Here is a 226,651-nt window from a genome sequence, read left to right as displayed (position 1 = left end):
AGGCGGCGCGTTCCCGGCCGCGCCGGTCGATCTCGACGTGCCGGCCGAACTCGACAAGGGTTCGTCGGTATCGGCCGACGACGAGCGCGAAGAAGCCGAAGACACGCTCGGCAAGCAAGGACACGCAGCATGAGCACCCCGACTACCGGCCTGTTCGCCAAGCGTGCGAACCCGTTCGCGGGCACGAACCTGCGCGCGCTCGCGGGCCCGATCCTCATCTGCATGATCCTGGGGATGATGATCCTGCCGCTGCCGCCGCTGCTGCTGGATCTGTTGTTCACGTTCAACATCGCGCTGTCCGTGATGGTGCTGCTCGTCAGCATGTACACGATGAAGCCGCTCGACTTCGCCGCATTCCCGAGCGTGCTGCTGTTCTCGACGCTGCTGCGCCTGTCGCTGAACGTTGCGTCCACGCGCGTCGTGCTGCTCGAGGGCCACACCGGCCCCGATGCAGCCGGCCAGGTGATCGAGGCGTTCGGCCACTTCCTCGTCGGCGGCAACTTCGCGGTCGGCATCGTCGTGTTCGTGATCCTGATGATCATCAACTTCATGGTGATCACGAAGGGCGCGGGGCGGATCGCCGAAGTGTCCGCGCGCTTCACGCTCGACGCGATGCCGGGCAAGCAGATGGCGATCGACGCCGACCTGAACGCGGGCCTCATCAACGAAGAGCAGGCGCGCAAGCGCCGTCTCGCCGTGTCGCAGGAAGCCGAGTTCTACGGGTCGATGGACGGCGCGTCGAAGTTCGTGCGCGGCGACGCGATTGCCGGCCTGATCATCATGGCGATCAACGTGATCGGCGGGCTGATCGTCGGGATGGTCCAGCACGACATGTCGTTCGCCGCGGCCGGCACCAACTACACGCTGCTGACGATCGGCGACGGCCTCGTCGCGCAGATCCCGTCGCTCGTGATCTCGACGGCCGCCGGCGTGATCGTGTCGCGCGTCGCGACCGACGAGGACATCGGCACGCAGATCACCGGCCAGCTGTTCACGAACCCGCGCGTGCTGACCATCACCGGCGCGATCATCGTGCTGATGGGGCTGATCCCCGGCATGCCGCACTTCGCGTTCCTGCTGCTCGGCGGCGGCGCGATCTGGCTGGCCCGCTTGCAGTCTCGCCGGGCGGCCGCGCGCGTCGCGGCCGGCGACCTGACCGAGATCGCGCCGCCCGCCGCGCTGCCGGCCGACAGCCACGAGGCGACCTGGGACGACGTCCAGCTGATCGATCCGCTCGGCCTCGAAGTCGGCTACCGGCTGATTCCGCTCGTCGACAAGAACAGCGATGGCGAGCTGCTCAAGCGCATCAAGAGCATCCGCAAGAAATTCGCGCAGGAAATCGGCTTCCTGCCGCCGGTGATCCACATCCGCGACAACCTCGAACTGCGGCCGAACGCATACCGGATCGCGCTGAAGGGCGTGGAGATCGGTTCGGGCGAAGTGTTCCCGGGCCAATGGCTCGCGATCAACCCGGGCCAGGTGACGGCCGCGCTGCCGGGCGCCGCGACGCAGGATCCGGCGTTCGGGCTGCCGGCCGTGTGGATCGACGTCGCGCTGCGCGAGCAGGCGCAGGTGTACGGCTACACCGTCGTCGATGCGAGCACGGTCGTCGCGACGCACCTGAACCATCTCGTCGTCCAGCACGCGGCCGAACTGCTCGGCCGCCAGGAAGTGCAGGCGCTCGTCGAGCGCACTGGCAAGGATGCGCCGTCGCTCGTCGAGGATCTCGTGCCGAAGACGATCTCGCTCACCACGCTGCAGAAGGTGCTGCAGAACCTGCTCGACGAAGGCGTGCCGATTCGCGACATGCGCACGATTCTCGAGGCCGTGTCCGAACACGCGGGCCGCGGCGACGCGTACGAGATCACCGCCGCGGTGCGGCTGGCGCTCGGCCGCGCGATCACGCAGCAGTGGTATCCGGGCGCGGGCGAGATGCAGGTGATGGGTCTCGATTCGAATCTCGAGCGCGTGCTGTCGCAGGCGCTCGCGACCGGCGCGAACCCGGGCCTCGAGCCCGGCCTCGCGCACAACCTTCTGACCGGCACGCAACAGGCGATGCTGCGTCAACAGAATCTCGGGCTGCCGCCGGTGCTGCTGGTGCAGCACGCGCTGCGGGCGATGCTCGCGCGCTTCCTGCGCCGCAGCCTGCCGCAACTGAAAGTGCTGTCGTATGCCGAAGTGCCGGACACACGCACGATCAAAGTCGTTAACGTCATCGGGGGTTCCGCTTGAACATTCGCAAATTCACCGGCGCGACGAGCCGCGACGCGCTTCGTCTCGTGCGAGAGGCGCTGGGCGCCGACGCCGTCGTGCTGTCGAACCGCACGCTCGATGACGGCAGTGTCGAAATCGTCGCGCTTGCCGACTCCGAGCTCGCGGCGGTCGCGCCGCCGGCCGCCGCGCGTGCGCGCACCGTCGTGCCGCGTGGCACGGATTCCGTACCGGCTGCCGCAGTGCCGGGCATCGTGTCGCGTCCGGGTGCCGTGCACGCGCGCCCGGCCGTCAATCCGTATGCGGCCGGCGAAGGCGGGTTGCCCGACGTGTTCTCGTCGGTGTTCGGCGCGAGCGCCGACACCGCTCAGCCGCCCGCGGAACCGTCATCGTTCGACACCGATACGGACGCCCACACCGAAACCGACGCTCGCGCGCATGCCCATGCCGCAGCCCACGCGTCGCCGTCGCCGGCCACGCCGCCGGCCGCGGCTTCCGAACCCGCACCGTGGCTCGTCGAGCACGCGAAGCGCCTGACGCAGCAGCGCGAAGCGCTGATCGCGCGCGCGCAGGCCGCGGCGGCCGCGCCGCAGGCGCCGGTTCGCGCGCAGCAGGGCGCCGCGTCCGCGACGCCGCCCGGCTGGGCGCGCGACATCGTGCGCGACGCCGAGCGCCGGATGCCGGCCGCCGCGGCTGCCCGCGCGACCGAAACGAGCACCGCGAAGCCCGGCGAGCGCACGCGCCTGTCGGCCGACGCCGCCGCCGCGGTGGCCGACGCGGTGAACGCGCGGATCGAGCAGATCGTCACCGGCACGGTGATGAACGAGCTCGGCGCGATGCGCGGGATGATGGAAGAGCAGTTCGACAGCCTGATGTGGCACGACCGGCAGCGCCGCAGCCCGGTGCACGGCGCGCTGGGCAAGCACCTGTTCTCGGCCGGGTTCTCCGCGCAACTGGTGCGCATGCTGGTCGACAACCTGCCTTCCGGCGACGGCGCTCAGACCTTCGAGCAGGCGGCCGAGTGGGCGCAGTCGGTGCTCGCGGCGAACCTGCCGGTGCTCGAAAACGAGGATGCGCTGATGGAGCGCGGCGGCGTGTTCGCGCTGATGGGGCCGACCGGCGTCGGCAAGACCACGACGACCGCGAAGCTCGCCGCGCGCTGCGTGATGCGCTTCGGCGCAAGCAAGGTCGCGCTGCTGACCACCGACAGCTACCGGATCGGCGGCCACGAGCAGCTTCGCATCTTCGGCAAGATTCTCGGCGTGCCCGTGCACGCGGTGAAGGACGCGGGCGATCTCGAACTCGCGCTGTCCGAGCTGCGCAACAAGCACATCGTGCTGATCGACACGATCGGCATGAGCCAGCGCGACCGTGCGCTGTCCGACCAGATCGCGATGCTGCATGGTGCGAACGCGCCGGTGCAGCGCCTGCTGCTGCTCAACGCGACGAGCCACGGCGACACGCTCAACGAGGTCGTCCAGGCGTATCGCAGCGCGGCCGAGTATCCCGATCTCGCCGGCTGCATCCTGACCAAGCTCGACGAGGCGACACATCTCGGCGGCGTGCTCGACACGGTGATCCGCTACAAGCTGCCGGTTCACTACGTGTCGACCGGCCAGAAGGTGCCGGAGAACCTGTACGTCGCGTCGACCCGGTTCCTGCTGAAAAGCGCGTTCTGTGTGCCGCGCGACGGCTCGCCCTTCGTGCCGCAAGACGAGGACATGCCGACGCTGCTCTCCGCACTGACCGCACGTTCCACCGCCGAGCTGCACGAGGTGCGATTTGGATAAACGGATCATCGACCAGGCCGAAGGGCTGCGGCGCCTGCTCGCCGGGCGCGCGTCGCGCATCGTCGCGGTGACGGGCGGGCCGACCGGCGTCGGCTGCACGTCGACCGTCGTCAACGTCGCGGCCGCGCTGACCGCGCTCGGCAAGGACGTGCTCGTCGTCGACGAGCGCGCTGACGTGCAATCGGCCGCGGCGACGCTCGGCGGCGCGTGGCTGCGCGACGGCGAGCGCACGCGGGTGGCGGCCGGCTTCGGGCTGTGCGCGGCTGCGCGGCTTGCACGCGACGGCTACAGCGACACGCAGCTGAGCGACTTCATCGACGGGCAGGCCGACATCGTGCTGGTCGACGCGCAACTCGGCGCGGACGGCGGGTTCTCGGCGCTCGCGCGCGAGGCGCACGACGTGCTGATCGTCACGCGCGTCGCCGCGCAGGCGATCACCGAGGCGTATGCGTGCATGAAGCGCCTGCATTTTGCGCACGCGATCGCGCAGTTCCGCGTGCTGACCAACCACGTCGGCAGTCACGCGGATGCGAAGACCGCGTTCGACAATCTCGCGGGCGTCGCGAGCCGCTACCTGACGGTGTCGATTGACGACGCCGGCTGCGTGAGCGCCGATCCGCTCGTCGAGCATGCGCGCGACCTGATGCATACCGCGGTCGACGCGTTTCCGTCGTCGTCGGCCGCGCGCGATTACCGGCAGATTGCCGCCGACCTGCTGTACTGGCCGATGCGCCCGGGCCCGGGCGCCGGCCGCGCCGTCCATGCGGGCGGCAAGCCGTCTTACGAGGCGGGTGCGGCGCACGCCGCGTGAGCGCCACCGGAAGGAGAGAGCCATGATGTACAACGCTCAGGGAAAGATGACCCAGGCCGACGTGCTCGCCCAATACGCGCCGCTCGTGCGGCGTCTCGGGCTGCAGCTCGTCGCGAAGATGCCGGCGAGCGTCGACCTCGACGACCTGATCCAGGCCGGCATGATCGGCCTGATGGACGCGGCCGGCCGCTACAAGGAAGACCAGGGCGCGCAGTTCGAGACCTACGCGACGCAGCGCATCCGCGGCGCGATGCTCGACGAGCTGCGCAGCAACGACTGGCTGCCGCGCAGCCTGCGCAAGACGTCGCGCGAGGTCGAGTACGCGGTGCACCAGGTCGAGCAGCAGCTCGGCCGTTCGGCGAGCGAGGCCGAGATCGCCGAGCATCTGAAGATGCCGCTCGACGAATACCAGGGGATGCTGCAGGACCTGCACGGCAGCCAGCTGATCTACTACGAGGATTTCGATCGCGCGGCCGACGACGAGCCGTTTCTCGACCGCTACCGCGTCGATCACGCCGATCCGTTGTCGGCGCTGCTCGACGAGCATCTGCGCGAGGCGCTCGTCGAGGCGATCGACCGGCTGCCCGAGCGCGAGAAACTGCTGATGTCGCTGTACTACGAGCGCGGGCTGAACCTGCGCGAGATCGGCGCGGTGCTCGAGGTCAGCGAGTCGCGCGTGTGCCAGCTGCACAGCCAGGCGGTCGCGCGTCTGCGCGCGCGGCTGCGCGAACAGGCGTGGGTCGGCGCGGAGAACTGACCCCTTCATCGCCTCCCACGCGCGCCGACGCCGCGCGTGGTGCGCGCGGCGCACAATTCCCGCGCCGATTTGCTACAATCCCACCCGTTTTCCGAGGAGCGTTGCGACGGACCATCTGCGTCCGCCAGGCTCGGAGAGCTTCACCAAGCAGCCGTGCGGCCAGATGCGCGCCGGCCCCGCTTCCTGAACGGCGCTCACGTCACCAATTTCTAGAACTTTTTTAGAAAGGAGGGCGTGATGAACGCCATTATCGATTCCAAGGTTTCCAACGATTACGTCGTCGCCGACATGGCGCTTGCAGGCTGGGGCCGCAAGGAGCTGAACATCGCCGAGACCGAAATGCCGGGCCTCGTGCAGATCCGCGACGAATACAAGGCGCAGCAGCCGCTGAAGGGCGCGCGCATCGCCGGTTCGCTGCACATGACGATCCAGACCGGCGTGCTGATCGAGACGCTGAAGGCGCTCGGCGCGGACGTGCGCTGGGCATCGTGCAACATCTTCTCGACGCAGGACCACGCCGCTGCCGCGATCGTCGAAGCCGGCACGCCGGTGTTCGCGTTCAAGGGCGAGTCGCTCGACGAATACTGGGAGTTCTCGCACCGCATCTTCGAATGGCCGAACGGCGAATTCGCGAACATGATCCTGGACGACGGCGGCGACGCAACGCTGCTGCTGATTCTCGGCTCGAAGGCCGAGAAGGACCGTTCGGTGATCGCGAAGCCGACCAACGAAGAAGAAGTCGCGCTGTACAAGTCGATCGCGAAGCACCTCGACATCGACGCGAACTGGTATTCGAAGCGCCTCGCGCACATCAAGGGCGTGACCGAGGAAACGACGACCGGCGTGCACCGCCTGTACCAGATGGAAAAGGACGGCCGCCTGCCGTTCCCGGCGTTCAACGTGAACGACTCGGTCACGAAATCGAAGTTCGACAACCTGTACGGCTGCCGCGAGTCGCTCGTCGACGGCATCAAGCGCGCGACCGACGTGATGATCGCGGGCAAGGTTGCGGTCGTCGCCGGCTACGGCGACGTGGGCAAGGGCTGCGCGCAATCGCTGCGCGGCCTCGGCGCGACCGTGTGGGTCACCGAAATCGATCCGATCTGCGCGCTGCAGGCGGCAATGGAAGGCTACCGCGTCGTGACGATGGAATATGCGGCCGACAAGGCCGACATCTTCGTGACGGCGACCGGCAACTACCACGTGATCAACCACGATCACATGAAGGCGATGCGCCACAACGCGATCGTCTGCAACATCGGTCACTTCGATTCGGAAATCGACGTCGCGTCGACCCGCCAGTACCAGTGGGAAAACATCAAGCCGCAGGTCGACCACATCATCTTCCCGGACGGCAAGCGCATCATCCTGCTGGCGGAAGGCCGCCTCGTGAACCTCGGCTGCGCGACGGGCCACCCGTCGTTCGTGATGTCGAACTCGTTCGCGAACCAGACGCTCGCGCAGATCGAACTCTTCACGCGCGGCGACCAGTACGAGAACAAGGTGTACGTGCTGCCGAAGCATCTCGATGAAAAGGTTGCGCGCCTGCACCTCGCGCGCATCGGCGCGAACCTGTCCGTGCTGTCCGACGAGCAGGCCGCGTACATCGGCGTGCAGAAGGACGGCCCGTTCAAGCCGAACCACTACCGCTACTGATGCGCCGCCGCCGTGCCGCGCGTGCCAGCGTCGGGCGCGCGGGATGGCGGCACCGTGCCGGATCGCCGGCCGCCGCGTCGCGCCCGCGGGCACGCGCCGCGGCCGGCGGCGACCGAACGCATTGACCGACCAGATCGACAACCGAACCGGAGCCCTCCATGAGCGTCATTCTCACCTGGGTCATCAACGCCCTCGCGCTGCTGATCATCACGTACCTCGTGCCGTCGATCCACATCAAGAGCTTCGGCACCGCGCTGATCATCGCGGTCGTGCTCGGCCTGATCAACACGGTGATCCGTCCGGTGCTGATCCTGCTGACGCTGCCCGTCACGATCGTCACGCTCGGCGTATTCATCCTCGTCGTGAACGCGCTGTGTTTCTGGTTCGCGTCGTCGCTGCTGAAGGGTTTCGAGGTGTCCGGTTTCTGGTCCGCGTTCTTCGGTTCGATCCTGTACAGCATCGTGTCGTGGCTGCTGTCCGCGCTGATCTTCGGGCAGCGCGACATCGGCTGACGGCCGCGCCCACTCTTGCGAATCATGAAACCGATCGAACTTTCGTTTGAATTCTTCCCGCCGAAGACGGCGGAGGGCGTCGAGAAGCTGCGGGCCACGCGCGCGCAGCTGCTGCCGCTGAAGCCGAAATTCGTCTCCGTGACGTTCGGCGCCGGCGGCTCGACGCAGCAAGGCACGCTCGACACCGTGCTCGACATGCAGAAGGACGGCCTCGAGGCCGCGCCGCACCTGTCGTGCATCGGCTCGTCGCGCGACAGCCTGCGTGCGATCCTCGACCAGTACCGCTCGCACGGAATCCGGCACATCGTCGCGCTGCGCGGCGATCTGCCGTCGGGGATGGGCGAGGTCGGCGAGCTGCGCTACGCGTCCGAGCTCGTCAGCTTCATCCGCGCGCAGCATGGCGACTGGTTCCACATCGAAGTCGCAGGCTATCCCGAGTACCACCCGCAATCGCGTTCGCCGAAAGCCGATCTTGAGAACTTCGCGCGCAAGGTGAAAGCCGGCGCGAATTCCGCGATCACGCAGTACTTTTTCAATGCGGACGCGTATTTCCGCTTCGTCGACGATGCGCGCAAGCTCGGCGTCGACGTGCCGATCGTGCCGGGCATCATGCCGATCACGAACTTCTCGCAGCTGATGCGCTTTTCCGACATGTGCGGCGCGGAAGTGCCGCGCTGGGTCGCGCGCCGGCTCGAGAGCTTCGGCGACGATCGCGACGCGATCCGCGCGTTCGGCGCGGACGTCGTTACGAGCCTGTGCCAGCGCCTGATCGACGCGGGCGTGCCGGGGCTGCATTTCTACACGCTGAACGCGGCGTCCGCGACGCGGACCATCTGCGAACGGCTGTCGATGTAAGCGCCGCCACGCGGTTGCATGCGCGAAAGCCCCGCCGGCGGCAAACCGGCGGGGCTTTTTTTCGCCGTCGCGCCGCCGGCGCTTGCGTCAGCGTTGCGCCTGCATCAGCGGCGGCCGCCGGTCGAACCACGGCCGCGCCTGCTCGAGCTGGCGCGCGAGCTTCAGCAGCAGCACATCGTCGGCGTGCCGTGCAACGAACTGCACGCCGATCGGCAGCCCGCGCGCGTTCCAGTAGAGCGGCACCGACATCGCCGGCTGGCCCGTCAGATTGAACAGCTCGGTGCAGCCGGCCCACATGAACGCCTTCTCCGACGTTCGCGCGAGCATTTCCCGCAGCAGCGGCTTCACCGGCAGCGCGGCGAGGAATTTCATCTGCGCGGCTTCGAGTGCGGTCGGCTGCAGCTCGCCGATCTTTACCGGCGGCCCTGCCAGCGTCGCGCACAGGATCGCGTCGTAGCGCGACACGAGCCCGGCGACCTGCACCGTGAGCTGACGCTGCCATTCGAGCACGTCCGCGAGCCGCGCGCGGGCGACACGCCGGCCGACCACCGCCATCGCCCACGTCGCCGGCTCGAATTCCGCGCGCTTCGGTGTGCGTCCGGTCAGCGCGCGCGCACCGAGCACCATCTCCTCGGCGATCGTCGCCCACAGCATGAGAAAGGTCTCCGCCGTGCGCGCACGGTCGATGTGCAGCGTCGCCGGTTCGACGTGATGGCCGAGCGATTCGGCCAGCGCGGCGGCATCGTCGAGCGCGGCGCGCGTGTCGTCGTCGAGTGCCGGCGCGAGCATCGGATCGGTGACGAGGCCGATCCGCAGCGGCCCCGGCGGCGTGTCCAGCGCGCCGAGAAAGGTGCCGGGCGCGCCGGGCGGCAGCGTCTGGCCGGTCGTCACGTCGAGCAGCAGCGCGCTGTCGCGCACGCTGCGCGACACCGCATGCTGGACCACGAGTTCGCCGTTCGAAGGCAGGTCTGCCAGTAACGGATTGCGGCTCGGCTTCAGCCCGAACAGCCCGCAGCACGACGCGGGGATCCGGATCGAGCCGCCGCCGTCGGACGCATGCGCGAGCGGCACGATGCCGGCCGCGACGGCCGCGGCCGCGCCGCCGCTCGAGCCGCCGGGCGTGTGATCGAGATTCCACGGATTACGGCACGCGCCGAACAGCTCGGGTTCGGTGTACGGCATCTGGCCGATTTCCGACGTGTTGGTCTTGCCGAACAAGTTGAGGCCGGCCGCGCGGCTGCGCGCAATCAGCGCGGAGTCGTCGGCGGGAACGAAGTAGCGGTAGTGCCGGCTGCCCATCGACAGCGGTAGCCCGGCGACGGCCGCACCGAGATCCTTGATGAGATACGGGACGCCCGCGAGCGGCGCGTCGGGGGCGGTGGTGCTCGCCGATTCCGCGCGCTTGCGTGCGGCGTCATAGTCCTGCAGCACGATCGCGTTGACCGCGCCGTTTACCGCTTCGGCCTGCCCGATCGCGGCGTCGAGCAGTTCGCGCGGGCTCGCCTTGCGCTCGCGCACGAGTGCGGCAAGACCGATTGCGTCGTGCGCGAGATAGTCCGAATGCATCGCTGTCACCCCCGTTGTGACCCGTGGCGATGATGGGAGGATAACGCGGACCCGGCGTGCCGGACCCGCGGCCGGCTGCCTTTACAGGTGTTCGGCGAGGAACGTCAGCGTGCGGCCGTGCGCGAGTGCCGACGCGCGCTGGTGGTACGACGCGCGGTCCGTGCAGTTGAAGCCGTGCTCGGCGCCCGGATAGAGGTGGAACGATGCGTTGCCGCGGTCCGCGAACGCGCCCTTCACCTTCTCGACCGCGTCGAGCGGAATGCCGTGGTCGTTCTCCGCGTAGTGAAACTGGATCGGCTGCGTGATCTTGGCGGCGAGGTCGAGCGCGTTCTGGATACCGCCGCCGTAATAGGCGACCGCTGCATCGACGTGGCCCGCCGCCGCTGCGCGGTACGCGAGCTGACCGCCGAAGCAGTAGCCGATCGCCGCGACCTTGCCGGCGACGTCGGCGCGCGCGCGCAGCACGTCGGCGGCCGCGCCGATGTCCGCCACCGCAAGGCCGACGTCGGTCTTCTTCATCAGCTCGATGCCCTTGTCGCGATCGGCGCCTTCGTAGGTCAGCTCGACGCGCGGCTGCGTGCGCCAGAACACGTCCGGCGCGAGCGCGACGAAGCCGTCGGCCGCGTATTGGTCGGCGACCGCGCGGATGTGCGAGTTCACGCCGAAGATCTCCTGGATGATGATGACTGCGGGGCCGTTGCCGCGCTTGGGCAGCGCGAGATAGCCACCGAAGCTGTCGTTACCGGTCGGGATGTCGATCCATTGGGCTGTCACGTTTGAACTCCTGGCGAACGGGCGCGCGCCGCGCGCGCCGCGGATGGTGAAAAAGGCGGCCTAGTGTGCCACCAATCCCGGGGCGCTGCAGCCGCGTGCAACGTCGGCGCCGCGGTCGGTCACGATGGGCCGGACCGGGTTCTCGCGCAGCGATCGTTTCGATCTCGATTATTCATTTTTCGGCGGCGCGCCGCTTCGATAGAGTCGACGTGTCGGCTTTTACAAAGCGCTTTCGCGCATCGCCATCGAAGGATCCGCCATGTCCGCCCGTTCGCTTTCCACACCCTTTTCAGAACGCTTCGGCCTGCGCGTGCCGCTCGTGCAGGCGCCGATGGTCGGCGCGGGCACGGCCGCGATGGCCGCGGCCGCGTCCAATGCCGGCGCGCTCGGCAGCCTCGGCGCCGGCGCGTTCACGCCGGACCGTCTCGAAACCGAAGTCGCCGCGATTCGCGCGGCCACCGCGCGCCCGTTCGCCGTCAACCTGTTCGTGTTGCCCGACGACGCCGCGCCCGACGCGGCCACCGTCGCACGTGCGCTCGCCGCGATCGATCCGCTGAACGCGGCGCTCGGGCTGCCGCCCGGCACCGCGCCGGCGCGCTACGCGCCGGACTTTCGCGCGCAGCTCGATACGCTCGTCGCGTTGCGCGTGCCGGTGGCCAGCTTCACATTCGGTGTGCTCGATGCGGCCGACGTCGCGCGGCTGAAGGCTGCCGGCACCTACGTGATCGGCACCGCGACGCATGTCGCCGAAGGGCTCGCGTGGCGGGACGCCGGTGCGGACGCGATTTCCGCGCAGGGCGCCGAAGCCGGCGGCCATCGCGGCACCTTCATCGGCGCGGCCGAGGACGCGCTCATCGGCACGCTTGCGCTCGTCCCGCAACTCGTCGACGCGACCGGCCTGCCCGTGCTCGCCGCCGGCGGCATCATGGACGGCCGCGGGATTGCGGCCGCGCTCGCGCTCGGCGCGCAGGCCGCGCAACTCGGCACCGCGTTCCTTGCGTGCGCGGAAAGCGCGATCGCGGCGGACTGGAAGGCGCGCGTCGTTGCCAGCACGGATACGTCGACGCAGGTCACGCGCGCAATCACCGGGCGGCATGCGCGCGGCTTGCGCAACACGCTGATGACGCGGCTCGGCGAACGCGCCGCCGACGTCGCGCCGTATCCGATGCAGAACGCGCTGACACAACCGCTGCGCCAGGCCGCGGCGCGGGCGAACGACGGCGACTACCTGTCGCTGTGGGCCGGCCAGGGCGCGCCGCTGACCCGGCGGCGCGCTGCGTCGCTGACCACGTCGCAGCTCGTGGACGCGCTCGACACCGAGTGGCGCGCGGCGGCTGCGTGAACGGCGCGCATCCGGGCCCGAACCGCGCGTGCTGTCACGCGCGTTTCATTCAACGATCACGTGCACAAAATACCGAAGCGAAATGACGTACGAATGCTTTAAATCAACCTGTTGCGTGCACCTTCGTGATTAGCGGAAACCCTTATCCGGCGGGCCTTGCAACGATATTCGAGTAGTCATTCCAGAACGGGCGTATCGGTAGTGTTACCACTACCCCAAAAAAGTCCCACAAATTAATTTGATCACCTACACTTGCGCGCAAGTACGGGCGGGCGGCTGCTAAAAGCGGTTGTTTCCCACGTGCTTGAGGCCAAGTGCATGAAGGATGCAACCGGCGAATCGTCCAGTGAATGCAAACACAGGGATGGCAGCGGGGCACCGGGCGATGGCGTTTATTGGGACCGAAACTGGAGACTTACATGAATATCAAGATGCAAAAGCTGTTGCCGATCACCGCAGCGGCGATGCTGTGTGCAGCAGCTGCAAGCAACGCGTCCGCCGATCAAGTCGTCAAGATCGGCCACGTCGCGCCGTTGACGGGCGGCATTGCACACCTGGGCAAGGACAACGAAAACGGCGCGCGTCTCGCAGTCGAGGAAATCAACGCGAAGGGTCTCACGATCGGCGGCCAGAAGATCACGCTGCAACTCGACCCGCAAGATGACGCGGCCGACCCGCGGCAGGCGACGCAGGTTGCGCAGAAGCTCGTCGACGACAAGGTCGTCGCGGTTGTCGGCCACCTGAACTCGGGCACGTCGATCCCGGCATCGAAGATCTACAGCGATGCGGGCATCGTGCAGATCTCGCCGTCGGCAACCAACCCGGCTTACACGCAGCAAGGCTTCAAGACCACGTACCGCGTGGTCGCGACCGATGCGCAGCAGGGCCCGGCACTCGCCGACTACGCGCATTCGAAGGGCATCAAGAGCGTCGCCGTGGTCGACGATTCGACCGCTTACGGCCAGGGTCTCGCGAACGAGTTCGAGAAGAAGGCGAAGGCGCTCGGCCTGAAGGTGATGTCGCATGACGCGACCAACGACAAGGCGGTCGACTTCCGCGCGATTCTGACCAAGATCAAGGGCGAGAACCCGGACGCGATCATGTACGGCGGCATGGACGCCACCGGCGGCCCGTTCGCGAAACAGGCGAAGCAGCTCGGCCTGCGCGCGAAGATCTTCGCGGGCGACGGCGTGTGCACGGAGAAGCTGGCCGACCTGGCCGGCGACGCGACCGACAACATCGTGTGCTCGGAAGCCGGTGCTTCGCTCGAGAAGATGCCGGGCGGCGCGGCGTTCAAGGCCAAGTACGAGAAGCGCTTCGGCCAGCCGATCCAGATCTACGCACCGTTCACGTATGACGCCGTGTACATCATCGCCGACGCGATGAAGCGCGCGAACTCGACGGACCCGGCCAAGATCCTCGCGGCGATGCCGGCGACGAAGTACACGGGCGTGATCGGCACGACGACCTTCGACTCGAAGGGCGACCTGCAGCACGGCGTGATCTCGCTCTACAACTACAAGAGCGGCAAGAAGACGCTGCTCGACGAAGTGAAGATGTAAGCTGACGAGCGGTCGACAGAAGGGGTGAAGGCGCGCCCGCGGCAACGCGGGCGCGCCTTTCTTCTTGTGCGGCCGGGCGCCGGCGGCGGGATCGCCGCGATCAGATCTTCAGGTGCGCGAGTACCCTCGGCGCGACTGCCGCGACGAGTGCCGCGCACAGCGCGACGACGGACAGCCCCACCGTCAGGCCGGCGCTTTGCGCGACGCCGCCGATCACCACCGGACCGAACAGCAGTCCGAAATACGCGAGCCCGGCCACGTGCGCGAGGCCTTCGGCCGCGTGAATGCCCTTCACGCGCGCGGCGGCGGCGAACAGTACGGGCATCATGTTCGCGAGGCCGAGGCCCATCAGCGTGAAGCCGGCGAGAACCACCACCGCATTTGGCAGCAGCAGCGCGCCGATCATGCCCGCGCATGCAAGCGACGCGCTCGCGAACACGAGCTGCGGCGCGCCGAAGCGTGCGCGCACCGCGTCGCCCGCGAACCGCGCGATCGCCATTCCGCCGGAGAATGCCGCGTACGCGGCGCTCGCCAGTGCAGGGCTCGCCGCGACGACGTCGCGCATGTAGACCGTTGCCCAGTCGTACATCGCACCTTCGGCGATCAACGCGATCAGCGCGATTCCGCCGAGCATCCACAGCGCGGCCGAGCGCCAGCGATTGCCGCCGCCGTGCCCGTGTTCTTGATGCGGGACGTGCGGCAGCACGGCCGGGCTCGCCGCGAGCAGCACCGCCGCGTTGAGCGCGGCTGCGAGCGCGAGATGCACGGCCGGCGCCATGCCGGCCGACAGCAGCGCGCCGCCGGCGGCCGCCCCCGACATCCCGCCGATGCTGAACATACCGTGCAGCGACGACATGATCGGCTTGCCGAGCGCGAGCTCGACCGCGCTTGCCTCGGCGTTCATCGCGACGTCGAGCGTCGCCATCGAGAAACCGAACAGCGCGAGCACGGCGAGCAGCATCCAGTAGTCGGGCACGACGAGGATCAGCGCCGCGCACGCGGACATCACCAGCCCGCCGGCGACGCACGCGGTGCGCGAGCCGACCCGCGCGATCCAGCGCGCGATCGTCAGCATCGCGGCGATCGAGCCGCCCGCGACCGCAAACAGCGCGATCGACAGCAGCCCGGGGCTCAGCGCGAACTTGTCGCGCACGGTGGGCACGTGCACGCCCCACGATGCGTACATCATGCCGGCGACGAAGAACAGCGCCATTGTCGCGGTGCGGGCACGCTGGCGGACCGGCAGCGCCAGCGCGCGATGCGCGTCGGGCGGTGCGGCGAAGTGGGACGAGGATCGGGACGAAGATTCGGACACGGAACGCTCTTCAATGAAAGTTTGTGCGGGCGCGCCGCGCCCATCGGATTCGTCCGATTCTATCGAACCGCTTACGGTCTTGCCGGCGCGTCGGCCGTCCGGCCGGTCGTGAGCGCCGGCGGATCGCGCGCGCTGCGCACCGGCCATCCGGCCAATACGCAGCAGCGCCGTACCGCGGGTAACATCGATGCGCAGGCGGCATGCCCGCAGTCGTTGCGATGCCTGCTTGTCGCCGCCATCGACTGACCGACCGCAGGAGTGACCTTGAACATCGATCCCGACCTTGCCCTGCATCTGCTGCACCGCTGCGCGCTCGGCACGCTCGCGACCCATGCGCGCGACCCGCAAGGCTTTCCGTATCCGACGGTGGTGCCGTTCGCACCCGACGCGACGCATCGGCCGGTGATCCTCGTGAGCGGGCTCGCCGAACACACGCGCAACCTCGCCGCCGATCCGCGCGCGGGCTTCCTGATCGTCGATGCGCCGGATGGCGACGTACTGAATGCGGAGCGCGCGACGCTCGTCGGCCGTTTCGCGCCGCTGGCCGCCGATCCGCATGTCGCCGCGCGCTATACGCGTTACGAACCGGACGCGGCGCGCTATCTCGCACTCGGCGATTTCACGTTCTGGGCGCTCGACATCGAGCGGCTGCGCTATATCGGCGGGTTCGGCCGGATGGGCTGGGTCGACGGCACGGCGCTCGATACGCTGCCGCCGCTCGGATTCGACGACGAACAGGCGCTGTGGGCCGCGTACGAGGCCAGCGATGCGCGCCGCGACGGACTCGAACTGCTCGGCGTCGATCGCCACGGCGCCGACTGGCGCTGCGATGGCCGTCGCGTACGCACGCCGTTCGACCCGGTGCCGGGCGACACCGGCGCGCTGCGCGAGCGAGTGCTTGCGGCCGCGCTGAATGTGACGTGACGCCGCAGGCGGCCATCGCCTGTTCAGCGCGATGCCGCAGCGCGATTTTCGCGAACTTGTCGCGACATGAAAGCTTTGATTTTCGCGGATGCATGGTAATTGCGTATGTTGATAGGGCGAATACCGGATCGGTAATGTCCTAATCTCTATGCAACAGCGTAAAAATTTGAGAAAAGGCCGTGACCGGTCAAAATGACATGCGTGAATTGCAATTGGCCTCGGGATTTTCGTGAATCCCGGCTTCTATCAAATCTTTTTTGTGCTAATCTCTGCCTTCGAAAATCCGAGGCACAAATATTCCATGAATGGCGAGCCGGCCGCAGACCGGTGCCATTGATCATATCGAAAGGGAAACTATGTCTTCTTACAAGGACCTGCTGGCCCAGCGGGAGAAGCTGGAGAAGCAAATCGAAGAAGCAAAGTCGCGCGAATACGCGGAAGTGCTGAATGACGTGAAGCAGAAGATTGCCGACTACGGCTTTTCGCTCGCCGAACTCGGCCTCAGCCGCGCGAAGGCAGGCAAGGTCGGTCGCCCGCGCGCTGGCGTGGCGGCAAAATACCGCGATCCGGAAACGGGCGCGACGTGGTCCGGCCGTGGCAAGCCGCCGCGCTGGATCGCCGGCAAGAACCGCGATCAGTTTGCGATTTAAACGTTCGTTTAAGTCGTCGCCTCAGAAAAGCCGCGTGTCCGTGCAGGAACGCGGCTTTTGTATTTGCGGCCTTGGAACATCCGCGCGCTGTCACGGAAATGTCAGATTGTGGGCGTGAATGAAAATGCGACCCGTTCGCATAAGCGATTGATTTAAATGGAAAATTTGGGGTTATCGGAATGCCTCAAGGGCTGCGTTTGGTAGAATTCCGTATCCCAACCGTTATCTCGTATTTCATGTCTACGTTTTCTGGCGACGCGCAAAGCGCGGATAAGCACGCGGTCGCACGCAAGAGCACGTTCGTCAGTATCGTGCTGAATGTCGTGCTTGCGACGTTTCAGATCGCTGTAGGCGTGGTTGCGCATTCGCAGGCGTTGATTGCCGACGGCGTCCATTCGATTTCCGATTTGATCTCGGATTTTGTCGTACTGGTTGCGAATCGCCATAGCGGCGCTTCGCCGGATGCCGATCACAATTACGGCCACAGCCGCTACGAGACGGTCGCGTCGCTGTTTCTCGGCGCGATCCTGATCGCGGTCGGCATCGGCATGCTGTGGCGCGCCGGAGACCGGCTCGTCAATCTCGAAAGCATTCCTGCCGTCCATTTTTCCGCGCTGATCGTCGCGCTGACGGTGCTCGTGTCGAAAGAGGCGCTGTTCCGCTACATGCTGCGCGAGGCGCGCCGCGTGCGCTCCGCGATGCTCGTCGCGAACGCATGGCACGCGCGCTCGGACGCCGCGTCGTCGCTCGTCGTCGCGATCGGCATCGTCGGCAGTCTGGCCGGCGTGCGGCTGCTCGACCCGATCGCCGCGGCCATCGTCGGCTTCATGGTCGCGCGCATGGGCTGGACGTTCGGCTATGACGCGCTGCAGGATCTGTCGGATCGGGCGCTCGATGCGACCGCGTCGGCCGAAATCCGCGCGTTGCTCGTCGCGACGCCGGGCGTGCGCGACGTGCACGACCTGCGCACGCGCAAAATGGGCGACGCGGCGCTCGTCGACGCGCACATCCTCGTCGATCCGATGATTTCGGTATCGGAAGGTCACTACATCGCCGAAACGGCGCGGGCGCGCGTGCTGAACGATCCGCGCGTGCTCGACGCGCTGATTCACGTCGACCCGGAGAACGACGCCGCGCGCCGCCCGGCGCTTGCGCTGCCGCCGCGCGACGAGATCGCGGCGCGGCTCGAGGCCGCGCTCGCGCAGCGCGGCCTGCATCCGGCCGCGATCAACCTCCACTACTTGAGCACGGGCCTCGAGATCGACGTGACGCTCGACGCCGGCGCGGGCGACGGCGATACGGCGCTGGCCGGCCGGCTCGATACCGACACGCTGATGCGCCAGTTCGGCGCGCGCCGGATCGGCTTCACGCGCGCGCTCAGCGCGCAGGCATGAACGTACGCGCCGCACGAACGCGGCGCGGCGTTACAGCGGCAGTTGCGTGTCGAACTTGATTTCGCGCAGCACGACGCTCGTGCGCACCTGCGACACGGCCGGGATCTTGAAGATCCGTTCGTGCAGGAACACGTCGTAAGCCTTGATGTCGGGTGCGACGATCTTCAGGATGTAATCGGCTTCGCCCGTCGTGCTGTAGCACTCGGTGACTTCCGGGCAGGTCGCGATCTCGCGTTCGAACTGCTCGACGCCGCCTTCGTTGTGGCGAGTCAGGTGCACGTGCGCGAGCGCGCACACGTGCAGGCCGAGCTTCTCGCGATCGAGCAGCGCGGTGTAGCGCTGGATCACGCCGGACTGTTCCATGTCCTTGATGCGGCGCCAGCACGGCGTGCTGGACAAGCCGACCTGGTCGGAGATTTCCTGCACGGACCGGCGCGCGTCGAGCTGCAACAGGCGAAGGATTTTTTGCGAAAAGGAATCGAGCGTCACCTGCGCCTCCATGCGGCAGCTACAACACGCTGAATGTTAGAGGGCCGGGAAAGGAAAGGCAATCTGGCGGCGTGCCGGTGAGCGAGATTCGCTAATTTGCGCGCGGATCCGTGGGGTTTTGTCCCGCGCCCGCCTGTTCCGACCGGTCGGTGTCGGATACCGCGAGGCCGGCGAGCGCCGTCTGCTGACGGCGCAGGTCGGCAAGCATGTTGCAGAACAGCGCGCCTTGCTCGATCGCGTCGTCGAGCGCGACGTGCGTGTGCGGATGATCGTCGAACCAGTGTTTCGGAAAGCGTGGCTTGATCGCCTTGCGGTACGGCAGGCCCGTCATCGCGAACGCAAGCGTCTTGATGTCGAGCGCCGACCACGAGAACGGGCAGCGTCCGGCAAAGCGCATCATGTACCAGAACATGAACGTGAAGTCGAAGCCGGCCGGCATCGCGACGAACACCGGCTTGCCCGGCAGCGCCTCGACCCATTCGACGTACGCGACGAGCGCCGCCTCCGGCGCCTGCAGGTCGCGCCGGCACGCGGCCCACGCGTCCGGTTCCGTCTTCCACCACGCTTCCTGCACCGGATGGGCGCTGGCGCCCGGCAGCGTTTCGAGGTTCGCCGAGAACGTCGCGATCAGTTGCTTGTCCTCGGTATAGGCGGCCGATGCGAAGCTCAGCATCGAGTGCGGGCCGGGAATCGGGCCGTCGGCCTCGACGTCGGTGCTGACGTAGATTTCGGGGAGGGCGGTCTGGTTCATCCGAACACCTTGTCCGACACGAACGGGTTCGTGCGGCGCTCGTCGCCGAACGTCGACACGGGGCCGTGGCCGGGCACGAACGTGACGTCATCGCCGAGCGGCCACAGCTTCTCCTTGATCGAACGCACGAGATCCGCATGGTTGCCGCGCGGGAAGTCGGTGCGGCCGATCGAGCCGGCGAACAGCACGTCGCCGACGATCGCGACGCGATGCGCGCGGCTGAAGAACACCACGTGGCCGGGCGTATGGCCCGGGCAGTGATAGACCTCGAGCGTCTCGTCGCCGAACTTCACGGTGTCGCCGTCGTTCAGCCAGTGGTCGGGCTCGAACGTCTCGGCGGCGGGAAAGCCGAAGCGCTGGCTCTGCATCGGCAGTTGCTCGATCCAGAAGCGCTCGTCTTCCTGCGGCCCGACGATCGGCACGCCGTAGTGCGTAGCGAGCGCCTTCGCGCCCGCGCAGTGATCGACGTGGCCGTGCGTGAGCAGCACCTTCTCGACCTGCACGTTCTGGCGCGCGATCTCCTGTTCGATTCGTTCGATGTCGCCGCCGGGATCGACGACGGCAGCGCGGCCGGTCTTTTCGCAGACGAGCAGCGAGCAGTTCTGCTGGAACGGCGTGACCGGGATGAGCGTGACTTTCATGGGAGCACCGGCGGCTAAAAGGACCGATTGTACCGGTCGTGCGCGCGGGCTGCCGCGCGTGAGACGCAGCGCCCGCGGGCATCTGGGGGCAATCCCGGAGCATCCGGATTGTTGCTGCCATAGAGAGAATCAATGGTCCGACGCGGCCACTTCGGGAGACAACGTTTTGATTTATGTATAATGCCGCCCATTGCGCGTGAATTTCACGCAATTCGCTGGTGTTTCGGCCCCGTTAAAGGAGGGGCGCGGGAGCACCGTCAAGCATCGACCGCCGGGGAGTCCGGCGGTGTATCCAGCACCGAGCGTTCGGTGCTCACGTCTTGTCCGGCCGGGTGCTGCGCGCCCGCTTGCGGCCTTGCTGCCGCGCCGCCGGATGAGGCCTGTGCCGCCGTTCCTGTGCGTTGGCTGTACGCGACGCGCGCGAACGTGAAAGCCATGTTCGATGGCGGCATGTGGGGTCTGGTCAGGCTGCCGGGGACAGGTTGCGCCAGACGTGAAAACTAATCAGGACGGTTGCGGCACAAACGAAAGCCGCGCCCATGCTAGCCGCCTGCTCGCATCCGAGCGGGGCGTGCACGCATTTGCCGTCCGGGCCGCGTTATCTGCGTCGTTGAGCAGCGTTGTATCGGTGCGGCCCGAACCAGAAGGCGACACGTCGATGAATTTTCGATTTCCGACTCGATTCGGGACCATTGCATTATTTTTTGCGCTGACGGGCTGTGCGGTGCCATCCAGCCAGACCACCGGCAGCGCCAGCCAGAAGAGCGCGGTCAACAAGACGACCGCTGCCGCGAAAGCGGATGACGACAAGCAGCCGCTGAGTTTCGACTCCGCGCTGGCATCGATGCCGGCTACCGACAGCACCGACGCGAAGAAGTCGTCGCTGGCGGACGCCGAGCCGATCGACGGCAAGGACGTGTCCGACTTCCGCCAGACGGGTCGGGCATCGTGGTACGGCCGGGATTTCCACGGTCGCCGCACCGCGAATGGCGAGCGTTTCAACATGAACGCGCTGACGGCCGCGCATCGCACGCTGCCGCTGTCTTCGTACATCAAGGTGACGAATGCGTCGACCGGCAAGTGGGTCGTCGTGAAGGTCAACGATCGTGGGCCGTTCAAGCGCGGCCGCGTGCTCGACCTGTCGTATGCGGCGGCGAAGATGATCGGCCTCGTGCATGCGGGCACCGGTCGCGTGAAGATCGAAGGGCTGTCGCCGCAAGAAGCGCGCGAGGCGCGCGACGAGATGTTCGCGTCGCTGTCGTCGAAGTAACCGAACTCACGCGGCGATTCGCGCCGCGCGTTGCAAAAGGGCTGCCTTCCGGCAGCCCTTTTGCGTTTCCGCCCGCCGGGCGGTGCCGCCCGTGCTCGCGCCCGTCAGCCTTCCTTCAGCGCGAGCGCGCGCGCATACAGCGCGTTGCGCGACGCGCCCGTCAGCGCTGCCGCGAGCTTGGCCGCGCTCTTCACCGGGACTTCTTCCAACAACAACTTGAGCAGCGCGTCGTGCGCGGTGTCGTCGGCTTCGCCGCCGCCGGCCGGCGCGCCTTCGACGACCAGCACGAATTCGCCGCGCTGCCGGTTCGCGTCGCCGTCGAGCCAGATCTGTCCTTCGGCCAGGGTGCCCTGGAACAGTTGCTCGTGTAGCTTGGTGAGCTCGCGCGCGATCAGCAGCCGGCGCGCGGGGCCGAATGCTGCGGCAAGTGCGGCGACGGTTTCGGCGAGCCGGTGCGGCGCCTCGTAGAACACCAGTGCGTACGGGTGCTGCACGAGCGCCTGCAGCGCGCTCGCGCGCTGCTTCGCCTTCGGCGGCAGGAAGCCCGCGAACGTGAACGCGCCGGCCCAGTCGCCGGCCACGCTGAGCGCGGTCACCGCCGCGCTTGCGCCGGGCAGCGGAACCACCGCGAAGCCGGCCGCGCGCACCGCGTCGACGAGCCGCGCGCCCGGGTCCGAAATGCCGGGCGTGCCGGCGTCCGACACGTACGCGACGCGTTCGCCCGCGCGCAACAGCTCGATCACGCGCAGCGCGGCTTCGCGCTCGTTGTGCTCGTGCACGGCAACGAGCGGTTTCGAGATCCCGTAGCGGGCGAGCAGCTGGCCCGTGTTGCGGGTGTCTTCGGCAGCGATCCGGTCGGCGAGGCCGAGCACGTGCAGCGCGCGCAGCGTGATGTCGGCGGTGTTGCCGATCGGCGTCGCGACCACGTAGAGCGCGGCTTCCGGGTAGTGCTGCGTTTGCGCGAGTTCGAGGAGGGCAGTCATGGCAGGCAATGCGCGCAAGAGCGGCGCAAGCGGAACAAGGACGGCATTGTGCCACGCGGTGGCGCGCGCGCCGGGTGACGGAAGCGAGTTGCCGCGCGGCGGCGGCAACTTTTCGGGCACGGCGCGATCCAGATCGGTGGGCGCGACGTTCGAACAGCGCGCGCGGCGGTTCCTGGAGCGCCGCGGTCTCGCGTTCGTCGCGGCGAACGTGACCGTGCGCGCTGGCGAGCTGGATCTCGTGATGCGGGCGCCCGACGGCACGCTCGTGTTCGTCGAGGTCCGTGCGCGGCGCAGCACCCGGCACGGCGGCGCGGCGGCGAGCGTCGGCTGGCGCAAGCGCCGGCGCGTGATCGCGGCCGCGCTTCATTTCTGGGCGCGGCACGGCGCGGGTGCCGCGTGCCGTTTCGACGTCGTCGCGTTCGAGGCCGGCCGGCTCGAGTGGCTGCGCGATGCATTTCGTGCCGATGACGCATAGCCTCGAGCTGTGACGAGATGTAAAGAGTTCTTGCCGTACCCCCGGAGCGCGCGCCGGAGTGCGGTAAACTCGCCGCACCCATGACGTTGCGCGCGGGGTGCCCACGCGCCCAGTTCACCAGGAATCGATGTCAGTCGAACGTATTCAGCAACATTTCCGCGACAGCGCCGCGCTTCACGCCGAAGCGGCCGATGCGCTGTCGCTGCCGATCGCGGCCGCGGTCGACGCAATGTTCGCCGCGCTGGCGAACGGCAACAAGATCGTCGCGTGCGGCGACGGTCCGTCGGCCGCCGCCGCGCACTACCTCGCCGTGTCGCTCGTCGGCGGCTTCGAGCGCGAGCGTCCGGGCCTGCCCGCGATCGCGCTGGCTACCGATGCGTCGCAGGGCGGCCTCACCGGAGCGGCGGCCGCGGATCAGCTGTTCGCGCAGCAGGTGCGCGTGCTCGGGCAGACGGGCGACATCCTGCTGGTGCTCGATGCGAGCGGCGCGTCGCCGCGCGTGCTGGCCGCGATCGACGAAGCGCACGAGCGCGAGATGACCGTCGTCGCGTTGACGGGCGGCGATGGCCATGCCGTTGCGGCCGCGCTGTCCGATACCGATATTCCGATCAGCGTGCCCGCCTCGCGCGCGGCACGCGTCCACGAAGTCCATCTGCTGACCATCCACTGCCTGTGCGACGGCATCGACGCGATGCTGCTGGGTGAGGATTGAACGAAGGAGAGCCGTCGATGAATCAAAGCCGCGTCAAACAGACGCTCGTCAGAACCACGTTGCTCGCCGCGCTGACGGCCGGCGTCGCGATGTCGCTGCAGGGCTGCGTGCTCGGCGTGCTCGGTGCGGCGGCCGGCGGCGGCGCGCTGATTGCGACCGATCGCCGCACGCTCGGCGCGCAGACCGAGGATCGCGAGATCCAGGTGAAGGCGCTCACGCAGATCAACAACGGGCTGCCGGACCAGTCGCACGTGAACGTGACCGTGTTCAATCGCCGCGTGCTGTTGACGGGCGAAGTGCCGAACGACGCGTCGAAGCAGCGCGCCGAGGAAATCGTGCGCGGCATCAACAACGTGAACGGGATCGTCAACGAGCTGTCGGTCGAGCCGGCGTCGTCGCTGTCGTCGCGCGCGAACGACTCGTACCTCGAAGGGCGTGTGAAGTCCGAGTTCATCGCGACGAAGGGGCTGTCGGCGAATTACTACAAGGTTGTCAGTGAGCGCGGCAACATTTATCTGATGGGCCTCGTGACCGTCGACGAAGGCAATCGCGGCGCGGATGCCGCAAGCCAGGTGCCGGGCGTCGAGAAGGTCGTGAAGGTGTTCCAGTACATCCAGCCGCAGGAGGCACAGGCGTTGCAGGCTGCATCGCCTGGCAGCGCATCGGGCGCGCAGCCCGCTGCCGCGCCGGCGGATGCCGCGACCGTCGGCGCGGTGCCCGATGCGTCGGTCCAGTCGGCGCCGCTGCAACCGCCGGCGCCGATCTCGAATTCGTCGAGCGTGCATCCGGGGAACCCGAAGGCGAAGCCGCAATGAAGCCGATGCAAAACAAGATCGCGCAATGGGGCGCGCGCGTCGCCGCGGTTGCGGCGCTCGCGGCCGGTTCGCTCGGGGTCGCGCATGCGGACGTCGGCGATGGCCTGAAGGTCGCGCGCAGCAACGCATGCATGGGTTGTCACGCAGTGGATCGCAAGCTGGTCGGCCCGTCGTTCAAGGACATCGCCGCCCGCTACAAGTCGGATCCGCAGGCCGTCGCGAAACTGTCGAAGAAAGTGAAGGAAGGCGGCTCCGGCGTGTGGGGGGCGATTCCAATGCCCGCGCACCCGCGGATGAGCGACGCCGATGTGCGTTCCGTGGTCGAATGGGTGCTGGCCGGCGCACCGTCGAAGTGACGCGTCAGGTGGGATGGCCCCCCTATTGCCAAGCCGGGAAATGCATGTGTATGATGGACGACTGTTGGGGCGGTAGCTCAGCTGGGAGAGCGTCGCGTTCGCAATGCGAAGGTCGGGAGTTCGATCCTCCTCCGCTCCACCAAGAACATGTCTAGGGTTGTACGAGCAAGTCAGCAAACCCCGCAGCCAGTAAGGCTCGCGGGGTTTTTTGTTTCTATGTTCGTCTGATGTTGTCATTGACATCTCGGGGCACCAGGGGGCATTTTAGGGGGCACGAAGCATGCCCCCATATGCTGATGCCCCCACGGAGATCGAATGCCCCTGACTGACGCCGAAATTCGCAATGCGCCCGCCCGAGAGAAGCCTTACCGCCTGACAGATGGCTCCGGCATGTATTTGGAAGTCTCGCCGGCGGGCGGAAAGTATTGGCGGTTCAAGTATCGATTCGCCGGCAAGGAAAAGCGCCTGGCGCTGGGCGTCTACCCTGAGGTCAGCGGCAAGGAAGCACGGCTTCGCCGGGACGAGGCGCGCAGGCTTCTCGCCAACGGGATCGATCCGGGAATTGAGCGCAAGGTGCAAAAGGCGGCGACGGTCGAGCGCGCCGCGAACAGTTTCGAAGCTGTCGCGCGCGAGTGGTTTGCAAGGCAGTCGCCGGGCTGGGCGAAGAGTCACGCAGATAAGATCATCGCTCGTCTCGAGAAAGACGTTTTTCCTTGGCTGGGTGGTCGAGCGATCGCAGAGATCAAAGCGCCGGAAGTTCTCGCGGTCCTGCGCAGGGTGGAAGCGCGCGGCGCGCTCGACACATCGCATCGAGTCCATCAAAACTGCGGTCAGGTCTTTCGCTACGCAGTTGCCACCGGGCGGGCGGAGCGTGACGTTAGCGCAGACCTGCGTGGTGCGCTTCCGCCGGCTCGCCACACTCACTTCGCGTCCGTGACGGAATCGTCGAGTTCTTCGAGCGCTCGCCGACCATATCGACACGTGCTTTCGCTGCATCGGTATTGCTTGAAATGGAGGACTGGGCCACCTTGTTTTCGTCAGCTGAGAGACTGCTGTCCGATTGGGATGTGTCGAATCTGCTGCTACGAGTGGAAGGCTATGATTCATGCCTCGCCATCGCGAGCGATTCGCGCTGGACACCGATGCAACGCGTGCGGCTACTGTGGCTGCTCGTCGGGGGCGAAGACTCATACGACTGGCGCTCAAAGCATTGGCTTACGCCAGAATGGGCACCAAATTTCACCATAACACCTTGGCGAGACGCCATCTTGGACGCGTTGGCGGAAGCAGCGTCCGATGGCTTCGCTTTTCTGCTGGATCACTTTGATTCGACGGAACCCCTTCCACATGGAACCGAAGCCAATATGGCCGATCTGGCCAAAGGCCTGTTTTTCATGTCGAGCGGCAGGAAATTTGCCGCCGCAATGGACCTTCTTGTGCAAACGCGGCAACAAAGCGCAAGCTCGATTCGCTATCACGTCGTGAACCAGCATCCGCGCGAGGCACTGTCGTGGTTGCGGGACAAAGGTATTGATGGCGTGTCGAGCAAATTGCTCTACGGTTTGCTTGAGGCCATTCCAAAGCCGTCGGCGATCGACAATCGGCATGCGGATTTCGTGCGCGAGATCTTGCAGGTTTCGCAAGATGTAGAGATCCGTCGACAATGCCTGCAAATTCTGTCTGGAAGCGGCGACGAGCAATCAGCCATCCAGCTTGTCGAATTCCCGTCACTTGGTGTGACAGATTCAGCTCTGTTCAACGTTTACAACGGTGAACGCTTTAACCTCTTGGTACGACGACTTATCGACCGCGTCGTTCGCAAGGAGGTGGCCCCCGAAGCATTGAACGGCGTCGCTTCCACGATCCCAGAGGCAAAGTGGAATAGCCACGTCGCGCTAGTTGCCGTCGGGTTGACCGATTGGTTGCGATCATTCGGTGCGGATGTTGCGCACGTCGCAGAGACCGCGGAATACCTCTTGTATGCGGCATTCAAGATGGAGGTCGTTCCAGCGGCCGTTTCTGAACTGGTCGAACTGATTCTTGTGGCCAATGAGCCTCGGGCCAATAAGTATCTGATCTATCCGGCCGTTGGAGCCAACTCGTGGAATTCGTATTCGTCGGCCGGTAAGGCGTTTCGGCAAAGCTTGGTCGAGAAGCTCGTTGTGGTCTTGAAAGCGCGCGAGAACCGTTCGCTCATGGCAAATCTACTCATTCGCAATCATTTGAGCGTTGAGTATGCGGTAGAGATGTTGTGTGCAATGATCGACGCGCAGCCGGGCGACGCGCTACTTGACAGCATCGACGGCTTCGAGTTGGCACTTCCTAAGACTGCGGAGATCATTCAACGAACGAAGGACGCCAGACCAAGGGCACAGGGTTCGATATCGCAAAGGAGCTATAGCGATCAGTAACCACAATCGTGGAAATAGTGGAGTTGGTACTGGCTACCCGTGGCTATGGAAGAACGAAGTGCAGAGAAATCGGGGCAGCCCGGACAAAGTGCAAAAAATGCGTTCCGCGCGCCCGCACTCGACTACGGGAACCCCTTGAGTTGCCGTAGCTGAAGCGCAAAAAATGATTCCCGTTGGGCGCAAGAAATTCCTCCCTGTCTCACGCCACACCGGGCCCTTTGCTTTCCGCGCGAAAACCGCGCCTCACCCCCGCCCGAAACTCGGCCGCTTCGGATCGTACGTCCACCCCGGCACCAGATACCGCATCGCGATCGCGTCGTCGCGCGCCGTGCCTCCCACCTCCCGATACAGCGCATGCGCGGCTTCGACCTGCGCCATGTCGAGCTCGATCCCGAGCCCCGGCCGCGCCGGCACCGCAACCTGGCCGCCGACGATCTCGAGCGGCTCGCGCGTGAGCCGCGCGTCGCCTTCCTGCCAGATCCAGTGCGTATCGATCGCGGTGATCGTGCCGGGCGCGGCCGCCGCCGCGTGCGTGAACATCGCCAGCGACACGTCGAAGTGATTGTTCGAGTGCGAGCCCCACGTAAGGCCCCAGTCGCGGCACAGCTGCGCGAGCCGTACCGACCCCCGCATCGTCCAGAAGTGCGGATCGGCGAGCGGAATGTCGACTGCCTGCAGCCGCACTGCGTGATCCATCTGCCGCCAGTCGGTCGCGATCATGTTGGTCGCGGTCGGAATGCCGGTCGCGCGCCGGAATTCGGCCATCACCTCGCGGCCCGAGTAACCGGCTTCCGGCCCGCACGGGTCCTCCGCATACGCGAGCAGATGGCCTTGCCCGCGGCACAGGGCGATCGCTTCGTCGAGCGACCATGCGCCATTCGGATCGAGCGTCGCGCGGGCGTCCGGAAAACGCGCCTTGATCGCCGCGATCGCTTCCATTTCGTCGGCGCCGGCCATCACGCCGCCCTTCAGCTTGAAATCGGCGAAGCCGTAGCGTTCGACCGCGGCTTCCGCCTGCCGCGCGATCGCGGCCGGCGTGAGCGCCGCCTCGTTGCGCAGCCGGAACCACGGGTCGGCCGCCTGCGTCTCGTCGCGATACGGCAGGTCGGTGCGGCGCCGCTCGCCGATGTAGAACAGGTACGCGAGCATCGGCACCGCGTCGCGCTGCTGGCCTTCGCCGAGCAGCGCCGCGACCGGCACGTCGAGATGCTGGCCGAGCAGATCGAGCAGCGCGGCCTCGATCGCGGTGATCACGTTGTCGAGCCGCAGGTTGATCTCGTGCGGCTGGCGCAGCACGGCCGCCTCGCCGGCCGACGTCACTTCGTGGCGGATCGTGCGTCCGGCCCCCGCACCCGCGCCGGACAGCGCCGCCCGCACCGCGTTCAGCGTCGCCTGGTAACGCCCGATCGACTGGCCGACGACGAGGTCCGTCATCCGCTCGAGCGCCTGGCGGATACCTTCGCCGCCGGGCACTTCGCCCACGCCCGTGCGGCCGCTGCTGTCGTCGAGGATCACCAGGTTGCGCGTGAAATACGGCGCATGCGCGCCGCACAGGTTCAGCAGCATGCTGTCGCGGCCGGCGACGGGGATCACCTGCATGCGCGTGACGCGCGGCGTGTCGGCGCGGCGTGATTCGGACATCGGTTTCGCTCCTGGTTCCGTTGATGCGCAGGCCGCCGGACGCGCCGGCGCGGCCCGCGCCGTTCAGTTCAGCTCGACGCGGCGAATCTCGCCGACGACGAACAGGTAGCAGACCACGGCGACGAGCGCGTGCGCGACGACGTACACCAGCGCGCCGTTGAACGAGCCGCTGCGGTCGACGATATAGCCGATCGCGATCGGCGTCGTGATGCTGGAAAGGTTGCCGCATGTATTGAGCAACGCACCGCTCAGCCCGGCGATCTGGCGCGGCGCGGTGTCGGCGTTGACGGCCCAGCCGAGCGCGCCGAGGCCCTTGCCGAAGAACGACAGCGCCATGAACACGACGACGACCACGTGCGAGTCGGTGTAGTTGCACACGATCATCGACATCGACAGCAGCATGCCGATCACGATCGGCACCTTGCGTGCGATCGACAGCGACCGCCCCTGCTTGAGCAGCGCGTCGGACACGATGCCGCCGAGAATCCCGCCGAGGAAGCCGCACACCGCCGGGATCGACGCGACGAGCCCGGCGTTGAGGATCGACATCCCGCGCGCCTGCACGAGATAGACCGGAAACCATGTGATGAAGAAGTACGTGAGTGCGTTGATGCAGTACTGCGCGACGTACACGCCGACCAGCATGCGGTTTCTCAGGAGCGCCTTCACGTGACGCATCGACGGGCCGCCGTCGCGCGCGCCGGTCGCCTGGTCGATGTTGACGAGCGCGCCGCCTTCGTCGAGATAGTCGAGTTCGGCGCGGTTGATCCGCGGATGCACCTTCGGGTCGTACATCGTGCGGTTCCACACGAGCACGAACGCGAAGCCGAGTACGCCCATCACCGCGAACACCGACTGCCAGCCGAACGCGTGCACGAGCCAGCCCATCAGCGGCGCGAACACGACGGTCGCCGCGTACTGCGCGGCGTTGAAGATTGCCGACGCGGTGCCGCGCTCCGCTGCCGGGAACCAGGTCGACACGATCCGGCTGTTGGCCGGGAACGACGGCGCCTCGGCCGCGCCGACCAGGAAGCGCAGCCCGAACAGCATGGCGAACGCGGCCGCGCCGCTGAAGAAGCCGATGCTGCCTTGCAGCAGCGTGAACAGCGACCAGAAGAAGATGCTGAACGCGTAGACCACGCGCGACCCGAAGCGGTCGAGCAGCCAGCCGCCCGGAAGTTGCGCGACCACGTACGACCAGCCGAACGCCGAAAAGATGAAGCCCATCTGCACGTGCGTCAGGTGCATCGCGCGTGCAAGCGCGGGGCCGGCAATCGCGATCGCCGCGCGATCCGCGTAGTTGATCGTCGTGACCGCGAACAGCACGGTCAGCACGAGCCAGCGCACGCGCGTGCGCCGAGCCGTTGCCGACGCGGACGCCGGCAATGCGTGAAGCGGATTCATGACTGTCTCCTCCGAGAGCGGAAGGTGCCGTCGTGCGGCTGCGCGTCGATGCGCGTTCTCTGTAGTGAGGTGGCCGGCCGGAGGCCGAACGCCGCTGCGCTGTGGCAGGACGTCCGGGTCATTCTGTCATGGCGACATTTGCACTTTCATGCCAATTGCTGACTTGATCGATTCAGGATTTGAATCGATGAGTGACCAGCGACCGCACGGCCAACGACGGGCTCACGTGCGCGCGTCAGCGACGCGCCACCCGAAATCGGCAATATTTTACCCGGGTGATATTGACAACCAATTTACACCCGGATAAAAATAGCGCCATTCCCACTACTCACGATGGCGGCTCCGATGACGATTTCCACCTCGCTACCTTCCTGCACGGCATTCGACGGCCATCGGCGCGTTGCCTCGGGCACGCCCGCGGCGGTGGCTGTCGCGATCCGGCACGCGTATGGCGATGCGATGTCCGGCTCGGTCGTGATCTTCGACGACTCGACCGGCCGCGCGATCGACCTCGACCTGCGCGGCACCGCGGACGACATCCGTGCGCGTTATGCACCCGCGCCGGCCGAGCCGGCCACGCCGCCCGGCGCCGCGGCGAGCGCAGGAGAACAGCGCGGGCGCGGCCGTCCGAAGCTCGGTGTCGTGTCGCGTGAGGTCACGTTGCTGCCGCGTCACTGGGACTGGCTCGCCGCGCAGCCGGGCGGCGCATCGGTCGCGCTGCGCAAGTTGGTCGAGGACGCGCGGCGCATGCGCGCGGCGGCGGACCGGCATCGCGATGCGCAAGCGCGCGCGTACCATTTCATGTCGGCGATCGCGGGCGACCTGCCGAATTTCGAGGAAGCGGCGCGCGCGCTGTATGCGGACGACCTCGCGCGGATGGCGGACCTGATCGCCGGCTGGCCGGACGATGTGCGGGCTCATGCGCTCGCGCTGGCGCGCGGCGAGCTGCCGCCGCCGGTCGACGCCGGTTGACGACGCATACCGCGCGATGGCGCCGTTCGATCTGAACGGCGGCGCGCACTCGCGCCAGCCGCGACAACGGCCGAGCGCGACATGCCCGGCGCACCTGCGCGGCGCGCATCGCTCGACGCTCGCGGGCGCGACGACCGCGCATCGGGCGGTCGATCCGGCGACAGGAAAATCGATGCGCGATGCGCGCGGCGGCCACCCGCGTCACTGCGCGCGCAGCGCGTCGACGATGCTTAGCCGCGCGGCGCGCATCGCCGGCAGGAACCCGCCGACGAGCCCCATCACGAGCGAGAACAGCAGCGTCTTCACGACGATTGCCGGTGTCAGCACGAAGCGGAACGACAGGTCGGCGAAGGTCTGGAAGTTCGTCGTCGAGAACGATGCGAATTGCATCAGCGACGCGCACGCGAGCCCCATCACGCCGCCGACGAAGCCGAGCAGCAGCGCTTCGAGCAAGAACGCGGCGAGCACGTTCATGCGCTTGAAGCCGAGCGCGCGCAGCGTGCCGATCTCTGCGGTGCGGTTCGCGACCGACGCATACATCGTGATCATCGCGCCGATCATCGCGGCGATCGAGAAGATCGTCGACAGCGTGATGCCGAGGATGTTGATGAAGGTCGACAGCGCCTTCGACTGGTCGCCGTAGAACGTCTGCTCGCGCTTGGCCTCGTCGGTCAGGCGCGGGTCGACGTCGATGTCGGCCTTGAAGCGCGCGAAGCCGTCCGCGCTCGGGATGCGCAGCACCATCGACGAATAGCTGGTGCGCCGGAACGACTGCATCAGCTGGTCGACGTCGCCCCAGATTTCCGAGTCGAAGCCGCTGCCGCCCGCATCGAACACGCCGACGACCGTCCAGTCGCGTTGCGCGAAATGCAGCCGGTCGCCGAGCTGGGTGCCGCTGAAGCCTTTCGCGATCGCGCTGCCGACGACGATCTCCGACGAACCCGGCGCGAACGGGCGGCCGGCGACGAGCTTCACGTGCGGACGCAGTGCGAGGCCGGCCGGCGACACGCCGCGGATCACGACGTTCGACGGCTTGCCGCTCGTCGTCTTCACGAGCGAGATCAGCACGACCGCTTCCTTCGATACCAGCGGCCGCCCGTCGGGCCCGAGCGCGACGGACGGATGCATCTCGAGCGCATTCGCCTGCTGGTGATCGATTGCGCTCTGGATTTCCGTTTCCGCGCCCTTGCGGATCACGACCGCGTTGTCCGCTTCGCCGGTCGATACGAGCGTCTGCGTAAGCCCGGCGTCGAGCATCTGCACGGTCGCGAACACGAAGATCACGAGCGCCATCCCGCCCGCGGTGAGCGCGGTCGTGAGCCGCCGCGTCCAAAGGTTGCGCGCGATGTAGGTGAGCGGAATCGCCATGCGCCTAACCGATCGCCCGCAGGCCTTCGACCACGCGCACGCGTGCGGCCTGCCACGCGGGCACGATGGCGGCCGCGATGCCGACCGCCACCGAGCACGCGGCCTGCAGCGCGATCGTCGCGGTCGACACCTTGAATACCGGAAAGATGCCGCCCGCGGCCTGCTTGAACAGGCTCGCGGCCGGCGGCGTCGCGAGCATCCCGAGCGTGCCGCCCGCCACCGCGATGACGACCGACTCGCCGAACACGATCAGCGCGATGAAGCCGTGGCCGAAGCCGAGCGCCTTCAGCGTCGCGTATTCGGCGGTGCGCTCGCGCGCGCTCATCGCCATCGCGTTGGCCATCACGGCCATGATGATCAGGATCACCACGTACGACACGACGCGGATCGCCGCGATGATCTGGTTCGACATCGCGACGAAGCCGAGCTGAAAAGCCTGCTCGGTCTCGGTCAGCGTTTCGGCGAGTGAATTCTTGAAGACGGCGTCGACGTTGCGCGCGATCGCGGCGCCGTCGTCCGGGTTCGCGACGCCGAGCACGAACACGCCGACCTGGTCCGCCTGCTTCGGCGTGCGCTTGCGCACCGTCTCGTTCAGGTAGTCCCAGTGGAACACCAGCTGGCGCGTGATCGTCGAGTCGTCGCGGCCGTCGAGGATGCCGCGCACGACGAAATCCCACGTGCCCGGGTAGATCGTGCCTTTCAGCGGAATCACGTCGCCGACCTTGAACCCGAACTGCGTCGCGAGCTGGCGCCCGACGAGACAGCCGCGCCGGTCGCGGTCGTAGTCGGCCCGCTGCTGCGCAGGGAGGATGAATTCCGGATACAGGTCGAGGTAGTTCTCCGACACCGCGAAGCTCGCGAAGAAGTTTTTCGGATCGCGGTACACGCCGCCGAACCAGTTCGAACGCACCACCGCAGTCACGCCGTCGACACCGCGGATCCGGTTCTCGTAGCTCACCGGCAGCGGAAACACGAGCGAGATCGCGTTGCGCGTGACGAGCCGGCCGCTCGACGCGGCGGCCGCGCCGGCGTACCACGCGTCGACCACCGTATGCAGCAGCCCGAACGCGAGCACGGCGATCGTCAGCCCGAGCACCGTCAGCAGCGTGCGCAGCCGGTGCCGCAGTGCATTGCGCGCGATCAGCTTCAGCACGTACATCGTGCGCGCTCGCGTCGGTTAGGCCGCGTGCCCATCGATCAGCTCCCCTTTTTCGAGATGCACGACCGAGCGCGCGGCGCCGGCCGCCTGCGCGTCATGCGTCACCATGATGATCGTCTTGCCGAGCTCGGCGTTCATCCGCTGCAGCATCGCGAGCACGTCCGTGGCGGACGCGCGGTCGAGGTCGCCGGTCGGTTCGTCGGCGACGATCAGCACCGGATCGGTGATCAGCGCGCGTGCGATCGCGACGCGCTGCTGCTGGCCGCCCGACAGCTCGGACGGATAGTGGCTCTTGCGATCGCCGAGATTTACCATGTCGAGCACCAGCTCGACGCGTTCGCGCCGCTCGCGGCGCGACAGATTCGTGAGCAGCAGCGGCAGCTCGACGTTCTCGAACGCGCTCAGCACCGGCATCAGGTTGTAGAACTGGAAAATGAAGCCGACGTTCGCCGCGCGCCATTCGGCCAGCTGCGCTTCGTCGAGCTGCGAGATGTCGAGACCGCCTACGCGCAGCTCGCCGCTGTCGGGGCGGTCGATGCCGGCCACCAGATTGAGCAGTGTGCTCTTGCCGGAACCGGACGGGCCCATCAGTGCGACGAAGTCGCCTTCGCCGATGTCGAGCGTGATGTCGGTCAGCACCGGCACGACCTGGTTGCCGCGCCGGTACGACTTCGCGACGTGGCTGAGTTCGACGAGGGGTGGCCGTGCGTCGTTCACGCTTGCCACGCTACTTCTTCGCGACGGTCACTTTCGCGCCGTCCTTCAGCTTCGGGCCGGGGGCGAGCACGACCGTGTCGCCGGGCTTCACGCCGCGGATCGCGACGAGCTCGCCGATGCGTGCGCCTTCGGTGACGGCGGTTGCGCGCACGGTGTCGTCCTTTACGACGAACACGACCGGGCGGCCGTCGCGCTCGACCACTGCACTCGCCTGCACGGCCGTCACCGGCTGCCGGTCCTGCGGCGACGCGGGCTTCGACAGGAACGCGATCTTCGCGCTCATGTCGGGCAACACGCGTTCGTCGCGGTCCACGAAGCGCACCTTCACGAGCACTGTTGCCTTCGAGCGGTCGACCGTCGGCACAATGCGCGACACGCGGCCCGCGAAGCGCATGTCCGGCAGCGCGTCGAGCTGGATCTCGCACGGCTGCTCCGCGCGGATTTTCGCGATGTTCGATTCGGCGACGTCGGCCTCGACTTCGAGCGTGTCCATGTCGGCGATCGTCACGACCGCGCCCTTGCTGTCCGACGCGGACGAGAACGGCGTGATGTTGTCGCCGACGTTCGCGTGCTTCGCGAGCACGATTCCGTCGAACGGCGCGCGGATCACCGTCTGGTCGACCGCGACCTGCGCGGCCTGCGCGTTCGCTTCGGCGGATACGATCGCGGCCTGGTCGCTGTTGACGGTCGCGCGCGCCTTGTTCACGCGCGCGGTGTCGGTGTCGAGTTGGGCAGCCGGCACCGCGCCTTTGGGCGCGAGTGCGGCGGTGCGGCGCAGCGCGATCTCGGCGTCCCTCAGTTCGGCCTGCGCGACGCCGAGGTTCGCGCGCGAAACCTGCACCTGAGCGCGCGCCTGCGCGAGCGACGCCTGCACGTCGCGGCTTTCGAGCCGCGCGATGATCTCGTCCTGCTTCACGCGCGTGCCTTCGAGCACGCCCAGCCATTCGACGCGCCCCTGGCCTTTCGACGCGACCGCGGCCTTGCGCTGCGGCACGACGTAGCCGGTCGCGTTCAGCTGCGTGTCGTTCTGGTACGGGTATGCGGACGTGACGGACGTCGTATCGACTGTCGGCCGGCCGGTGAGCGCGAGCGCGGCCACGATCGCGGCGATGACGAGGGCGGCCGCGGCCGCATAGCGCGCCCACCGGCGCCGGCGTGGCGAGGGCGCGACGGGACGCCGGTCGATTTTCAGTTTGTCCAGATTGTGATCGGGCAATTTGGGCGCCTCGCGTCGGCGGCCGTCGCGTGTCCGGCCGCGATCCGGTTGGATCGGAAGGAGGCCAGTATAGCGTCGCCGCGGCGGGCGCGAGAGGCGGTTTGTCGGACGATTGGCACACGGGCGCACGGCCGTCGCACGGGGCCCGGGCGACGTACCCCGGGGAAACCCGAGGATGCTGCGAACGTGTCAACTCGGCGCGCGCGCGGCGCGTTATGGAGCCAGTGCGTCAGTATTGGCTGAGGCGGAAAGGTGCGAACCGACCCGTCCGGCGGCGACCGGCACTCCGGCGCGACTGACGTTCCGATGCGGATGCCTCGCATCTCTTACCGGTACGTTTGACTTTTTCTCCGCTAAAGGAAGAACAATGAAGAAGACGCTCGCTTCGATCATCGCCGCAGCATTCGCTCTCGCATCGGTTTCGGCATTCGCACAGGCGTCCGCGCCGGCAGCCGACACGTCGGCCGCCGCGTCGGCGCCGGCCAAGAAGGATCACAGCAAGCCGAAGCATGCGCTGAAGCACCACGGCTCGAAGAAGGGCCAGGCCAAGGCTGCTGCTGCATCGGCGGCTGGCACGAACGACGCAGGCACGCAGAACTAAGCACGCTTCGCCGGGGCCGGCATCGCCGGCCACCCCGTCGCGAAACCCCGCACGCTCCGGCCTGCGGGGTTTTGTTTTTTCAGGCGTCGGCCGGGCCCGTCGCGATTGGCGTGTCCGCCGGCTTCGCGCGGTCTGCACCCGGCGGCGCGCGCATCGCATCGACTACCGCACGCATCCGTTTCCAGTGCGACCCTTCCCAGAATACGCGGCGGCACACGTCGCATGCGGCGAAGCGCCGATGCCGGTCGCGCACGCCGGGCGGCACGCGCGGCGCGGCGTCGGCTGCATCGAGCGCGTGCAGGGGGGCGTTGCAGCGCAGGCACAGCCGGAACGGGCGCATGTACGGCGCGAGGCCAAGCCGCGTGAACAGCTCGCGCAGCTGCGCGTCCGGCTGCCGAGCGTGCACGTAACAGCCGCGCACGACCGCGCGGCGCTTGAGCAACTCGCGGTCGCGGCTCAGCACGATCCGGCCTTCGCGCGCGGCGAGCGCGACGAGCTCGTCGTCGCGGTAGTGGTTGTCGTAGCAGGTGTCGAAGCCGGCGAGGCGCAACAGCTGCGCGAGGCCGCCGAGGTGCGCGTCGGCGACGAAGCGCCACTGCTCGTGCTGCTGCGGCGGCGCTTCGGCCGGCGGTGGCGCGCGTTCCGGATGGACGTCGACGTGGTCGCCGTCGGCAAGCGGCCGATCGAGCGCGGCCGGCGCGCCGTTCACGCGGAGCCGGCCGATTTCCGTATGCGGGACGCCGAGCGCCTCGATCGCGTGCTTGACCGTCGCGTCGCGCGCGAACGCGTGCACGAATGCGCATTCGCGCTGCGCGGGCGCGACAAACGCGTTCAGCTCGTCGTGGAAGCGGAAGGTCGCGGTCGCCATCCGCGCAGTATCGCACCGCGCGCGGCCGGCTGCGGGGCTGCAGGCGGCGGCCATCTGTGTTTAACTCCCCGCTTCAAGAGTCGAAGGAGCGGGAAATGGATCTCGGGTTTATCGGGCTGGGCGAAATGGGGCAGGCGATCGCGACGAACCTGCTGAAGGCGGGACACACCGTGCGGGTCTGGAACCGGTCGCGCGAGCGTGCCGAGCCGCTCGCGGCGGTCGGCGCGCAGATCGTCGCGACGCCGGCCGACGCGTTTCGCGGCGACGCCGTGTTCTCGATGCTGGCCGACGATGCGGCCGCGCGCGCGGTATTCGACGACGCGCTGCTCGCGCAGGCGCCGCGCGGCCTGATCCACGTGAACATGGCGACGGTATCGGTCGCGCTCGCCGAATCGCTCGCGCATGCGCATGCGTCGCGCGGCCTCGACTACGTCGCCGCGCCGGTGATGGGCCGCCCGGACGTCGCGGCCGCCGCGCGGCTGACGATCATGGCCGGCGGACCGGCCGAGGCAATCGACCGCGTGCAGCCGCTGTTCGACGTGATTGGCCAGAAGACGTGGCGGTTCGGCTCGCTGCCGCAGCATGCGAACGTCGCGAAGATCGCCGCGAACTTCACGCTCGCGTCCGCGATCGAGACGCTCGGCGAGGCGTCGGCGCTGCTCGGCGCGCATGGCGTCGCGATGCGCGACTTCCTCGACGTGATCACGAACAGCGTGTTTCCCGGGCCTGTCTACGCCGGCTACGGCGGGATGATTGCCGAGCGCGCTTACGAGCCCGCGCGCTTCAAGGCGCGCCTCGGGCTCAAGGACGTCCGGCTCGCGCTGGAGGCCGGCGACGCGGCGTCGGTGCCGCTGCCCGTCGCGAGCGTCGTGCGCGACAGCCTGCTCGATGCGCTCGCGCACGGCGGCGGCGAGCAGGACTTCGCGGTGCTCGGCGAAGTCGCGTTGCGCCGCGCGGGCCGCTGAGCCGGCGCGGGACAGAAACGCCGCGCACGCGGCATAATCGGCAATTCGTTTTTCTTTCGGCTGAGGCGCGCATGAACCTGCATACATGGTGGCTTTTCGTGGCGACGGTGTTCGTCGTGTCGGCGATTCCGGGGCCGAACATGTTGCTGGTGATGACGCACGGCGCACGGCACGGGCTGCGCCGTTCGTCCGCGACGATGGCCGGCTGCCTGACTGCGCTGGTGCTGATGCTCGCGGTGTCCGCGGCGGGGCTCGGGGCGGTGCTCGAAGCGTGGCCGGCGATGTTCAATACGCTGCGCTTCGCAGGCGCCGCGTACCTGATCTATCTCGGCGTGAAGGCGTGGCGCGCCCGCGTCGACGACGCGCCGGCCGCCGACGTCGATGCGGTGTCGCACCACGCGTCCGCATCTCGCTGGGCGCTGTTCCGCAACGGTTTCCTGGTCGCCGGCAGCAACCCGAAGGCGATCCTGTTCGCTGCCGCGCTGCTGCCGCAGTTCATCAATGCGGCCGAGCCGACGCTGCCGCAATTCGGCATTCTCGTCGTCACGTTCGCGGCAATCGAGGTCAGCTGGTATCTCGTGTACGCGTCGTTCGGCACGCGCATCGGCGCGACGCTGAAGAGCCAGAGTGTCGCGAAGGCCTTCAACCGGCTGACGGGCGGCCTGTTCGTCGGCTTCGGCGCGATGATGGCGCTGGTCCGTCACTGAATCCTGGCCTCTGCGGCCGTTACGGTCTGCCGGACGCCCCGTACCTCGCCAGAGGACGGGGCGTTTTCACATCCGCGCCGCGGTAGCGCGCCGATCATGCGGCGGTCACGCCCGGTCATCCGGGATTACGCGCGCGGCCATGCGGTGGCGCGGGTCCGGCGCGCCGCCGACAAGCCGAACGCGGCCGCTGCGCCCGCGAATGCGAAACCCACGCCGCACACGGCGCTCCACCGGCCCCACGCCCACGCGCTGCCGGCGAGCGCCGCGCCGAGTGCGCCACCGACGAAGAACAGCCCGACGAACAAGCCGTTCAGCCGCCCGCGCGCGGCCGGGTTCAGCAGGTTGATGTCGCGGCGGCCGATCGTCTGGTCGACGATTACGCCCGCATCGAGCAGCGCCGCGCCGCCGGCCAGCAATGCCAGCGCGACGCCGCGATGCGCATGCGCATCGAAACCGAACCAGCCCGCACCGGCGATGCCGAGCACGGTGAGCGCGGCCAGCATCGTCACGTGTGCGACGCGCTGCGCAGCCGGGCCGTGGCCGCGATCGCCGGCGCGGCCGGCCAGCGGCGTGACGATCGCACCGCTCGCGCCGGCAAACGCAAACAGCGCGATCCCGTGCAGGTCGAGGCCGAACGGCGGCTGCGCGAGCCGCAGCCCGATGGCCGTCCAGAACGCGCTGAACGCGGCCATCGCGAGCGCTGCGGAAACGGCGTGGCGGCGCAATACCGGCTCGTCGGCCAGCAGCCGGCCCATCGATGCGAGCAGCGCGCGATAGCCGGCCGTCGCCGCCGGCACGCGCGGCGGCAGGCGTAGCGCGAGCACCGCCGCGATCGCCGCGTTTGCCAGCGCGGCCAGCGCGTAGAACGCGCGCCAGCCGGCGGTGCCTGCAATCAGGCTGGCGAGGGGCCGCGACAGCAGGATGCCGAGCATCAGCCCGCTCATCACGTTGCCGACCGCGCGGCCGCGCTGCGCTTCGGGCGCCATCGACGCGGCCATTGGCACCAGCATCTGAATCACGCTCGACGCTGCGCCGGCAGCCAGCGTCGCGAGCAGGAACACCGTGCCGGAGCGCGTGAAGGCCGGCAGCGCGAGGGCGGCCGCGCACGCGATCTGCGTCGCGACGATCAGGCGGCGGTTCTCGAGCAAGTCGACGAGCGGCACCAGCAGCACGAGGCCGGCTGCGTAACCGAGTTGCGGCAGCGTCGCGACAACGCCCGTGAGGCCGGGCGGCAGGTGAAGGTCGGCGGTGATCGGGCCTGTCAACGGCTGCGCGGCGAACAGGTCCATCACGATCACGCCGACGGTCGCGGCGAAGAAGAGCGTCATGCCCGCGCTCAGCGCGGGCGCCGCCCCGCGCGCGGTGCGCACGGCGGCAGGGCAGGAATCGGCAGGGCAGTTCATCGGGAAATCCATAGGTCGATCGAAGGAATCCCAATCGTAGGAGCCCGCTCTTTATGCGACAATTGAAATATGTCTAACTTGATTATGCGAGTTTTCTTTGAATACGCGTGATCTGCAGGCGTTCGTCGCGGTGGTCGACAGCGGGTCGATGGTCGCCGCGGCCGCAAAGCTCCATCTGACGCAGCCGGGCCTCACACGCCGCGTGCAGAACCTCGAGACGCTGCTCGGCATGCCGCTGCTCGAGCGGCAGAGCAAGCCGCTGAAGCCGACCGCGGCCGGGCGCGACGTCTACGCGCTCGCCCGCAACGTGCTCTGCGCGGTCGACGAGTTGATGGCGGCCGGCGCGCCCGACAGCGAGCCGTCCGGCGAGCTGCGCATCGGCGTGCCGCCGTTCCTGTCCGAGCTGGCGCTTGAGCGGCCGATCGACCGGCTCCGCGATGCGTTTCCACGGCTGACGCTGCGTGTGACGGCCGGCTGGTCGCCGGCGCTCGTGCAGGCGATCGAGCGCGGCACGCTGGACGTCGCGACGGTGATGGTGCCGGCGAGCGCGGTGCTCCCCGACACGCTGACGGCCACGCTGCTCGGCACACAGCCGACAGTGCTCGTGGCTGCGCGCGACTTTCCGTTGCCGGACGGCCCGCTGTCGCTCGACGTGCTGTCGGGTTTCCCGTGGGTGCTGAGCCAGGACGGATGCGGGATGCGTTCAGCGCTGAGCCGTGCGCTCGGCGCGGCCGGGCTGCCGTTCGACGTCGCGGTCGAGGCGTTCGGCTCGGAACTGCAGCTGTCGCTGGTCGCGCGCGGCGCCGGCATCGGCATCGCGCCGCCGAACGCGCTGGCGCGCAGCGCGCATCGCGATGCGCTGAGGGTGGTGGAAACGGCCGGCCTGGAAACGCGGATCAACGTGTGGATCGTGCACGGCGCGCTGCCGGGCCGCTTGACGCGGCCGGTCGCGCTGCTGCGGGACGCGCTGGGCGAGGTGCTGGAGCGGGAGACGTCGAAGGGGTCGGATAACGATTAGCGATTTAGAGCAGGTAGTCGAGGGAAAATCCGTATTTTCTCTACGGAAATGTTGCAATGCGGAAATCGATTCGCTATAGTTACACCTGTCTCCTCCATGTCTCCTCTGATATGGATTCAGCCCGCCTCTTAGGCGGGCTTTTTTTTGCCCGCGTTTTTGGCGCGGGTCATCCACTCGGCCTCCGGCCGTCTTCCGTCTCCGATGCGCAGCGTCAGAACTTGTAGGTCATCCCGACGTAGCTGATGATCGGGTCGGCCTTCAGGTCCGATTTCGACTCGGAGAGCACCGTGCCGTCGGCTGCCTTGATCGTCACGGTCGACGTCGTCTTCAGCGGAATGTAGGTCACCGATGCAATCAGCCCGAAGTGCTCCGTCATGTTGTATTGCAGGCCCGCGTTGAACACCGGCTGCCACGACGACGACGCCTTCGCCTCCACCGAGGTCGTGCCCGGCTTGCCCGCGCCCGCCGCGAGAATCGCGCCGAGGTTGTCCTGCGTCTGCTTGATGAAGTTCGTGTTGAGCTGCAAGTCGCTGAACCAGTTGTACGACACGCCGAGGCCGAGGAACGGCCGGAACTTCGCGGTCGCCTGTCCGAAGTAGTACTGCAGCAGCACCGCCGGGCTCCACTGCCGCACGCTCTTCACGATCGGGTTCACCGACGCGAGCCCGATGTTCTGCGTACCGAGCGCGCCGGCAGGGCCGGGCGGCTTGATCGTGCCCTGGCCCGACACCTTGAACACGGGCGGCACGCCGGCCACCGACGTGACCGCGATATGGTCGGTCAGGAAGTGGCTGACCGTCAGGCCGACCGTGTCGGCGCCGCTGGTGTGCAGCCCGGTGCCCGGCGACGTGAACGAGGGCGGCAGCCGCAGCGGGGTGTTGATCGGCGTCGGCGCGACGTTGGTCGTCATCGGCGTGCTGCTTTGCTGCGGCATCACGTGGAACCAGCCGAGCGTGACGACGTTGCTGCCGGCGCTCTGCGCGTGCGCCGCGAGCGGCGCCAGGGCAGCGGCCCCGGCCGCCGCGCAGAGAAGAGTCTTCTTCATCACGGCTTTCCTCCGCTTACTGGACGAACGCGCCGATCGTGAAATACGGCGTCGAACCCGCGTTGTCGAGGAAACCGAACACGCCACCCGTGAAGATGAACTTGCCGGTCGGCGACGTGCTGCCCGAACCCGTGTGGATCGTCGTGACCGTACCCGGCACCTTCTGCGTGTAGTCGAGGTCGAGCGCGGTCGCGAGCGACGCCTGCGACGGCTGGAACGGATCGAGCAGCGTGGCCTGGTTGTTGATCAGCGCGGTGGTCCGGTAGTCGAACTGGCTGTCGACGCCGATGTACTCGCCGTTCTGCGAGCCGGCCGCGATCGCCGTTTGCGGCGCGAGGATCGAGATGCTCGATTCGTCATCTGCGGTCAGGCCGGGCACGCCGTTGCTGTCGGGCGTCGGGTTCGGGTTCGCGACGCCCGTGCGCACGAGGATCGGCACCAGCTGGTTGCGCAGCTTGCCGACGATCATGAAGCCCTTGCCCTGCGGGGTCGCCGACAGCGTCGGCTTCAGCTGGCTCGCGTAGTTGTTCGACTGGAACGCGCCGCTGCCGTCGGCCGACGGCACGAAGTTCGTGCCCTTCTGCGTGCACGCGCCCCCGGCGAACTGGCCGGTCGTGTCGCACTTGCTCCACGTGCCGTCCGCGTTGATCGTCACCTTCGCATCGATCGATGCTGGCGCGAACTTCTGCGACGGCACTTCGCCGAATCCGATGTGGCTGTACGTGCCGGCGACCTTCGTGATGTCGGTCTCGATCGACGAAAAGCCGATGAACGGGTAGTACGGGAATTTCGTGTCGGGCACCGCGGCCTGGCCGAGCACACCGTCGAACTGGATCTCCTTGCCGGGAATCGTCCCGCCCGCGACGCCGAAGCCGACGAAGATGCGGGCCGGCCGCGACGGATCGAGGCTCGCGCCGTTCAGCCGGAACGCGCACTGGTTCAGCTTGTTCGTCGGCAGCAGCGTTTCCTGCGTGAGCGTGCCGCTGTCGACCGTGCCCGCGCGGGTCGGCGTCACCGTGCCCGTCTTTTGCGGCACCGCCGATTCGATATACGTGACCTGCCAGGTCATCTTCGTCGTGTCGAGCTGGACCTTCGCGAGTTCGCCGCTGCCCGCGCCGCCGGTGAACACCGTGCTGTAATCGAGCGATGCCGGGCACAGCCGCTCTTCGACGAGCGGCGGCGGATTGTCGCCGTCGCCGCCGCCGCCGCATGCGGAAAGAAGGGGGGCGGCAAAGGCCGCTGCCAGAACGAGGTTGCGCTTCATGTTGCTCCTCCAGATTTGTCTTGTGCGGCGGCCAGCTCCCTGTCGGCCGCTTCTGTTGCTTGTGCTCGTGCTGCCGGCGCCGTGCCGGGCGCCCGTTTCGTGCCGTCTCTGCATTGCGCGGCGGCAGGCAGCCCGCCGCCGCGTGCCCGATCGCTACTTGCTGATCTGCGCGCCTACACCGAAGTACGGGCTCGACGACGTGCTCGCGTTCGCCGACGTCGCAGTGACGCCGCCGTTCACCGTGCCCTGGATCAGTGCCGCATAGAGGCCGCCCGTCGCGATCACGACGCCGGATGCGGCCGCACCGCTCTTCGGAATCGTCGTCGTGTTGAGCAGGCCCGGCGTTGCCTGGCCGTAGTCGAGCGTGAAGCCGTCTTCTTCGGCCTGCGTGGTCGGGTTGATGAACGACGCGTTGCCGCCGCGGATCAGTGCGGCCGTGTACTTGAAGTTCGAATCCGCGCCCGCGTAGCCGCCGTCGATCGCGCCCGACTGGATCGCGGTTGCCTTGGCCAGCACCGCGATGCCCGATTCGTCGTCGACCTTGGCGTCGGTGTGCAGTGCCAGGTCCGTGCCCAGATACACGTAGCCCGTGCGGACCACCACCGGCACGGTCGCGCCGTTGAGCTGGCCGATCACCATGTGCGCGGTCGCCGACTTGCCCGTCGCGCCGACGAGCGGCAACTGCGTCTGCGGCAGGATCTGCGGCGCTTTCGCGCTGTCGAGGTAGCCGCCGTTTGCAGTGTTGACCGTCCACGGATCGCCGGTCGTCAGGCAGCCGCCCGAACCCGTCGACGTACACGCGCCGTTCGCGTCGAACGTCTCGCTCGAATTCGTGCCCTTCGTCGCGTAGTTGCCGGACGGCACCAGGTGGTACAGCAGTGCGTTGTAGGTACCCGGCAGCTTCGTGAGGTCGGTCGTCGTGCTCGCGAAACCGAGGAACGGATAGAAGTCGAAGTGGCGGTTCGGCACCTGGCCGACGTTCTTGTAGATCGGGACGCCGGCGACGGTAATCGTCAGCCCGTCGTACTGAATCGTCGCGCCGGGAATCCCGCCGCCCGCGACGCCCATGCCGACCAGCAGCATCGGCGGGTTCGCCTGATTGAAGTCGGCGGCCGTCGAATAGGTCGAGCCGTTCGGTGCCGTGCCCGAGCCGGGCGTGAGGACGAACGCGCAGCGCGTCTGTTCCGCGGTCGGCAGCGTGCCCGTCGGCGGATGAACGACCTTGCCGGTGATCGTCGTGCCGGCGCGGCTCGGCGTGACCGTGCCGGTCGCGAGCGGAATCGGCGACTCGAGCCACTTGAGCGTGTACGTCATCGCAACTGCGTCGATGTTGACGCTGACGATCTCGCCGCTACCGGCGCCGCCGAGGTACGTGCTCTTCACGATGTCGGCGTCGGCCGGACACAGCGCGCCGTTGACGGGCTGCGACGGAGGCGGCCCTTGCGTGCCACAGCTCGATCCGGAACATTGGGGCGCGTTGATCGGCGCGAGCGAGCCGCCGGAATCCCCTCCACCACAGGCAACCAGGAAAGGGGCGATGGCAAAGGCCGTTGCCACCCCCTTCGATAAGGCGTGCGACATGCCGCTGTCTCCAATCGTTTAATTGTGCGAGCTAATGTGGCCGCCTGGATTTTTGCTGTCAATTGATGAACTCGTCTAAAAAAGGCGATTGAAACAAAAGACGCGCCATATGCCCTTGCCGGATCGGGCTTTCAGTAAGAATTAAAACGAGAGGAGTGCGCTAGAGTCCCGCTTGAGTGGGGTTGCCGCCACGCATCGGCGGCCCGCGGAGCCTTCCCGCGTATAACGGCACTGTTTAAAGCGGCGATATCCGGTTTATCCCTATGCGGGATCGACTGGAGAAAAATTCGTGAAATTAATTTGCCGGTAATCGCGCAATCGAAAGCTTGTAAATATTTGTAAATCCATGAACCGGATTTTATTTATTGCCTCGCGCGAGCAAATAAAAAGCCGGCCAGCGGCCGGCTTTGCATCCGATGCAAGGGGGATCAGCGCTTGAGGCCGGTATCCTCGGCGGCGCCGATGTTGAGGTTCATGCACTGGATCGCCGCGCCCGACGCACCCTTGCCCAGGTTGTCGAGGCGCGCCACCGTGACGAAGCGTTCTTCGTTGCCGAACACGAACAAGTCGACGCGGTTCGTGTCGTTGTTCGCCTGCACGTCGAAGAAGCCGCTGTCGAGATTGTCGTCCGCGTTGAACGGCGCGACGCGCACGAACGGTTCGTCCGCGTAGTATTCGGCGAACACGCGCTGCACGTCCTGCGGCGTCGCGCGCTTCGCGAGCTGCTCCGGCGAGAAGTACGTCGTCACCGCGAGGCCCTTCAGGAACGGCCCGACGATCGGCGTGAAGACTGGCGCGTGCACGAGGCCCGTGTGCGCGGCCATTTCCGGCAGGTGCTTGTGCGCGAGCGCGAGCGCGTACGGCCGCGGGCTCGCGAGCTTGCCGCCGGGCGCCGCGTTTTCGTATTCGGCGATCATCGATTTGCCGCCGCCGCTGTAGCCGGTGATCGAGTAGCTGTGCGCGGCGAAGGTCGGGGCGACGATCCCCGCATCGACGAGCGGGCGCATCGCAAGCACGAACGCCGACGCATGGCAGCCCGGCACGGCGATGCGCTTCGACGTGCGGATCTTTTCGCGCTGCGCGCGCGTCAGTTCCGGCAGCCCGTATGCCCAGTCGGCGTTCGTGCGGAACGCGGTGCTCGCATCGATCAGCGTCGTGTTCGGGTTCCCGACCAGCGATGCGGATTCGCGCGACGCGACGTCCGGCAGGCACAGGAACGTGACGTCCGACGCGTTGATCAAACGGCGGCGCTCGTCGACGTCCTTGCGCTTCGCTTCCTCGATGCGCAGGATCTCGATGTCGTTGCGCGCCGACAGGTATTCGAAGATCTTGAGGCCGGTCGTGCCTTCCTGGCCGTCGACAAAAACTTTGGTGCTCATTTCGCTCTCACTGAATGAAACGGGAGCCGCGGCGCCCTGAAACCGCCATTTTAAGGCGTGAGCCGGCGGCCCTGCACCGCACGGGTCGAAAAAAGACGGCCCGCGGGCCGTCTTGTGTCCCTTTGGCGCGCGCGGCGCCGCGCGGTCGCCGCCGGCGGCGCCAGTGGGCGGACCGACCGGCGTACGATCGCGTTCAGCGGCCGCCGGCCACCCAGCGCGCGGTCGCTTCGGCGACGCGCCGGCCGAACGCCTTCGCGGTTTCGAGGTCGCCGGGCAGCGGGCCCTCGTCGGGCGTCGCATCCGCCGGCGACTGCGCGAGCAGGCCCGTGAAGCCGCCGACGTAATTGATGTCGTTGCGCGTAGCCGCCTTCGAGTTGGCCGGCATCATGCCCGTACCGACCCAGACCATTCCATGCTGCATCGCGAGCGTGACGAAATATTGAATCGTCGAGAACTTGTCGCCGTTCATCGTCGCGGAGTTCGTGAAGCCTGCGGCGATCTTGTCCTTCCATTTCTGCGTGAACCACGGTTTCGACGTGGCATCGGCGAACTGCTTGAACTGCGCGGACGGGCCGCCCATGTAGGTCGGCGCGCCGAAGACGATCGCGTCCGCCGCGTCGAGCGCGGCCCAGCCCGCGTCGTCGAGGTCGCCGACGGCGATCAGGCTTGCGGTTGCGCCGGCATCCTGCGCGCCGGCGTGGACGGCGTCGGCCAGTTTCTGCGTGTGACCGTAGCCGCTGTGATAGACGATGACGATGTTCGACATGAAGCGTTCTCCGGAAAGGGACGACACGGCGGGCGCCGCGGCCTGCCGCGTCACGCGCCGCACGCGGGCGGCGCGACGGATGCGCGGCGGGATGCCGCGACCGGTGCCGCCGAGTCTAGCAAGCTGAAATGACGAGAGGAAAGCGCGCCCGCGACGCACTGAAATTCGCGGCCGCGCGTAATCGCGACATCGCGTGCGCGCGGCGCCGCGCAAGGGCTTATTGCCCGTAGGTCACCGTCAGTTGTGCGGTGCCGATCGTCAGCGTGCCGATCTCGTGCTCGAACATCGGCGCGGGGCGTCCCTGCGCGACGCGCAGGTCCGTGCCCTTCAGCGCGTAGACGGTGATTACATAGCGGTGCGGCTTGCCGGGCGGCGGGCACGGACCGCCGTAGCCGTCGATTCCGAAGTCGTTGCGCGCTTCGGTCGCGCCGATGCGCCGCAGGAAGCCGGACGCGCTCGCGTCGGCGGGCAGGCTCGTCACGGTTGCCGGGATGCCGGCGACGGCCCAGTGCCACCAGCCGTGCCCGGGCGCGTCCGGATCGAAGATCGTGATCGCGTACGCGCGCGTGCCGGGCGGCGGATTGCGCCAGCTGAGCTGCGGCGAACGGTTTTCGCCCTTGCAATCGCCGCGGTCGAACACGTTCGCCGCGCGTACGCGGCCGCCGGACGCGAGTTCGTTGCTCGACAGGATGAACGGCCCTTGCGCGCGTGCGGGCAGCGGAGCGAGCGCGGCGCACGCGGCGGCGCAGAGAAGGGCGGCGATGAACGGAGACGGACGACCCGGAGACGCAGGCGAAGTGATCCGGCGATCCACACGCATATGGCGCATCTCCCGTCACGTGGGCCGGGCGAGGCTCCCGGCATTGTTGGCGTTGTACGTTGCCCGCGCAGCTGATGGCGGCGATGGATCAAGTCTAGCATTAGGGTTCGATGAGGATGCAGGCAGTGGCCGGCGATTCGGCATGATCCTGATCTTGATCGACCGACGAAAAAAAACCGCTCGCGGTGAAGCGAGCGGTTTTTGGAAGCCACGTTCAGCGGGGATGCCGGCCAGCAAGCCGGCGCCGCGTCATTCCTTCGGCGCGGTTGCGCCGCCGTGCGCAGCCGACCATTCGGCCGGTGCGTGCAGGAATTTCTCGACTTCGTCGAGCGTCTTGGTCTCGAAGTAGCCCGATGCCTTCGCGACGCGCAGCACGTCCCACCACGTCGCGAGCGCGTGCAGGTCGACGTCGATGTCCTTCAGGACCGACACGCTTTCCTTGAAGATGTTGTAGTGGAACAGCACGAAGCAGTGGTTCACCGTCGCACCCGCGGTGCGCAGCGCGTTCACGAAGTTGATCTTGCTGCGGCTGTCGGTCGTCAGGTCTTCCACCAGCAGCACGCGCGAGCCTTCTTCCAGATGACCCTCGATCTGCGCGTTGCGGCCGAAACCCTTCGGCTTCTTGCGCACGTACTGCATCGGCACCATCATCCGGTCCGCGAGCCATGCCGCGAACGGGATACCGGCCGTCTCGCCGCCCGCCACCGAATCGATCTGCTCGAAGCCGACGTCGCGCATGATCGTCGTTTCCGCCATTTCCATCAGCGCACGACGCACGCGCGGATACGAGATCAGCTTGCGGCAGTCGATGTAGACGGGGCTTGCCCAGCCGGACGTGAAGATGAACGGTTTTTCGGCATTGAAGTGCACCGCCTGCACTTCGAGCAGGATTTTGGCGGTCGTATCCGAGATCGACTGACGATCGTAGCCTGTCATGGGCATTCCTTGGGTGATGAGCGAAGAGCGGGCGCGGGCCCGGTGGCGCAGCAAGGGGAACCTGCCCGAGGGGCGGGGGTGCGATCGGCGGGCCAATCGCATCGCTGCGCGCGTAGCCGGCTATTTTACCCGATTCAGGCCGGTTTTCGGCGGAATTCGCGCGGGTTCGGCGCGCGGCTCGCCACCGGCGAAACAAACGGGGAAGGATCGCGGGGATGTCGATTCGCGGGATGCGGCGTTGCACCAACAGAGGTCATTTAGGGGGTGTACACTAGGCGACCCTTAGAAATCGTTCAGTACTTTGTACTTTCCTCTTGCCACCCGTCAAGGTTCGATGGCGTGCCGACCCGGCGCGTCGCGTGCCGTCTCGCAGTCGACCACCCCCTCGATTCAAGCAGACGCGGCCCAAGGTGCTGTGTACTGAACCGTCAAAATTCCGCATGTCTCTCGCAGGTCAATCATGGACGAACAACTGAAGCAGGCCGCTCTCGCCTATCACCTGAACCCGAAACCCGGCAAGATTTCGGTCACGCCGACCAAGCCGCTGTCGAACCAGCTGGATCTGTCGCTCGCGTATTCGCCGGGCGTCGCCGCCGCGTGCGAGGCGATCTACGCCGATCCGCTCGACGCGCAGAAGTACACGTCGCGCGGCAACCTCGTCGGCGTCGTGACCAACGGCACCGCCGTGCTCGGTCTCGGCAACATCGGGCCGCTGGCCGCGAAGCCGGTGATGGAAGGCAAGGGCTGCCTTTTCAAGAAATTCGCGGGCATCGATGTGTTCGACATCGAACTGTCGGAGTCCGACCCTGACAAGCTCGTCGACGCGATCGCGATGCTCGAGCCGACGCTCGGCGGCATCAACCTCGAGGACATCAAGGCGCCCGAGTGCTTCTACATTGAGCAGAAGCTGCGCGAGCGCATGAAGATTCCCGTCTTCCACGACGACCAGCACGGCACCGCGATCATCGCGTCGGCCGCGATCCTGAACGGCCTGAAGGTGGTCGGCAAGAATCTCGCCGACGTGAAGCTCGTGTGCTCGGGCGCCGGCGCCGCGGCGATCGCGTGTCTGGACCTGCTGGTGAATCTCGGTCTCACGAAGTCGAACATCCTCGTCACCGATTCGAAGGGCGTGATCTACGAAGGCCGCGGCAACCTCGATCCGTCGAAGCAGCGCTATGCGGCGACCACCGACGCGCGCACGCTCGCCGACGCGATCGTCGGCGCGGACGTGTTCCTCGGCTGCTCGAGCGCGGGCGTGCTGAAGCAGGACATGGTCAAGACGATGGGCGAGCGTCCGCTGATCCTGGCGCTCGCGAACCCGGAACCGGAAATCCGCCCGGAAGACGCGAAGGCCGTGCGTCCGGACGCGATCGTCGCGACCGGCCGTTCGGACTACCCGAACCAGGTCAACAACGTGCTGTGCTTCCCGTTCATCTTCCGCGGCGCGCTCGACGTCGGCGCGACGACGATCACGGAAGAAATGAAGCTCGCGTGCGTGCGCGCGATCGCCGAGCTGGCCCAGGAAACCGACCAGAGCGAGGAAGTCGCGAAGGCGTATGAAGGGCACTCGCTCGAGTTTGGCCCGGATTACCTGATTCCGAAGCCGTTCGATCCGCGCCTGATCATCAAGATCGCGCCGGCCGTCGCGCAGGCCGCGATGGACTCGGGCGTCGCGACGCGCCCGATTCAGGACATGGACGCGTACCGCGAGCAACTCGGCGCAACCGTCTACCGCACCGGCATGGTGATGCGTCCGGTGTTCGCGACCGCGAAGAAGAAGGAAGCGCGCATCGTGTTCGCCGAAGGCGAAGACGAGCGCGTGCTGCGTGCCGCGCAGTTCGTGCTGCTGGAGAAGATCGCGAAGCCGATCATCGTCGGCCGTCCGTCGGTCGTCGAGATGCGCCTCGCGAAGATCGGCTCGAAGCTGAAGGCCGGCGTCGATTTCGAGATCGTGAATCCGGAAGACGACACGCGCTACCACCGCTACTGGCAGGCGTACCACGAGATCGGCGCGCGCGACGGCGTCACGCCCGAAGTGGCGAAGGCCGCGCTGCGCAAGTTCAACACGCTGATCGGCGCGATGCTCGTGCATCTGGGCGATGCGGACGGGATGATCTGCGGGATGATCGACACGTACCACACGCACCTGAAGTTCATCGAGCAGGTGCTGGGGCGTGCGCAGGGCGCCGAACACTACGCGGCGATGAACCTGCTGATGCTGCCGGGCCGCAACCTGTTCCTGTGCGACACCTACGTGAACGAACTGCCGAGCGCCGAGCAGCTCGCCGACATGACGATCCAGGCGGCCGCCGAGATCGAGCGCTTCGGCATCGCGCCGAAGGCTGCGCTGCTGTCGAACTCGAACTTCGGCAGCGCGCCGTCGGCGTCGTCGCGCCGGATGGCCGAAGCCCGCAAGCTGATCAGCGAGCGCGCACCGAACCTCGAAGTCGACGGCGAAATGCACGGCGATGCGGCGCTGTCCGAAGCGGTCCGCAAGGCCGCGTTCCCCGGTACGACGCTGTCGGGCGAAGCGAACCTGCTGATCATGCCGAACGTCGAAGCTGCGAACATCGCTTACAACCTGCTGAAGATGGTCGGCGGCGAAGGCGTGACGGTCGGCCCGTTCCTGCTCGGCGCGGCGAAGCCGGTCCACATCCTAACGCCGGCTGCGACCGTGCGCCGGATCATCAATATGACGGCGGTTGCCGCCGCGAACGCGAACACGAAGTAAGTTCGCGCTCGCTTGCACCGCGCCCGAGGCGCGGCGCAAGCGGAAACGAAAACGCCACGGAACCTGCGTTCCGTGGCGTTTTTTTTGCGGGCCTCGCCGAGCGTCGAGGCCCGCCGTGCGGGAGCGGGCGTCGTTACCGCGAACGCCCGTCCCGCCCGGTCATGCGACCTGCTGACGCGACTGGCCGCCCGTCGGCGAACGCCACTTCGCGAGCAGCGTGTCCCACTTCTGGCGCACCGCGCGCAGGTTGTTCTCCTTCACGTGGCCGTAGCCGCGAATGCCGTCCGGCAACGCCGCGAGCTCGAGCGCGAGCGGGCGGTTGGCCGCGTTCAGCCCGGCCAGCACTTCGCCGATCAGCGCTTCGTACTCGCCGATCAGCGCGCGCTCGATCCGGCGTTCCTCGGTGCGGCCGAACGGGTCGAGCCCGGTGCCGCGCAGGAATTTCGCCTTCGCGAGCAGCCGGAACGCCGACAGCATCCACGGGCCGTACGCTTTCTTGATCAGATGGCCATGTGCATCCTTCTTCGCGAACAGCGGCGGCGCGAGGTGGAATTTCACCTTCCAGTCGCCTTCGAACTGCGACGACAGCCGCGCGAGGAACGCGGGATCGGACTGCAGCCGCGCGACCTCGTATTCGTCCTTGTACGCCATCAGCTTGAACAGGTTGCGCGCGACCGCTTCGGTCAGCGGCTCCTGCGTTGCGTCGCCGTCCGCGAGCGTGCGCTCGGTCGCGCGCACCTTGTCGACGAAGGCCGCGTAGCGCGATGCGTACGCGGCGTTCTGGTACGCGGTGAGAAACTCGACGCGCTTCGCGATCAGTGCATCGACCGCCTTCTTCGTGTGCAGCGAGATCACCGTCGCGCCTTGCGCGGGGCGTACGTCGCCGGCCGCGGCCTGCTTCACGCTCGCGAGATCGTGCGCGGCGCGCCGGCCCCAGTCGAACGCCGCGCGGTTCTTGTCGACCGACACCGCGTTCAGCTCGATCGCGCGTTCGAGCGACGCGAGCGTCAGCGGGAGCCAGCCCTTCTGCCACGCATAGCCAAGCACGAACGGGTTCGTGTAGATCGCATCGCCGAGCAGTGCGACCGCGAAACGGTTCGCGTCGATGAAATCCACCGCTTCGCCGGCTGCCGCGCGGATGTCGTTCTCGGCCGACAGCCCCGGGAACGCCCAGTTCGGGTTCTTGATGAACTCGGCGGTCGGCGTCTGCGAGCTGTTGACGACCACGCGCGTCGCGTCGTGCCGCATCCGCGACGTGCATTCGTCGCCGGCCGTGACGATCGCGTCGCAGCCGATCACGAGATCGGCTTCGCCCATCGCGATCCGCGTCGCATGGATGTCGGTCGGCGCGTGCGAGATCTGCACGTGGCTCATCACGGCGCCGCCCTTTTGCGCGAGGCCCGTGACGTCGAGCACGGTCACGCCCTTGTTCTCCAAATGCGCGGCCATGCCGAGCAGCGCGCCGATCGTGACGACGCCCGTGCCGCCCACGCCCGTGACCAGCACGCCGTACGCGCGGTCGATCGCCGGCAGCGTCGGCTCCGGAATCGGCGGCAGTGCGTTGCCGTCGACCGACACGGCCTTCGGTTTCTTCAGCTGGCCGCCTTCGACCGTGACGAAGCTCGGGCAGAAGCCCTTCACGCACGAGAAGTCCTTGTTGCAGGTCGACTGGTTGATCTGGCGCTTCGTGCCGAACTCGGTTTCGAGCGGCTCGACCGACAGGCAGTTCGACTGCACCGAGCAATCGCCGCAGCCTTCGCACACCGCGTCGTTGATCACCACGCGCTTCGCCGGATCCGGATACGTGCCGCGCTTGCGGCGGCGGCGCTTCTCGGTCGCGCAGGTCTGGTCGTAGATCAGGATCGTCGTGCCTTCGATCTCGCGCAGCTCGCGCTGCACGTCGTCGAGCTGGTCGCGATGGTGGATCGTCACGCCCGGCGCGAGCAGCGCTTTCTGGCTGTCGTACTTCTCGGGTTCGTCGGTGACGATCACGATCTTCTTCGCGCCTTCGGACGCGAGTTGATGGGTGATCTGCGGCACCGTCAGCACGCCGTCGACCGGCTGGCCGCCCGTCATCGCGACCGCGTCGTTGTAGAGGATCTTGTAGGTGATGTTCGCCTTCGACGAGATCGCCGCACGCACCGCCAGCAGGCCCGAATGGAAATAGGTGCCGTCGCCGAGGTTCGCGAACACGTGCTTTTCATCGGTGAACGGCGCCTGGCCGATCCACGGCACCCCTTCGCCGCCCATCTGGCTGAAGGTGCTCGTGTTGCGATCCATCCACACGGTCATGTAGTGGCAGCCGATCCCGGCGATCGCGCGCGAGCCTTCCGGCACGTTGGTCGACGTGTTGTGCGGGCAGCCCGAGCAGAACCACGGCTTGCGCTCGGTCTGCACATGCGGCTTCGCGAGCGCCATTTCCTTCGCATTGATCACCGCGAGCCGCGCGGCGATGCGCGCGCGCACGTCGGACGGCAATTCGAACTTCTCGAGCCGCGTCGCGATCGCCTTCGCGATGATCGCCGGCGAGAGTTCGTAGTGCGCGGGCAGCAGCCAGTTGCCCATCGGCACCGACCATTCGCCGCCGGCGCCGTCCTTCTCGTCGAACTTGCCGAACACGCGGGGGCGCTGCGCGTCGGGCCAGTTGTACAGCTCTTCCTTGATCGCGTATTCGAGGATCTGGCGCTTTTCCTCGACGACCAGAATCTCGTCGAGCCCGCGCGCGAACGCCTGCGCGCCCTGCGCCTCCAGCGGCCACACGCAGCCGACCTTGTACAGGCGGATACCGATCCGCGCGCACGTTTCGTCGTCGAGGCCGAGGTCGATCAGCGCCTGGCGCACGTCGAGGTACGCCTTGCCGCCCGTCATGATCCCGAAGCGGGCATGCGGCGAGTCGATCTCGATCCTGTCGAGCTTGTTCGCGCGCACGTACGCGAGCGCCGCGTACCACTTGTAGTCGAGCAGCCGCGCTTCCTGCACGAGCGGCGGGTCCGGCCAGCGGATGTTCAGCCCGCCTTCCGGCAGGATGAAGTCGGTCGGCAGCACGATCTCGGTTCGATGCGGGTCGATGTCGACCGAGGCCGACGATTCGACGACGTCCGTCACGCACTTGAGCGCAACCCACAGGCCCGAGTAGCGGCTCATCGCCCAGCCGTGCAGCCCGAAGTCGAGATATTCCTGCACATTCGAAGGGAACAGCACCGGCAGGCCGCAGGCCTTGAAGATGTGTTCAGACTGGTGCGCGAGCGTCGACGATTTCGCTGCGTGGTCGTCGCCGGCGAGCACGAGCACGCCGCCGTGCTTCGACGAGCCGGCCGAGTTCGCGTGCTTGAAGACGTCGCCGGTGCGGTCGACGCCCGGCCCCTTGCCGTACCACATGCCGAACACGCCGTCGTATTTCGCGCCGGGGTACAGGTTCACCTGCTGCGAACCCCACACGGCGGTGGCGGCGAGATCTTCGTTGAGACCGGGCTGAAAGACGATCTGGTGCGCCGCGAGGTGCTGCTTCGCCTTCCACAGCGACAGGTCGAGCCCGCCGAGCGGCGAGCCGCGATAACCGGAGATGAAGCCGGCCGTGTTGAGGCCGGCGGCGCGGTCGCGTTCCTGCTGGAGCATCGGCAGGCGCACGAGCGCCTGGATGCCGCTCATGTACGCGCGGCCGCGTTCGAGCGTGTATTTGTCGTCAAGCGTGACGGACTTCAGCGCGGCTTCGAGCGACGCGCGTTGGTCTGCGTCTAGCGGGGCATTCATTAACTGTCTCCTCCACCCGGTTTGGGATCACCAAAACTTCGATTGCGTCGACGTCTTGTGAACGTGTCGGCAGTGGCCGGCATATTCGCCGGTTTCAGATGATGGTAGCACTGGGATAAACCCGCCGCCCACCGGCGCGCGTGCCGCCGCGCGTCAACGAAGCCGGCCGTGGCATTGCGTTACATCATGTAAAAGCATGTAAAGCCGGTCCATTCGTCGCGCAAATGCCGTTAATCTTGTCGGCCTGCCGGAGGTGCCCGGCCGTGTCGCTCGTTTCGACACATCCGGGGAGGCGCCGGCAGTTTTAAAGGAGGTGCAATGAACACTCGTCATATCCAGAGTTTCCTGATCGTGTCCGCCGCGTTTTTCGCGATGACCGGCCCGGTGCACGCGCACGGCGCGAGCGCACTGGCGGCAGCCGGCGCGCAGATGCGTCAGCCCGTGTCGGCGCAGGGCGTCGATGCGCAGCCGGCGGCCGAGCCTGCCGTCGCGAAGGCGGCCGTGCGTTGATCCGTTCGCGTGGCCGCCGGGCCGCGCCGGAACGAGAAAACGAAAAAAGGGCGGGAATCGCGAGATTCCCGCCCTTTTCCATATGCACCGATTCGCTCGCCTGGCGGCCTACTCGGCCGCGTTCGTCAGGCCTTGTCCTGAACCACGCCGCGGCGGATCTGGTCGAGCTCGATCGATTCGAACAGCGCCTTGAAGTTGCCTTCGCCGAAGCCCTGATTGCCCTTGCGCTGGATGATCTCGAAGAAGATCGGCCCGATCTGGTTCTCGGTGAAGATCTGCAACAGCAAGTCGTCGCGCGCGCCGTCGATCAGGATCTTGCGCTTCTTCAGCTCTTCGAGCGATTCGCCGTGGTTCGGCACGCGGCGGTCGACCAGCTCGTAATACGTGTCGATCGTGTCGAGCAGCTTCACTTCCTTGCTGCGCAGGCCGTCGACCGCGCGGTAGATGTCGTTCGTGCCGAGCGCGATGTGCTGGATGCCTTCGCCGTGGTACGCGTCGAGGTACTCCTGGATCTGGCCGGCCGTTTCCGAGCCTTCCTCGTTGATCGGAATGCGGATCTTGCCGCACGGCGACGTCATCGCCTTCGACTTCACACCCGTCACCTTGCCTTCGATGTCGAAGTAACGCACTTCGCGGAAGTTGAACAGCCGCTCGTAGAACTCCGCCCATTCCTGCATGCGGCCGCGATGCACGTTGTGCGTCAGATGGTCGATGTACGTGAGGCCGTGGCCGACCGGGTTCGGATTGGCACCGGCGATCGGTTCGAAGTCGACGTCGTAGATGCTGATGTCGCCGATCGCGCCCGGTTGCGCGCCGTTTTTCCCGCGCCAGCGGTCGACGAAATAGATCAGTGAATCGCCGATGCCCTTGATCGCCGGGATGTTCAGCTCCATCGGGCCGGTCTTGTTGTCGAAGCCCCATGCGCCCAGCTCGAGCGCGTGCTTGTAAGCCTTCGCGGCGTCCTGCACGCGAAACGCGATCGCGCAGATCGACGGGCCGTGCAGCCGCGCGAAGCGTTGCGCGAACGAATCGGGCTCGGCGTTGATGATGAAGTTGATGTCGCCCTGGCGGTACACCGTCACGTCCTTGTGGCGATGACGCGCGATCGCGGTGAAGCCCATCCGTTCGAACAGTTGTCCAAGCGCTTTCGGATCCGGGGCGGTGTATTCGATGAATTCGAAGCCGTCGGTGCCGACGGGGTTGTCCCAGTTGGGAATCTGCATGTCGTGTCTCCTGTGCGGGGCGATCGGCCGGGGCGGCGTGCGTGTGCCCGGCGTGGTTCGATGTCGACGGCCGGGCCTGCGATGAGCGTGCGCGACGAGTCGAGACATGCGACAGAGTGTAGCGGGCGGACGCGAGCGGAAACTTGCGAACTTAGTCGCCTGCGCCTACGATGGCGCAATTTCCAGTCTCAAAATAATCATTGGGAAGCAGAAGATGGCTCAAGCGGAATTGGATGCCATCGACCGGCGAATTCTCGCGATTCTTCAGGAGAACGGCCGCCTGTCGAACCAGGAGATCGCCGAGCGCGTGAACCTGTCGCCGAGCCCGTGCCTGCGGCGAATCCGGCGGCTCGAGGAGATCGGCGTGATCACCGGCTACGTCGCGCTGCTGGATCCGCAGAAGCTCGGGCTCGACTTGCTCGCCTACGTGAGCGTGCGGCTGGAGAAGCGCGGTGGTCTCGCGCCGGTCCGGGCCGACGAGACGTCGGCGCGCGCGGGCGCGACCCACGCGGAGCTGTTTCGCGCGGCCGTTCAGACGTGGCCGGAAGTGGTCGCGTGCCACGCGATGACGGGCGACATGGATTACCTGCTGCGCGTGCAGGTCGAGGATATGGCGCATTTCTCCCGCTTCGTGCAGGAGCATCTGCTGCATCATCCGTCGGTGATCGACGTGAAAACGAGCTTTTCGCTCGACTGCTTCAAGGAAACGACGGCGTTGCCGATCCGGTCCGTGCGCTAGCGGGAACAGGCGGGGGAAGAGGGGAATGGCCGGGCGCCCACGGGCCGCCCGGCCGGCCGATGTCACGCCGTCAGCGCGGCCGGCATCAGCGATTCGATGAACTTCGACGTGCGGTGCGCCTGGCGCTTCAGCGCATAGTCGAACACCGCGGCTTGCTCTTGCAGCATTTCAGCCAGAATCGTCGAATGGTCGGCCGGCGGCAGCGACAGGTATGCATCGGCCTCGCCGTATGCGTATTCGATGCGCATCCCGGACTTCTTCGCGATGTGCATCATCGTCGCATTCCGCGACAGGCAATGCATATACAGCGTCGTCACGCGGGTGTTGCGGCTGCGGATCGCCGCGCGCTCGAACAGTTTCGAGCCGACGCCGCGGCCGCGCGCGCTTTCGAGCACCGACACGCCGAATTCGGCCGTGCGCGTGTCGCCTTCCGCCGGCAGATATGCCAGATGGCCGACGCCGATCAGTTCGAGCGCATGGTCGAACACGCCGAACACGGTGTCCCGACCGAAGTCGATCGTGCGGACATAATTCTCGATCACGTGATCGGGCACCATCTGGCCGAAGCGCAGCAGGCGATCCTCTTCGTTGAGCGAGAGAAAGTGAGTGAGCATGCGCTCACGGTCTTTGGAAGCCAGTTCCCTGACGAGAACCGGCGCAGTACCGGCGTGGCCAACAGCGGCGGCACGGCGGGTCGATTGCGTGTTCATCGTGGGTTCCTCAGTGTGTTGCTGCACAAACGGCTTGTGCGACGCAACAGCATTCTACCCGACCGGGGTTGGGGAAAACCCGTATTTGACGGTATTTATGCTGAGGGGGAATTCTAAACCTGCTTAGTTAATCTTCTATCTGTTTGATTTTAAACAGATTTAAAATTCATCATATGAAACGCCTGTCGGCCCGCGGCTGTGTGCCCGTTGCGCAACATCTGCTGCTATGCGGCAATTACGCGCGCTGCGACAGCCCGTGTTCCATCAGGTCGATGACCTGTTCGGCGAAGTCGCGGTAGCCGAGGCGGCCGCCCGGCTTGAGCCATGTGAACGTCCAGTTGATCATCCCGAACACCATCATCGTGACCGATGTCTGGTTCTCCTTCGAGATTCGGTCCGGATACGCGCGGGCCAGCTGGCGCGAGAAGGCCGCGACGATGTCGCGCTGGCGGTCCAGCACGATTTCTCGCTGCGCGTCCTCGAGATATTTCACGTCGTTGAGCAGCGCGACGTGGCGGCTATGCGACGTCTCGTACTCGGCCAGGAACGCGCGAACGAGTTCGGCGAACGCATCGCGCTCGCTGAGCCCGCGCCGCTGGCTCGCGCCTTCCACCTCGGCGATGATCAGCATCAGCCGCTTCGTGTAGCGGTCGAGCAGGTCGAACAGGATCGCTTCCTTGCTCTCGTAGTAGTGATAGAGACGTGCCTTCGACGTGCCGCTCGCGGTGGCGAGATCGGACATCGACGTGCTCGGGTAGCTCGTCTGCGCGAATTTTTTTGCGGCGAGATCGAGGATCTGCTCGCGCTGGGATTCGTGGTCGGGCGCTCGGGTACGGGCCATGGTCGAATGCGGAAAGTTAGCGTTGGCGCGGCGCGGCTGCCGCGCGCACCAGCGTGGAAGAGAGGGCGGCCGGCGCGTCGTCCTGCAGCTCGAGCCGGCCCGCTGCAGCGAGTTCGCGGCAGCGCCACCACGCGATCGAGTCGCTGACGAAGAGGCCGCCGCGATCGGCGCCGGCCATGATCGCGCCGACGAGACGGCGCGCGGGCTGCCAGCCCGATTCGGCGTGAGCAACGATCAGCGCATCGAGATCCGCGTAGTGGCCGCTCTTGATCGTGTTGCTGATCCAGTAGCGCAGCTCGGCGTTCAGGTGCTTCGCCTCCTGCCATTCCAGCGCGAGGCGGCCGATGCGCAGCACCGAGATCGGCGCGGCGACTGCTCGTTTGCGCGCAAGCGCCGCCGGCGGAAACATTCCCGTCGCACAGGCCTGGTCGCTGCGCACCAGTGCGGCGCGCTGCGCCGCGTCGAGATCGGCGGCCGACAGCCGCACCTCGTTCAGCCGCTGCGGCACGTTGCGCAGGTGATAGGCGACGCGGCGCAGCAGCAGCTTGTCGCCGACGCTCGGTGCATGCCACACCACCACCTGCCCTGTGTCCATTGCGAGCTGGTCGAGGCGCGCGAACTCGGCTTCGATTTCCGCGTTCCAGTCGGGAATCTGGTCTCCGAGCACGCGCTGCCAGAACGCGGCGCGCGTGTCGGGCGTCTCGTCGGCTGCCTTCAGCGGTCCGACCGCGAGATCGTCGAGCAATCCTACGACGCGCTCGTCGCGTCCGGCCTGCGCGAGCGCCTCGCGCAGCGACGCGGCGGCAGTGCCGCCCTGAATCACGTGAATGGTACTCATCGGCCTGTCGTCAACAAAAGAAAACCGCCGGCCGGGCGGACGTTGCAACGTCCAGCCGGCCGGCGGCCCCTAGTGTAAGCGAGATGTGTGACGACGAGAAACCGGCGCGGCGCGCCGGTGCGACGTACCTCAACGCTCGTCGAAGCTCACGACGACCTTGTCGCTGATCGGATGACACTGGCACGTGAGCACGAAGCCGTCCTTCACTTCATGGTCCTCGAGCGTGTAGTTCTTCTCCATCCGCACCTCGCCTTCGATCACCTTCGCCCGGCACGTGCAGCACACGCCGCCCTTGCATGCGTACGGCAGCGCAAGGCCCGCGCGCAGGCCGACGTCGAGCAGGCTCACGCCCTCGTAAGGCAGGCGCAGCTTGCGCTTCTTGCCGTCGAGCACGATTTCGAGATCGGCGGCCGGCGTCTGGTCGGTGATCTCCACGACGGGCGCGCCGGCCTGCGGCAGCGGCGTGCCGAAGCGCTCGACGTGCACCTTCGCTGACGGCACGCCGGCCGCCTTCAACGCCGCTTCGGCCGCGTCCATCATCGGGGCGGGGCCGCAGATGAACGCTTCGTCGATCGCATCGGCCGGCACGAGCGTGTCCAGAAATTCCGCGCATTTCGCCTGGTCGAGCACGCCGTTGAACAGTTCGACGTCCTGCTGGTCGTCCGACAGCACGTGATACAAGACGAAGCGGTTCATAAAGCGGTTCTTCAGATCCTCGAGTTCCTCCGCGAACATGATCGCGTCGACGCTGCGGTTGCCGTAGATCAGCGTGAACGTGCTGCGCGGCTCGAGTTCGAGCGTCGTCTTCACGATCGCGAGCACCGGCGTGATTCCCGACCCGCCGGAGAACGCGACGTACTGCTTGCCGTGGTCGGCGTTCAGGTGCGTGAAGAAGCGGCCGTCCGGCGTCATCACGTCGATCGTGTGACCGGGCTTCAGCGTGTCGAATGCGAAATTCGAGAAGCGGCCGCCGCGCACGCGCTTGATGCCGATCCGCAGTTCGCCGTCGCGGTCATAGTCGGTCGTGCCGACGCAGATCGAATACGACCGGCGCGTTTCCTCGCCGTCGATGTGGGTCTTCAGCGTGACGAACTGGCCCTGCGTGAAGCGATATGCGTCGCGCAGCTCCGGCGGCACGTCGAACGAGACGGTGACGGCGTCGGCGGTCTCGGGCCGCACGTCGCGGATTCGCAGCGGGTGAAATTGCGGGGTCGCCATGATCAATAGGGTTTGAAGTAGTCGAAGGGTTCGCGGCAATCGACGCAGCGATACAGCGCCTTGCACGCCGTGGACGCGAATTGCGCGAGACGCTCGGTGTTTGCTGAGCCGCAGCGCGGGCAGACCGGCGCGGCGACGGGGCGCGGCACGAAGCGCACGACGTTTTCGCGCGGCGCGGCGCTGCCGCACTGGCCGACAGGCGGCGCGATGCCGTACGCACGCAGCTTGTCGCGTGCTTCCTGCGTGATCCAGTCGGTCGTCCATGCCGGCGCGAGCACTGTCTCGATCCGGTGCGGCGGCAGATCGGCCGCCTGCATCGCCGCGGCGATATCCTCGGCGATCTGCGACATCGCCGGGCAGCCGGAGTAGGTCGGCGTGATCACGACCTCGAGCACGCCGTCGTCCGCGCGACGGACGTCGCGCAGGATGCCGAGCTCGCGGATCGACACGACCGGGATTTCAGGATCGGGCACCGCTTCGAGCACGTCCCACGCACGCGCGAGCAACGGGTCGTCGCGGCGCGCGGCGGGTGCGGCATTGGCGGGGGCGGCGGTCTGGGCGGACATCGTCGGGCTCCGTTGAGTCGGCCGGTTACCAGCTCGCGCCGGGATGCTGGCGCGCGAGGCTCTGCATTTCGGCGAGCAGGTAGCCCATGTGCTCCGAGTGCTCGCCCTGCTTGCCGGTCGTGATGTGCTGCACGGGCGCCGGCAGCGCGAGCGTCGCTTCGGCGAGCGCGTCTTCCACGTCCGCGCGCCATGCGGCTTCGAGCCCGGCCGGTGCGGGGCCGATACCTTGCTCGGCGATTGCCGCATCGATCGCATCGGCCGCGAAGAATTCGCGCGTATACGGAATCAGGTAGTCGAGTGCGGCCTGCGCGCGGCGATGCGATTCGTCGGTACCGTCGCCGAGGCGCACCAGCCATTCGCGTGCATGCTGCACGTGATAGCGGGTCTCCTTCACCGATTTCGCGGCGATCGCCGCGAGTTGCGCGTCCGTCGACGTTTCGAGCGCGGTCCACACGTGCAGCATCAGCGCCGCGTAGAGAAAGTTGCGCGCGATCGTCACCGCGTAGTCCTTGTCCGCTCGCGCGGTGCCGGTGAGCGGGCCGTAGTGCGGCAGTTCGGTGAGCGTGAAGTTCGCGAACTCGCGTTCGGTGCGGAAATACGCGTAATCGTCTTCGGTCTTTGTCGTGCCGTTGAGCTGGCGTTCGAGTTCGGCCGCGTGCGTATAAAGCATGCGGGCCTGGCCGATCAGGTCGAGGCTCATGTTGGTGAGCGCGATGTCTTCCTCGAGGACAGGGCCGTGGCCGCACCATTCGGCGTTGCGCTGACCGAGAATCAGCGCGTTGTCCGCGAGGCGCAGCACGTAGGAGAGGTGTTCGGGCGTGATCGTCATGGCGCGGGCATTACATGTGGTTGACTTCGTCGGGCAGCGTGTAGAACGTCGGGTGACGGTAGATCTTGTCGCCCGCCGGTTCGAACAGCTCGGCCTTCTCGGCCGGATCCGACGCGGTGATCGCCGACGACGGCACCACCCAGATGCTCACGCCTTCCTGGCGGCGCGTGTAGACGTCGCGCGCCATGCGCAGCGCCATCGACGCATCGGCCGCGTGCAGGCTGCCGCAATGCTTGTGGTCGAGGCCCTGCTTGCTGCGCACGAACACTTCCCAGATCGGCCATTCCTTGTTCATCACTCTCTCCTGAATCCTGTATTCGATGGTTGCCGCTCAGGCGGCGTGCTGTTCGGCGCGGGCGCGGCGCTTCGCTTCGTGCGCGAGCGCGGCTTCGCGCACCCACGCGCCGTCGTCGTGCGCCTTCACGCGGGTCGCGAGACGTTCCTTGTTGCACGGACCGTCGCCATTGACGACGCGCCAGAATTCGTCCCAGTCGATCGCGCCATAGTCGTAATGGCCGCGCGCCGCGTTCCATTTCAGATCCGGGTCGGGCAGCGTGACGCCAAGCACCTTCGCCTGCTCGACCGTCGCGTCGACGAACTTCTGCCGCAAGTCGTCGTTCGAGATCCGCTTGATGCCCCATTTCGCGGACTGATTGCTGTGGACCGAATCCGCGTCACTCGGGCCGAACATCATCAGCACGGGCCACCACCAGCGGTTCACGGCCTGCTGAACCATCGCGCGCTGCGCGTCGGTGCCTTTCATCATCGCCATGAGCGCGTCGAAACCCTGGCGCTGATGGAACGACTCCTCCTTGCACACGCGGATCATCGCGCGCGCGTACGGGCCGTACGTGCAGCGGCATAGCGGGATCTGGTTCATGATCGCGGCGCCGTCGACGAGCCAGCCGATCACGCCGACGTCGGCCCAGGTCGGCGTCGGATAGTTGAAGATGCTCGAGTATTTGGCCTTGCCGGCGTGCAGTGCGTCGATCAGCGAATCGCGCGACACGCCCAGCGTTTCCACCGCGCTATATAGATAGAGGCCGTGTCCGGCTTCGTCCTGGACTTTCGCGAGCAGGATTGCCTTGCGCTTCAGGCTCGGCGCGCGCGAAATCCAGTTGCCTTCCGGCAGCATGCCGACGACTTCCGAGTGCGCATGCTGCGAGATCTGGCGGATCAGCGTCTTGCGATAGGCATCGGGCATCCAGTCCTGCGGTTCGATCTTGCCGTCCGCGGCCATGACCGCGTCGAACCGCGTCTGCTCGGGCGACTCGGCTGCGGCGTCGAGCGGCGCGACGTTGCCGGGGATGTCGAGGGATTGCGTGTACATGGCGGAGGTTCTCGTCCGGTTGAATGTCTGCGAAGTATAAACCAACCGACCGGTCGGTTAATAAATTTGTTGCGGATTTGCGGCCTGATTCGGGTAAACGAGGGGCGAGATCGGCGGAGACGGACGCCGGCGGCGCGTGGCAGTCGCGGCTTCTGCGGCACAATGCCCGCTTTCCGATGAGGATTTTGCCGATGTCATTTCGAAGCAGTTTCGTCGCGGCCGTATTGGGCGCGTCCGTATTCCTGTCGTCGTTCGGCGCGTCGGCCGCGTCGTCGGCGTCGGGCGCGCCGGCCGGATGGGTCGCCGCATGGGCGACCGCGTTGCAGCCGATTCCCGATCTGGCTGCGCCGCCGCCGCTCTACCGTGCGCCGGACGTTGCCGGGCGCACGGTCCGGCAGATCGTGTTCCCGACGGTATCCGGGCGCACTGCGCGGGTTCGCGTGAGCAACGCATACGGTCGCACACCGCTTGTGATCGACGCGGCGGGCCTCGCGCGCGCGGGGGACGGCGCGGCTCTGGCCGATGCGGCAAGCGCTGCCGTGCGCTTCGGCGGCAAGCCGTCGATAACGCTCGCGCCGGGCGAGGAGCGCGACAGCGACCCTGTGGCGATCGATGTGGCGGCCGGCCGGCCGTACGCGATCAGTCTGACGATGGGGTCGAACCAGCGGATGACCGTGTGGCACCGTGTGTCGAACCAGGTCAATTACGTGTCGACGCCGGGCGATCATGTGGCCGATCGGGGCGCGGACGCATTTCGTACGCGCTTTACTCAGTATGCGTGGGTCACCGAACTGGCGGTCGAGGCCGGTGCGGCGCGGGCGACTGTTGCAGCGATCGGCGACTCGATTACGGACGGGCTGCGTTCGAGCCTGAACCGCAACCGCCGCTGGCCGGATGCGCTCGCGCGCCGGCTGGCCGACGCCGGCTCCGCGCCGCTGGGCGTCGTGAACCTGGGGATTAGCGGCAACCGGTTGCTCAGTGATTCGGCGTGCTACGGCACGTCGCTGGCGTCGCGGTACGAGCGCGATGCGCTGTCGCGGGCCGGCGTGAAGGCGGTGATCGTGCTGATCGGCATCAACGACATCAACTTCGCGGCGATGCCGCCACGAAAGGGGCTCGATTGCGACAGCCCGCATACGCAGGTCACGGCCGCGTCGTTGATCGACAGCTATCGTCGGCTGATCGAGGCAGCGCATCGCCGGGGTGTGAAGATTTTTGGGGCGACGCTCACGCCGGCAGCGCTCCCGCCTGGCCGCGAGGCGATCCGGCTTGAGGTGAACCGTTGGATCCGCAGCGGCGGCGGGTTTGACGGAGTCGTAGACTTCGATGCGGTGCTGCGCGATCCGGCACACCCGACGGTGCTGCAGCGCCGTTATGACAGCGGCGACGGCATTCACCCCAGCGACGCCGGCTACACGGCGATGGCTGACGCGGTTCCGGTGGAGCAACTGCAGGCGACAGTTCGTGGCAATTGACGCTGCCTAATTTATATAGAAGGCGTGACGAAAGGCGATACGTTTCACGAACTGCCCCGAACCGCCAACCGTTCAGCCAAGCCCCGTGCGCGGCAGCGCACGGGGCTTTTTCAAAATATTTTCACAAAAGGGTTGCGCGGCCGCGGGTGCGTGCCTAGAATCACGCCTCTTTCGCGCTAACGGAAACGCGGCGCGGAGGAAGAAGGGAAGCGGTGCGATTGGGTCTGCGGTAGCGGCCCTGGGCACACGAAGCTGAACCCCTCGCGGTCGCAACGAAGCAGTTCAGAAAGTTGTTGACGAGCGAAGAAAGGCGGTTCATAATCTCGCTTCTCTGCTGCTGAAAACGCAGCGCTGCCGGGAAACACCAAGTTTCTTGCAGAAATGCTCTTTAAAAATTAACAGCCGATAAGTGTGGGCGCTTGATGGCAGCGAGCTGATCCTCGGATCAGAAAGCAAAAGTATCAAGAGTCTCACACTAAAGTAAGTCAGGTTTATGAAGTGATTCATATACCTGTCAGCTTTGAGTGAGCGACCGGTTCTTAACGGAACCGAAAACAGTAACAGGTTTGAACTGAAGAGTTTGATCCTGGCTCAGATTGAACGCTGGCGGCATGCCTTACACATGCAAGTCGAACGGCAGCACGGGTGCTTGCACCTGGTGGCGAGTGGCGAACGGGTGAGTAATACATCGGAACATGTCCTGTAGTGGGGGATAGCCCGGCGAAAGCCGGATTAATACCGCATACGATCTACGGATGAAAGCGGGGGACCTTCGGGCCTCGCGCTATAGGGTTGGCCGATGGCTGATTAGCTAGTTGGTGGGGTAAAGGCCTACCAAGGCGACGATCAGTAGCTGGTCTGAGAGGACGACCAGCCACACTGGGACTGAGACACGGCCCAGACTCCTACGGGAGGCAGCAGTGGGGAATTTTGGACAATGGGCGAAAGCCTGATCCAGCAATGCCGCGTGTGTGAAGAAGGCCTTCGGGTTGTAAAGCACTTTTGTCCGGAAAGAAATCCCTGGCTCTAATACAGTCGGGGGATGACGGTACCGGAAGAATAAGCACCGGCTAACTACGTGCCAGCAGCCGCGGTAATACGTAGGGTGCAAGCGTTAATCGGAATTACTGGGCGTAAAGCGTGCGCAGGCGGTTTGCTAAGACCGATGTGAAATCCCCGGGCTCAACCTGGGAACTGCATTGGTGACTGGCAGGCTAGAGTATGGCAGAGGGGGGTAGAATTCCACGTGTAGCAGTGAAATGCGTAGAGATGTGGAGGAATACCGATGGCGAAGGCAGCCCCCTGGGCCAATACTGACGCTCATGCACGAAAGCGTGGGGAGCAAACAGGATTAGATACCCTGGTAGTCCACGCCCTAAACGATGTCAACTAGTTGTTGGGGATTCATTTCCTTAGTAACGTAGCTAACGCGTGAAGTTGACCGCCTGGGGAGTACGGTCGCAAGATTAAAACTCAAAGGAATTGACGGGGACCCGCACAAGCGGTGGATGATGTGGATTAATTCGATGCAACGCGAAAAACCTTACCTACCCTTGACATGGTCGGAATCCTGAAGAGATTCGGGAGTGCTCGAAAGAGAACCGGCGCACAGGTGCTGCATGGCTGTCGTCAGCTCGTGTCGTGAGATGTTGGGTTAAGTCCCGCAACGAGCGCAACCCTTGTCCTTAGTTGCTACGCAAGAGCACTCTAAGGAGACTGCCGGTGACAAACCGGAGGAAGGTGGGGATGACGTCAAGTCCTCATGGCCCTTATGGGTAGGGCTTCACACGTCATACAATGGTCGGAACAGAGGGTTGCCAACCCGCGAGGGGGAGCTAATCCCAGAAAACCGATCGTAGTCCGGATTGCACTCTGCAACTCGAGTGCATGAAGCTGGAATCGCTAGTAATCGCGGATCAGCATGCCGCGGTGAATACGTTCCCGGGTCTTGTACACACCGCCCGTCACACCATGGGAGTGGGTTTTACCAGAAGTGGCTAGTCTAACCGCAAGGAGGACGGTCACCACGGTAGGATTCATGACTGGGGTGAAGTCGTAACAAGGTAGCCGTATCGGAAGGTGCGGCTGGATCACCTCCTTTCCAGAGCTATCTCGCAAAGTTGAGCGCTCACGCTTATCGGCTGTAAATTAAAGACAGACTCAGGGGTCTGTAGCTCAGTCGGTTAGAGCACCGTCTTGATAAGGCGGGGGTCGTTGGTTCGAATCCAACCAGACCCACCATTTGTCTGGCGGTAACACACCTGAGGCAAATCTGTACTCATGGGGGCATAGCTCAGCTGGGAGAGCACCTGCTTTGCAAGCAGGGGGTCGTCGGTTCGATCCCGTCTGCCTCCACCAATTGCGATGATCGTTAGCGCTTCAGCGCTTACGAGCATCTCACTCCCGAAGGGAGCCCAATGGATAATGTTTGATGGAGTTCGAGAGAACGAATCGAATATTACTCATTGGCGATTGAGCCAGTCAGAGTGATATGAGTAACACCATATCGGCTGTCGTTCTTTAACAATCTGGAAGAAGTAAGTAATTTGGATAGCGGAAGCGTCTTTGAGATGGACGTGAAAACTATCCGGGTTGTGATTGTATCGATGTATCTCAAGATGATTCGAACTTCATGTTCGGCTCCCTACGGGAGTGGGGCCAGAGTAAGCGCTAAAGCGCCAACTCTGGTCGACATCAACTTGGAATACGGCACAACGCGAGAACTCAACCTGTAACGAGACAGACTCGTTATAGGGTCAAGCGAACAAGTGCATGTGGTGGATGCCTTGGCGATCACAGGCGATGAAGGACGCGGTAGCCTGCGAAAAGCTACGGGGAGCTGGCAAACGAGCTTTGATCCGTAGATGTCCGAATGGGGAAACCCACTCCTTATGGAGTATCCATGGCTGAATACATAGGCCATGTGAAGCGAACGCGGTGAACTGAAACATCTAAGTAACCGCAGGAAAAGAAATCAACCGAGATTCCCAAAGTAGTGGCGAGCGAAATGGGATGAGCCTTGCACTCTTTATTTATATTGTTAGCCGAACGCTCTGGAAAGTGCGGCCATAGCAGGTGATAGCCCTGTAGGCGAAAACAGTATGAAAGAACTAGGTGTGCGACAAGTAGGGCGGGACACGTGAAATCCTGTCTGAAGATGGGGGGACCATCCTCCAAGGCTAAATACTCGTGATCGACCGATAGTGAACCAGTACCGTGAGGGAAAGGCGAAAAGAACCCCGGGAGGGGAGTGAAATAGATCCTGAAACCGCATGCATACAAACAGTCGGAGCCTCGCAAGGGGTGACGGCGTACCTTTTGTATAATGGGTCAGCGACTTACGTTCAGTAGCAAGCTTAACCGTATAGGGCAGGCGTAGCGAAAGCGAGTCCGAATAGGGCGTTCAGTTGCTGGGCGTAGACCCGAAACCAGGTGATCTATCCATGGCCAGGATGAAGGTGCGGTAACACGTACTGGAGGTCCGAACCCACTAACGTTGAAAAGTTAGGGGATGAGCTGTGGATAGGGGTGAAAGGCTAAACAAACCTGGAAATAGCTGGTTCTCTCCGAAAACTATTTAGGTAGTGCCTCGTGTCTCACCTTCGGGGGTAGAGCACTGTCATGGTTGGGGGGTCTATTGCAGATTACCCCGCCATAGCAAACTCCGAATACCGAAGAGTGCAATCACGGGAGACAGACATCGGGTGCTAACGTCCGGTGTCAAGAGGGAAACAACCCAGACCGCCAGCTAAGGTCCCCAAATATAGCTAAGTGGGAAACGAAGTGGGAAGGCTAAAACAGTCAGGAGGTTGGCTTAGAAGCAGCCACCCTTTAAAGAAAGCGTAATAGCTCACTGATCGAGTCGTCCTGCGCGGAAGATGTAACGGGGCTAAGCTATATACCGAAGCTGCGGATGCGTGCTTGCACGCATGGTAGGAGAGCGTTCCGTAAGCCTGCGAAGGTGCGTTGAAAAGCGTGCTGGAGGTATCGGAAGTGCGAATGCTGACATGAGTAGCGATAAAGGGGGTGAAAGGCCCCCTCGCCGTAAGCCCAAGGTTTCCTACGCAACGTTCATCGGCGTAGGGTGAGTCGGCCCCTAAGGCGAGGCAGAAATGCGTAGCTGATGGGAAGCAGGTCAATATTCCTGCACCGTCGTTAGATGCGATGGGGGGACGGATCGCGGAAGGTTGTCCGGGTGTTGGAAGTCCCGGTCGCTGCATTGGAGAAGGCGCTTAGGCAAATCCGGGCGCGTAATTCAAGGGTGTGGCGCGAGCTCCTTCGGGAGCGAAGCAATTGGAAGTGGTTCCAAGAAAAGCCTCTAAGCTTCAGTCTAATGATGACCGTACCGCAAACCGACACAGGTGGGCGAGATGAGTATTCTAAGGCGCTTGAGAGAACTCGGGAGAAGGAACTCGGCAAATTGGTACCGTAACTTCGGGATAAGGTACGCCCTTGTAGCTTGACTGGCCTGCGCCAGGAGGGTGAAGGGGTTGCAATAAACTGGTGGCTGCGACTGTTTAATAAAAACACAGCACTCTGCAAACACGAAAGTGGACGTATAGGGTGTGACGCCTGCCCGGTGCCGGAAGATTAAATGATGGGGTGCAAGCTCTTGATTGAAGTCCCGGTAAACGGCGGCCGTAACTATAACGGTCCTAAGGTAGCGAAATTCCTTGTCGGGTAAGTTCCGACCTGCACGAATGGCGTAACGATGGCCACACTGTCTCCTCCCGAGACTCAGCGAAGTTGAAGTGTTTGTGATGATGCAATCTACCCGCGGCTAGACGGAAAGACCCCATGAACCTTTACTGTAGCTTTGCATTGGACTTTGAACCGATCTGTGTAGGATAGGTGGGAGGCTATGAAACCGGAACGCTAGTTTCGGTGGAGCCGTCCTTGAAATACCACCCTGGTTTGTTTGAGGTTCTAACCTTGGCCCGTGATCCGGGTCGGGGACAGTGCATGGTAGGCAGTTTGACTGGGGCGGTCTCCTCCCAAAGCGTAACGGAGGAGTACGAAGGTACGCTAGGTACGGTCGGAAATCGTGCTGATAGTGCAATGGCATAAGCGTGCTTAACTGCGAGACCGACAAGTCGAGCAGGTGCGAAAGCAGGTCATAGTGATCCGGTGGTTCTGTATGGAAGGGCCATCGCTCAACGGATAAAAGGTACTCTGGGGATAACAGGCTGATACCGCCCAAGAGTTCATATCGACGGCGGTGTTTGGCACCTCGATGTCGGCTCATCTCATCCTGGGGCTGTAGCCGGTCCCAAGGGTATGGCTGTTCGCCATTTAAAGAGGTACGTGAGCTGGGTTTAAAACGTCGTGAGACAGTTTGGTCCCTATCTGCCGTGGGCGTTGGATATTTGAAGGGGGCTGCTCCTAGTACGAGAGGACCGGAGTGGACGAACCTCTGGTGTACCGGTTGTCACGCCAGTGGCATCGCCGGGTAGCTATGTTCGGAAGAGATAACCGCTGAAAGCATCTAAGCGGGAAACTCGCCTTAAGATGAGATATCCCTGGGGACTAGATCCCCTTGAAGGGTCGTTCGAGACCAGGACGTTGATAGGTCGGGTGTGTAAGCGCAGTAATGCGTTCAGCTAACCGATACTAATTGCCCGTAAGGCTTGATCCTATAACAAGTCTGTTTCGCGCTACAGAGCGCGTCGGACGGTTGGATTCTCGTGTGTGATACACACAACCTAAAATTACTGCTTCTTCCCAGATTGGTTCTGTTGGCCATGCCAGCAGGACAACCCTCTTTGCCTGATGACCATAGCGAGTCGGTCCCACCCCTTCCCATCCCGAACAGGACCGTGAAACGACTCTACGCCGATGATAGTGCGGATTCCCGTGTGAAAGTAGGTAATCGTCAGGCTCCCCTCAAGCCAGAAACCCCCGCCCGAACCGGCGGGGGTTTTTGCATTTGCGGCGGAAAGGCATGTTGCGCGGCGAAGCTCGCCATCGGGCACAGACCCGGACGTTCCGTGTTACCGGTTCGGATAGCACGCTCAGTTAAATCCTCCCTCCACGCAGGTTGCCCGGCTTTCCCCTGGGCGATCGACGCGGTTCCCATTCGTCTTTTATCGATCGCGCTTGCCGTGGCACCCGTCACGCTCTTCTCGGAACTGAACCGCACCTGCGGTGCATTCACGATCGATCGCACGCGCAAGCGTCGGCGGCCGCCGACTCCCCGGCAAACGGCCGTTCCCCGCTCAGATCACGCCGCGTTGACGTCGCGCCGAAACGCGCCCGGGCTCGTGCCCGTCCATTTCCGGAACGCGCGATGAAACGCGCTGGGCGCGGTAAATCCAAGTTCGGCCGCGATTTCCGCGACGCTGAGAGTTTGCTCGCGTAGCAGCGACATCTATTGCACCCGTTGGCAAATCTACCGTCGGCACTAGCCTTAATGCCGCTTGTACTTTCAGGGCAATCGATCCACTCCTCGAGCGCCGCTACCACTTCATGGCCCCTTTCGAAGCCGTCTCCGACGGCGGTTTCCAGCTTGTGGCTTCGGTTATTCGTATCTCCCGCCCGAGCTCTCTCCGCCAAGCAGGCACCCATGGACTCCCCACCATCAGCTATTGCGTGATCTGGTTCGCCATCTCCGCATAACATCGCCGGCCTCATTTAGGCTGCCGGTGTGACGGTGCTGGGTCGGCCCAGGCAGCTGGGCCGGCTTACCGCAGTGTGGCTGCCCGCGAATACCCAGCAAACCGCCGACCGAATTTCGGCCCAAATCGAGCGACAGAGGGCGACTTGCCAGTCGCCGCACCGCTTGATCCTGCGCGCTGTGTGCCCGACTACGGGCAGGCCATTTCAGCAGGCAGCGATTCATCGGCAGACGAAGGGCGGTGCCGAAATGACCACTGTTCACGCGACGCCGGGAGCGGCACGACGCGCACGATAACGCGCGCGCGTAGGCGCCGGTGCGTGGAGCGTCTGCTTCCGAATGTACGACAGCGACATCCGCCCCTAATACTCCACGTTGGTCAATGCGAACGAGGCTGTGGCGCGGACGACCGCAATTGGTACGGAGCGGCGAAGGCCAGTTTCCGGGTTTTTGAGCAGTGGAATGAAACGCAGCAAGACGCCGCGAAATGAGCCGCGCATCAACCTCTCTGACGCCGCAAGCGCCCGTCGAGTCGACGCAAAGCGGAGTGAGCAGCCGCCATCTGCACGGTAGCGAAGTGGTGTTTGCGATCGGGCAGTCGCCGCGTGGCCGCAGCGCCAGGCGATGCCGTGCCCGGCGCAGGAGTTGGTCAATTGTCGGAAGGCCGCGGGTTCGTGCTGGCGAATGGGGGAGAACGCGATGAAACGAGGCCACGCTGCAGCCCGGAGCCGTGAGCGCCAAGCGCGCGACCGCCGGTCGTTGCGTGTCGGCGGCTTCGGGCGGTAACGCAAGCAAGCGGATGACCGCTCCGGCGGCGCAGCTCGGTCCTGTTCGTGGCGACGGATGACAGTCGGTTGCGCCGTGCGCTGCACATCCAGCGGCGCGACGGTCAAAAACGGTGTTCCGGCGCGCCTCGCCCGCGACTGCAATGACACTGGATAGTCTGAGCCGGGATCCGCTATCACCCGTTTCCGCGAGCCCGTTTTGGGCATCATCCGAACCACGTTCCGGCGCTCCCGTTGCGTCCGGCATGGAAATTGCCAATTTTTTGCTTAACCCGCTTGGCATTATGCGCAGGAGGCCGTATGATGGCGGTCTTTCGTTTTCAGCAAAGATGAAAATCGATGCTGAAGGCGGAGTCTGACGAAGATGCGGATGCCGGTCGGTGATCCTGTCGTGCTTGCCTTAGCCAGGCAGGCGTCGGCGGTGGGTAAATCGTGCGGCGCTCAGGAAGAGAATGAAAAATATTCTTCCTGATGTGCTTGACAAGAGTGCGATGCACCCCCATAATCGTCAGTTCTCTACGGAGGGGTGCCCGAGTGGCTAAAGGGGGCAGACTGTAAATCTGTTGGCTTACGCCTACGTTGGTTCGAATCCAACCTCCTCCACCAAGAACATCAGCGCAGAGAGCGGTAGGGAATCGTTAGTGGCCCGTGCGGGTGTAGCTCAATGGTAGAGCAGAAGCCTTCCAAGCTTACGACGAGGGTTCGATTCCCTTCACCCGCTCCAGTCCATGAAGTTGAAGCGTAATAGCGCCCATGTGGCTCAGTGGTAGAGCACTCCCTTGGTAAGGGAGAGGTCGGCAGTTCGATCCTGCCCATGGGCACCAGCAGTAAAAAGTCAGTGTCTGTTTGCGCGCGGCGCAACATGTGAAATTCCTTTCGGGAGTTGAAAATGGCCAAGGAAAAGTTTGAGCGGACCAAGCCGCACGTCAACGTTGGTACGATTGGTCACGTTGACCACGGCAAGACGACGCTGACGGCAGCGATCACGACGGTTCTGACGAAGAAGTTCGGCGGCGAAGCGAAGGCGTACGACCAGATCGACGCGGCACCGGAAGAAAAGGCGCGCGGCATCACGATCAACACGGCACACGTCGAGTACGAAACGGCAAACCGCCACTACGCACACGTCGACTGCCCGGGCCACGCTGACTATGTGAAGAACATGATCACGGGCGCGGCGCAGATGGACGGCGCGATCCTGGTGTGCTCGGCAGCAGACGGCCCGATGCCGCAAACGCGTGAGCACATCCTGCTGGCGCGTCAGGTTGGCGTTCCGTACATCATCGTGTTCCTGAACAAGTGCGACATGGTGGACGACGCTGAACTGCTCGAGCTGGTCGAGATGGAAGTTCGCGAGCTGCTGTCGAAGTACGACTTCCCGGGCGACGACACGCCGATCGTGAAGGGTTCGGCAAAGCTGGCGCTGGAAGGCGACACGGGCGAGCTGGGCGAAGTGGCGATCATGAACCTGGCAGACGCACTGGACACGTACATCCCGACGCCGGAGCGTGCGGTTGACGGCGCGTTCCTGATGCCGGTGGAAGACGTGTTCTCGATCTCGGGCCGCGGTACGGTGGTGACGGGTCGTGTGGAGCGCGGCATCATCAAGGTCGGCGAGGAAATCGAAATCGTCGGTATCAAGCCGACGGTGAAGACGACCTGCACGGGCGTTGAAATGTTCCGCAAGCTGCTGGACCAAGGTCAGGCGGGCGACAACGTCGGTATCCTGCTGCGCGGCACGAAGCGTGAAGACGTGGAGCGCGGCCAGGTTCTGGCGAAGCCGGGTTCGATCACGCCGCACACGCACTTCACGGCAGAAGTGTACGTGCTGAGCAAGGACGAAGGCGGCCGTCACACGCCGTTCTTCAACAACTACCGTCCGCAGTTCTACTTCCGTACGACGGACGTGACGGGCTCGATCGAGCTGCCGAAGGACAAGGAAATGGTGATGCCGGGCGACAACGTGTCGATCACGGTGAAGCTGATCGCGCCGATCGCGATGGAAGAAGGTCTGCGCTTCGCAATCCGCGAAGGCGGCCGTACCGTCGGCGCAGGCGTCGTCGCCAAGATCATCGAGTAAGCCAGTTATTCGTTGATCGACAGTTTTGGGGCTGGCAACAGCCAGCCCCAGCATGGTTTAGGGGTATAGCTCAACTGGCAGAGCGTCGGTCTCCAAAACCGAAGGTTGGGGGTTCGATTCCCTCTGCCCCTGCCAAAAATCGCCACGTGTCCCACGTGGCATTTGTTTTAAGGTGTTATGGCGAATCCATCCGTCGAAACTGTAAATACCTCCGGCGATAAGCTGATGCTGGCCCTGGGCGTATTGCTGGTCTTGGCCGGATTCGTGGGCTTCTTCTGGCTGGCCAACCAGCAGTGGTATGTCCGCGGTGCCGCGTTGGCGGTAGGTATCATCGCCGGCGTGGCCGTCGGTCTGATGTCCGCACCTGGCAAAAGCCTCATCGCGTTTGCCAAGGATTCGTACAAGGAAGTCCGCAAGGTCGTTTGGCCCACCCGCAAGGAAGCAACGCAAACCACACTCGTCGTGTTCGGTTTCGTGCTCGTGATGGCGATTTTCCTCTGGTTGAGCGACAAATCGATCGAATGGGTGATTTTCTCGGCGATTCTGGGTTGGAAATGATATGAGCGATACTCCGGCATCCCCGAGCGGAAAGCGTTGGTACGTTGTGCACGCCTACTCCGGTATGGAGAAGAGCGTGCAGCGTGCGCTTCAGGAGCGCATCGAACGTGCTGGCATGCAGGACAAATTCGGTCAGATCCTGGTGCCGACCGAAGAAGTGGTCGAAGTCAAGGGCGGCCACAAGGCTGTAACCGAACGTCGTTTCTTCCCCGGCTATGTGCTGGTGGAAATGGAGATGACGGACGAGACGTGGCACCTCGTGAAGAACACGGCAAAGGTCACCGGCTTCGTCGGCGGTGCGCGCAATCGCCCGACTCCGATTTCCCCGAAGGAAGTCGAGAAGATCATGTCGCAGATGCAGGAGGGCGTGGAGAAGCCGCGCCCGAAGACCCTGTTCGAAGTTGGCGAGATGGTGCGTGTCAAGGAAGGTCCGTTCACGGACTTCAACGGCACGGTCGAGGAAGTCAACTACGAAAAATCGCGCGTGCGTGTGTCGGTCACGATCTTTGGCCGATCCACCCCAGTCGAACTCGAGTTCGGTCAGGTCGAAAAAGTTTGATCCCGATTCGGTGGGCAGCCTCGGCTGCCCACCTTCGCGCTTACGGCCCGCGTCATGGCCGTTGAGGAGCGTCAGTAGCCAGGGGCGAACGCGCGTTACTACTCACCGAACGCCACTTGGCGTTCCAACGAGGTTTACAAATGGCAAAGAAGATTGTCGGCTTTATCAAGCTGCAGATTCCTGCAGGTAAAGCCAACCCGTCGCCGCCGGTCGGTCCGGCACTGGGCCAGCGCGGCCTGAACATCATGGAGTTCTGCAAGGCGTTCAACGCGCAGACTCAAGGCATGGAGCCGGGTCTGCCGGTGCCGGTGGTCATCACGGCATACGCTGACAAGAGCTTCACGTTCGTGATGAAGACGCCGCCGGCGACCGTCCTGATCAAGAAGGCGGCGAAGGTGGACAAGGGCTCGAGCAAGCCGCACACCGACAAGGTCGGTTCGATCACGCGCGCTCAAGCCGAAGAAATCGCGAAGACCAAGATGCCGGATCTCACGGCAGCTGATCTGGACGCAGCCGTTCGCACCATCGCTGGTAGCGCACGCTCGATGGGCATCACTGTGGAGGGCGTGTAAATGGCTAAGATCTCCAAGCGCCGTCAGGCATTTGCCGCCAAGGTCGACCGTCAGAAGCTGTACGCGATCGAAGACGCACTGGCACTCGTGAAGGAATGCGCGAGCGCGAAGTTCAACGAATCGATCGACGTCGCAGTCCAGCTCGGCATCGATGCGAAGAAGTCGGACCAGGTCGTTCGTGGTTCGGTCGTTCTGCCGGCAGGTACGGGCAAGTCGGTTCGCGTTGCCGTGTTCGCACAAGGCGACAAGGCCGAGCAAGCTCGTGCAGCAGGCGCGGAAATCGTCGGTATGGAAGACCTGGCTGAGCAAATCAAGGCTGGCCAGATGGACTTCGACATCGTGATCGCTTCGCCGGACACGATGCGTATCGTCGGTACGCTCGGTCAGATTCTCGGCCCGCGCGGCCTGATGCCGAACCCGAAGGTCGGTACGGTCACGCCGGACGTCGCGACTGCAGTCAAGAACGCGAAGGCTGGTCAGGTGCAATTCCGTGTCGACAAGGCCGGTATCATCCACGCGACCATCGGCCGTGCATCGTTCGAAGCAGACGCACTGCGTTCGAACCTGTCGGCACTGATCGAAGCGCTGCAGAAGGCCAAGCCGGCAACGAGCAAGGGCGTCTACCTGCGCAAGATCGCACTGTCGAGCACGATGGGCGTCGGCGTGCGTGTCGACCAGGCTACGCTCGCAGCACAGTAAGCAAGTATTCGGGCCGCTTCGTTCGCGAAGCGGCCTACATGGGCTTTGGGCGGTTGTTCGTGCAGCATGGCGGGCAACCGGTTATCAAAGACCGTTGGTGGGGCGCAGCAGGCAGGCGATCCCTTAATTCAAGCCAACGCAGATGGCGAACCCGAAAAAGTTTTGTAGTGGTGAAGCCGCAGGTCGTGAAGCGATTCACGGCGTGAGGTGGAAATACTCCTAACGAGGTCGGACGCCGTTGTTGAACGAGGTACGTGAGGTTCGCGCCATATCGGCAAGCCGAGCGTATCGTTTCTGGAGGCTAACCGTGCCGCTTAATAGAGAAGACAAGCAAGCCGTCGTCGCTGAGGTTTCCGCGCAAGTCGCGAAGGCCCAGACCGTTGTGCTGGCTGAGTATCGTGGAATTGCGGTTGGCGATCTGACCAAGCTGCGCGCGAAAGCGCGTGAGCAACAGGTTTACCTGCGCGTGTTGAAGAACACGCTGGCGCGTCGCGCCGTCGAAGGTACGCCTTTTGCTCCGCTGGCAGAGCAGATGACTGGTCCCCTGATCTACGGCATCTCGGAAGATGCAATTGCTGCTGCCAAGGTCGTCAACGACTTCAGCAAGAGCAATGACAAGTTGGTCATCAAGGCCGGTTCGTTCGATGGCAAGGTGATGGACAAGGCTGGCGTGCAAGCGCTGGCAAGCATCCCGAGCCGTGAAGAACTGCTCTCGAAGCTGCTGTTCGTTATGCAAGCGCCTGTTTCGGGCTTCGCGCGTGCTCTTGCCGCGCTGGCCGAGAAGAAGCAAGCGGAAGCTGCGTAATCGAGCGTGCATCAGCGTCACTGATCGCTGGCTGTATCCGAATTCAATTTAGGAGTATTTCAAATGGCAATCGCAAAAGAAGACATCCTGGCAGCAGTCGAAGGGATGACCGTTCTGGAACTGAACGAACTGGTCAAGGCGTTCGAAGAGAAGTTTGGCGTGTCGGCAGCTGCAGTCGCAGTCGCTGGCCCGGCAGGCGGCGGCGCTGCTGCTGCTGCAGAAGAGAAGACCGAATTCACGGTCGTCCTGGCTGAAGCAGGCAGCAACAAGGTTGCAGTCATTAAGGCAGTTCGCGAACTGACGGGCCTGGGCCTGAAGGAAGCGAAGGACGTCGTTGACGGCGCACCGAAGGCTGTCAAGGAAGGCGTCGACAAGGCTGCTGCTGACGAAGCCAAGAAGAAGCTGGAAGAAGCTGGCGCGAAGGTCGAAGTCAAGTAAGTTTCGACGCGCTGTGCGAAGGCTGGCGGTATTTTCACCGCCGGCCTTTTTGTGCTTTGTGGGGACGTTATTCTGGCACTCTTTTGGGAGCCCGAATAATCGGCCCCAGAAGCCAAAGAAAACCGTCAAATCGTTGTCAATGGTCACGATTGGCGTTTCTCTTTGTCTTCTGAAGCGACTGCAGAAGGCAAGTTTGGTCGGGTAGCGGGCAACACAGGCATCCGCTGCCGTCAGCCAGCGGTTGGTAGCGGCCAACCACCAAGCTTCTCGGCTCGTTCAAGCCATCGGGCGGCCATCGGGTCTCAGTCGGTGAACACTCGGGTTTGAAACGTCCAGGTATCCCACCTCGATAGCACCCGCCGTGATTCGGAGATCGTATGCAATATTCCTTCACCGAGAAGAAGCGCATTCGCAAGAGTTTCGCGAAGCGCCCCATCGTTCACCAAGTTCCGTTCTTGCTGGCCACCCAGCTTGAATCATTCAGCACGTTTCTGCAAGCCGATGTGCCGGTCACGCAACGCAAGCCTGAAGGTTTGCAGGCCGCATTCACATCGGTATTTCCCATTGTTTCGCACAACGGCTTTGCGCGCCTCGAGTTCGTGAGCTATGCGCTGTCCTCGCCGGCATTCAACATCAAGGAATGCCAGCAGCGGGGCCTGACGTACTGCTCCGCGCTGCGCGCGAAGGTCCGCCTCGTCATCCTCGACAAGGAATCGCCGAACAAGCCGGTCGTCAAGGAAGTGAAGGAGCAGGAAGTGTACATGGGCGAAATTCCGCTCATGACGCCGACGGGCTCGTTCGTCATCAACGGCACCGAGCGTGTCATCGTCTCGCAGCTGCACCGTTCGCCGGGCGTGTTCTTCGAACACGACAAGGGCAAGACGCACAGCTCGGGCAAGCTGCTGTTCTCGGCACGGATCATTCCGTACCGCGGCTCGTGGCTCGACTTCGAATTCGATCCGAAGGACATCCTGTACTTCCGCGTCGACCGTCGCCGCAAGATGCCGGTCACGATCCTGCTGAAGGCCATCGGCCTCACGCCGGAACAGATCCTCGCGAACTTCTTCGTGTTCGACAACTTCACGCTGATGGACGAAGGCGCGCAACTCGAGTTCGTGCCCGAGCGCCTGCGTGGTGAAGTCGCGCGCTTCGACATCACGGATCGTGATGGCAAGGTCATCGTCCAGAAGGACAAGCGGATCAATGCGAAGCACATCCGCGACCTCGAAGCCGCGAAGACGAAGTTCATCTCGGTGCCGGAAGACTATCTGCTCGGCCGCGTGCTGGCGAAGAACGTCGTCGACGGCGACACCGGTGAAGTGATCGCGAGCGCGAACGACGAAATCACCGAAAGCGTGCTCGAGAAGCTGCGCGAAGCGGGCATCAAGGACATCCAGACGCTCTACACGAACGATCTGGACCAGGGTCCGTACATTTCGTCGACGCTGCGTGTCGACGAAACGACCGACAAGACGGCCGCGCGCATCGCAATCTACCGGATGATGCGTCCGGGCGAGCCGCCGACCGAAGAAGCGGTCGAGGCGCTGTTCAACCGTCTGTTCTACAGCGAAGAAGCGTACGACCTGTCGAAGGTCGGCCGCATGAAGTTCAACCGCCGCGTCGGTCGTGACGAAATCGTCGGCCCGATGACGCTGCAGGACGACGACATCCTCGCGACGATCAAGATCCTCGTCGAGCTGCGCAACGGCAAGGGCGAAGTGGACGACATCGACCACCTCGGCAACCGTCGCGTGCGTTGCGTCGGCGAACTGGCGGAAAACCAGTTCCGCGCGGGTCTCGTGCGTGTCGAGCGCGCGGTCAAGGAACGCCTCGGCCAGGCCGAAAGCGAAAACCTGATGCCGCACGACCTGATCAACTCGAAGCCGATTTCGTCGGCGATCCGCGAGTTCTTCGGTTCGTCGCAGCTGTCGCAGTTCATGGACCAGACCAACCCGCTGTCGGAAATCACGCACAAGCGCCGTGTTTCCGCACTGGGCCCGGGCGGTCTGACGCGCGAGCGCGCAGGCTTCGAAGTGCGCGACGTGCACCCGACCCACTACGGCCGCGTGTGCCCGATCGAAACGCCGGAAGGTCCGAACATCGGCCTGATCAACTCGCTGGCGTTGTACGCGCACCTGAACGAGTACGGCTTCCTCGAGACGCCGTACCGCAAGGTCGTGGACGGCAAGGTGACCGACCAGATCGACTACCTGTCGGCGATCGAGGAAGGCCGCTACATGATCGCCCAGGCGAACGCCGCGATCGACGAAGACGGCCGACTGATCGACGAACTCGTGTCGTCGCGTGAAGCCGGCGAAACGATGATGGTCACGCCGGACCGTATCCAGTACATGGACGTCGCGCCGTCGCAGATCGTATCGGTTGCAGCTTCGCTGATCCCGTTCCTCGAGCACGACGACGCGAACCGTGCACTGATGGGTTCGAACATGCAGCGTCAGGCCGTGCCGTGTCTGCGTCCGGAAAAGCCGGTCGTCGGTACGGGCATCGAGCGCACCTGCGCGGTCGACTCGGGCACGACGGTTCAGGCGTTCCGTGGCGGCGTCGTCGACTACGTCGATGCAGGCCGTATCGTGATTCGCGTGAACGACGACGAAGCGGTCGCAGGTGAAGTCGGTGTCGACATCTACAACCTGATCAAGTACACGCGTTCGAACCAGAACACGAACATCAATCAGCGTCCGATCGTGAAGATGGGCGACAAGGTCTCGCGCGGCGACGTGCTGGCCGATGGCGCATCCACGGACCTGGGCGAGCTTGCGCTCGGCCAGAACATGCTGATCGCGTTCATGCCGTGGAACGGCTACAACTTCGAGGACTCGATCCTGATCTCGGAGAAGGTCGTGGCCGACGATCGCTACACGTCGATCCACATCGAAGAGCTGAACGTCGTTGCACGCGACACGAAGCTCGGGCCGGAAGAAATCACGCGCGACATCTCGAACCTGGCGGAAGTCCAGCTCGGCCGTCTCGACGAATCGGGCATCGTGTACATCGGTGCGGAAGTCGAAGCGGGCGACGTACTGGTCGGCAAGGTCACGCCGAAGGGCGAGACTCAGCTGACGCCGGAAGAGAAGCTGCTGCGCGCGATCTTCGGCGAGAAGGCTTCGGACGTGAAGGACACGTCGCTGCGCGTGCCGTCGGGCATGAGCGGCACCGTGATCGACGTGCAGGTGTTCACGCGTGAAGGCATCCAGCGCGACAAGCGCGCGCAACAGATCATCGACGACGAACTGAAGCGCTACCGTCTCGACCTGAACGACCAGCTGCGCATCGTTGAAGGCGACGCGTTCCAGCGTCTTGCGCGCATGCTGGTGGGCAAGGTTGCGAACGGCGGTCCGAAGAAGCTCGCGAAGGGCACGAAGATCGACCAGGCTTACCTGGAAGACCTCGACCACTACCACTGGTTCGACATCCGCCTTGCGGATGACGAAGCAGCGGCGCAGCTCGAAGCGATCAAGAACTCGATCGAAGAGAAGCGTCACCAGTTCGACCTCGCGTTCGAAGAGAAGCGCAAGAAGCTCACGCAAGGCGACGAACTGCCGCCGGGCGTGCTGAAGATGGTCAAGGTGTACCTGGCGGTGAAGCGCCGCCTGCAGCCTGGCGACAAGATGGCAGGCCGTCACGGCAACAAGGGTGTCGTGTCGAAGATCGTTCCGATCGAAGACATGCCGTACATGGCCGACGGCCGTCCGGCAGACGTCGTGCTGAACCCGCTCGGCGTGCCGTCGCGGATGAACGTGGGTCAGGTTCTGGAAGTCCACCTCGGCTGGGCCGCGAAGGGTCTCGGCTGGCGTATCGGCGAGATGCTGCAGCGTCAGGCGAAGATCGAGGAACTGCGCGTGTTCCTGACGAAGATCTACAACGAGTCGGGCCGCCAGGAAGATCTGGAAAGCTTCACCGACGACGAGATCCTCGAGCTCGCGAAGAACCTGCGCGAAGGCGTGCCGTTCGCGACGCCGGTGTTCGACGGTGCGACCGAGGAAGAAATGGGCAAGATGCTCGACCTCGCGTTCCCGGACGACATCGCACAGCAGCTCGACATGAACCCGTCGAAGAACCAGGTCCGCCTGTACGACGGCCGCACGGGCGAGCCGTTCGAACGCCGCGTGACGCTCGGCTACATGCACTACCTGAAGCTGCACCACCTGGTCGACGACAAGATGCACGCGCGTTCGACCGGCCCGTACTCGCTCGTCACGCAGCAGCCGCTGGGTGGTAAGGCGCAGTTCGGCGGTCAGCGTTTCGGTGAAATGGAAGTGTGGGCACTCGAAGCGTACGGCGCGTCCTACGTGCTGCAGGAAATGCTGACGGTGAAGTCGGACGACGTGACCGGCCGGACGAAGGTGTACGAGAACCTCGTCAAGGGCGATCACGTGATCGATGCAGGCATGCCGGAATCCTTCAACGTGCTGGTGAAGGAAATCCGCTCGCTCGGTATCGACATCGATCTCGACCGCAATTAATCGGACTACGGAGAGAAGGCAATGAAAGCTCTGCTCGATCTATTCAAGCAAGTCCAACAGGAAGAAGTTTTCGACGCGATCAAGATCGGTCTGGCCTCGCCGGACAAGATCCGTTCGTGGTCGTTCGGCGAAGTGAAGAAGCCGGAGACCATCAACTACCGTACGTTCAAGCCGGAACGCGATGGTCTGTTCTGCGCGAAGATCTTCGGGCCGATCAAGGACTACGAGTGCCTGTGCGGCAAGTACAAGCGCCTGAAGCACCGCGGCGTGATCTGCGAGAAGTGCGGCGTCGAAGTGACGCTGGCGAAGGTGCGTCGCGAACGCATGGGCCACATCGAGCTGGCCTCGCCGGTCGCGCACATCTGGTTCCTGAAGTCGCTGCCGTCGCGTCTGGGCATGGTGCTCGACATGACGCTGCGCGACATCGAGCGCGTGCTGTACTTCGAAGCGTACGTGGTGATCGAACCGGGCATGACGCCGCTGAAGGCGCGGCAGATCATGACCGAAGAGGATTACTACAACAAGGTCGAGGAATACGGCGACGAATTCCGTGCCGAGATGGGCGCGGAAGGCGTGCGTGAACTGCTGCGTGCAATCAACATCGACGAGCAGGTCGAAACGCTGCGCACCGAGCTGAAGAACACCGGGTCGGAAGCGAAGATCAAGAAGTACGCGAAGCGCCTGAAGGTCCTCGAGGCATTCCAGCGCTCGGGCATCAAGCCCGAGTGGATGATCCTCGAAGTGCTGCCGGTGCTGCCGCCGGAACTGCGTCCGCTCGTGCCGCTGGACGGCGGCCGTTTCGCGACGTCGGATCTGAACGACCTGTATCGCCGCGTGATCAACCGTAACAACCGGTTGAAGCGTCTGCTCGAGCTGAAGGCGCCTGAAATCATCGTCCGCAACGAAAAGCGGATGCTGCAGGAAGCCGTCGACTCGCTGCTCGACAACGGTCGTCGCGGCAAGGCGATGACGGGCGCGAACAAGCGTCCGCTGAAGTCGCTCGCCGACATGATCAAGGGCAAGGGCGGCCGTTTCCGTCAGAACCTGCTGGGCAAGCGCGTCGACTACTCGGGCCGTTCGGTCATCGTGGTCGGCCCGACGCTGAAGCTGCACCAGTGCGGTCTGCCGAAGCTGATGGCGCTCGAACTGTTCAAGCCGTTCATCTTCAACAAGCTTGAGGTGATGGGCGTCGCTACGACCATCAAGGCGGCGAAGAAGGAAGTCGAGAACCAGACGCCGGTCGTGTGGGACATCCTCGAAGAGGTGATCCGCGAGCACCCGGTGATGCTGAACCGTGCGCCGACGCTGCACCGTCTCGGTATCCAGGCGTTCGAACCGGTTCTGATCGAAGGCAAGGCGATCCAGCTGCACCCGCTCGTCTGCGCGGCGTTCAACGCCGACTTCGACGGTGACCAGATGGCCGTTCACGTGCCGCTGTCGCTCGAAGCGCAGATGGAAGCGCGTACGCTGATGCTGGCGTCGAACAACGTGCTGTTCCCGGCCAACGGCGACCCGTCGATCGTGCCGTCGCAGGATATCGTGCTGGGTCTGTACTACGCGACCCGCGAAGCGATCAACGGCAAGGGCGAAGGCCTGTCGTTCACCGGCGTGTCGGAAGTGATCCGCGCGTACGAGAACAAGGAAGTCGAGCTGGCATCGCGCGTCAACGTACGGATCACCGAAATGGTCCGCAACGAGGACACGTCGGAAGGCGCGCCGGAATTCGTGCCGAAGATCACGCTGTACGCGACGACCGTCGGTCGTGCGATCCTGTCGGAGATCCTGCCGCACGGCCTGCCGTTCTCGGTGCTGAACAAGCCGCTGAAGAAGAAGGAAATCTCGCGTCTGATCAACACTGCGTTCCGCAAGTGCGGTCTGCGTGCGACGGTCGTGTTTGCCGACCAGCTGATGCAGGCGGGTTTCCGTCTCGCGACGCGCGCCGGCATCTCGATCTGCGTGGACGACATGCTCGTGCCGCCGCAAAAGGAAACGATCGTCGGCGACGCCGCGAAGAAGGTGAAGGAATACGACCGCCAGTACATGTCGGGTCTCGTCACCGCGCAGGAACGCTACAACAACGTGGTCGACATCTGGTCGGCAACGTCGGAAGCGGTCGGCAAGGCGATGATGGAGCAGCTGTCGACGGAGCCGGTGATCGATCGCGACGGCAACGAGACGCGCCAGGAATCGTTCAACTCGATCTACATGATGGCCGACTCGGGCGCCCGGGGTTCGGCGGTGCAGATTCGTCAGCTTGCCGGTATGCGCGGCCTGATGGCGAAGCCGGACGGCTCGATTATCGAGACGCCGATTACCGCGAACTTCCGCGAAGGCCTGAACGTGCTGCAGTACTTCATCTCGACCCACGGTGCACGTAAGGGTCTGGCTGATACGGCACTGAAGACTGCGAACTCGGGTTACCTGACGCGTCGTCTCGTCGACGTCACGCAGGATCTGGTGGTCGTCGAGGACGATTGCGGCACGTCGAATGGCGTCGCGATGAAGGCGCTGGTCGAAGGCGGTGAAGTCGTCGAAGCGCTGCGCGACCGTATCCTCGGCCGCGTCGCGGTCGCGGACGTCGTGAATCCGGAAACGCAGGAAACGCTGTACGAATCGGGCACGCTGCTCGACGAAACGGCGGTCGAGGAAATCGAACGCCTCGGCATCGACGAAGTGCGCGTGCGCACGCCGCTCACCTGCGAAACGCGTTACGGTCTGTGCGCAGCCTGCTATGGCCGCGACCTCGGCCGCGGCTCGCTGGTGAACGTCGGCGAAGCAGTCGGCGTGATCGCGGCACAGTCGATCGGTGAGCCGGGCACGCAGCTGACGATGCGTACGTTCCACATCGGTGGTGCGGCATCGCGTGCGGCAGTGGCGTCGTCGGTCGAAGCGAAGAGCAACGGTATCGTGCGCTTCACGGCCACGATGCGTTACGTCACCAACGCGAAGGGCGAGCAGATCGTCATCTCGCGTTCGGGCGAGGCGCTGATCACCGACGATATCGGCCGCGAGCGCGAACGTCACAAGATCCCGTACGGCGCGACGCTGCTGCAGCTCGACGGCGCGACGATCAAGGCCGGCACGCAGTTGGCCACGTGGGATCCGATGACGCGTCCGATCATCACCGAGTACGGTGGTACGGTGAAGTTCGAGAACGTCGAGGAAGGCGTGACCGTCGCGAAGCAGATCGACGACGTGACCGGCCTGTCGACGCTGGTCGTGATCGACGTGAAGCGTCGCGGCTCGCAAGCTTCGAAGAGCGTGCGTCCGCAGGTGAAGCTGCTCGACGCGAACGGCGAGGAAGTGAAGATTCCGGGCACGGAACACGCGGTGCAGATCGGCTTCCAGGTCGGCGCACTGATTACCGTGAAGGACGGCCAGCAGGTGCAGGTGGGTGAAGTGCTCGCACGTATCCCGACCGAAGCGCAGAAGACGCGTGACATTACCGGCGGTCTGCCGCGGGTGGCGGAGCTGTTCGAAGCGCGTTCGCCGAAGGATGCCGGCATTCTCGCGGAAGTCACCGGTACGACGTCGTTCGGCAAGGACACGAAGGGCAAGCAGCGTCTCGTCATCACGGACCTCGAAGGCAATCAGCACGAGTTCCTGATCGCGAAGGAAAAGCAGGTGCTGGTCCACGATGCTCAGGTCGTCAACAAGGGCGAAATGATCGTGGACGGCCCGGCCGATCCGCACGACATCCTGCGTCTGCAGGGTATCGAGGCGCTGTCGCGCTACATCGTCGACGAAGTGCAGGACGTGTATCGTCTGCAGGGCGTGAAGATCAACGACAAGCACATCGAGGTGATCGTTCGCCAGATGCTGCGTCGTGTGCAGATCACCGACAACGGTGATACGCGCTTCATCCCGGGCGAACAGGTCGAGCGTTCGGACATGCTGGACGAGAACGATCGCATGATCGCCGAAGGCAAGCGTCCGGCCTCGTACGACAACGTGCTGCTCGGTATCACGAAGGCGTCGCTGTCGACCGACTCGTTCATTTCCGCGGCATCGTTCCAGGAAACGACCCGCGTGCTGACCGAAGCGGCGATCATGGGCAAGCGCGACGATCTGCGCGGCCTGAAGGAAAACGTGATCGTCGGCCGTTTGATCCCGGCCGGTACGGGTCTCGCGTTCCACAAGGCACGCAAGGCGAAGGAAATGTCCGACCGCGAGCGTTTCGACCAGATCGCAGCGGAAGAGGCATTCGACTTCGGCACGCCGAGCGCGCCCGCGGAAGAGCCGCAACACCCGGCAGCCGAGTAAGCGCGGGGCCGGCGCGAGCCGCCTTACGCTGCGTATTCGCTGTCGTCGAAACCGCCCGGTTCAGCCGGGCGGTTTTTTTTTGCGCCCGATATCGACGCGCCAGGTCGCGAGTCGTGCCGCCGGCCGGCGCCAGCATAAGAGACGATGTCTTCCTGCTGCGACGACGGCACGGATGCCTCGGTCTCCTAATGGAATAAGGTGGAACCGCTGGCGGGATTCGGTCAGTATGATGCTCAACCTCGGAGCCCACTGTATCGACGGCCTTCCCGTAGAGAAACATGGAATTTCTCACGGTTTTTGTGAGCACCGCACAGCGACCGACGTCGGTGGATGACGAGCGTTTTTCACCGGGAGTCCCGGTTTGCAATCCGTCGAATGAGCATTGTCCGAATGGCTAACCCTGTGCGAAGCGGCTTTGCGCGCCGCAAAGGTTGCTAGAATCCGGATCGTTGCCGTCAGCAGTCTTTCAACTCTTCATTCATGTCTCGCGCCCTCGAAATCCTCGACGAAGTCTTTGGTTATTCCGCATTTCGCGGCCAGCAGGGCGAGATCGTCGAACACGTCGCCGGCGGCGGCGATTGCCTCGTGCTGATGCCGACCGGCGGCGGCAAGTCGCTGTGCTATCAGATTCCGGCGCTGCTGCGCCGCGAGGCCGGGCACGGCGCGGGCATTGTCGTGTCGCCGCTGATCGCGCTGATGCAGGATCAGGTCGCCGCGCTCAGCGAGGTCGGCGTGCGCGCGGCCTTCCTGAACTCGACGCTGTCCGGCGCCGAGGCCGCGGCCACCGAGCGTGCGCTGCGCGAAGGCGAGATCGACCTGTTGTACGTCGCGCCTGAGCGCCTGATGACCGGGCGTTTTCTCGAGCTGCTCGAGCGCGCGAAGATCGGCCTGTTTGCGATCGACGAGGCGCACTGCGTGTCGCAGTGGGGTCATGACTTCCGCCCCGAATACATCCAGCTGTCGGTGCTGCACGAGCGCTTTCCGTCGGTGCCGCGCATCGCGCTGACGGCCACCGCCGACGCAATCACCCGCGACGAGATCATTCATCGCCTCGCACTCGACGATGCGCGCGTCTTCGTGTCGAGCTTCGATCGTCCGAACATCCGCTATCGGATCGTCGAAAAGGACAACGCTCGCTCGCAGCTGCTCGACTTCATCCGCGCCGAGCATACGAATGCGGACGGCACGACCGACGCGGGCGTCGTCTACTGTCTGTCGCGCCGCAAGGTCGAGGAAACCGCCGAATGGCTGAAGGCGCAGGGCGTGCGCGCGCTGCCGTATCACGCCGGGATGGAATTCGAGGTGCGTCAGAAGCACCAGGAAATGTTCCAGCGCGAGGAAGGCATCGTCATGTGCGCGACGATCGCATTCGGCATGGGCATCGACAAGCCGGACGTGCGCTTCGTCGCCCACCTCGATTTGCCGAAGAGCGTCGAAGGCTATTACCAGGAAACCGGTCGCGCGGGCCGCGACGGATTGCCTGCGAATGCGTGGATGGCGTACGGCCTCGGCGACGTCGTGCAGCAGCGCAAGATGATCGACGAATCGGATGCGGACGACGCGCACAAGCGCGTGCAGACGTCGAAGCTCGACGCGCTGCTCGGGCTGTGCGAGACGATCTCGTGCCGCCGCGTGCGGCTGCTGAATTACTTCGGCGAAGCGAGCCAGCCGTGCGGCAACTGCGACACATGCCTTGAGCCGCCAGATTCCTGGGATGCGACGCGCGAGGCGCAGATGGCGTTGTCGTGCGTGTTCCGCGCGCAGCGCGCGAGCGGCTTCAATTTCGGCGCGAGCCATCTTATCGAGATCCTGCGCGGCAACCGCACCGAGAAGGTGCTGCAGCGCGGACACGAACAACTGAGCACGTTCGGGATCGGCGCGTCGCTGTCCGAGCCGGAGTGGCGCGCGATTTTCCGGCAACTCGTCGCGTACGGCTATCTTGCCGTCGATCATGGCGGTTTCGGTGCGCTGGTGCTCACCGAGGCCGCGAAGCCCGTGCTGAAGAACGAGGAGAAGGTCACGCTGCGCCGCTATGTGAAGCCGCAGCGCACGCGCCAGTCGTCGAGCCGCAGCGGCACGCGCGTCGATCCGACGGCCGGCATGGGCACGCGCGAGCGCGCGCGCTGGGACGCGCTGCGCGCGTGGCGTGCGGAAACCGCGAAGTCCGACGGCGTGCCCGCCTACGTGATCTTCCACGACGCGACGCTCGCCGAAATCGCGCGCAACGCGCCGGAGACGATCGACGACCTTCGCCACATCCCCGGCATGGGCGTACGCAAGCTCGAACGCTTTGGCGACGAGATCATCGACGTCGTCGAATCGGCGTGACACAGCTGTTCCGACCCTTTCGGTAAACGGGCCGTACCGCCGGCGAATCACGCAAGCCGTTGACTTAGTTGGCATTTCCGGAATATCATGCTGGGTTCCGGTAATCGGTGGGCCGAGTCGCGTCGAAAGTGGTTCGAAGCGGTTTGTGTCCGTATCGCCGGTTCGGAAGTCAACTGTGCGTCGATTCTCGCTTTGCCCGAAATCGATGTGCAGATTTTGTTCAATTTCAGGAATAAACAATGCCAACCATCAACCAACTGGTTCGCAAAGGCCGTCAGTCGGAAACGACGAAGAGCAAGAGCCCGGCCCTGCAGGACTGCCCCCAGCGTCGCGGCGTGTGCACCCGTGTGTACACGACGACGCCGAAGAAGCCGAACTCGGCACTCCGTAAGGTTGCCAAGGTTCGTCTGACGAACGGCTTCGAAGTGATTTCGTACATCGGCGGTGAAGGCCACAACCTGCAGGAACACTCGGTTGTGCTGATCCGCGGCGGCCGTGTGAAGGACTTGCCGGGTGTGCGTTACCACATGGTTCGCGGCTCGCTGGATACCCAGGGCGTCAAGGACCGTAAGCAAGCGCGCTCGAAGTACGGCGCGAAGCGTGCAAAGGCTGCCAAGTAAGCAGTTTTTGATCAGGGATCGCCGCAGGGCGGTCAAGGCGGGAGTGCCGGATTGCCGGTGCTGTCGAGTAAGTGGTCACCCGGCCAAGCTGGTTAGTCGTGAAGATGTGATCGGGTTTGTTGGTGGCCGCGGGGCTGAATTCAGCTCCAACTGAACAGGTAAAGGAAGAATCATGCCGCGTCGTCGCGAAGTCCCCAAGCGGGAAGTGTTGCCGGATCCGAAGTTCGGCAACGTTGATGTAGCCAAGTTCATGAACATGCTGATGCTGTCCGGCAAGAAGTCGGTCGCAGAGCGCATCGTTTATGGCGCATTCGAACAGATCCAGACCAAGGGTGGCAAGGACCCGCTGGAAGTGTTCACCGTTGCGCTCAACAACGTGAAGCCGGTGGTCGAAGTGAAGAGCCGCCGCGTTGGTGGTGCCAACTATCAAGTTCCGGTCGAAGTGCGCCCGTCGCGTCGTATGGCATTGGCGATGCGCTGGCTGCGTGAGGCTGCGAAGAAGCGCAGCGAGAAGTCGATGGCTCTGCGTCTGGCAGGCGAACTCACCGAAGCGGCCGAAGGCCGTGGCGGCGCGATGAAGAAGCGCGATGAAGTTCACCGCATGGCAGAAGCCAACCGCGCGTTCTCGCATTTCCGTTTCTAAGCGCCTGGCTGGGCTGTTTGCGGAAATAAATTCCGGGCGGGTGCGCTTTTCAGGCGCCTCGCCCGTTTGTGTTGAGGCGTGATGCAGCAGGGCTGCATCACGTCATCCCAGTAGAGGATCAAAGTGGCTCGCAAGACTCCTATCGAGCGCTACCGCAATATCGGTATTAGCGCTCACATCGACGCCGGCAAAACGACGACGACCGAGCGCATTCTGTTTTACACCGGTGTGAACCACAAGATCGGTGAAGTCCACGACGGCGCAGCAACGATGGACTGGATGGAGCAGGAACAAGAGCGTGGCATCACGATCACGTCCGCTGCCACCACCGCCTTCTGGAAGGGCATGGGCGGCAACTATCCGGAACACCGCATCAACATCATCGACACCCCGGGCCACGTCGACTTCACGATCGAAGTGGAGCGCTCGATGCGCGTGCTCGACGGCGCGTGCATGGTGTACTGCGCAGTGGGCGGCGTGCAGCCGCAGTCGGAAACGGTGTGGCGCCAGGCCAACAAGTACAAGGTGCCGCGTCTCGCGTTCGTCAACAAGATGGACCGCACCGGCGCGAACTTCTTCAAGGTCTACGACCAGCTCCGTCTGCGCCTGAAGGCGAACCCGGTTCCGGTCGTGGTGCCGATCGGCGCGGAAGAAAACTTCAAGGGCGTGGTCGACCTGATCAAGATGAAGGCGATCATTTGGGACGAAGCGTCGCAAGGCACGAAGTTCGACTACATCGACATCCCGGCCGAGCTCGCAGACACCTGCAAGGAATGGCGCGAAAAGATGGTCGAAGCGGCTGCTGAAGCCAGCGAAGACCTGATGAACAAGTACCTGGAAGAAGGCGATCTGCCGGAAGCCGACATCGTCAAGGCGCTGCGCGACCGTACGATCGCGTGCGAAATCCAGCCGATGCTCTGCGGCACCGCGTTCAAGAACAAGGGCGTGCAGCGTATGCTCGACGCCGTGATCGACTTCCTGCCGTCGCCGGTCGACATCCCGCCGGTCAAGGGCGAGCTCGAAAACGGCGAAGAAGCGGAGCGCAAGGCGTCGGACGACGAGAAGTTCTCGTCGCTCGCGTTCAAGATCATGACCGACCCGTTCGTCGGCCAGCTGATCTTCTTCCGTGTGTACTCGGGCGTCGTCAACTCGGGCGATACGCTGCTGAACTCGACCAAGGGCAAGAAGGAACGCCTCGGCCGTATTCTGCAGATGCACGCGAACCAGCGTGAAGAAATCAAGGAAGTCCGTGCAGGCGACATCGCCGCAGCGGTCGGCCTGAAGGAAGCAACCACGGGCGACACGCTGTGCGACCCGGCGAACCCGATCGTTCTCGAGCGCATGGTGTTCCCGGAGCCGGTGATCTCGCAGGCCGTCGAGCCGAAGACGAAGGCCGACCAGGAAAAGATGGGCCTCGCGCTGAACCGTCTCGCGCAGGAAGACCCGTCGTTCCGAGTGCAAACCGACGAAGAGTCGGGCCAGACCATCATTTCGGGCATGGGCGAGCTCCACCTCGAAATTCTGGTCGACCGGATGAAGCGTGAATTCGGCGTGGAAGCGACCGTCGGCAAGCCGCAGGTTGCGTACCGCGAAACGATCCGCTCGACGGCGAAGGACGTCGACGGCAAGTTCGTCAAGCAGTCGGGTGGTCGCGGCCAGTACGGTCACGCGGTCATTACGCTCGAGCCGAACGAGCAGGGCAAGGGCTACGAGTTCTTCGACGAGATCAAGGGTGGTGTGATTCCGCGTGAATACATCCCGGCGGTCGACAAGGGTATCCAGGACACGCTGAAGTCGGGCGTGCTGGCTGGCTTCCCGGTCGTCGACGTGAAGGTTCACCTGACGTTCGGTTCGTACCACGACGTTGACTCGAACGAAAACGCGTTCCGCATGGCCGGTTCGATGGCGTTCAAGGAAGCAATGCGCAAGGCGAACCCGGTCGTCCTCGAGCCGATGATGGCTGTCGAAGTCGAGACGCCGGAAGACTACATGGGCAACGTGATGGGCGACCTGTCGGGCCGTCGCGGCATCGTCCAGGGCATGGAAGACATGGTCGGCGGCGGCAAGATCGTTCGCGCCGAAGTGCCGCTGTCGGAAATGTTCGGTTACTCGACGTCGCTGCGTTCGCTGACGCAAGGTCGTGCAACGTACACGATGGAGTTCAAGCACTACGCCGAAGCTCCGCGCAACGTTGCTGAAGCGATCATCAGCGCGAAGTCGAAGTAAATCTCAGCTATCAACCGATATTTTTTGAAAGAAGAGAATCATGGCAAAAGAAAAGTTTGAGCGGACCAAGCCGCACGTCAACGTTGGTACGATTGGTCACGTTGACCACGGCAAGACGACGCTGACGGCAGCGATCACGACGGTTCTGACGAAGAAGTTCGGCGGCGAAGCGAAGGCGTACGACCAGATCGACGCGGCACCGGAAGAAAAGGCGCGCGGCATCACGATCAACACGGCACACGTCGAGTACGAAACGGCAAACCGCCACTACGCACACGTCGACTGCCCGGGCCACGCTGACTATGTGAAGAACATGATCACGGGCGCGGCGCAGATGGACGGCGCGATCCTGGTGTGCTCGGCAGCAGACGGCCCGATGCCGCAAACGCGTGAGCACATCCTGCTGGCGCGTCAGGTTGGCGTTCCGTACATCATCGTGTTCCTGAACAAGTGCGACATGGTGGACGACGCTGAACTGCTCGAGCTGGTCGAGATGGAAGTTCGCGAGCTGCTGTCGAAGTACGACTTCCCGGGCGACGACACGCCGATCGTGAAGGGTTCGGCAAAGCTGGCGCTGGAAGGCGACACGGGCGAGCTGGGCGAAGTGGCGATCATGAACCTGGCAGACGCACTGGACACGTACATCCCGACGCCGGAGCGTGCGGTTGACGGCGCGTTCCTGATGCCGGTGGAAGACGTGTTCTCGATCTCGGGCCGCGGTACGGTGGTGACGGGTCGTGTGGAGCGCGGCATCATCAAGGTCGGCGAGGAAATCGAAATCGTCGGTATCAAGCCGACGGTGAAGACGACCTGCACGGGCGTTGAAATGTTCCGCAAGCTGCTGGACCAAGGTCAGGCGGGCGACAACGTCGGTATCCTGCTGCGCGGCACGAAGCGTGAAGACGTGGAGCGCGGCCAGGTTCTGGCGAAGCCGGGTTCGATCACGCCGCACACGCACTTCACGGCAGAAGTGTACGTGCTGAGCAAGGACGAAGGCGGCCGTCACACGCCGTTCTTCAACAACTACCGTCCGCAGTTCTACTTCCGTACGACGGACGTGACGGGTTCGATCGAGCTGCCGAAGGACAAGGAAATGGTGATGCCGGGCGACAACGTGTCGATCACGGTGAAGCTGATCGCGCCGATCGCGATGGAAGAAGGTCTGCGCTTCGCAATCCGCGAAGGCGGCCGTACCGTCGGCGCAGGCGTCGTCGCCAAGATCATCGAGTAATATCGACGATCCGCGGGCCCTTCCAGGGTCCGCGATTCTACGGTAGGCAGTCATACCGTCGAAACCGGGTGTCCAGTTTGACCTGGCACCCGGTTTTTCTTTGTGGGGCGCCGGCCGCGGCATCGAAAAACGCCCGCCACCGCGGCGAATTTTCGTGTAGAATCGCGGGCTTAGCAGTGGAAGTGCCGTTCGGAACCAGACGCTTCGCTCCCCGCAGGCAACAGGTTTCGCGTTCTTTTAGTGTCCGGCGATGCAACATCGCCTCGCTCTTTTCAAGGAATCGTCATGCAGCAACAAAAAATCCGCATTCGCCTGAAGGCTTTCGACTATCGTCTGATCGATCAATCGGCTGCCGAAATCGTCGATACCGCGAAGCGGACTGGCGCAATCGTCCGTGGCCCGGTGCCGCTGCCGACGCGCATTCAGCGTTTTGACATCCTGCGCTCGCCGCACGTCAACAAGACGTCGCGCGATCAGCTCGAAATCCGTACCCACCAGCGCCTGATGGACATCGTCGATCCGACCGACAAGACGGTCGACGCGCTGATGAAGCTCGATCTGCCGGCTGGCGTCGACGTGGAAATCAAGCTGCAGTAAGGCTTTCGGCGCCGCCTGGTCCGCTCGGTGGTGCTAAGTCTTTGTATTGCTTGCGGAAATCGAAAACTCGGGCTATACTGCTTGGCTTTTCGCGTATTCGCGTAAAAAAGTTGGGCCTTGCGTGCCCGGCATTTTGTAAATCAGCCCCGACCAATCGCAGTCGGGAATGGAGAAAATGATGAGCCTTGGACTCGTAGGTCGCAAGGTTGGCATGACCCGTATCTTCACGGCTGAAGGGGATTCGATTCCCGTCACCGTGCTGGACGTGTCGGACAACCGCGTGACGCAGATCAAGACTGTTGAAACCGACGGCTACACGGCCGTGCAGGTTGCATTCGGCTCCCGCCGCGCATCGCGCGTGACGAAGCCGCTGGCAGGTCATCTCGCCAAAGCCGGTGTCGAAGCCGGTGAAATCCTCAAGGAATTCCGCATTGACGCGGCCAAGGCAGCCGAGCTGTCGAATGGCGCCGTGGTCGGTGCAGATCTTTTCGAAGTAGGCCAGAAGGTCGACGTGCAAGGCGTGTCGATCGGTAAGGGCTACGCCGGTACGATCAAGCGTTACAACTTCTCCTCCGGCCGTGCTACGCACGGTAACTCGCGCTCGCACAACGTGCCGGGCTCGATCGGTATGGCGCAGGATCCGGGTCGCGTTTTCCCGGGCAAGCGCATGACGGGTCACCTCGGTGACGTTACGGTGACGGTGCAGAACCTCGAAATCGCTCGTATCGACGCAGAGCGCAAGCTGCTGCTCGTCAAGGGCGCGATTCCGGGCGCGAAGGGCGGCAAGGTTTTCGTGACGCCGGCCGTCAAGACCAAGGGGGCGAAATAATGGAACTCAAGCTCCTGAACGAAAATGGTCAGGAAGGTGCAGTGGTCAACGCGTCGGACGTCGTGTTCGGTCGTGACTACAACGAAGCGCTGATCCACCAGGTCGTCGTCGCGTACCAGGCGAATGCTCGCCAGGGTAACCGCGCACAGAAGGACCGCGAGCAAGTCAAGCACACCACCAAGAAGCCGTGGCGTCAGAAGGGTACGCGCCGTGCTCGTGCCGGTATGTCGTCGAGCCCGCTGTGGCGTGGCGGTGGTCGCATCTTCCCGAACTCGCCGGAAGAAAACTTCTCGCACAAGGTCAACAAGAAGATGCATCGCGCAGGTCTCTGCTCGATCTTCTCGCAGCTGGCCCGTGAAGGCCGTCTGTCGGTCGTCGAAGACATCGTCCTCGAAGCGCCGAAGACCAAGCTGCTGGCTGACAAATTCAAGACCATGGGTCTCGACTCCGTTCTGATCATCACGGACACGGTCGACGAGAACCTGTACCTGGCTTCGCGCAACCTGCCGCACGTGGCGATTGTCGAGCCGCGCTACGCTGACCCGCTGTCGCTGATCTACTTCAAGAAAGTGCTGGTCACGAAGGCTGCGGTCGCCCAGATCGAGGAGTTGCTGTCATGAGCGAGATTCGCAAGAACGATCATCGTTTGATGCAGGTCCTGCTCGCACCGGTGATCTCGGAAAAGGCGACGCTGGTTGCCGACAAGAACGAGCAAGTCGTGTTCGAAGTCGCACCGGATGCCACGAAGCAGGAAGTGAAGGCGGCTGTCGAGCTGCTGTTCAAGGTTGAAGTTGATTCGGTCAACGTGCTGGTTCAGAAGGGCAAGCAAAAGCGCTTCGGCCGTTCGATGGGCCGCCGCAAGGACGTGAAGAAGGCGTACGTTTGCCTGAAGCCCGGCCAGGAAATCAACTTTGAAGCGGAGGCCAAGTAATCATGGCAATCGTGAAAGTTAAACCGACTTCGCCGGGTCGCCGCGCGATGGTCAAGGTGGTCAACAAGAGCCTGCACCAGGGCAAGCCGTACGCGGCACTGCTCGATTCGCAGAGCTCGACCGCCGGCCGTAACAACAACGGTCGCATCACCACCCGTCACAAGGGCGGTGGTCACAAGCATCACTACCGTATCGTCGATTTCCGTCGCACGAAGGACGGCATCCCGGCAAAGGTCGAGCGTCTCGAGTACGACCCGAACCGCAGCGCGAACATCGCGCTGGTGCTCTACGCAGACGGCGAGCGTCGCTACATCATCGCCCCGAAGGGCCTGACCGTCGGCCAACAGCTGATGTCGGGTTCGGAAGCGCCGATCCGTGCAGGCAACACGCTGCCGATCCGCAACATTCCGGTCGGTACGACGATCCACTGCATCGAGATGCTGCCGGGCAAGGGCGCGCAAATGGCGCGTTCGGCTGGCACGTCGGCCATGCTGCTGGCGCGTGAAGGCGTCTACGCGCAGGTTCGTCTGCGTTCGGGCGAAATCCGCCGCGTGCACATCGAGTGCCGTGCAACGATCGGTGAAGTCGGCAACGAAGAGCATAGCCTGCGCCAAATCGGCAAGGCCGGCGCGAACCGCTGGCGCGGTATCCGCCCGACGGTGCGTGGCGTTGCGATGAACCCGGTTGATCACCCGCACGGTGGTGGTGAGGGCAAGACGGCTGCAGGTCGCGACCCGGTGAGCCCGTGGGGTACGCCGGCTAAGGGTTACCGCACCCGCAGCAACAAGCGCACGACGACGATGATCGTCCAGCGCCGTCACAAGCGTTAAGGAGTAGGCAATGGCACGTTCTGTAAAAAAAGGTCCGTTCTGCGACGCCCATTTGCTGAAGAAAGTTGAGGCGGCTGCAGCTTCGCGCGACAAAAAGCCGATCAAGACCTGGTCGCGTCGCTCGACGATTCTGCCGGATTTCATCGGCCTGACGATCGCTGTTCACAACGGCCGTCAACACGTTCCGGTGTACATCTCGGAAAACATGGTCGGCCACAAGCTTGGCGAGTTCGCACTGACCCGTACGTTCAAGGGTCACGCGGCCGACAAGAAGGCCAAGAAATAAGGGGCAATCAAGATGGAAGTGAAAGCAATTCATCGCGGTGCCCGCATCTCGGCGCAAAAAACGCGCCTTGTGGCTGACCAGATCCGCGGTTTGCCGGTCGACAAGGCGCTGAACGTTCTGACGTTCTCGCCGAAGAAGGCGGCTGGCATCGTGAAGAAGGTTGTGCTGTCGGCAATCGCGAATGCGGAGCACAACGAAGGCGCTGATATCGACGAGCTCAAGATCAAGAGCATCTACGTCGACAAGGCTGCATCGCTCAAGCGTTTCACCGCGCGCGCCAAGGGCCGCGGTAACCGCATCGAGAAGCAATCCTGTCACATCACTGTGACGGTCGGGAATTAAGGAGCCATACGATGGGACAGAAAATTCATCCGACTGGCTTCCGCCTGGCTGTCAGCCGCAATTGGGCTTCGCGTTGGTACGCGAACAACAACAATTTCGCGGCGATGCTGCAGGAAGACATCGGTGTTCGTGAATACCTGAAGAAGAAGCTGAAGAACGCTTCGGTCGGTCGGGTCGTCATCGAGCGTCCGGCAAAGAACGCGCGCATCACGATTTACAGCTCGCGTCCGGGCGTCGTCATCGGCAAGAAGGGCGAGGATATCGAACAGCTGAAGACGGAACTGCAACGCCGCATGGGCGTGCCGGTTCACGTCAACATCGAAGAGATCCGCAAGCCGGAAACCGATGCTCAGCTGATCGCTGATTCGATCACGCAACAGCTCGAGCGCCGGATCATGTTCCGTCGCGCGATGAAGCGTGCGATGCAGAACGCGATGCGTCTGGGTGCCCAAGGCATCAAGATCATGAGCGCAGGCCGTCTGAACGGTATCGAAATCGCGCGTACGGAGTGGTATCGCGAAGGTCGCGTGCCGCTTCATACGCTGCGTGCCGACATCGACTACGCGACTTCGGAAGCGAAGACGACCTACGGGATCATCGGTGTCAAGGTGTGGGTGTACAAGGGCGACACGCTCGGCCGTAACGACGCGCCGGTGGTCGAAGAAGTAGCCGAAGACAAGCGTCCGCGTCGCAATGCGCGTCCGGGCGACCGTCGTCCGCGCCGTGATGGCGAAGGCGGCGCTCCGGGTGCTCGTCGTGGCGCACCGCGCCGTGGCGCCGGCAAGCCGGAAGACGGCAAGACTGGAGAATAACGATGCTGCAACCGAAACGCAGGAAGTATCGCAAAGAGCAGAAGGGTCGTAACACCGGCAAGGCGACGCGCGGCAACGCCGTGTCGTTCGGTGAATTCGGCCTGAAGGCGATCGGTCGCGGTCGTTTGACCGCACGTCAAATCGAAGCGGCGCGTCGTGCAATGACGCGTCACATCAAGCGTGGCGGCCGTATCTGGATCCGTATCTTCCCGGACAAGCCGATTTCGCAAAAGCCGGCAGAAGTGCGTATGGGTAACGGTAAGGGTAACCCGGAGTACTACGTCGCCGAAATCCAGCCGGGCAAGATGCTCTATGAAATGGACGGCGTATCCGAAGAACTGGCACGCGAAGCGTTCCGTCTGGCCGCAGCGAAGCTGCCGCTGAAGACGACGTTCATCGTGCGCCAGCTCGGCGCCTAAGGAGAAAACATGAAGGCTTCCGAACTTCTCCAGAAAGACCAGGCCGCGCTCAACAAGGAGCTGGCGGACCTGCTGAAGGCGCAATTCGGCCTGCGCATGCAACTCGCGACCCAGCAGCTCACGAACACGAGCCAGCTGAAGAAGGTTCGTCGCGACATCGCACGTGTGCGGACCGTCATGACTCAGAAGGCGAACCAGAAATGAACGATAGCGTGAAAACCTCGCTGAAGCGGACGCTGGTCGGTCGGGTCGTCAGCAACAAGATGGACAAGACCGTCACCGTGCTGATCGAGCACCGCGTCAAGCACCCGATCTACGGCAAGTACGTCGTGCGCTCGAAGAAGTACCACGCGCACGATGAAGCGAACACCTGCAACGAAGGCGATCTCGTCGAAATCCAGGAAACCCGTCCTGTTTCGAAGACGAAGGCCTGGACGGTGTCGCGCCTCGTCGAAGCAGCTCGCGTCATCTAAGCGGGCAGAGCAGTAGGCAGTAACAGGCACTTCTCCACGAAGTGCTTGAAATCGCAAAGTTTTTGCTTGCGTGACCGGGATTATTTGTTATAATCCCGGTCTTCCCTCTTTATGGGAGCCCCGTCGCGGGCGAAGTTGGTGGGGGAAGCGGACTGGCGCCAGCCTGTCCGAAAGATTCACCGAATTGCGATGGCGGGTTTCGTTTGCCGTCGCTGCTGTTCCAACCCAAGCAGCCGATTGGCTGACGGGACCAAGACTGACCGAATGCATCATGGTGGTGCATCCGGATTAAGTTGGGAAAGACAAACCATGATCCAGACCGAATCTCGGCTCGAAGTAGCCGACAACACGGGTGCGCGTGAAGTCATGTGCATCAAGGTGCTCGGCGGCTCGAAGCGTCGTTATGCCGGCATTGGCGACATCATCAAGGTGACCGTCAAAGAAGCAACGCCGCGCGGGCGCGTGAAGAAAGGCGAAATCTACAACGCCGTGGTGGTCCGCACCGCCAAGGGCGTTCGCCGTCAAGACGGCTCGCTGATCAAGTTCGACGGCAACGCCGCTGTGCTTTTGAACAACAAGCTTGAGCCGATCGGCACCCGTATCTTCGGGCCGGTGACGCGTGAGCTGCGTAGCGAACGATTCATGAAGATCGTTTCGCTGGCGCCGGAAGTGCTGTAAGGAGTCGCGATGAACAAGATTCGCAAAGGTGACGAAGTTATCGTCGTCACTGGCAAGGACAAGGGCAAGCGCGGCGTCGTGCTGGCTGTCGGTGCAGAACATGTGACGGTTGAAGGTATCAACCTCGTCAAGAAGCATGTGAAGCCGAACCCGATGAAGGGTACGACGGGCGGCGTGGAAGCGAAGACGATGCCCCTGCATATTTCGAACGTCGCACTGGTCGACGCGAATGGCAAGGCGTCGCGTGTTGGCATCAAGGTCGAGGAAGGCAAGAAGGTTCGCTTCCTGAAGACGACCGGTGCCGTACTGAGCGCCTGACGCAGCGGAGTAAAAAATGGCTCGTTTTCAAGAGTTTTACAAAGAAAAGGTTGTGCCCGGCCTGATCGAGAAGTTCGGTTACAAGTCGGTCATGGAAGTGCCGCGCATCACCAAGATCACGCTGAACATGGGTCTTGGCGAAGCGATCGCTGACAAGAAGATCATCGAGAACGCCGTTGGCGACCTCACGAAGATCGCTGGTCAGAAGCCGGTCGTCACGAAGGCACGCAAGGCAATCGCAGGCTTCAAGATCCGCCAGGGCTACCCGATCGGCGCGATGGTGACGCTGCGCGGCCGTGCGATGTACGAATTCCTCGACCGTTTCGTGACCGTTGCCCTGCCCCGCGTGCGTGACTTCCGCGGTGTGTCGGGCCGTGCTTTCGATGGCCGCGGCAACTACAACATCGGTGTGAAAGAGCAGATCATTTTCCCCGAAATCGACTACGACAAGATCGACGCACTGCGTGGGCTGAACATCAGCATCACGACGACTGCGAAGACCGACGACGAAGCAAAGGCTCTGCTCGCCAGCTTCAAGTTCCCGTTCAGAAACTGAGGTTACCGTGGCTAAACTGGCACTGATCGAACGTGAAAAGAAGCGCGCCCGCCTGGTCGCGAAGTTCGCAGCGAAGCGCGAAGCGCTGAAGGCGATCGTCGAAGACCAAAGCAAGTCGGAAGAAGAGCGCTACGAAGCACGCCTTGAGCTGCAGCAACTGCCCCGCAACGCAAACCCGACCCGCCAGCGTAACCGCTGCGCGATCACGGGCCGTCCGCGTGGCACGTTCCGTAAATTCGGCCTCGCGCGTAACAAGATTCGTGAAATCGCATTCCGTGGCGAGATTCCTGGCCTGACCAAGGCGAGCTGGTAATAGGAGAAACGTAAATGAGCATGAGTGATCCTATCGCCGATATGCTGACTCGCATCCGCAACGCGCAGATGGTCGAGAAGGTATCGGTCGCGATGCCCTCGTCGAAGGTCAAGGTTGCAATCGCGCAAGTCCTGAAGGACGAAGGTTATATCGACGATTTCGCCGTCAAGGCGGAAGGTGCGAAGTCCGAACTGAATATCGCGCTGAAGTACTACGCAGGCCGCCCGGTCATCGAACGCCTCGAGCGCGTGTCGAAGCCTGGTCTGCGCGTGTACCGCGGCCGTAACGACATTCCGCAGGTCATGAATGGCCTGGGCGTGGCAATCGTGTCGACGCCGAAGGGCGTGATGACCGACCGCAAGGCGCGTGCTACCGGCGTCGGCGGCGAAGTCATCTGCTACGTCGCTTAAAGCCGAGGAGAGAGAAACATGTCTCGAGTAGGTAAGAGCCCGATCGCGCTGCAAGGCGCGGAAGTCAAGCTGGCCGACGGTGCGATCACCGTCAAGGGCCCGCTGGGCACCATCACGCAAGCGATCAATCCGCTCGTGAACGTGGCGAACAACGACGGCACGCTGAATCTGTCGCCGGTCGACGAAAGCCGCGAAGCAAACGCACTGTCGGGCACGATGCGCGCGATCATCGCGAATGCCGTGCACGGCGTGACCAAGGGTTTCGAGCGCAAGCTGACGCTGGTTGGCGTCGGTTATCGTGCGCAAGCGCAAGGCGACAAGCTGAACCTGTCGCTGGGTTTCTCGCACCCGGTGGTGCACCAGATGCCGGAAGGCGTCAAGGCTGAAACCCCGACGCAAACCGAAATCGTGATCAAGGGGATCAACAAGCAACAAGTCGGTCAAGTGGCTGCGGAAGTCCGCGGTTACCGTCCGCCGGAGCCGTACAAGGGCAAGGGCGTGCGCTATTCCGACGAGGTTGTGATCCTCAAAGAAACGAAGAAGAAGTAAGGGTGCGCAATCATGGATAAGACTCAATCTCGCCTGCGCCGCGCTCGCCAGACGCGTATCAAGATCGCTGAGCTGCAGGTCGCGCGTCTCGCCGTGCATCGCACGAACACGCACATCTACGCTCAAGTGTTCTCGCCCTGCGGCACCAAGGTGCTCGCCAGCGCGTCGACGCTCGAAGCAGAAGTGCGCGCCGAACTGGCCGACAAGTCGGGCAAGGGCGGCAACGTTAATGCCGCGACGCTGATCGGCAAGCGTATTGCCGAGAAGGCAAAGGCTGCCGGCATCGAATCCGTCGCCTTCGACCGCTCGGGCTTCCGCTACCATGGCCGCGTCAAGGCGCTGGCTGAGGCAGCTCGCGAAGCTGGGCTCAAGTTCTAAGGAAGGAATTCGTCATGGCAAAGATGCAAGCGAAAGTTCAGGCTGACGAGCGCGACGACGGCCTTCGCGAAAAGATGATTTCGGTCAACCGCGTGACCAAGGTCGTGAAGGGTGGCCGTATTCTCGGCTTCGCCGCACTGACCGTGGTTGGCGACGGCGATGGCCGCATCGGTATGGGCAAGGGCAAGGCGAAGGAAGTGCCGGTCGCTGTCCAGAAGGCAATGGAACAAGCTCGCCGCAACATGTTCAAGGTGCCGCTCAAGAACGGCACGCTGCAGCACGAAGTGCACGGCAAGCATGGCGCATCCGCTGTCCTCCTCGCTCCGGCGAAGGCAGGTACGGGCGTGATCGCCGGCGGCCCAATGCGCGCAGTGTTCGACGTGATGGGCGTTCAGAACGTCGTGGCGAAGAGCCACGGTTCGACGAACCCGTACAACCTCGTTCGCGCCACGCTGGACGGTCTGCGCAAGCAGTCGACCCCGGCAGACATCGCGGCGAAGCGCGGCAAGTCCGTCGAAGATATTTTGGGCTAAGCCCGGGTGGTCACCATGTCTGAAAAAACTGTCAAGGTTCAGCTCGTCAAGAGCCTGATCGGGACCCGCGAATCGCACCGTGCGACCGTGCGTGGCCTGGGCCTGCGCCGACTCAACTCGGTGAGCGAGCTGCAGGATACGCCGGCGGTCCGCGGCATGATCAACAAGGTCTCGTACCTCGTTAAGGTCATCGCGTAAGCGGCCCTACGGATCAAGGAGTTGATATGGAATTGAATAACCTGAAGCCGGCCGCTGGTGCAAAGCACGCCAAGCGTCGCGTCGGCCGTGGCATCGGTTCGGGCCTCGGCAAGACGGCTGGCCGTGGTCACAAGGGTCAGAAATCGCGTTCGGGCGGCTTCCACAAAGTCGGTTTCGAAGGCGGTCAGATGCCGCTGCAACGTCGTCTGCCGAAGCGCGGCTTCACGTCGCTGACGAAGGAATTCGTCGGTGAAGTGCGCCTGGGCGACCTCGAGAAGCTGCCGGTCGACGAGATCGATCTGCTCGCACTGAAGCAAGCCGGCCTGGTCGGCGAGCTGACGAAGAGCGCAAAGATCATCGCGACGGGCGAACTGAAGCGCAAGATCGTCGTGAAGGGTCTCGGTGCCACCAAGGGTGCGCGCGCTGCGATCGAAGCGGCTGGCGGTTCGTTCGCCGAGTGACACGCGTAGCGCGTCGTTACTTGCATTCATCGGAGAAGGTACTTGGCTAACAGCCCGAGTCTTGCAAAACCCGGTCGAAGCACGGCGAAATTCGGCGATCTGCGCCGGCGAGCGATGTTCCTGCTCCTGGCGCTGATCGTCTATCGCATCGGCGCGCACATCCCCGTGCCGGGCATCGATCCGGATCAACTGGCGAAGCTGTTCCAGAGCCAGGCGGGCGGCATCCTGGGCATGTTCAACATGTTCTCGGGCGGCGCGCTTTCCCGCTTCACGATCTTTGCGCTGGGGATCATGCCGTACATCTCGGCGTCGATCATCATGCAGCTGCTGGCGATCGTATCGCCGCAACTCGAGGCGCTGAAGAAGGAAGGGCAGGCAGGGCAACGGAAGATCACGCAGTACACGCGGTATTTCACCGTGGTGCTCGCGACCTTCCAGGCGTTCGGTATCGCGGCCGCGCTGGAAAACCAGCCGGGGCTCGTGATCGACCCCGGCATGCTGTTCCGGCTGACGACGGTCGTGACGCTGGTTACCGGCACGATGTTCCTGATGTGGCTGGGTGAGCAGATCACCGAGCGCGGTCTGGGCAACGGCATCTCGATCATCATCTTCGGCGGGATCGCAGCAGGGTTCCCGAATGCCGTCGGTGGGCTGTTCGAGCTGGTGCGTACGGGTTCGATGAGCATCATTTCGGCGATCATCATCGTCGTTCTGATCGCCGCGGTGACTTACCTGGTCGTGTTCATCGAACGCGGTCAGCGCAAGATCCTCGTGAACTACGCGAAGCGCCAGGTCGGCAACAAGATCTACGGTGGACAGTCGTCGCACTTGCCGCTGAAGCTGAACATGTCGGGTGTGATTCCGCCGATCTTCGCGTCGTCGATCATCCTGTTCCCGGCCACGATCCTCGGCTGGTTCAGCACGGGTCAGCCGTCGGGAGGCTGGATCTCCAACACGTTGCATAACGTCGCGGAGGCGCTGAAGCCGGGCCAGCCGGTCTATGTGCTGCTGTACACGCTGGCGATCGTGTTTTTCTGCTTCTTCTACACCGCACTGGTGTTCAACAGCAGGGAAACCGCGGACAACCTGAAGAAGAGCGGCGCGTTTGTTCCGGGCATCCGTCCGGGCGATCAGACCGCGCGATATATCGACCGCATCCTCACGCGTCTGACGCTGGCTGGTGCGATCTACATCGTCTTCGTGTGTCTGCTGCCGGAATTCCTGGTGCTGCGCTGGAACGTGCCGTTTTATTTTGGTGGAACGTCGCTGCTGATCATTGTCGTCGTCACGATGGACTTCATGGCGCAGGTGCAGTCGTACGTTATGTCGCAACAGTATGAGTCGCTGCTCAAGAAGGCAAACTTCAAGGGCGGCAACATCCCAATGCGTTAATTAAGGACTATGGCCAAAGACGATGTAATCCAGATGCAGGGTGAGGTGATCGAAAACCTCCCGAATGCGACCTTCCGTGTGAAGCTGGAAAACGGCCATGTCGTGTTGGGGCATATCTCCGGGAAGATGCGGATGCACTACATCCGCATCCTGCCGGGCGACAAGGTGACGGTTGAATTGACGCCTTACGATCTGTCTCGTGCGCGGATCGTGTTCCGGGCGAAGTGATTTGGAAAAAAGGGTATTATCATGAAAGTGATGGCATCGGTTAAGCGCATTTGCCGCAATTGCAAGATCATCAAGCGCAAAGGCGTCGTTCGCGTGATCTGCAGCTCGGATCCGCGCCACAAGCAGCGCCAAGGCTGACCGCGCGTTTGTTTGCGCTTTTTGTTTGAGGAAAAACAATGGCTCGTATCGCAGGGGTTAACATCCCGAATCACCAGCATACCGAGATCGGCCTGACGGCAATCTTCGGTATCGGCCGCACGCGCTCGCGCAGCATCTGCACGGCAGCTGGCGTGGAATTCTCGAAGAAGGTCAAGGACCTGACCGACGCAGACCTCGAAAAGCTGCGTGAAGAAGTGGGCAAGTTCATCGTCGAAGGCGACCTGCGCCGTGAAGTGACGATGAACATCAAGCGCCTGATGGACCTCGGTTGCTACCGTGGTGTTCGTCATCGCAAGGGCCTGCCGATGCGCGGTCAGCGTACGCGTACGAACGCACGTACCCGCAAGGGTCCGCGTCGTGCAGCGCAAGCGCTGAAGAAGTAAGCGGAACTGACAGTTACAGGAAAACGTAATGGCTAAGGCTTCGAACACCGCGGCGCAACGCGTTCGCAAGAAGGTTAAGAAGAACGTCGCTGAAGGCGTGGTTCACGTTCACGCGTCGTTCAACAACACGATCATCACGATCACCGATCGCCAGGGCAATGCGCTGGCATGGGCGACGTCCGGCGGCCAGGGCTTCAAGGGCTCGCGCAAGTCGACGCCGTTCGCTGCTCAGGTTGCTGCTGAGTCGGCCGGTCGCGTCGCGATGGAATACGGCGTGAAGAATCTGGAAGTGCGGATCAAGGGCCCGGGCCCGGGCCGTGAGTCGGCAGTGCGTGCACTGCATGGCCTCGGCATCAAGATCACCGCGATTTCGGACGTCACCCCGATTCCGCACAACGGCTGCCGTCCGCCGAAGCGCCGTCGTATCTAAGGATGTTGCTGGCACGTTCGTGCTGGCGCATTGCCTGTCGCCGCGCCGCGTCGACGGGCGTTGCTTTTTTGATTGACTAAGCCCACCGTTCGCCCCAAAGGGCGCGAACTAGCGCGGATTCCGATCCGCGTGACCGATTGATAAAGGAATGCAAAGTGGCACGTTATATCGGCCCTAAGGCCAAGCTGTCCCGCCGTGAAGGCACCGACCTGTTCCTGAAGAGCGCGCGCCGCTCGCTCGCCGACAAGTGCAAGCTCGACAGCAAGCCGGGCCAGCACGGCCGTACCTCGGGCGCACGTACGTCCGACTATGGTACGCAGCTGCGCGAAAAGCAGAAGGTCAAGCGTATTTACGGCGTGCTGGAGCGTCAGTTCCGCCGCTACTTCGCTGAAGCCGACCGTCGCAAGGGCAACACGGGTGAAAACCTGCTGCAACTGCTCGAGTCGCGCCTCGACAACGTCGTGTATCGCATGGGCTTCGGCTCGACCCGCGCTGAAGCGCGTCAGCTGGTGAGCCACAAGTCGATCACCGTGAACGGCGTCGTCGCGAACGTGCCGTCGCAGCAAGTGAAGGCTGGCGACGTCATCGCGATCCGCGAAAAGGCGAAGAAGCAGGCGCGTATCATCGAAGCGCTGTCGCTGGCCGAGCAAGGCGGCATGCCGAGCTGGGTTGCAGTCGATGCGAAGAAGTTCGAAGGCACGTTCAAGCAAATGCCGGAACGCGCTGACATCGCAGGCGACATCAACGAAAGCCTGATCGTCGAATTGTATTCGCGTTAATCCGATTGACGGCCGAGGTATCCCGATTGCGTCATGCAAGGAGGGGCCTCGGCTGTTTATTTTCTGGTTGTTACCGGTCAGCCTTATCGGTGTAACGAGCCGAGGGTATTGAAAAGGAAAGCCCATGCAAACCAGTTTGCTGAAACCCAAGATCATCGCCGTGGAATCGCTTGGCGAGAACCACGCGAGGGTGGTCATGGAACCGTTCGAACGCGGTTACGGCCACACCTTGGGCAATGCGCTTCGCCGCGTGCTGCTGTCGTCGATGGTTGGCTACGCGCCGACCGAAGTGACGATCGCGGGCGTGGTGCACGAGTACTCGACGCTTGATGGCGTGCAAGAGGACGTCGTCAACCTGCTGCTGAACCTGAAGGGTGTGGTGTTCAAGCTGCACAACCGTGACGAAGTGACGGTGACCCTGCGCAAGGAAGGCGAAGGCGTCGTCACGGCCGGCGATATCGAGCTGGCGCACGATTGCGAAGTCATCAACCCGAATCACGTGATCGCACACCTGTCGAAGGGCGGCAAGCTCGACGTTCAGATCAAGATCGAGAAGGGTCGCGGCTACGTGCCGGGCAACGTCCGTCGCTACGGCGAAGACACGGCCAAGATCATCGGCCGCATCGTCCTCGACGCATCGTTCTCGCCGGTTCGCCGCGTGAGCTACGCAGTCGAAAGCGCACGTGTCGAGCAGCGTACCGACCTCGACAAGCTCGTGATGAACATCGAGACGAGCGGCGTGATCACCCCGGAAGAGGCGATCCGTCAGTCGGCCCGCATCCTGGTCGACCAGCTGTCCGTATTCGCGGCGCTGGAAGGCACGGAAACGGCTGCCGAGGCACCGTCGCGTGCACCGCAGATCGATCCGATCCTGCTGCGTCCGGTGGACGATCTCGAGCTGACGGTTCGTTCGGCGAACTGCCTGAAGGCCGAGAACATCTACTACATCGGCGACCTGATCCAGCGCACGGAAAACGAGCTGCTGAAGACGCCGAACCTCGGTCGCAAGTCGCTCAACGAGATCAAGGAAGTGCTCGCTTCGCGCGGTCTCACGCTGGGCATGAAGCTCGAAAACTGGCCGCCGGCTGGTCTCGACAAGTAAGCCCGTCTGTAGCGTCGCTATAGCGGTAGTTGGCAAAGATGCGGATTTTCCTTTAAAATCCGCATCTTGCTTTTTTTCGTTACCGGCCCGTGCGCCCTCGAGGGTGCGATAGAAGAGCTGGATCAAAACTTCGAATCAAGGAAACTGAAATGCGCCATCGTCATGGTCTGCGGAAACTGAACCGCACGAGCAGCCACCGTCTGGCTATGCTCCGTAACATGTCCAACTCGCTGATCGAGCACGAAGTCATCAAGACGACGCTGCCGAAGGCGAAGGAACTCCGTAAAGTCGTCGAGCCGCTGATCACGCTCGGCAAGAAGCCGTCGCTGGCAAACCGTCGCCTGGCATTCAACCGCCTGCGCGATCGCGACTCGGTCGCGAAGCTGTTCGACGTGCTCGGTCCGCGTTTCGCGAACCGTCCGGGCGGCTACCTGCGCGTGCTGAAGTTCGGCTTCCGCGTCGGCGACAACGCACCGATGGCACTCGTCGAGCTGCTGGATCGTCCGGAAGTCGACGAAACGGAAAACGTGCAAGAAGCTGAATAAGTTTCAGGTGCGTGGCAGTAACCGGAAAGGGCTGAGCGAATGCTTGGCCCTTTTTGTTTTTGAGATTCGATGCGGCCGATTGCCGCAGACGAAGCGAATCCCGTCGCGGCATCCCGGCTCAACGCGCTGCGGTGTCTGCGAAGCCGGCAGAGTCGCACAGGCTGCGCTACGATACGGGGCGACCGGCGTGGATGTTCCGCGTCGGCCGGAAGCCGGTAAATCAGTCGGGGAACGCGTATGGTTGTGGTGCTGATGCTGACGACGGTGCCCGATGCGGCGACGGCCCAGGCACTGGTCAACGGCGCGCTTGATGCGCGTCTTGCCGCATGCGTGTCGGAACTCGGGGCGATCAAGTCGCGCTATCACTGGCAGGGCAAGGTCGAAACGGCCGACGAGATCCAGTTGCTGTTCAAGACGAGCCCCGTGCGCGCGCTCGAACTGGAGCGATTTATTCTCGCGCATCATCCTTACGAGACACCGGAAATCCTCTCGTGGCAGACGACTGCGTCGGCCGCGTACGGCCAGTGGGTGACCAGCGAAACTCAACGTCTATTTCATGTTTAACGGTATGGCGCTTTCCGTGCGTGTGCACGCGCTGCGGGTCCTCGCAGTCCTGTTGTCGTTCATGTTCGTGCTGGGCGTGGGCGGACTGTCGGTCGCGCGCGCGGCCGACGATTTTCTCGATCCGTCGGTCGCGTTCAAGTTCAGCGCGACCGAATCGCCGGGGCAGGTGGACGTCCGTTTCAAGGTCGCGAACGGCTATTACCTTTACCGCGAGCGGTTTGCGTTCGCGGTGAAGAGTGGTCAGGCCACGCTCGGCGATCCCCAATTTCCTGCCGGTCACGTGAAGTTCGACCAGACGTTCCAGAAGGAAGTCGAAACCTATCGCGACGAGGTCGTGATCCGCGTGCCGGTCAAGCAGGCAGCGGGGCCGTTCGAGCTCGCGGTCACGTCGCAGGGCTGCGCGGACGAAGGCATCTGCTATCCGCCTGCCGAACACGTCGTGAAGGTCGACGGTGCGGCGCTGGGCGCGCCCACGGCGGCCGCCGGCGCAGCCGCTTCGGGCAACTGGTTCGACAAGGTGACGAGCGCGGATTTCGCGCAGTCGCTGCTCGAGGGGCACGGCTTCTTCACGATCGTCGCGCTGTATTTCGTCGCCGGCGTCGTGCTGAGTCTGCTGCCGTGTTCGTATCCGATGATTCCGATCGTGTCGGCGATCATCATCGGCCAGGGCACGCGCGCGACGCATGCGCGCGGCTTTGCGCTGTCGCTCACGTATGTGGTCGGCATGGCGCTCGTCTATACGGTACTCGGCATCGCGGCGGCGCTGGTCGGCCAGAGCCTCGGCGCATGGCTGCAGAACCCGTGGGTGCTCGGCGCGTTCGGCGTGCTGCTCACCGCGTTCGCGATAGCGCTGATCTCGGGGAAGGACATCGCGCTGCCCGAGCGCTGGCAGAACGGCGCGGCCGAAGCGTCGCGAGCGCGTCAGGGTGGCCACTTCGCCGCGGTCGCCGCGATGGGTGCGTTGTCGGCGCTCGTCGTCGGCGCATGCATGACGGCGCCGCTATTTGCGGTGCTCGCGTTCATCGCGCACACCGGCAATGCGCTGCTCGGCGGTGCCGCGCTGTTTGCGATGGGCCTCGGGCTCGGCGTGCCGCTGCTCGTCGTCGGCGTCGGCGCGGGCACGGTCCTGCCGCGCGCCGGCGCATGGATGGACGGTGTGAAGGTGTTCTTCGGGATCGTGCTGCTTGCCGCCGCACTGTGGATTGTGTGGCCGGTGCTCGCGGGCGGTCTGAAGATGGTGCTCGCCGCGTTGTGGCTGCTCGTCGCGGCCGCGGCGCTCGGCCTGTTCACCCCGCATGCGGGCGTCGCGTCGATCTGGCGCCGCCTCGGCCGCGGCCTCGGCGCCGCGCTCGCGATCTGGGCGGCGACGCTGCTCGTCGGGCTCGCCGCGGGGTCCGACGACCCGGTCAAGCCGCTGGCCGTCCTCGCGGCACGCACGGTTGCGTCGGGCGCTGCATCAGTCGACGGCGCGCCGTCCGCGCAGGGCGGCCCCGCGTTTGCGCCGGTGCGTTCCAGCGGCGAACTGGACACGTTGCTGAAGACGTCCGCGCGGCCCGTGATGCTCGATTTCTATGCGGACTGGTGCGTAAGTTGCAAGGAGATGGAGCATCTGACGTTTACCGACTCGCGCGTGCAGGCTCGGCTCGCGCAGCTTCACCTCGTGCGTGCGGACGTCACCGCGAACAACGCGGACGATCAGGCGCTGCTCAAACGCTTCAATCTTTTTGGACCGCCGGGGATCATCTTCTTCGATCGCAACGGCAACGAGATCGGCCGCGTGGTCGGCTATCAGGCCGCCGAGACGTTCCTGCGCAGCCTCGATCGGGCGGCGGTGCCGACGGTTTGACGACCATTCGCGTGCGCGTCAGCCGCGGCTGCATCGACTTCATGTAAAAAACGGCGGGACACCGAAGTGTCCCGCCGTTTTTCTTGATGCCGGCAGTTGCGCGGCTTAGCGCTGAGCCTTCAGCAGACGCGCGGCATCGAGCGCGAAGTACGTGAGCACGCCATCGGCCCCGGCGCGCTTGAACGCGAGCAGCGATTCGAGCACGACCTTGTCGTGATCCAGCCAGCCGTTCATCGCGGCGGCCTTCAGCATCGCGTATTCGCCGCTCACCTGGTACACGTAGGTCGGGAAGCGGAACTCGTCCTTCACGCGGCGCACGATGTCGAGATACGGCATGCCCGGCTTGACCATCACCATGTCGGCGCCTTCGTCGATGTCGAGGCGCACTTCGCGCAGCGCTTCGTCGCTGTTCGCCGGATCCATCTGATAGGTCATCTTGTTGCCCTTGCCCAGGTTCGACGCCGAACCCACCGCATCGCGGAACGGACCGTAGAACGCCGACGCGAACTTCGCCGAGTAAGCCATGATCCGCGTATGGATGTGGCCATCGCTTTCGAGCATTTCGCGTACCGCACCGATGCGGCCGTCCATCATGTCCGACGGCGCGACGATGTCGACGCCGGCTTCCGCCTGCGCGCGTGCCTGGTCAACCAGGATCTCGATCGTGTCGTCGTTGATCACGTAGCCGTTTTCGTCGAGCACGCCATCCTGGCCGTGGCTCGTGTACGGATCGAGTGCGACGTCGGTCAGCACGCCGAGTTCGGGGAAGTGCTTTTTCAGCTCGCGCACCGCGCGCGGAATCAGGCCGTCGGGGTTGGCTGCTTCGCGCCCATCGGGCGTCTTCAGCGACGGCTCGATGGCCGGGAACAGCGACAACACCGGCACGCCGAGTTCGACGCATTGCTCGGCGACGTGCATCAGCAGATCCACCGACACGCGCTCGACGCCGGGCATCGACGGCACGCTCTGGCGTTCATTCGTGCCGTCGACGACGAATACCGGGTAGATCAGATCGTCGGTGGTCAGGCGGTTTTCGCGCATCAGGCGCCGGGAGAAGTCGTCGCGGCGCATCCGGCGCGGACGATGAAGCGGATGGAAGCTCATGGCGATTTGGCAGAAATCAGGGCAAGAAGGGCCTTACGGAACCCTTAGGTCATTTTCGAGATCGTTGGTATATGATAGCGATCGAGCGGCGCGCGTCGCGTGCAGCTCCCCGCTTCTCCTCCCTGAGCGGGTGCCTGTCGTTATTCGATTAGGCTGTTTGACCCGCCGTTCAACGGCGGGTTTTTTTATGAGCCGGGGGAATCCGCAGGTGCCGTCAGGTGCGCACGGCCGATCCGGGTCGCGCGTTGCCCCCTCATTTTGCTACAGGCTCGCTTTTTTCGTCGGCGACGGACGGCCGCACCCAGCTCTCGATCAGCGCGTGCGCCTCGTCGAGCCCCGTGCGCTTCAGCGCCGAGAACAGCTGGACCGTCAGCTTGCCCTTCACGCCCTGATCGCGGTACGCGTCGAGCCCCTTTTGCGTGTTCCGAAGCGCGTTGATGCTCTCTTGCCGCGTCAATTTGTCGCACTTCGTCAGCAGCGTGTGAATGGGCTTGCCGGTCGGCGCGAACCACTCGATCATCCGGCGATCGAGATCGGTCAGCGGACGGCGCGAGTCCATCATCAGGATCAGGCCGCACAGTTGTGAGCGCGTCGCGAGGTAGGACGACAGCAGCATTTCCCAGTGGGCCTTCGCGGCCCCCGGCACTTCCGCATAACCGTAGCCGGGCAGGTCGACGAGGTTCGCGACCGGCTCGGCGGCCGGGCCGATCGAAAAGTAGTTGATATGCTGCGTGCGGCCGGGCGTTTTCGACGCGAACGCGAGCCGCTTCTGATTGCACAGCACGTTGATCGCCGTCGATTTGCCGGCATTCGAGCGGCCCGCGAACGCGATTTCCGGCTGGACCGTCGGCGGCAGGTCGCGCAAATGATTGACGGTCGTGTAGAAGCGGGCTTGATGGAGCAAAAAGGCCATGGGAAACCGGTGGGACGGGCGGCGCGAGCCGCTTGGTGGAGGCGGGGTAGCCCCGATAGGCGCGGGAGCTTTCAGCACGATATTGTACAATACGCCGGTTTTGCCGACGGGCTGCGGGCGCGTGCCTCACGCTTTTATGCAGCTTCTGCGGTAGACTGGTCGACGTCGTTTTTTGCAGAACCTCAAATTCCCACAAGACGAAACAGGGTGTGCGAATGAATCGACTGTGCAAGTCTCTGATGGTGCTTCAGGTTGCAGCAGGGTTCGTAGGTTTCGTAGCGGAGGCAAACGCGGCGGAGGCGGCAAAGAAGCCGGATCTGGACCGCGGCAAGGCGATTGCCGCGCAGGTGTGCGCGTCGTGTCACGGCGCCGACGGCAACAGTGCGTCGGGCAGTTTTCCGAAGCTCGCCGGCCAGCATCCCGAATACTTGGTCAAGCAGTTGAACGACTTCAAGGCCCAGCCGGGTGCGAAGGGGCCGGCGCGGACCAATCCGGTGATGGTGGGGTTCGCGAGCGCATTGAGCGCGGACGACATGCGCAACGTCGCCGCGTACTACGGATCGCAGACGACGAAGCTCGGCACCGCACGCGATGCGGCGACCGTGCCGATCGGCCAGAAGATCTATCGCGGCGGCATCGCGGAGAAGGGCGTACCGGCCTGCGCGAGCTGCCACGGGCCGACGGGGCAGGGAATGCCGGTGCAGTATCCGCGCCTGTCGGGGCAATGGGCGGATTACACGGTCGCGCAATTGAACGCGTTTCAGCAAGGGGCCGGTGCGCGTAACAACAACGAGGCGATGCATCAGATCGCTTCGCGCCTGTCGGACACCGAGATCAAGGCCGTCGCGGATTACATCGCCGGGCTGCGTTGAATGGATCGTCGCGAATGAAATGACCGGCCGCGCGTAACGCGGCCGGAGTCAGAACAAGAAAAGGGTGGGGCGCCGCGTGATTGCGGCCGCCTTGCCCTTTTTTGTTGTCAGTTGGAGTTTGAATGAGCGTTACCACGTCGGGGTTGCAGTCGAAGTCGGGTCAGAGTGTGTCCAAGCGCGCGATCGAGCTGGTGAGTTCGATGCGCTTCGCGATCGCGCTGCTGGTGGTGCTGTCGATCGCGAGCATCGTCGGTACGGTCCTGACGCAGGACGACCCGTATCCGAACTACGTGAACCAGTTCGGCCCGTTCTGGGCGGACATCTTCCGGTCGCTGGGCCTGTACAACGTGTACAGCGCGTGGTGGTTCATGCTGATCCTGATCTTCCTCGTCGTGTCGATCTCGCTGTGCGTGGTCCGCAATGCGCCGAAGATGCTCGCGGACGCGAAAAGCTGGAAGGACAAGGTTCGCGAAGGCAGCCTGCGCGCGTTCCACCACAAGGCGGAATACACGGCGCCGGGCACGCGTGCGAGTGTCGCGGCCACGCTTGCCGCGTTCGTCGGCAAGGCCGGCTACAAGCACGTCGTGCGCGAAACCGACGGCGCGACGCTGATTTCCGCGAAGCGCGGCGCGCTGACGAAGTGGGGCTACATTTCCGCGCACCTTGCGATCGTGGTGATCTGCGTCGGCGGCCTGCTCGACAGCAACCTGCCGATCAAATTCCAGATGTGGATGTTCGGCAAGAGCCCGGTCAACACGAGCGCGACGATCAGCGAGATCTCGCCCGACCATCGCCTTTCCGCGTCGAATCCGACGTTCCGCGGCTATGCGTGGGTGCCGGAGGGCCAGTTCGTGTCGACCGCGATCCTGAACCAGCCGAGCGGTTCGCTGATCCAGGATCTGCCGTTCTCGATCCAGCTGAACAAGTTCATCGTCGACTACTACACGACCGGGATGCCGAAGCTGTTTGCGAGCGACATCGTCGTGATCGATCGCGAAACGGGGCAGAAGATTCCGGCGCGCGTCGAAGTCAACAAGCCGTTCACGTACAAGGGCGTGTCGATCTACCAGTCGAGCTTCCAGGACGGCGGCTCGCAAATGGAGATGACGGCCTACCCGATGACGGGCGGCAACGCGAAGACGTTCGCGGTGAAGGGCACGATCGGCAGCTCCGCGCCGCTGCAGATGCCAGGCGCGGACGGCGACACGATCGAGTTCTCGGATTTCCGCGCGATCAACGTCGAAAACATGGCCGACGCGAACGGCAAGCCCGACGTGCGGGGCGTCGCGAAGACGGAGTCGCTGAAGGAAGCGTTCGACGAGCGGCTCGGTTCGGGCGCGAAGACGTCGAAGCCGATGCAGCTTCACAATATCGGCTCGTCCGTGCAGTACAAGATTCGCGGCAAGGACGGCCAGGCGCGCGAATTCAACAACTACATGCTGCCGGTCGACATGGGCGGCGCGCGCGTGTTCCTCGCCGGCGTGCGTGCGAGCCCGAACGATCCGTTCCGCTACATGCGGATTCCGGCGGACAGCCAGGATTCGATCGGCGAATGGATGCGCTTGCGCGCCGCGCTCGAGGATCCGGCGGTGCGCGCCGATGCCGCAGCGCGCTTCGCGCAGCGTTCGTTGCCGAACACCGAAGCGGCGCTGCGCAGCCGCCTTCAGGACAGCGCGTTCAAGGTGCTGACCCTGTTTGCGGCGAGCGACGACAGCGTGGGGCGTGGCGTCGACGGGCAACCGATCGGCGGCTTCCAGGCTGTGGCGACGTTCATCGACCGCTCGGTGCCCAAGGCCGAGCAGGAAAAGGCCGCGAGCCTGCTGCTGCGTATGCTCGAAGGCTCGATGTGGGAGGTCTGGCAGATCGCGCGCGAGCGCGCCGGCGAGCCGGCCGCGCAGCAAGGCGCCGACACGATCCGCTTTGTGCAGAATGCGATCAATGCGCTATCCGATAGCTTTCTGTATGGATCGCCGGTCTATCTGCAGCTTGATTCGTTCAAGCAGGTGCAAGCTTCGGTATTTCAGCTGACGCGCGCGCCCGGCAAGAATCTGGTGTATCTTGGCAGCCTGCTGTTGGTCGCCGGCATCTTCTCGATGTTCTACGTGCGCGAGCGGCGCCTGTGGTTCTGGCTCAAGGATGCCGGCTCGGGCGTCGATGTGGTGATGGCGATGTCCACGGCCCGCAAGACCTTCGATTTCGAGAAAGAATTCGTGCAGACGCGCGACGCGGCCGGCGCAGCGTTGGGCGCCGCACCTCGCGATGCAGCGCCTGCCGGTGCGGCCGCGGCTGCCCGCCCGCCTGCCGGCGGCGGTTCCGATTCCGAGAATTCCACCCGGTAACATCATGGATCTCACTCAAGTTTCCTCTTCCCGACCGGGGCCGGCCAAGGCCCCGAATCCGGCGCCGTTATTCGACGACCGTCCGTTCCTCGCCCGCCTGTCCGTCATCGACTGGCTGTTTGCGCTCGCGCTCGTGGTAGGCGCGGGCTATGCGCTCGTGCACTACAACGAGCACATGAATTACTACGACAAGGCGGTGATGATTGGCACGGTGCCGGCGCTCGTCGCGCTCGGCTGGCGCTGGAAGCCCGCGCGGCTGATGATGGCGGCGATCGCGGCGCTGTCGCTGCTGTCGATCCAGATCTACCAGGGGGATCTCGCGCGCGCCGATTCGGCGTTCTTCCTCAAGTACTTCCTGTCGAGCCAGTCGGCGATCCTGTGGATGAGCGCGCTGTTCGTGCTCGCGACGATCTTTTACTGGATCGGCTTGCTCGCGCGCTCGGAGTCGGGCTCCGCAATCGGCCAGAAGCTCACGTGGGTCGCCGTGCTGATGGGCTTCACGGGCCTGATGGTGCGCTGGTACGAGTCGTACCTGATCGGTGCCGACGTCGGGCATATTCCCGTGTCGAACCTGTATGAAGTGTTCGTGCTGTTCAGCCTCATCACCGCGCTGCTGTATCTGTATTACGAAGGCCACTACGGCACGCGTGCGCTCGGCGCGTTCGTGCTGCTCGTCATCAGCGCGGCCGTCGGCTTCCTGATGTGGTACTCGGTCGCGCGCGACGCGCAGCAGATCCAGCCGCTCGTGCCGGCGCTGCAAAGCTGGTGGATGAAGATCCACGTGCCCGCGAACTTCATCGGCTACGGCAGCTTCGCGCTATCGGCGATGGTGTCGGTCGCGTACCTGATGAAGGAGCGTGGCGTGCTCGCGGATCGCCTGCCGGCACTCGAAGTGCTCGACGACGTGATGTACAAGTCGATCGCGGTCGGTTTCGCGTTTTTCACGATCGCGACGATCCTCGGCGCACTTTGGGCTGCGGAAGCATGGGGCGGCTACTGGAGCTGGGACCCGAAGGAAACCTGGGCGCTGATCGTGTGGCTCAACTATGCGGCGTGGCTGCACATGCGCCTGATGAAGGGGCTGCGCGGCGCGGTCGCCGCATGGTGGGCGCTGACGGGCCTGCTCGTGACGACGTTTGCGTTCCTGGGCGTCAACATGTTCCTGTCCGGGCTGCATAGCTACGGCAAGCTGTAAGATTTCCGACGCGGGTCCGACAAACGACCGCCGGCGCACTGCGTGCCCGGCGGTTTTCTTTTGTAACGCGCGAGCGAGGCCGGGGTGTCGAACGGCGCCCGATCGGCCGGGTCGAACGCTGATGAAGCGTGCGGGCCGCGCATGCACGAGGAGCAGCACGATGTGGATCAAAACCCCTTTGCGCACCGCCCTGACGGGCGGTGATATCGCACAGAGCGAGATTACGCCGCGCGCGGTGTTCGAGAACCGGCGGCGCCTATTGCAGGCCGCGGGCCTTGCTGCGGCGGGCGGATTGCTCGGCGGCAGCGGCGCGGCATTCGCCGCGTATGCGTCGCCCGACGCGCGGGCTGTCAAGCTCGCGGCCAAAACCAACGCGAAATTCGTCGCGGTCGACAAGGTGACGCCGTTCAAGGACATCACGTCGTACAACAACTTCTACGAATTCGGCACCGACAAGGGCGACCCGGCGCAGAACGCCGGCACGCTGCGGCCGCGACCGTGGCGCGTGAGCGTCGAGGGCGAGGTGCTGCACCCGAAGGTGTTCGATCTCGACGAACTGCTGAAGCTCGCGCCGCTCGAGGAGCGCGTGTACCGGCTGCGCTGCGTGGAGGGCTGGTCGATGGTGATTCCGTGGATCGGCGTGCCGTTCGCCGAACTGGTCAAGCGCGTGCAGCCGACCGGCAACGCGAAATACGTACAGTTCATCACGCTCGCTGATCCGTCGCAGATGCCGGGGCTGTCGACGCCGGTGCTCGATTGGCCGTATTCGGAAGGCCTGCGGATGGACGAGGCGATGAACCCGCTGACGCTGTTGACGATGGGCGTCTACGGACAGGTGCTGCCGAACCAGAACGGCGCACCGGTGCGAATCGTGGTGCCGTGGAAGTACGGTTTCAAAAGTGCGAAGTCGCTGGTGAAGATTCGCTTCGTCGACAAGCAGCCGAAGACCAGCTGGAACACGTACGCGTCGAACGAATACGGCTTCTATTCGAACGTGAACCCGAACGTCGATCACCCGCGCTGGAGCCAGGCCACCGAACGCCGGATCGGCGAGGACGGCTTTTTCACGCCGAAGCGCAAGACCCTGATGTTCAACGGCTACGGCGATCTCGTCGCATCGATGTATCAGGGCATGGACCTGAAGAAGAACTTTTGAGAGGCGCGGTGAGAAACGACATGCCTCCTTCGACGCTGACGCCGGAGCGAGCGCGCCGTCCGCGCTCGGCCGCCGCCGGCGCCTCATCCCGGACCGGCGGCGCGCAGCGAGCTGCCGCGCCGCGCTGGCTCGGGCCGGCCAAGGTGCTCGCCTTCGCGGCCGGCCTTTATCCGCTCGCACGTCTCGTGCTGTTCGCGCTGACCGACCGGCTCGGCGCGAACCCGATCGAATTCATCACTCGCTCGACTGGTCTCTGGACGCTGGTGATGCTGTGCGTGACGCTGGCCGTCACGCCGCTTCGGCGTGCGACGGGCGTGTCCGCGTTGCTGCGGTTTCGCCGGATGATCGGACTGTTCGCGTTCTTTTACGCGACGCTGCACTTCACGACGTATTTGTGGTTTGACAAGTGGTTTGACGTGCTCGCGATCCTGAAGGACGTCGGCAAGCGCCCGTTCATCACGGTCGGTTTCGCCGCGTTCGTGTTGCTGATCCCTCTGGCGGCGACGTCGCCGCGTGCGATGGTGCGCCGGCTCGGCCGTCACTGGGCGACGCTGCATCGCGCGATCTATGCGATCGCGCTGTTCGGCGTGCTCCATTTCTGGTGGATGCGCTCCGGCAAGCACGATCTCGCGCAGCCGAAGCTTTATGCGGTGATCGTCGCGGTGCTGCTCGGCTGGCGACTGGTTGGCTTGGCTTGGCGGAGGGTCCGCGCATGATTGCGCCGACACGAAAAAATGAAAGGCGATGCCCGGGAGTCATCGCCTTTTTGCATGATGGGCGCCGCGCGAGCGGCGGCGCGCGATTGCTTACTGCGCGGCAGCCGGGGAGGATGCGGGCGTGGCCGCCTTCGTCGTATCGCTCGACAGTTCGGGCGAAAGCGTGAGCGGCATGCCGGAAGTATCTGGAGTGCTCTCGGACGACGCATTTTCGCCGGTCGGCGTAACGTCGGACGGCGGCGTGTCCTGCTGCTGAATGGGCTTCGCCGGCAGCGGAGGCACGGTGGGCAGATAGAGCGGACCGCGTTGACCGCAACCGGCAAGAATCGCCAAAGCCGCTACAATCGCGCTCATCCGGAAAACGACTCGCATGATCGTCCCTGAACAATTTAACCGATAGAGTTTAGCATGTCCGATACCGAATACCTGGCCCGCGCCGAGGCTGTGCTGGCTGCCGTCGAGCGTACCGTGGATGCCGCGAACGACGGCGATCACGACATCGATCTGGAGCGCAACGGCAGCGTGCTGACGCTCACGTTCGAGAACGGCTCGAAGATCATCATCAACCTTCAGCCGCCGATGAAGGAACTGTGGATCGCCGCGAAGGCGGGCGGATTCCACTATCGCTTTGTGGACGGCCAATGGCGCGATACGCGCACCGGCACCGAGTTCTTCGCCGCGCTTACCGATTACGCGACGCAGCAGGCCGGCCTGCCGATCACGTTCGCCGCGTAACGGCGCGCACACTCGGTTCGCCGGGCGCCGATACGTCGCCTGCGACAGATACGCCGAATCGAAACACGAAGAAAAAGCGCCCCGCGGGGCGCTTTTTTCATGCACGCGCCGCTTGTTTCAGTGGCCGCGGAACAGGTTCATGATGTCCTGCTTTTCCTGCTCGTCGACATGCGGCACCGCTTCGTCGACGTTCTCGGTTGCAGGCGCCTGCGGCACGCCGACCGTCGACACGAAGCCGTGCCCCGGCGTGAACTCGGTGAAGTACAGTTCGCCGCCGAGCGACTGGACGTCGTCCGGCATCGTCGGCTTGAATTCCGGCACGCCCTTCAACGCCGCACCCATGTAGTCGATCCAGACCGGCAGCGACAGGCCGCCGCCGGTTTCGCGATCGCCGAGGCTGCGCGGGTTGTCGTAGCCGATCCACGCGATCGCCGCGAGCGTGTGCTGGTAACCGGCGAACCACGCGTCGTGCGAGTCGTTCGTCGTACCGGTCTTGCCCGCGAGGTCGGTGCGCTTCAGCACGTTGGTGCGCGCGCCCGTGCCGCGCTGCGCGACGCTCTGCAGCAAGCTGTTCATCACGTACGCGTTGCGCGCGTCGATTGCGCGCGGCGCATTCTGCTCGGCGATGAGCGGCTGCGCACGCGCGACGATCGCGCCGTTCGGATCGGTCACTTCGGCGATCAGGTACGGGTTCACGCGGAAACCGCCGTTCGCGAACACGGAGTACGCGCCGGCCATCTGCAGCGGCGTGACCTGGCCGGCGCCGAGCGCCATCGGCAGGTAGGCCGGATGGCGCTCGGCGTCGAAGCCGAAGCGCGTGATGTACTGCTGCGCGTACTTCGTGCCGATGTGGTTGAGGATCCGGATCGACACGAGGTTGCGCGAGCGCTGCAGCGCAGTGCGCATCGACATCGGGCCTTCGAAGCCGCCGCCGTAGTTCTTCGGTTCCCACGGCTGGCCGCCGGTTTCCGCGGCGCTGAAATACAGCGGGCCGTCGTTGATCACCGTGGCCGGCCCGAGGCCCTTGTCGAGCGACGCCGAGTAGATGAACGGCTTGAACGACGAACCCGGCTGCCGCCACGCCTGCGTGACGTGGTTGAACTTGTTCTTGTTGTAATCGAAGCCGCCGACGAGCGAGCGGATCGCACCGTCCTGCGGGACGATCGAGATGAACGCGCCTTCGACCTGCGGCAATTGCGTGATCGACCATTTGCCCGCGTCGTTTTTCACGACGCGGACGATCGCGCCCGGGCGGATCCGACGGTTCGGCTGCGCGTTGGCCGACAGCGCGCTCGACGCGAAGCGCAGATTGTCGCCTTCGATCGTCGCGCTGGTGCCGTCGATGAACGCGACCGTGATCTGGCGCGGCGTGGCCGCGGTGACGACCGCCGCGATCAGCTCGCCGTTGTCGGGATGCTCGAGCAGGGCGTCGTCGATCGCCTGCTCGCGATCGTCGGCGCCGGCCGGCAGCTCGATGAAGCCCTCCGGCCCGCGATAGCCATGGCGGCGCTCGTAATCCATGATGCCCTTGCGCAGCGCGGTGTACGCGACCTGCTGATCGGCGGAGTCGATCGTCGTGACGACGTTGAAGCCGCGTGTGTAGGTTTCCTCGCGGTACTGCGCGTACATCATTTGTCGGACCATTTCAGCGACGTACTCGGCGTGTACGCTGAATTCGCGGCCCGCACCCTTGACGACGAGCGGCTGCGCGACGGCTTCGTCGTATTGCTCGCGCGTGATGAAGTTCAGCTCGAGCATCCGCTGCAGGATGTATTCCTGGCGCACCTTCGCGCGCTTCGGGTTCACCACCGGGTTATACGCGGACGGCGCCTTCGGCAGCCCCGCGAGCATCGCCGCTTCGGCGAGCGTGATGTCCTTCAGGTCCTTGCCGAAGTAGACCCGCGCGGCGCTCGCGAAACCGTACGCGCGCTGGCCGAGATAGATCTGATTCATGTAGACCTCGAGAATCTGATCTTTCGTCAGCGCGCGCTCGATCCGGTACGCGAGCAGCATCTCGTAGATCTTGCGCGTGTAGGTCTTCTCGCTCGACAGGAAGAAGTTGCGCGCGACCTGCATCGTGATCGTGCTCGCGCCCTGCGACGCATGGCCGTTCGTCAGCGCGACGAAACCGGCGCGGGCGATGCCGGTGAGGTCGACGCCGCCGTGGTCGTAGAAGCGCGCATCCTCGATCGCGAGGATCGCCTTCTTCAGCGAGTCGGGCACGTCCTTGAAATGGACGATGTCGCGGCGTTCCTCGCCGAATTCGCCGATCAGCACATGATCGGACGTGTAGATGCGCAGCGGCACCTTCGGACGATAGTCGGTCAGCGCGTCGAGCGACGGCATATTCGGCCACGCAACGACGAGCGCGTAGCCGAGCACGAGGCCGCCGGCCACGACGAGGGCCACGCACATCGCGGCGAGGCCGATCAGGGCCTTCAGCCACCAGGGCCGCTTCTTCGGCTCGGGCGCGGGAGGCGGGGACGTAGGAGACGTGGATTGCATAGGCATACCGGAAAACAGTCCCGCGATTATAGCCGCCCGGTATGACCGGTCCTGACGCCGCGGGCGGGCGCGGGCGCGCAGCGGATCGCGGTGTCGCCGGCACAGTGTCCACGTCGGCGGCCGGCGCGACAACTGGCCGTTCGGCCGACTGTCGCGCGCTCGCTTCGCTTTGCAGAATCAGGCCTCGGAAACGCGGCGTGGGCCGCAACGATCGCGGGAGGCTGGGATGACTGGACGATGGGCGGCGCGATTTGCGCCGGGCAGGCACCGTTCGACGGGGATCGACGTCGCGGCGCACGAGGTGAGAGTGGCCGTGTTGAGCCGCCGAGGACGGGCGGCGGACGTGCGTGTCGAGGGCCTGGAGCGGGAGCCGGTGGGGCTGGCGGGAGGGCCGGACGACGCGCGCTGGGCTGCTGTTGCGCGCGCACTGGCGGCGGCTGTCTCGCGGCTGTCGGCAGCGGGCGTGCGCTGCGACGCGCGCGGCGTGATGGCGCTGCGCGACGACGAGATGCGCACCGCTGCGCTCGATCTCGCAGGGCGGGATGACGTCGCGGACGCAGCCCGGCAGGCGGCCGAGCGGATCTCGGGCCTGGCGCCCGACAGTCTCGCGTACGACTGGCGTCAGGACGACGGCCCGGGTGCCGCCGAGATTGAGGTCGCTGTCGCGCCGCAGGCTTTGCTCGAGCGTCGGATCGACGTGGCTGCGCAGGCGGGCATCGACCTGACGGCCGTCGACGGCGAATCGGCCGCCGCGCTGCGCGCGCTGCGCTATGCCGCGCGGTTCGAGCATGACGCAAACGGTCCGTACGCCGCATTCTGGTTCGGCGATGCGGGCGTACACGGCTGGCGGGTCGACGGCGCGGTTGCCGCGCCGGTGCTCGCGGTGTCCGGCGACGCGCGCGCGGCGTTTTCGGATGCGTTGCGGCAGTCCGGGTTCGGAACGGTGCGCTGCGTGCTCGTGGCCGGCGACGAGCGCTGCATCGCGCGCTGCGGCACGTCGGTTGCCGACATCGGCGATGCGCTTGGCGTGGCCGCGGCGCCATTCGACTGCAACGGTTGGGACGGGTTGCCCGGCGGTCCGGCCGAAGCTTCAGGCGGTCCGGCATTTGCGCTCGCAATCGGGTTGGCGCTTCGCGGGGTCTGGGAATGAGGGCCGACGCGGGATTCGCGCGGACTGCCACGGCGGGGCCGGTGCTTGGCGGATTCAATCTGCTGCCTTATCGAGAGCGGCTCGCGCATGCGTTACGGCGTCGCCGAGCGATGCAATGCGGCGCAGCGTTCGTATTGGGCGTGCTCTGCGCTGGTCTGTGGACGAGCGCGGCGACCCTGTGGCGTTGGCGCGTGGACGCCGAACGGACACGGGTGGACGCGCAACTGCGGCAATGGCAGCCGCGGCTCGATGTGGCTCGGCGCGCTGCCGGCGCGGCCGCAGGCGTCGCGAAGCGCGACGCGCAGGCGGCCGCGCTTGCCGCGCCTTACCGGCGCATCGCCGGGCTGCTGGCAACGCTGGCGCACGCGCGCGACGACACTGTTCGGCTCGACGCGTTGCGTGCGACGTCGTCCGGCGCCGTGCTCGATGTGCGCGCCACGAGTTACCGGGCCGCCGCGCGGTGGCTCGCGCGGATCGCTGCCGAGCGGCACGGCTGGCGCTTCGATATCGGCGAGCTTGCACCGGCTTCGACCGCGCCGGTCACCGGTTCGGCCTCGCCATTCCGGTTCTCCGTGCGGGTACGCTGGCATGACGGGGCGACTCGGCAGAATGCGGCAGGGGACAGCGCATGACGACGCTCGCCGATCGGTTGATGTCTGGCGGTGCCGGGCCGCGTGGCAGCGTGATGCGCGTGTCGCCGGCTACCGTGCACGCCGCGGGCTGCGCGCTGGCATTCACGGCAGCGGTGGCGGGCGGCATTCATCTGATGGATGCCGCCGACTGGAGCGGGCTCGCGCGCAGTCGCGTGCTGCTGGCAACCGCGCAGGCGCGGGCGGCCGCGGCGCAGCGGATGCTCGCGGATGCTGTGCACGTGCGCGACACCGGCGACGCCTCCGTGTCCGATGCCGATGCGCGGTCCGTGCCGACGTGGCCGGCCCTGGTACTGGAGGTGGCCGCGTTGACCGGTGCGAGCGGTTTGCGTATTGCATCGATCGAACCGCGAAGCGTGGATGGCGCGGGGGCCGATGGGCGGCGCACGATGCGAATCGTCGCGGACGGCGGTTTTCCTGCCGCACGGCGGTTGATGGACCGGCTCGCGAGTTTCCGGGTACTGGCTGTGCCGGTGGCATTGCACATAGAGCGGAAAGCCTTGGAGGCGCGAATCGACATGACGCTCGACGTATTTCCGACGCTGCCCGCGCTTTCGGACGCGGAAGGCGCCGCAGCTCCGGCATTCGCGAGCGCGCCGGCAGGCGATCCGTTCGACGGTGCGGGTGCGCCCGTGGTGTCCGATGGTCCCGCGCTGCGGCTGGCTGGCACGATCAACGGCGCGCGGGCCGCGCTCGCGTTGTTCGATTCCGGCGACGGAACGTTCACGGCAATCGCGCCGGGCGAAGCGCTCGGGGCGGCCCGTTTGACGCGCGTCGATGCCGGTGCCGTGATGCTCGCGACGGCCGACGGCGCGCACCGGGTCGTTATGGACGATGGAGGAGGCCGATGATCCGTTACCGAGGCTGGGCGACCGTGGTCTGGATCGTGTTGCACGTCGCAGCCTCCCACGCCGCACTGCCGCCGCTGCCGCCTTTGCCGGCGGCCGGATGGCCCGTCGCGCCGATGCAGGTACGCGCTGAAGGCGTTCCATTGCCGCAAGACCTCCTCGACGGTGCGTCCGATCCCGCCCAGCTGCCGGGGCAGGGGCAGGCCGATTCGACGCCTTTCGCAGACGCGATGCGGCCAGCGCTGCAGGCAGGCCCCGGTGCAACGGCGTCCGCACCGCTGCTGGAAGGGCCGCCGATTCCGTTGCCGCCACCGACCCGCATGAGCGACGCCGCATCGCGCCGTCCCGGCGATGCGGACGACGCGCAGCGGATCTCGCTGAACCTGCAAGGGGCCGCGCTCGCGGCCGCATTCGACGCGTTAGCGCGATTCACCGGGCTCAACATCATCGTCGCCGAGCAGGTGCGCGGAACCGTGACGTTGCGTCTGAACAATGTCCGATGGCGCGATGCGTTCGATACGCTGCTCGACACGCACGGCCTCGCGATGTCCCGGCGAGGCAACGTGATCTGGGTCACGCCGGCGGCCGAACTCGCCGCTCGGGAGCGCGAGCGATTCGAAACGCACGCGCGCGCGGCCGAGCTCGAACCGCTGTCAAGTCGTACCTTCGCGCTGCATTACCCGCGCGCGCAGGACGTGCAGCGGCTGCTGGCCGGCGCGACGGGTCAACGCCTGCTGTCGAAACGCGGCGCCGCGGCGGCCGATCCGCGCACGAATCTGCTGTTCGTCACGGATCTGGGGCCGCGTGTCGCGCAGATCGCGGAGTTGATCGACGCGATCGACCGGCCTTCGCGGCAGGTGCGTATCGAGGCGCGCATCGTCGAGGGCGAACAGGGCTTCTCCCGCAACCTCGGCGCGCGCATCGCGCTCCGCGCGCAAGGGCGGGCAGCGCCGGCCGACGGTACGGCCCTGGCGGCCGACGCGCGCAACGCGCTCGACCTGGCCGCGCGCCCCCTCGGCGGTTTCGACGCTGCGACGGCCGGCTTCACGTTGTTTGCCGCGCCGCTCAGCCGTGTGCTCGACGTCGAGCTGAGCGCGCTCGAGGCGCAAGGACGGGGCCAGATCGTTTCGCGCCCACGCGTGGTAACGGCCGACCGCGTGAAGGCGATCGTCGAGCAGGGCTCGGAGCTGCCGTATCAGGCCAAGGTAGGCAACGGCGTCAGCGGCGTGCAGTTTCGCCGCGCGACGTTGAAGCTCGAGGTCGAGCCGCAGATCACGCCCGACGGACGCGTCGTGCTCGACCTCGACGTGACGAAGGACAGCATCGGCGAGCCGACTGCGGCCGGCCCGGCGATTCATACCAAGCACGTGCAGACGCGGGTGGAAGTCGAAGACGGCGGGACGGTCGCGATCGGCGGGATCTACGAGCAACTGAACCGGGACGATGTGACGCGCGTGCCGCTCTTGGGCAAAATACCCGTACTCGGCGCGCTTTTTCGGCATCGCGCGCGCCGCGACCAGCGCAGCGAACTGGTTGTCTTCATTACGCCGACGGTCGTCGGCGCGCGCTGCGAGACGGCCGGCGCAAGCGGCCCGGATGCGGGAAAAACGGGGCCGGACGCCGATGGCGCCCGCTCGACAAGGCAGCCGCTTTGCCAGTAAGCTGCGCCACACACCAGCAAGATTCAAGCAGAGGAAGCCGTTGCAAGCGCGGGACCCACATGCAAACGTATTTTTCGTCGGCCTTATGGGAGCGGGTAAGACCACCGTGGGCCGTGCGGTCGCGCGCCGGCTCGACAGGACGTTCTTCGACTCCGATCACGAAATCGAGGCTCGCACGGGTGCGCGCATTCCGGTGATTTTCGAAATGGAGGGCGAGGCCGGCTTTCGCGATCGCGAATCGCAGGTGATCGCCGAGCTCACGCAGCGCGAGAGCATCGTTCTGGCGACGGGCGGCGGTGCGGTGCTGCGTGCCGAAAACCGCGATTGCCTGAAAACCAACGGAATCGTCGTCTATCTGCGCGCCAATCCGCACGATCTCTGGCTGCGCACCCGCAAGGACAAGAACCGCCCGCTGCTGCAAACGGACGATCCGAAGGCGCGTCTCGAAGCGCTCTACGACGTGCGCGACCCGCTTTACCGCGAATGCGCGGACTTCATCATCGAAACCGGCCGCCCGTCGGTCAACGGGCTCGTCAACATGGTGCTGATGCAACTCGAACTCGCAGGCGTCATCGCCAAGCCGCTACAAGCATGATTACCGTCAACGTCGATCTGGGCGACCGCGCCTATCCGATTCACATTGGTGCCGGCCTGATCGGCCGCACCGACCTGTACGCCCCTCACATCACCGGTTCGTCGGTCACGATCGTCACGAACACGACGGTCGATCCGCTCTACGGCGATACGCTGCGCGCGGCGCTCGCGCCGCTCGGCAAACGCGTGTCGACGGTCGTGTTGCCGGACGGCGAGGCCTACAAGAACTGGGAAACGCTGAACCTGATTTTCGACGGTCTCCTGACCGAGCGCGCCGACCGCAAGACCACGCTCGTCGCGCTCGGCGGCGGCGTGGTCGGCGACATGACGGGATTTGCCGCCGCGTGCTACATGCGCGGCGTACCTTTCATCCAGGTGCCGACGACGCTGCTGTCGCAGGTCGATTCGTCGGTCGGCGGCAAGACGGGCATCAATCATCCGCTCGGCAAGAACATGATCGGCGCGTTCTACCAGCCGCAAGCGGTGATCGCCGATATCGGCGCGCTGACGACGCTGCCCGATCGCGAACTGGCAGCGGGCGTCGCGGAAGTCATCAAGACCGGCGCGATCGCCGATGCGGAATTCTTCGACTGGATCGAGGCGAACGTCGACGCGCTCAATCGCCGCGAGCCTGATGCGCTCGCGCATGCGGTGAAGCGCTCGTGCGAAATCAAGGCAAGCGTAGTCGCGGCCGACGAGCGTGAAGGCGGCCTGCGCGCGATCCTGAATTTCGGCCATACGTTCGGTCATGCGATCGAAGCCGGGCTCGGCTACGGCGAATGGCTGCACGGCGAAGCGGTCGGCTGCGGGATGGTGATGGCCGGCGACCTGTCGGTGCGGCTCGGCCTGCTCGACGACGCGTCGCGGCAGCGGCTGGACACCGTGATTGCCGCCGCGCACCTGCCGGTCCGCGGCCCCGCACTCGGCGATGCGCGCTACATGGATCTGATGCGCGTCGACAAGAAGGCGGAGGCCGGCGCGATCAAGTTCATCCTGCTGAAGCGATTCGGCGATACGGTGATCACGCAGGCCCCCGACGAAGCCGTATTCGCCACCCTGGCGCAGACAACCCGGTAACGGCGTTCCGGATGCCCCGGCGCCCCTGACATGGAGGAGACGTGAGCGAGACATCCAGCAGCAAACTGCCCGAGGCCGGCCGCGCTTCCGTCGTGGCACCGGTCGAGCCGCCGACGCTGGCGGCGCTGGAAGCCCATCTCGCTCCGTATGCGGCGCACGCGTCGCAGTCGCGCGGCCGCCGCCATCCGGAAACACCGCCGGCCGCGCGCACCGAATTCCAGCGCGATCGCGACCGCATCGTTCACTCGACCGCGTTCCGCCGGCTCGAATACAAGACGCAGGTGTTCGTCAATCACGAAGGCGACCTGTTCCGGACGCGACTCACGCACAGCCTCGAAGTCGCGCAGATCGCGCGTTCGATCGCGCGCAACCTGCGCCTGAACGAGGATCTGGTCGAGGCGATCTCGCTCGCGCACGATCTCGGCCATACACCGTTCGGCCATGCCGGGCAGGACGCGCTGAATGCATGCATGCGCGAGCATGGCGGCTTCGAGCACAATCTGCAGAGCCTGGCTGTGGTCGACGAGCTCGAAGAGCACTACGGCGCGTTCAACGGCCTGAACCTGTGCTTCGAGACGCGCGAAGGCATCCTCAAGCACTGCTCGCGCGAGAACGCGCGCAAGCTCGGCGCGCTCGGCGAGCGTTTCCTGCAAGGGCGGCAGCCGTCGCTGGAGGCGCAGCTTGCGAACATCGCCGACGAAATCGCGTACAACAACCATGACGTCGACGACGGCCTGCGCTCCGGCCTGATCACGATCGAGCAACTCGCCGAAGTCGAGCTGTGGCAACGCCATTACGAGGCGGCGCTCGCCGAATTTCCGCTTCTCGAGGGCCGCCGCCTCGTGCACGAAACCGTGCGCCGCATCATCAACACGCTGATCGTCGACCTGATCGACGAGACCACGCGCAATCTCGCGCGTGTCGCTCCGGCATCGCTCGACGACGTGCGCGCCGCGCCGCCGCTCGTCGCGCACAGCGAACCGGTCGCCGCGCAGGCGGCCGCGCTCAAGCGTTTTCTGTTCAAGAACCTGTATCGTCACTACAAGGTGATGCGCATGGCGAACAAGGCGCAACGCGTCGTGACGGGGCTGTTCGACGCGTTCATCGACGATCCGCGCCTGCTGCCGCCTCCATATCAGTCGGACGACGAAGCGCAGCAGCCGCGCCTCGTCGCGCACTACATTGCCGGCATGACGGACCGCTTCGCGCTGAAGGAGTATCAGCGGCTGTTCGTCGTCAACGACAACTGACTGTCACAAACGATCACTAGACTTCGCCGGTTCGATGGCGACGGGAATGTTGCACACGCTGTTGGTAACGTTTTCACAGGAGAGAGGTCGATGAAGAAGAAGCCCGCGGGGACCATGATTCGCTCGATCGCGCTGGGCGGCGCGTTGATGTTCGGTGTGCAGCATGCGGCGTTCGCCGCGACGGAGATCCAGTTCTGGCATGCGATGGAGTCGGCACTCGGCGAGCGCGTGAACGAGCTCGCCGCGCAGTTCAACGCGTCGCAGAGCGACTACAAGATCGTGCCGGTCTTCAAGGGCACTTACGACCAGGCGCTCGCCGCGGGCATCGCCGCCTATCGCAGCGGCAACGCGCCGGCGATCCTCCAGGTGTATGAAGTTGGCACCGCGACGATGATGCAGGCGAAGAAGGCCGTCGTGCCGGTCTACGACGTGTTCAAGCAGGCCGGCGTGCCGCTCGACGAAAAGGCGTTCGTGCCGACCATCGCGAGCTACTACAGCGACGCGAAGACGGGCCACCTCGTGTCGATGCCGTTCAATAGCTCGACGCCGGTGCTGTACTACAACAAGGACGCGTTCAAGAAGGCCGGGCTCGACCCGAACCAGCCGCCGAAGACGTGGGCCGACGTGCAGGCCGACGCGGAAAAGCTGCGCAAGTCCGGGATGGCGTGCGGCTTCACGACCGGCTGGCAGGGCTGGATCCAGCTCGAGAACTACAGTGCGTGGCACGCGCTGCCGTTCGCGAGCCGCAACAACGGCTTCGACGGCACCGACGCGGTGCTCGAGTTCAACAAGCCGCAGCAGATCGCCCATATCGCGTTCCTGCAGCAGATGCAGAAGGACGGCACGTTCACGTACGCGGGCCGCAAGGACGAAGCGTCGGCGAAGTTCTATAGCGGCGACTGCGGGATCCTGACGACGTCGTCGGGCGCGCTCGCGAACGTGCAGAAGTTCGCGAAGTTCAGCTACGGCACCGGGATGATGCCGTACGACGCGAACGTGAAGGGCGCGCCGCAGAACGCAATCATCGGCGGCGCGAGCCTGTGGGTGCTGGCCGGCAAGGATGCCGCGACCTACAAGGGCGTCGCGAAATTCCTCGCGTTCCTGTCTTCGCCGCCGATCGCTGCGAAGTGGCATCAGGAAACGGGCTATCTGCCGGTGACGACGGCTGCATACGACCTCACGCGCCAGCAAGGCTTCTATGCGAAGAACCCGAGCGCGGAAACCGCGATCAAGCAGATGCTGAACAAGCCGCCGCTGCCTTACACGAAGGGGCTGCGTCTCGGCAACATGCCGCAGATCCGCACGGTCGTCGACGAGGAGCTGGAGCAGGTCTGGGCGCAGAAGAAGTCGCCGAAGGACGCGCTCGATTCGGCGGCGTCGCGCGGCGACGAGCTGCTGCGCCGCTTCGAGAAGTCGGGCGGCTGACCCGCATCGCGTTCGTGCCGCCGGCTGCCGCGTCGCGCATGCGCGCACGGGCCGGCGGCGCGGTTCCCTTTCCGTTTCGCCTTCGGACACCCGCGATGCAATCCCGTTCCCGTTTCGGCACGAGCCTGCTGCCGTACCTGCTGATCGCGCCGCAGCTCGCGATCACCGCCGTGTTCTTCCTGTGGCCGGCCGGCGTCGCGCTGTGGCAGTCGACGCAGATGCAGGACGCGTTCGGCACGTCGAGCGAATTCGTCGGCTTCGCGAACTTCGCGCGCCTGTTCGCCGATCCGCTCTACCTCGACTCATTCCGGACGACGCTCGTGTTCAGCTCGCTCGTGACGGCGAGCGGGCTCGTCGTGTCGCTGCTGCTCGCCGCATGCGCGGACCGCGTGATCCGCGGCGCACGCGTGTACCGCACACTGCTGATCTGGCCTTACGCGGTCGCGCCGACGATCGCGGCCGTGCTGTGGGCGTTCCTGTTTAACCCTAGCATCGGCCTCGTCACGTACGCGCTCGCGAAGGGCGGCATCGTATGGAATCACGCGCTGAACGGCAGCCAGGCAATGTTTCTCGTCGTGCTCGCGTCGGTGTGGAAGCAGGTGAGCTACAACTTCCTGTTCTTCTACGCGGGGCTGCAGGCGATTCCGCGCTCGCTGATCGAGGCGGCGGCGATTGACGGCGCCGGCCCGGTGCGGCGCTTCTTCAACATCGTGCTGCCGCTGCTGTCGCCGACGAGCTTCTTCCTGCTTGTCGTGAATCTCGTGTACGCGTTCTTCGACACGTTCCCGGTCATTGACGCGGCCACGGCGGGCGGCCCGGCCCAAAGCACGAAGACGCTGATCTACAAGATCTTCACGGAAGGCTTCCAGGGCCTCGACATCGGCAGCTCGGGCGCGCAGTCGGTCGTGCTGATGATCATCGTCGTCGGACTCACGGTGATCCAGTTCCGCTTCGTCGAACGCAGGGTGCAATACGCATGATCGAAAATCGCAAGGGCTTCGACCTGTTCTGCCATGCGGTGCTGATCGCGGGCATCGTGCTGATCGTGTTTCCGGTGTACGTCGCATTCTGCGCGGCGACGATGAACGCGCAGGAAGTGTTCACGATTCCGCTGTCGCTGGTGCCGAGCACGCATTTGCTCGAGAACGTCGCGTACATCTGGGGGCACGGCAGCGGCGGCACGACGGCGCCGTTCGGCCGGCTGCTCGTCAACAGCTTCGTGATGGCGCTCGGGATCGCGCTCGGCAAGATCGCAGTGTCGATCCTGTCCGCGTACGCGATCGTCTATTTCCGCTTCCCGTTCCGCAATACGGCGTTCTGGCTGATCTTCGTCACGCTGATGCTGCCGGTCGAAGTGCGGATCTTCCCGACCGTGCAGGTCGTGTCGACGCTGCACATGACGAACGCCTACGCGGGGCTCACGCTGCCGCTGATCGCGTCGGCGACCGCGACATTCCTGTTCCGCCAGTTCTTCATGACGTTGCCAGACGAGTTGATGGACGCCGCGCGCATCGACGGCGCGGGGCCGCTGCGCTTTTTCTGGGACGTCGTGCTGCCGTTGTCGAAGACGAGCATCGCGGCGCTGTTCGTGATCACGTTCATCTACGGCTGGAACCAGTATTTGTGGCCGATCCTGATCACGACGGAGGCGTCGCTGTCGACGGCGGTGGTCGGCATCAAGACGATGATCGCGAGCGGCGATGCCGCGACCGAATGGCAATACGTGATGGCGGCGACGCTGCTGGCGATGATTCCGCCGCTCGTCGTCGTGCTGGCGATGCAGCGCTGGTTCGTGCGCGGCCTCGTTGATTCCGAGAAATAACCAAAGACGGCAACCGGGAGAAGGATCAAGTATGGCTGCGCTGAGCTTGAAGGGCGTCAGGAAATCCTACGACGGCAAGCAGCACGTGCTGCACGGCATCGACGTGGAGATCGCCGACGGCGAATTCATCGTGCTGGTCGGCCCGTCGGGCTGCGGCAAGTCGACGCTGCTGCGGATGATCGCGGGGCTCGAGACGGTGACGGACGGCGAGATCGCGATCGGCGGGCGTGTGGTGAACGCGCTGGAGCCTAAGGATCGGGACATCGCGATGGTGTTCCAGAACTATGCGCTGTATCCGCACATGACGGTCGCGCAAAACATGGGTTACGGGCTGAAGATCCGCGGTATCGACCGTGCGGCGATCGACGCGCGGGTGGCCGCGGCCGCAAAGATCCTCGAACTCGAGCCGCTGCTCGCGCGGCGGCCGCGCGAACTGTCGGGCGGCCAGCGCCAGCGCGTCGCGATGGGCCGCGCGATCGTGCGCGAGCCGGCGGTGTTCCTGTTCGACGAGCCGCTGTCGAACCTCGATGCGAAGCTGCGCGTGCAGATGCGGCTCGAGATCCAGCGGCTGCATGCGCGGCTCGCGACGACGAGCGTCTACGTGACACACGACCAGATCGAGGCGATGACCCTCGCGCAGCGCGTGATCGTGATGAACCGCGGCTACGCGGAACAGATCGGCGCGCCGGTCGACGTGTACGAAAAGCCGGCGACGGTGTTCGTCGCCGGCTTCATCGGCTCGCCGGCGATGAACCTGCTGCACGGGCGGCTGTCCGACGACGGCGCGACGTTTACGGTCGCAGGCGGCGGCCCGGCGCTGCCGGTGGCCGGCGCGCCGGGCATCGGCGCCGCGATCGCCACGGGCCGCGACTGGGTGCTGGGTGTGCGGCCGGAGCACATGACGCCGCAGCCGGGCGTCGCGCAGGCCACGCTGCCGGTCGACTCGTGCGAACTGCTCGGCGCGGACAATCTCGCGCACGGCCGCTGGGGCAACCACGACGTTGCGGTGCGTCTGCCGCACGCGGACCGTCCTGCGCGCGGGACGGCCTTCGGCGCGGCGTTGCCCGCGCACCGGCTGCATTTCTTCGATCCCGAGACCGGCAAGCGTGCCGGCTGACCCTGACGACCTGCTGAACGTGTGACGAGGCCGACGATGACAACCTGCCCCGACTGGCCCTATCCGCGCGTCGTCGCCCATCGCGGCGGCGGCACGCTCGCGCCCGAAAACACGCTCGCGGCGCTCGACGAGGGCGCGCGCCGCGGTCACCGGATGGTCGAATTCGACGCGAAGCTGTCTGCCGACGATGTGACCTTCCTGCTGCACGACGACACGGTCGACCGCACGTCGAACGGCAGCGGGCCGGCCGCGGGCATGCGTTATGCGGAACTGGCCGCGCTGGACGCGGGCGCGTGGTTCGATGCGCGCTTCACGGGAGAGCAGATGCCGACGTTCGAGGCGGCGGCGGCGCGCTGTATCGCGCACGGGCTCGCCGCGAACGTCGAGATCAAGCCGTGCCCGGGCCGCGAACGCGACACCGGGCGCCGCGTGGCCGGCGACGCGGCCGCGTACTGGCACGGCGCGGCCGTGCCGCCGCTGCTGTCGTCGTTCTCGTTCGACGCGCTTCAGCAGGCGCGCGCGACGGCGCCCGGGTTGGCGCGCGGGATGCTGTACGACGCGGTTCCGGACGACTGGCACGCGCAGGTGGTCGGCGCGCTCGACTGCGTATCGTTGCACGCCAACCACGCGGAACTCGACGAAGCGCTCGTGCGCGCCATCAAGTCGGCGGGGCTGCGCATCCTGGTTTACACGGTGAACGACCTCGCGCGGGCGCGCGAACTCGTGCGATGGGGCGTCGATGCGGTCTGCACCGACCGCATCGACCTGATCGGCCCGTCGTCGCTGGACGGCCTCGTGTAGTGCCGCGCGGCAGGTAAAACCCTGCACGGAAACGTGCCCGACGCGAAAAAACGACGCCCCGGCGGGTTCTCCACCGGGGCGTTTTGCATCGCGGCCGCGTTACTCGACGAAAAATCCGCTACAAATTGCAGCAGGATTAACCATTCCCCAAATATTCGACTACGCTTAGAAGCGGTAGCCGACGTTCAGGTACGTGACGATCGGGTTGAGCGAGATATGGGCCTTCGACGTCTCGGTCAGCGTGCCGACCGGCGTGCGGCGTGCCGTCGTGAACGTCGCGGTCACACTGACCGGGATGTACGAAATCGACAGGCCGCCGAACCAGTGCTTGGTGAAGTTGTACGTGAAGCCTGCGTTGAACACGGGCGCCCACTGGTTGCTGGTCGTCGCGCTGGTCGGACCGCCGAGCACGCCGTTCTCGAAGCTGCCGTTCGTGATCTTCGCGCCGGTGAACCAGACATACGTCGCGCCGATGCCCACATACGGACGGAACTTCGCGTTGGCATCGTTGAAGTGGTAGCGGAGCAACAGCGCAGGGCTCCACTGGTACGCACGGCCGAGGACGCCGAACTTTTCGAACTGACCCTTGCCGGTGATGTCGAACTTCGGCGGGATCCCCATGACGAGCTCGGTGGAGATATGGTCGGTAACGAAGTAGCCGGTCGCGAGGCCGAGGGTATCGGCGTCGCTGATGCCGGCGCCGGTGTTGGGAATCGACTGATTGATGGGCGTGCCGCCTACGCCGTACACGAAGAGCGGGTCGCTGCTGTCCTGAGGGGACAGGTGGAACCAGCCGGTGCTGACGTAGAAATCACCTGCAGATTGTGCGTGTGCCGTACCGCCCGCAAATGCGAATGCGAGCGCTGCGGCCCCCGTAATGGCCAGATTTCGTTTCATTGTGTCTCCTCCGATCAAAGGCGTGCTCATTATGACGACTGCGTTTAAAACCAAACAAGCTCGCAAGTTAGAGCTTTCTCCCTAGGATTCGCACGACCGTACGCTTCCGCGCCCCGCAGGGACAGGCATTCTACGCAAGTGCGCAATTTCGGACCTCCGGGTATTTCCTAACGCGTTCAAACGGACATTCAGCATGGCACGGTTAGCACGACTTTACGTTCCCGACCAGCCGCAGCACGTGATACTGCGCGGCCTGGATCAGCAACCCGCGTTCGTCGACGACCAGGACTACGAGCTTTTCATCGATTGTCTGAAGGCCGCGGCACGCGATCATCACCTGTCGGTGCATGCCTATGTGCTGCTCCCGCGACAGGTGCAACTCCTCGTTACGCCGAGCGACGAAGCGAGCCTGCCGAAGGCGATGCAGGCGGTCGGCCGCCGTTACGTCGCGCATTTCAACCGGCGTTATTCGCGCCGCGGCACCTTGTGGGAAGGCCGCTATCGGGCGACCGTCATCGAAGGCGAGCGCTATTTCCTGCTCGCGAGCCGCGTGGTCGAGATGAGCCCGGTGCGCTCGCAGCTTGTTGCGACGCCCGATGCCTACCGCTGGTCGAGCTACCGCCACCACGTGGGCCTCACCGTCGATAGCCTGATTACCGATCACCCGCTCTACTGGGCGCTCGGCAACACGCCGTTCGACCGTCAGCGCGCGTACAAGGAGCTCTGCGAGCAGCCGCTCGACGAGCGGCAGGCCGATCAACTCCAGCAGGCGACGCTCAAGGGATGGGTGCTCGGCGGCGAAAATTACCGCGAGTGGGCGGCGCGCACCGCGAACCGCCGCGTGTCGCCGCTGCCGCGCGGACGCCCCAGAAAGGTGCGTGAAAATACGCCGCCGATCCAGCAGTAACGCCGGAGAGGCGGGCCACGAAGCGGCGCGGCGGGCGCCGCTTCTTTTTGCACCAAAATGATACGTCCCCAATAAAATGGCACCACATCGAAGCGTTCGTTTAATTGGGGATCGATCATGCGGTTTTTGTTGCTATTCCTTTGATTCGTCGCGTATATTCCGAATTCCGGTGGCCCCGGCGAAGTTCGCCCAACCACTGTCGGCCGTGCCGTCTCCCGTCGGGAGCGGGAGTGACGGCAACAAAAAATGGTTCAACGGCCCTCGAGGCCCCTTTACGACGGTGTCCCCATGAACGACCACCAGCAGCCGCTCGCCGCGGTGCCCGCCGCACAAGGTCTGTACGACCCGCAAAACGAACATGACGCCTGCGGCGTCGGCTTCGTCGCTCACATCAAGGGCAAGAAAAGTCACGAGATCATTCAGCAGGGTCTGAAGATTCTCGAAAACCTCGACCACCGCGGCGCGGTCGGCGCCGATCCGCTGATGGGCGACGGCGCGGGGATCCTGATCCAGATTCCCGACGCGTTCTACCGCGAGGAAATGTCGAAGCAGGGCGTGACGCTGCCGCCGGCCGGCGAATACGGGGTCGGGATGATCTTCCTGCCGAAGGAAAACGCGTCGCGTCTCGCGTGCGAGCAGGAGCTCGAGCGGACGGTGCGGGCCGAGGGCCAGGTGGTGCTCGGCTGGCGCGACGTGCCGGTCGACCATACGATGCCGATCTCGCCCACGGTCAAGGCGAGCGAGCCGCTGATCCGCCAGATCTTCATCGGCCGCGGCAAGGACATCATGGTGACGGACGCGCTCGAGCGGAAGCTGTACGTGATCCGCAAGACCGCGAGCCACCGTATCCAGGCGCTGAAGCTCAAGCACGGCAAGGAATACTTCGTGCCGTCGATGTCGGCGCGCACGGTCGTCTACAAGGGGCTGCTGCTCGCGGGCCAGGTCGGCGTGTACTACCGCGACCTGCAGGACGAGCGCGTCGTGTCGGCGCTCGCGCTCGTGCACCAGCGTTTTTCGACCAACACGTTCCCGGCGTGGGAACTGGCTCACCCGTACCGGATGATCGCGCACAACGGCGAGATCAACACCGTGAAGGGCAACGTGAACTGGCTGAACGCACGTACCGGCGCGATCGCATCGCATGTGCTCGGCGACGATCTGCCGAAGCTGTGGCCGCTGATCTACCCGGGCCAGTCGGACACCGCATCGTTCGACAACTGCCTCGAACTGCTGGTGATGGCCGGCTACCCGCTCGTGCACGCGGTGATGATGATGATCCCGGAAGCGTGGGAACAGCACACGCTGATGGACGAGAACCGCCGCGCGTTCTACGAGTACCACGCCGCGATGATGGAGCCGTGGGACGGCCCCGCCGCGATCGCGTTCACCGACGGCCGCCAGATCGGCGCGACGCTCGACCGTAACGGCCTGCGTCCGGCGCGCTACATTGTCACGGACGACGACCTCGTCATCATGGCGTCGGAAGCCGGCACGCTGCCGATTCCGGAATCGAAGATCGTCAAGAAGTGGCGCCTGCAGCCGGGCAAGATGTTCCTGATCGACATGGAACACGGCCGCATCATCGACGACAAGGAGCTCAAGGACAACCTCGCGAACGCGAAGCCGTACAAGAGCTGGATCGACGCCGTGCGCATCAAGCTCGACGAAATCGAGCCGAAGGCCGAGGAAGTCGCGGCCGGCCGTACGCAGGGCGCCGCGCTGCTCGACCGCCAGCAGGCGTTCGGGTATACGCAGGAAGACCTGAAGTTCCTGATGGCGCCGATGGCGCAGCAGGGCGAAGAGGCCGTCGGCTCGATGGGCAACGACTCGCCGCTCGCGGTGATGTCGAACAAGAACAAGACGCTCTATCACTACTTCAAGCAGCTGTTCGCGCAGGTCACGAACCCGCCGATCGACCCGATCCGCGAGAACATGGTGATGTCGCTCGTGTCGTTCATCGGCCCGAAGCCGAACCTGCTCGACACGAACAACATCAACCCGCCGATGCGTCTCGAAGTGTCGCAGCCGGTGCTCGACTTCAAGGACATCGCGAAGATCCGCGCGATCGACCAGTACACGGGCGGCAAGTTCAGCGCGTACGAACTGAACATCTGCTATCCGGTCGCATGGGGCAAGGAAGGCATCGAAGCGCGCCTCGCGTCGCTGTGCGCGGAAGCCGTCGACGCGGTGAAGTCCGGCTACAACATCCTGATCGTGTCGGACCGCAAGACGGACGCCGAGCACGTCGCGATTCCGGCGCTGCTCGCCACGTCGGCGATCCACACGCACCTCGTCCAGCAAGGGCTGCGCACGAGCACGGGCCTCGTCGTCGAGACGGGCTCGGCACGTGAGACGCACCACTTCGCGCTGCTCGCGGGCTATGGCGCGGAAGCCGTGCACCCGTACCTCGCGATGGAAACGCTCGCGAAGATGGCCGAAGGGCTGCCGGGCGACCTGTCGCCGGAGAAGGCCGTCTACAACTTCACGAAGGCGGTCGGCAAGGGCCTGCAGAAGGTGATGTCGAAGATGGGCATCTCGACGTACATGTCGTACACGGGCGCGCAGATCTTCGAAGCGCTCGGCCTGTCGAGCGACCTCGTCGAGAAGTATTTCAAGGGCACGGCATCGAAGGTCGGCGGCATCGGCCTGTTCGAAGTCGCGGAGGAAGCGATCCGCCTGCACCGCGATGCATTCGGCGACAACCCGATCCTGCGCGACATGCTCGACGCGGGCGGCGAGTACGCGTATCGCGTGCGCGGCGAAGATCACATGTGGACGCCGGATTCGATCGCGAAGCTGCAGCACGCGACGCGCAGCAACTCGTACCAGACGTACAAGGAATACGCGCACCTGATCAACGATCAGACGAAGCGTCACATGACGTTCCGCGGCCTGTTCGAGTTCAAGGTCGAGCCGACCAAGGCGATCCCGATCGAGAACGTCGAGCCGGCGAAGGAGATCGTGAAGCGCTTCGCGACCGGCGCGATGTCGCTCGGGTCGATCAGCACCGAAGCGCACGCGACGCTCGCGATCGCAATGAACCGGATCGGCGGCAAGTCGAACACCGGCGAAGGCGGCGAGGACGAGAAGCGCTATCGCAACGAGCTGCGCGGCATCCCGATCAAGTCGGGCGAGACGCTCAAGTCGGTGATCGGCGACGAGATCGTCAGCGATATCCCGCTGAAGGACGGCGATTCGCTGCGCTCGAAGATCAAGCAGGTTGCGTCGGGCCGCTTCGGCGTGACCGCCGAGTACCTCGCATCGGCCGATCAGATCCAGATCAAGATGGCGCAGGGCGCGAAGCCGGGCGAAGGCGGTCAGCTGCCGGGCCACAAGGTGTCCGAATACATCGGCAAGCTGCGTTACTCGGTGCCGGGCGTCGGCCTGATCTCGCCGCCGCCGCATCACGACATCTACTCGATCGAGGATCTGGCGCAGCTGATTCACGATCTGAAGAACGTGAACCCGAGCTCGAGCATTTCGGTGAAGCTGGTGTCGGAAGTGGGCGTCGGCACGGTCGCGGCCGGTGTCGCGAAGGCGAAGGCCGACCACGTCGTGATCGCCGGCCACGACGGCGGCACGGGCGCATCGCCGCTGTCGTCGGTGAAGCATGCGGGCACGCCGTGGGAACTCGGCCTGGCCGAAACGCAGCAGACGCTGGTGCTGAACCGCCTGCGCGGCCGGATCCGCGTGCAGGCCGACGGCCAGATGAAGACGGGTCGCGACGTCGTGATCGGCGCGCTGCTCGGCGCGGACGAATTCGGCTTCGCGACGGCGCCGCTCGTCGTCGAAGGCTGCATCATGATGCGCAAGTGCCACCTGAACACGTGCCCGGTCGGCGTTGCGACGCAAGACCCGGTGCTGCGCGCGAAGTTCAAGGGCCAGCCCGAGCACGTCGTGAACTACTTCTTCTTCGTCGCCGAGGAAGTGCGCGAAATCATGGCTCAGCTCGGCATCGCGAAGTTCGACGACCTGATCGGCCGTGCGGACCTGCTCGATACGCGCAAGGGCATCGAGCACTGGAAGGCGAAGGGCCTCGACTTCTCGCGCGTGTTCTATCAGCCGGAAGAATGCGAGGACGTCGCGCGCCGTCACGTCGACGTGCAGGATCACGGCCTCGAGCGCGCGCTCGACCACGTGCTGATCGAGAAGGCGAAGGCCGCGATCGAGAACGGCGAGCACGTGTCGTTCATCCAGCCGGTGCGCAACGTGAACCGGACGGTCGGCGCGATGCTGTCGGGCGTGATCGCGAAGAAGCACGGCCACGACGGCCTGGCGGACGATGCAGTGCACATCCAGCTGAAGGGCACGGCCGGCCAGAGCTTCGGTGCGTTCCTCGCGAAGGGCGTGACGCTCGATCTCGTCGGTGACGGCAACGACTACGTCGGCAAGGGCCTGTCGGGCGGCCGGATCATTATCCGTCCGACCAACGACTTCCGCGGCAAGTCCGAGGAAAACATCATCTGCGGCAACACGGTGATGTACGGCGCGATCGAAGGCGAGGCCTTCTTCCGCGGCGTGGCGGGCGAGCGTTTCTGCGTGCGCAACTCGGGTGCGACGGCGGTCGTCGAAGGCACCGGCGACCACGGTTGCGAATACATGACGGGCGGCACGGTCGTCGTGCTCGGCGAAACCGGGCGCAACTTCGCGGCCGGCATGTCGGGCGGTCTCGCCTACATCTACGATCCGGAAGGCACGTTCGCGGCGAAGTGCAACAAGTCGATGGTCGCGTTGGAGCCGGTGCTGCAGCAGGCCGAGCAGGAGCGCACGGTCGATCGCGCACTCTGGCACGAGGGCACGACGGATGAGGCGCTGCTCAAGGGGCTCGTCGAGCGTCATTTCCAGTTCACGGGTTCGCCGCGCGCGAAGTCGCTGCTGGAAAACTGGGACGCGGCGCGCCGCCAGTTCGTGAAGGTGTTCCCGCACGAATACAAGCGCGCGCTGGGCGAAATCGGTGCGAAGAAGGCGGCGAAGGAAGTGCTGGCCGCCTGAACGACGAACGACATAGCGACTGCCGCGCGCGCATGATTGCCGCGCGCGGCTCCCCACCCGATACACCGAACAGAAGAGCACCTTATGGGCAAGGCAACCGGTTTTCTGGAGTTCGAACGCCGCCACGAGGCGTACGAAGCACCGCTCACGCGCGTGAAGCACTACAAGGAATTCGTCGCGGCGCTGACCGACGCGGACGCGAAGGTTCAGGGCGCGCGCTGCATGGATTGCGGCATCCCGTTTTGCAACAACGGCTGCCCGGTCAACAACATCATCCCGGACTTCAACGATCTCGTTTATCGCCAGGACTGGCAGCAGGCGATCGAAGTCCTGCACTCGACCAACAACTTCCCGGAGTTCACGGGCCGCATTTGCCCGGCGCCGTGCGAGGCAGCGTGCACGCTCGGAATCAACAACGATCCGGTCGGCATCAAGTCGATCGAGCACGCGATCATCGACAAGGCGTGGGCAGAAGGCTGGGTGAAGCCGCAGCCGGCCGCACACAAGACGGGCAAGAAAGTCGCGATCGTCGGCTCGGGCCCCGCCGGCCTCGCCGCCGCGCAGCAGCTCGCGCGCGCCGGCCACGACGTGACGGTGTTCGAGAAGAACGATCGCATCGGCGGTCTGCTGCGTTACGGGATCCCCGACTTCAAGCTCGAGAAGTGGCTGATCGATCGCCGCATGCGCCAGATGGAAGCGGAAGGCGTGACGTTCCGCACGAGCGTGTTCATCGGCAAGGATCCGCTGCCCGAATCGATCGGCAACCTCGCGAAAGAAACCATTTCGCCGGAGACGCTGAAGGAAGAATTCGACGCGGTCGTGATCGCAGGCGGTTCGGAAACGCCGCGCGACCTGCCGGTGCCGGGTCGCGAGCTCGCCGGCGTCCATTTCGCGATGGACTTCCTGCCGCAGCAAAACCGCGTGAACGCAGGCGACAAGCTCACCGACCAGCTGCTTGCGAAGGGCAAGCACGTGATCGTGATCGGCGGTGGTGACACGGGTTCGGACTGCGTCGGCACGTCGAATCGTCACGGCGCGAAGCAGGTCACGCAGTTCGAACTGCTGCCGCAGCCGCCGGAAGAGGAGAACAAGCCGCTCGTATGGCCGTACTGGCCGATCAAGCTGCGCACGTCGTCGTCGCACGAGGAAGGCTGCGAGCGCGACTGGGCAGTCGCGACGAAGCGCCTCGAAGGCAAGAACGGCAAGGTCGAGAAGCTGATCGCGGTGCGCGTCGAGTGGAAGGACGGCAAGATGCAGGAAGTGCCGGGCTCGGAGTTCGAGATGAAGGCCGACCTCGTGCTGCTCGCGATGGGCTTCACGCAGCCGGCCGCGCCGGTGCTCGACGCGTTCGGCGTCGCGAAGGATGCGCGAGGCAATGCGCGCGCCGCGACCGAAGGCGATCGTTCGTACTACACGTCGGTCGACAAGGTGTTCGCGGCAGGCGACATGCGTCGCGGCCAGTCGCTCGTCGTGTGGGCGATCCGCGAAGGCCGCCAGTGCGCGCGCTCGGTCGATGCGTACCTGATGGGGCATTCGGAGCTGCCGCGCTGAGTATTGCGGGCGGTTTCGTCTCGATGAAGGCCGGGCGTCCGAAAGGGCGCCCGTTTTTTTGCGGGAGCCGGCGGCGAGGGCCTCTGCTGGCGGCACACGTCCAGGGAGTGCCGTTTAGCGACGTCATTGTGCGGGTTTCGCCGATTCGAGCGGAAGCTTCTGGATTTTCCCGAAACCCGTGATGCGGCGGTCGCAATCGATCGTTGCCGCGTAGTTTCCGTCGCGCGACTTTAGATCGAATGCCCACCAGCCGAGCTTGTCGGCATAGTAGCGGGGCTTGCCGATGAATTCGACTTCGTTCATCTCTACGCCTCGTTCTTTGGCGAATGCGAGAATTTTGGCCTCCAGCTCTTCGGCCGGCGCATCAGGACAACTGCCTTCGTCCCGCTCGTATCTGGCAATTCCAACGATGATAAGAAACAACAACACCAGAGCGAAGGCTGTCGCGACAAGAACAAGCGCGAGGCGAACGATACAGCGAGTGACTGTTGCGGTCATGATCGTTTCGGTAGCTCTCCGGACATGAGGTTGCGATGACGGATGAAAACCCTGTCGTTACATTTACCGGAGCCTCGGGCGCATGAGTCCGCCGAACGATGGCCGGTGAACTGCTTGGGGTGGACGCGTTTCGGCGTTCCGCACGGGCCTTTGGCCAGAGAACGAAATTTCCTTTTCGCCATCGAAGTAGATTTGATAGTCGGTGTGGCCAAGTATTGAGCCGATTTCTCGCAGAATGGTAGTCATCCATTCTTGCGGGAACGGTCGATTGGAGCGGTCAGCATCGAATCTGTCCGGATTCAATGTATAGGAGCCAACGAAGCGGTAGGTGTTGTCTTCCTGCATCGTCAATGTTCCTCGAACGTGACCCGACACGCGGCCCACAGTGGTCGCGGACCAGAAGTCTTGTGCGCCGTGGCTGAAGACGTTAGTGCTGAACGGCCCGTCGATCGGATAAGTACCCGGACCGTATCCGGGATTATCTACGCTGGCCCGGATTAATTCGAAATCCGAAATGCTCATTCTCAGATTCATGGATTCGAGGTTGATCGATTTTCGCTCCCCATTTCCGAAGATCCAATAATAGACGGCCCCAATGAACATGAAAGGGCTGCCGTAAAACTGAAACTCTGAAATTGGGCGGATGCCATTGAGCTGATTCGCGTAGATGCCGAATAGGGTCGATACGTCGGCATGTCGACCCAGGGCGACATTGAGGTTGTATGAATTTGCGCCAGGGAAATTCCTGTAGCCGCCTCTCGCCAGCCATCCAGTAAATTCGCCTACCAAAGTCAATTGATTTCGCCAGAACATTTCGTTGCGATGCTCAAAAAGGAATTTGAAAAAATCCTCTGTCGTGGCAATCATGTCACCATAATCTGCATTATTGAAAATTTCCGTGGCGGAGCAATATCTGCCAAAGCACAAAGTTTCGGATAGCCGAGCGCCGCCTCGGACATTGACCCTCCACCCCCAACTTTACCGGAGAAGCCATCGAGCCTCGGTAGGCGTGGAGCGGTGACTGAAATCGGCGGCAACGTGCCGGATTGTGCGGAACATATCGAGTGCTTCAGTAGCGCATAGAGAGGGATGGCCGTTGAGCTTGCCAGGAGCCGCCGTCTTTCTCGATGGCGGCGCGTTTGTGCAATGAGCTCAATACTTTCGATGGTTGACGAATCGCGATCTTTCATTTCAAGCCTCCGTCCTATTCTTGAGTTTCCAGAGTAATTCGTAATGCGAATCATATGCCATCATTCTTTACCGGATTCCGCGCGGCGTGTATCCGTCGTTCTAGTGGTGAACATGAAGCAGTTTTCGACGCACCCTGCAACCCGCATTTTTCTCGAATTTTTCGAGAAAAATGCGGCGGACATACCCCATCTGGGGGGATTGCTTCGCTGGCCGGAGAGCCTTTTCCAGAAAGGCGTGGAAGCCTGATCACTGTGAAGCGGCTTGCAATTGGTCGCGGTACGTGCAGAACGAATGGGCCACGCAAGGCGGCAAACATGGAGACAGCACTAGCTGGCCAATGTCGCCATCAACAACGTTTCGGAATGTCAAAGAAGGCGGATTCATTCGCAATAATGTCGTCGCCTTAGCGGATCACTCGGCCAGGCTGGCATGCACGCATCTGGTGGTCGATTCCGGCCGGTCGCATCTCGTTCGACGCGTTGCAGGCCACACGCGTCGACGCGTGGCATCGGATCTGACGATCATCGTGTCGCCGTCCACTCGTTTGCTCGACCCCACCGGCTCGTCGGATTTTCCCGAAGCATCACCTAACCTGATGGCATCCGCTATCCGTTTGCCGCTAGCTCAAATCTTTCGTTTTGTAATAAACCTTGCAAACTGTCCTATCATGTCGCCCCGCGGACCGTGTTCGCGCGACCGCTATACGTAATCGACCTATTTGCAAGGACACTGGATGGAAGCACTCGTGCATGGGCTGATCGACGCCGTCAACGGCGTGTTGTGGAACTACGTGCTGATTGCGCTGCTGCTCGGCGCCGGCGCGTGGTTCACGCTGCGGTTTCGGATGATCCAGCTGAAGGCGCTGTTCCTCAGCATGAAGCTGGTCGGCAGCAAGGGCGAACCGGGCAGGATCTCGTCGTTCCAGGCATTCGCGACCGGGCTCGCGAGCCGGGTCGGCACCGGCAACATCGCGGGCGTCGCGGTCGCGCTGACGGTCGGCGGTCCGGGCGCGATTTTCTGGATGTGGATGACGGCGCTCGTCGGGATGTCGTCCGCGTTCGTCGAGGCGACGCTGGCGCAGATCTTCAAGGTGTCGCATCCGGACGGCAGCTATCGCGGCGGCCCCGCGTACTACATCCAGACTGGCCTGCGCTCGCGCGGCTTCGGCGTGCTGTTCTCGCTGTCTCTGATCCTCGCGTTCGGCTTCGTGTTCAACGCGGTGCAGGCCAACGCGATCGCCGATGCATTCCACACGTCGTTCGGCTGGAGCCGCGAGACGGTCGGCCTCGGCCTCGTGCTGCTGAGCGCGCCGATCATCTTCGGCGGCATTCGCCGCATCGCGGCCGTCGCGCAGGTGATCGTGCCGGTGATGGCGATCGGTTATCTCGCGCTCGCAGTCTACGCGGTCGCGACGCATATCGCGCTGGTGCCGGCCGTGATCGCGCTGATCGTGAAAAGCGCCTTCGGTCTCGAGCAGGCCGCAGGCGGGTTGACGGGCTATGCGGTCAGTCAGGCGGTCGCAATGGGCGTCAAGCGCGGGCTGTTTTCGAACGAGGCGGGCATGGGTAGCGCGCCGAATGCGGCGGCGACCGCCAGCACGCGGCATCCGGTCGTGCAGGGGCTGATCCAGATGCTCGGCGTGTTCGTCGACACGATCGTCATCTGCAGCGCGACCGCGTTCGTGATCCTGCTGTCCGGCCAGTACGAGTTGGGCACCGGGATGGAAGGCGCGGCGCTCACACAGCGCTCGATCGCGAGCCACGTCGGCGACTGGGGCGGCATCTATATGGCGTTCGCGATCTTCTTCTTTGCGTACTCGTCGGTAATCGGCAATTACGCGTACGCGGAGGGCAACGTCGAATTCATTACGAAGCGGCGCGGCGTGCTGCCGCTGTTCCGGATCGCGGTGCTCGGGATGGTGATGTTCGGCAGCGTCGGGCAACTGCCGCTCGTGTGGGCGATGGCCGATACGAGCATGGGACTGATGGCGATCATCAACCTGATCGCGATCCTCGCGCTCGGCAAATACGCGCACGCCGCGTGGGCCGATTATTGTCGCCAGCGCGCGGCCGGCATCGCCGATCCGGTGTTCACGCGCAACACGATCCCGGCGCTTGCGAACGTGCTGCCGGCCGACGTGTGGGGCGAGCATGGCCCGCTGCCGCCGCGCCCGGTTTCGGCCGATGCAGCGAGCGCGCCGCGTGCCGCGGTGCGCGAGTCATGAACGCCGACCGGCTGCGTGCATTCGTCGCGCTGATGCCCGATACGGCATCGCGCGACGCGCTGCATGCGTTGCCGGTCACCCGTGGCGCGCGGCGGACGCTGCCCGCGCAACTGCACGTGACACTCTCGTTCATCGGCGCGATCGAACGCGCGCGTTGCGACGCGCTGGCCGCGCGCCTGCCGGCGCTTGCGGCCGCGCATGCGCTGCCGTTGCAGCGGGTCGAGCGGATTGCCTGGTGGCCGAGCCTGCCGCGCGCGCGGCTGATCGTCGCGGAACTTGCGCCCGATGCTGCCTGTGCGGCGCTGAATGCCGAGTTGTGCGCGCTGCTGCGCGAGTTGGGCGTGCCGGCCGACCGCCGGCCGTTCAGGCCGCATGTCACGCTCGCGCGGCTGCCGCGCGACGCGGAAGGGCAACCCGCACACGGCGGCGCGACCGGACGGCCGGTCGCGCTGCGCTTCGACGCGCTGACGTTATTTGAAAGCCGGTTGTCGCGCGACGGCGTATCGCATGTGCCGATCGTGTCGGTGCCGGTCGGGCGGGCCTAGCGCGAAGGCCGGAGGACGAGCAGGAGAAGAAGGCCGGCGCGGTATGTGCCGGCCTTCCGTGGCGAGGTTACGCGGCGACCTTGTCGTCGTCGTTCACGCGTTCGACGTTGATCGTGCCGACGTGGAACGCGGCGAGCGACTCGCGGTGTGCGATGCTGACGATCGCGGCCGTGGGCAGCCGCTCGGCGAACAGGTGGTAGAGCCGCGCTTCGTTGTCGGCGTCGAGCGCGCTCGTCGCTTCGTCGAGGAACAGGAAATCCGGCTTGTGCAGCAGCACGCGCGCGCCGGCGAGACGCTGCTGTTCGCCCGGCGACAGCACGCGCGTCCAGTGACCGGTTTCGTCGAGGCGCTCGACGTAGTCTTCGAGACGGCACGCGCGCAGCGCGTCGCGGCACGCATCGTCGGTGAACGCATCGGGCGCGGCCGGATAGGTGAGCGCGGCCTTCAGCGTGCCGATCGGCAGGTAGCTGGTTTGCGGCACGAACATCATCCGTGCGCCGACCGGCGCGTCGATCGCGCCGTCGCCGAACGGCCACAAGCCGGCCAGCGCGCGCATGAACGTGCTCTTGCCCGAACCCGACTTGCCGATCACGAGCCAGCGCGAGCCCGGTTCGATCGTCACGTTGCCGATGTTCGCGAGCGCGGTGCCGTTCGGCAGCGCGAGCTTCAGCGACGAGGTCGACAGCTTCGCCGCATCGACGTAGTGCAGGTTGATGCCGCCGTGCTCGGTCGCGGGCGACAGGCTTTCCTTCAGGTGCGACGTGCCCATCACGCGCTTGAATTCGCGCAGACGATTGACGGTGGCGCGCCAGTCGACCAGGGTCGAGTAACTGTTGATGAACCACGAGAACGAATCGCTGACGGTTCCGAATGCGGACGCGATCTGCATCAGCACCCCGAACGAGAACGCGCCCGCGAAATAGCGCGGCGCCGCGACGACGAGCGGGAAGATGATCGCGATCTGACTGTAGAACGCCGTGACGAACGTAAGGCGCTTCGTGTACTTCATCACGCGCCACCAGTTGTCGCGAATGCGCATGAACAGCGTTTGCGCGGTGCCGATCTCGGTTTTTTCGCCGTCGTAGAACGCGATCTGCTCAGCGTTCTCGCGCACGCGGATCAAACCGAAGCGGAAGTCGGCCTCGACGCGCTGTTGCTGATAGTTGATCGACACGAGCGGGTGGCCGACCTTCTGGATGATCAGCGAGCCGACCACCGCATACAGCGCGGCCGCCCAGACCATGTACCCGGGAATCGCGATCGGCGTCGCGCCGAGCGTAATCGTCAGCGCGCCCGCAAGCGACCACAGGATCGCGATGAACGACACGAGGGTGACGACCGTCGACAGCAGGTCGAGCGACAGCGTGAGCGTGGCCGTGGCGAACGACTGGAGGTCGTCGGTGATCCGCTGGTCGGGGTTGTCGGCGAGGCGGTCGCGCTCGATCCGGTAGAACGCGCGATCGCCGAGCCATTGGCCGAGAAAGCGCTCGGTGAGCCACTGGCGCCAGCGGAACCCGAGCATCTGGCGCAGATAACGGCCGTAGACGGCGAGGATGATGAATGCGAACGCGAATCCCGAGAACTGCATCAACAGGCCGGGGAAATCGCGCACGTTCTTCGACTGCAGCGCGTTGTAGAACCCCACGTTCCACTTGTTCAGTTTCACGTTGATCCAGACCACGCAGAGATTGATCGCGATGATCGTGATCAGCAGCCCCCACGCGACTTTCCATTCCGACGACACCCAATAGGGCTTGATGAGGCTCCATGCGGATACCGGGCGCTCGTCCTGCGGCGCGTCGGAGGCGGGGCGGACGGGATCGATCGATTGGGTCATGTGCTTCCTGATGTGTGGCCGGCGCGCGGGGCCCGGCGAGGCCGGGTGCGCGCCGCGATACGGCGTGCGGCATGCCGGCACGGGGGCCGACTGACGGCGGGCGTCCGGATGGTGGCCTGCACGTCTTAAACGGCACTTAAGACCGGCAGTGACGCGGCAACCGACCGCTCGCGCGGCCGGCCTGCGGGCATTGTGCCAGAGCGTGCGCGGCACGACGGCGAATTTGCCGCATGGGGGACAGTTTGCGGCGTTTTCCGCTTTTATGGTCTAATGGCCGACGACGAAACAGGGGTGCTTCGAGCGCGGCCGCGGGTAGTTCCGGGCAACGCGGCGAGGCTGAGAAAGACCCTTCGCACCCGATCCGGGTAATACCGGCGAGGGAAGTTTCTGATCCCGCCGGGCCGCGCTGGCTGCCATCCCACATGGTCAGCGCCCGAGTCCCGCCCGGCCGGCCGCTGCCGCCGGTTTCGTCCTTTTGGGTACGCGCGTCGCGCGTTACGGAAGGAATGATGACCGCTCAATCTTCAGTCTTTTGCGCTGTTTCCGGTTCGCCGCCGTGTGTGTCTGCACGCGGCGGTGCGCGTGCGCCGGCATTCGCTGCAGATGTGCGCGCGGCTCGCGGGGAGGGCGCGCAATGAATCTCCACGCTTCCCGGCCCGATTTCGCGGTACTCGGCGGCGGCCTCGTCGGCCGCCTGATCGCGTGGCGGCTCGCGGGCGACGGGCACCGCGTCGCGCTGTACGAGCGCGGCGGTCCGGACGGCGAGCAGTCGGCCGCGTGGATCGCGGCCGCGATGCTCGCACCGCTCGCCGAGGCGGCGAGCGCCGAACGCCTGATTGCCGAGCTTGGCGCGGCGTCGCTCGCTCGCTGGCCGCAGTGGCTCGCCGAGCTTCCTGAATCCGTGTTCTTTCAGCATCGCGGCACGCTCGTCGTCTGGCATCACGCGGATCGCGCGGAGGCGCCGCTGTTCGAACGGCGCGTGCGCGCGAACGCGCCGGCCGAGCTGTTCGACGGCGGCTTCATCGCGTTGGCCGGCGCGCAGATCGACGCGGCCGAGCCCGCACTCGCCGGGCGCTTCGCGCGCGGGCTGATGCTGCCGCGCGAAGGGCAGCTCGACAACCGGCAGGCGTTGCGCGCGCTCGCGGCAGGCCTCGCGCAACGCGGCGTCGCGCTGCACTGGCACGCGACGATCGACGACGCGAATCGGCCCGACGCGCATTTCACGATCGACTGCCGCGGCCTCGGCGCCAAATCCGCGCTGCCTGCGCTGCGCGGCATCCGCGGCGAGGTTGCGCGCGTGCGGGCGCCCGGCATCGGTCTCACGCGGCCGGTGCGGCTGCTGCATCCGCGCTATCCGCTGTACATCGCGCCGAAGCAGGACGACCTGTATGTGATCGGCGCGACCGAGGTCGAGGGCGAGGACATGTCGCCGGTCAGCGTGCGCTCCGCGCTCGAACTGCTGAGCGCGGCGTTCTCCGTTCATCCGGCCTTCGGCGAGGCGCGCATCCTTGAACTCAACGCGCAGTGCCGACCGACGCTGCCCGATCATCGCCCGGCGGTGATCTGGGACGGCGCGACGACGCTGGCCGTCAACGGCCTGTACCGGCATGGCTTCATGATCGCGCCGGAAGTCGCGCACGCGGCGGTTGAATTCGCGCAGGCCGCGCTCGGCGGCGCGTTCGCCGATACCGACGCGTTCGACGCATGGCGCGATGCCGCGCGCTGGCCGACGCTCCTTCACCATCGCGACGACGCACGCCAGCCGGCCTGATTGCGCGCCGCCGATCGAATCCGACCAAGCTCCATGGACATCCAGATCAATCAACAGACACTGACGCTGCCCGACGGCGCGACGGTGGCCGACGCGCTCGAAGCGTACGGCGCGCGGCCGCCGTACGCGGTCGCGCTGAACGGCCATTTCGTCGCGCGCACGCAGCATGCGGCGCGCGCGCTCGCGGCGGGCGACAAGCTCGACGTGGTGCACCCCGTCGCGGGCGGCTGAGCGCCGCCGGTTCGCCCACGCTCCTCCAGGAAATCGACATGACGTCCCTCACTTCCGCCGACGCGCTCACGCTGTACGGCGAAACCTTCACAAGCCGCGTGCTGCTCGGCACGTCGCGCTATCCGTCGCTGCAATCGCTGTCCGATTCGATCGTCGCGTCGCGTCCCGGGATGGTGACGGTCGCGTTGCGCCGCCAGATGACCGGCGGCACCGCCGAAGCCGGTTTCTTCGAGCTGCTCAAGCGCCACGCGGTGCCGCTGCTGCCGAACACGGCCGGCTGCCAGACCGTTGCCGAAGCGGTGACGACCGCACACATGGCGCGCGAGGTGTTCGAGACCGACTGGATCAAGCTCGAGCTGATCGGCGACGACTACACGCTGCAGCCCGATCCGGTGGGCCTGATCGAGGCCGCCGCGCAACTGGTCAAGGACGGCTTCAAGGTGCTGCCGTACTGCACGGAGGACCTCGTGATCGGCCGGCGCCTCCTCGATGTCGGCTGCGAGGCGCTGATGCCGTGGGGCGCGCCGATCGGCACCGGCAAGGGCGTCGTGAACCCGTACGGGCTGCGCGTGCTGCGCGAGCGACTGCCCGACGTGCCGCTGATCGTCGACGCGGGGCTCGGCGTGCCGTCTCACGCATGCCAGGTGATGGAGTGGGGCTTCGACGGCGTGCTGCTGAACACGGCCGTGTCGCAGGCCACGCATCCGGAAATCATGGCGCGGGCGTTCGCGCAGGGCGTCGAGGCCGGCCGCGCGGCCTACCTCGCCGGGCCGATGGACGCGCGCGAGACCGCGCACGCGAGCACGCCGGTCGTCGGGATGCCGTTCTGGCATCAGGACGGGGGCGCCGCATGAGCGCGCGCTTCGCCGACGCGTTCTGGCCGCCGGCCGACGAGCTCGCCGAAGCGGCAGAACGGATTCGTGCGCGCCTCGGCGACTGGCCGGCCGCCACGACGCCGTGGCGGCTCTGCGTCGCGGCGCCCGAGGCGCCGGCGGACGGCGACGTGCTGATCGTGTCGGCCGGGGACCGTGCCGCGCAGGCGCGCGTGTCGGCGGCATCGCGGCCGGCCTCGGCGGACGCCGTCGCGATCGAATTCGACGAGCGCGGCGCGACCCTGCACGCCGCGGGCGTGCGCCATGCGCTGGAAGCTGCGCATCCGCTCGCGGACGACTGGATCGCGGCGCTCGCCGCGTTCCTCGACTGCGGTTTTGCGCCGATCGACGCGCTGGTGCTCGCGCTCGCATGGCGCGATGGCGACGACACGCGCGATGCCGACGCTTGGCCCGTCGATGCCGCACGGTTCCCGCGGGTTGCCGGCCTGGCCGCCGCGCCGGAGCCCGCGTTCCCGCCGTGCCCCGCGCAGCTCGGCCTTTATCCGGTGGTCCCCGATGCTGAATGGGTCGAGCGTGTGCTCGAGTGCGGCGTGCGCACCGTGCAATTGCGCGTGAAAGAGGCTGGCCCCGACGCACTCCGCCGGGAAATCGCGCGCGCGGTCGCGGCCGGACGCCGCTATCCCGATGCACGCGTGTTCATCAACGATCACTGGCAGATCGCGGTAGAAGAGGGGGCGTACGGCGTTCATCTGGGTCAGGAAGACCTGGAAACCGCCGATCTGGCCGCGATCGCGCGGGCCGGACTGCGGCTCGGGCTGTCGAGCCACGGCTATTACGAGATGTTGCGGGCGTTGCACGAGCGTCCGAGCTACCTGGCGCTCGGCCCCGTCTACGCGACCGCGACCAAGGCAGTCGCCGCGCCGCCGCAGGGCCTCGCCAGGATTGCGCGCTATGCGTGCTTCGCGGGCCCCCAAGCGCCGCTCGTCGCGATCGGCGGCGTGGGGCTCGACGCGCTGCCGGACGTGCTGGCGACGGGCGTCGGCAGCGTCGCGGTCGTCAGCGCGGTGACGGGCGCCGCCGACTATCGGGCTGCGATTGTTGCGTTGCAGCAATGTTTTGCCTCACAATTTGACAATCGTTGACCGCAGGGCGCGGAACGGCTTCACGACATCATTCCGATGCAGGCCCTATAATTCGGCGTTCTGCGTAAAAGGACTGTCAGCTCCGTGAGCCCCACTCCTACCGACACACTGCTGGAACTTCGCGACGTCGACTTCGGCTATGGCGAGCGCCTCGTCCTGTCGAACCTGAACCTGCGCTTCGGGCGCGGCCAGGTCGTCGCCGTCATGGGCGGGTCGGGCTGCGGCAAGACGACCGTGCTGCGCCTGATCGGCGGCCTCGTGCGCGCGAACCGCGGCCAGGTGCTGTTCGACGGCGCCGACGTCGGCGCGCAGACGCGCGACGGCTTGTACGCGCTGCGCCGCAAGATGGGCATGCTGTTCCAGTTCGGCGCGCTCTTCACCGACATGTCGGTGTTCGAGAACGTCGCGTTCGCGCTGCGCGAACACACCGACCTGCCCGAAGACCTGATCCGCGATCTCGTGCTGATGAAGCTGAACGCGGTCGGCCTGCGCGGCGCGCGCGATCTGATGCCGTCCGAGGTGTCGGGCGGGATGGCGCGCCGCATCGCCCTCGCGCGCGCGATCGCGCTCGATCCGGAACTCATCATGTACGACGAGCCGTTCGCGGGCCTCGATCCGATCTCGCTCGGCATCACCGCGAACCTGATCCGCACGCTGAACCAGGCGCTCGGGGCGACGTCGATCCTCGTCACGCACGACGTGCCGGAGTCGTTCGCGATCGCCGATTACGTGTATTTTCTGGCCAATGGCGGCGTGCTCGCGCAGGGTACGCCCGACGAGCTGCGCGCATCGACCGATCCGAGCGTGCGCCAGTTCATCGACGGCGCGCCGGACGGCCCGTACAAATTTCATTACACGAGCCCGCCGCTCGCAGCGGATTTCGGGCTCGGCGGAGGGCGCGCATGATCAGCGCGATCGGACGTTACGTCATCGGCGGCCTCGAACGCGCGGGCTACGGCACGCGGCTGTTCGTGCGCCTCGTGCTGGAATTCTTCCCGCTGCTGCGCCGGCCGCGGCTGGTCACGAAGCAGATCCACTTCCTCGGCAACTATTCGTTCGTAATCATCGCCGTGTCGGGTCTGTTCGTCGGTTTCGTGCTCGGCCTGCAGGGCTATTACACGCTGAATCGCTACGGGTCCGAGCAGGCGCTCGGCCTGCTGGTCGCGCTGTCGCTCGTGCGCGAACTCGGGCCTGTCGTCACCGCGCTGCTGTTCGCGGGCCGCGCGGGCACGTCGCTCACCGCAGAGATCGGCCTGATGAAGGCCGGCGAGCAGCTCACCGCGCTCGAGATGATGGCCGTCGATCCGATCAAGACCGTGATCGCGCCGCGCCTGTGGGCCGGCATCATTGCGATGCCCTTGCTCGCGGCGATCTTCAACGCGGTTGGCGTGCTCGGCGGCTATTTCGTCGGCGTCGTGCTGATCGGCGTCGATCCTGGCGCGTTCTGGTCGCAAATGCAGGGCGGGGTCCAGGTATGGGCCGACGTCGGCAACGGCGTGATCAAGAGCATCGTGTTCGGATTCGCCGTGACCTTCATTGCACTGTTTCAAGGGTATGAAGCGAAGCCCACGCCCGAGGGCGTGTCGCGGGCGACGACCAAGACGGTCGTGTTCGCGTCGCTCGCCGTACTCGGCCTCGATTTCCTGCTGACCGCGCTGATGTTCAGCTAAGCCTCAGCCAAGCCAAATTTTGGGATGACGATGAAAAAGACTGCTCTCGACTTCTGGGTCGGCCTGTTCGTGGTGGTGGGCTTCCTTGCGGTGCTGTTCCTTGCGCTGAAGGTCGGCAACATGAGCTCGCTGTCGTTTCAGCCGACCTACTCGGTGAGAATGAAATTCGACAACATCGGCGGGCTGAAGCCGCGTGCGGCCGTGAAGAGCGCGGGCGTCGTCGTCGGCCGCGTGAAGTCGATCGGTTTCGACACCAACACCTATCAGGCGGTCGTGACGATCGACGTCGACGGCCAGTACCAGTTCCCGAAGGACTCGTCCGCGAAGATCCTGACGTCGGGCCTGCTCGGCGAGCAGTACATCGGCCTCGATCCGGGCGGCGACACCGAAATGCTGAAGGCCGGCGATACGATCACGATGACGCAGTCGGCCATCGTGCTCGAGAACCTGATCGGCCAGTTCCTGTACAGCAAGGCAGCCGATGCGGGCGGCGCGAAGCCCGCGGCAGGCGCACCGGCGACGCCGGCCGCGCCCGCACCGGTTGCGGTGCCGGCGTCCGCGGTGTCCGGGGCGGCCGGCCAATAACCACACGAGAGAACGACAAGAGGGTAATGACCATGCAGACGATCCGCATCAGGCACGCCGCGCTCGCCGTGGCGGCAGTCGCCGCGTTGAGCGGTTGCGCGACCGTGCAGACGCCGACCAAGGGCGATCCGCTCGAAGGCTTCAACCGCACGATGTACAAGTTCAACGACACGGTCGACACCTACGCGCTGAAGCCGGTCGCGAAGGGTTACCAGTACGTGGTGCCGCAGCCGGTGCGCGACAGTGTGACGAACTTCTTCTCGAACATCGGCGACGTCTACATCGCGGCGAACAACATCGTGCAGCTGCGAATCGCGGACGGTGTCGGCGACATCATGCGGGTCGTGATCAACACGGTGTTCGGCGTCGGCGGCCTGTTCGACGTCGCGACGATCGCGAAGCTGCCGAAGCACACGGCCGACTTCGGGATCACGATGGGCCGCTACGGCATGCCGTCGGGCCCGTATCTCGTGCTGCCGCTGCTCGGACCGAGCACGCTGCGCGACACGGCCGGCCTCGGCGTCGACTACGTCGGCAATCCGCTCACGTACGTGAAGCCCGACGGGCTCAGCTGGGGCCTGTTCGGCGTGAACCTCGTGAACACGCGTGCGAACCTGCTCGGCGCCGGCGACGTGCTCGATGCCGCGGCGCTCGACAAGTACTCGTTCGTACGCAACGCGTACCTGCAGCGCCGCCAGATGCTGATCGACAATGCGCGCGGCGAGGCGTCGACGACGTCGGGCAACGATGCGCTGCCGAAGTACGATCTGCCGGACGACGGCGCGGCGCCCGCACCGGCGGCGACCGGCGCGGCGGGCGCGGCGGGTGCAGCCGCAGTCGGCGGCGCGACGGCGCCCGCGGGCGCATCGGGCGCGGCCGTTGCTGCACCGGCATCGGGGAGCGCCGAATCGCCGAACCCGGCGAGTGCGACCAATGTGCCGGCGATGCAGATGACGCCGCCGGCGCCGGGCGGCTTCCGCTTCCCGAGCATCAAGCTGCACTGACGAACTTACATTCGTTACAGCCGGAAACGATTCAGTCGGTAGCGTGCGCGAACTTGCGCGTAAGCTACCGGCTCCAACCTTCGCATCGACTTTTCATGCAGGTCACCATGATGAAAAAACTGTTCCTGATTCCCGTATTCGCGGCGCTGTTCTCGTTCGGCAGCGCAGCTCACGCGCAAGTCGACCAGTCGAACCCGCAGGCGCTGATCAAGACGGCAACGCAGCAGGTGCTCGACGAGGTCAAGCAACAGACGATCAAGCAGGGCGATACCAACCGCATCATCTCGATCGTCAACAAGGACATCCTGCCGTACACCGATTTCCGCCGCACCACGCAGCTCGCAATGGGCCGCAACTGGCGCACGGCGACGGCCGACCAGCAACAGCAGGTCCAGGAGCAGTTCAAGCTGCTGCTGATCCGCACGTACTCGGGCGCGCTCGCGCAGCTGAAGCCGGACCAGCAGATCCAGTACCCGCCGTTCCGCGCCGATCCCGCGGACACCGACGTCGTCGTGAAGACGATCGCGATGAACAACGGCCAGCCGGTCCAGATCGACTACCGCCTGTACAAGACGGCCAACGGCTGGAAGGTTTATGACCTGAACGTGCTGGGCGCATGGCTGATCCAGACGTACCAGCAGCAGTTCAACGAGAAGATCCAGCAAAGCGGCGTCGACGGCCTGATCAAGTTCCTGACGCAGCGCAACCAGGAGCTTGCCGCCGGCAAGCAGGCGTCGTGAGCGGCTTCGCAGCCGGCTCGTCGCTGACCGTCGCGAGCGCGAAGGCCGCGCTCGCGGACGGTCTCGCGCGCATCGACGCGGGCGCCACCGCCGTCGATTTTGCCGCGCTCACGCAGTTCGACTCGTCCGCGCTCGCCGTGCTGCTCGCATGGCAACGCGCCGCCCACGCGCGCGGCGCCACCCTCGACATCCTCAATCTCCCTCCGAAGCTCGCGAGCCTCGCTCGCGCGTACGGCGTCGACACCCTCGTCGAACCCACCGGCCGACATTGACCCTGTCCGCTCGAAGCCTGCCGCGCCAGCCGGCGCGCGCACGCTTCCGGCCGCGCGCCTGCCGCGTCGGCTCCACCAGCCGGTTTGCCCTATAATCAAGCGTTTTGCGGGGCTGCCAATCGGCGTCCGGCCCCCATTTTCATTCGCAGCAAGCACAGAATAGGCGTCGCGGCCGTTGCGTCGCGCACAGTCATGTCAGCCATAGAAATCCGTCACGTCAAGAAGCGCTACAAATCGCTTCAGGCGCTCAAGGGCGTCAGCCTGTCGGTCGAGGAAGGCGAGTTTTTCGGTCTGCTCGGCCCCAACGGCGCAGGCAAGACCACGCTCATCAGTATCCTCGCCGGGCTAGCCCGGGCCGATGAAGGCAGTATCTCCGTGCGCGGCCACGACGTCGTCAAGGACTTCCGCGGCGCGCGCCGCGCGCTCGGCGTCGTGCCGCAGGAGCTCGTGTTCGACCCGTTCTTCACCGTCCGCGAGACGCTGCGGATCCAGTCCGGCTATTTCGGGCTGCGTCGCAACGACGACTGGATCGACGAAGTGATGGCCAATCTCGACCTCACGGAAAAGGCCGACGCGAACATGCGCGCGCTGTCGGGCGGGATGAAGCGCCGCGTGCTCGTCGCACAGGCGCTCGTGCACCGGCCGCCCGTGATCGTGCTCGACGAGCCTACAGCCGGAGTCGACGTCGAGCTGCGCCAGACGCTGTGGAAATTCATCTCGCGGCTGAACCGCGAGGGCCACACGATCGTCCTGACGACCCATTACCTCGAGGAAGCCGAGTCGCTGTGCGACCGCATCGCGATGCTGCGTCGCGGTGAAGTCGTCGCGCTCGACCGCACCGATGCGTTGCTGCGCCGCTTTGCGGGGCTGCAGCTGTACCTGCGGCTCGCGACCGGCGCGCTGCCGGCCGAGCTGCGCGGGATGGAAACGGATCCGGCCGCGCGCGCGCCGGGCGAGCACCTGCTGCGCCTTGCGAACTACGACGATGTCGAGCGCATCCTCGCGCAGTGTCGCGCGGCGGGTTGCACGTTCGACGAGATCGAGGTCCGCAAGGCCGACCTCGAGGACGTGTTCGTCCAGGTGATGAACGGAGCAGAAGTCGTCGAGGGACTCGCATGAGCGGTTTTCAAACCCTGTTCTACAAGGAACTGCTGCGCTTCTGGAAGGTGTCGTTCCAGACGGTGTGCGCGCCGATCGTCACGGCGCTGCTGTATCTGACGATCTTCGGCCACGCGCTGTCGGGCCGCGTCGAAGTGTATCCGGGCGTCGAGTACGTGAGTTTCCTCGTGCCCGGCCTCGTGATGATGAGCGTGCTGCAAAACGCGTTCGCGAACAGCTCGTCGTCGCTGATCCAGTCGAAGATCACCGGCAACCTCGTGTTCGTGCTGTTGCCGCCGCTATCCTACAAGGACATCTTCGGCGCGTACGTGCTTGCGTCGGTCGTGCGCGGGCTCGCGGTCGGCGCCGGCGTGTTCGTCGTGACGATCTGGTTCATTCCGACGCACTTCGCCGCGCCGTTGTTCATCCTCGCGTTCGCGCTGCTGGGCTCTGCGATCCTCGGCACGCTCGGGCTGATCGCCGGGATCTGGGCCGAAAAGTTCGATCAGCTCGCCGCCTTCCAGAACTTCCTGATCATGCCGCTGACGTTCCTGTCCGGCGTGTTCTATTCGACGCACTCGCTGCCGCCCGTGTGGCGCGAGATCTCGCGTCTCAATCCGTTTTTCTACATGATCGACGGCTTCCGTTACGGGTTCTTCGGCGCGTCCGACATCAACCCGCTCGCGAGCCTCGCGATCGTCACCGGTTTCTTCGTGTTGCTCGCGGCGTTCGCGATGCGGCTGCTCGCGACCGGCTACAAACTGCGTCATTGATATCGACGGCAGCGGCCGCCTCGGGCGGCACGCGCCGACAGGAGCCCCTCATGTTGCCGACTCCCGAACAGGTCAAGCAATACATCGCCGGCGGTCTCGCCTGCACTCATCTGGAAGTCGAAGGCGACGGCCAGCATTTCTTCGCGACGATCGTGTCGGCGGCCTTCGAAGGCAAGCGGCCGATCCAGCGGCACCAGCTCGTCTATGCGGCGCTCGGCGACCGCATGAAGCAGGAAATCCACGCGCTCAGCATGAAGACGCTGACGCCCGCCGAATGGCAGAACGCATAACCCGGAACCACTGAGTGCAAGTCACCGTCAACGAGCGCGACGCCGTCCAGAGCGTCGCCACGGCACACCCGGCCGCCAACGGGGAATCGCAGGGACAGGGGATGGACAAGCTGGTGATTGAAGGCGGTCGCCGGCTGTCGGGCGAAATCGTCGTGTCGGGCGCGAAGAACGCCGCGCTGCCGATCCTGTGCGCAGGGCTGCTCAGCGCCGAGCCGGTCGAGCTCGACAACGTGCCGAATCTGAAGGATGTGCGCACGACGCTGAAGGTGCTGAACCAGATGGGCGTGAAGAGCGAAACGGACGGCTGCCGCGTGCAACTCGATGCGTCGCACGTCGACAATCTCGTCGCGCCTTACGAGCTCGTGAAGACGATGCGCGCGTCGATCCTCGTGCTCGGGCCGCTGCTCGCGCGCTTCGGCGAGGCCAAGGTGTCGCTGCCTGGCGGCTGCGCGATCGGTGCGCGTCCGGTCGACCAGCACATCAAGGGCCTGCAGGCAATGGGCGCCGAGATCAGCATCGAGCACGGCTTCATCGACGCGCGCGCGAAGCGGCTGAAGGGCGCGCGCATCGTGACCGACATGATCACGGTGACGGGCACGGAAAACCTGCTGATGGCCGCGACGCTCGCCGACGGCGAAACGGTGATCGAGAACGCGGCCCGCGAGCCGGAAGTGAGCGATCTCGCACACTTGCTGGTCGCGATGGGCGCGAAAATCGACGGCATCGGCACCGACCGTCTCGTGATCCAGGGCGTCGAGCGGCTGCATGGCGCACGTCATTCGGTGATTCCGGACCGCATCGAGGCGGGCACGTTCCTGTGCGCGGTCGCGGCGGCGGGCGGCGACGTGCTGCTGACGGGCGTGCGCCCGCACATCCTCGATGCGGTGATCGACAAGCTGCGCGAGGCGGGCGTGTCGATCGAGGAAGGCGACAGCTGGCTGCGCGTGAAGATGGACCGCCGCCCGCAGGCAGTGACGATCCGCACGTCTGAATATCCGGCGTTCCCGACCGACATGCAGGCGCAGTTCATGGCGCTCAATTCGGTCGCGACGGGTACCGCGCAGGTTGTCGAGACCATTTTCGAGAACCGCTTCATGCACGTGCAGGAACTGAACCGGCTCGGCGCGAACATCACGATCGACGGCAACACCGCGCTCGTGACGGGCGTCGACAAGCTGTCCGGCGCGAACGTGATGGCCACCGATCTGCGCGCGTCGGCGAGCCTCGTGATCGCCGGGCTGCGCGCGGAAGGCGAAACGCTCGTCGACCGCATCTATCACCTGGACCGCGGCTACGACCGCATGGAAACGAAACTGACTGCCGTCGGCGCGAACGTGCGCCGCCTCTCCGGGAGCCAAGCATGACTGCGCCGTTGACCCTCGCCCTGTCGAAGGGCCGGATTTTCGAGGAAACCCTGCCGCTGCTGGCGGCCGCCGGCGTACACGTCGCCGAGGACCCGGAAACGTCGCGCAAGCTGATCCTGCCGACGACCGATCCGAACCTGCGCGTGATCATCGTACGCGCGAGCGACGTGCCCACCTACGTCGAATACGGCGCGGCGGACTTCGGCGTGGCCGGCAAGGACGTGCTCATCGAGCACGGCGGCTCGGGCCTGTACCAGCCGATCGATCTGAACATTGCACGCTGCCGGATGTCGGTGGCCGTGCCGGCCGGATTCGACTACGCGAGCGCGGTGCGCCAGGGCGCGCGGCTGCGGGTCGCGACCAAGTACGTCGAAACGGCGCGCGAACACTTCGCCGCGAAGGGCGTGCACGTCGACCTCATCAAGCTGTACGGCTCGATGGAGCTCGCGCCGCTCGTGGGGCTGGCCGACGCGATCGTCGACCTCGTCAGCTCGGGCGGTACGCTGAAGGCGAACAATCTGGTCGAGGTCGAGGAGATCATGGCGATCTCGTCGCGCCTCGTCGTGAACCAGGCTGCGCTGAAGTTGAAGCGCGCCGCGCTCAAGCCGATTCTCGACGCGTTCGAACGCGCGTCGCAGAATGGCAATTGAGCGCATCACCGTAACGGAATTCCCATGGCCATCACCATCCGCAAACTCGATTCGACGAGCGACGGCTTCGACGCCGCGCTGCGTGCGGTGCTCGCGTTCGAGGCGAGCGAGGACGAAGCGATCGAGCAGTCGGTCGCGAAGATTCTCGCCGACGTGAAGTCGCGCGGCGACGCCGCGGTGCTCGAGTACACGAACCGCTTCGACCGGCTCGACGCGCAGAGCGTCGCCGCGCTGGAACTGCCGCAGGACGCGCTGCAGGCGGCACTCGACGGCCTCGCGCCGAAAGCGCGCGCGGCGCTGGAAGCCGCTGCCGCGCGGGTGCGGGCGTACCACGAGAAACAGAAGATCGAATGCGGCACACATAGCTGGCAGTACACGGAAAGCGACGGCACCGTGCTCGGCCAGAAGGTCACGCCGCTCGACCGCGTCGGCCTGTACGTGCCGGGCGGCAAGGCTGCATATCCGTCGTCCGTGCTGATGAACGCGATTCCCGCGCGCGTTGCCGGCGTCGGCGAAATCGTGATGGTCGTTCCGACCCCCGACGGCGTGAAGAACGATCTCGTGCTCGCCGCGGCGCTGCTCGGCGGCGTCGATCGCGTATTTACGATCGGCGGCGCGCAGGCGGTCGGCGCGCTCGCGTACGGCACCGAGACGGTGCCGGCCGTCGACAAGATCTGCGGGCCCGGCAACGCGTACGTCGCGTCGGCGAAGCGCCGCGTATTCGGCACGGTCGGGATCGACATGATCGCCGGCCCGTCGGAGATCCTCGTGTTGTGCGACGGCACGACCGATCCGGCCTGGGTCGCGATGGACCTGTTCTCGCAGGCCGAACACGACGAGCTCGCGCAGTCGATCCTGCTGTGCCCGGACGCCGCGTTCATCGACCGCGTCGAGAAGGCGATCGGCGAACTGCTGCCGACGATGCCGCGCCAGGACGTGATCCGCGCATCGCTCGAAGGTCGCGGCGCGCTGATCAAGGTGCGCGACATGGCCGAGGCGTGCCGGATCGCGAACGACATCGCGCCCGAGCACCTCGAAATCTCCGCGCTGGAGCCGCAGCAATGGGGCCAGCAGATCCGCCACGCGGGCGCCATCTTCCTCGGCCGCTACACGAGCGAAAGCCTCGGCGACTACTGCGCGGGGCCGAACCACGTGCTGCCGACGTCGCGTACCGCGCGCTTCTCGTCGCCGCTCGGCGTGTACGACTTCATCAAGCGCTCGAGCCTGATCGAAGTGAGCGCGGAAGGCGCGCAGACGCTCGGCGAGATCGCGTCCGAGCTTGCGTACGGCGAAGGGCTGCAGGCGCACGCGCGCAGCGCCGAACTGCGGATGAAAGGGTGACGCGCGCCGGAGCCGATGCCGACGCATTGGCTCCGGTCGACGAGGAGACCCGGCGCAGGGCGGCAGCCGCCGCCTTGCCGACCATTTGATGCCGGCGCGATGCACGCCGGCTTGAGACCATGACGACGCCACAAGACATCATTCGCCGCGACGTGCTCGCGATGACGAGCTACCCGGTGCCGGACGCGACCGGCTTCGTGAAACTCGACGCGATGGAGAATCCGTATTCGCTGCCCGCACCGCTCGCGGCGGCGCTCGGCGAGCGCCTTGCGCAGGTCGCGCTGAACCGCTACCCGGCGCCGCGTCCGGCCGCGCTGCTCGACAAGCTGCGCCGCACGATGGGCGTGCCGGCCGCATGCGACGTGCTGCTCGGCAACGGTTCGGACGAAATCATCAGCATGATGGCGATGGCGTGCGCGAAGCCCGGCGCGAAGGTGCTTGCGCCGGTGCCCGGTTTCGTGATGTACGAGCTGTCGGCGAAATTCGCGCAGCTCGAATTCGTCGGCGTGCCGCTGAAGGCCGACCTGACGCTCGACGCCGGCGCGATGATCGCGGCGATTGCCGAGCACCGGCCCGCGCTCGTCTATCTCGCGTATCCGAACAACCCGACCGGCACGCTGTACGACGAAGCCGACGTCGAGCGGATCATTGCGGCCGCGCAGCACAGCCTGGTCGTGATCGACGAGGCGTACCAGCCGTTCGCGGAGCGCTCGTGGCTGCCGCGCGCGGCCGAGTTCGACAACGTCGTCGTGATGCGCACGGTGTCGAAGCTTGGCCTGGCGGGCATCCGCCTCGGCTACCTCGCCGGGCTGCCCGCGTGGCTGACCGAATTCGACAAGGTGCGCCCGCCGTACAACATCAACGTACTGACGCAGGCGACCGCCGATTTCCTGCTTGACCACCTCGACGTACTCGATGCGCAGGCGGCCGAACTGCGCGCGGAACGCGCGCGCCTTGCCGAGGCCGTGGCCGCGCTGCCGGGCACGACGGTGTTCCCGAGCGCCGGCAATTTCCTGCTGGTGCGCGTGCCGGACGCGGCGGCCGTATTCGACGCATTGCTCACGGAGCGGGTGCTGGTCAAAAACGTGAGTAAAATGCATCCGTTGCTGGTCGAATGCGTGCGGCTGACCGTCGGTTCTCCCGACGAAAACGCGCGACTGCTGGCTGCCTTGAAACTCGCGCTGCCCGGTTGAGCCCAGGGCGCGGCGGTGCGCGACGATCAATCCCCATTTACATCAGACTCAATCAAGGAATTGCCATGCGTGTGGCGGAAGTCGTTCGCAATACCAGCGAAACGCAGATCCGTGTGAAGCTCGATCTCGACGGTACGGGCCGACAGAAGCTGGCCACCGGCGTGCCGTTTCTCGACCATATGCTCGACCAGATCGCGCGACATGGTCTGATCGATCTCGAGGTCGAAGCGCATGGCGATACGCATATCGACGACCACCATACGGTCGAGGACGTCGGCATCACGCTCGGCCAGGCCGTCGCGAAGGCGGTCGGCGACAAGAAGGGCATCCGCCGCTACGGCCATTCGTACGTGCCGCTCGACGAGGCGCTGTCGCGCGTCGTGATCGACTTCTCGGGCCGGCCGGGCCTCGAATTCCACGTGCCGTTCACGCGCGCGCGGATCGGCACGTTCGACGTCGACCTGTCGATCGAGTTCTTCCGCGGGTTCGTGAACCACGCGGGCGTCACGCTGCATATCGACAACCTGCGCGGAATCAACGCGCACCACCAGCTCGAAACGGTGTTCAAGGCGTTCGGCCGCGCGCTGCGCGCGGCGGTGGAGCTCGACGAGCGCGCGGCCGGGCAGATTCCGTCGACGAAGGGCAGCCTCTAACTTCCAAACGGACGACGCCAAGGACAACCTCACGGCTTCGGCGCGGCGCGCCGGCTTGCGATGGATCTGCTCAAATCGTTCATTTCGCTGCTGGCGCTGATCAACCCGGTCGGCGCGGTGCCGTTCTTCCTGAGCCTGACGGCGCAGCAGACGGATGCCGAGCGGCGTCGCACGATCCGGATCGCGTCGGTGTCGGTGTTTTGCGTGATGACGGTGACGACGCTGCTCGGCCAGCAGATCATCGACTTCTTCGGCATTTCGGTCGGCTCGCTCGAAGTCGGCGGCGGGATCATCATGCTGCTGATGGCGATCAACATGCTGAACGCGCAGATCGGCAACACGCGATCGACGCCGGAGGAGCGCGACGAGGCCGAGTTGAAGGACAACATCGCGGTCGTGCCGCTGGCGATTCCGCTGCTCACGGGCCCCGGCTCGATCAGCACGGTGATCATCTACGCGGCGAACTCGCATCACTGGTATGAGCGAGCCGGGCTCGTCGCGATCGGCGCGGTCCTGGCTTTGCTGTGTTTCTTCGCGATGCGGCTTGCCGAGCCGATCGCGAACTGGATCGGCCGCACCGGCATCAACATCGCCACGCGGCTGATGGGTTTGATGCTGTCGGCGCTGGCGGTGGAATTCATCGTCAATGGACTAAGGGCGCTACTGCCTGCACTGAGATGAAAACTTCGATTGCGATTGTGGATTATGGGATGGGCAACCTGCGCTCGGTCGCGCAGGCGCTCAAGAAGGCCGAGCCGGCCGCCGACGTGGCGATCGTCGACACGCCGGCCGCGATTCGCGCGGCCGACCGCGTCGTGCTGCCCGGGCAGGGGGCGATGCCCGACTGCATGCGCTGCCTCGGCGAATCGGGGCTGCAGGAAGCGGTGATCGACGCGTCGCGCACGAAGCCGCTGCTCGGCGTGTGCGTCGGCGAGCAGATGCTGTTCGACTGGAGCGCGGAAGGCGACACGAAGGGGCTGGGCCTGTTGCCCGGCAAGGTCGTGCGCTTCGAGCTCGACGGCCGGCTGCAGGACGACGGCTCGCGCTTCAAGGTGCCGCAGATGGGCTGGAACCGCGTGCGCCAGGCGCAGCCGCACCCGCTGTGGGACGGCGTGCCCGACGACGCATATTTCTATTTCGTGCACAGCTACTACGTGAGCCCGGAGAACCCGGCGCACACGGTCGGCGAAACGGCATACGGCGCGCCGTTTACGTCCGCGGTCGCGCGGGACAACATCTTCGCGACCCAATTCCACCCGGAGAAAAGCGCCGAGGTCGGGTTGCGTCTGTATCGCAACTTCGTGCACTGGAAGCCGTAAAACGTGGCGCGCGAGCCACAGTCGACCTGGCCGAACGGCCTGTCGCGCGTGGCGAGCGAGCTTAAGCGCCGAAAGAGTTGTACTAAACTAGCGAGACGGCGCGGCACCGGTTTGGCCGGTACGCGCCTGATTCTTTTCATTTTCCACGACGACACCCGATTGCTATGTTGCTGATTCCGGCCATCGATCTCAAAGACGGTCAGTGTGTGCGCCTCAAACAGGGCGATATGGACCAGGCCACGATTTTCTCCGAGGACCCGGCGGCGATGGCCCGCAAGTGGGTGGATCTCGGCGCCCGGCGGCTGCATCTGGTCGACCTGAACGGCGCGTTCGCCGGCAAGCCGAAGAATCTCGACGCGATCGAAGCGATCCTCGATGAAGTCGGCGACGAAATCCCCGTTCAACTCGGCGGCGGCATCCGCAGCCTCGAGACGATCGAAAAATATCTCGACGCCGGCCTGTCCTACGTGATCATCGGCACTGCCGCGGTGAAGAACCCGGGCTTCCTGCAGGACGCGTGCACCGCGTTCTCGGGCAACATCATCGTCGGGCTGGACGCGAAGGACGGCAAGGTCGCGACCGACGGCTGGAGCAAGCTGACGGGCCACGAAGTGATCGATCTCGCGCGCAAGTTCGAGGACTACGGCGTCGAGTCGATCGTCTACACGGACATCGGCCGCGACGGGATGCTGCAGGGCATCAACATCGACGCGACCGTGAAGCTCGCGCAGGCGGTCGGCATTCCGGTGATCGCAAGCGGCGGCCTGTCGAACCTCACGGACATCGAGCAGCTGTGCGAAGTGGAAGAGCACGGCGTCGAAGGCGTGATCTGCGGCCGTGCGATCTACTCCGGCGATCTCGATTTCGCGGCCGCGCAAAAGCGCGCGGACGAACTGAACGGCGAACTCGACAACGCCTGAGCGCGGCGGCGTCCTCTTCGCCGGGGCTGCCCACGGGCGGCCCCGACCGGACGCCTCGCGCGAGGCGTTCGCAACCGGCCGTCCCACCGCGGCCTATGGCGCAACATCATGGCTCTAGCTAAACGCATCATCCCCTGCCTGGACGTGACCGCCGGGCGTGTCGTCAAGGGCGTCAACTTCGTCGAACTGCGCGATGCCGGCGACCCGGTCGAAATCGCGCGCCGCTACGACGAACAGGGCGCCGACGAACTGACGTTCCTCGACATCACCGCGACGTCCGACCAGCGCGACCTGATCCTGCCGATCATCGAAGCCGTCGCGTCGCAGGTCTTCATTCCGCTGACCGTCGGCGGCGGCGTGCGCGCCGTCGAGGACGTGCGGCGCCTGCTGAATGCGGGCGCTGACAAGGTCAGCATGAATTCTTCGGCGGTCGCGAACCCGCAGCTCGTGCGCGACGCCGCCGACAAGTACGGCTCGCAGTGCATCGTCGTCGCGATCGACGCGAAGCGCGTGTCCGCCGACGGCGAGCCGCCGCGCTGGGAAGTGTTCACGCATGGCGGCCGCAAGAACACGGGCCTCGACGCGATCGAATGGGCGCGCAAGATGGCCGAGCTCGGCGCGGGCGAGATCCTGCTCACGAGCATGGATCGCGACGGCACGAAGTCGGGCTTCGATCTCGCGCTCACGCGCGGCGTGTCGGATGCGGTGCCGGTGCCGGTGATCGCATCGGGCGGTGTCGGCTGCCTGCAGGATCTTGCGGACGGCATCAAGGAAGGCCGCGCCGACGCAGTGCTGGCCGCGAGCATCTTCCACTACGGCGAGCACACGGTCGGCGAGGCGAAGCGCTTCATGTCCGACCAGGGCATCGCGGTGAGGTTGTGATGAATACCGAAACGAAACCGCTGCCCGCGTGGCTCGACAAGGTCCGCTGGGACGACAACGGCCTCGTGCCGGTGATCGCGCAGGAAGCGTCGACGAACGACGTGCTGATGTTCGCGTGGATGAACCGCGATGCGCTCGCGAAGACGATCGAAACGCAGCGCGCGGTCTATTATTCGCGCTCGCGCAAGCGCCTGTGGTTCAAGGGCGAGGAGTCGGGCCACGTGCAGCACGTGCACGAGGTGCGGCTCGACTGCGACGAGGACGTCGTGCTGCTGAAGGTCGAGCAGGTGTCGGGCATCGCTTGCCACACCGGCCGGCATTCGTGCTTCTTCCAGAAATTCGAAGGCAACGTGGACAGCGGCGACTGGGTCGCGGTCGATCCGGTGCTGAAAGACCCCGAACACATCTACAAATGACGCAATCGACCGAAGACACGCTGCTGCGGCTCGCGGCGGTGATCGATAGCCGCAAGGGCGGCGACCCCGAGCAATCGTACGTATCGCGCCTGTTCCACAAGGGCGACGACGCGGTGCTGAAGAAGATCGGCGAAGAGGCGACCGAGGTCGTGCTGGCCGCGAAGGACGTGCGCCAGGGCGGCGCGCCGACGGCGCTGGTCGGCGAAGTCGCCGATCTTTGGTTCCACTGCCTCGTGATGCTGTCGCATTTCAACCTGAGCCCGGCCGACGTGATTGCCGAGCTCGAGCGCCGCGAAGGGCTGTCGGGGATCGAGGAAAAGGCGCTGCGCAAGCGTCGCGAGCGCGAGGAAAACGGCGGGTGACGTGTATCGGCACGCCGTGGTGGCAACAGTGCGGTAAGCTGTAAGAATTGTCATCCAACGGGAGTAGCATCATGACCGATACGCCGAGCCAGTTTCCGACGCCGTCGGTGCCGGGCGCAGCAGACGCCGAGCGACTGAACGGTCTGCGCACGCTCACGCACGTGCTGTACGGCCTCTATGCGATTCATTGGCTGACGGGCGGCGTCACCGGCATCATCGCGATCATCATCAACTACGTGAAGCGCGGCGACGTGGCCGGCACGCCGTACGCCGACCATTTCGAGTGGCAGATCCGCACGTTCTGGCGCGCACTGATCGCATACGTGATCGGCTTCGCGCTGATGTTCGTGGTGGTTGGGTTCGCGATCATGTTTGTCACGTGGATCTGGACGCTGTACCGTATCATCAAGGGTTGGCTGTACCTGAACGACAACAAGACGCTCGATCCGCAGGCGTGGTTCTGACCGCGCGCGAGCGTTTCGCAGGAGCAACATGAGTCACGATCCGAATTGCCTGTTCTGCAAGATCGCGGCGGGCGAGATCCCGAGCACGAAGGTGCACGAGGACGACGAATTCGTCGCGTTCCGCGACATCCGCCCGGCGGCCGAGACGCATGTGCTCGTGATTCCGCGCCGGCACGTGCCGACGCTGTCGGCAGCGACCGACGCCGATGCCCCGATGCTCGGCAGGCTGATGCTGCTCGTCGCGCGTCTGGCCGACCAGCTCGGCGTTGCGTACACGGGCGGCGAAACCGGTTTTCGCACGGTGATCAACACGGGCCCCGGCGGCGGGCAGGAGGTCTACCACCTGCACGCTCACATCCTGGCCGGCCCGCGCCCGTGGCAGCGAATGGGTTGACGCAGCGGGGCGTTTCCCCGCATCGATAGTCGAAGCCGGCGTGCCGCCGGCAATTTGCGCCGCGACGCGGCGTGGTTGAGGAGAGGTTTCATCATGGGTGGATTGAGCATTTGGCACTGGCTGATCGTGCTGCTGATCGTCGCGCTGGTTTTCGGTACGAAGAAGCTGCGCAACATCGGCAACGACCTCGGCAGCGCCGTGAAGGGTTTCAAGGACGGCATGAAGGAAGGCGACACGCCGGCAGACGCGCAGCAACTGCCGCGTTCGGGCTCGGTCGACGTCAACGCGAAGGAAACGACGCGTTCCGACTCGAACAAGGCTTGACGCCGGCACGCTGACAGGCATTCGCGATGCTGGATCTCGGTCTTTCGAAGATGGCGCTGATCGGCGTCGTCGCGCTCGTGGTGCTCGGCCCTGAGCGCCTGCCGCGCGTCGCGCGTACGGCGGGCGCACTGTTCGGCCGCGCGCAGCGGTACATCAACGACGTGAAGGCCGAGGTCTCGCGCGAAATCGAACTCGACGCGCTGCGGACGATGAAGACCGATTTCGAAACGGCCGCACGCAATGTCGAGACGACGATTCACGACAACCTGCGCGAGCACGAGAAGGAACTGAACGACACGTGGAATTCCGCGGTCGGCGGTCTCAACGAAGGCTCGGTCGATGCCGGCACGTACGGCAGCGACACGCCCGCGGCGCCGTCCTGGCGTGGCGGCGGCACGGCCGTGTTCGCGCGCAAGCGTCGCAACTGGCGTGTCAAGCAGGCGGCGATGCCTGTCTGGTACAAGCGCGCGACGACCCGCCGCACGCACGTGCAGTCGGGCGCCGCGCGTGTCGCGCGCCACCAGCCGGCCAGCCTGCGCCGGCCGACGCGCTTCTTCTGAGTCGAGCGCATGCTCGCTCGTCAATCCTACCGAGGGCCGGTGTGAGCGACCCCCAGCAGAATCCGGGCGACGCCCCGGAAGAAACCTTCATTTCCCATCTCGTCGAGCTTCGCGATCGCATCATTCGCGCGGGGCTGGCCGTGATCGTCGTGTTCCTCGGGCTCGTGTACTGGGCGCCCGACATCTTCAGGCTGCTTGCTCGGCCGTTGATGGAAAACCTGCCGAAGGGCGGCAGGATGATCGTCACCGACGTCACCGGCTCGTTCTTCGTGCCGATGAAGGTCACGATGCTCGTCGCGCTCGTGATCGCGCTGCCGATCGTGCTGTACCAGATCTGGGCGTTCGTCGCGCCGGGGCTGTACCAGCATGAGAAGAAGCTCGTCGCGCCGCTCGTCGGAAGCAGCTACTTCCTGTTCCTGTGCGGGATGGCGTTCGCGTACTTCCTTGTATTCCCGACCATCTTCCGCGTGATGGCGCACTACAACGCGCCGCTCGGCGCGGAGATGTCGACCGACATCGACAACTATCTGAGCTTCGTGCTCGGGATGTTCATCGCGTTCGGCGTCACGTTCGAGGTGCCGATCGTCGTCGTGCTGCTCGTCCGGATGGGTGTGCTGTCGCTGAAGAAGCTGAAGGAGATGCGGCCGTACGTGATCGTTGGTGCGTTCGTCGTCGCGGCGGTCGTCACGCCGCCGGATGTATTCTCGCAGTTGATGCTGGCGCTGCCGCTCGTCGTGTTGTTCGAGATCGGGCTGCTGGCCGCGCGATTCTTCGTGCCGAAGCCGGCCGAAGAACCGGAAGCCGAGAACAACGGCGCCGCAAGCTGACGCGCGCAGGCGCTCCCTGGCGGGCATGAGCGGCGCTACGGATTGGTGGCCGTGTGGCAGCGCCGACTCGGGCAAGGTAAGGGCAGCGCGCGCGGTATGAGCGAAGCGCAGCTTTGCCGGAAGCAACGGCGATACAACGCAAAAGGGCAGCTCGGAATCGAGCTGCCCTTTTTTGCTTTCCGGCGGACGCAGGCGGCGCGGACGCGCCGGCCGTGCGGTGTTATTCGGAGTCGCTGTCCTGCTCGTCGAGGGTCTGCTTCGGCGGCGGCGGACGCTTGCCGATCACGACGTTCACGTCGAACTCCTTGCCCTTGCGCACGACATGCACCTTGGTCGGTGTGCCCGGCTTGATCTGTGCGACGGTGTTCAGCAGCTTCGTCGTATCGGTGATTTCGTCGCCGTTCACGCTGACCAGGATGTCGCCTGGCTTGATCCCGGCCTTGTCGGCCGGGCCGCCTTGCAGCACACCCGCAACGATCGCGCCCGACTTCTGCTGCAGCCCGAACGACTCGGCGATTTCCGGCGTGACGTCCTGTGGCTCGACGCCGATCCAGCCGCGCGTGACCGAGCCCGTCGTGATGATGCTTTCGAGCACGGTGCGCGCGGTCGACACGGGGATCGCAAAGCCGATCCCGAGCGAGCCGCCGGAGCGCGAGTAGATCGCCGTGTTGATGCCGAGCAGGTTGCCGTTCACGTCGACCAGCGCACCGCCCGAGTTGCCGGGGTTGATCGGCGCGTCGGTCTGGATGAAGTTCTCGAACGTGTTGATGCCAAGGTGATTGCGGCCGAGCGCGCTGATGATCCCCATCGTGACCGTCTGGCCGACGCCGAACGGGTTGCCGATCGCGAGCACGACGTCGCCGACGCGCGATCGATCGGAGCGGCCGAGCGTGATCGTCGGCAGGTTCGTCATGTTGATCTTCAGCACCGCGAGGTCGGTTTCCGGGTCGCTTCCGATCACCTTCGCGGTGGCGGTGCGGCCGTCGGCGAGCGCGACTTCGATCTGGTCGGCGCCGTCGACGACGTGCTGGTTCGTTAGAATGTAACCTTCCGGGCTCACGATAACGCCGGAGCCGAGGTTGGCTGCCGGTTCGTCCTGGTGCTTGCGAGCGTTGCGGTCGCCGAAGAAATAGCGGAACAGCGGGTCTTTCGCGCGCGGATCGGGCGGCAGCGAACCGTCCTTGCTGGAGAACACGTTGACGACGGCAGGCATCGCCTTTTGGGCGGCTTCGGCGTACGACGTGGTCGCCGGTGCGCCGCCGATGCCCGGCGCGACTTCCCGCAGCGCGACGATCGGCGTGGCGAGCTGCTTGCCGAGCTGTCCTTGCCGTTGCAGCCATTGCGGCTTGAGCGTCACGACGATGAACATCAGCGCGAGCAGTACGGTCACCGCCTGCGCGAAGAACAGCCAGAAGCGTCTAAGCATCTGAATGGATTAGAGGTTTATATGGATCGGATCGAACTCGAATTGTACTTGAACAATACCCTTGAAACCGCGCGCTTCAAGGACTATTGCCCGAACGGCCTGCAGGTCGAGGGGCGCCGCAAGATCGAGAAGATCGTCACCGGCGTGACGGCGTCGGTTGCGCTGCTCGAAGCGGCGCTCGAATGGGGGGCGGATGCGGTGCTCGTCCACCACGGGTACTTCTGGCGCAACGAAGCGCCGCAGATCACCGGCCGCAAGTACCAGCGCCTGAAACTGCTGCTCGCGAACGACCTGAACCTGTTCGCGTTCCACCTGCCGCTCGACGCGCATCCCGAGTTCGGCAATAACGCGCAGCTCGGCCAGAAGCTCGGGCTGATCGGCGAACAGCGGTTCGGCGACGGCGATCTCGGCTGGATGGCCACGCTGCCGATGCCGGTCACGCTCGAGCACTTCGTCGCCAAGGTCGAGAACACCGTTGGCCGCACGCCGCTCGTGCTCGGCGATCCCGACATGCAGCTGCGCCGCATCGCGTGGTGCACGGGCGCCGCGCAGAGTTACTTCGACGCAGCGATCGACGCGGGCGCCGACGTGTTCCTGACCGGCGAGGTGTCGGAATCGGTCACGCACGCATCGGCCGAGAGCGGCGTCGCATTCGTTGCGGCGGGGCACCATGCGACCGAACGTTACGGAATTCAGGCACTTGGCCGCCACTTGTCGGAAGAATTCGATATCGAGCACCTTTTTATCGATATTCATAATCCGGTCTGACAGCCGGATTTGCGGCGGCGCATCGAAATTTCTCAATGTAGCGTCTGCTTAAAAGCGAAATGATTTAATTGCTCCGATAGTGGGGGAAAACCCTTGACTATCAATTACTTCGAAGGGATTTTCGTCTCCGGGCCTTGTAAATGGCGGCTCCATTCGAGCAAACTAGCGGCGGAATGGAAAGTCGTGACGGAAAATCCAACTCAGAAGTGGGGCGTGTGATGCGAGACAAGGAAGAGAAACGCGTCGACAGCGGCCGCCGTACCTGGCTGATTGCGACATCCGTAGCAGGTGGCGTGGGAGGCGTAGCCACCGTCATACCTTTCGCGGCGTCGCTTGCGCCGTCCGCGAAAGCGAAAGCGGCCGGTGCGCCGGTCGAAGTCGACATCAGCGGCCTGAAGCCCGGCGAGATGGTGACCGTGCCGTGGCGCGGCAAGCCGGTCTGGATCCTGAACCGCACCGACGACATGCTGGCCGACGTCGTCAAGGCCGACAAGGAAGTGGCCGATCCGACCACGAAATCTCCGTATTCGATGCCGTTGCCCGCGTATTGCGCGAACGAATATCGCGCGCGGGCCGATCGCAAGAACATTCTCGTCGTGATGGCCGTATGTACGCACCTCGGCTGCACGCCTAGTCAACGCTTCACGCCGGGTCCGCAGCCGAACCTGCCGGACGACTGGCCGGGCGGTTTCCTGTGCCCGTGTCACGGTTCGACCTACGACCTCGCCGGCCGCGTGTTCAAGAACAAGCCGGCGCCTCAGAATCTCGACATCCCGCCCTACATGTTCACGTCGGCGACGACCCTCGTGATCGGCAAGGACGAGAAAGGAGAAGCGTGATGGCAGTCGACAACAAGGAAGTCTCCACGACAGGTGTCACCGGCTGGATCGACCAGCGCTTCCCGCTCACGTCGACCTGGAAAAAGCACGTTTCCGAGTACTACGCGCCGAAGAACTTCAACTTCTGGTACTTCTTCGGTTCGCTCGCGCTGCTGGTGCTCGTCAACCAGATCGTCACGGGCATCTTCCTGACGATGAACTACAAGCCCGACTCCCTGCTCGCATTCGCGTCGGTCGAGTACATCATGCGCGAAGTGCCCTGGGGCTGGCTGATCCGCTACATGCACTCGACCGGGGCGTCGATGTTCTTCGTCGTCGTCTACCTGCACATGTTCCGCGGGCTGATGTACGGGTCGTACCGGAAGCCGCGCGAGCTCGTGTGGATTTTCGGTTGCGCGATCTTTCTGTGCCTGATGGCAGAAGCGTTCTTCGGTTACCTGCTGCCGTGGGGCCAGATGTCGTTCTGGGGCGCGCAGGTGATCGTGAACCTGTTCTCGGCGATTCCATTCGTCGGTCCGGACCTGTCGTTGTGGATCCGCGGCGACTACGTCGTGTCCGACGTTACGCTGAACCGCTTCTTCGCATTCCACGTGATCGCGATTCCGCTCGTGCTGGTCGGCCTCGTCGTCGCGCATCTGGTCGCGCTGCATGAAGTGGGGTCGAACAACCCGGACGGCATCGAGATCAAGGCAAAGAAGGACGCGAACGGCAATCCGCTCGACGGCATCCCGTTCCATCCGTACTACTCGGTGCACGACTTCTTCGGCGTTTGCGTGTTCCTGATGGTGTTCGCGGTGATCGTGTTCTTCGCGCCGGAGATGGGCGGTTACTTCCTCGAGTCGAACAACTTCGTGCCGGCGAACCCGCTGCAGACACCGCCTGAGATCGCGCCGGTGTGGTACTTCACCGCGTTCTACGCGATGCTGCGCGCGACCACCGATCCGTTCAAGATCGTGCTGATGATCGTGATCGCGCTGCTGGGGGTGCTCGCGCTGATTCGCGCGCGCGGCAAGTGGAAGATCGGCCTGCCCGTGCTGGCCGCGGCGATCGTCGTGTTCATGTTCCTGACGGAATCGAAGTTCTGGGGTGTCGTGGTGATGGGCTCGGCGGTGATCACGCTGTTCTTCCTGCCGTGGCTCGACCGCAGCCCGGTGAAGTCGATCCGCTACCGGCCGTTGTTCCACAAGGTGTTCCTCGGGATCTTCGTGGCGGCGTTCCTGACCCTCGCGTTCCTCGGCACACGGCCGCCGTCGCCGGCCGCGACGCTGATTGCGCAGGGTTGCGCGCTGATCTACTTCGCGTTCTTCCTCGGCATGCCCGTCTGGACGCCGCTTGGCACGTTCAAGCAGCCGCCGGAACGGGTGCGCTTCAAGCCCCATTAACGTGAGCGAGGAGAGAACGACATGAAGAAACTGCTTTCGACGCTCGCGCTGATCGGGGCGACGGCCGTGGCGCTGCTGGCGGCGCCGGCCGTGCGCGCGGAAGGTCATTTTCCGCTCGACCGGGCGCCCGATAACACGGAAAATCTCGTTTCGCTTCAGCACGGCGCGCAATTGTTTGTAAACTATTGCCTGAACTGCCACAGCGCGAACCTGATGCGCTACAACCGTCTGACGGATCTGGGCATATCCCAGAAGGAGATCGAAAAGAATCTCCTGTTCACGACCGACAAGGTCGGGAACACGATGTCCGTCGCGATGCGGCCCGAAGACGCGAAGAACTGGCTCGGCACCACGCCGCCCGACCTGTCGGTCGAGGAGCGGGCGCGCGGTCGCGACTGGCTGTACACGTATCTGCGCAGTTTCTATCGCGACGATACGCGGCCGACCGGATGGAACAACGCGGTGTTCGAGAACGTCGGCATGCCCCACGTATTGTGGCAACTGCAGGGGCAGCGCACCGCCAAATTCGAAGACAAGACGGACGAGGAGACGGGCGAGAAGGTTCACACGCTCGTCGGCTTCCAGCAGGTCACGCCGGGCACGTTATCGTCGCCCGACTACGATGCTGCGGTGGCCGACCTGGTGGCCTATATGACGTGGATGTCCGAGCCGGCCCAGCAGACCCGCAAACGCCTCGGCGTGTGGGTGCTGGTCTTTCTCGGTGTCCTGACTTTCCTGGCCTGGCGGCTCAATGCCGCGTACTGGAAAGATATCAAGTAAACACGCCTGACCGGCGTGGGGCCGGCGCAAGGTGGAACCCGTGAAAGGGGTTGCGCCGCGTGCCGGCCCTCGGCTTTTTTGAGGAAACGCAAATATGATGGTTCTGTATTCCGGCACAACTTGCCCGTTCTCCCAGCGTTGCCGGCTGGTGCTGTTCGAGAAGGGCATGGACTTCGAGATCCGCGACGTCGACCTGTTCAACAAGCCGGAAGACATCTCGGTGATGAACCCGTACGGTCAGGTGCCGATTCTGGTCGAGCGCGACCTGATCTTGTATGAATCGAACATCATCAACGAATACATCGACGAGCGCTTCCCGCATCCGCAACTGATGCCGGCTGATCCGGTGCAGCGCGCGCGCGCGCGCCTGTTCCTGCTCAATTTCGAGAAGGAACTGTTCGTTCACGTCAGCACGCTCGAGAACGAGAAGGGCAAGGCCGCCGAGAAGAACCACGAGAAGGCGCGCCTGGCGATCCGCGATCGCCTGACGCAGCTCGCGCCGATCTTCGTGAAGAACAAGTACATGCTCGGCGAGGAGTTCTCGATGCTCGACGTCGCGATTGCGCCGCTGCTGTGGCGTCTCGATCACTACGGGATCGAGCTGTCGAAGAACGCTGCGCCGCTGATGAAGTACGCCGAGCGAATCTTCAGCCGTCCGGCGTATATCGAAGCACTGACGCCGTCCGAAAAGGTCATGCGTCGTTGATGGTGCAATGAGTGCACGACGGAGCGGGCGGCGCGGCATGCCGCGTGCCCGCTCCGGGTTCGAGGATTGTGATGCAAGAGATTTCAACGAAGCCTTATCTGCTGCGCGCGCTGTACGAGTGGTGCACCGATAACGGCTACACGCCGCATATCGCGGTGAGGGTCGACAACTCGACGCGCGTGCCGCGACAGTTCGTGCGTGACGGCGAGATCGTGCTCAACATCAGCTTCGAGGCGACGAGCCAGCTGCAGATGGGCAACGAGTGGATCGAGTTCACTGCCCGGTTCTCCGGGAAGGCGCACAAGATCGAGATTCCGGTCGCAAACGTGCTCGCGATCTATGCGCGGGAGAACGGGCAGGGAATGGCGTTCCAGGTCGATGCGGTGGCGGGCGAGGGTGCGGATTCGGGGGCGTTCGAAGACGAAGCCGAGCACGCGGAAGATGCGCCGCGCGATGAGTCGCCTGCCGTGTTGACGCCGGTCGCCGATGGCGGCGCGAACGAGGAGCCGTCCGAAGGTGCCGACGAACCGCCGAAAACCGATGGCGACGGCTCGAAAGGTGGCAGCAGACCTCGCCTCAAGATCGTGAAATGAGGTAGAATCTCGCGCTTACGCCGGCTTAGCTCATCTGGTAGAGCAGTTGATTTGTAATCATCAGGTGGCGGGTTCGAGTCCTGCAGCCGGCACCAATAAAATCAAGGGGTTACGCGATTTTTTCGTGTAACCCCTTGTTCGTTTTTGTGTCCGTGTAACCGCTGTGTAACCGGATTCGGTCAGCGAAGATCCATCTCGATCACCGGGATACGGTAGGCTACGGCCCTTGCCACTACTGCAACTGCCGAGGATGAGCGCCGACGTTCAGAAAAAACGCAGTCAATCAGCCCACAAACGAGTGAAGTTTCTTGAGCGGGTCGAATACTACATAAATAAGCGCCCATACTGGACGCCAGCAGAAGGGGTCTTGTTGGTCACGGGCGTCATCCCGCCTTCCGACAGATGCACGGAGATCCCCGGCGAGGGAAGCGATGTACGCCAGCTCGATGACCCCGATTTGCCCGCGACCCCGCGTCAATTGCAGTTCGCGAGTCGATTGCTGGACGAATATCGCGATGATGCACGTGGCGGGCTCATGCCCCTTGATGAGATCGTATCGGACGAATTCCTGAAGTGGTGCAACGCTACTGGCGAAGCCTCTTGGAATGTTCCCAAGCTGCTGGAGTTTATGCGGCATATTTACCCTCCCGGCTCTAACCAGCACCCTTTCGCGGTCTCCGTAGACGACGAGTTGGCTGCTTTGAGATTATTAGCCACAGCAGAGGAGGAGCAAAAAACTCAATCTGCGTCACAGGCAGATGTCGCAGTGCAACCGACGTCTAACCATGGTCGGCGTGTCTCCCTCTTGGGGAAAAAAAGACTACACGATCTGGATCATTTAATTGCGGCAGCCATTACGGCGGCGGCCTCTGATGCCACCAAGGAAGTATGGCTACAGCTCAAGGGGATGGCGCTGGATGAGGTCCCTCCATTCACTGGTCGCATCGAGCAGTACCAGACCAAGAAGGCGACCGTATCTGCCCTTATCTATAAAGCCAATACCGTACAGAAAGACGGAACCATGATGGGCCGCCTGACTGAAGATGCGCTTGGCGCTCGGTTGCGTAGGCTGCGCGAAAAGCAAAAGGGCTAAAACTCACGAAGGATTCCGACGGTAGCCGTCGATAAGCGACGGTTACCGTCGCTCTGGTTCAGCACCTGCTTCTCGAGTCGGATCATGGCGTTACGTTGATCGCATTTGATCAACGTGGCGCACAGGCCCGCATTCCGGCCGACGAGGAACAGAGATGTCCAATACTCAAAATCGTTCAGCCGAACACACCGCATATCCGTGGCAAACCAAGACGTTTGCCGCGCACAACCATATCGAAGAGCAGACCGCCCGCAAGCGCTACTGCCAGACGGGCAGCTACTTCGGTGTCGTGCCGCAGAAGCATGCGAACGGCCGTCTTCGCTGGCCTGCCGTGATCGTTACCAAGCGCGATGGTGTAGTGGCTGCCTATGACGCATTTGTCAACATCAGCAATAGCGAGGTGGCGCAATGATTGGCATCGCCACCGACAAAGTCTACATGGTAGTTCTCCTCGATGGACAGGAGGCCGCGTGATGTCCGGCAATTCTGTTCCGCTACACGCGCTATCGAGGAAGCAACGTGCTTTGGTCGAGGCAGTGGCTCGCACCGCTACGTTCGCTACGATGTTCGCAGGCGTTATTGATACACATACCGCGAACGCTGTTGCTCCATGCGCCAAAGCCAAATGGAACGGTCGGCTAATCGGGCTTGCCGCCTACATTGGAATGGGTGGTGCCTCAGGCGTTGGAAAGTCTCCAGCAGCGGAGCCGTCCATGAATCACCGCCGCGCCCTCATTGCCGCACACGATACGGAGACGCTCGCTGCGTGGCAGGAACACAAAGGCCGCATGACGGCGTGGCACGCCGAGTATGCGGGCACCCAGAGGGCAATTGGCAAGCTAGCGAGCAAGGGACTTCCCTCTAACGATGCCTTTGCCAGTCGGTTGGTCGAGCTTGAACAAAGTCGTCCCAAAGCCCCGCCGTCACCGCCTCGCACCCTTGAACGGTTTACGTTTGTTGCCGTGAAAGAGCAGACAGATCAGAACCGGGCGCTTTTGATTGCCCCGGATGAGGGCAGTGCCTTCTTGCCCGAGTTGGGGAAGGACTTGATCGGTTTGCTGTGTTCGAGCTGGAGTGGCATCCCGATCAGTTTCTCGCGTCGCGGCACAGGCGTAACGATGGTCGATCCGAAGATTACGATGGCCGTGCCAATTCAGCCAGACCGACTCCTAGCCTTTTTGCGCACACCCCAGGGAAGGCATGCACTCGAAATTGGCCTGTTTGCCTGTTGATTTCCACCGAATCTTGACCCACCGTTTTCATCTAAATCTGACCCACCCCGAGACAGCGTAGTACATCTATTCCGGTGTGGATAACTCCTCACTGCCTGCTGCTTTTGCTGCTCTCTTTCTGGTTGTCTTCGCCTTGGCAGAACTGGACTTGAAGCGCCAGGATTCATTGCCCGTTTCGACGATGTGGCAGTGATGGGTGACGCGGTCCAGCAGCGCCGTCGTCATCTTTGCGTCCCCGAACACGGTCGCCCACTCGCCGAAGCTGAGGTTGGTGGTGATCACGACACTCGTGTGTTCATACAGCTTCGAGAGCAAGTGGAACAGCAATGCGCCACCGGTCTGGCTGAACGGCAGGTAGCCCAGTTCGTCGAGGATCACCAGGTCGACGTACATCAGCTTATGGGCGATCTGGCCTTGTTTTCCGATGGACTTCTCCTGCTCCAGTGCGTTGGTCAGCTCGACGGTCGAGAAGTAACGCACGCGCTTGCCGTGGCGCTGCACGGCCTCAATTCCGATCGCTGAGGCGAGGTGCGTTTTGCCGGTGCCGGGGCCACCGATGAACACGACGTTGTGTGCGCCTGCGAGGAACGACAGGTCACTGAGTTCTCGAACCAGCGCTTCGTCGACGTGTGCCTGCGCGAAGTCGAAGCCCTTCAGGTCGCGGTGAGCCGGGAAGCGAGCGGCGGTCATCTGGTAGGCGATCGAGCGCACCTGTCGCTCCGCCGTCTCAGCCATCAGCAGTTGCTTCATGAAGCGCTCCGGGGCGAACTCCGTGTGACGCGACTGCGCCAGCAGCTCTGGCCAGGTGCTCGCCATACCATGCAGTTTGAGCCCCTTGAGTTGGGCGGCGATGTCGTTAGACATGACGGTCCTCCGGTGGGTTGGCGCGCAGGGTTTCGTAGCGGCTCACGTCGGCGGCCGGCTCTTCGGTAAGCTGGAGTTTCGTCGTCGCGAGGTTGGTGCTCGTGGTGGGTGCCTTCAACCGGCTCAGCACGTTCAGAACGTGCTCCCCACTGGGGCGTCCCGAGTCCAGCGCTGCCTGCACGGCAAGCAGCACGGCATCGAGTCCGTGTTCGCGCACCGCGGCGAGCACCTGCGTCATGATGCGATCGCCTCCCGGGTGCTTCAGTAGGTGCCGCTGCAACTGCTGCAGCGGCTGTGGCATCGTGACGAACGGAGCGCCGTTGCGCAACGCGCCGGGTTTGCGCTCAACCAGCGTGATGTAATGGCGCCAGTCGTAGAAGGTCATGTGCCGCTCGAAGCTGCGTTCGTGGCGTGCGATCTCCTGGGCGTCGGCGACGACGCTGAGATATGCCGGATAGCAGCGCACGCTCACCAGCTGGTTCGTGTACTCGGTGGGCACGCTGTAGCGGTTGCGCTGGAAGTGGATGAGGCTGGTCGACGACACCCGCAGCGTCTGCTCGACATAGCCGTCGAACGGGCGTGGATTGGGCATCAGCCTGGTGCGCTCGTCCTGCAGCACGTCCTCGACCGTCAGCTCGGGCCACTGCGGGTGCCGCATCTGCCAGGCCTGACGACACTGGCCCGCGACCCATTCGTTCAGAAGCTCCAGCGTTTCCCAGCGTCGTAGCGCAGCCTCGTGCCAGATCTGGCGGCGCCGGTCCTGCACGTTCTTCTCAACGATGCCCTTCTCCCAGCCGGCGGCACGGTTGCAGAATTCCGGCTCGAACAGGTAATGGCCGCACATTGCCTCGAAGCGGGCGTTGACCGCGCGCTCCTTGCCGCGGCCGACCTTGTCCACGGCGGTCTTCATGTTGTCGTAGATGCCGCGGCGCGGCACGCCGCCGAACGCGGCGAATGCGCGGGCGTGCGCATCGAACAGCATCTCGTGACTCTGGGTCGGATAGGCGACCAGCCAGAACGCCCGGCTGGCATTGAGCTTGACGTGGGCGACCTCCAGGCGTCGCCGCAACCCGCCGATGAAGGCGTATTCGCAGCTCCAGTCAAACTGGAAGGCTTCGCCGGGTTCGAAGGCCAGCGGTACATAGGCCTTCCTGCGCGGTGCTGCAGCCTGCTCCTCGTGCCAGCGTCTCACGAAGGCGCTGACGCGGCCGTAGCTGCCGGCATAGCCCTCGCCGCGGATGGCCTCGAACATGAACCGGGCCGTGCGCCGGTCACGCTTCGGGCGATGACTGTCTGCCCGCAGCCAGCCCGTCAGTTGCGCGGCCCACTCGTCGACGACGCTCGGGCTGACGCGCTTCGGGTACTTCGGCTCAACGGCATCCGTCTGCCGAAGCCAGCTGCGCACCGTGTTCCGGGACAGGCCCGTGCGCCTCGCAATCTCGCGCAGCGGGACCTTCTCGCGGAAATACATCCGCCTGATCTTGGCCAATATGCCCACCGTGATCACCTCTGTATCCCCTGCTCAAAGATTGAGCAGGGCATTCAATCACGTGGGTCAAAATTCGATGAAAACTACAGCCTCAGGTGGGTCAGTTCTGCGTGGACATCAACAGATCGACTTCTGCGCAGACGCATCGGACTGGTACACGCTGTTCATCCCGGCGGCCGAGCTGGCTGTGAACGCGTTCACAGACATCCGCAAGCAGGAAGACATCCTGATTCGACTTTTGGCCGACTACACCGACCGCTTCTATAAGGCACTGAAGACAGGCTACGAGGGACAGTTCTACGACGTCACACACATTGACGAAGACCACGGCTCGATGCTCAAGGTCTACCAGTTCGAGATCGAGAACAGCGACGATGGGCTGGAGTACCAGAAGAAGCTCGAAGTGCTGAAGAAACTCGTGGCCGACGGCAAGATCGGCGAGGCAAGCAAGTGGAACGCGCCGCACATGGTCGCTATCATTTGTGGACAAGGATCACTGCCAATCCAAGAACGTGCAGGACCTTGCCTCGAATGAAGGAACGTGGTCCGCGCCGCGCCGTTCAGTAAGCTTTGTCGTGCAAGCGATGAAGCGCTGGAGCGGACAACGTTCAGGGGGAGGCGCGGCGATTCTCGGGACCGAGAGAATCGGACGGTAGCCAAAAAGAGGAACCCATGTTGTCGAGGGTTCCTCGGTGCCTACAGGCTGTATTAGGTTTGGAGTTCCCAGGGTTTTGTGGACGATCTGTTTCCCCGTCGGGCCTCAGCGAGTCATTGCGTGGGCGTATCGCGGCGCGAAGCTTGCGGGACTCGAACTGCGCTACCACAGGCTTTTGTTGGTATTTCTGTTGGTACCGGAACAGTTTGGGGGCATTTCTGGGGGCATGAGGGAGCAGACATGCCGCCTGGCACTGGCGGCATAGTTGCTCTCGAGCTTAAAGAACGGCTTCGAGCCCTTTCCTGTCAATCAGGTTCAGCAGCTTTTGCGAAGGTCCGCTCGGTCGTTTGTCGCCGATCTCCCACTTACGCACCGTCGATGAACTGGTGTTGAGCGCGGCCGCAAGCACTGCCTGGCTCAAATGAAATCGGGCGCGCAACGCGCGAATTTTCGCGGCATCGTATTCCGGCACGGGTTCGAGGCAGAGTGCCTCGTACTTCTGCATCTTCCGCTTGTCGATAAAACCGAGGCGATGCAGATCGGCCGCCGTTTCATGAACGGCACCAAGGATCGCGCTCTTGGCTTTAGCTTTGGTCGCCATGACAAATCTCCTGTAGCGTTCCGTCGGCCACCGCAAGGTCGAGTTGGCCGGACGTTCTGGCAAGCAAATCGGCAGCAAGACTCTGCAAGGCATCGAGTTCGCTGTCACTGATATTCGAGCGTTCGTTTTTCTCGAATCCGAACACAAAGAACCAGCGGGTTCCCTTGTTCGTTGCAAGGAGCGTTCTGGCCCCGCCACGCTTGCCGCGCCCGGAAAGGCCAATCCGCTTCTTCACGACACCGCCCCCAAGGTCGGCATCAATCAGCCCGGCAATCATTTCCTCGACCGCCTCGCACAAGGCCGCATCCGTCAGCCTGGACTTGCGCATCCAGCGCTGGAAGTGCCGGGTTTTGAACACTCTCTTCATTTTGGTATTATGCCACTTGGTGGCATAGTTTCAAGATTGGGTTGAATCGAATTCGATGCCAGCCTGCTCCAGCATCCACGCCTCGATGCGGGTGTGCCACTGGCGTAGCAAGTCGAGCGGTCGTCGGCGGTAGTGCTTCTCGGCCAGTGCGCTAGGCTTGTGTCCCTGAATTTGAGCCACGACACCGGCGGGAACCTCCAGCCACTCGGCCAGTGTGCCGAAAGAACGGCGCAAACCCTGTAGCGTCACGTGGGGTAGGCCCGCTTGTTCGATGGCGGTCCCGTGGGCATAGCGCGGTTCCTCGATATGGCCGCTTTCCGATGCGCTGCTCGGGAATACCCATGGCGAAGGTTGCCAGGGCGTGCCTGCCGCTGTCATGTCCTTCCGTTGTGCGACGCTCGGCGGTGTCTCGTTGATGCGCTTCAGTTCCAGCAGGAGCGATCGGAAATAGGGCGTCAGCGGGATGGTGCGGGTGCCTTCGATCTTGTCGCGCAGCTTTATCTTGTTCCAGCGCAAATCGACGTTTTCCCACCGCAGTTCCGCGAGTTCTTCGCGGCGTGGGCCGGTGATGAGAACCCCTTGCAGGTAGGCGGACGCCACGGGGTTGGGTAGCGCGCGTACTGCCTTAAACCATGCCGGCAATTGCTCGCGCTCCAGGCAGTCGCCTTCGGGCGTTTTCGTACTGGGCAGCAGGGCCGTGACCTTGGGAGACGAATGGCAGTCGTCCGGCAACAATCCCTTGAGTTTCGTTTGACCCTCGCACCAACCGGCAAAGGCCTTAAACATGCGGTAGGCGTAGGCGATGCTGGTCGGGCGTTCGGCAACCTCGTCTTCCATCCAACTGGCGATCGTGTCGCCAGTCATGTCGGACAGCTTCCGCGGCATGAGCGGATACAGCGGGCCTTGGCTGGTCAGCCCCTTTCCTCGCTTCTTTTTCTCGCCGCCGGGGGCGGCCAATTTGCGGTGGTCCTCGATGTACTGCGCGCTGCGCGGGCGCTTTGTTTTCGGGGAGGGTTTCGTTTCAAGCTCGATCAGGTAAGCCGCCCATGCGTCGGCAAAGGTCACGTTTTTGCGCTCGGCTTCGGCTTTTCGCGTCGCTACCACGGCACGCTGCTCGGCAGCGTGTTCGCGCGGGTCGATGCCTTCGTCGACGAGGCGCTGCAGACGGCGCGCTTCCTCCTGTGCCTGGTCGATGTTCCAGCTTCTGGGGTCGCCTATCGTGACGCGGACGGCGTCCCCGTTGAGCTTCGCCTGGAAGATGTACGCCTTCGCCCCTGCCTTGGTTGCACGCAAGCCGAGACCGGGAGCCTTGCTGTCCCAGATGAATGCCTGCGATTTGCCGGCAGGGCACTTATGCGCTTCTACGCGTCCTGCCGTGAAATTGACCTTCGCCACCGTTGCCACCCTCGGAAAGGGTTACATGGACATTCCATGTAACCGCTGTGTAACCCGATTCTGGGACTTTGAGGGCGTCTGTGTCAACGTTAGAAGATGACGAACTTCCTTGTGTGCCTTATATTTACCGGGTTTTAGGCGATTTTCGGTTCTTTGATCAACGTCGATAAATGTCGCGTCTTGATGATTTGTAATCATCAGGTGGCGGGTTCGAGTCCTGCAGCCGCACCAAACACCGAAAAGCGGGCCCCAAAGATGAGGCCCCTTTTTTTGTACCGCAAGAATGCTGGCTCTGCGCTGCCGAGTCGAGGCCGCTACGCTCCAACGCTCGCGCGAAGCTCCTGCCAGCGATCCCCGCTCGACCGCCATAAACTTCGAGCACCGGCGTTCGACGTGAATCAACGGCACGTCAGCTGTTTTCGCCCATCGTCAGGATGATCTTTCCCACGTTCACGGCCGACTCCATCCGTCGATGTGCAGCCGCGGCATCGGCGAGAGGAAACACGCTGTCGACGACCGGTTCCAGGCCCGCCCCTCCCGTAAAGCGGTCCAGCCAATGTTCGCGAAACCGCCGAACCATCTCGTGTTTCTCGCGTTGGTCGCGCGACTTCATCACCGTGCCGATGATTTGCAGATGACGGTACAGGATCTGTTCAAGACCAACGTTCACGTCACCGCCGCCGCCGAGTATCCCCACCTGCACCAGTCGGCCGCCGTTTGCCAATGACGCGACATTCCGGGAAAAATACGGCTCGCCCACAAAGTCGATGACAACGTCGACGCCACGTTTGTCCGTCCTGCTCGCGACGATTTCCGCAAAATCCTGCGTCTTGTAGTCGATTGGATGGTCCACGCCGAGTTGAACGATCCGTTCCAGCTTCGAAGCCTCGGCGGTCGCGAATATCGTCGCACCGGTTGCGTAGGCCAGTTGGACCGCTGCAGAACCCACCCCGCCCGCCGCTGCGTGAATGAGCACCGAATCGCCTCGCTGCAAGCGGCCAAGATGCAACAACGCTTCGTGCGCCGTGACGAAGACTTCCGGTATTGCCGCCGCGTGCACGTAGTCGATCGTTGCCGGAATGGGCATCGCCATTCGCCAGTCAATGCGTGCGAGTTCTGCGTAGGCTCCGCCGCCCACCACGCCCATTACACGATCGCCGACCTTGTAACCCTGAACGGAAGGTCCGGTTTCGATCACCTCGCCGGCGATTTCAAGCCCCATGATGGACGAGTCGCCGAAGTTCGGCCGACCGTATCCGCCGCGCCGATGCGTAAGATCCGCGCGATTCACACCTGCGGCATGGACGCGTACCAGCAGATCGTCCGGGCGAACCTCGGGTGCGTGGACCTCGGCGAGCCGGAGAACGTCGGCCTCGCCGAATTCGTCGAATGTGATGGCTTTCATTTGCAATCTTCCTGCTTCGTGAATGAATGGACCGCGCGCTCGTCGGACCGGGATTGGGCGCCAAGCGCTTCCTGCGCCGCCGCTGATGCCGAGATGGCCGCGGGAAACCCCGCATAGAACGCAAGGTGGGTGATTGCCGCTGCGAGTTCTTCGCGCGTTACGCCGTTCGTCAACGCACGGTGCAGATGCGCCGGCAACTCGTCGAGATGGCCTCCCGCGATCAGCGCGGCGACGGTCACGAGGCTGCGGTCGCGCGGTGACAGCGCGGGATCGCTCCAGATCCGCGGATAGAGCGTATCGTCGACGAATGCCGAGAGCTTCGGCGTGAACGCACGCGCGGCCTCGCGCGGACTGTCGAAATGCGTATGAGACATGGCGGTTCCCCTTCAAGCCTGGCTGATGAACTTGTGCGTGAGGTAGTACTCGATGCCCTCGGTGCCGCCTTCCGAGCCGTGGCCGCTTTCCTTCATGCCGCCGAACGGCAGTTCTGTCGAAACGATGCGGTACTGGTTGATGCCGATCATGCCGGCTTCGAGACCGTCTGCGACATCGATGGCCGTGCGTGCGCTGCTCGTGAACGCATAGGCTGAGAGGCCGTAGGGCAACCGGTTCGCCTCGGCGAGCCCGTCGGCCAGCGCATCGAAACGCATCAGCACCGCGATCGGGCCGAACGGTTCTTCGTGCATCACGCGGGCGTCCTGCGGTACGTCGGCGAGGACCGTTGGTTCGAAGAAATACCCTTCGAGCGCGATGCGCTTGCCGCCGGCAAGCACCCTTGCGCCACGCTTCACCGCATCGGCGATGAGTTCCTCCATCTTCGCAAGCTGTCTCGGATTTGCCAGCGGCCCGACCTGCGTGCCCGCATCCATGCCGTCCCCGACCTTGAGCGCGTTGGCCGCACGCACGAAGTGGCCGACAAACTCGTCGTAGACTTCACGCTGGATCAGGAAGCGTGTCGACGAGATGCAGATCTGGCCCGTACCGCGAAAGCGATTCGCGGCGCCTTCTACTGCGGCCTTTTCGACATCCGCATCGTTGAATACGAGGACGGGCCCGTGGCCGCCCAGCTCCAGCGTGATGGGTTTGACGCCTTCGGCTGCGCGTGCCGACAGCAGACGGCCGATCGGCACCGAGCCCGTGAACGTCACCTTCCGGATGACCGGCGAAGCGATCAACTGTTTCGACACCTGGTCGGGCACGCCGAATACGACCTGAAGCACGCCCTTCGGCAAACCTGCCTCGTCCAGTGCGCGCGCCAGCGCAAGCGCCGTTGCGGGGCTTTCCTCGCCCGGTTTGATGATCACGCTGCAGCCGGCGGCGAGCGCGGCGGAGAGCTTGCGCGCCGGGGTGATTGCCGGAAAATTCCACGGCGTGAATGCGGCGACGGGCCCGATCGCCTGTTTCTTCACGAGCTGTTGCACACCCGGGCGGTTGGACGGCACCACGCGGCCGTCGATGCGACGTGCCTCTTCGGCGAACCATTCGAAGTAGTCTGCCGCACGCAGGACTTCGTCGCGGCTTTCGGCCAGCGGCTTGCCTTCCTCGAGCGTCATGACCGTGGCGATATGCTCGGCACGCTCGCGCATCAGCTCCGCCGCGCGTTTCAAAATGCGCGCGCGTTCGGCCGGCACGGTCGTGCGCCAGACGTCGAACGCCTGTGCAGCGGCCTGTAGCGCGCGATCCAGATCAGCTGCCGTAGCCAGCGGGACGCGTCCGATCTCGCGTTGTGTGGCCGGGTTGATCACCGGCGCCGTTTCGCGTTCGCTCGCACCGATCCACTCGCCATCGATGAAAAGATGAAGTGCGTCGTAATTGATGTTCATGATAGTGACCTCTATGGTTAGGATTGCGATTCAATAAGTGTTCGCCGCGAGCCGGATAACGGAACCTGCGCGACAGCGTGTCCGGGTGATCCGCCATGTCGGGCCGGGATCCGGTCTGAAGCTTCCTGGTTCTGGCTGCCTGACTTCGGAACCAAGTCTAGGCGGGAAGCGGGCGGCAACTTAGAGGGGCCGGAAAGAATGAATCTTGTCGCTGGAGAGAAAATCCCGCCGCCGACGTGAAGGCGGATTGAAAGATGCGCAAAAACGACACGAGGCCGCGCGCTGACTGCATGAAACGGGGGCCGGCTCTATGATCACAGGCTCGCGCGGGCCGGAAATGCGGCGATTCGACGAATAATTCAGAGCCAGGTGTGTAATGGACAAGGTCTATACCATGTCGGTGTTTGCGAAAGTGGTCGAGATGGGCAGCTTCACGGCCGTCGCAAACCACCTCGATACGACTGTCGGCAACATTTCCCGAGCGGTCTCGGTACTCGAGGACAATCTCAACACGCGGTTGTTGCAGCGCTCGACGCGACGGCTCGTGGTCACCGATGCGGGGCGACGTTTTTACGAGCGCAGCGTGGCGATCCTCTCCGACATCGACCGGGCAGAAGCGGAAGCCCGCGATGCGCTGCTGGAGCCGCGAGGGCTACTGCGCGTGCACGCCGTGCCGGGATTAGGCCGTCAGCTTGTTACTCAAGCCGTGCTTGCGTATCGGAACGCATATCCGGAAGTGTCGGTTGAGCTCATGCTGTCGCAGCGGATGCCGAATCTGCTCGAAGAGCAACTCGACGTGGCGGTCGTGATTGCGCGCACGCTGCCGGACTCGGCGTACGTGAGCCAGAAGATCGGCGCGAGCCATTGCATTCTGGCGGCCTCGCCCGATTATCTGGCGCGGCATCCGGCTCCGGAATGTGTGGAGGATCTCGTCGATCACACGTGTGTGCTGCTGAGCACGGTCGATTACGCACCGGACGAGTGGCATTTGCAAGGCAGGACCGGCGACGCGGTGTATCGCCCGACGGGATCGCACTTCAGTATCAACGACATGGATGCGATGTCCACCGTGCTGCGCGAGGGTGCGGGAATCGGGCTGATCGCGGCCTTCTCGGCAATCGACGATTTGCGTAAAGGATCGCTGGTTCGCGTCCTGCCCGAGTTTCACACCGCTCAGCGCAACGTATATGCGGTGTATTCGTCGCGTCAGTTCGTCGACGCGAAAATCAAGCGGTTCATCGACGTACTGAACGCGCGGGTAGGTGACCAGCTCAATGCGTATGCGCAAGAGCTCGGCATCGCGGTTGCATGACGGGCTTCCCGGGCGACATGGCCGGCGAAGGTATTCGATTTGCCAGCACGCCGATCAACCCGGCGACTTTACCGGCGGCGCGCCGCGTACGTAGCGGGCCGTCATGCCGGGGCCGCTGCGGCCGCTACGCGTGCACCATAATCGTCCCCGTTTTGCTGTCACGCCGGCGTCACGCGGCATCGCTAACGTTGCACACTCCCGTCGCGGCAGCACCTTCGCGATCGGGGCGCGTGTGACCGCATGCAACGCCGTGCCCGCGTCCTGCAACGGTCACCCGGGATCTCGCTCCCGCCCACGCATCGGCTATTGCCTCGCACCGATTCCATTCGAAAACACGATCGACGCCGATTGAACCGCTCGCGGACGATCAGGAGACAAGGACCATGTTGAGTCCGCACGAATTCTCGATGCTGCTGCGCATTGCGCGCGCGCCTGACAGTGTCGACCTCGCGAACCCGGCATTTGCCGTGCTCGTCGAAAAACGGCTGGTCGACGATACGCAGGTACGCGTGAATGCGGTTGCAGCGCGCCCGGCGCTCACACCGATCGGGCAGATGCTGCTTGCTCGCTTCGACGAGGCGGCTTGATCGAAACGGAAAAGAGAGAGCAGCCCGGGAAAATCCGGCAGCTGCGCGTCACGCCTTCGCCGCAGCGAAGAACGTGACGCACTGCACGCGCAATGAACGCGCGGCGAACCGCTTACTGCGCGACCGGCACGGTCACGTCGCTTCCGAACCAGTGCATCGAGATCTTTTTCAGCGTGCCTTCCTTGCGGAGTGAATCGAGCGCATCGTTGATCGCCTTCTCGAACTTCGGATTGCCTTTGCGGAACGGGATCGCCATCTCCTGCTTGCCGCCGTTCAGCACCGCACCCGAGCGCAGCGGCAGGTTCGACGTCTTGATCATGTACGGCAGCATCAGGCGATCGTCGAGCGTCGCTTCGATCCGGCCCGCGGCGAGATCACGCAGTTTTTCCGGTGCGCCCGGATACGTCTGCACCTCGATGCCCGGCACGCTGCGCGCCATCTGGTCGTAGTTGGTGCCGAGCGTCACGCCGAGCTTCTTCCCCTTGAAGTCCTCGAGCGACTTGAAGTTGCGCGTGTCGTCCTTGCGCTGAATCAGCTGCGCGGCCGAATACGTGTACGGCTCGCTGAAGTCGAGCGCCTCCTTGCGTTGCGGCGTGATCGTCACCTGGTTGACGATCACGTCGAACTTGCCGGCTTGCAACCCCGCGATGATGCCGCTCCACTCGGTCGGCACGAACTGCGTCTTCACACCGAGCTTGCCGGCCACCGCATTCGCGACGTCGACATCGAAGCCCTCGAGCTGACCTGACGTGCCGCGCGAGTTGAACGGCGGATACGTGCCTTCGAGACCGACGCGCAGCACGCCGGCTTTTTTCACCGAGTCAAGCAAGTCTTCCGCGTGCGCGGCGACGGCCGTAAAACCGAGAGCCGACGCGAGCAGCAGGCCCGTCAGCAGGAACTTCGAACGTTTCATCGTGGATCTCCAGTGGTTCAGTGTGGTGTTTGGGCGCCGGGCATCAGCGCGCCCGGGCCGGAATGCGGGCACGTAGACACTACTCGCAACCGCGCCGCGCCGGAAGTCGAATTGGCCCTGATTGCAATTGATTCCCGGCGGAGGCCGCGCAAGCTGCGCGAAGGCGATGAATGTGCGCCCGTGTGTTCCACCGCTTGTTCGGCATACGCTTAAAAATACTCTTTTAAACCAGGTCGTTTTTCCGATTCACGCAGTAATTTGTCTGTAAAACCGCGCGAGCGAAATCGCTCACCGCGCCATCCGAGGGCGCGTCAAAAGAAGAAAAGGCCGTAGCCATGAACATGCAGAACACAATTGCCGCATTGCGCGGCGGGTTGCTTCAGCAGGACCGGCTGTTGAAGCTCGACACCCCGTTGGGCGCGAACGTGCTGACCGTACAGCGCGCAGTCGGCCGCTCGCGCATCGGGCGAGCGTACGAATTCACGCTCGACGTGCTGTCGACCGACGTCCAACTGGAGCTCAAAAAGCTGATCGCGCAGCCGGTCACGTTGTGGATTCAGCAGGGCGATCGCAGCTACCGCCCAGTGAACGGCTACGTGCACACCGCGCGGCGCCTCGGCGCCGACGGGGCGCGCACGACCTATCAGCTGACGTTCGCCGATTTCACCCATTTCCTGAAGTTCTGCCGCCACCAGAGAATCTGGAACGACACGTCCGTCGACCAGATCATCAGCGACGTGCTGAACCAGCATCCGCAGGCGCGCGGACAATTCCGCTTCGCGCTGTCGACGCCGCTGCGGAGCCGTTCGTACACGCGGCAGCACGACACCGACTGGCATTTCGTGCACCGGCTGATGGAAAGCGAGGGCCTTTACACGACGTGGCAGCAGGCCGACGGCGGCAAGTCGCATACGCTCGTGATCGCCGATAACCTGCAGGCGTTTGCGCCGACGTCTTTCAGTACGCGGAAAATCCGACCGGCTGGATTGATCCACTTGGACTTGCACGTTGTCCCACATCCAGAGCGGCGCGCCGGGAAGCAATGAGGGCAAGCAGGCATTCCGACGAGCCAACAACCAATCGGTCAGTCAAGAAATGCCTCCGGCTTGGAGTATCGATACGAGGTGAAACCGACCGACACTGACCACGGAGCCGGCGTCGAGCATCCGGAATTGGCATAATCACGCCTCGCCGACCGGAGTGCTGCCACACAGGCACGACGCGCGCCGTCACTATCGCGTATACGCATCGCTTCAAGTCCAGTTCTCACCGCAACACCCATGTCGACCGTCACCCCGACCACCGCGTCGCTGAAACACATCCTCGAACACCCGGGAGACTTCTCCGGATGGCTTTGCATGCCGCCGATGCCGTGGACGCTCGAGACAGTGGGCGAGTTCACCGACGCCGCCGCCCGCGCCGAAAGCACCGCACCACCTGCAACCGCGCCACACCCCGGCTGGCGCGTCACCTTGAACAGCACGACGATCGAAGACATCGTGATCAACGCGCATGACCAGGTCGACGAACCGAGCGTCGCGCAACTGCTCGACGCATTCGTGTTCTACGTCGACAACGAAGAATTCATTCTGCTCTGACGACGCACGTCGCGTGCCACAGCAAAAAAGGACCGCCAGGCGGTCCTTTTTCATGCAGCGTCAACGTCGGAACGAAGCGCAGCGCTCAAGGCAACGAAATCGTCAAATTCGCCGACTCCGGGCCCACCTTGATCACCTGCGAATAAGGCGCCAACGCCTGCAACGTCTTGTCCTTCAGATACGTATTGAGCCCGAGGTACCCGAGCAGCGCTACCAGCGCAAACACTGCCCCGATCGCCCACACCGGCACCTCTCGCTTCAGCCGGTGTGCGATCTGATCCGGCAGCGGCCAATGCGGCGCAAACGCGGCGCGCTTGCCCTTCATGTGCGCGATCTCGTCGCCGAGCCGCGCGGTCAGATACGCGAGCTTCTCCGGCCCCTCGAGCAGATACTTGCCCTGGAAGCCGAGCAGCAGGCACATGTGAAACACCTCGAGCGACTGCAACCGCGCCGCGCCCTGCGCGCGACATTCCTCGAGATACTGGAAGAACTTCTCGCCCGCGAGTTGCTCGCCGAACAGCACGAGCTGCAGCGGCCGGCGCTCCCAGTCGGTGCGGATCTTGAACTGCGACGACAGCACCATCTCATCGACCGCCGCGCAATAGGCGAACTTCGCGCCGTATACGTCCTCGGCAGCGATGTTCAGCTTCTTCGCGCCGCGCTCGAAATCCGACAGGAATTCCTGGATCTTCGTGCTGAATTCACTCGCGCTGTCCGGCTCGCGGCCGTTCTTGAGCAGGAACAACATGAAGAACCCGTCGTACAGCAGATCGAGCAGCGAACGAGCCTGGAACGCGGCATCGGTGGACGCCGGCGTATGAAGAGGGGCCGGCGTGTTGTCGCCGAACAGGGAAGGCGCGTAGCTCATGATGTGACCGCGATCAGTTCGAATTTCAGGTCATTGATGCCAGTCGGCGCATAGATCATCGCCGACTGGGCCTGCAGCATGCGCTCGTACAGCGCGCCGCGCGAATCAAGCTGGAAATAGCATGCACCCGGCCGCACGGGAATCGCGGGCGGCACCTGCGGCGTGTACGACAGCCGCACGCCGGGCATCGCCGACAGCACGAGCTTGTCGACGTCGTCGGGCGCGCCGACCTTGAAGCGGGCCGGCACCGCATCGACAAGCTCGACGCTCGGCATGTCCGCGGACACCGCCAGGTAGAACTCGGTCTTGTCGTCGATCTTGCCGGAGTCGAGGCGGCCGAGGTGGAACGACGGACGCACCTCGTCGAGCGTGATCGCGAAGTAGCGCGTCGAGATCACGGTGTCGAGCAGCTCGCGCAGCATCCCGTCGAGACGCGCGAAGCTCGGCCCCGGATCATCATGGCGGTACACGGGCAGGTCGGCGAGCGTGTAGCCCTTCGAGAACGTCATCAACTGCCCGGCGAGGCGCAGCAACTCCTGGAACAGCCGCTCCGGATGCAGCGCCGCGTGCTGGTGCAGATGCGCGAGGGTGGCGAATGCGGCGTTCGCGGTGTGCAGCAGCCAGAACGACGCGATGTCGCCCGAGCGGAACTCGATGATGTTCTTCGACGGCTCGCGGTGAAAACCATACAGCGCGTTGACCTTCGCCTGCAGCGCATCGACGAGCTGGCGCAGCCGCTGATGAAGAATCGGCGACGCCTCGATCGCGAGGCACGGCGGCACGAAGTTGTCGTCGATTTCGAAGCCGGACGTCGCGGTGCGGCGCACGCGCACGAGCGGCACGGACAGCAGCTGGTCGCGCGGCTCGCTGTGCGCGATCAGCTTGACCTGCGTCTTCAGGAACGTGATGTCGGCTTCGGCGGCGTCAGTGAAGTTGTCGGCGACGCTCGTCTGTTCGCTGACGAAACGCGTCGTGAAGCCGGCGGCCGGATCGTCGCTGTAGTTGGTGCCGTTCTCGCGCAGCGGGTGCAGCGCAAGGTAGAACACGAACTCGCCGATGCCGTCGGGCAGCGTGTCAAGCGCGATCGGCGGCGGCAGCTCGTCGGCCTGCGGCGCGGCATACAGCGCGCCGTCCGGAAACACGAGCGCGAGTTCGGCCACGCGCAGCACGTTGCTGCCTAGCGCATCGCGGTCGATGCGCACCGAACGCACGCCCCAGTTGTACGGCTGGATCGCCTGGATCGATTCGAACAGGCGAGCCTCGTGGTAGGCGTCCTGCCGCTGGAAGTGTTGAGGCCGGAGGAACAGCCCTTCCCCCCAAAGCACCTTGGCCGAATAACTCATGTCAAATCCGGTTAATGTGGCGTTGTGATGTAATCGATTTGGTCGTGCCCGAATTTAATCGCCAATTTGTTAACTCTTGTTAATTGACATTCGTGCGTCATGCTTAACCGCAAGTGACCGACGACAGCATATTCAGCGGTTGCGAAGGCGCGCCCTGTTGCGGTGCGATGACTGAGCCGCCGGTGACGGTCATCGCGCAATTGTGCAGGCCGATGATTATGCCGGATTTCTCCGACTTCGCCGGGTCGAACGTCAGTTTCCATCGCTGGATGGCGGGATCGCGGAACAGCGCAACGATGCCGAATGCCTGCGCTTCGCGTGAAACCTTTTCGGTGGCCGTATAGCGCTGCCCGGGAATCAGCGTGATTTCACGTACGTTCAGCAAATCGGCGCCCAGCGCGGCCTTTTCCTTGGTCGGATCGGTGAATGCGTCGAACGGCGCCTGCTGGAACGACGTCGGGTCCTTCAGCGCGTAGAGTCTCACCACTAATGCAAGCGGCTTGTGATCGTTCGCGGCGTTCAGGTTGGGCGCGGCGGCGAGCGTGAGCCCGATGTTGCGCGGCGGCTTCTGCGCATCGGGCAACTCGGGCTTGCCGACGCCGGCCGCTTGCATTACGGCGCTCGCGGCGGAACCGAGCAACGGGGCGGCCGCGCATCCGGCCAGAAGCGCGCAGGCAACGAGCGGCAGCGCAAAGCGAATCATTGACGATCTCATCGTGTTTCCGGCGTGCCGCCTTTAACTCCCCTGTCAAAACTGCCGGGTATTTCCGCGTCGGCGGTGGCGCCCGGCCTATCTGCCGTTCAAATATTAAGCAGCGTGCTCCGCGCCGAGCCCCGGAAATTTTTTCCGCGAGGCGGCCGATGCGCTCGGCGCCAAGTAAAACTTGCACATTCCGGTCGCGGGAAAAGCGGCCGCCAAGCGGCTTCGAGACGCGTTTCGACGGGGTAGCGCACGGTTTTAAAAGGAATTACTCTGCACGCAGCGATTGAATTATGAAAAATTGATCGGTACTATACCCGCGCGCTTCTTGCAAAGCAAAAGAACCAGATTCTCAACGATTTTAATACTCACGCGCCGGTGGATATAACGATGAAAGACCGTCTCTTCGCAAAACTTTCTGGGGTAGTGCTGGCTTGCGGCGTGATCGCCGGTTGTGCGAGCCAGCCGCCGGCGCCGACTGCCGAGGTGTTCAACAAGTCGCTGGCCGATGCGGACGCCGTCGCGAAGGCGGGTGACCAGGACAAGGCGCTCGGCCTGTACCAGCAGCTCGCGAAGTCGGACCCGACGCGCGAGGAACCGTGGTCGCGCATCGCGCAGATCCAGTTTGCACAGAATCACTATGGCCAGGCGATCGTCGCCGCGCAGGAAGCGCTGCAGCGCGATGCGACGGACCGCCAGGCGAAGAGCGTGCTCGCCGTCGCCGGCCTGCGGATCGCGACGCAGTCGCTCGGCGAGCTGCGCCAGGATGCATCGCTGGCAGGCGACGCGAAGTCGGACGCGCAGGCGCTCGCGAAGCAGCTGCGCGACACGCTCGGCGAGTCGGCGCTGTTCCCGCCCGAGCAGCGCGCGGTGAAGACGCGCACGGCGCGCCGCCCGGTTCATCGTCCGAAGACGAGCGCGGCACCGGCCGCAGAAGCGGCAACGACCGCGCCGACGCCGGCAGCCCCGCCGCAGGCAGCGGCGCCGCAAAAGGGTGGCGCCGACCCGTTCAGCGCGCTGCGCTGACCCGAACGCAACTGACGCGATAACCACAACTAACCTGGGAGCCGTCGAGATGGCCAAGAAAGAAAGCATTCAGAAGAGCTTGCAGAAAATACGGCCGCCGCGCGTCCAGCTGACCTACGAGGTCGAGAAGGGCGATGCGATCGAGGTGAAGGAGCTGCCGTTCGTCGTCGGGGTCGTCGGCGATCTGGCGGGCCAGTCGGAAGTCGAGCAGCCGAAGCTGCGCGACCGCAAGTTCGTCAACATCGACCGCGACAACTTCGACGACGTGATGAAGGCGATCGAGCCGCGCGCCGCGTTCCAGGTGGAAAACCGCCTGAGCCCGGAAGGCGGCAAGTTCGCGGTCGACCTGAAGTTCCGTTCGCTGTCGGATTTCAGCCCGGACGAAGTCGTCGAACAGGTCGAGCCGCTGCGCCGCCTGCTCGAGGCGCGCGCGAAGCTCGCCGACCTGCGCAACAAGCTCGCGGGCAACGACAAGCTCGAGGACCTGCTGTCCGAGGTGCTGAAGAACACGCAGCAGCTGCAGGAGCTCGCAAAGGGCACGGGCGGCGACAAAGACGGCGAATGACGACGGAGTGTTGAGATGAACCAGCAAACGGCTGCGGCCCAAGCGAGCGGCGCGGAATACGCCGCCGGGACTTCGCTGCTCGACGAGATCGTCGAGAAGAGCAAGGTCGCGAAATCCGATTCCGAGCATGCGCGCGCCAAGGACCTGATCGGCGAGCTCGTGCATCAGGTGCTCGACGGCACGGTCATCGTGTCGGACAACCTGTCGGCAACGATCGACGCGCGCGTCGCGGAACTCGACCGCCTGATCTCCACGCAGCTGTCCGCGGTGATGCACGCGCCGGAATTCCAGCGCCTGGAAAGCACGTGGCGCGGCCTCGATTACCTGGTCAAGGAAAGCAACACCGGCCAGACGATCAAGATCAAGGCGCTTCACGCACCGAAGCGCGACCTCGTGCGCGACTTCAAGGGTGCGAGCGAGTTCGACCAGAGCGCGCTGTTCAAGAAGGTCTACGAAGAGGAATTCGGCACGTTCGGCGGCTCGCCGTTCGGTGCGCTGATCGGCGATTACGAGATCTCGCGCCAGCCGGAAGACATGTATTTCATCGAGCAGATGTCGCGCGTCGCGGCGGCCGCGCACGCGCCGTTCATCGCGTCGGCGTCGCCGGAACTGCTCGGGCTCGAATCGTTCGCCGATCTCGGCAAGCCGCGCGATCTCGGCAAGGTGTTCGATACGGTTGAGTACGCGAAGTGGAAGTCGTTCCGCGATTCCGAGGATTCGCGCTACGTCGGCCTGACGCTGCCGCGCTTCCTCGGCCGCCTGCCGTTCAATCCGAAGGACGGCCAGACGGCGGAACGCTTCAACTTCGTCGAGGACGTCGACGGCACCGACCACGACAAGTACCTGTGGTGCAACGCCGCATGGGCGTTCGCCGCGCGGCTCACGGCCGCATTCGACGACTTCGGCTGGTGCGCGGCGATCCGCGGCGTCGAAGGCGGCGGCCTCGTCGAGGATCTGCCGACCCACACGTTCAAGACCGACGACGGCGAGATCGCGCTGAAGTGCCCGACCGAGATCGCGATCACCGATCGCCGCGAGAAGGAGCTGAGCGACCTCGGCTTCATCCCGCTCGTCCATTGCAAGAACTCAGATTACGCCGCGTTCTTTGCCGCGCAATCGGTGCAGAAACCAAAGAAATACAGCACCGATAGCGCGAACGCGAACGCCGTTCTGTCCGCTCAGCTGCAGTACATCTTCTCGGTATCGCGCGTTGCGCACTACCTGAAGGCGATGATGCGCGACAAGATCGGCAGCTTCGCATCGGCGCAGAACGTGGAAACATTCCTCAACCGGTGGATTTCGCAATACGTGCTGCTCGACGACAACGCGACGCAGGAACAGAAGGCGCAATTTCCGCTGCGCGAGGCTTCCATACAAGTGTCGGAGATTCCGGGCAAGCCGGGCTCGTACCGTTCGGTCGCGTTCCTGCGTCCGCACTTCCAGCTCGACGAACTCTCGATTTCTCTGCGACTTGTCGCTGATCTGCCCAAACCGGCAAATTCATAAGCGAGTAAATCGCCCGGGCGGGCCGCCTGGGTAGGACGTTAAAACCACCTCTTTGGGGAGTCGAAGGGCCATGCTAGACCTGTATCTGAAATTCGGAAATCCCGTCATCAAGGGCGAATCCGCGGACAAGGACCACTCGGGCTGGATCGAAGTGAAGTCCTGGGACCATTCGATCGTGCAGCCGCGTTCGGCGACCGCATCGACGTCGGGCGGCCTGACCGCCGAGCGTTGCGAGCACGGCGACATGGTGTTTACGAAGGAAATCGATTCGTCGAGCCCGCTGCTGTATCAGCACGCGTCGGGCGGCACGACGTTCGATGAAGTCACGATCGACTTCATGCGTTCGGACGGCGAAGGCCAGCGCGTCAAGTATCTCGAGGTCAAGCTCAAGTACGTGATCATTTCCAGCATCGCACCGAGCGTGCGCAAGGAAGGCCTGCCGGTCGAAACCTTCTCGCTGAAGTATGCGGCCGTGCAGTGGAAGCAGACCCAGCAGAAGATCGGCGGCAACCAGGGTGGCAACACGCAGGGCGCCTGGAGCCTGACCAAGAACGACAAGACCTACGCGGTCTAAGGTCGGTTGCGGCAACGGGGCGCTCGGCGTCCCGTTGCCGTTTTCGCTGTGCAGGCCGGCCGATGAAACGATTCGAACCGAGTTTTCTCGACAAGCTGTTCGACGACGAACCGCACCAGCCGGCAACGGCTGCGATGCGGCAATTGTCGTTGGACGAGCTGAAGAGCACGGTCGCCCGCGACGTCGAGGCGATCCTCAACACGCGTATCGCCCACACCGAAGTCGAGCTCGAGGCGCTGCCCGAATGCCAGAAGTCGGTGCTGACCTACGGGCTGAACGACTTCGCGGGGCTGAGCCTCGCGAGTCACTACGACCGCGCATTCATTTGCAAGTCGATTCAGCAGGCCATCGCGCGCCACGAGCCGCGGCTGCAGCAGGTCAAGGTGACGTTCGAGCTGAGCGAGCAATCGACCAACGCGCTTTACTTCGCGATCCAGGCGCTGCTCGTCGTGCATCCGGCCGAGGAGCCGGTGAGTTTCGACGCGATGCTGCAGCCGTCGACGCTGCAGTATTCGGTCACGCGCACGCGCGCGGCCAGAATGCCGTAAATCAAGCCGCCGAGCGGGCCGGACCGCCCGGTGGCGGATCAGGGTCCGGCAGGAAATATTGAGGTTCGGGGTCGTCGATGGAAGAATTGCTGCCGTATTACGAGCGCGAATTATCGTTTTTGCGGCGCTATTCGCGGGATTTCGCCGAACGCTATCCGAAGATCGCGGCGCGGCTCGCGCTGTCCGGCGAGCATTGCGAGGATCCGCACGTCGAGCGAATGATCGAGTCGTTCGCGCTGCTCGGCGCACGCATCAACAAGAAGCTCGACGACGACTACCCGGAATTCACCGAGGCGCTGCTGGAAGTGCTGTATCCGCACTACATGCGGCCGTTTCCGTCATGTTCGATCGCGCAGTTCACGCCGGCGTCGCCCGGCCAGCAGACCGAACCGGTCGTGATCGAGCGCGGCACCGAGCTGAAGAGCCGCCCGATCCGCGGCGTGCAGTGCCGGTTCCGCACCGCCTACGACGTGACGCTCGCGCCGATCCGCATCTCGGAGGCGCGCTACACGCCGGTCGCGCTCGCGCCGAGCGCGACGGTGCTGCCGTCGAACGCGACGGGCGTGATCTCGATCACGTTCGAATCGCTCGCCGCGCAGCTCGATCTCGGCGCGCTGAAGCTGTCGACGCTGCGCGCGCACCTGCACGGCGAGCAGTCGTTCGTCGCCGCGCTGACGGATTGCCTGTTCGTCAACGTGCTCGGCGCGTACGTCGAACCTGAGCGCAACGGCCGCTGGACGCCGCTGCGCAAGCTGCCGATCGCGCAGGCCGGCTTCGACGACGACGCGCTGATCGACTACCCGGCGAAGTCGCACCCCGCATACCGGCTGCTTACCGAGTACTTCGCATTCCCCGACAAATTCGATTTCGTCGATTTCGACGTCGCGGCGATCGCGCGCGCGGCCGGCCGCTGCCAGCGTGCGACGCTGCACCTGGTGCTGCAGGACGTGCGCAGCGATTCGCACGTCGCGCGCCTGCTCGAACTTCTGACGGCAAGCCATTTCCGGCTGTTCTGCACGCCGGTCGTCAATCTGTTCCGCCAGCACGGCGAGCCGATCCGGATCACGCACCGCGCGGTGTCGTACCCGGTGATCGCCGAGGCGCGCCGCGCGTTCGCGTACGACGTGTACTCGATCGACTCGGTGAAGCTCGTCCGGCAGCAGGCGCACGAAGAATCGGTGATCGAATTCCGGCCGTTCTACTCGCTGCATCACGGCGAAGCGGCGCGGATCGGCCATTACTGGTTCGCGCGCCGCAACGACTGGGTCGCGCAGAAGAGCCCCGGCTACGAAACCGAGATCTCGATCGTCGACATCGACTTCGAGCCGACGTCGCCGCAGACCGACACGCTGAGCCTCGACCTCACCTGCACGAACCGCGACCTGCCGGCGATGCTCGCGTTCGGGCTCGAAGGCGGCGACCTGTTCCAGGAGGGCGGTGCGCAGACGAGCGGCATCTCGATGCTGCGGCGCCCGACGCAGAGCGTGCGCTTCGAGCGCGGCCGCGCCGCGCATTGGCGGCTCGTGTCGCACCTCGCGCTGAACCATGTGTCGCTCGTCGCGCACGGGCTCGCGCCGCTCAAGGAAATGTTGACGCTGTACGACCTGCGGCGCACCGCCGTGTCGATGCGCCAGATCGACGGCCTCGTCGCCGTCGAGCAGCGCAGCGCCGTTCAATGGTTGCCCGGCAAGCCGTTCGCGACGTTCGTGCGCGGCATCGAGGTGCGCCTCACGATCGATGAGGAACATTTCGTCGGCGCGAGCCTCGCGTCGTTCGTGCGCGTGCTCGACAGCTTCTTCGGGCTGTACGTCCATCTCAACAGTTTCGTTCAATTGGTCGTCGTGTCGAAGCGCACCGGCGAGGAGATCATTCGATGCAAGCCCCGAACCGGCGAATCGATCCTGGCGTAGTCGACGCGCTGCTCGACGAGCCGCACCGCTTCGAGTTCTTCCAGGCAGTGCGCGTGCTCGAGGGGCTGTTCGCGCGGCAGGCGTCGGATGCACCCGGCGCGTGGCGGCAGGGCGACGTCGTCGCGCAGCGCATCGAATTCCGCAACACGCTGTCGCTAGGCTTCCCGCCGAGCGAGATCGAAGGCGCGCGCTCGTTCGACGACGAAGGCACGCTGCTCGATTCGGGCGACGCGCGTGGCGCCGCGCTCGCGGCCGGAGAGCTCGGTCACGTCGAGCTGACGCCCGCGTTCTTCGGGCTGCTCGGCGGGCAGGGCGCGCTGCCGCTGCACTACACCGAGCAGATCGTCGCGCGCGAGCACCTGAAGCGCGACCACGCGGCGCGTGCGTTCTTCGACGTGTTCTCGAACCGCGCGACCGCACTCTTCTACGCGGCGTGGAAGAAATACCGGCTGCCGTTCCATTACGAGCTCGACCGCGACGAGCGCTATCTGCCGCTGTTGCTCGCGATCGCCGGCGTGCCGAGCGACGAGGTGCGCGACAGTCTCGCGGCCGGCGCGGGCGGCGTGCTCGACGAGGCCGTTGCCGGCTACGCGCTCGCGGCACGGCACCGGCCGATGTCGGCCGCGTACCTGCAGCGCACGCTGTCCGACTACTTCCGCGTGCCGGTGAAGATCGACCAGTTCGTCGGCAAGTGGTACGACGTGCCGCCCGACCAGTTGAGCGTGCTCGGCGAGGTCAACGCGGTGCTCGGCGCGACGGCGCTCGTCGGCGAGCGCGTGTGGCAGCGCGACATGCGCGCGCGGATCGTCGTCGGCCCGCTGTCGAAGCGCGATTACGAAGCGTTCCTGCCCGGCGGCCCGCAGGCCGTCGCGCTCGAACGGATGCTGACGCTGCTCGCCGGCGTCACGCTCGAATATGAGGTCAAGCTCGTGCTGAAGCGCACCGAGGTCGGCGCGAGCGTGCTCGGTGCGGGCTCGCGGCTCGGCTGGGACGCGTTCCTGTGCACGCGCGACGCGGACGAGGACCGGTCCGACGCTCGCTACGAACTGCACGTGATTCACTGAATTCCGAACGACAAAAACACGCAATCGAACCTGAGAACGACGCCATGAGCACGCCTCTGAAGACCCTCATCACGAAACTGAACCCGCTGTGCCGGCACGCGACCGAGCGTGCGGCGAGCGCGTGCCTGACGCGCGGCCATTACGAGGTCGATCTCGAGCATCTGTTTCTCGCGCTCCTCGACGAAGCGACGGGCGACCTGCCGCTCGCGCTGCGCGCGAGTCGCGTCGATCCGCATGCGTTGCGGGCCGATCTCGAGCGCGAACTCACGCGTCTGAAGACCGGCAACACGCGCACGCCGGTGTTCTCCGTGCATCTGATCGCGCTGTTCGAGCAGGCGTGGCTGATCGCGTCGCTCGATTCGCAGCTCGGCCGGATCCGCTCAGGGCACCTGTTGCTCGCGCTGCTGACGGCGCCCGATCTCGCGCAGTTCGCGCAGCGGATGTCGCCGCGGTTTGCGGAAATGAACGTGACGGACCTGAAGCACAAGTTCGACGAGATCATGGCCGGTTCGAGCGAGGCCGAGCCGCGCCAGCCGGACGACGAAGGCGGCGATGCGTTGCCCGCCGACGGCGCGGCAGCCGCGGCCGGTCCGTCGAAGACGCCCGCGCTCGATACGTACACGACCAATCTCACGCAGCGTGCGCGCGACGGCAAGATCGACCCGGTGATCGGCCGCGAAGCCGAGATCCGCCAGGCGATCGACATCCTGATGCGTCGTCGCCAGAACAACCCGATCATGACCGGCGAGGCCGGCGTCGGCAAAACGGCCGTCGTCGAGGGTCTCGCACTGCGGATCGCGGCGGACGACGTGCCGCCGCCGCTGCGCGGCGTCGCGCTGCACGTGCTCGACATGGGCCTGCTGCAGGCCGGCGCGAGCGTGAAGGGCGAGTTCGAGAACCGTTTGAAGAGCGTGATCGACGAGGTGAAGAAGAGCGCGCACCCGATCATCCTGTTCATCGACGAGGCGCACACGATCATCGGCGCGGGCGGCCAGGCCGGCCAGAACGATGCGGCGAACCTGCTGAAGCCGGCGCTCGCGCGCGGCGAGCTGCGCACGATCGCCGCGACGACGTGGAGCGAATACAAGAAGTACTTCGAGAAAGATGCGGCGCTTGCGCGGCGCTTCCAGGTCGTGAAGGTCGAGGAGCCGAGCGAGCCGCTCGCGGCTGCGATGCTGCGCGGAATGTCCGGGCTGATGGAGAAGCACTTCAACGTGCGGATCCTCGACGACGCGATTACCGAGGCCGTGCGCCTGTCGCATCGCTACATCAGCGGCCGCCAGCTGCCGGACAAGGCGATCAGCGTGCTCGACACCGCATGCGCGAAGGTCGCGCTCGCGCACAGCGCGACGCCGGCGGCGATCGACGATACGAAGAAGCGCATCGAGCGCATCGACGCGGAAATCGCGTCGCTGGAGCGCGAAGCGGCAGGCGGCGCGGCGCACGACGAGCGGCTCGGCGAGCTGCGCGGCGCACGCGATTCGGCGCTCGCGCAATTGACCGAGGACGAGGCGTGCTATGAGGCCGAGCGCGCGATCGTCGCCGAGATCACCGCGCTGCGCGAGACGCTCGACAAGGCGCGCGGCCCGTCCGAAGACGGCGAGCCAGTCGACGTGCCGGCCACGCGCGAGAAACTGGCCGAACGCGTCGCGGCGCTGCACGCGTTGCAGGGCGGCGAGCCGATGGTGCCGCTGCAGGTTGACGGCCACGTCGTCGCCGAGATCGTCGCCGCGTGGACCGGCATTCCGCTCGGCCGGATGGTGAAGGACGAAATCGATACCGTGCTGAACCTGCAGCCGCTGCTGACCGCCCGCGTGATCGGCCAGGACCATGCGCTGGAGGCCATCGCTCAGCGCGTGCGCACCGCGACTGCGAACCTCGAGGATCCGAACAAGCCGCGCGGCGTGTTCATGTTCGTCGGGCCGTCGGGCGTCGGCAAGACCGAGACCGCGCTGGCGCTGGCCGACATCCTGTACGGCGGCGAGCGCAAGATGGTCACGATCAACATGAGCGAATATCAGGAAGCGCACAGCGTGTCGGGCCTCAAGGGTTCGCCGCCGGGCTACGTCGGTTACGGCGAGGGCGGCGTGCTCACCGAAGCGGTGCGGCGCAATCCGTATTCGGTCGTGTTGCTCGACGAGGTCGAGAAGGCGCACCCGGACGTGCTCGAGATGTTTTTCCAGGTATTCGACAAGGGCACGATGGACGACGCCGAAGGGCGCGAGATCGACTTCCGCAACACGCTGATCATCCTGACGTCGAACGTCGGGTCGGCCGCGGTGATGCAGGCGTGCCTGAACAAGCCGGCCGACGAGCTGCCCGATCCGGACGCGCTCGCCGAGGCGCTGCGCCCGCAGCTGTACAAGGCGTTCAAGCCGGCGTTCCTCGGCCGGATGAAGGTCGTGCCGTACTACCCGATCTCCGACGACGTGCTGGCCGAGATCATCGAGTTGAAGCTGGAACGGATTCGCCGCCGCATCGAAGCGAACCACAAGGCCGCGTTCGAATGGGACGAGTCGCTCGTCGATGCGGTGCTCGCGCGCTGCACCGAAGTCGATTCGGGCGCCCGCAACGTCGACCATATCCTGAACGGCACGCTGCTGCCGGAGATCGCGGGCCACGTGCTTGGCCGGATCGCCGACGGCGCCGCGATCGCGCGCATCGCGGTGCGCGCGGACGAGGCTGGCGAATTCGCGTACACCGTCGAATGAGCGCGTCCGTGCAACACGTATTGATGAACTGACCGAATCATGCCGATCAATCTCCCCGAGCTGCTCTCGCCGATCAGCGACGCGTCGCCAAGCGGCGACGACCTGCTGTTCTCAAACGAATTCGACGCGATCCAGGATGCGCGGCGCCACGACGATCCGACGCTCGACCAGGGCGAGTGGGTGACCGAGATCAAGGAGGCCGACTGGGGCTTTGTCGTCGATAGTGCGAGCGACCTGTTGCGCACGCGCACGAAAGACCTGCGGCTCGCCGTGTGGCTGACCGAGGCGCTCGCGCTCGAGGACGGCCTCACCGGCCTCACCGAAGGCTATGCGCTGCTGGAAGGCCTGTGCCGCGACTACTGGGACACCGTGCATCCGCTGCCGGAGGGTGACGACGCCGAATACCGGCTCGGCAACGTTGCGTGGCTGTCGGGGCGCACCGCCGAACTGCTGCGCGGCATTCCGGTGACGGACGGCGGGTCGACTGCGTTCACCACGCTCGACTGGGAGGTCGCGCAGCACGTCGCTCAGGCCGTGAAGCGCGATCCCGATCACGCCGACGACATCGCGCGCGGCAAGCCGTCGGTCGAGCAGATCGACGCGTCGCGGCGCATGACGCCGATCGCGTTCTACACGACGTTGCTCGCGAACCTGAAGGCGTTCGAATTCGCGCTCGACGCGTTCGACGAGCGGCTCGTCGAACGCGCGGGCGATTCCGCGCCCAGCTTCCGCCAGACCCGCGACGCATTCGAGACGGTCTATCGGCTCGTCGAGCGCTTTGCGCGCGAGCAGGGTTATACCGGCAGCGCACCGCATGCGCCGTCTGCGCCGAGCGCGCCGCCCGAGCGGGTCGAGCCGAGCTTCGGCGACGCGTTCCATCAACAGGAGACCCATGTGCAGCCGCAGACCACTCCGCGTGCGCCGGTCGCGCAGATGATCGCCGGCATTCAGAATCGTGCGCAGGCCGTCGACCAGTTGCGTGCGGTCGCGCGTTACTTCCGCCAGACCGAACCGCACAGCCCCGTCGCGTACCTGGCGGACAAGGCAGCCGAATGGGCCGACATGCCGCTGCACAAATGGCTCGAGAGCGTGGTGAAGGACGACGGATCGCTGTCGCATATCCGCGAGCTGCTGGGCGTGAGGCCCGACGAGCAGTCGTGAGCGATGACGTTTTGACCCGAGAGCGCGGGCCCGGCGCGTCCGCGATGAACGAGAAGAAAGGTGACGCATCAACGTGACCGAACTGGCGCAGGCGATTCGCGGCGGCCTGATTCAGCAGGATCGCCTGCTGAAGACGGACATCCCGTCGCTGCAGAATAATGCGCTCGTGCCGGGGCGCGCGGTGACGCGCTCCTAGCGCGGCCGCGATTTCAGCGTGGTGCTCGACCTGGTTTCCGCCGCAAGCGACGTCGAGCTCAAGACGCTGATCGCGCAGCCGATCACGCTGTGGGCGGGGCGGGGCGGGGCGGTGAGGCGAGCGGCTTATCGATCATGCGTGAGCGGATGGAGCGCGCCGTCCGACGGGCGAACCTGCCGCTATCCGCTACCGGTCGCGCAATGCCGCCTAATTCCCGCCTACTGCCCCACCCGAAACTCGATCCGCCGATTCCTCGCGCGCCCCTCCGCCGTATCATTCGGCGCAATCGGCTGATCCGGCCCGACCCCTGTCGTCGTCATTTGCTGCGGCGGGATGCTCTTCGTGATCAGATACCCCTTCACCGCATCCGCGCGCGCCTGGCTCAGCGCGATGTTCGAAGTCCGGTTCCCCGAGTTGTCGGTATGCCCGATGATGTCGACCGTGCGGTTCTGCAGCTTCGCGAGCGCGGCCGCCATCTGATCGAGAATCTGCTTGCCTTGCGGCGTGAGCGTTGCGCTGCCGGTTTCGAACTCGATCGTGCGATTGGCGAGCGTTTGATCGAGCAGCCCTTGCTCGGACGCCGACACGCGCAGCCCGTTCTTGATCGTATACGTCGGGTTCAGCGTGTTCGCCATGTCGCTCGCGAGCTGCTGGCGCTGCGCCTCGTTGTGCACCTCGCCCTTCATCTCGATCTGCGTGCCGTTGATCTTCAGCTGCCCCTTGCTGATCTGCTTGAGTTGCGCGCCGAGCAACTTCTGCACGTTCGCGCTCCAGTTCGGCGGCGTCGCGACGTCGCCGACTTCGATCTGATCGACCACGTTCGCCGCGCCATAGGTGTCGCGCAGCTTCTGCAGCACTGCTGCCTTCGTCGCTTCGTCGGGCACCTTGCCGCCGACCACAACCTGGCCGGGCGTCGCGTTCGCGGGCGGCGGCGCGATCGTGCCGGCCGTGCCGTGCACCACGGTGCCGGACGCCGTGCCCGGTGCGCCGCCGGCGTTCGGCGCAGCAGGTAGCGCGGCGGCTGCGACCGTGCCGTTGCCAACGGGCGTGACGGTCGCGCCCGTGTTCTGTGCGTAAGCCGCACCGCCGCCGACGAGGCCGGCAGCGAAAAGGGCGATGACGAACGGCGACAAATGCGACAAACGCGGCAAGCGCACGCGCCGGACATGATTCGTACGTTGCATCCCGTCAGCCTCCGATGAACGCTTCGCGGAACGCGTCGATGGCGACGCGCAGCGACAGTTGCGGTTGGTCGAGGTAGCTGACGAGCTTGCTGATCTGCGGATCGTTTTGCGCATGGGCGTCGATCCACTCGGGATCGTCGATGTCAATGTTGTGGGCGGCGTAAGTCCGCGGGTCGACGACGCTCAGCAGCGTCTTCGACGACGCGCCGTTGAAGCCGATGATCAGCCGTTCGCGCTCGGCGATGGTGCCGATGAAGATCGCGAGCTCGAAGTCGGCCTGCGCGACGAACGGCGTGATGAGTTCGAGCCAGAACGCGGCGACGAGACTGCGGTAGAACGGATCGACGGGCAGCGGCAGCGTGAGGCCGCGCTCGATGTGCGACGAGCCGCTCTGCATCACCGGCCGCAGCAGCGAGCCGAGCGCGAGCATCGCACCGCGCAGTCGCACCGGATGGCCGCTTTCGAGCAGCATCTGCTGCAACCCGTACAGCGACTGGTGTTCGACGAAATCGTTGAAGGTGCCGTCATGCGACGTGCCCGGGCCGCCGATGTCGATCGGCACCTGCGTGTCGCCGAGCGCCTGCAGCGCGCCGGGCGGCTCCTCCTTCGCGAGCAGCGCCGGCATCTGCGCGGCAACGCGCGACCACAGCCGCGCAAACGCGAGCGGGCTGCGCGCGAGGAACGCGAGCGGCCGGTCGACTTCCAGCGCGGTCGCGCCGAGGAACGGGAAGCGGCGCATCGACACGTCGTGGCTCGCGACCATGTGGCCCGCGATCGCGAGCTTGCTGCGCGAGCCGAGGAACGCGAAATGCATCGGCTTCGCGTCCTCGTAGACGATCTTCCAGCGCGGATCTTCCGCGAGGAGTTCGAGCGCCTGCGCGATCCAGCGATCGAGTGTCTGCAGCAGTTGCGGATTGTGCGCGCTCTTCACGAAGTCGCCGCGCGACGGAATCTTGCCGAAGTAGGCGATCTGCGCCTGAACGGTTTGCGTCATTGCGCCCCCTGTGCATTCGTTGCGGCGGCCGCGACGGCCGGTGCCGTGGCCGGCGCGCCGGTGCCGGCCTGCGTCGCGTTCTGCGCGGCGCCTGCGCTCGCGTCGGCGACCGACGACGGCAGTTGCAGGCCGCGCAGGCTCTGCTGCTGCGGCTGATCGCCGCCGCCACCGGTCGGCTGCGACGTGCTGATGATGCGCATCGTCACCGACACGTTCACGCTGCCCTGCGTCCACGTGAGATCAAACGTGCCGTCCGGGCGCCGCTTGCGCTGCGCCGAGTTGATGAGCTTCTCGAGGCCGTAGCGGCCCGGTTCGTTCACGAGCTGCACGGTGCGACCGTCGAAGGTGGTCGCGGACAGCGTCGCGCCCGGCGAGCCTTGCGGGTTCGGCCACACGAAATTGGTCCACTGCGGCGGCGTGTTGCGGTAGCGCAGCTGCTGCCCGTCGATCGCGATCGTGTACTCGGTCGTGCCGGTGCTCGGCTGCGGCAGGATCTGGAACACGGTCTGCGGCTCGGCCGCCGCGGCTGCACCGCCCGCGGCGCCGCCGGCGAGCGGCGCCACCCAGCGCGCGAAGCCGTTCGTGAAGTCGGGCGTGAGGCCGATACCCATGTCGCCCCACGTTCGGGCGGCGAGCGTGTCGCCGCGGCGCACCGCGAGCGGGCCCAGCGTCGTGCCGACGAACTTCGCGATCGCACCGTCCGGGCCGAACACCTGCGCGATTTCGCCGGCGCCGGCCTCGACCTTCGCGTTCGCGGCGAACGGATACTTGGTCGCGAGCGAGTTCTGGAACGGCTGGTAGACCTGCGCGTTCCACACCTTGTTCACTTCGGCGCTGGCCGGCTGGATCACCACCGAGAACGCCTGCATCAGCGGGCGCACCAGGAGCGGACGCAGCGACTTGCGTTGCGAATCGGTGAGGCCGGTCAGCATCTGCTCGTCGACGAACTTCAGCGAATCGGCGAGCTCCGAGCCGTTGCCGTCGAGCGTCTGCTGCATCAGCTGGCGCGCGCCGGGGCCGGGGTCGCCCTGGTTCTTGATCACGTTGAAGCGCGTACGAACCTTCGACAGCGAATCCATGTAGCCCTTGAGCATCGACGTGCCGTCGTGCGTCGCGACGATCCGCGCGAGCCCGATGAACTCCTGGCCGATCGGACCCATCGGAACCTCGGCCGGATTCCCGTTGATGTCGATGTTCGCGGCCGCCATCTGGCCGGCCTGCGAGCGCGTGAACAGCTGCTTCACCCAGTTCACCACGCCCGTCTGCGCCTTCTTGATCGCGACGTTCGCGAGCGACGGGTTGTCCCACGACGTCTGGTCGTACGCGGTCTCCAGAATCTTGCGGATCGGCGAATCCTGAGGATCGCCGAGGCGGTTCATCCCGTCGACGGCCTGACCGAAGCTCGTGAAGCCCTGCACCGCGATGCCCTGCATGAACTTCTGCCAGTGCTGCGCGTATTCGGTCTTGTACATGCCGACGAGCGTCTTCTGGATCTGCTCGGGGCTGCCTTCCAGCGTCAGGTCGTCCTGCGTCGACGTGTTCAGCACCCAGTCCTTCGCCTGCAGTTCCTTGGTCGCAGCGTCGCGGATCGCCGGCTGCACGTAGTCGAACCACGCTTCGCGCGTGAACGTGCCCGGAATGGCGTAGCTGCCGGCAATCAGCCCCTGGTTGCCGTCGCCGACGATGCGCGCGATGGTCATCGGCGCGAAGCGGGTCGACGCGCGCGCCTTGATTTCCTCATAGACCCGCTGGCGGGCCGGCATCCCGCGCACGACGCGACGCAGGTTTTCGCGGGTCTGGTCGACGAGCGCGAGGTTCGCATCGATCATCGGCCAGTCGTTGTCGTTCACGCGCGACAGATAGAACGAGATCATCCGTTCGGCGCTCTTGATCATCTCGTCGCGCGGCATGTTGCCGCGATTCGTCTCGAGCCAGCCGCGCCAGAAGCGTGCGAGCTGGTCGGTCAGGTGCGCCTGTTCGACGTGACGTTTGTCCGACAGCATCAGGTACGTCTTCAGCGCGTTGTACGCATCCTGCACGTTGGTCGGCGAAGCGTCGCTGTACAGGCCGCCTTGCGGTGCGGCCGGCTGTTGCGGCGAGCCTGCCGCTGCGGCCGATGCGCCTTGCGCGGCGCCGGCGGGCGGTGCGGCGCCCGGCGGATTCGTCGACACCGGAATCGTGCCGCCCTGCACCGCGCCCGATTCGGGCGGCCGCGTCATCGGCACGAGCTGTTCGGGGTGCGCGTTCACGTCCTTCATGAACGATGCGAGGTTCTGCGAGACCGGCGCGAGCAGGATCTGGCGCACGCCGTTGTAGTACTCGGTCAGCAGATGCTGTTCGAGCCGGTCGCCCTGATACAGGCCGAGCGACACCGACATCGGCTTGTCGCGGCGGAACTGTTCGAGCTGCTCGATCCGGTCTTCGAGAATGTCCATCGCCTGCAGCCGCGACTGCAGGTCGTTGCGGCCCTGCTGCAGGCGCGTGACGTTGTCCAGGTCGGCCTGCACGTTCGCGACGAGCTGCTGGTTGCCGATCGTCGACCAGGTCCAGCCGCCGAGTGCGAGCGCGAGCGCCGCGACGAAGCCGAAGAAGGTCGCATAACGCAGCCGCGTCTTGGTCGGGCTCGCGAACTGGCGCACGGTCTGGCGGTCCGCGAAGATCACCTTCGAGAAGAGGTCGCGCAGGAAGAAGCCGTTCTTCGAGAATGCGCTGTGCGGCTTCGGCAGCGCGCTCGCGTCGAGGCCGAAGCGGTGCGCGATGCGCTGTGCGGCGGCGCTGTTGGTCTCGCCTTCCTGCAGTGCGCTGGTGAAGTAGAAACCGCGGAAGATCGGCTTGTACTGGAACGGGTTGTTCTCGAACAGCGTTGCGAGGAACGCACGCAGCGCCGGCTTGATCGTCGAGAATTCGAGCGGGAAGCTCAGCTGGCCCGGCGACAACTGGTTGCCGCGCGACAGCGACAGCTGCGCGACGCTGATCTCCTTCAGCCCTTCGTACAGTTCCTCGAAGCGTTCGTCGAACAGTGCGACGACGTCGCGCTTCTCGTCCGGCTCGTAGGGCAGGGTGGCGCCCCACACGCGGTCGTATTCGTGCTTGTCGCTGCTGCTGAAGAATTCGGTGAAGCCGGTGATCAGGTCGGCCTTCGTGAACATCACGTAGACCGGCGCGAACACTTCGAGCTTTTCGGTCAGCTCCTGAACGCGCTGACGGAGGTTTTTCGCGAGGTTGATCGCGAATTCTGGGCGGTTGCCGGTGAGTTCGGCGATGCTGGCGGTGACGATGATGCCGTTGATCGGCGCTTTCGGCCGATAGCGTTTCAGCAGGCCGAGAAAGCCCAGCCATTCGCCCCGATCTTCCTCGTGCACCGAGTAGCGGCCGGCCGTATCGAGCAGGATGCCCTCGGTCGTGAAGAACCAGTCGCAGTTGCGCGTACCGCCGATGCCGTGGATCACCGCGCTGTTCTTGTCCGCGAACGGGAACTGCAGGCCGGAGTTCAGCACCGCGCTGCTCTTGCCCGCGGCCGGGTTGCCGATCACGATGTACCACGGCAGTTCGTACAGCGCCGAGCCACCCGATACCTGGCCGATCTTCGACGTCTTGATCGTCTTCACCGCGTCCGACAGGCGCGTGCGCAGCACGTCGAGATCGGCGGTCTTTGCGTCCGGCGAGATCGCGGCGGCGGCCGGTGCGGCGATCTTGCCCGTTTCGGCCTGTTCTTCCAGCACCTGGCCGAGCTGCTGGTTCGCGCGCTTCACGCGCCAGCGGCGCCACAACGCGACGCCGAGCCACATCACGAGGATGGCCGCGAACGCGATCGCGGCCCACAGGAGCGGCAGCTGCAGCATGTCGGCGGCGATGAACAGGATCGCCGCGAGCGCGACGATCCCGACGATCGAGAGCGTACGCGGATGAGTCAGCACGTTGAGGATGCGTTGCATAGGACGTTCAGGTTCCGGTGCGTTTTCGGTGAGGCGACGCAGGCGCGCCGAGCGGCAAGCGTGGCGGCGCGATGTGTCGCCATGCTGTCAAACAGGAAGAAGGGGCTGGCATCAGTGCGCCCGCGACATCGGAGAAGGCGCGCGCAATAATGAAAGGACGCTGTGAGAATTAAAACTGAAGCGGCCGCCGGAAAAAATCGTGCAACGGAATGCCCGATCGATTGCGCCGCCAAAACCGTTTCCTGCCGGGTGATTAAAAAGCCCCATGCCGCCCTCATTATTTCTTGTCCGGCAGCCCTGACTAGCTGCCGCGTCCCAGTTTAAAACCGGGTTTATGGTATTCCACGTGCCCGAGATCCATCATTTTCCATCGGCCTCCCCAGGTCAGGCCGACCTGCTCGGCGACCTGTCCGTACAACTGGTAGCCGCGCATCGCCCAGGGGTCTTTCTCGGAAATGACCAGCTTGCCGTCGCGCAAGAATGCGTTGTCGGCTGCGAGCCCGAACTGGTGATAACTCTGGAAAGCCGCCGCATTGGTCACGTTGGTGCCCATCTGCGCGAGCCGGTTCTGTCGTTCCGGGCTCCGATAACCTTCCAGCAGCGCCATTTCATAGCCATGTTGTTCGTGCATGATCTTGTAGACCAGCAGCAAACGCGTGCGGAAGTCGGGATCCAGCAGATTCCAGTCGCGGCTCGCATCTCTCAGCGCAGGCCGCACCTGTTCGACTTCCTTCGTGGCAAACACTTCAGGCGGCAACGGCGGCGGCGGGACGAGCTGCTCGCCCTGCAGCAGCGCGGCAATCTTCTCGTCGGGCACGCGCGCCGTGTCGTCGTACTGAAACAATTGCCGACCGCGTAACGCAATGGCCACCAATGGCGGCGTCGCAAGAATACCTGCCGACACCATAATCATCAAGCGTCGCCGGATCAGTAAATTTTGCACGTCACTTAATGCGCCGCGCGTCACGCTTGCCGATTTAACAATTTGACTGCGCGTGCGGGCGGCGCGCTCGTTCGCGCGGCGCGTCAGGCGGCCGTGAAACTGGGCGACGGATTCGAAAACGGTCGCGCGAATACCCGGTAAAAGCAACAGGGCCGCTACCGCGACGGCAAGGGCGAAATAGGCGACGAGTGCGACGGCAATCAACGAAATCCCCGGAAATTGGAATTGATTGTGTTTTGCAATGCTTGCTCTTAGAATCAGGCTGCTTTGAGAGGCCGGGCTATATTATCGCGGTGAATTAAACCAGGATTCAATGAGACGCTGAATGAGTGCGCCGGAAAATTCAAATTCGAAAACCCCGCCGAGCCTGTTGTCCGATACCAAACCGGCGGGCCAGGGCGGACCTCAGCAGTCGCGCATTCTCGCGGATCTGGAAGGACGCGTCACGCCCCCGGCCGAAGCGCCGCGCCGTTCGCTGAAGGCGCCGATCGCCGCCGTCGTCGCGCTTGTGGTCGCCGTCGGCGGCTGGGGCGCGTGGCGCTCGCAGCAGCGGTCCGCCGAACCGGTCGCGACCGCGACGCCCGCAGCGCCCGCGCAGGCATCGGCGAAGGCGGAACCCGCCAGCGGCGCCGCCGCGCAGGCCGCGCAGAATGCCGCTTCGTCCGCCCCCGCCGCGCAACCGGCGACCATCGTCAACGACGATGCCGCATCCCGGACCGTTGCGTCCGCATCGTCCCAGGCGCCGGCTTCTGGCGTGGACAACAGCCGCCTGTCGCGCGCGCTTGCCAACGGCGCCGACGACGCGTCGGGCGCAGCCACGGCCGGCGCCGTCGCCGCGACGGCCGCCGCCGCTGCGGCGACGAACTCCGCGAAGGCCGACGCCGCGAAGAACGACAAGGTCGCCGCACGCGGCAAGACCGATGCAAAGGCCGATGCGAAGGCGGACGCGCGCAAGCATCGCAAGGAACAGCAGGCGGAGCTTGCGCAGGCGAAGAAGCGTCGGGACGCTGCGACGCGTACCGCGAGCGCGAAGGCCACTGCGAAGGACGATCCGGATGCGGATCTGCTGGCCGCGCTCGTCGCGCGGACGAAACCTGCGGACAAGAAGGCGGCTGCGCAGAAGGCGCAGGCCGTGCCGACCCGGACGGCCGCCGCGACGGGCGGCTCGCTTGCAGCGCGCGTGAAGGATTGCTCGGAGCGCGGTTTCTTCGAGGATCAGCTGTGCCGGTGGCGCGTCTGCGACGGCCACTGGGGCAAGGATCCGGCATGCCCGAGCGCCGCGCAGTCGGAAACGCGCCAGTAACCGGCATCACGCCGCCCGCTCGTCGCACACGCGCCGCCCAATGGGCGGCGCGTTGCTTTTGCGGGTGCCCTGCGTCCGGACAGCCGTGTGTGACGGTGTCACGAGAACGTCACGCGCGTCGGGCATACGTTTCCTTTCATTTCCCGGCGTAGCGCCGCGGCGCGCGAAGCGCGGCACGGTGCGCGCCGCACGACTTTCGACACGATGGACCTGATCGTACAGACTTACGGCGCCGATACGTCCGGCATGGTGTGCGGATTCCGTTTCGTGCCAGGCGGATCGGGGGCGATGCTCGACGCCGATGCGGCCGCCGCATGGTTGCGCACGTGCCGCGACGGCGATGCGGCCGCCTCGGACGACTTCGTCTGGCTGCACTTCAATCTCGCGCACGGCGCGAGCGAGCGCTGGATGCGCACGCATCTCGCATTGCCGGACAGCTTCTTCGAATTCCTGCATGAAGGATCGCGCTCGACGCGCATCGAGCAGGAAGACGGTGCGCTGCGCGCCATCGTCAACGACGTGATGTTCAACCTCGAACTGACGCCGTCCGAAATCGCGACGCTGTTCGTGCACGTCGAGCGGCGCATCATGGTCACTGCTCGGCTCAAGCCGCTGCGCTCGGTCGACACGCTGCGCGCATGCGTGCGCGACGGCGAACGGTTCCGCTCGCCGGCCGAGCTGCTCGTGCATCTGCTGCGCGATCAGGCTGATCTGCTGATCCAGATCATGCGGCGCACGAGCGTCGACGTCGACCGCATCGAGGATCGCTTCCTGTCGCAGCGGCTTACGTCGAATCGCGTCGAGCTTGGCGCGATGCGCCGCACGCTGACGCGGCTGCAACGGATGCTCGCGCCCGAGCCGGGGTCGATCTTCCGGCTGCTCGCGAAGCCGCCCGCGTGGCTGCATCCCGAGGACGTGCAAGAGCTGCGCGAGTCGACCGAAGAGTTCTCGCTGGTGCTTGCCGATCTGTCGGGGCTCAACGAGCGGATCAAGCTGTTGCAGGAAGAGATCGGTTCGCGGCTCGACGAGCAGAACAACCGGACGCTGTTCACGCTCACGCTCGTCACCGTGATCGCGCTGCCGATCAACATCGTCGCGGGTTTCTTCGGGATGAACGTCGGCGGGGTGCCGTTCGCCGAGAACAAGCACGGGTTCTGGCTGATGGTGCTGCTCGTCGCGGGCTTCACCGCGCTTGCCGCGTGGTGGGCGTTCCGCCGGCGCGACGATCGCTAGCGGCATTCGAAAAAAAGGCCTCGCACGCGAGGCCCGGAACGGACGTGACATCTGAACGCCGGCCGGCGCCGCAAAGCACGGCGCCGGCCGGAACAACGTTACTGAACGAGCGTCTTGCGCGGCTTGAACATGCCCTGATAGCGCAGCGACGGGCGCTCCTTCACCGCCGGTGCGATGCCGCCGAAGCTCGGCGTCTGACGCAGCTTCATCGCGGCCGGCGAAGCAACCGAGCCGATCGACGTCGAGCGCGAAGCCGGCGCGAGGTTGTTCGCCACGAGCAGCGCGGCCTCGCTCTTCAGGTTCGCGAGCAGCACCGGATCGGTAGAGCCGTTGACCTGCGTGAGCAGGCCGCTCCACGCGGCGTCGCTGTAGTTCACGACGTAGTAATCGAGCCCGCTCGGATCCGCGACCACGCCCGTGCAGCCGTCGACCCGCGTCTGCGTCTGCGTATCCTTCAGCGCGAGCGTCGTGCGTTTCGCGAGACCCTGGCCGTACGCGAGCGTGATCGGCACCGTCCATTGCAGGCCCGGGTACGCGTTCTTGTTCGGGAACGGCTGCTGTTTCAACGTGACGATCGTCTGGTTCTTCGTCATGTCGCACTGCGTGTCGAGCGAGATCAGCGGCACACCCGTCTGGCGCACGTAGCTGTCGCCGATCGGGCCGACCGGCTGGCCGCTCGCCTTCGACAGCGCATCCCACAAGCGCTTCGGCGTGCCGTTGCCGAACGAGTAGTCGACCAGGTATTGCTGCAAGCCCTTGCGCAAGGTTTGCTCGCCGAGATAGTTCTCGAGCGTCTTCAGCACGTGGCCGCCCTTGTCGTACGTGAACGCGCTTGCGCTCAGCACGAAGTCGTTCGACGCCCAGTCGTTGAAGTTCGGCGCGACAGGGAACGCGTTCGGGCCGATGTCGCGATTGATCACGCGATACTTGTTCTTCACCTGGTCGAGCCAGCTGAACTCGTCGGGGAAGAACTGGATCGTCGTCTTCGTTTCGAAGAACGTCGCGAACGATTCATTGAGCCACACGTTGTCCCACCAGTCGGTCGTGACGAGATCGCCGAACCACTGATGCGCGACTTCGTGCGTCAGCACCTCGTTGCCGTAGTGCGACATCGGCTGGCCCGGCTGCGGCAGGATGTCGTCGGCGAATTCGAGGATCGACCCCCAGTTCTCCATCCCGCCGAAGTTCAGGTCCTTCTGTTCCTTGAACGCGTCGTTCGCGGCGACCGTGTCGAACTTCGTCAGCGGCAGCGGAATGCCCGTGTAGCGGTAGTAGAAGTCAAGCGCCTGCTTGGTGCGATCCATCGCCGGCTTTGCCCAGTCGCTCATGCCCGGCGGCGTGAACACGCGCAGATGCAGGCCGCCCTTGCCGCCCGGCAGCGGGCTCGTGAAATCGTCCTCGTAGGTGTCGAACATCCCGCCGCCGAAAAACAGCAGGTACGACGGCATCGGCGGGGTCTTCTCGAACTGCACGAGCTTGTATCCGCCGCCAACGTTGGTCGACGGCTTTTCGGCCGCATTCGACACCACGCGCCAGTTCTGCGGCACTTCGGCCGTCACTTCATAGGTCGGACGGAACGCCGGCTCGTCCCAGCCGGGGAACCACTGGCGCGCCAGGTTCGTTTCGCCCTGCGTGAGGATCGCGCCGCTCGTCGTGCCGTCGGTGCTTTTCAGGTCGACGCGGAACACGCCTTCCGCGGCCGAGCAGCCCGGATACGGATCGTCGCCGCAGCTGCCGCCCGTCTGCGTGGCCGGATCGTCATACGACTTGAAGTTGATGATGCCCGACCACTCCATGTGCAGCGAATAGTTGCCCGGGGCGATCGTGCCGGCGACGGGGCGCAGCTGGTAGAAGTCGCCCTTGTCCTGCGGTGTCGCGATCAGCTGGATGTTGCCCGGCTGCAGCGTGATGCGGCCGTTCGTGAACTTGATCCGGTGGCCGGCGACCACGATGTTGTTGACCGGCTTCAGCACCTTGATCGCGACGTCGGCGCGCCCGTCAAACGCGTTCAGCGCGTCGTTCGGGCGGAACCACAGCCGGTAGTTGACCGGCACGACAGTGTCCGGCAGCTCGACAGGCGATACGCTCTTGTCGACATTGGATGGGCTCGGCGGCGTGCTGGCGGCGGGCGCCGAACTGGAATGCGGCGCGCCGGCAGAGCTGAGTGCGGAAGCCGAACCCACGCCGCCGTCGTCGCCACCGCACCCGGCGAGTGCGAGCGCGGCGACCAGCGGCAGATAACGCATCTTGTGAATGTTGATCGACATGACTGAAACCTCTATTGTTGAAGGAATCGTTCAGTGCTGCGAAAACGCCGGCAAAAGGAACCCCTCGCCGTTAATCAACAGCGACGAGAAATGCCAATGACGGTTTATTCGAAAAGACGGTCGGCCGACTACGTGAAGGTAATCATGGTTTACTGCCCCCTCTGTGTTTCCGGATGTCGGTTAACTTGCCGGTTCAAAATGGCCGGGCGCGTGTTCTACTGAATTGATTTCGCGCGCACGACACGGGGCCGCCCGCCCTGCGCGGGCGTGCATTCCCTTTAAACCGACAGCCCACGGGGCTGGCCGTACCAGGCCGCAGGACGGAAGGACGGCCTGTCGCCGTTCCGTAAAATCGCCGTCATGCGGCTTGAAGCTTTGTCGGCCTGCTCGAAGGATGGGTAAATATACTTGATGGTTTTGGGTAAAGGAAACGAAAAAATTAGAAGGTGATTCGATTGCGGCTTGTGCGGTCGATTGAATGCCGGGAGGCATTAATTCGAATTTTGTTTATCCGGTATTTTCGTAGTTTTAATCTATTAAGGATCGAGGCGGTGCTGGAAAACTACGAATCGGTGCGTCGCGGCGCGCGCTCGGTACAATGCATCGATACCGTGACGATCGATTCCCGCCCGGAGGCCCTTGATGCCACACGCGTTGTTCCGAATCGCAGTGCTTCGCGCCGTACTGCCGCTGTTCGCCGCCGGGTTGCTGCTCGCCGGCTGCGCGGGCCTGACGCGCGAACCCGTGAGCGTCACGGTCGCCGGCCTCGAGCCGCTCGTCGGGCAAGGTCTCGAGATGCGTTTCAGCCTCAAGCTGCGCGTGCAGAACCCGAACGACGCGCCGATCGAATACGACGGCATTTCGGTCGCGCTTGACCTGAACGGCACACCGTTCGCGAGCGGCGTCAGCGACCGCTCCGGCATCGTCCCGCGCTTCGGCGAGGCCGTGATCGACGTGCCCGTGTCGGTATCGGCGTTCGCCGCCGCGCGGCAGGCGTGGAATCTGCCCGGCGCGGCAGCGAACGGCGAGTTGCCATACGCGCTGCGCGGCCGGCTCGCGGGCGGCGTGCTCGGTACCGTGCGGTTCAGCGACGCGGGCACGCTGCGGATGCCGGCCGCGCCGGGATGGGGCGGGTAGGCGGATGTGCGCCGGCCGCCGCGGAAAGGGGCGGAACCAGCAGTGGTTCGCGCGCTTTGCCGCGCGCGCAAAGCACGGTATGGTGTGGTCCGCGCGGTGCACTCTCCCGTCGCACCGCCTGTCTGAAGCCAACCTGTAACCGAGCTCGCGTGACCGATTTTCCCGTTTTCCACTGGACCGACGCCGACGGCGCCGAACATGCGCTGCGCTGGCGTTCCGAAGCCGGCGTGCCGCCGCCGAAGCGCGCCGTGGCGGCCGACGACCGCCTGACGGCCGACGCCGCGTATCGCCTCGCCTGCGAGGGCACGGCGCTCGTCTGGCAGGGCGACTTCCAGAATGCGCGCCAGCTCGTGCAGGCGATGGCGCGCCGCGTCGAGCGCAAGCCGAAGAAGGCGAAGGCTGCGGCCGGCGTCGATGCGTTCAACCTGCACCGGCTCGCACAGTCGCAACGCGCCCGCACGCTCGGGATGCTGCTGATCCCGCTCGAGGCCGACTACACGATTGCGCTGCGCCGCGCTCCGGACGTGCGCGCCGCATGCGAGGAAGCGTACGGCGCGGGCGGCGTGCCGTCGATCGTGTCGTTGCGCGAACTGCTCGGGCTCGTCGGCGCGCACGAATGGCGCAAGAAGGGCGTGCCGATTCCGGCACTCGGCGGCGCGCCGATCCATCCGCATTACGGGGTGTTCTCGCCGGTTCGCGGCGAATACGTCGAGCTCGTCGCGCGCGCGCCGTTGCCCGCGACGTCGCTCGCGTTCGACATCGGCACGGGCACCGGCGTGCTCGCGGCCGTGCTCGCGTCGCGCGGCGTCGAGCGCATCGTCGCGACCGACCAGGATCCGCGCGCGCTCGCATGCGCGCGCGAGAACGTCGCGCGGCTCGGCTATGCCGAGCGCGTCGACGTCGTCGAAGCCGACCTGTTCCCCGCCGGCCGCGCGCCGCTCGTCGTCTGCAATCCGCCGTGGGTGCCGGCGCGTCCCAGCGCGCCGATCGAATACGCGGTCTACGATCCCGACAGCCGCATGCTGCGCGGATTCCTGGCGGGGCTCGCCGCTCATCTCGAGCCGGGCGGCGAAGGCTGGCTGATCCTGTCCGATTTCGCCGAGCATCTCGGGCTGCGGCCGCGCGACACGCTGTTGCAATGGATCGACGAAGCCGGGCTCGCCGTGCTCGGCCGCGAAGACATCCGCCCGGCGCACCCGAAGTCGGCCGATGCGGACGATCCGCTGCACGCGGCGCGCCGCGCCGAGGTCACGTCGCTGTGGCGGCTCGGCGCGCGGGCCTGACCGCGCATTTTCGGTAAACTGTCGCCATTCCTCACGAAATCCCGCCGCCGGGCCGTGGTCGACCGACCGTGGCCCGGCGCCGCTTCACGATGTCGAACAAGACCTACGAAATCCGTCCGGAGCAGTCCGTCGAGCTGCTGAAGGAACTGCATATCCTGACCCGCGACGGCAAGCTGAACCAGGACAGCCGCCGCAAGCTGAAGCAGGTCTATCACCTGTTCCAGTTCATCGAGCCGCTGCTCGCGAGCGTGCACGCCGACAAGGGCGCCGTCACGCTCGTCGATCACGGCGCAGGCAAGTCGTATCTCGGCTTCATCCTGTACGACCTGTTCTTCAAGCAGCAGCCGGGGCACGGCACGCCGGCGTTCACGTCGCACGTGTACGGGATCGAGACGCGCGAGGAGCTCGTCACGCGCTCCGCCGAGCTGGCCGCGCGGCTCGGGTTCGGCGGCATGTCGTTCCTGAACCTGTCGGTGGCCGATTCGATCACGTCGCCGAAGCTGCCGGAGACGGTCGACGTCGTCACTGCGCTGCACGCATGCGACACGGCGACCGACGACGCGATTCGCTTCGCGCTGGCGAAGCGCGCGCAACACATCGTGCTGGTGCCGTGCTGCCAGGCGGAAGTCGCGGGCGTGCTGCGCAAGAACAAGGGCAAGTCGCTCGCGAATGCGCTGACGGAAGTGTGGCGGCATCCGCTGCATACGCGCGAATTCGGCAGCCAGATCACCAACGTGCTGCGCTGCCTGCAGCTCGAGGCGCACGGCTATCAGGTGAGCGTGACGGAGCTGGTCGGCTGGGAGCATTCAATGAAGAACGAGCTGATCATCGCGCAGTACAAGAACCTGCCGCGCCGCAAGCCCGGCGAGCGGCTGAACGAGATCCTCGGGATGTTCGGGCTTGCCGAGCTGAACGAGCGCTTCTTCGTGCCGGCGCCCGCGGGGGCGGGCGGCGCAGCGATCGAGCCGGCTGCGGACTGAGCGGGCGGCCCCGAAGGTGCGACCGGGCGGCCGATGCGTGTGCCGCGCGCGACCCGGCCGTTGCGCGATGCGTCAGACGTCGTCGTCCGGGCGGCGCATCCATTCACGCCAGCCGTCGTGCCCGAGGCGGCGCAGCGTTTCCTGGTTTTTCTCGTAGATCGCCGATGCGTCCGGGAACGCATTCACCGCGCGCGCGATGCTGTCCTCGCGCAGCAGGTGCAGGATCGGATACGGCGCGCGGTTGGTGTAGTTCTCGATGTCGTCGGCTTCGCTGCCTTCGAACCGGTACTCGGGATGGAAGCTCGCGATCTGCAGTACGCCGTCGAGGCGTAATTGCTGCACCAGCCGGTCGGCGAAGAACAGCGCGTCGTTGTAGTCGACGAAGTCCGCGAAAACGCGCGGGTAGATCACGAGCGTCGTGTCGACCTGTTGCGGGTCCGCGGCCTCGAGCGCGCGCAATTCGGTTTCGAGATCGGCGAGCGCATCCTCCAGTGTCGTTGCTTCGCTGATCGCATAGCGCACCTGTTCCTTCACATACACGCTTTTCGCAAACGGGCACAGATTGAGCCCGATCACCGCGCGCGCGAGCCAGTGCCGGGTGGCGGCGACGATGTCGTCTTGAGATTCGGGGCGGCTATCGGTCATGGTGAAGGCAATCGGACGGAACGGCGGCGAGGGCCGCATTGTAGCCGCGGCGCGCGCGCCGGATATTGACCGGCCCGGCGTGTCATACGCATGCGGCTTCGATCAGTTGCGTTACCAGCGCGGGCGCGGTGCCGATCGGCGTTTCACCATGCCGGTAGGTCTGGCTGGCCGCGTAGATGCCTTCGACGACGAGCGCCAGCGCATCGGCGAGCGCCTGCGGCTGCCGCGCGCCGGCCCCTTTGCACAGCTCGACGAGCCGCTTCATCAGCTGTTCCTTGTTCTGCGCGACACGCTCGCGCGCGGGATGCGACGCATCCGGGAATTCGGCCGCGACATTGACGAACGGGCAGCCGCGATAGTCCTTCTGCGTTGCGCGCTCGGCGAGATCGGTGAAATACTGGATCAGCTGCGCCCTGGGCTGGCCCGGATGCTTCGCGACGCTCGAATCGAGACGCTCGAAGAAGCACGCATCCATGCGCTCCAGATACGCGAGGATCAGTTCGTCCTTCGACGAGAACTGACGGTACAGGCTCATCTTGTTGACGCCCGCGCGTTCCACGACCGCCTCGACGCCGACTGCGCGCACGCCTTCCTTGTAAAACAACTCCTGCGCGGCGCGCAGCAGGTGCTCCTGCGCGGCGGCCGCGGCGATGGGCCGGCGCGTGCGCCGCGCCGACGGTTGCGCCAGCGGCTTGTTGGCGGCCTCGATGCCCGACATGATGCCCCTCGAATGCGTGATGAATTGCTTGACATGTTACCGACTGGTAACTACGATCGCAACACACTTGTGACCGACCGGTAACAATGCTGGTCGCGTCCACGGACAAATGCCAGGCATCGGCCCGGGTCAGCCGATGCGGTGTGCGGCGGAGGAGGCCTGGTGTAAGGCGGTTCAGGCGCGCGGGCGCCGCTGCGCCAACAGGAGAGGGATGACATGAACTGGGCAGTGACACGAATCGGCGGGCGTTTCCATTACGGATGGCTCGCGGCGGCGGTGGTTTTCCTGATCCTGCTCGCGGCGGCCGGTACGCGCGCGACGCCGAGCGTACTGATGGTGCCGCTTGAGCGCGAGCTCGGCTGGAGCCGCGCGGCGATTTCGCTCGCGATTTCGGTGAACATCGCGTTGTATGGGCTGACCGGGCCGTTCGCGGCGGCGGCGATGCAGCGCTTCGGGCTGCGGCCCACGATCCTCACCGCGCTCGTGACGATGGGTGCGGGTGTCGCGCTTTCGTCGATGATGACGCAGAGCTGGCAGATGGTCGTGATCTGGGGGCTGATGGTTGGCTGTTCGACCGGCGTGGTCGCGCTGACGCTGTCCGCGACTTTCGTCACACGCTGGTTCCATGCGCGGCGCGGCCTCGTGATGGGCATCCTGACGGCGAGCACGGCGACGGGCCAGCTCGTGTTTCTGCCGATGCTCGCGGCCATCGCGCAGCGTCATGGCTGGCGCCCGGTCGTGCTGGTTGTCGCGCTGGCGGCCGCGATCGTGATTCCGCTGGTCGCGTTCCTGCTGCCGGAGCGGCCGGCCGACGTGCAGTTGCGCCCATACGGCGAGCCCGCCGATGCGCCGGCGGCCCCCGACGCGACGAAGGAGAACCCGCTCGCGGTCGCGTTCCGCACGCTGCTGACGGCGAGCCGCTCGCGCGATTTCTGGCTGCTGTTCTTCAGCTTCTTCATCTGCGGCGCGAGCACCAACGGCTATGTCGGCACGCACCTGATCGCGATGTGCAGCGACTACGGGATGACCGAAGTGCAGGGCGCATCGCTGCTCGCCGCGATGGGCGTGTTCGACCTGTTCGGCACGACGCTGTCGGGCTGGCTGTCGGACCGTTACGACAACCGCGTGCTGCTGTTCTGGTACTACGGGCTGCGCGGGCTGTCGCTGATCTATCTGCCGCACGCATTCGGCATCGATTTCTTCGGGCTGCCGCTGTTCGCGATGTTCTACGGGCTCGACTGGATCGCCACCGTCCCGCCGACCGTGCGGCTCGCCACCGACGTGTTCGGCAAGGCCGCGGCGCCGGTCGTGTTCGGCTGGATCGTCGCCGGCCACCAGCTCGGGGCGGCGTTCGCGGCGCTCGGCGCAGGGCTGCTGCGCGCGAGCCTCGGCACTTATACGATCGCGTCGATGATCTCGGGCGGCCTTTGCATCGTCGGTGCGCTGATCGTGCTGCGGATCAACCGCGGGCCGTCGCGCGCGGCCGCGCAGGCGGTCTGACGGCACCGGTTCGGCTGGCTGG

At 64.7% G+C, this 226,651-nt stretch carries 215 protein-coding genes, 8 tRNA genes, 3 rRNA genes, 4 pseudogenes and 2 riboswitches (1 of these 232 running past the window's edge); of the genes and pseudogenes, 168 read left to right on the top strand and 62 right to left on the bottom strand.

All coding sequences use genetic code 11. From position 1 onward, the window contains the following. The 8 genes from flhB to metF form a co-directional block, all read left to right on the top strand. Positions 1-133, top strand: partial view of a flagellar biosynthesis protein FlhB gene (gene flhB, locus WK25_RS01395; protein ID WP_069240842.1) — the end only. 1,067 nt of this gene lie to the left of the window's left edge; the window shows 133 of its 1,200 coding nt (coding positions 1,068-1,200); the start codon falls outside the window, past its left edge; the stop codon is at positions 131-133. Then, positions 130-2,232 (top strand): flagellar biosynthesis protein FlhA, encoded by a 2,103-nt coding sequence (gene flhA / locus WK25_RS01390; RefSeq protein ID WP_040142912.1) that lies wholly within the window; start codon positions 130-132, stop codon positions 2,230-2,232. Before flhB ends, flhA begins: the two co-directional genes overlap by 4 nt. After that, positions 2,229-4,001, top strand: coding sequence for a flagellar biosynthesis protein FlhF (gene flhF, locus WK25_RS01385; protein WP_059548023.1), 1,773 nt, complete (start codon positions 2,229-2,231; stop codon positions 3,999-4,001). Before flhA ends, flhF begins: the two co-directional genes overlap by 4 nt. Then, positions 3,994-4,812: a MinD/ParA family ATP-binding protein gene (locus WK25_RS01380; RefSeq protein ID WP_040142916.1), complete on the top strand. Its 819-nt coding sequence runs from the start codon at positions 3,994-3,996 to the stop codon at positions 4,810-4,812. Before flhF ends, WK25_RS01380 begins: the two co-directional genes overlap by 8 nt. 22 nt (positions 4,813-4,834) lie before the next feature. Then, positions 4,835-5,569, top strand: a complete 735-nt coding sequence (locus WK25_RS01375; protein WP_040142918.1) for an RNA polymerase sigma factor FliA — start codon at positions 4,835-4,837, stop codon at positions 5,567-5,569. A gap of 87 nt (positions 5,570-5,656) precedes the next feature. Next, positions 5,657-5,772: riboswitch (S-adenosyl-L-homocysteine riboswitch) on the top strand. Positions 5,773-5,806: 34 nt separating this feature from the next. Then, positions 5,807-7,225 carry an adenosylhomocysteinase gene (gene ahcY / locus WK25_RS01370; RefSeq protein ID WP_040142920.1) on the top strand — a complete coding sequence of 473 codons (1,419 nt, stop codon included), beginning with the start codon at positions 5,807-5,809 and terminating at the stop codon, positions 7,223-7,225. 158 nt (positions 7,226-7,383) lie between these two features. Further along, entirely contained in the window at positions 7,384-7,737 is a 354-nt protein-coding gene (locus tag WK25_RS01365) for a phage holin family protein (RefSeq protein WP_006477367.1), read from the top strand. A 24-nt stretch (positions 7,738-7,761) separates the two neighbouring features. Then, positions 7,762-8,592: a methylenetetrahydrofolate reductase [NAD(P)H] gene (metF, locus tag WK25_RS01360; protein ID WP_059548021.1), complete on the top strand. Its 831-nt coding sequence runs from the start codon at positions 7,762-7,764 to the stop codon at positions 8,590-8,592. An 87-nt stretch (positions 8,593-8,679) separates the two neighbouring features. Here the strand turns inward: metF and WK25_RS01355 are convergent, their stop codons facing one another. After that, positions 8,680-10,158 carry an amidase gene (locus WK25_RS01355; RefSeq protein ID WP_069240841.1) on the bottom strand — a complete coding sequence of 493 codons (1,479 nt, stop codon included), beginning with the start codon at positions 10,156-10,158 and terminating at the stop codon, positions 8,680-8,682. Positions 10,159-10,239: 81 nt separating this feature from the next. Continuing rightward, positions 10,240-10,932, bottom strand: a complete 693-nt coding sequence (locus WK25_RS01350; protein WP_040142926.1) for a dienelactone hydrolase family protein — start codon at positions 10,930-10,932, stop codon at positions 10,240-10,242. 259 nt (positions 10,933-11,191) lie between these two features. Between WK25_RS01350 and WK25_RS01345 the strand changes: the two genes are divergently transcribed. Both WK25_RS01345 and WK25_RS01340 read left to right on the top strand, forming a co-directional pair. Then, positions 11,192-12,274 (top strand): NAD(P)H-dependent flavin oxidoreductase, encoded by a 1,083-nt coding sequence (locus WK25_RS01345; protein ID WP_069240840.1) that lies wholly within the window; start codon positions 11,192-11,194, stop codon positions 12,272-12,274. A 419-nt stretch (positions 12,275-12,693) separates the two neighbouring features. Further along, positions 12,694-13,836 carry a branched-chain amino acid ABC transporter substrate-binding protein gene (locus WK25_RS01340; RefSeq protein WP_040142930.1) on the top strand — a complete coding sequence of 381 codons (1,143 nt, stop codon included), beginning with the start codon at positions 12,694-12,696 and terminating at the stop codon, positions 13,834-13,836. Between the two features lie 100 nt (positions 13,837-13,936). Here WK25_RS01340 and WK25_RS01335 read toward each other — a convergent pair whose 3' ends face one another. Beyond that, on the bottom strand, positions 13,937-15,151 hold the full coding sequence (locus WK25_RS01335; protein ID WP_069240839.1) for an MFS transporter: 1,215 nt from the start codon (positions 15,149-15,151) through the stop codon (positions 13,937-13,939). A gap of 264 nt (positions 15,152-15,415) precedes the next feature. On the opposite strand from WK25_RS01335, the gene WK25_RS01325 reads away from it, so the two are divergent. The 3 genes from WK25_RS01325 to WK25_RS01315 all read left to right on the top strand — a co-directional run bounded on the left by WK25_RS01325 (position 15,416) and on the right by WK25_RS01315 (position 18,119). Next, positions 15,416-16,075 carry a HugZ family protein gene (locus tag WK25_RS01325; protein WP_059548014.1) on the top strand — a complete coding sequence of 220 codons (660 nt, stop codon included), beginning with the start codon at positions 15,416-15,418 and terminating at the stop codon, positions 16,073-16,075. Between the two features lie 356 nt (positions 16,076-16,431). Next, a complete protein-coding gene (locus WK25_RS01320; RefSeq protein WP_034209561.1) occupies positions 16,432-16,725 on the top strand; it encodes an H-NS family nucleoid-associated regulatory protein in 294 nt (97 codons plus the stop codon). A 236-nt stretch (positions 16,726-16,961) separates the two neighbouring features. Then, positions 16,962-18,119: a cation diffusion facilitator family transporter gene (locus WK25_RS01315; protein WP_040142938.1), complete on the top strand. Its 1,158-nt coding sequence runs from the start codon at positions 16,962-16,964 to the stop codon at positions 18,117-18,119. 30 nt (positions 18,120-18,149) lie between these two features. Here WK25_RS01315 and WK25_RS01310 read toward each other — a convergent pair whose 3' ends face one another. The 3 genes from WK25_RS01310 to WK25_RS01300 all read right to left on the bottom strand — a co-directional run bounded on the left by WK25_RS01310 (position 18,150) and on the right by WK25_RS01300 (position 20,000). Next, positions 18,150-18,620, bottom strand: coding sequence for an Lrp/AsnC family transcriptional regulator (locus tag WK25_RS01310; RefSeq protein WP_006477376.1), 471 nt, complete (start codon positions 18,618-18,620; stop codon positions 18,150-18,152). A 79-nt stretch (positions 18,621-18,699) separates the two neighbouring features. After that, positions 18,700-19,359: an exonuclease gene (locus tag WK25_RS01305; RefSeq protein WP_069240837.1), complete on the bottom strand. Its 660-nt coding sequence runs from the start codon at positions 19,357-19,359 to the stop codon at positions 18,700-18,702. Beyond that, the gene (locus tag WK25_RS01300) at positions 19,356-20,000 is read right to left on the bottom strand and encodes an MBL fold metallo-hydrolase (protein WP_040142942.1); all 645 of its coding nucleotides are present in this window, start codon (positions 19,998-20,000) and stop codon (positions 19,356-19,358) included. The genes WK25_RS01305 and WK25_RS01300 overlap by 4 nt, the downstream gene beginning before the upstream one ends. Positions 20,001-20,658: 658 nt before the next feature. On the opposite strand from WK25_RS01300, the gene WK25_RS01295 reads away from it, so the two are divergent. Next, positions 20,659-21,270 carry a septal ring lytic transglycosylase RlpA family protein gene (locus WK25_RS01295; RefSeq protein ID WP_069241905.1) on the top strand — a complete coding sequence of 204 codons (612 nt, stop codon included), beginning with the start codon at positions 20,659-20,661 and terminating at the stop codon, positions 21,268-21,270. A 104-nt stretch (positions 21,271-21,374) separates the two neighbouring features. Here WK25_RS01295 and rsmI read toward each other — a convergent pair whose 3' ends face one another. Next, positions 21,375-22,253 (bottom strand): 16S rRNA (cytidine(1402)-2'-O)-methyltransferase, encoded by an 879-nt coding sequence (rsmI, locus tag WK25_RS01290; RefSeq protein WP_069240836.1) that lies wholly within the window; start codon positions 22,251-22,253, stop codon positions 21,375-21,377. 46 nt (positions 22,254-22,299) lie between these two features. Here rsmI and WK25_RS01285 point away from each other — a divergent pair, with 46 nt between their 5' ends. From WK25_RS01285 to WK25_RS01255, 7 genes and pseudogenes are all read left to right on the top strand, one after another. Then, positions 22,300-22,728 carry a YraN family protein gene (locus WK25_RS01285; RefSeq protein WP_413168758.1) on the top strand — a complete coding sequence of 143 codons (429 nt, stop codon included), beginning with the start codon at positions 22,300-22,302 and terminating at the stop codon, positions 22,726-22,728. Positions 22,729-22,855: 127 nt separating this feature from the next. Beyond that, positions 22,856-23,440 (top strand): SIS domain-containing protein, encoded by a 585-nt coding sequence (locus WK25_RS01280; RefSeq protein ID WP_059691549.1) that lies wholly within the window; start codon positions 22,856-22,858, stop codon positions 23,438-23,440. Positions 23,441-23,457: 17 nt separating this feature from the next. After that, positions 23,458-24,255: a BON domain-containing protein gene (locus tag WK25_RS01275; RefSeq protein ID WP_040144857.1), complete on the top strand. Its 798-nt coding sequence runs from the start codon at positions 23,458-23,460 to the stop codon at positions 24,253-24,255. Further along, a complete protein-coding gene (locus WK25_RS01270) occupies positions 24,252-24,611 on the top strand; it encodes a c-type cytochrome (RefSeq protein WP_069240834.1) in 360 nt (119 codons plus the stop codon). The genes WK25_RS01275 and WK25_RS01270 overlap by 4 nt, the downstream gene beginning before the upstream one ends. Positions 24,612-24,677: 66 nt before the next feature. After that, positions 24,678-24,753: transfer RNA gene (locus WK25_RS01265), tRNA-Ala, on the top strand. Between the two features lie 173 nt (positions 24,754-24,926). After that, positions 24,927-25,586: pseudogene (locus WK25_RS29735) on the top strand (tyrosine-type recombinase/integrase); the annotation flags it as partial. 293 nt (positions 25,587-25,879) lie between these two features. Continuing rightward, a complete protein-coding gene (locus tag WK25_RS01255) occupies positions 25,880-27,022 on the top strand; it encodes a hypothetical protein (RefSeq protein WP_156788992.1) in 1,143 nt (380 codons plus the stop codon). Positions 27,023-27,265: 243 nt separating this feature from the next. On the opposite strand, the gene WK25_RS01250 is transcribed toward WK25_RS01255, so the two are convergent. Further along, complete coding sequence (locus tag WK25_RS01250) at positions 27,266-28,663, bottom strand: enolase C-terminal domain-like protein (RefSeq protein ID WP_069240831.1); 1,398 nt, start codon at positions 28,661-28,663, stop codon at positions 27,266-27,268. Positions 28,664-28,726: 63 nt separating this feature from the next. Next, positions 28,727-30,067 carry an MFS transporter gene (locus tag WK25_RS01245; RefSeq protein ID WP_040142968.1) on the bottom strand — a complete coding sequence of 447 codons (1,341 nt, stop codon included), beginning with the start codon at positions 30,065-30,067 and terminating at the stop codon, positions 28,727-28,729. Between the two features lie 345 nt (positions 30,068-30,412). On the opposite strand from WK25_RS01245, the gene WK25_RS01240 reads away from it, so the two are divergent. Then, a complete protein-coding gene (locus tag WK25_RS01240; RefSeq protein WP_040142970.1) occupies positions 30,413-31,039 on the top strand; it encodes a DUF2239 family protein in 627 nt (208 codons plus the stop codon). 201 nt (positions 31,040-31,240) lie between these two features. Here the strand turns inward: WK25_RS01240 and WK25_RS01235 are convergent, their stop codons facing one another. Genes WK25_RS01235 through WK25_RS01220 form a run of 4 tightly spaced genes read right to left on the bottom strand, consistent with a single transcriptional unit; the run spans position 31,241 to position 35,499 of the window. After that, the gene (locus WK25_RS01235; protein ID WP_040142972.1) at positions 31,241-32,407 is read right to left on the bottom strand and encodes an ABC transporter permease; all 1,167 of its coding nucleotides are present in this window, start codon (positions 32,405-32,407) and stop codon (positions 31,241-31,243) included. Between the two features lie 4 nt (positions 32,408-32,411). After that, on the bottom strand, positions 32,412-33,566 hold the full coding sequence (locus WK25_RS01230) for an ABC transporter permease (protein WP_040142974.1): 1,155 nt from the start codon (positions 33,564-33,566) through the stop codon (positions 32,412-32,414). An 18-nt stretch (positions 33,567-33,584) separates the two neighbouring features. After that, positions 33,585-34,283, bottom strand: a complete 699-nt coding sequence (locus WK25_RS01225) for an ABC transporter ATP-binding protein (protein ID WP_069241904.1) — start codon at positions 34,281-34,283, stop codon at positions 33,585-33,587. A gap of 10 nt (positions 34,284-34,293) precedes the next feature. Then, positions 34,294-35,499, bottom strand: a complete 1,206-nt coding sequence (locus tag WK25_RS01220; RefSeq protein WP_069240830.1) for an efflux RND transporter periplasmic adaptor subunit — start codon at positions 35,497-35,499, stop codon at positions 34,294-34,296. Between the two features lie 367 nt (positions 35,500-35,866). On the opposite strand from WK25_RS01220, the gene WK25_RS01215 reads away from it, so the two are divergent. Next, the gene (locus WK25_RS01215) at positions 35,867-36,100 is read left to right on the top strand and encodes a hypothetical protein (RefSeq protein ID WP_040142978.1); all 234 of its coding nucleotides are present in this window, start codon (positions 35,867-35,869) and stop codon (positions 36,098-36,100) included. Between the two features lie 79 nt (positions 36,101-36,179). On the opposite strand, the gene WK25_RS01210 is transcribed toward WK25_RS01215, so the two are convergent. Continuing rightward, on the bottom strand, positions 36,180-36,968 hold the full coding sequence (locus WK25_RS01210; RefSeq protein ID WP_069241903.1) for a Mut7-C RNAse domain-containing protein: 789 nt from the start codon (positions 36,966-36,968) through the stop codon (positions 36,180-36,182). Between the two features lie 95 nt (positions 36,969-37,063). On the opposite strand from WK25_RS01210, the gene WK25_RS01205 reads away from it, so the two are divergent. Continuing rightward, on the top strand, positions 37,064-37,933 hold the full coding sequence (locus WK25_RS01205) for an NAD(P)-dependent oxidoreductase (RefSeq protein WP_069240829.1): 870 nt from the start codon (positions 37,064-37,066) through the stop codon (positions 37,931-37,933). 71 nt (positions 37,934-38,004) lie between these two features. Then, positions 38,005-38,640, top strand: coding sequence for a LysE family translocator (locus WK25_RS01200; RefSeq protein WP_040142981.1), 636 nt, complete (start codon positions 38,005-38,007; stop codon positions 38,638-38,640). A 125-nt stretch (positions 38,641-38,765) separates the two neighbouring features. On the opposite strand, the gene WK25_RS01195 is transcribed toward WK25_RS01200, so the two are convergent. Further along, positions 38,766-40,043 (bottom strand): MFS transporter, encoded by a 1,278-nt coding sequence (locus tag WK25_RS01195; RefSeq protein ID WP_059548174.1) that lies wholly within the window; start codon positions 40,041-40,043, stop codon positions 38,766-38,768. A gap of 97 nt (positions 40,044-40,140) precedes the next feature. On the opposite strand from WK25_RS01195, the gene WK25_RS01190 reads away from it, so the two are divergent. Then, a complete protein-coding gene (locus WK25_RS01190; RefSeq protein WP_069240828.1) occupies positions 40,141-41,061 on the top strand; it encodes a LysR family transcriptional regulator in 921 nt (306 codons plus the stop codon). 211 nt (positions 41,062-41,272) lie between these two features. On the opposite strand, the gene WK25_RS01185 is transcribed toward WK25_RS01190, so the two are convergent. The 7 genes from WK25_RS01185 to WK25_RS01155 all read right to left on the bottom strand — a co-directional run bounded on the left by WK25_RS01185 (position 41,273) and on the right by WK25_RS01155 (position 48,852). Next, complete coding sequence (locus WK25_RS01185) at positions 41,273-42,106, bottom strand: OmpW/AlkL family protein (protein ID WP_040142985.1); 834 nt, start codon at positions 42,104-42,106, stop codon at positions 41,273-41,275. Positions 42,107-42,122: 16 nt separating this feature from the next. Continuing rightward, complete coding sequence (locus WK25_RS01180) at positions 42,123-43,370, bottom strand: DUF2957 domain-containing protein (protein WP_059547992.1); 1,248 nt, start codon at positions 43,368-43,370, stop codon at positions 42,123-42,125. A 153-nt stretch (positions 43,371-43,523) separates the two neighbouring features. Continuing rightward, entirely contained in the window at positions 43,524-44,951 is a 1,428-nt protein-coding gene (locus WK25_RS01175; protein ID WP_040142989.1) for a DUF2957 domain-containing protein, read from the bottom strand. A 428-nt stretch (positions 44,952-45,379) separates the two neighbouring features. Next, complete coding sequence (gene argC, locus WK25_RS01170) at positions 45,380-46,330, bottom strand: N-acetyl-gamma-glutamyl-phosphate reductase (RefSeq protein ID WP_069240827.1); 951 nt, start codon at positions 46,328-46,330, stop codon at positions 45,380-45,382. 193 nt (positions 46,331-46,523) lie between these two features. After that, positions 46,524-47,096 (bottom strand): flavodoxin family protein, encoded by a 573-nt coding sequence (locus WK25_RS01165; protein WP_040142992.1) that lies wholly within the window; start codon positions 47,094-47,096, stop codon positions 46,524-46,526. A 217-nt stretch (positions 47,097-47,313) separates the two neighbouring features. Then, positions 47,314-47,916, bottom strand: coding sequence for a YbhB/YbcL family Raf kinase inhibitor-like protein (locus tag WK25_RS01160; RefSeq protein ID WP_040142994.1), 603 nt, complete (start codon positions 47,914-47,916; stop codon positions 47,314-47,316). Between the two features lie 249 nt (positions 47,917-48,165). Continuing rightward, positions 48,166-48,852 carry an orotate phosphoribosyltransferase gene (locus tag WK25_RS01155; protein WP_006752465.1) on the bottom strand — a complete coding sequence of 229 codons (687 nt, stop codon included), beginning with the start codon at positions 48,850-48,852 and terminating at the stop codon, positions 48,166-48,168. Positions 48,853-49,312: 460 nt separating this feature from the next. On the opposite strand from WK25_RS01155, the gene WK25_RS01150 reads away from it, so the two are divergent. Beyond that, complete coding sequence (locus WK25_RS01150; protein ID WP_040142997.1) at positions 49,313-51,583, top strand: NADP-dependent malic enzyme; 2,271 nt, start codon at positions 49,313-49,315, stop codon at positions 51,581-51,583. 159 nt (positions 51,584-51,742) lie between these two features. Here the strand turns inward: WK25_RS01150 and WK25_RS01145 are convergent, their stop codons facing one another. After that, a complete protein-coding gene (locus WK25_RS01145) occupies positions 51,743-55,333 on the bottom strand; it encodes an indolepyruvate ferredoxin oxidoreductase family protein (RefSeq protein WP_069240826.1) in 3,591 nt (1,196 codons plus the stop codon). Positions 55,334-55,651: 318 nt separating this feature from the next. Here WK25_RS01145 and WK25_RS01140 point away from each other — a divergent pair, with 318 nt between their 5' ends. Then, complete coding sequence (locus WK25_RS01140; protein ID WP_040143001.1) at positions 55,652-55,843, top strand: hypothetical protein; 192 nt, start codon at positions 55,652-55,654, stop codon at positions 55,841-55,843. A gap of 125 nt (positions 55,844-55,968) precedes the next feature. Here the strand turns inward: WK25_RS01140 and hppD are convergent, their stop codons facing one another. Beyond that, a complete protein-coding gene (gene hppD / locus WK25_RS01135) occupies positions 55,969-57,066 on the bottom strand; it encodes a 4-hydroxyphenylpyruvate dioxygenase (protein ID WP_040143003.1) in 1,098 nt (365 codons plus the stop codon). Between the two features lie 214 nt (positions 57,067-57,280). Here hppD and WK25_RS01130 point away from each other — a divergent pair, with 214 nt between their 5' ends. Further along, entirely contained in the window at positions 57,281-57,805 is a 525-nt protein-coding gene (locus WK25_RS01130) for an Lrp/AsnC family transcriptional regulator (protein ID WP_059547985.1), read from the top strand. A gap of 62 nt (positions 57,806-57,867) precedes the next feature. Here WK25_RS01130 and WK25_RS01125 read toward each other — a convergent pair whose 3' ends face one another. From WK25_RS01125 to paaA, 8 genes are all read right to left on the bottom strand, one after another. Continuing rightward, complete coding sequence (locus WK25_RS01125; RefSeq protein ID WP_040143007.1) at positions 57,868-58,515, bottom strand: GNAT family N-acetyltransferase; 648 nt, start codon at positions 58,513-58,515, stop codon at positions 57,868-57,870. A gap of 235 nt (positions 58,516-58,750) precedes the next feature. Beyond that, positions 58,751-59,356 carry a TetR/AcrR family transcriptional regulator gene (locus tag WK25_RS01120; protein ID WP_040143009.1) on the bottom strand — a complete coding sequence of 202 codons (606 nt, stop codon included), beginning with the start codon at positions 59,354-59,356 and terminating at the stop codon, positions 58,751-58,753. Between the two features lie 16 nt (positions 59,357-59,372). Beyond that, positions 59,373-60,194 (bottom strand): DUF1835 domain-containing protein, encoded by an 822-nt coding sequence (locus tag WK25_RS01115; RefSeq protein WP_040143012.1) that lies wholly within the window; start codon positions 60,192-60,194, stop codon positions 59,373-59,375. Positions 60,195-60,323: 129 nt separating this feature from the next. Continuing rightward, positions 60,324-61,412, bottom strand: a complete 1,089-nt coding sequence (gene paaE, locus WK25_RS01110) for a 1,2-phenylacetyl-CoA epoxidase subunit PaaE (protein WP_059547982.1) — start codon at positions 61,410-61,412, stop codon at positions 60,324-60,326. A 2-nt stretch (positions 61,413-61,414) separates the two neighbouring features. Then, positions 61,415-61,978, bottom strand: coding sequence for a 1,2-phenylacetyl-CoA epoxidase subunit PaaD (gene paaD / locus WK25_RS01105; protein WP_040143016.1), 564 nt, complete (start codon positions 61,976-61,978; stop codon positions 61,415-61,417). A gap of 25 nt (positions 61,979-62,003) precedes the next feature. Beyond that, entirely contained in the window at positions 62,004-62,807 is an 804-nt protein-coding gene (gene paaC / locus WK25_RS01100; protein ID WP_040143018.1) for a 1,2-phenylacetyl-CoA epoxidase subunit PaaC, read from the bottom strand. A gap of 10 nt (positions 62,808-62,817) precedes the next feature. Next, positions 62,818-63,102, bottom strand: coding sequence for a 1,2-phenylacetyl-CoA epoxidase subunit PaaB (paaB, locus tag WK25_RS01095; RefSeq protein ID WP_006752453.1), 285 nt, complete (start codon positions 63,100-63,102; stop codon positions 62,818-62,820). A gap of 36 nt (positions 63,103-63,138) precedes the next feature. Further along, positions 63,139-64,137, bottom strand: coding sequence for a 1,2-phenylacetyl-CoA epoxidase subunit PaaA (gene paaA / locus WK25_RS01090; RefSeq protein WP_040143019.1), 999 nt, complete (start codon positions 64,135-64,137; stop codon positions 63,139-63,141). Positions 64,138-64,328: 191 nt separating this feature from the next. On the opposite strand from paaA, the gene WK25_RS01085 reads away from it, so the two are divergent. The 6 genes from WK25_RS01085 (at position 64,329) to rrf (ending at position 71,490) form a co-directional block, all read left to right on the top strand. Beyond that, positions 64,329-65,612 carry an SGNH/GDSL hydrolase family protein gene (locus tag WK25_RS01085; RefSeq protein WP_069240825.1) on the top strand — a complete coding sequence of 428 codons (1,284 nt, stop codon included), beginning with the start codon at positions 64,329-64,331 and terminating at the stop codon, positions 65,610-65,612. A gap of 568 nt (positions 65,613-66,180) precedes the next feature. Further along, positions 66,181-67,713 (top strand): 16S ribosomal RNA (locus WK25_RS01080). 63 nt (positions 67,714-67,776) lie between these two features. Then, a tRNA-Ile gene (locus WK25_RS01075) sits at positions 67,777-67,853 on the top strand. Between the two features lie 41 nt (positions 67,854-67,894). Next, positions 67,895-67,970: transfer RNA gene (locus WK25_RS01070), tRNA-Ala, on the top strand. Positions 67,971-68,366: 396 nt separating this feature from the next. Continuing rightward, positions 68,367-71,247, top strand: a 23S ribosomal RNA gene (locus WK25_RS01065). 130 nt (positions 71,248-71,377) lie between these two features. Next, a 5S ribosomal RNA gene (gene rrf, locus WK25_RS01060) occupies positions 71,378-71,490 on the top strand. Together the 16S, 23S and 5S rRNA genes with 2 tRNA genes alongside form the textbook arrangement of a ribosomal RNA operon. 342 nt (positions 71,491-71,832) lie before the next feature. On the opposite strand, the pseudogene WK25_RS29720 reads toward rrf, so the two are convergent. Next, a pseudogene (locus WK25_RS29720) lies at positions 71,833-71,976 on the bottom strand (helix-turn-helix domain-containing protein); the annotation flags it as partial. A gap of 1,554 nt (positions 71,977-73,530) precedes the next feature. On the opposite strand from WK25_RS29720, the gene WK25_RS01055 reads away from it, so the two are divergent. From WK25_RS01055 to dsbD, 49 genes are all read left to right on the top strand, one after another. Next, a tRNA-Tyr gene (locus WK25_RS01055) sits at positions 73,531-73,616 on the top strand. A gap of 44 nt (positions 73,617-73,660) precedes the next feature. Further along, positions 73,661-73,734, top strand: a tRNA-Gly gene (locus WK25_RS01050). A gap of 25 nt (positions 73,735-73,759) precedes the next feature. Next, positions 73,760-73,834, top strand: a tRNA-Thr gene (locus WK25_RS01045). Between the two features lie 65 nt (positions 73,835-73,899). Continuing rightward, positions 73,900-75,090: an elongation factor Tu gene (tuf, locus tag WK25_RS01040; protein WP_034209732.1), complete on the top strand. Its 1,191-nt coding sequence runs from the start codon at positions 73,900-73,902 to the stop codon at positions 75,088-75,090. A 59-nt stretch (positions 75,091-75,149) separates the two neighbouring features. Beyond that, positions 75,150-75,225, top strand: a tRNA-Trp gene (locus WK25_RS01035). 42 nt (positions 75,226-75,267) lie between these two features. After that, positions 75,268-75,648, top strand: a complete 381-nt coding sequence (gene secE / locus WK25_RS01030) for a preprotein translocase subunit SecE (RefSeq protein WP_006482892.1) — start codon at positions 75,268-75,270, stop codon at positions 75,646-75,648. 1 nt (position 75,649) lies between these two features. Continuing rightward, a complete protein-coding gene (nusG, locus tag WK25_RS01025; protein ID WP_006400672.1) occupies positions 75,650-76,207 on the top strand; it encodes a transcription termination/antitermination protein NusG in 558 nt (185 codons plus the stop codon). Positions 76,208-76,347: 140 nt separating this feature from the next. Beyond that, positions 76,348-76,779, top strand: coding sequence for a 50S ribosomal protein L11 (gene rplK / locus WK25_RS01020; protein ID WP_006400671.1), 432 nt, complete (start codon positions 76,348-76,350; stop codon positions 76,777-76,779). Continuing rightward, a complete protein-coding gene (rplA, locus tag WK25_RS01015) occupies positions 76,780-77,478 on the top strand; it encodes a 50S ribosomal protein L1 (RefSeq protein ID WP_040143027.1) in 699 nt (232 codons plus the stop codon). It abuts the gene before it with no gap. 307 nt (positions 77,479-77,785) lie between these two features. Next, a complete protein-coding gene (gene rplJ, locus WK25_RS01010; protein WP_040143029.1) occupies positions 77,786-78,283 on the top strand; it encodes a 50S ribosomal protein L10 in 498 nt (165 codons plus the stop codon). 63 nt (positions 78,284-78,346) lie between these two features. Beyond that, positions 78,347-78,721 (top strand): 50S ribosomal protein L7/L12, encoded by a 375-nt coding sequence (gene rplL / locus WK25_RS01005; RefSeq protein WP_040143030.1) that lies wholly within the window; start codon positions 78,347-78,349, stop codon positions 78,719-78,721. Positions 78,722-79,098: 377 nt separating this feature from the next. Continuing rightward, positions 79,099-83,205 carry a DNA-directed RNA polymerase subunit beta gene (gene rpoB, locus WK25_RS01000; protein WP_040143032.1) on the top strand — a complete coding sequence of 1,369 codons (4,107 nt, stop codon included), beginning with the start codon at positions 79,099-79,101 and terminating at the stop codon, positions 83,203-83,205. Positions 83,206-83,226: 21 nt separating this feature from the next. After that, a complete protein-coding gene (gene rpoC, locus WK25_RS00995; RefSeq protein ID WP_040143034.1) occupies positions 83,227-87,468 on the top strand; it encodes a DNA-directed RNA polymerase subunit beta' in 4,242 nt (1,413 codons plus the stop codon). A 480-nt stretch (positions 87,469-87,948) separates the two neighbouring features. Further along, positions 87,949-89,796 (top strand): DNA helicase RecQ, encoded by a 1,848-nt coding sequence (gene recQ / locus WK25_RS00990; RefSeq protein WP_059547920.1) that lies wholly within the window; start codon positions 87,949-87,951, stop codon positions 89,794-89,796. 239 nt (positions 89,797-90,035) lie between these two features. Beyond that, complete coding sequence (gene rpsL, locus WK25_RS00985; RefSeq protein ID WP_006400662.1) at positions 90,036-90,416, top strand: 30S ribosomal protein S12; 381 nt, start codon at positions 90,036-90,038, stop codon at positions 90,414-90,416. Between the two features lie 172 nt (positions 90,417-90,588). Further along, positions 90,589-91,059 carry a 30S ribosomal protein S7 gene (gene rpsG / locus WK25_RS00980; protein WP_034209730.1) on the top strand — a complete coding sequence of 157 codons (471 nt, stop codon included), beginning with the start codon at positions 90,589-90,591 and terminating at the stop codon, positions 91,057-91,059. Between the two features lie 123 nt (positions 91,060-91,182). After that, positions 91,183-93,285: an elongation factor G gene (fusA, locus tag WK25_RS00975; protein WP_040143044.1), complete on the top strand. Its 2,103-nt coding sequence runs from the start codon at positions 91,183-91,185 to the stop codon at positions 93,283-93,285. 40 nt (positions 93,286-93,325) lie between these two features. Beyond that, positions 93,326-94,516: an elongation factor Tu gene (tuf, locus tag WK25_RS00970; protein WP_034209732.1), complete on the top strand. Its 1,191-nt coding sequence runs from the start codon at positions 93,326-93,328 to the stop codon at positions 94,514-94,516. Between the two features lie 285 nt (positions 94,517-94,801). Next, positions 94,802-95,113, top strand: coding sequence for a 30S ribosomal protein S10 (gene rpsJ / locus WK25_RS00965; protein ID WP_004199280.1), 312 nt, complete (start codon positions 94,802-94,804; stop codon positions 95,111-95,113). A gap of 178 nt (positions 95,114-95,291) precedes the next feature. Next, the gene (gene rplC, locus WK25_RS00960; protein ID WP_006752926.1) at positions 95,292-95,942 is read left to right on the top strand and encodes a 50S ribosomal protein L3; all 651 of its coding nucleotides are present in this window, start codon (positions 95,292-95,294) and stop codon (positions 95,940-95,942) included. Further along, on the top strand, positions 95,942-96,562 hold the full coding sequence (gene rplD / locus WK25_RS00955) for a 50S ribosomal protein L4 (protein ID WP_069240824.1): 621 nt from the start codon (positions 95,942-95,944) through the stop codon (positions 96,560-96,562). The genes rplC and rplD overlap by 1 nt, the downstream gene beginning before the upstream one ends. Beyond that, on the top strand, positions 96,559-96,873 hold the full coding sequence (gene rplW / locus WK25_RS00950; protein WP_004199275.1) for a 50S ribosomal protein L23: 315 nt from the start codon (positions 96,559-96,561) through the stop codon (positions 96,871-96,873). Before rplD ends, rplW begins: the two co-directional genes overlap by 4 nt. A 2-nt stretch (positions 96,874-96,875) precedes the next feature. After that, entirely contained in the window at positions 96,876-97,703 is an 828-nt protein-coding gene (gene rplB, locus WK25_RS00945) for a 50S ribosomal protein L2 (RefSeq protein WP_069240823.1), read from the top strand. A 10-nt stretch (positions 97,704-97,713) separates the two neighbouring features. Beyond that, entirely contained in the window at positions 97,714-97,989 is a 276-nt protein-coding gene (gene rpsS / locus WK25_RS00940) for a 30S ribosomal protein S19 (RefSeq protein WP_004199273.1), read from the top strand. A gap of 12 nt (positions 97,990-98,001) precedes the next feature. Further along, positions 98,002-98,331, top strand: coding sequence for a 50S ribosomal protein L22 (rplV, locus tag WK25_RS00935; protein ID WP_004199272.1), 330 nt, complete (start codon positions 98,002-98,004; stop codon positions 98,329-98,331). An 11-nt stretch (positions 98,332-98,342) separates the two neighbouring features. Continuing rightward, positions 98,343-99,143 carry a 30S ribosomal protein S3 gene (gene rpsC / locus WK25_RS00930; RefSeq protein ID WP_006482899.1) on the top strand — a complete coding sequence of 267 codons (801 nt, stop codon included), beginning with the start codon at positions 98,343-98,345 and terminating at the stop codon, positions 99,141-99,143. A gap of 2 nt (positions 99,144-99,145) precedes the next feature. Further along, positions 99,146-99,562, top strand: coding sequence for a 50S ribosomal protein L16 (gene rplP / locus WK25_RS00925; RefSeq protein ID WP_040143049.1), 417 nt, complete (start codon positions 99,146-99,148; stop codon positions 99,560-99,562). Between the two features lie 9 nt (positions 99,563-99,571). Next, complete coding sequence (rpmC, locus tag WK25_RS00920; RefSeq protein WP_006400652.1) at positions 99,572-99,766, top strand: 50S ribosomal protein L29; 195 nt, start codon at positions 99,572-99,574, stop codon at positions 99,764-99,766. Further along, positions 99,763-100,035: a 30S ribosomal protein S17 gene (gene rpsQ / locus WK25_RS00915; RefSeq protein ID WP_006752928.1), complete on the top strand. Its 273-nt coding sequence runs from the start codon at positions 99,763-99,765 to the stop codon at positions 100,033-100,035. Before rpmC ends, rpsQ begins: the two co-directional genes overlap by 4 nt. A gap of 309 nt (positions 100,036-100,344) precedes the next feature. Beyond that, entirely contained in the window at positions 100,345-100,713 is a 369-nt protein-coding gene (rplN, locus tag WK25_RS00910; RefSeq protein ID WP_006752929.1) for a 50S ribosomal protein L14, read from the top strand. 9 nt (positions 100,714-100,722) lie between these two features. Continuing rightward, a complete protein-coding gene (gene rplX / locus WK25_RS00905) occupies positions 100,723-101,031 on the top strand; it encodes a 50S ribosomal protein L24 (RefSeq protein WP_006477187.1) in 309 nt (102 codons plus the stop codon). A 16-nt stretch (positions 101,032-101,047) separates the two neighbouring features. Continuing rightward, positions 101,048-101,587 carry a 50S ribosomal protein L5 gene (gene rplE, locus WK25_RS00900; RefSeq protein WP_006482882.1) on the top strand — a complete coding sequence of 180 codons (540 nt, stop codon included), beginning with the start codon at positions 101,048-101,050 and terminating at the stop codon, positions 101,585-101,587. 7 nt (positions 101,588-101,594) lie between these two features. Beyond that, on the top strand, positions 101,595-101,900 hold the full coding sequence (gene rpsN, locus WK25_RS00895; protein ID WP_006482884.1) for a 30S ribosomal protein S14: 306 nt from the start codon (positions 101,595-101,597) through the stop codon (positions 101,898-101,900). A 14-nt stretch (positions 101,901-101,914) separates the two neighbouring features. Beyond that, entirely contained in the window at positions 101,915-102,310 is a 396-nt protein-coding gene (gene rpsH / locus WK25_RS00890; RefSeq protein WP_006477185.1) for a 30S ribosomal protein S8, read from the top strand. Positions 102,311-102,328: 18 nt separating this feature from the next. Then, positions 102,329-102,859, top strand: coding sequence for a 50S ribosomal protein L6 (gene rplF / locus WK25_RS00885; RefSeq protein ID WP_006758786.1), 531 nt, complete (start codon positions 102,329-102,331; stop codon positions 102,857-102,859). A 12-nt stretch (positions 102,860-102,871) separates the two neighbouring features. After that, positions 102,872-103,237, top strand: coding sequence for a 50S ribosomal protein L18 (gene rplR / locus WK25_RS00880; protein ID WP_006477183.1), 366 nt, complete (start codon positions 102,872-102,874; stop codon positions 103,235-103,237). 14 nt (positions 103,238-103,251) lie between these two features. Further along, the gene (rpsE, locus tag WK25_RS00875) at positions 103,252-103,770 is read left to right on the top strand and encodes a 30S ribosomal protein S5 (protein ID WP_006752931.1); all 519 of its coding nucleotides are present in this window, start codon (positions 103,252-103,254) and stop codon (positions 103,768-103,770) included. A gap of 15 nt (positions 103,771-103,785) precedes the next feature. Further along, entirely contained in the window at positions 103,786-103,968 is a 183-nt protein-coding gene (rpmD, locus tag WK25_RS00870) for a 50S ribosomal protein L30 (protein WP_006400644.1), read from the top strand. Between the two features lie 26 nt (positions 103,969-103,994). Further along, positions 103,995-104,429: a 50S ribosomal protein L15 gene (gene rplO, locus WK25_RS00865; protein ID WP_006482880.1), complete on the top strand. Its 435-nt coding sequence runs from the start codon at positions 103,995-103,997 to the stop codon at positions 104,427-104,429. Between the two features lie 42 nt (positions 104,430-104,471). Then, complete coding sequence (gene secY / locus WK25_RS00860; RefSeq protein ID WP_069240822.1) at positions 104,472-105,821, top strand: preprotein translocase subunit SecY; 1,350 nt, start codon at positions 104,472-104,474, stop codon at positions 105,819-105,821. Positions 105,822-105,830: 9 nt separating this feature from the next. Continuing rightward, positions 105,831-106,049 carry a translation initiation factor IF-1 gene (infA, locus tag WK25_RS00855; protein ID WP_004521905.1) on the top strand — a complete coding sequence of 73 codons (219 nt, stop codon included), beginning with the start codon at positions 105,831-105,833 and terminating at the stop codon, positions 106,047-106,049. A gap of 21 nt (positions 106,050-106,070) precedes the next feature. Beyond that, complete coding sequence (rpmJ, locus tag WK25_RS00850; RefSeq protein WP_004199844.1) at positions 106,071-106,187, top strand: 50S ribosomal protein L36; 117 nt, start codon at positions 106,071-106,073, stop codon at positions 106,185-106,187. Positions 106,188-106,225: 38 nt separating this feature from the next. Then, the gene (gene rpsM, locus WK25_RS00845; RefSeq protein WP_039323572.1) at positions 106,226-106,591 is read left to right on the top strand and encodes a 30S ribosomal protein S13; all 366 of its coding nucleotides are present in this window, start codon (positions 106,226-106,228) and stop codon (positions 106,589-106,591) included. Positions 106,592-106,619: 28 nt separating this feature from the next. After that, on the top strand, positions 106,620-107,021 hold the full coding sequence (gene rpsK / locus WK25_RS00840) for a 30S ribosomal protein S11 (RefSeq protein WP_004197937.1): 402 nt from the start codon (positions 106,620-106,622) through the stop codon (positions 107,019-107,021). 155 nt (positions 107,022-107,176) lie between these two features. Beyond that, on the top strand, positions 107,177-107,800 hold the full coding sequence (gene rpsD / locus WK25_RS00835) for a 30S ribosomal protein S4 (protein ID WP_014722284.1): 624 nt from the start codon (positions 107,177-107,179) through the stop codon (positions 107,798-107,800). A gap of 124 nt (positions 107,801-107,924) precedes the next feature. Further along, positions 107,925-108,902 (top strand): DNA-directed RNA polymerase subunit alpha, encoded by a 978-nt coding sequence (locus WK25_RS00830; protein WP_006477176.1) that lies wholly within the window; start codon positions 107,925-107,927, stop codon positions 108,900-108,902. 149 nt (positions 108,903-109,051) lie between these two features. Continuing rightward, entirely contained in the window at positions 109,052-109,447 is a 396-nt protein-coding gene (rplQ, locus tag WK25_RS00825) for a 50S ribosomal protein L17 (protein ID WP_006477175.1), read from the top strand. A 237-nt stretch (positions 109,448-109,684) separates the two neighbouring features. Beyond that, entirely contained in the window at positions 109,685-110,011 is a 327-nt protein-coding gene (gene cutA / locus WK25_RS00820; RefSeq protein ID WP_059545472.1) for a divalent-cation tolerance protein CutA, read from the top strand. Next, positions 110,004-111,857 carry a protein-disulfide reductase DsbD gene (gene dsbD, locus WK25_RS00815; RefSeq protein WP_059545470.1) on the top strand — a complete coding sequence of 618 codons (1,854 nt, stop codon included), beginning with the start codon at positions 110,004-110,006 and terminating at the stop codon, positions 111,855-111,857. Before cutA ends, dsbD begins: the two co-directional genes overlap by 8 nt. Before the next feature lie 105 nt (positions 111,858-111,962). Here dsbD and hemB read toward each other — a convergent pair whose 3' ends face one another. Next, complete coding sequence (hemB, locus tag WK25_RS00810) at positions 111,963-112,961, bottom strand: porphobilinogen synthase (protein WP_059545468.1); 999 nt, start codon at positions 112,959-112,961, stop codon at positions 111,963-111,965. Between the two features lie 253 nt (positions 112,962-113,214). Next, on the bottom strand, positions 113,215-113,874 hold the full coding sequence (gene yihA / locus WK25_RS00805) for a ribosome biogenesis GTP-binding protein YihA/YsxC (protein ID WP_040143058.1): 660 nt from the start codon (positions 113,872-113,874) through the stop codon (positions 113,215-113,217). Positions 113,875-114,089: 215 nt separating this feature from the next. On the opposite strand from yihA, the gene WK25_RS00800 reads away from it, so the two are divergent. The 5 genes from WK25_RS00800 to msrQ all read left to right on the top strand — a co-directional run bounded on the left by WK25_RS00800 (position 114,090) and on the right by msrQ (position 120,152). Next, positions 114,090-114,746 carry a c-type cytochrome gene (locus WK25_RS00800; RefSeq protein WP_059545466.1) on the top strand — a complete coding sequence of 219 codons (657 nt, stop codon included), beginning with the start codon at positions 114,090-114,092 and terminating at the stop codon, positions 114,744-114,746. Between the two features lie 122 nt (positions 114,747-114,868). Then, positions 114,869-117,085, top strand: coding sequence for a cytochrome c biogenesis protein ResB (locus tag WK25_RS00795; protein WP_069240821.1), 2,217 nt, complete (start codon positions 114,869-114,871; stop codon positions 117,083-117,085). Positions 117,086-117,089: 4 nt separating this feature from the next. Further along, complete coding sequence (ccsB, locus tag WK25_RS00790) at positions 117,090-118,280, top strand: c-type cytochrome biogenesis protein CcsB (protein WP_040143063.1); 1,191 nt, start codon at positions 117,090-117,092, stop codon at positions 118,278-118,280. A gap of 160 nt (positions 118,281-118,440) precedes the next feature. Continuing rightward, the gene (gene msrP / locus WK25_RS00785; RefSeq protein WP_069241902.1) at positions 118,441-119,436 is read left to right on the top strand and encodes a protein-methionine-sulfoxide reductase catalytic subunit MsrP; all 996 of its coding nucleotides are present in this window, start codon (positions 118,441-118,443) and stop codon (positions 119,434-119,436) included. Positions 119,437-119,456: 20 nt separating this feature from the next. Then, complete coding sequence (gene msrQ / locus WK25_RS00780; RefSeq protein WP_069240820.1) at positions 119,457-120,152, top strand: protein-methionine-sulfoxide reductase heme-binding subunit MsrQ; 696 nt, start codon at positions 119,457-119,459, stop codon at positions 120,150-120,152. A 90-nt stretch (positions 120,153-120,242) separates the two neighbouring features. On the opposite strand, the gene lptM is transcribed toward msrQ, so the two are convergent. Then, on the bottom strand, positions 120,243-120,524 hold the full coding sequence (gene lptM, locus WK25_RS00775; RefSeq protein WP_040143066.1) for an LPS translocon maturation chaperone LptM: 282 nt from the start codon (positions 120,522-120,524) through the stop codon (positions 120,243-120,245). 36 nt (positions 120,525-120,560) lie between these two features. Between lptM and cyaY the strand changes: the two genes are divergently transcribed. After that, on the top strand, positions 120,561-120,887 hold the full coding sequence (gene cyaY, locus WK25_RS00770) for an iron donor protein CyaY (protein WP_040143068.1): 327 nt from the start codon (positions 120,561-120,563) through the stop codon (positions 120,885-120,887). Between the two features lie 117 nt (positions 120,888-121,004). On the opposite strand, the gene WK25_RS00765 is transcribed toward cyaY, so the two are convergent. Then, a complete protein-coding gene (locus WK25_RS00765; RefSeq protein WP_156432150.1) occupies positions 121,005-123,392 on the bottom strand; it encodes a penicillin-binding protein 1A in 2,388 nt (795 codons plus the stop codon). A gap of 226 nt (positions 123,393-123,618) precedes the next feature. Here WK25_RS00765 and WK25_RS00760 point away from each other — a divergent pair, with 226 nt between their 5' ends. The 12 genes from WK25_RS00760 to ugpQ all read left to right on the top strand — a co-directional run bounded on the left by WK25_RS00760 (position 123,619) and on the right by ugpQ (position 135,787). Beyond that, the gene (locus WK25_RS00760; protein WP_069240819.1) at positions 123,619-124,542 is read left to right on the top strand and encodes a competence protein ComA; all 924 of its coding nucleotides are present in this window, start codon (positions 123,619-123,621) and stop codon (positions 124,540-124,542) included. Further along, the gene (locus WK25_RS00755; RefSeq protein ID WP_069240818.1) at positions 124,539-125,174 is read left to right on the top strand and encodes a fimbrial protein; all 636 of its coding nucleotides are present in this window, start codon (positions 124,539-124,541) and stop codon (positions 125,172-125,174) included. The genes WK25_RS00760 and WK25_RS00755 overlap by 4 nt, the downstream gene beginning before the upstream one ends. Beyond that, positions 125,171-126,043, top strand: coding sequence for a pilus assembly protein (locus WK25_RS00750; RefSeq protein ID WP_069240817.1), 873 nt, complete (start codon positions 125,171-125,173; stop codon positions 126,041-126,043). Before WK25_RS00755 ends, WK25_RS00750 begins: the two co-directional genes overlap by 4 nt. Beyond that, complete coding sequence (locus WK25_RS00745; protein WP_069240816.1) at positions 126,040-127,701, top strand: type IV pilus secretin PilQ; 1,662 nt, start codon at positions 126,040-126,042, stop codon at positions 127,699-127,701. Before WK25_RS00750 ends, WK25_RS00745 begins: the two co-directional genes overlap by 4 nt. Before the next feature lie 40 nt (positions 127,702-127,741). Continuing rightward, positions 127,742-128,296: a shikimate kinase gene (locus WK25_RS00740; protein ID WP_040143077.1), complete on the top strand. Its 555-nt coding sequence runs from the start codon at positions 127,742-127,744 to the stop codon at positions 128,294-128,296. Then, complete coding sequence (aroB, locus tag WK25_RS00735) at positions 128,293-129,372, top strand: 3-dehydroquinate synthase (RefSeq protein ID WP_040143078.1); 1,080 nt, start codon at positions 128,293-128,295, stop codon at positions 129,370-129,372. Before WK25_RS00740 ends, aroB begins: the two co-directional genes overlap by 4 nt. Before the next feature lie 65 nt (positions 129,373-129,437). Then, positions 129,438-130,622: a deoxyguanosinetriphosphate triphosphohydrolase gene (locus WK25_RS00730; protein ID WP_226209360.1), complete on the top strand. Its 1,185-nt coding sequence runs from the start codon at positions 129,438-129,440 to the stop codon at positions 130,620-130,622. Between the two features lie 90 nt (positions 130,623-130,712). After that, the gene (gene ugpB / locus WK25_RS00725; protein WP_040143082.1) at positions 130,713-132,047 is read left to right on the top strand and encodes a sn-glycerol-3-phosphate ABC transporter substrate-binding protein UgpB; all 1,335 of its coding nucleotides are present in this window, start codon (positions 130,713-130,715) and stop codon (positions 132,045-132,047) included. A 95-nt stretch (positions 132,048-132,142) separates the two neighbouring features. Continuing rightward, positions 132,143-133,027, top strand: coding sequence for a sn-glycerol-3-phosphate ABC transporter permease UgpA (gene ugpA, locus WK25_RS00720; RefSeq protein ID WP_040143083.1), 885 nt, complete (start codon positions 132,143-132,145; stop codon positions 133,025-133,027). Further along, positions 133,024-133,869 carry a sn-glycerol-3-phosphate ABC transporter permease UgpE gene (gene ugpE, locus WK25_RS00715; protein WP_040143084.1) on the top strand — a complete coding sequence of 282 codons (846 nt, stop codon included), beginning with the start codon at positions 133,024-133,026 and terminating at the stop codon, positions 133,867-133,869. The genes ugpA and ugpE overlap by 4 nt, the downstream gene beginning before the upstream one ends. Before the next feature lie 31 nt (positions 133,870-133,900). Next, on the top strand, positions 133,901-134,986 hold the full coding sequence (locus tag WK25_RS00710; RefSeq protein ID WP_040143086.1) for a sn-glycerol-3-phosphate import ATP-binding protein UgpC: 1,086 nt from the start codon (positions 133,901-133,903) through the stop codon (positions 134,984-134,986). Between the two features lie 36 nt (positions 134,987-135,022). Further along, positions 135,023-135,787: a glycerophosphodiester phosphodiesterase gene (ugpQ, locus tag WK25_RS00705; protein WP_040143088.1), complete on the top strand. Its 765-nt coding sequence runs from the start codon at positions 135,023-135,025 to the stop codon at positions 135,785-135,787. A gap of 165 nt (positions 135,788-135,952) precedes the next feature. Here ugpQ and WK25_RS00700 read toward each other — a convergent pair whose 3' ends face one another. Further along, complete coding sequence (locus WK25_RS00700; RefSeq protein WP_069240815.1) at positions 135,953-136,684, bottom strand: OmpW/AlkL family protein; 732 nt, start codon at positions 136,682-136,684, stop codon at positions 135,953-135,955. A gap of 193 nt (positions 136,685-136,877) precedes the next feature. Between WK25_RS00700 and WK25_RS00695 the strand changes: the two genes are divergently transcribed. The 3 genes from WK25_RS00695 (at position 136,878) to WK25_RS00685 (ending at position 144,134) form a co-directional block, all read left to right on the top strand. Then, on the top strand, positions 136,878-137,591 hold the full coding sequence (locus tag WK25_RS00695; protein WP_040143092.1) for a transposase: 714 nt from the start codon (positions 136,878-136,880) through the stop codon (positions 137,589-137,591). A 288-nt stretch (positions 137,592-137,879) separates the two neighbouring features. Further along, on the top strand, positions 137,880-142,583 hold the full coding sequence (locus WK25_RS00690) for a glutamate synthase-related protein (RefSeq protein WP_040143094.1): 4,704 nt from the start codon (positions 137,880-137,882) through the stop codon (positions 142,581-142,583). A gap of 84 nt (positions 142,584-142,667) precedes the next feature. Then, on the top strand, positions 142,668-144,134 hold the full coding sequence (locus WK25_RS00685) for a glutamate synthase subunit beta (RefSeq protein ID WP_069240814.1): 1,467 nt from the start codon (positions 142,668-142,670) through the stop codon (positions 144,132-144,134). Positions 144,135-144,257: 123 nt separating this feature from the next. Here WK25_RS00685 and WK25_RS00680 read toward each other — a convergent pair whose 3' ends face one another. The 3 genes from WK25_RS00680 to WK25_RS31995 all read right to left on the bottom strand — a co-directional run bounded on the left by WK25_RS00680 (position 144,258) and on the right by WK25_RS31995 (position 145,822). Then, a complete protein-coding gene (locus WK25_RS00680; RefSeq protein ID WP_069240813.1) occupies positions 144,258-144,632 on the bottom strand; it encodes a hypothetical protein in 375 nt (124 codons plus the stop codon). Positions 144,633-144,695: 63 nt separating this feature from the next. Continuing rightward, positions 144,696-145,499, bottom strand: a complete 804-nt coding sequence (locus WK25_RS00675) for a lipid II-degrading bacteriocin (RefSeq protein WP_226209353.1) — start codon at positions 145,497-145,499, stop codon at positions 144,696-144,698. After that, the gene (locus WK25_RS31995) at positions 145,496-145,822 is read right to left on the bottom strand and encodes a hypothetical protein (RefSeq protein WP_226209351.1); all 327 of its coding nucleotides are present in this window, start codon (positions 145,820-145,822) and stop codon (positions 145,496-145,498) included. Before WK25_RS31995 ends, WK25_RS00675 begins: the two co-directional genes overlap by 4 nt. 112 nt (positions 145,823-145,934) lie before the next feature. On the opposite strand from WK25_RS31995, the gene WK25_RS32245 reads away from it, so the two are divergent. The 3 genes from WK25_RS32245 (at position 145,935) to thpR (ending at position 148,592) form a co-directional block, all read left to right on the top strand. Then, positions 145,935-146,069 (top strand): hypothetical protein, encoded by a 135-nt coding sequence (locus WK25_RS32245; protein WP_257785756.1) that lies wholly within the window; start codon positions 145,935-145,937, stop codon positions 146,067-146,069. Between the two features lie 487 nt (positions 146,070-146,556). Beyond that, entirely contained in the window at positions 146,557-148,047 is a 1,491-nt protein-coding gene (locus WK25_RS00670) for an alanine/glycine:cation symporter family protein (RefSeq protein ID WP_069240812.1), read from the top strand. After that, entirely contained in the window at positions 148,044-148,592 is a 549-nt protein-coding gene (thpR, locus tag WK25_RS00665; RefSeq protein WP_069240811.1) for an RNA 2',3'-cyclic phosphodiesterase, read from the top strand. Before WK25_RS00670 ends, thpR begins: the two co-directional genes overlap by 4 nt. Positions 148,593-148,659: 67 nt before the next feature. Here the strand turns inward: thpR and WK25_RS00660 are convergent, their stop codons facing one another. Continuing rightward, entirely contained in the window at positions 148,660-150,429 is a 1,770-nt protein-coding gene (locus WK25_RS00660) for an ABC transporter ATP-binding protein/permease (protein WP_069240810.1), read from the bottom strand. Between the two features lie 277 nt (positions 150,430-150,706). Then, a riboswitch (TPP riboswitch) is annotated at positions 150,707-150,829 on the top strand. 234 nt (positions 150,830-151,063) lie between these two features. On the opposite strand from WK25_RS00660, the gene WK25_RS00655 reads away from it, so the two are divergent. The 29 genes from WK25_RS00655 to tatC all read left to right on the top strand — a co-directional run bounded on the left by WK25_RS00655 (position 151,064) and on the right by tatC (position 172,507). Beyond that, on the top strand, positions 151,064-152,200 hold the full coding sequence (locus tag WK25_RS00655; protein ID WP_069240809.1) for an FAD-dependent oxidoreductase: 1,137 nt from the start codon (positions 151,064-151,066) through the stop codon (positions 152,198-152,200). Positions 152,201-152,233: 33 nt separating this feature from the next. Continuing rightward, positions 152,234-152,431, top strand: a complete 198-nt coding sequence (gene thiS, locus WK25_RS00650; protein WP_040143104.1) for a sulfur carrier protein ThiS — start codon at positions 152,234-152,236, stop codon at positions 152,429-152,431. A 38-nt stretch (positions 152,432-152,469) separates the two neighbouring features. Further along, the gene (locus tag WK25_RS00645; RefSeq protein ID WP_069240808.1) at positions 152,470-153,285 is read left to right on the top strand and encodes a thiazole synthase; all 816 of its coding nucleotides are present in this window, start codon (positions 152,470-152,472) and stop codon (positions 153,283-153,285) included. Continuing rightward, the gene (gene thiE / locus WK25_RS00640) at positions 153,282-154,406 is read left to right on the top strand and encodes a thiamine phosphate synthase (RefSeq protein WP_069240807.1); all 1,125 of its coding nucleotides are present in this window, start codon (positions 153,282-153,284) and stop codon (positions 154,404-154,406) included. Before WK25_RS00645 ends, thiE begins: the two co-directional genes overlap by 4 nt. A gap of 84 nt (positions 154,407-154,490) precedes the next feature. Then, entirely contained in the window at positions 154,491-155,312 is an 822-nt protein-coding gene (locus tag WK25_RS00635; protein ID WP_040143108.1) for an ABC transporter ATP-binding protein, read from the top strand. Next, positions 155,309-156,076 (top strand): lipid asymmetry maintenance ABC transporter permease subunit MlaE, encoded by a 768-nt coding sequence (mlaE, locus tag WK25_RS00630; RefSeq protein WP_011655796.1) that lies wholly within the window; start codon positions 155,309-155,311, stop codon positions 156,074-156,076. The genes WK25_RS00635 and mlaE overlap by 4 nt, the downstream gene beginning before the upstream one ends. Before the next feature lie 24 nt (positions 156,077-156,100). Continuing rightward, positions 156,101-156,661: an outer membrane lipid asymmetry maintenance protein MlaD gene (gene mlaD / locus WK25_RS00625; RefSeq protein ID WP_040143109.1), complete on the top strand. Its 561-nt coding sequence runs from the start codon at positions 156,101-156,103 to the stop codon at positions 156,659-156,661. Between the two features lie 32 nt (positions 156,662-156,693). After that, on the top strand, positions 156,694-157,665 hold the full coding sequence (locus WK25_RS00620) for a VacJ family lipoprotein (RefSeq protein ID WP_059545481.1): 972 nt from the start codon (positions 156,694-156,696) through the stop codon (positions 157,663-157,665). Positions 157,666-157,775: 110 nt separating this feature from the next. Further along, positions 157,776-158,405, top strand: coding sequence for an MlaC/ttg2D family ABC transporter substrate-binding protein (locus tag WK25_RS00615; RefSeq protein WP_069241901.1), 630 nt, complete (start codon positions 157,776-157,778; stop codon positions 158,403-158,405). Next, a complete protein-coding gene (locus tag WK25_RS00610; RefSeq protein ID WP_040143110.1) occupies positions 158,402-158,677 on the top strand; it encodes an STAS domain-containing protein in 276 nt (91 codons plus the stop codon). The genes WK25_RS00615 and WK25_RS00610 overlap by 4 nt, the downstream gene beginning before the upstream one ends. 192 nt (positions 158,678-158,869) lie before the next feature. Next, positions 158,870-159,796: an ABC transporter ATP-binding protein gene (locus WK25_RS00605; protein ID WP_040143112.1), complete on the top strand. Its 927-nt coding sequence runs from the start codon at positions 158,870-158,872 to the stop codon at positions 159,794-159,796. Then, positions 159,793-160,548 (top strand): ABC transporter permease, encoded by a 756-nt coding sequence (locus tag WK25_RS00600; RefSeq protein ID WP_040143113.1) that lies wholly within the window; start codon positions 159,793-159,795, stop codon positions 160,546-160,548. Before WK25_RS00605 ends, WK25_RS00600 begins: the two co-directional genes overlap by 4 nt. Before the next feature lie 50 nt (positions 160,549-160,598). After that, complete coding sequence (locus WK25_RS00595; protein WP_006477131.1) at positions 160,599-160,838, top strand: BolA family protein; 240 nt, start codon at positions 160,599-160,601, stop codon at positions 160,836-160,838. Positions 160,839-160,852: 14 nt separating this feature from the next. Further along, a complete protein-coding gene (gene murA, locus WK25_RS00590; RefSeq protein WP_040143115.1) occupies positions 160,853-162,202 on the top strand; it encodes a UDP-N-acetylglucosamine 1-carboxyvinyltransferase in 1,350 nt (449 codons plus the stop codon). Beyond that, the gene (gene hisG, locus WK25_RS00585) at positions 162,199-162,852 is read left to right on the top strand and encodes an ATP phosphoribosyltransferase (RefSeq protein WP_040143117.1); all 654 of its coding nucleotides are present in this window, start codon (positions 162,199-162,201) and stop codon (positions 162,850-162,852) included. Before murA ends, hisG begins: the two co-directional genes overlap by 4 nt. A 24-nt stretch (positions 162,853-162,876) precedes the next feature. After that, entirely contained in the window at positions 162,877-164,193 is a 1,317-nt protein-coding gene (gene hisD, locus WK25_RS00580; protein ID WP_040143118.1) for a histidinol dehydrogenase, read from the top strand. 119 nt (positions 164,194-164,312) lie between these two features. Continuing rightward, positions 164,313-165,386 (top strand): histidinol-phosphate transaminase, encoded by a 1,074-nt coding sequence (gene hisC, locus WK25_RS00575; protein ID WP_040143120.1) that lies wholly within the window; start codon positions 164,313-164,315, stop codon positions 165,384-165,386. Positions 165,387-165,451: 65 nt separating this feature from the next. Next, a complete protein-coding gene (gene hisB / locus WK25_RS00570; RefSeq protein ID WP_006765368.1) occupies positions 165,452-166,039 on the top strand; it encodes an imidazoleglycerol-phosphate dehydratase HisB in 588 nt (195 codons plus the stop codon). Positions 166,040-166,099: 60 nt separating this feature from the next. After that, positions 166,100-166,720: a YchE family NAAT transporter gene (locus WK25_RS00565; protein WP_040143123.1), complete on the top strand. Its 621-nt coding sequence runs from the start codon at positions 166,100-166,102 to the stop codon at positions 166,718-166,720. Further along, positions 166,717-167,358 carry an imidazole glycerol phosphate synthase subunit HisH gene (gene hisH / locus WK25_RS00560; RefSeq protein WP_040143126.1) on the top strand — a complete coding sequence of 214 codons (642 nt, stop codon included), beginning with the start codon at positions 166,717-166,719 and terminating at the stop codon, positions 167,356-167,358. Before WK25_RS00565 ends, hisH begins: the two co-directional genes overlap by 4 nt. Before the next feature lie 164 nt (positions 167,359-167,522). Beyond that, positions 167,523-168,278 (top strand): 1-(5-phosphoribosyl)-5-[(5-phosphoribosylamino)methylideneamino]imidazole-4-carboxamide isomerase, encoded by a 756-nt coding sequence (gene hisA / locus WK25_RS00555; protein WP_040143128.1) that lies wholly within the window; start codon positions 167,523-167,525, stop codon positions 168,276-168,278. 108 nt (positions 168,279-168,386) lie between these two features. Beyond that, positions 168,387-169,160 (top strand): imidazole glycerol phosphate synthase subunit HisF, encoded by a 774-nt coding sequence (gene hisF, locus WK25_RS00550; RefSeq protein WP_040143129.1) that lies wholly within the window; start codon positions 168,387-168,389, stop codon positions 169,158-169,160. Beyond that, positions 169,160-169,576: a phosphoribosyl-AMP cyclohydrolase gene (gene hisI, locus WK25_RS00545; protein WP_040143131.1), complete on the top strand. Its 417-nt coding sequence runs from the start codon at positions 169,160-169,162 to the stop codon at positions 169,574-169,576. Before hisF ends, hisI begins: the two co-directional genes overlap by 1 nt. Beyond that, entirely contained in the window at positions 169,573-169,938 is a 366-nt protein-coding gene (locus WK25_RS00540; RefSeq protein ID WP_040143132.1) for a phosphoribosyl-ATP diphosphatase, read from the top strand. The genes hisI and WK25_RS00540 overlap by 4 nt, the downstream gene beginning before the upstream one ends. Before the next feature lie 71 nt (positions 169,939-170,009). Beyond that, a complete protein-coding gene (locus WK25_RS00535; RefSeq protein WP_040143134.1) occupies positions 170,010-170,402 on the top strand; it encodes a DUF4870 family protein in 393 nt (130 codons plus the stop codon). 28 nt (positions 170,403-170,430) lie between these two features. Then, positions 170,431-170,796, top strand: a complete 366-nt coding sequence (locus tag WK25_RS00530) for a histidine triad nucleotide-binding protein (protein WP_040143136.1) — start codon at positions 170,431-170,433, stop codon at positions 170,794-170,796. Positions 170,797-170,889: 93 nt separating this feature from the next. Then, positions 170,890-171,120: a Sec-independent protein translocase subunit TatA gene (tatA, locus tag WK25_RS00525; protein ID WP_040143138.1), complete on the top strand. Its 231-nt coding sequence runs from the start codon at positions 170,890-170,892 to the stop codon at positions 171,118-171,120. Positions 171,121-171,146: 26 nt separating this feature from the next. After that, positions 171,147-171,680: a Sec-independent protein translocase protein TatB gene (tatB, locus tag WK25_RS00520; RefSeq protein ID WP_059545431.1), complete on the top strand. Its 534-nt coding sequence runs from the start codon at positions 171,147-171,149 to the stop codon at positions 171,678-171,680. 41 nt (positions 171,681-171,721) lie between these two features. Then, entirely contained in the window at positions 171,722-172,507 is a 786-nt protein-coding gene (gene tatC / locus WK25_RS00515; RefSeq protein WP_040143142.1) for a twin-arginine translocase subunit TatC, read from the top strand. Positions 172,508-172,727: 220 nt separating this feature from the next. On the opposite strand, the gene WK25_RS00510 is transcribed toward tatC, so the two are convergent. Then, a complete protein-coding gene (locus tag WK25_RS00510; protein ID WP_069240806.1) occupies positions 172,728-173,933 on the bottom strand; it encodes a Do family serine endopeptidase in 1,206 nt (401 codons plus the stop codon). A gap of 21 nt (positions 173,934-173,954) precedes the next feature. On the opposite strand from WK25_RS00510, the gene WK25_RS00505 reads away from it, so the two are divergent. The 10 genes from WK25_RS00505 (at position 173,955) to WK25_RS29695 (ending at position 181,326) form a co-directional block, all read left to right on the top strand. Then, positions 173,955-174,701, top strand: a complete 747-nt coding sequence (locus WK25_RS00505; RefSeq protein ID WP_040143145.1) for a Nif3-like dinuclear metal center hexameric protein — start codon at positions 173,955-173,957, stop codon at positions 174,699-174,701. Between the two features lie 218 nt (positions 174,702-174,919). Continuing rightward, entirely contained in the window at positions 174,920-175,540 is a 621-nt protein-coding gene (petA, locus tag WK25_RS00500; protein WP_040143147.1) for a ubiquinol-cytochrome c reductase iron-sulfur subunit, read from the top strand. Next, positions 175,540-176,922, top strand: coding sequence for a cytochrome b (locus tag WK25_RS00495; protein ID WP_069240805.1), 1,383 nt, complete (start codon positions 175,540-175,542; stop codon positions 176,920-176,922). The genes petA and WK25_RS00495 overlap by 1 nt, the downstream gene beginning before the upstream one ends. Before the next feature lie 21 nt (positions 176,923-176,943). After that, the gene (locus WK25_RS00490; protein ID WP_059545429.1) at positions 176,944-177,702 is read left to right on the top strand and encodes a cytochrome c1; all 759 of its coding nucleotides are present in this window, start codon (positions 176,944-176,946) and stop codon (positions 177,700-177,702) included. A 94-nt stretch (positions 177,703-177,796) separates the two neighbouring features. Continuing rightward, positions 177,797-178,408 (top strand): glutathione S-transferase N-terminal domain-containing protein, encoded by a 612-nt coding sequence (locus tag WK25_RS00485; protein ID WP_006400565.1) that lies wholly within the window; start codon positions 177,797-177,799, stop codon positions 178,406-178,408. A gap of 71 nt (positions 178,409-178,479) precedes the next feature. Then, positions 178,480-179,001: a ClpXP protease specificity-enhancing factor gene (locus WK25_RS00480; RefSeq protein ID WP_059545428.1), complete on the top strand. Its 522-nt coding sequence runs from the start codon at positions 178,480-178,482 to the stop codon at positions 178,999-179,001. Positions 179,002-179,020: 19 nt separating this feature from the next. After that, positions 179,021-179,096 (top strand) — tRNA-Thr (locus tag WK25_RS00475). A 155-nt stretch (positions 179,097-179,251) separates the two neighbouring features. Further along, positions 179,252-180,094, top strand: a complete 843-nt coding sequence (locus WK25_RS00470; RefSeq protein WP_069240804.1) for a hypothetical protein — start codon at positions 179,252-179,254, stop codon at positions 180,092-180,094. A gap of 154 nt (positions 180,095-180,248) precedes the next feature. Then, on the top strand, positions 180,249-180,506 hold the full coding sequence (locus WK25_RS00465) for a hypothetical protein (RefSeq protein WP_069240803.1): 258 nt from the start codon (positions 180,249-180,251) through the stop codon (positions 180,504-180,506). A 301-nt stretch (positions 180,507-180,807) separates the two neighbouring features. Then, the gene (locus WK25_RS29695) at positions 180,808-181,326 is read left to right on the top strand and encodes a DUF3987 domain-containing protein (protein ID WP_069240802.1); all 519 of its coding nucleotides are present in this window, start codon (positions 180,808-180,810) and stop codon (positions 181,324-181,326) included. Between the two features lie 66 nt (positions 181,327-181,392). On the opposite strand, the gene istB is transcribed toward WK25_RS29695, so the two are convergent. Both istB and istA read right to left on the bottom strand, forming a co-directional pair. Continuing rightward, the gene (gene istB, locus WK25_RS00455; RefSeq protein WP_069240801.1) at positions 181,393-182,190 is read right to left on the bottom strand and encodes an IS21-like element helper ATPase IstB; all 798 of its coding nucleotides are present in this window, start codon (positions 182,188-182,190) and stop codon (positions 181,393-181,395) included. After that, entirely contained in the window at positions 182,183-183,661 is a 1,479-nt protein-coding gene (istA, locus tag WK25_RS00450; protein WP_249181359.1) for an IS21 family transposase, read from the bottom strand. The genes istB and istA overlap by 8 nt, the downstream gene beginning before the upstream one ends. Before the next feature lie 94 nt (positions 183,662-183,755). Here istA and WK25_RS00445 point away from each other — a divergent pair, with 94 nt between their 5' ends. After that, positions 183,756-184,214 (top strand): hypothetical protein, encoded by a 459-nt coding sequence (locus tag WK25_RS00445; protein ID WP_069240800.1) that lies wholly within the window; start codon positions 183,756-183,758, stop codon positions 184,212-184,214. Between the two features lie 397 nt (positions 184,215-184,611). On the opposite strand, the gene WK25_RS00440 is transcribed toward WK25_RS00445, so the two are convergent. The 6 genes from WK25_RS00440 to WK25_RS00415 form a co-directional block, all read right to left on the bottom strand. After that, complete coding sequence (locus WK25_RS00440) at positions 184,612-184,935, bottom strand: helix-turn-helix domain-containing protein (RefSeq protein ID WP_009906855.1); 324 nt, start codon at positions 184,933-184,935, stop codon at positions 184,612-184,614. Further along, a complete protein-coding gene (locus tag WK25_RS00435) occupies positions 184,919-185,302 on the bottom strand; it encodes a type II toxin-antitoxin system RelE/ParE family toxin (RefSeq protein ID WP_069240799.1) in 384 nt (127 codons plus the stop codon). Before WK25_RS00435 ends, WK25_RS00440 begins: the two co-directional genes overlap by 17 nt. A 30-nt stretch (positions 185,303-185,332) precedes the next feature. Continuing rightward, positions 185,333-186,697, bottom strand: a complete 1,365-nt coding sequence (locus tag WK25_RS00430; protein ID WP_069240798.1) for a tyrosine-type recombinase/integrase — start codon at positions 186,695-186,697, stop codon at positions 185,333-185,335. Between the two features lie 409 nt (positions 186,698-187,106). After that, positions 187,107-188,102: an NAD(P)H-quinone oxidoreductase gene (locus tag WK25_RS00425; RefSeq protein ID WP_069240797.1), complete on the bottom strand. Its 996-nt coding sequence runs from the start codon at positions 188,100-188,102 to the stop codon at positions 187,107-187,109. Further along, complete coding sequence (locus tag WK25_RS00420) at positions 188,099-188,476, bottom strand: carboxymuconolactone decarboxylase family protein (protein ID WP_040143172.1); 378 nt, start codon at positions 188,474-188,476, stop codon at positions 188,099-188,101. The genes WK25_RS00425 and WK25_RS00420 overlap by 4 nt, the downstream gene beginning before the upstream one ends. Positions 188,477-188,488: 12 nt before the next feature. Then, entirely contained in the window at positions 188,489-189,925 is a 1,437-nt protein-coding gene (locus WK25_RS00415; RefSeq protein ID WP_069240796.1) for an NAD-dependent succinate-semialdehyde dehydrogenase, read from the bottom strand. A gap of 376 nt (positions 189,926-190,301) precedes the next feature. Between WK25_RS00415 and WK25_RS00410 the strand changes: the two genes are divergently transcribed. Then, the gene (locus WK25_RS00410; RefSeq protein ID WP_069240795.1) at positions 190,302-191,237 is read left to right on the top strand and encodes a LysR family transcriptional regulator; all 936 of its coding nucleotides are present in this window, start codon (positions 190,302-190,304) and stop codon (positions 191,235-191,237) included. A 383-nt stretch (positions 191,238-191,620) separates the two neighbouring features. Further along, a complete protein-coding gene (locus WK25_RS00405; RefSeq protein WP_040143177.1) occupies positions 191,621-191,824 on the top strand; it encodes a hypothetical protein in 204 nt (67 codons plus the stop codon). Positions 191,825-191,936: 112 nt separating this feature from the next. Here WK25_RS00405 and WK25_RS00400 read toward each other — a convergent pair whose 3' ends face one another. Then, positions 191,937-192,737 carry a transporter substrate-binding domain-containing protein gene (locus tag WK25_RS00400; RefSeq protein ID WP_040143179.1) on the bottom strand — a complete coding sequence of 267 codons (801 nt, stop codon included), beginning with the start codon at positions 192,735-192,737 and terminating at the stop codon, positions 191,937-191,939. Between the two features lie 335 nt (positions 192,738-193,072). Between WK25_RS00400 and WK25_RS00395 the strand changes: the two are divergent. Further along, positions 193,073-193,723, top strand: a pseudogene (locus tag WK25_RS00395) (contractile injection system protein, VgrG/Pvc8 family); the annotation flags it as partial. A gap of 294 nt (positions 193,724-194,017) precedes the next feature. Next, positions 194,018-194,335: a DUF7716 domain-containing protein gene (locus tag WK25_RS00390; RefSeq protein ID WP_059545415.1), complete on the top strand. Its 318-nt coding sequence runs from the start codon at positions 194,018-194,020 to the stop codon at positions 194,333-194,335. 85 nt (positions 194,336-194,420) lie between these two features. Here WK25_RS00390 and icmH read toward each other — a convergent pair whose 3' ends face one another. The 3 genes from icmH to tssJ form a co-directional block, all read right to left on the bottom strand. Beyond that, positions 194,421-195,203 carry a type IVB secretion system protein IcmH/DotU gene (gene icmH / locus WK25_RS00385; RefSeq protein WP_059545413.1) on the bottom strand — a complete coding sequence of 261 codons (783 nt, stop codon included), beginning with the start codon at positions 195,201-195,203 and terminating at the stop codon, positions 194,421-194,423. Beyond that, positions 195,200-196,546, bottom strand: a complete 1,347-nt coding sequence (gene tssK, locus WK25_RS00380) for a type VI secretion system baseplate subunit TssK (RefSeq protein ID WP_040143187.1) — start codon at positions 196,544-196,546, stop codon at positions 195,200-195,202. The genes icmH and tssK overlap by 4 nt, the downstream gene beginning before the upstream one ends. A 103-nt stretch (positions 196,547-196,649) precedes the next feature. Next, positions 196,650-197,261, bottom strand: coding sequence for a type VI secretion system lipoprotein TssJ (tssJ, locus tag WK25_RS00375; RefSeq protein ID WP_040143189.1), 612 nt, complete (start codon positions 197,259-197,261; stop codon positions 196,650-196,652). Positions 197,262-197,636: 375 nt separating this feature from the next. Here tssJ and WK25_RS00370 point away from each other — a divergent pair, with 375 nt between their 5' ends. From WK25_RS00370 to WK25_RS29690, 10 genes and pseudogenes are all read left to right on the top strand, one after another. After that, positions 197,637-198,272 (top strand): tetratricopeptide repeat protein, encoded by a 636-nt coding sequence (locus tag WK25_RS00370; RefSeq protein ID WP_059545411.1) that lies wholly within the window; start codon positions 197,637-197,639, stop codon positions 198,270-198,272. A gap of 49 nt (positions 198,273-198,321) precedes the next feature. Beyond that, complete coding sequence (tssB, locus tag WK25_RS00365) at positions 198,322-198,837, top strand: type VI secretion system contractile sheath small subunit (RefSeq protein ID WP_040143193.1); 516 nt, start codon at positions 198,322-198,324, stop codon at positions 198,835-198,837. A 15-nt stretch (positions 198,838-198,852) separates the two neighbouring features. Further along, positions 198,853-200,343 carry a type VI secretion system contractile sheath large subunit gene (gene tssC, locus WK25_RS00360; protein WP_040143195.1) on the top strand — a complete coding sequence of 497 codons (1,491 nt, stop codon included), beginning with the start codon at positions 198,853-198,855 and terminating at the stop codon, positions 200,341-200,343. A gap of 70 nt (positions 200,344-200,413) precedes the next feature. Further along, entirely contained in the window at positions 200,414-200,917 is a 504-nt protein-coding gene (locus WK25_RS00355) for an Hcp family type VI secretion system effector (protein ID WP_040143197.1), read from the top strand. 62 nt (positions 200,918-200,979) lie between these two features. Next, entirely contained in the window at positions 200,980-201,465 is a 486-nt protein-coding gene (tssE, locus tag WK25_RS00350; RefSeq protein ID WP_040143199.1) for a type VI secretion system baseplate subunit TssE, read from the top strand. Positions 201,466-201,542: 77 nt separating this feature from the next. Next, positions 201,543-203,375 (top strand): type VI secretion system baseplate subunit TssF, encoded by a 1,833-nt coding sequence (tssF, locus tag WK25_RS00345; RefSeq protein ID WP_069240793.1) that lies wholly within the window; start codon positions 201,543-201,545, stop codon positions 203,373-203,375. Next, positions 203,339-204,439: a type VI secretion system baseplate subunit TssG gene (gene tssG, locus WK25_RS00340; RefSeq protein ID WP_059545409.1), complete on the top strand. Its 1,101-nt coding sequence runs from the start codon at positions 203,339-203,341 to the stop codon at positions 204,437-204,439. The genes tssF and tssG overlap by 37 nt, the downstream gene beginning before the upstream one ends. Positions 204,440-204,483: 44 nt before the next feature. Next, entirely contained in the window at positions 204,484-207,150 is a 2,667-nt protein-coding gene (gene tssH / locus WK25_RS00335) for a type VI secretion system ATPase TssH (protein WP_069240792.1), read from the top strand. Positions 207,151-207,189: 39 nt separating this feature from the next. After that, on the top strand, positions 207,190-208,311 hold the full coding sequence (gene tssA, locus WK25_RS00330; protein ID WP_040143207.1) for a type VI secretion system protein TssA: 1,122 nt from the start codon (positions 207,190-207,192) through the stop codon (positions 208,309-208,311). Positions 208,312-208,378: 67 nt separating this feature from the next. Beyond that, positions 208,379-208,600: pseudogene (locus WK25_RS29690) on the top strand (hypothetical protein); the annotation flags it as partial. Between the two features lie 125 nt (positions 208,601-208,725). Here the strand turns inward: WK25_RS29690 and WK25_RS00325 are convergent. The 4 genes from WK25_RS00325 to WK25_RS00310 form a co-directional block, all read right to left on the bottom strand. Beyond that, on the bottom strand, positions 208,726-209,691 hold the full coding sequence (locus tag WK25_RS00325) for an OmpA family protein (RefSeq protein WP_040143209.1): 966 nt from the start codon (positions 209,689-209,691) through the stop codon (positions 208,726-208,728). A 4-nt stretch (positions 209,692-209,695) separates the two neighbouring features. After that, positions 209,696-210,685 (bottom strand): type VI secretion system-associated protein TagF, encoded by a 990-nt coding sequence (gene tagF, locus WK25_RS00320; protein WP_040143211.1) that lies wholly within the window; start codon positions 210,683-210,685, stop codon positions 209,696-209,698. After that, positions 210,682-214,620 (bottom strand): type VI secretion system membrane subunit TssM, encoded by a 3,939-nt coding sequence (tssM, locus tag WK25_RS00315; RefSeq protein ID WP_069240791.1) that lies wholly within the window; start codon positions 214,618-214,620, stop codon positions 210,682-210,684. Before tssM ends, tagF begins: the two co-directional genes overlap by 4 nt. Before the next feature lie 301 nt (positions 214,621-214,921). Beyond that, a complete protein-coding gene (locus WK25_RS00310; protein ID WP_040143215.1) occupies positions 214,922-215,767 on the bottom strand; it encodes a M15 family metallopeptidase in 846 nt (281 codons plus the stop codon). 121 nt (positions 215,768-215,888) lie between these two features. Between WK25_RS00310 and WK25_RS00305 the strand changes: the two genes are divergently transcribed. Both WK25_RS00305 and WK25_RS00300 read left to right on the top strand, forming a co-directional pair. Next, positions 215,889-216,866, top strand: a complete 978-nt coding sequence (locus WK25_RS00305; protein WP_069240790.1) for a phage tail protein — start codon at positions 215,889-215,891, stop codon at positions 216,864-216,866. A 204-nt stretch (positions 216,867-217,070) separates the two neighbouring features. Next, positions 217,071-218,099, top strand: a complete 1,029-nt coding sequence (locus WK25_RS00300; protein ID WP_059545400.1) for a transporter — start codon at positions 217,071-217,073, stop codon at positions 218,097-218,099. 98 nt (positions 218,100-218,197) lie between these two features. On the opposite strand, the gene WK25_RS00295 is transcribed toward WK25_RS00300, so the two are convergent. Beyond that, positions 218,198-220,366 carry a M1 family metallopeptidase gene (locus WK25_RS00295; RefSeq protein ID WP_069240789.1) on the bottom strand — a complete coding sequence of 723 codons (2,169 nt, stop codon included), beginning with the start codon at positions 220,364-220,366 and terminating at the stop codon, positions 218,198-218,200. A gap of 642 nt (positions 220,367-221,008) precedes the next feature. On the opposite strand from WK25_RS00295, the gene WK25_RS00290 reads away from it, so the two are divergent. The 3 genes from WK25_RS00290 to WK25_RS00280 all read left to right on the top strand — a co-directional run bounded on the left by WK25_RS00290 (position 221,009) and on the right by WK25_RS00280 (position 223,766). Beyond that, positions 221,009-221,503: an LEA type 2 family protein gene (locus WK25_RS00290; RefSeq protein ID WP_040143220.1), complete on the top strand. Its 495-nt coding sequence runs from the start codon at positions 221,009-221,011 to the stop codon at positions 221,501-221,503. Positions 221,504-221,652: 149 nt separating this feature from the next. After that, entirely contained in the window at positions 221,653-222,786 is a 1,134-nt protein-coding gene (locus WK25_RS00285; protein WP_040143222.1) for a methyltransferase, read from the top strand. 89 nt (positions 222,787-222,875) lie between these two features. After that, positions 222,876-223,766 carry a class I SAM-dependent methyltransferase gene (locus WK25_RS00280; protein WP_069240788.1) on the top strand — a complete coding sequence of 297 codons (891 nt, stop codon included), beginning with the start codon at positions 222,876-222,878 and terminating at the stop codon, positions 223,764-223,766. Between the two features lie 72 nt (positions 223,767-223,838). Here the strand turns inward: WK25_RS00280 and WK25_RS00275 are convergent, their stop codons facing one another. Further along, a complete protein-coding gene (locus WK25_RS00275; protein WP_069240787.1) occupies positions 223,839-224,411 on the bottom strand; it encodes a DUF1415 domain-containing protein in 573 nt (190 codons plus the stop codon). A gap of 82 nt (positions 224,412-224,493) precedes the next feature. Further along, positions 224,494-225,129: a TetR/AcrR family transcriptional regulator gene (locus WK25_RS00270; protein WP_069240786.1), complete on the bottom strand. Its 636-nt coding sequence runs from the start codon at positions 225,127-225,129 to the stop codon at positions 224,494-224,496. A 216-nt stretch (positions 225,130-225,345) separates the two neighbouring features. On the opposite strand from WK25_RS00270, the gene WK25_RS00265 reads away from it, so the two are divergent. Further along, positions 225,346-226,629 carry an MFS transporter gene (locus WK25_RS00265; RefSeq protein WP_040143230.1) on the top strand — a complete coding sequence of 428 codons (1,284 nt, stop codon included), beginning with the start codon at positions 225,346-225,348 and terminating at the stop codon, positions 226,627-226,629. Positions 226,630-226,651: the final 22 nt, after the last annotated feature.

The organism is Burkholderia latens (assembly GCF_001718795.1).
GTDB lineage: Bacteria > Pseudomonadota > Gammaproteobacteria > Burkholderiales > Burkholderiaceae > Burkholderia > Burkholderia latens_A.
This window is presented reverse-complemented; position numbering and strand designations above follow the sequence as displayed.

Bases quoted from the DNA above. Each gene is read 5' to 3' on its own strand.
- ugpE (WP_040143084.1), top strand. From the start codon at position 133,024: ATGATCGAAAATCGCAAGGGCTTCGACCTGTTCTGCCATGCGGTGCTG.
- tatA (WP_040143138.1), top strand. From the start codon at position 170,890: ATGGGTGGATTGAGCATTTGGCACTGGCTGATCGTGCTGCTGATCGTC.
- tagF (WP_040143211.1), bottom strand. From the start codon at position 210,685: ATGACGCAAACCGTTCAGGCGCAGATCGCCTACTTCGGCAAGATTCCG.
- thiS (WP_040143104.1), top strand. From the start codon at position 152,234: ATGGACATCCAGATCAATCAACAGACACTGACGCTGCCCGACGGCGCG.
- WK25_RS00755 (WP_069240818.1), top strand. From the start codon at position 124,539: ATGAGGGCCGACGCGGGATTCGCGCGGACTGCCACGGCGGGGCCGGTG.
- WK25_RS32245 (WP_257785756.1), top strand. From the start codon at position 145,935: ATGAAGCAGTTTTCGACGCACCCTGCAACCCGCATTTTTCTCGAATTT.
- WK25_RS01155 (WP_006752465.1), bottom strand. From the start codon at position 48,852: ATGACAGGCTACGATCGTCAGTCGATCTCGGATACGACCGCCAAAATC.
- rpmD (WP_006400644.1), top strand. From the start codon at position 103,786: ATGTCTGAAAAAACTGTCAAGGTTCAGCTCGTCAAGAGCCTGATCGGG.
- WK25_RS01085 (WP_069240825.1), top strand. From the start codon at position 64,329: ATGTCATTTCGAAGCAGTTTCGTCGCGGCCGTATTGGGCGCGTCCGTA.
- ugpQ (WP_040143088.1), top strand. From the start codon at position 135,023: ATGACAACCTGCCCCGACTGGCCCTATCCGCGCGTCGTCGCCCATCGC.
- WK25_RS00535 (WP_040143134.1), top strand. From the start codon at position 170,010: ATGACCGATACGCCGAGCCAGTTTCCGACGCCGTCGGTGCCGGGCGCA.
- WK25_RS00750 (WP_069240817.1), top strand. From the start codon at position 125,171: ATGACGACGCTCGCCGATCGGTTGATGTCTGGCGGTGCCGGGCCGCGT.
- tssG (WP_059545409.1), top strand. From the start codon at position 203,339: ATGCAAGCCCCGAACCGGCGAATCGATCCTGGCGTAGTCGACGCGCTG.
- WK25_RS00305 (WP_069240790.1), top strand. From the start codon at position 215,889: ATGAGTGCGCCGGAAAATTCAAATTCGAAAACCCCGCCGAGCCTGTTG.
- rplV (WP_004199272.1), top strand. From the start codon at position 98,002: ATGGAAGTGAAAGCAATTCATCGCGGTGCCCGCATCTCGGCGCAAAAA.
- WK25_RS01130 (WP_059547985.1), top strand. From the start codon at position 57,281: ATGGCTCAAGCGGAATTGGATGCCATCGACCGGCGAATTCTCGCGATT.
- WK25_RS00370 (WP_059545411.1), top strand. From the start codon at position 197,637: ATGAAAGACCGTCTCTTCGCAAAACTTTCTGGGGTAGTGCTGGCTTGC.
- WK25_RS01310 (WP_006477376.1), bottom strand. From the start codon at position 18,620: ATGGAGGCGCAGGTGACGCTCGATTCCTTTTCGCAAAAAATCCTTCGC.
- rpsS (WP_004199273.1), top strand. From the start codon at position 97,714: ATGGCACGTTCTGTAAAAAAAGGTCCGTTCTGCGACGCCCATTTGCTG.
- msrQ (WP_069240820.1), top strand. From the start codon at position 119,457: ATGCCTCCTTCGACGCTGACGCCGGAGCGAGCGCGCCGTCCGCGCTCG.
- WK25_RS31995 (WP_226209351.1), bottom strand. From the start codon at position 145,822: ATGAAAGATCGCGATTCGTCAACCATCGAAAGTATTGAGCTCATTGCA.
- flhA (WP_040142912.1), top strand. From the start codon at position 130: ATGAGCACCCCGACTACCGGCCTGTTCGCCAAGCGTGCGAACCCGTTC.
- WK25_RS01375 (WP_040142918.1), top strand. From the start codon at position 4,835: ATGATGTACAACGCTCAGGGAAAGATGACCCAGGCCGACGTGCTCGCC.
- yihA (WP_040143058.1), bottom strand. From the start codon at position 113,874: ATGGCCTTTTTGCTCCATCAAGCCCGCTTCTACACGACCGTCAATCAT.
- rpsQ (WP_006752928.1), top strand. From the start codon at position 99,763: ATGAACGATAGCGTGAAAACCTCGCTGAAGCGGACGCTGGTCGGTCGG.
- WK25_RS01125 (WP_040143007.1), bottom strand. From the start codon at position 58,515: ATGAACACGCAATCGACCCGCCGTGCCGCCGCTGTTGGCCACGCCGGT.
- WK25_RS00660 (WP_069240810.1), bottom strand. From the start codon at position 150,429: ATGACCCAATCGATCGATCCCGTCCGCCCCGCCTCCGACGCGCCGCAG.
- WK25_RS00465 (WP_069240803.1), top strand. From the start codon at position 180,249: ATGTCCAATACTCAAAATCGTTCAGCCGAACACACCGCATATCCGTGG.
- ugpA (WP_040143083.1), top strand. From the start codon at position 132,143: ATGCAATCCCGTTCCCGTTTCGGCACGAGCCTGCTGCCGTACCTGCTG.
- metF (WP_059548021.1), top strand. From the start codon at position 7,762: ATGAAACCGATCGAACTTTCGTTTGAATTCTTCCCGCCGAAGACGGCG.
- lptM (WP_040143066.1), bottom strand. From the start codon at position 120,524: ATGCGAGTCGTTTTCCGGATGAGCGCGATTGTAGCGGCTTTGGCGATT.
- icmH (WP_059545413.1), bottom strand. From the start codon at position 195,203: ATGAGCTACGCGCCTTCCCTGTTCGGCGACAACACGCCGGCCCCTCTT.
- WK25_RS01340 (WP_040142930.1), top strand. From the start codon at position 12,694: ATGAATATCAAGATGCAAAAGCTGTTGCCGATCACCGCAGCGGCGATG.
- rpsE (WP_006752931.1), top strand. From the start codon at position 103,252: ATGGCAAAGATGCAAGCGAAAGTTCAGGCTGACGAGCGCGACGACGGC.
- WK25_RS00480 (WP_059545428.1), top strand. From the start codon at position 178,480: ATGCAAGAGATTTCAACGAAGCCTTATCTGCTGCGCGCGCTGTACGAG.
- rpsK (WP_004197937.1), top strand. From the start codon at position 106,620: ATGGCTAAGGCTTCGAACACCGCGGCGCAACGCGTTCGCAAGAAGGTT.
- WK25_RS01305 (WP_069240837.1), bottom strand. From the start codon at position 19,359: ATGAACCAGACCGCCCTCCCCGAAATCTACGTCAGCACCGACGTCGAG.
- WK25_RS00795 (WP_069240821.1), top strand. From the start codon at position 114,869: ATGAGCGTTACCACGTCGGGGTTGCAGTCGAAGTCGGGTCAGAGTGTG.
- WK25_RS00270 (WP_069240786.1), bottom strand. From the start codon at position 225,129: ATGTCGGGCATCGAGGCCGCCAACAAGCCGCTGGCGCAACCGTCGGCG.
- recQ (WP_059547920.1), top strand. From the start codon at position 87,949: ATGTCTCGCGCCCTCGAAATCCTCGACGAAGTCTTTGGTTATTCCGCA.
- ahcY (WP_040142920.1), top strand. From the start codon at position 5,807: ATGAACGCCATTATCGATTCCAAGGTTTCCAACGATTACGTCGTCGCC.
- hisG (WP_040143117.1), top strand. From the start codon at position 162,199: ATGACTGCGCCGTTGACCCTCGCCCTGTCGAAGGGCCGGATTTTCGAG.
- WK25_RS00495 (WP_069240805.1), top strand. From the start codon at position 175,540: ATGGCAGTCGACAACAAGGAAGTCTCCACGACAGGTGTCACCGGCTGG.
- rplA (WP_040143027.1), top strand. From the start codon at position 76,780: ATGGCTAAGATCTCCAAGCGCCGTCAGGCATTTGCCGCCAAGGTCGAC.
- WK25_RS00445 (WP_069240800.1), top strand. From the start codon at position 183,756: ATGAAAACTACAGCCTCAGGTGGGTCAGTTCTGCGTGGACATCAACAG.
- WK25_RS01365 (WP_006477367.1), top strand. From the start codon at position 7,384: ATGAGCGTCATTCTCACCTGGGTCATCAACGCCCTCGCGCTGCTGATC.
- WK25_RS00410 (WP_069240795.1), top strand. From the start codon at position 190,302: ATGGACAAGGTCTATACCATGTCGGTGTTTGCGAAAGTGGTCGAGATG.
- WK25_RS01235 (WP_040142972.1), bottom strand. From the start codon at position 32,407: ATGGCGATTCCGCTCACCTACATCGCGCGCAACCTTTGGACGCGGCGG.
- WK25_RS01270 (WP_069240834.1), top strand. From the start codon at position 24,252: ATGAAGCCGATGCAAAACAAGATCGCGCAATGGGGCGCGCGCGTCGCC.
- rsmI (WP_069240836.1), bottom strand. From the start codon at position 22,253: ATGACTGCCCTCCTCGAACTCGCGCAAACGCAGCACTACCCGGAAGCC.
- rpmJ (WP_004199844.1), top strand. From the start codon at position 106,071: ATGAAAGTGATGGCATCGGTTAAGCGCATTTGCCGCAATTGCAAGATC.
- WK25_RS00690 (WP_040143094.1), top strand. From the start codon at position 137,880: ATGAACGACCACCAGCAGCCGCTCGCCGCGGTGCCCGCCGCACAAGGT.
- WK25_RS00390 (WP_059545415.1), top strand. From the start codon at position 194,018: ATGTCGACCGTCACCCCGACCACCGCGTCGCTGAAACACATCCTCGAA.
- hisC (WP_040143120.1), top strand. From the start codon at position 164,313: ATGACGACGCCACAAGACATCATTCGCCGCGACGTGCTCGCGATGACG.
- WK25_RS01300 (WP_040142942.1), bottom strand. From the start codon at position 20,000: ATGAAAGTCACGCTCATCCCGGTCACGCCGTTCCAGCAGAACTGCTCG.
- WK25_RS01175 (WP_040142989.1), bottom strand. From the start codon at position 44,951: ATGTCGCACGCCTTATCGAAGGGGGTGGCAACGGCCTTTGCCATCGCC.
- infA (WP_004521905.1), top strand. From the start codon at position 105,831: ATGGCCAAAGACGATGTAATCCAGATGCAGGGTGAGGTGATCGAAAAC.
- msrP (WP_069241902.1), top strand. From the start codon at position 118,441: ATGTGGATCAAAACCCCTTTGCGCACCGCCCTGACGGGCGGTGATATC.
- WK25_RS00490 (WP_059545429.1), top strand. From the start codon at position 176,944: ATGAAGAAACTGCTTTCGACGCTCGCGCTGATCGGGGCGACGGCCGTG.
- tssE (WP_040143199.1), top strand. From the start codon at position 200,980: ATGAAACGATTCGAACCGAGTTTTCTCGACAAGCTGTTCGACGACGAA.
- WK25_RS01295 (WP_069241905.1), top strand. From the start codon at position 20,659: ATGAATTTTCGATTTCCGACTCGATTCGGGACCATTGCATTATTTTTT.
- rpoC (WP_040143034.1), top strand. From the start codon at position 83,227: ATGAAAGCTCTGCTCGATCTATTCAAGCAAGTCCAACAGGAAGAAGTT.
- WK25_RS01230 (WP_040142974.1), bottom strand. From the start codon at position 33,566: ATGTACGTGCTGAAGCTGATCGCGCGCAATGCACTGCGGCACCGGCTG.
- WK25_RS01195 (WP_059548174.1), bottom strand. From the start codon at position 40,043: ATGAACTGCCCTGCCGATTCCTGCCCTGCCGCCGTGCGCACCGCGCGC.
- WK25_RS01160 (WP_040142994.1), bottom strand. From the start codon at position 47,916: ATGCGTGTGGATCGCCGGATCACTTCGCCTGCGTCTCCGGGTCGTCCG.
- WK25_RS00645 (WP_069240808.1), top strand. From the start codon at position 152,470: ATGACGTCCCTCACTTCCGCCGACGCGCTCACGCTGTACGGCGAAACC.
- tuf (WP_034209732.1), top strand. From the start codon at position 73,900: ATGGCCAAGGAAAAGTTTGAGCGGACCAAGCCGCACGTCAACGTTGGT.
- hppD (WP_040143003.1), bottom strand. From the start codon at position 57,066: ATGCAGATTCCCAACTGGGACAACCCCGTCGGCACCGACGGCTTCGAA.
- rpmC (WP_006400652.1), top strand. From the start codon at position 99,572: ATGAAGGCTTCCGAACTTCTCCAGAAAGACCAGGCCGCGCTCAACAAG.
- nusG (WP_006400672.1), top strand. From the start codon at position 75,650: ATGAGCGATACTCCGGCATCCCCGAGCGGAAAGCGTTGGTACGTTGTG.
- tssC (WP_040143195.1), top strand. From the start codon at position 198,853: ATGAACCAGCAAACGGCTGCGGCCCAAGCGAGCGGCGCGGAATACGCC.
- cyaY (WP_040143068.1), top strand. From the start codon at position 120,561: ATGTCCGATACCGAATACCTGGCCCGCGCCGAGGCTGTGCTGGCTGCC.
- WK25_RS01215 (WP_040142978.1), top strand. From the start codon at position 35,867: ATGAAGAAGACGCTCGCTTCGATCATCGCCGCAGCATTCGCTCTCGCA.
- WK25_RS00505 (WP_040143145.1), top strand. From the start codon at position 173,955: ATGGATCGGATCGAACTCGAATTGTACTTGAACAATACCCTTGAAACC.
- istA (WP_249181359.1), bottom strand. From the start codon at position 183,661: ATGTATTTCCGCGAGAAGGTCCCGCTGCGCGAGATTGCGAGGCGCACG.
- tssF (WP_069240793.1), top strand. From the start codon at position 201,543: ATGGAAGAATTGCTGCCGTATTACGAGCGCGAATTATCGTTTTTGCGG.
- WK25_RS00485 (WP_006400565.1), top strand. From the start codon at position 177,797: ATGATGGTTCTGTATTCCGGCACAACTTGCCCGTTCTCCCAGCGTTGC.
- rplB (WP_069240823.1), top strand. From the start codon at position 96,876: ATGGCAATCGTGAAAGTTAAACCGACTTCGCCGGGTCGCCGCGCGATG.
- paaD (WP_040143016.1), bottom strand. From the start codon at position 61,978: ATGTCCGCCCAGACCGCCGCCCCCGCCAATGCCGCACCCGCCGCGCGC.
- hisF (WP_040143129.1), top strand. From the start codon at position 168,387: ATGGCTCTAGCTAAACGCATCATCCCCTGCCTGGACGTGACCGCCGGG.
- WK25_RS00830 (WP_006477176.1), top strand. From the start codon at position 107,925: ATGCAAACCAGTTTGCTGAAACCCAAGATCATCGCCGTGGAATCGCTT.
- rplD (WP_069240824.1), top strand. From the start codon at position 95,942: ATGGAACTCAAGCTCCTGAACGAAAATGGTCAGGAAGGTGCAGTGGTC.
- WK25_RS00680 (WP_069240813.1), bottom strand. From the start codon at position 144,632: ATGACCGCAACAGTCACTCGCTGTATCGTTCGCCTCGCGCTTGTTCTT.
- rpsG (WP_034209730.1), top strand. From the start codon at position 90,589: ATGCCGCGTCGTCGCGAAGTCCCCAAGCGGGAAGTGTTGCCGGATCCG.
- WK25_RS00280 (WP_069240788.1), top strand. From the start codon at position 222,876: ATGTCGAACAAGACCTACGAAATCCGTCCGGAGCAGTCCGTCGAGCTG.
- WK25_RS00265 (WP_040143230.1), top strand. From the start codon at position 225,346: ATGAACTGGGCAGTGACACGAATCGGCGGGCGTTTCCATTACGGATGG.
- WK25_RS00425 (WP_069240797.1), bottom strand. From the start codon at position 188,102: ATGAAAGCCATCACATTCGACGAATTCGGCGAGGCCGACGTTCTCCGG.
- WK25_RS00355 (WP_040143197.1), top strand. From the start codon at position 200,414: ATGCTAGACCTGTATCTGAAATTCGGAAATCCCGTCATCAAGGGCGAA.
- rplN (WP_006752929.1), top strand. From the start codon at position 100,345: ATGATCCAGACCGAATCTCGGCTCGAAGTAGCCGACAACACGGGTGCG.
- WK25_RS01250 (WP_069240831.1), bottom strand. From the start codon at position 28,663: ATGTCCGAATCACGCCGCGCCGACACGCCGCGCGTCACGCGCATGCAG.
- rpsL (WP_006400662.1), top strand. From the start codon at position 90,036: ATGCCAACCATCAACCAACTGGTTCGCAAAGGCCGTCAGTCGGAAACG.
- tssB (WP_040143193.1), top strand. From the start codon at position 198,322: ATGGCCAAGAAAGAAAGCATTCAGAAGAGCTTGCAGAAAATACGGCCG.
- petA (WP_040143147.1), top strand. From the start codon at position 174,920: ATGCGAGACAAGGAAGAGAAACGCGTCGACAGCGGCCGCCGTACCTGG.
- WK25_RS00415 (WP_069240796.1), bottom strand. From the start codon at position 189,925: ATGAACATCAATTACGACGCACTTCATCTTTTCATCGATGGCGAGTGG.
- WK25_RS00470 (WP_069240804.1), top strand. From the start codon at position 179,252: ATGAGCGCCGACGTTCAGAAAAAACGCAGTCAATCAGCCCACAAACGA.
- WK25_RS01185 (WP_040142985.1), bottom strand. From the start codon at position 42,106: ATGAAGAAGACTCTTCTCTGCGCGGCGGCCGGGGCCGCTGCCCTGGCG.
- WK25_RS00685 (WP_069240814.1), top strand. From the start codon at position 142,668: ATGGGCAAGGCAACCGGTTTTCTGGAGTTCGAACGCCGCCACGAGGCG.
- tssA (WP_040143207.1), top strand. From the start codon at position 207,190: ATGCCGATCAATCTCCCCGAGCTGCTCTCGCCGATCAGCGACGCGTCG.
- WK25_RS00420 (WP_040143172.1), bottom strand. From the start codon at position 188,476: ATGTCTCATACGCATTTCGACAGTCCGCGCGAGGCCGCGCGTGCGTTC.
- WK25_RS01140 (WP_040143001.1), top strand. From the start codon at position 55,652: ATGAACACTCGTCATATCCAGAGTTTCCTGATCGTGTCCGCCGCGTTT.
- WK25_RS00700 (WP_069240815.1), bottom strand. From the start codon at position 136,684: ATGAAACGAAATCTGGCCATTACGGGGGCCGCAGCGCTCGCATTCGCA.
- WK25_RS00655 (WP_069240809.1), top strand. From the start codon at position 151,064: ATGAATCTCCACGCTTCCCGGCCCGATTTCGCGGTACTCGGCGGCGGC.
- rplP (WP_040143049.1), top strand. From the start codon at position 99,146: ATGCTGCAACCGAAACGCAGGAAGTATCGCAAAGAGCAGAAGGGTCGT.
- WK25_RS00675 (WP_226209353.1), bottom strand. From the start codon at position 145,499: ATGATTGCCACGACAGAGGATTTTTTCAAATTCCTTTTTGAGCATCGC.
- rplE (WP_006482882.1), top strand. From the start codon at position 101,048: ATGGCTCGTTTTCAAGAGTTTTACAAAGAAAAGGTTGTGCCCGGCCTG.
- secE (WP_006482892.1), top strand. From the start codon at position 75,268: ATGGCGAATCCATCCGTCGAAACTGTAAATACCTCCGGCGATAAGCTG.
- hisD (WP_040143118.1), top strand. From the start codon at position 162,877: ATGGCCATCACCATCCGCAAACTCGATTCGACGAGCGACGGCTTCGAC.
- WK25_RS00595 (WP_006477131.1), top strand. From the start codon at position 160,599: ATGTTGCCGACTCCCGAACAGGTCAAGCAATACATCGCCGGCGGTCTC.
- WK25_RS01165 (WP_040142992.1), bottom strand. From the start codon at position 47,096: ATGTCGAACATCGTCATCGTCTATCACAGCGGCTACGGTCACACGCAG.
- paaC (WP_040143018.1), bottom strand. From the start codon at position 62,807: ATGACGATCACGCCCGAACACCTCTCCTACGTGCTGCGCCTCGCGGAC.
- WK25_RS00440 (WP_009906855.1), bottom strand. From the start codon at position 184,935: ATGGCGACCAAAGCTAAAGCCAAGAGCGCGATCCTTGGTGCCGTTCAT.
- tatB (WP_059545431.1), top strand. From the start codon at position 171,147: ATGCTGGATCTCGGTCTTTCGAAGATGGCGCTGATCGGCGTCGTCGCG.
- WK25_RS00295 (WP_069240789.1), bottom strand. From the start codon at position 220,366: ATGTCGATCAACATTCACAAGATGCGTTATCTGCCGCTGGTCGCCGCG.
- WK25_RS00435 (WP_069240799.1), bottom strand. From the start codon at position 185,302: ATGAAGAGAGTGTTCAAAACCCGGCACTTCCAGCGCTGGATGCGCAAG.
- WK25_RS00565 (WP_040143123.1), top strand. From the start codon at position 166,100: ATGGATCTGCTCAAATCGTTCATTTCGCTGCTGGCGCTGATCAACCCG.
- argC (WP_069240827.1), bottom strand. From the start codon at position 46,330: ATGAGCACCAAAGTTTTTGTCGACGGCCAGGAAGGCACGACCGGCCTC.
- WK25_RS00290 (WP_040143220.1), top strand. From the start codon at position 221,009: ATGCCACACGCGTTGTTCCGAATCGCAGTGCTTCGCGCCGTACTGCCG.
- ugpB (WP_040143082.1), top strand. From the start codon at position 130,713: ATGAAGAAGAAGCCCGCGGGGACCATGATTCGCTCGATCGCGCTGGGC.
- WK25_RS00275 (WP_069240787.1), bottom strand. From the start codon at position 224,411: ATGACCGATAGCCGCCCCGAATCTCAAGACGACATCGTCGCCGCCACC.
- WK25_RS01245 (WP_040142968.1), bottom strand. From the start codon at position 30,067: ATGAATCCGCTTCACGCATTGCCGGCGTCCGCGTCGGCAACGGCTCGG.
- hemB (WP_059545468.1), bottom strand. From the start codon at position 112,961: ATGAGCTTCCATCCGCTTCATCGTCCGCGCCGGATGCGCCGCGACGAC.
- rpsJ (WP_004199280.1), top strand. From the start codon at position 94,802: ATGCAGCAACAAAAAATCCGCATTCGCCTGAAGGCTTTCGACTATCGT.
- WK25_RS00530 (WP_040143136.1), top strand. From the start codon at position 170,431: ATGAGTCACGATCCGAATTGCCTGTTCTGCAAGATCGCGGCGGGCGAG.
- rplW (WP_004199275.1), top strand. From the start codon at position 96,559: ATGAGCGAGATTCGCAAGAACGATCATCGTTTGATGCAGGTCCTGCTC.
- aroB (WP_040143078.1), top strand. From the start codon at position 128,293: ATGATTACCGTCAACGTCGATCTGGGCGACCGCGCCTATCCGATTCAC.
- WK25_RS01240 (WP_040142970.1), top strand. From the start codon at position 30,413: ATGACGATTTCCACCTCGCTACCTTCCTGCACGGCATTCGACGGCCAT.
- WK25_RS01115 (WP_040143012.1), bottom strand. From the start codon at position 60,194: ATGAGTACCATTCACGTGATTCAGGGCGGCACTGCCGCCGCGTCGCTG.
- WK25_RS00760 (WP_069240819.1), top strand. From the start codon at position 123,619: ATGACTGGACGATGGGCGGCGCGATTTGCGCCGGGCAGGCACCGTTCG.
- paaA (WP_040143019.1), bottom strand. From the start codon at position 64,137: ATGTACACGCAATCCCTCGACATCCCCGGCAACGTCGCGCCGCTCGAC.
- WK25_RS01345 (WP_069240840.1), top strand. From the start codon at position 11,192: ATGTCCGCCCGTTCGCTTTCCACACCCTTTTCAGAACGCTTCGGCCTG.
- WK25_RS00765 (WP_156432150.1), bottom strand. From the start codon at position 123,392: ATGCAATCCACGTCTCCTACGTCCCCGCCTCCCGCGCCCGAGCCGAAG.
- paaE (WP_059547982.1), bottom strand. From the start codon at position 61,412: ATGGCGACCCCGCAATTTCACCCGCTGCGAATCCGCGACGTGCGGCCC.
- hisI (WP_040143131.1), top strand. From the start codon at position 169,160: ATGAATACCGAAACGAAACCGCTGCCCGCGTGGCTCGACAAGGTCCGC.
- WK25_RS01120 (WP_040143009.1), bottom strand. From the start codon at position 59,356: ATGGCCCGTACCCGAGCGCCCGACCACGAATCCCAGCGCGAGCAGATC.
- WK25_RS01145 (WP_069240826.1), bottom strand. From the start codon at position 55,333: ATGAATGCCCCGCTAGACGCAGACCAACGCGCGTCGCTCGAAGCCGCG.
- mlaE (WP_011655796.1), top strand. From the start codon at position 155,309: ATGATCAGCGCGATCGGACGTTACGTCATCGGCGGCCTCGAACGCGCG.
- WK25_RS00325 (WP_040143209.1), bottom strand. From the start codon at position 209,691: ATGCAACGTACGAATCATGTCCGGCGCGTGCGCTTGCCGCGTTTGTCG.
- ccsB (WP_040143063.1), top strand. From the start codon at position 117,090: ATGGATCTCACTCAAGTTTCCTCTTCCCGACCGGGGCCGGCCAAGGCC.
- WK25_RS01205 (WP_069240829.1), top strand. From the start codon at position 37,064: ATGGATCTCGGGTTTATCGGGCTGGGCGAAATGGGGCAGGCGATCGCG.
- WK25_RS00540 (WP_040143132.1), top strand. From the start codon at position 169,573: ATGACGCAATCGACCGAAGACACGCTGCTGCGGCTCGCGGCGGTGATC.
- WK25_RS00670 (WP_069240812.1), top strand. From the start codon at position 146,557: ATGGAAGCACTCGTGCATGGGCTGATCGACGCCGTCAACGGCGTGTTG.
- tssJ (WP_040143189.1), bottom strand. From the start codon at position 197,261: ATGAGATCGTCAATGATTCGCTTTGCGCTGCCGCTCGTTGCCTGCGCG.
- tssK (WP_040143187.1), bottom strand. From the start codon at position 196,546: ATGAGTTATTCGGCCAAGGTGCTTTGGGGGGAAGGGCTGTTCCTCCGG.
- dsbD (WP_059545470.1), top strand. From the start codon at position 110,004: ATGTTTAACGGTATGGCGCTTTCCGTGCGTGTGCACGCGCTGCGGGTC.
- rpoB (WP_040143032.1), top strand. From the start codon at position 79,099: ATGCAATATTCCTTCACCGAGAAGAAGCGCATTCGCAAGAGTTTCGCG.
- paaB (WP_006752453.1), bottom strand. From the start codon at position 63,102: ATGAACAAGGAATGGCCGATCTGGGAAGTGTTCGTGCGCAGCAAGCAG.
- WK25_RS00510 (WP_069240806.1), bottom strand. From the start codon at position 173,933: ATGCTTAGACGCTTCTGGCTGTTCTTCGCGCAGGCGGTGACCGTACTG.
- rpsC (WP_006482899.1), top strand. From the start codon at position 98,343: ATGGGACAGAAAATTCATCCGACTGGCTTCCGCCTGGCTGTCAGCCGC.
- rplK (WP_006400671.1), top strand. From the start codon at position 76,348: ATGGCAAAGAAGATTGTCGGCTTTATCAAGCTGCAGATTCCTGCAGGT.
- thpR (WP_069240811.1), top strand. From the start codon at position 148,044: ATGAACGCCGACCGGCTGCGTGCATTCGTCGCGCTGATGCCCGATACG.
- WK25_RS01275 (WP_040144857.1), top strand. From the start codon at position 23,458: ATGAATCAAAGCCGCGTCAAACAGACGCTCGTCAGAACCACGTTGCTC.
- WK25_RS01210 (WP_069241903.1), bottom strand. From the start codon at position 36,968: ATGGCGACCGCGACCTTCCGCTTCCACGACGAGCTGAACGCGTTTGTC.
- WK25_RS01180 (WP_059547992.1), bottom strand. From the start codon at position 43,370: ATGAAGCGCAACCTCGTTCTGGCAGCGGCCTTTGCCGCCCCCCTTCTT.
- istB (WP_069240801.1), bottom strand. From the start codon at position 182,190: ATGTCTAACGACATCGCCGCCCAACTCAAGGGGCTCAAACTGCATGGT.
- tuf (WP_034209732.1), top strand. From the start codon at position 93,326: ATGGCAAAAGAAAAGTTTGAGCGGACCAAGCCGCACGTCAACGTTGGT.
- thiE (WP_069240807.1), top strand. From the start codon at position 153,282: ATGAGCGCGCGCTTCGCCGACGCGTTCTGGCCGCCGGCCGACGAGCTC.
- cutA (WP_059545472.1), top strand. From the start codon at position 109,685: ATGGTTGTGGTGCTGATGCTGACGACGGTGCCCGATGCGGCGACGGCC.
- rplF (WP_006758786.1), top strand. From the start codon at position 102,329: ATGTCTCGAGTAGGTAAGAGCCCGATCGCGCTGCAAGGCGCGGAAGTC.
- mlaD (WP_040143109.1), top strand. From the start codon at position 156,101: ATGACGATGAAAAAGACTGCTCTCGACTTCTGGGTCGGCCTGTTCGTG.
- WK25_RS00405 (WP_040143177.1), top strand. From the start codon at position 191,621: ATGTTGAGTCCGCACGAATTCTCGATGCTGCTGCGCATTGCGCGCGCG.
- rpsM (WP_039323572.1), top strand. From the start codon at position 106,226: ATGGCTCGTATCGCAGGGGTTAACATCCCGAATCACCAGCATACCGAG.
- WK25_RS01320 (WP_034209561.1), top strand. From the start codon at position 16,432: ATGTCTTCTTACAAGGACCTGCTGGCCCAGCGGGAGAAGCTGGAGAAG.
- WK25_RS00615 (WP_069241901.1), top strand. From the start codon at position 157,776: ATGAAAAAACTGTTCCTGATTCCCGTATTCGCGGCGCTGTTCTCGTTC.
- WK25_RS00605 (WP_040143112.1), top strand. From the start codon at position 158,870: ATGTCAGCCATAGAAATCCGTCACGTCAAGAAGCGCTACAAATCGCTT.
- hisH (WP_040143126.1), top strand. From the start codon at position 166,717: ATGAAAACTTCGATTGCGATTGTGGATTATGGGATGGGCAACCTGCGC.
- rplL (WP_040143030.1), top strand. From the start codon at position 78,347: ATGGCAATCGCAAAAGAAGACATCCTGGCAGCAGTCGAAGGGATGACC.
- WK25_RS01355 (WP_069240841.1), bottom strand. From the start codon at position 10,158: ATGCATTCGGACTATCTCGCGCACGACGCAATCGGTCTTGCCGCACTC.
- hisB (WP_006765368.1), top strand. From the start codon at position 165,452: ATGCGTGTGGCGGAAGTCGTTCGCAATACCAGCGAAACGCAGATCCGT.
- rplO (WP_006482880.1), top strand. From the start codon at position 103,995: ATGGAATTGAATAACCTGAAGCCGGCCGCTGGTGCAAAGCACGCCAAG.
- WK25_RS00620 (WP_059545481.1), top strand. From the start codon at position 156,694: ATGCAGACGATCCGCATCAGGCACGCCGCGCTCGCCGTGGCGGCAGTC.
- hisA (WP_040143128.1), top strand. From the start codon at position 167,523: ATGTTGCTGATTCCGGCCATCGATCTCAAAGACGGTCAGTGTGTGCGC.
- rpsH (WP_006477185.1), top strand. From the start codon at position 101,915: ATGAGCATGAGTGATCCTATCGCCGATATGCTGACTCGCATCCGCAAC.
- tssH (WP_069240792.1), top strand. From the start codon at position 204,484: ATGAGCACGCCTCTGAAGACCCTCATCACGAAACTGAACCCGCTGTGC.
- rplC (WP_006752926.1), top strand. From the start codon at position 95,292: ATGAGCCTTGGACTCGTAGGTCGCAAGGTTGGCATGACCCGTATCTTC.
- WK25_RS00695 (WP_040143092.1), top strand. From the start codon at position 136,878: ATGGCACGGTTAGCACGACTTTACGTTCCCGACCAGCCGCAGCACGTG.
- WK25_RS00300 (WP_059545400.1), top strand. From the start codon at position 217,071: ATGGACCTGATCGTACAGACTTACGGCGCCGATACGTCCGGCATGGTG.
- tssM (WP_069240791.1), bottom strand. From the start codon at position 214,620: ATGCAACGCATCCTCAACGTGCTGACTCATCCGCGTACGCTCTCGATC.
- WK25_RS01280 (WP_059691549.1), top strand. From the start codon at position 22,856: ATGTCAGTCGAACGTATTCAGCAACATTTCCGCGACAGCGCCGCGCTT.
- WK25_RS00710 (WP_040143086.1), top strand. From the start codon at position 133,901: ATGGCTGCGCTGAGCTTGAAGGGCGTCAGGAAATCCTACGACGGCAAG.
- rplR (WP_006477183.1), top strand. From the start codon at position 102,872: ATGGATAAGACTCAATCTCGCCTGCGCCGCGCTCGCCAGACGCGTATC.
- WK25_RS00400 (WP_040143179.1), bottom strand. From the start codon at position 192,737: ATGAAACGTTCGAAGTTCCTGCTGACGGGCCTGCTGCTCGCGTCGGCT.
- WK25_RS00600 (WP_040143113.1), top strand. From the start codon at position 159,793: ATGAGCGGTTTTCAAACCCTGTTCTACAAGGAACTGCTGCGCTTCTGG.
- WK25_RS29695 (WP_069240802.1), top strand. From the start codon at position 180,808: ATGAATCACCGCCGCGCCCTCATTGCCGCACACGATACGGAGACGCTC.
- rplX (WP_006477187.1), top strand. From the start codon at position 100,723: ATGAACAAGATTCGCAAAGGTGACGAAGTTATCGTCGTCACTGGCAAG.
- WK25_RS00800 (WP_059545466.1), top strand. From the start codon at position 114,090: ATGAATCGACTGTGCAAGTCTCTGATGGTGCTTCAGGTTGCAGCAGGG.
- WK25_RS01315 (WP_040142938.1), top strand. From the start codon at position 16,962: ATGTCTACGTTTTCTGGCGACGCGCAAAGCGCGGATAAGCACGCGGTC.
- WK25_RS01200 (WP_040142981.1), top strand. From the start codon at position 38,005: ATGAACCTGCATACATGGTGGCTTTTCGTGGCGACGGTGTTCGTCGTG.
- WK25_RS01150 (WP_040142997.1), top strand. From the start codon at position 49,313: ATGGACGAACAACTGAAGCAGGCCGCTCTCGCCTATCACCTGAACCCG.
- rplQ (WP_006477175.1), top strand. From the start codon at position 109,052: ATGCGCCATCGTCATGGTCTGCGGAAACTGAACCGCACGAGCAGCCAC.
- WK25_RS00745 (WP_069240816.1), top strand. From the start codon at position 126,040: ATGATCCGTTACCGAGGCTGGGCGACCGTGGTCTGGATCGTGTTGCAC.